Origin of the sequence: Stenotrophomonas sp. ATs4 (assembly GCF_051861585.1) — a bacterium.
GTDB classification, from domain to species: domain Bacteria; phylum Pseudomonadota; class Gammaproteobacteria; order Xanthomonadales; family Xanthomonadaceae; genus Stenotrophomonas; species Stenotrophomonas maltophilia_AS.
Map to the genome: position 1 here is coordinate 57,054 of NZ_JBLYPK010000004.1, position 226,252 is coordinate 283,305.

Below are 226,252 nucleotides of genomic sequence, written 5' to 3' on the forward strand. Positions count from 1 at the left end.
ACGCCAGCGCCGGCAGGAACAGGTACAGGCTTTCCACGCCAAGGCCGGCCACCGGATCGACCGAGACCAGCTTGCGCAACAGGCCATACAGACCGAACGAACAGGCCAGGCCCAGCGCGATCCACGGCGGCGTGCCGGCATCGATGGTCAGCCAGGCCACACCCACCGCCGCCATCGCCACCGCCACCCACTGCAGGCGGCGCAGCCGCTCCTTCAGCACCAGCACGCCCAGCAGCACGTTCACCAGCGGGTTGATGAAGTAGCCCAGGCTGGTTTCGATGACGTGGCCGGCATTGATCGCCCAGATGTACAGGCCCCAGTTGAAGGCGATGGTCAGGCTCGACACCAGCAGGATCGACAGCGCGCGGGGCTGTGCGGCGATCTTCTGCCACCAGCCCAGGCGCGAACTGAGCAGCAGCCAGCCCAGCACCATCACGGTGCTCCAGATGATGCGGTGGGCGATGATCTGGAACGAGGGCACCTCGTTGAGCAGGTGCCAGTACACCGGCACCAGCCCCCAGATCACGAAGGTGGAGGCGGTGACCAGCAGGCCACGGCGTTGTTCTTTCTCGTCCATGCTCATTTCTTTCGCGTCCTTGCCATTGTCAGTACCACCACACCCAGAAGAATCACCGCCATGGCGAGGAAGTCCCGCCATCCAAAACGTTCACCATTCAATGCGGCGCCCAACAGCACGGCAATCACGGGATTGACGTACGCATAGCTGCCCGCCAGCGCCGGGCGCACGTTCTGCAGCAGCCACACATAGGCGGTGAACGCCACGATCGAACCGAACACGCACAGGTAGGCCATCGCCAGCAGGCCACCGGTGTCGGGCAGCGAGGTCGGCCGCTCGCCGACGGCCAGGCCGATCAGCACCAGCAGCACGCCGCCGCAGATCATCTGCCCGGCGGCAGTCATGAACGGGCCCGGCAGATCCAGCCCGCGTGCCCACACCGAACCGAACGCCCAGCCGATCGGCGCGATCAGCAGCAGCACCAGCCCGGTCGGCGAGGCGGTCAGGCTGCTGCCGGCATTGAGCCAGACAACGCCGACAAAGCCGACCGCGATGCCCAGCCATTCGCCCTTGCTGGCGTGCTGGCCACGCAGCGCCGAGAACAGCGCCATCCACAGCGGCACCGAGGCCACCGCCGTGGCCGCCAGGCCCGAGGACACCTCGCGCTCGGCCAGTACCACCATGCCGTTGCCCAGCACCAGCATGGTCACGCCCATGATGACCAGGTTGCGCCACTGCCGCAGGGTTGGGTTCGGCATCTTCCAGAACAGGCGCAAGGCCAGGAACATCAGGCCGCCGGCAATGATGAAGCGGCTGCCGGAGACCATCGTCAGCGGCAGCGCGCCGCCGTGCAGGGCCTTGGCGATACCCAGGTAGGTCGAACCCCAGACCACGTAGACCAGCAGCAATGCCAGCGCGACAAGGCCACCCCGGGGGGCAGCCGCAGACGGAACAGGGGGAGCCGACATGACGCACCAGAGGAGCCGGGGGAAGGCGGATTCTAGGACGTTTTGAGTATGGTCCGGGACCCCATACGGTGGCACGCTGTCACCCATCCATGCACCCTGCTCTGGTCTGCTACCCCGTGTTGACGGCTGATGCAGTACCAAGAAGGCTTGCCCGGCCGCGCCGCCCCGATGGCCGGGCGCCGTATTCCCTGCGCACGGACGCGCCGCATCGAGGATTCCCACCCAGATGAGCACCACGTCCCAACCTGCTGTACCCGCCACCGACGGCGCCGCACTGCGGCGGTCGATCTCCAATACCCTCAAAGGCTCCGCCGGCAATCTGGTGGAGTGGTACGACGTCTATGTGTACTCGGTGTTCGCCGTGTACTTCGAATCGCAGTTCTTCTCGCCGGATGACAAGAACTCCACCATGTACGTGTGGGCGATCTTCGCCGCGACCTTCCTGATGCGCCCGATCGGTGCCTGGTTCTTCGGCCGCTTTGCCGACCGCCACGGTCGCCGCCAGGCGCTGACCGTGTCGGTCACGCTGATGGCGGCCTGTTCGTTCCTCATCGCCATCACCCCCACCGCCGCCAGCATCGGTATCTGGGCGGCCGTGGTCCTGCTGTTCGCGCGGTTGCTGCAGGGCTTCGCCACCGGAGGTGAATACGGCGCCAGCGCCACCTACATGTCCGAGGCTGCGATCCCGGGCCGCCGCGGCTTCCTGTCCTCCTTCCACTACGTCACCCTGGTCGGTGGCCACGTGCTGGCCCAGCTGACCCTGCTGTTGATGCTGACCTTCTGGGGCAAGCCGGAAATCTCCGAGTGGGGCTGGCGCATCGCCTTCGGTATCGGTGGCATCGCCGCGGTGGTGGTGTTCTGGCTGCGCCGTGGCATGGACGAATCGCTGTCGGAGTCGTCCATCGAGGCAGCACGCGAGGGCAAGGCGCAGAAGTCCGGCTCGATGTACGAACTCTTCGTGCACCAGTGGCGGCCGCTGCTGCTGTGCTTCCTGATCACCGCCGGCGGCACCGTGGCCTTCTACACCTATTCGGTGAACGGCCCGAAGATGATCCAGAGTGCCTTCGCCGCCAATGATCCGATGACCGGCACCCTGATCAACCTGGGCGTGCTGGCCTTCCTGATGGTGCTGCAACCGGTCGGCGGCTGGCTGTCGGACATCATCGGCCGCAAGACGCTGCTGGTGTTCTTCGGCGTGGGCGGCGTGCTGTACAGCTGGTACCTGATCACCCAGCTGCCGCACCAGCATGACGCCACCCTGGCGTTCCTGACGCTGGCGCTGGGCTTTGTCATCCTCACCGGCTACACCTCCATCAACGCCGTGGTGAAGGCCGAGCTGTTCCCGACCCACGTGCGTGCACTGGGCGTAGGCCTGGGCTATGCGCTGGCCAACTCACTGTTCGGCGGCACCGCCCCGCTGCTGTACCAGGGCGCGCTGAAGACCGGTCATGTCGACTGGTTCGCCATCTACGTGACCGCGACGATCGCAGTGTCGCTGGTGGTCTACGTGTTCTTCCTCACCAACAAGGGCCCGAACTGGCTCGACGGCACCCGCAAGTAAGGGGGCTGTCATGATCGCGGCCACCGGTGCAATGCCGGTGGCCGCCGGTTGGGGCGCGTGGCTGAAGACGTGGTAGTGCCGGCCGCTGGCCGGCAACTGCACGTCCCTTCGAAAGGTTGATGATGTTGCCGGCCAGCGGCCGGCACTACCGTTACTTGCGGGCGGCTTCGCTCTTGTCGCGTGCGCCGCGGAACTCGGATTCCTTCTCCCACGTCGGCCAGCGGCGGCTGTTGGCCAGCTCGGCACCCAGGTCGTACACCAGCAGGGTGTCGGCAGCGTGGCCGGCCGGGTCCCAGCTCGGGGTCCAGGCATCGCAGGCCTGGTGGTAGCAGTCAGCGAAGTATTTCTCACGCAGCGCGCGGCCGGCTTCAACACCGCCGTCCAGCTTGTCCAGGCCGGGGCCGATGGTGATTGCCGGCACGCCCAGGCGGGCGAAGGCGAAGTGGTCGGCACGGTAGAAGAAGCCGGCCTCCAGGTTCGGGTCCGGGCTGTAGCTGCGTCCGCGGGCCTTGGCCACACGTTCAAGGTCGCCTTCCAGCGAGACACGGCCCTTGCCCCACGAGGCGATGTCCCGGGTCGCGCCGTCCGGGCTGAACATCTCGATGTTCAGCACTGCAGCGGTCTTGTCCAGCGGCGCAAGCGGGTGTGCAGCGTAGTAGCTGGCACCCAGCAGGCCCTTCTCTTCGGCGGTCAGTGCCACGAAGTACAGCGTGCGCTGCGGCTGCGGGCCGGCGGCAAACACACGGCCCAGCTCCAGCACGGTGGCCACGCCGGTGGCGTTGTCGATCGCACCACGGCGGATGCGGTCGCCCTTGGCATCGGCCTGGCCGATACCGAAGGCATCCCAGTGTGCGGAGAAGATCACCGCCTCGTCTGCATGCTCGCCACCGGGCAGCTTGGCCACCACGTTGCGGGTCACCACCTGCTCGCGCTTGAGCGCGAAATCAACGCTCAGCTTCGCGTTGTCCAGTGCCACCGGACGGAAGTCGGCACGCATCGCCTTGCGCTTCTCGGCATCGAAGTCAAGGCCGGCGTCGGCGAAGATCGCCTCGGCCAGCTCGCGCTGCATCCAGCCACGCAGCGGCGTGTGCTGGGCCATCGCCTCGGCCTGGCCGCGCTCGATGTCGAACAGCGGCGAGGTGCCCGAGCTCTTCACCGTGGCCCAGCCATAGGCGGCCGGAGCGGTCTCGTGCACGATCAGCACGCCTTCGGCACCGCGGCGCGCAGCTTCCTCGAACTTGTAGGTCCAGCGGCCGTAGTAGGTCACGGCCTTGCCGTCGAACGCGCCCGGCGCATCGGCTTCGAAATCGGCGTCATTGATCAGCACCACGGCAATCTTGCCGTGCAGGTCCACGTCCTTGTAGTCGTTCCACTGGCGTTCCGGTGCGTCGATGCCGTAGCCGACGAACACCAGCGGGGCATTCTTGATCTGCACGCGCTTGCGCGGCTGCAGGCTCTGCAAAGTCACGTCCACGCCGTTGGCCAGCGCGCGGCTGCCCTGCTTCAGCGACAGGCTGGCCTTGGCCGGGCCGTCCAGCTGCGCGCGCACCAGCGGCACCGGCTGCACCCAGCTGCCATCCACGCCACCCGGCTGCAGGCCGTAGCTGCGGAACTGCTCGATCAGGTACTGCACGGTGCGCTCTTCGCCTTCGGTGGCCGGTGCGCGACCCTCGAATTCATCCGATGCCAGCACACGCACGTGGCGCGACAACGCCTGCGGATCGATGCCGCCACCCGGCAGGTCATTGGCCGCATGGGCCAGCCCACCCACGAACAGGCAGGACGACAGCAGCAACACGCGCATCGGATTCACGGCAGTACCACGGCTAGCTTGGAAGTCACCAGAGTGTAACGTGGTGGTGACTTCGCGGCGCGGCTTGGGCCGCGTCATCCACGCGCGGCGTGGATCTACCTGCTGATGCGATCCAGCCAGCAGGCAAGGCCCTGCGCGTTGAGTTCGATGTCCATCGCCAGAACAGCGGTCACCGCCGCATCGTCCAACGCGCAGCCATGCAGCTGTGCACGTTCCAGGTACAGCGCCTGCAGCGCGGCCAGCAGGCAGCGGTGGCGGTCCGGACGGCCATCGCACTGGCGGCCGATGGCGGCCATCGCATCGATCTGCTCGAACAGGTCTTCGGCCAGTTTCTCCACCTGTTCCACACGACCGTAGTGGGTCAGGTACATCGCCTGCGGGCCGTAGCCCAGCATGCGCTGGATCGAGGCCGTCATCGCCTCCGGATCGAACTGCACCGGCGACGATGTGGGGAAGATGAAAGCACCCTGCGCGCTGTCCAGCTCGCGGTAGGAGATGCCGAAGGTATCGCCGGTGAACCAGCTGCGGCTGCGCGCATCCCACACGCAGTAGTGGTGCAACGCATGACCAGGCGTATGCAGCAGCAACAGCTCGCGCCCGGCCAGATCGATGCGGTGGCCGTCTTCGGCCACCACCACGCGGGCCTCGGCAATGGCTTCTATGCGGCCGTAGCTGCGCGCGATCTCCTCGGCGCCGTATACCGCCGTGGCACCGGCAATCAGCCGGGTCGGGTCAATCATGTGCGGTGCACCGCGCGGGTGCAGCACCGCCTTGGCGTTTGGCAGGTGCTGCATCAGCAGGCCCGCGCCGCCGGCGTGGTCCAGGTGCACGTGCGTGAGCAGCAGCCAGTCCACCGCCTCCACGCCCAGGCCGGCGTGCGCCAGCGCCTGCAGCATGGCCGGCACCGACAGGCCGGTGCCGCAGTCGACGAAGGCCGCGCGGCCGTTTTCAACGATCAGGTAGGCCGCGTCGAAGTCGGGACGCTGGAAGCCGGTATCGATGGTATGGATGCTGGGGTCGGCGGTCATCGGCACGCACCTGGCAGGATCGGGAACAGATGCCCATGGTAGGCGCGTAGCCGGGACAGGTTCGATGCGGCTTTGGTCGGGTAGTGCCGGCCGCTGGCCGGCAACCCTGGGATCGCCAGGAGAATGCAGGTGCCGGCCAGCGGCCGGCACTACCTTTCCAGCCATCGCGGGCGCAGCAACAGCGCCAGCACCAGCACCGCCAGGAACGCGCCGTAGGCATACAGCACGGCCAGCACCTGCGGCCAGATCGGGCCGGCGCCGGGCTGCACGCGGCCGATGTGATAGCCCCACAGCATCGAGCCGATGCTCAGAGCGAAGGCCAGCGCCAGGGTGGTGGTATCGAACAGGCGCCGTCGCGCGGTACGCGGCTGGCGCGGGAACAGCCAGTACAGGCTGCCCAGCAGCAGGAACCAGGGCAGGAACAGCAGCAGCGACAACCAGGCCATCGCAGACTCCATGTCATCGCGCCGGGGGCGCGCGGACATCATGCCACGGCCTTCGTTCCTGGGTAGTGCCGGCCGCTGGCCGGCATTCCCTATGCAAATGCCGTGGTAGTGCCGGCCGCTGGCCGGCGGTTCTGTGCAGTTGCCGGCCAGCGGCCGGCACTACCCCTTACGCTTCGCGCAGCACGGCCAGGGCAGCCAGCACCGCGTCCACTTCGGCTTCCAGCTTGAACAGCTCGCTCTGCAGCTGGTCGCCCTGCTCGGCCTGCTTGATCACTGCAATCAACTGGCCGGCATCGCGCGGCGAATCGAAGCCTTCGCTCTGGACCAGCAGCGTGCCGTCACCGGCGGTCAACTTGAAGTAGAAACGGCCGTCCTTTTCGCGGTACTGCTTGAACAGCGGCGGTGCCACGCGGGCCACGCCGGCATCCTCGCTGGCAATGTCGCCAGCGGTGGAAAGGTCGCGCAGGCCCACCGCATGGCGCAGCTCTTCCAGCAGCGGTGCCGCCAGCTGCTCGCGAAGCTGCTGGCCACGGCGCTTGAGCAGCGCCTCGATCTTTTCCGGCTCGGCCATCAGCGCGTTGTAGCGCTCGCGCAGCGGCGACAGTTCGCTGTCGATGCGTTCGAACAACTGCTGCTTGGCGTCGCCCCAGCTGATGCCGGCAGCGAAGGCCTTGGCGAATTCAGCGGTCTGTTCCGGGGTGGCGAACGCCTGGTACATCTGGAACAGCGCCGAGCCTTCGGTGTCCTTCGGCTCGCCGGGTGCGCGCGAATCGGTCAGGATCGAGAACACCAGCTTCTTCAGCTCCTCGCGCGGCACGAACAGCGGAATGGTGTTGTGGTAGCTCTTGCTCATCTTGCGGCCGTCGAGGCCCGCCAGCGTCGCCACCTGCTCGTCGATCACCACGTCCGGCAGCGGGAAGTACTCCTTGCCGTACACGTGGTTGAAGCGCTGGGCGAAATCGCGCGCCATCTCGATGTGCTGGATCTGGTCACGGCCCACCGGCACCTGGTTGGCCTTGAAGATGAGGATATCGGCGGCCATCAGCACCGGGTACATGAACAGGCCGGCACTGACGCCTGCGTCCTCGTCCACGCCTTCCTCACGGTTCTTGTCCACCGCCGCCTTGTAGGCGTGCGCGCGGTTGAGGATGCCCTTGCTGGCGATGGCAGTCAGGAACCACATCAGCTCGGTGGTCTCGCGGATGTCGCTCTGGCGGTAGAACCACACGTATTCCGCGTCCAGGCCGCAGGCCAGCCAGCTGGCCGCGATCTCCAGGGTCGCGCGCTGGGTGCGCTGCGGGTCCTGGGACTTGATCAGGCTGTGCAGGTCGGCCAGGAAGAAGAAGCTCTCGATCCCCGGGGCGCGGCTGGCCGCGATCGCCGGACGGATGGCGCCAACGTAGTTGCCCAGGTGGGGCGTGCCGGAGGGGGTGATGCCGGTAAGGACTCGGGTCGTCATGACTGTGTGGGGGAACCTTCGATGAACGGGGCCAGTTTACCTTGCACGCCACCAACCCCGTCAGGGCCCGCGGCGCGTTCATTCACGCAACCCCGCTGGAGACGCCCGATGAAACGCTTGCTGCCCCTGCTGCTGATCCTGCCCCTGGCCGGCTTCCGCCCCGCTCCGATGCCGCCGCCGGTGTACCACGATGGTCCGGTACGGATGGCCCTGGTCGACCGCGACCGCGGTACCGAACTGCGCAGCTACCCCGCCGATGGCCAGCGCTGGGTGGCCGGCGAGCGCGGCCACCGCTACGCCGTGCGCCTGTACAACGACAGCCCGCGCCGGGTGCTGGTGGTGCTGTCGGTGGACGGCGTCAACGCCATCTCCGGCGAGAACGCCGATCCCTCGCAGACCGGCTATGTACTCAACCCCGGCCAGCACGCCGACATCACCGGCTGGCGCAAGAGCCAGGACGAAGTGGCGCAGTTCGTGTTCAGCAGCCCCAGCGGCAGCTATGCCAGCCGCACCGGCCGCCCGGACAACATCGGCGTGGTCGGCGTGGCGGTGTTCGAGGAGGCGCGCCGCTGGTACCCGCAGCCGATCCTGCGCCGTGGCCTGCCGCTGCCGGCACCGGCCGCTGAAGCCGCGGCCGATGCCAGCGCCAGCAGCAGCCGCATCGAGGGCTACGCCAGCAAGTCGCAGGCGCCAGCGCTGGGCACCGGCCACGGCGCACGCGAACAGTCGTCGGTACGCGATACCGACTTCGAGCGCGCCAGCCGCAGCCCCGCCCAAGTCCTGCAGCTGCGCTACGACAGCGCCCGCAACCTGCGCGCGCGCGGCATCCTCGTTGATTCTCCCTCGCGCCTGCCGCGCGAGCCGCAGGCGTTCCCCAACCGCTACGTGCCGGACCCGCCGGCGCGCTGATCGCCCGTACACACAGCACAACGCCCGCAACCTCACGGTGCGGGCGTCGTGTTATGGGGGAAACCGTAGCGCTTACTTGTAGTCCGGGTAGTCCTTGCTCACGCTGTCCTGGAAGTCACGGACTTCCTTCTCAGCGCGATCCTTGGCCCAGCCATAACGTTCCTGCAGGCGACCGGCCAGATATTCGGCATTGCCTTCGGCCACATCGAAGTCGTCGTTGGTCAGATCGCCCCACTTGGCCTGGGCCTTGCCCTTCAGCTGCGACCACTTGCCGGAAATGATGTCTTTGTTCATTGCTGGGAGTCCTTGGTTGCAACGGCATTCTTACCGTGGCTCCAGCTTCGCGCAGTGGCTGTTGAGTACCGGTCAACCCGCAATGAAATGCGTGCTCACCTGCTTGAATGGTTCACTCCGCTTCGACAGTCACGCGGAAAAAAGCGCGCACAAAAAAGGCCGGGGATGTCCCCGGCCTTTTCGCTTTCCGTTCCGTGCAGGGCTCAACGGCCCTTCGCGGTGTCCTCGACCTTCTCGCCCGCCTTCTGCACGTCCTTGCCGGCACCGGCAATGGTGTTGCAACCGGCCAGCAGGGCCACCGAGAACATCGACAACAGCATCAGGGCAACTACGCGCTTCATGGGCTTCTCCTTGGGTTTGCCGCTACACCGCTTCATTCGCGGATGGGATTCTTTCGCTCGGCGGGAGAGGCCAATGCCACCACCGCCGCGTGAGGTGCAATCTGGCGGGAGTGGCGTGGAGCGCGTGTGAACGGATCACCGATCCGTTCAGGCCAGGGCCTCAATCACGCATCAGGGTGGACTTGCCGAACAGGCTTTCGACCAGGTCCACGGCCAGCTCAGCGGTGGCATTCTGCTTGTCCAACAAGGGGTTGAGCTCGACGATGTCCAGCGACCCCATGCGCCCGGTGTCGGCAATCATCTCCATCACCAGCTGCGCCTCGCGGTAGTTCACGCCGCCCGGCACGGTGGTGCCCACGCCCGGCGCGATGCTGGGGTCGAGGAAGTCGACATCGAAGCTGACATGCAGGTGGGTGTTCTCGTCGATGCCGGCCAGCGCCGCTTCCACCGTGCGCTTCATGCCGTTCTCGTCGATGTAGCGCATGTCATAGACATCCACCTTGTGGGTCTTGATCAGGCGCTTCTCTTCCGGGTCCACCGAACGGATGCCGATCTGGTGCATCTGCGCCGGGGTGATCGCCGGCACGGTGCCACCGAGGCGGGTCAACGCATCCGGGCCGAGGCCGCACAGGCAGGCCACCGGCATGCCATGGATGTTGCCCGAAGGCGTGACATCGCTGGTGTTGAAATCGGAATGCGCATCCAGCCACAGCACGCGCAGGGTCTTGCCCTGCTCGCGGCACCAGCGCGCCACCGCAGTGATCGAACCGATGCCCAGGCAGTGGTCGCCGCCGAGCATGATCGGCATGCGGCCGGCCTGCAGTTCGGCGTAGCTGGCTTCCATCAGCGCATGGTTCCACGCCACCACTTCATCCAGATGGCGGTAGCCTTCCACCGGCGCGGTCCACGGGTTGCGCGGACCATCCAGGTTGCCCAGGTCGCGCACGTCCACGCCGCGCGCCTCCAGCGCCTCCGGCAGGCCAGCCACGCGCAGCGCTTCCGGCCCCAGCCGTGCACCGCGATGGCCCGCACCTACATCGGTGGGAACGCCAATCAGGGATACGGAGATGGGATGGGCCATGGGTGCCTCCTGCGTGGAAAAAGAAGCACAGTCTAGCCAGAGCTGTGTGACACCACTCGCGGCGGTGCAGCAGGGCAACCGCATGGCATGATGCCGCGCGGGCCCAACCGCCCTTCATGGAAGATTGCGATGTCGCCCTTCATCAACACCGCCTGGCCACGCTTTTTCACCGTGGCGCTGCCGATCGCGATTTTCGCGCTCTGGTTGAACGGTACGGTCGATGTGTCGCCGAACGGTTGGCTAATCCAGACGGCCTGCCTGATGGCGCCCCTCTCTATCCTGGTGTTCCTTGGGCTGGGTTGGCAGCGTGTACGCAAGGCACACGCTGAATACCCGATCCTGAAGAGTGAGCCGCAGCGGATGCTGACGGCGTTGATTGGCAACGTGAAGGTGGCCGCGCTGTGGTTCGGCCTGACCGTCGTCGGCATGTTCGCCCTGATGCTGGCGTGGGTGTTGCTGCGAACATCGGGCGGCTGACGGAGGTCCCTGCCGGCGACGAACTCAACCGCCGCGGCGGCGAACCGGCGTTACGCTCTGCACCTGGCCGTTGTTGCGCATCATGCACAGGAAGCGGCCATCGGGATAATCGATGATCAACTCCTGATAATCGCTGCCCACCGGTAGCTGGGTCACCAGCGTGCCCTGCGCCCCCTTGCGCATGTTGCAGGAACCCAGCGCGGTATCGCCCGGCGGCGCGCTGTTGGCCGCCTTTGACACATTGCGGAACACCGCACGGCAGCCGCCGTTCACCCACACCGAATGCCGCGACAGGCCCCAGTTCTGGCCTTGTTCGCAGCGGGTGTGGCTGAGCCGGCGCACGATTTCCACGTTGCCACGGGTATCCATGTCGCACGACACCTGCTGCTGGCCGGTGGATTCGCAGGTGACTTCGCGCGGCAGCGCCGCGTCGTTGTCGTCATCGTGGCGACGGTGGTCGCGATGTTCAGACGGTGCGGGCGCTCCGCTGGCACTGACCTGGCAGATGCCATTGGCGCCGCCTCGGCCGGTGTAGCTGATCTGCGGCGTGCCGTCCTCGTTGCTGCTGATCGACAGCGTGATGCCGGAGTTCGCATCGCGTGCTTCGAAATAGCGGTCGTTGAAGCGCTTCAGCGTGGCCTCGCGGCCCTGCACGTAGACCGGCCCGCCTTCGTCGGCGTGCACATCGATGCCGCCCGGGCAGCTGGCATTGAAGAACGGCACCGCAGCCATGGCCGGGGCCACGAAAGCGGTGGATACCAGTGCGACGGTGAGCGACAGGGCGTGGCGACGCATGTGCGGATCCCGAAGGGGCCCAGGTGGGCGTGTGGCGGCAGTATGCGGTGAGGTGCAGCGGGCTGTCCGTGAGGAATATCAAGATCCGGGTCGCACGCGTGGGGATTCATGTCTGGTAGGGTGTTCTAGAAGCCCTGCCGGGGAAGTTAAGCCAGCTTTGCTTCCTGGGCCATGAAGGGCCGTGCGACAGCAATGACGCACCAGGATTCGTCGTTGGTTGCAGCCCCGCGCGATATGTCGCTTCTGGCATTGCGATGCTCGAAACAGGCCAATCGCGATAATTCATTTTTCCTTTCAGATCACCCGATGCCATCGAAACAAACGACTGGCAGGCGGTGATTTCACGTGCGCATGATGAATCGCCACCTGCAAGGGTGGCCGGGACTTCCAAGCCCGTTTAATCGAAGCTGTATACGCTTGCCAGCCGGCGCCGTCTTCCCAAGAGCGGCGCCGGCTGGCAATCCGTTCGCCGATCGACGGCGGGCGGTGCGTGGGGGCCCTGTGCCCACCGGCTCATCGATTTCCGGTCTTGGAAGCCACGCATCGCCCGCCACCCTCTTCGGGTGGCACCTCTGTTCCCGACGAGGACGCCCGCATGCCCAAGACCCATCACCCGTACCTGACCGCAACCCTGGGCGAGGCTGCCCTGCGCCTGCCGCCCGAACTGGCGCAGCCGTTGGAAGCCGCTTTCGCTGCCGCCAACGAGGCGCCCGCGCCGATCAACCTGCCCGGCTGCCTGCAGCGCATCCAGGCCGGTGACGCCGCCGATGGACAGCCGTGGCAGGGGCCGGCAGGCACACCTGGCGACGCCGTGGCCGCCGCACGCAGGGATCGCGCCGCGGTGGGCCTGGTGTCGCTGCTGGAGCTGTACCACGCCGCAGAGCGCGTGCGCGTGGATGGGGAAGAGAAGGACGATATCGGCGACGGCACGCGCGAAGGGCTGATGCTGGCCTGCCGGGGGCTGGCGGAGTATGTGGCGCTGCAGGTGGGTGGGGCTCAATAGTGCAGAACATTGAGATCCCCAATGCACAGGTTCACAACGTCACTGCCCCGGCTAGCGAATCAGGCAGACCCGCAGCTGGAATGAGCACACCCTATCCAGACCTGAAGCCTGTTCTCGTTGAGCTGCGGCTGGACGAAGTGGATTCGCGCGGCGGCGCTGTTGCCGAGATGATCGCCTCCACCGCGCGCCCCATGGCGCTTTCAATAAGCCCTGGACTCATGTGGTACGGCTTCGTCTTGAATGACCGCGGCATCACCCGGATCACGCCGGGAACGCGGGCACACTGCACGATCTCATTCATCAACCACGACGGTGCGAAAGAGGTATTCCCCTGTGGCACGGTGGCCGCCTTCGGAGACGGATCATCGACAAAAGGGTTGATCCGCATCATCCGGTTTGATTGAACCTGTTCGCGCCGAATGCCTTGATCTGGCAACGGCAGACGCGTGATGCACCAATGCGCCGCGTGGCACACAAGCTGCATCGAGCCAGAATGGCCAAACGACTCCTCCTCTGCCGCGTCATTGAGTTGACTCACCGGCTTGGGACGAAAAAGACCGCCGAAAGGCGGTTTTTTCATGCTTTTCCGTGCGCTTTACGTCCAGCGACGTGCCAACGCATCAAGGTCCGCACGTACGCTCACGCAGCGCTGGCACGCAGGCGCACACCCAGGGCACGGGTCACCTTCAGGATGGTCGAGAAATCAGGGCTGCGCTCGCCAGACAGGGCACGATACAGACTCTCCCGCGACAGGCCCGCCGCACGTGCGACCTTGCTCATCCCTTGGGCACGCGCGATATCGCCCAGCGCCTTGGCGATGAATGCCGAATCGCCGCCGCTTTCTTCGATGCATGCATCGAGATAGGCCGCCATTTCCTTCGGTGTATGAAGGTGTTCGGCCACATCAAATGCTTCGAGTTCAACTTTCTTCTTGATAGCCATGATGGGACAGCTCCAGTACTTCGGTATTGAGTCGTTTCGCCTACAACCAGTTCGATGCTCGCAGGGCACGCGCAATCTCCTTGGCCTTCTCTATATCGCGCTGTTGCGAACCCTTGTCGCCTCCGACCAGAAGAATCAACAACTTCCTGCCCCGCTGGGTGTAGTACACGAGGTAACCGGGTCCTGCATCGATGCGTAGTTCAGAAACGCCACCTGCCAGATAGCGGTGATCACCGGGATGGCCTTCTGCGAGCCGACCGATGCGGGCCAGGATGCGGGCACGCACGGTTACGTCCTTGAGAGCGTCAATCCATGTCGCGAACTGACGGGTACGCTGGATCTTCATGGAGGAATGTAGCCTACTGGCTACATACTTTCAACAATCAGGATCGCGCGCAGGGAAGTGCACAGCGACGCATCACACGCCGCTAGGGAGAACAGCGAAGAAGGAAGGAGGGGGGCCGGGATCGGCGCCCGACTGGCCAACGCGCAGCCGCTGCAAGGGGGGATTAGCAGATGCCCAATGGTGCCGCTTATCCGAATCGAACGGATGACCTACTGTTTACAAGACAGTTGCTCTACCAACTGAGCTAAAGCGGCATGGGTGGTGCACCGGCGGCAGCGCCGCGGTCCGGGGATTCTAGCGCAACCGGGTGCATTCCAGCGACCGGCTCTGTGCCGCGCCGCTGCGCTGCTGGGCCTGGGCCGGCTGCGTGCCCGCCGCCAGCTGCCCTTCCAACCACCACTGGCCAGCGTCGCCGCTGGCGACCAGGCGCGGATGGAAGCCGGCGGCCTGCACCGCCGCCATGCGGCGCTCGGCACCTTCGCGGTTGCGGTACTGGCCCAGCGCCACGGCGTTGATGTCCTCGCCCTGGCTGATGATGTAGTAGTCGCTCAGGCCGGCGGCGACGATGCGCTTCACCGTGGCCTGAGCCTCGTCGCGGCTGGCGGCGGCCGGCAGCATCACCCGGAAACGGGCGCTGCCACTGGCAGCGGGCTGTTCGCGCAGGCGCACCTGGCTGAGCACAGCGCCGGCCTTGCCTTGCGCGCTGGTCGCGGCGGCGCGGTCGGCGAACGGACCCAGCGCGACACAGCGCGGCGGCTCGGCAGCCACGGGCGGCGTTGCGGGCTTTTCCGGCGCCGGAGCCGCTGCAGGCGGTGTTACCGGCTTGGCAGCAGCAGCAACCGGCGTAGCCTCAGCTACCTGCGGCTTGGCGACCTCCGGCTGGGCCGGCGTGGCTGGCGCAGGCGTGGCAGCCACAGCCGTCTTCTCAGCCGGTTCGCGCTCCATCAGCGGCGCGGTCGGGGCGGCGGCGGTCGCTTCGGCGGCTGCAGCGGCATCCACGCCACCGGGCACCCAGCGCAGCTCGGCCACGCCGGCCGGTTGCGGCGGCGGTGCGGGCGGTTGCGGCGCATCGCGCAGCAGCCACCAGCAGGCGACGCCAAGATTGAGGATGGCCAGTACGACGATCAGGGCACGGGTCAGCATGCGCGGATACTAGCCTGCGGGCTGGTGCACCGCCCAGCGGGCGAGGCCATCCAGCACCAGCGAGGGGTGGTAATCGGCGCCGGGCAGCAACGGCATCAGCGCCGGTGCGCCGCCACCGTGCACCAGCAGCGACGGCGCCACGCCCAGCAGCGCGTGCGCCTGCTGTGCGCTGCGTTCGATCAACGCCACTGCGGCGCCATCGCAGCCGGAGGCCAGCGCATCGGCGGTGTCGTTGGCGAACTCGCTGTAATTGCCGCCGGTTGCGGGCAGCTGCACCGCACGGGCGTGCAGCGCTTCGCGCATGGTGGTGGGCGATGCGGAGATGCGGCCACCGTGGTGCTGGCCGTCGGCGTCGAGCAGATCAATCGTCAATGCGGTACCCACGCCGACCACCAGCACCGGGCGCTGTGCCTTTGCGGCAGCCAGCAGGGCCAGGAAGCGATCGACACCGAACTTTTCCGGCTTGGCATAGGCGATGCGCACACCGGCGCATTCGGCGCTGGTGCGCACCACATGCACGTGCTCGAAGCGACGCTGCAGCTGGTCCAGCATGGCGCTGGTCAGCGACGGTGCGGCCACGCTGGCTACGAACGCGGTGGTACCGCTGGGCAGGCTGTGCGGCGGCTGCCCGGCCATGCCTTCGGCGCCGTGCGCCCAGGCCTGCACGTCACCGGCATGGTCACCCTGCAACGGCGCGAACTTGAAGCGCGAGTTGCCGAGGTCGAACAACCAATCGCTCATGCCGCCCTCACGCTGACTTCGCCGGCGTGCAGCAGGCGCTCGCGGCCATCGATACGCACGCGCAAGGCGCCGTCATCAGCCAGGCCGAGCGCGGTGCCATGCTGCCACTGCCCTTCCAGTTCCACCCGTACTTCGCGGCCGGCCAGCATGTCGAACGCGGCGTAGCGCGGCAGGAACGGCGCCAGGCCTTCGCGATCGAATTCTTCCAGCGCCGGCAGCAGGCGCGTCAACACGGCAGCAACCACCACGTTGCGATCCACCGGCTTGCCGGCCAGCGTGTCCAGGTCCACCCACGGCTGGGTGATCTGTTCGGCGAACGACGGTGGCATGTGCGTGTTGATGCCGATGCCGATCACCGCGCGCGCCGGGCCGGCGTATTCGCCACCGCCTTCGGCGAGCAGGCCGACCAGCTTGCGTTTGCCATCGACGATCAGGTCATTCGGCCACTTCAGCTGCGCCTGGGTGTAGCCCAGATCGTGCAGCGCTTCGGCCACGGCGATGCCGGCCACCAGACTCAGCCCGGCCAGGCGGCCGAGGCCACCGGAGAACAGGCGCAGCACCGACAGGTAGATATGCGCGGCCAGCGGCGAGGCCCAGGCACGGCCACGACGGCCACGGCCACCGGTCTGGCGTTCGGCCAGCAGGACGCTCACCCCGCGCTGGGGCGCGCTGCAACGCAGCAATTCTGCGTTGGTCGAGTCCACCGTCCAGGCCACCTGCAGGTCGTGCAGCAGGGCCCGGACGTCGGCAGGAAGGCCGGCGCGGATCGCGTCCGGGTCCAGCAGGTCGACCGGGCGAACCAGGCCATAGCCCTCGCCAGCGCGGCCCTCGATGTCCACACCGGCGGCCCTAAGTCCTTGAATACGCTTCCAAATGGCCGCCCGGGTCTGGCCCAGCTCACGGGCCAGGGCGTCGCCGGACAGGCGACCGGCAGCGAGTTTGGCCAGCAATTGGCGATCGTCCACGGCAGCTTCCACGAAGTCAGAAAGGAATTATGCGGGAAAGCCGCCAGCGACGCCCGCCACCGCGGAGCCGCAGGGGCTTCCAACCGGGCGCCGGGTTCGGGCTAGAATCGGGAACTCACCCTCCCTTAACGTGGATGTCGTCAATGCGCCGTTATGCCCATTGCCTGATCCTGCTGACGATGCCCTTCGCGGCGTCTGCCACAGCAGCGCTGGACGACAGCCGTGGGGCATGCGTGTCCTCCAATGGCGATGCCGCCTCGCAGCGCGCACCCACCGCCAGCGCATCGGCCGCCAGCACCAAGGCCGCACCGGTACGCCCGGCGGCCAGCACCACCACCGGCGGCGGTGGCAGCGATGACGACATGCTGCCGCGCATCCGCGCGCCGAAGTGGCACAGCTACCTGCCGGGAATGTTCCGCTGATCAAGTCGTTGCTGCAGTGGCTGCGGCCTGCGCCGCGGCCGATCGACGATGCACTTTGGGAAGACGCCTGCCAACGCGCGGCGTGGCTGCACGGCCTGGATGACGGGCGTCGGGCGCGCCTGCGCCTGCTGGCCACGCGCTTCCTGCATGAGAAGACCATCACCTCGATTGGCGAGCTGCAGCTGCAGGCCGCCGATGGCGTGCTGCTGGCCGCGCTGTGCTGCCTGCCGCTGCTGGAGTTCGGCGAGGTGGGACTGGAAGGCTGGTCGCAGCTGATCGTCTACCCCGACGCGTTCCGCGTGCACCGCAGCCACATGGATGCGGCCGGCGTACTGCATGAGTGGGATGACGAACTGATTGGCGAATCGTGGGACAGCGGTCCGTTGATCCTGTCCTGGGCCGATGTACAGGCCGACCTGGCGGCGCCGCACGAGGGCTACTGCGTGGCGGTGCACGAGATGGTGCACAAGCTGGATGCGCTGGATGGCGCGATGGACGGCACGCCGCCGCTGCCGCGCGAATGGCAGCGCGCGTGGGCGGCCACGTTCCAGCAGGCTTACGATGCCTTCTGCGTGCAGGTGGATGCCGGCGAAGAGACGTTGATCGATCCGTATGCGGCTGAAGCGCCGGAAGAGTTCTTCGCGGTAGCCAGCGAGTATCACTTCTCGGCGCCGGATCTGCTGCAGCAGGCATTGCCGGAAGTGGCTGCGCAGCTGCGGCGGTTCTATGGCGAGCCGCCGAAGATCGAAATACGGTAGTGCCGGCCGCTGGCCGGCAACCTGGCAATGCCATCGAAGATCATGAGGTTGCCGGCCAGCGGCCGGCACTACCGGAACACCATGCGTTATTGCGCCAGGCGATGCCCGGCGAACGGGAGCGCGCGGCCTACGGCCCCGGCGGCAGGCGCACTTCGAAACGGGCGCCGCCCAGTTCTTCGGAGCGACCTACGGTCAGTTCACCGCGGTAATCCTTGATGAGGTCCTGCACGATCGACAGGCCGATGCCGTGGCCCTGTACGCGCTCGTCGCCACGCACGCCACGCTGCAGCACCTTGCCGATGTCGTCCGGGGCGATGCCCGGGCCATCGTCGTCCACCGCCAGCAGCAGGCCGGCGCGACGCGCGTTCGGTGCCGGCAGCGGCTGTGCGGTCAGCAGCACGCGGCGGTTGGCCCACTTGAAGGCATTTTCCAGCAGGTTGCCGAGCAGTTCCTGCAGGTCGCCCGGTTCGCCATGGAAGCGCGCCGCCGGGTCGATGTCGAATTCGCACAGCACGCCCTTGGACGCGTAGACCTTTTCCAGGCCACGCACGATTTCCTCGGCGTTGGATTCGATCGGCAGCGGCGCGGAGAACAGCTTGTGGCCCGACGACGCAGCACGTGCCAGCTGGTAGGAGACCAGGTTGTTCATGCGCTGCAGCTGCACGTCCAGCTCCTCGCGCAGCGCGCCATCGCCGGCGCCGCTGTCCATCTGCGTGCGCAGCACCGCAATGGGTGTCTTCAGGCTGTGCGCCAGATCGGCCAGGGTATTGCGCTGGCGCTCGAGGTTCTCGCGCTCACTTTCAATGAAGGCGTTGATGCTGTCGGTCAGCGGTTCCAGCTCGCGCGGGTGGCGCTCGCTCATGCGCGCAGTTTCGCCGCGCTGCACCTTGGTCAGCTCGGTGATCACGCGGCGCAGGGGCCGCAGACTCCACTGCAGGATTACGGTCTGCAACAGCAGCAGGATCAGGCCGATGCCGCCCAGATAGAACCAGACCCGGCCGCGGAACACGCGCAGCTGCGCGCCCAGCGCGCGCGAGTCTTCCATCACGTAGATGGTGTACGGAAATTCGGTAGCGGGGTCCGCATCGGCGTCCCACACCAGGCCCAAGCCATAGCGGTACACCGAGCCCTGGCTGCCGTCGATCTGGATCATCGGCAGCGGGCCCTCGAACACTTCCTGGCGCGGTGCCAGCAGGCCGCCGCCGACGGTGGGCAGCATCGGGCCTTCGGCAGACATGGAATTGCCCTTGCCGTGCGGCATCACCACCTGCAGGTACAGGCCACTGCCCGGCACATCGAAGCGCGAATCCGGCGGCTGCTCGCGGATGTACAGCGAGCGGTCGCGGGTGAAGTCGATGCCGGCCGCGTAGGCGGTGGCGTAGTTCTTCAGGCGCTCACGCAGGTTTGCCTTCGCCGTATCGGCGAAGGCGGCGTCGAGCGCGTAACCGGCCAGCGCCAGGAACGCGACCAGACCCACGGACGCGGCGAGCATCTGGCGCGCCTGCAGGGAGCGCGGCCGCCAGCGTCGGAAGAACCACAGACGGCCGGACATCGTGTTATCGCCAGGGTGAGCCGGCTCAGCCCTCGTTGCGCGGAATCGCGAAACGGTAGCCGCGGCCGCGCACGGTCTCGATCGGCTTCAGTTCGCCATCCGGGTCCAGCTTCTTGCGCAGGCGGCCGATGAAGACCTCCAGCACGTTCGAGTCGCGGTCGAAGTCCTGCTGGTAGATGTGCTCGGTGAGGTCGGCCTTGGAGACCAGTTCACCGGCGTGCATCATCAGGTACTCCAGCACCTTGTACTCGTAGCTGGTCAGGTCGACATTGCTGCCGGCCACGCTGACGGTCTGGGCAGCGAGGTCCAGGGCAACCGGACCGCATTCCAGCGTCGGCTTGCTCCAGCCAGCAGCGCGGCGCAGCAGCGCGTTGACGCGGGCCAGCAGCTCTTCGACGTGGAACGGCTTGACCAAGTAGTCGTCGGCGCCCTGCTTCAGGCCTTCGACCTTGTCCTGCCAGCTCGAACGCGCGGTCAGGATCAGCACCGGGAACTTCTTGCCTTCGTCACGCAGGGCCTTGATCAGCTCCATGCCCGACATCTTGGGCAGGCCGAGGTCGATGATGCCGACATCGAACGGAACTTCGCGCCCCATGTAGAGGCCTTCCTCGCCGTCCTGCGCAGCATCGACGGCAAAGCCTTCGCGCTTGAGCCGGGCTGCCAGGGTCTCACGCAGCGGGGCTTCGTCTTCGACCAGAAGGATACGCATGAACTCTCCCTAGTGTCCTGGGTGTGGCCCGGAGGCCTGTGGGGTACGGGTTGATAGCGACAACTATCCCTGTTCAGGGGTTATCGCCGCGTAGTGATGACATATCCGACCGCGGCGTGCGCGGCTGTGAACGCGACGGGGCGGGGTCGTCCATGTAGCGGACCCGGCCCCGATCGTCCATGTACTTCACCCGGTTGATATCACGACCATCGAACGGCACGCGCTCGGCGCCGAGGATGTGACCGCCGGTGGTGCGCTGCACGCGGCGCACGGCATCGGACAGCGAACGCTCGTCGCCGCGGCCACCCCGCTCGCCCCGCTCCATCATCTCCGCCCGCCCCTGGTCGCCGCGCGGCGGCTGTTGGGCCAGCGCCGAAGACAGCGGCACAGCCGACAGGACCACGCAGGTGGCCAGGGCAATGCGGCGATGGAAGGGAGCGGAAGACATCAGTGCGATCCTAGCCGAGCACGGCGATTCGTTCAAAAGTCGTAAATCCGGCGCCGGGTTCGAAACCCAGCGTTTTACAAATCTTTTGCAAATTCTTGGTTTACAGCGGTGAATCCGGTCTGAACTTTTCCGGCTCCAACTCCAAGTTGTTCAGCTAAGTGAACATTCGGGCCGAATCGCCGCGCCTTGTCAAGTCAGGAATGTGACTTCGGTCACACTACGGCGCGATCAGATGCGCGTTCGGTGACCGCGAGCGCCTGTTCGATCAAGCGCCAATCGGCGCCCGGGCGGTGTGCGCCCTCGCTCAGCACCTGCCGGAACGCGCGGCCACCGGGCTGGCCGTGGAACAGGCCGAGCAGGTGGCGGGTGATGTGCTTCAGCGCCAGGCCTTCGACCAGCCGCGCCTCGATATAGGGGCGCATCGCGCGCAGCAGGGCGCCACGGGCCTGCAGCGGGGCGCCGGTATGCAGCGCCTCCAGCTGATGCAGCAGATAGGGGTCGTGGTACGCCGCGCGGCCCAGCATCACGCCATCGACGTGCGCGGCCTGCGCCTGCACCGCCTCGATGCTGGCCAGGCCACCGTTGATCACCACCGGCAGTGCCGGGCGCTCCTGCTTCAGGCGGTAGGCCCAGTCGTACTTCAGCGGCGGAACCTCGCGGTTCTCCTTCGGCGACAAGCCTTTCAGCCACGCGTTGCGCGCATGCACCACCACCATCGCCGCACCGGCAGCAACCTGGCGGTCAACGAAGCCGGCAAACACGTCGTAGTCGTTGTCCTCGTCCACGCCCAGGCGACACTTCACCGTCACCGGGATATCAACCGCGTCGACCATGGCCGCCACGCACTCGGCCACCAGCAGCGGCTCGCGCATCAGGCAGGCGCCAAAACGCCCGGCCTGCACGCGGTCGGACGGGCAACCGCAGTTGAGGTTGACCTCGTCATAGCCCCACTCGGCAGCGATACGTGCGGCCTGCGCCAGCAGCGCCGGATCACTGCCACCCAGCTGCAGCGCCAGCGGCTGTTCGCTGCGGTCGAAGCCAAGCAGCCGCTCGCGGTCGCCGTGGATGACGGCGTTGGCGTGCACCATTTCCGTGTACAGGCGCGCGCCTGGCGCCAGCACGCGATGGAACACGCGGCAGTGGCGGTCGGTCCAGTCCATCATCGGGGCAACGGACAGGCGAATTTCCTCAGTTTTCAATATTTTCATACACTTACCATTGTCGATTGGTACACAGAAGCGCCCGATTCTTCCTAGTTTTTCCCGCTGATTCCCATTCATCTGTACCATCCGCGTACCAACAGGAACGTGGTACACCGGGAGCTGGTACACCGATGGCAACGCTACAACCGCGCAACGGCCGCTGGCGCGCCATTGTGCGTCGAAAGGGTCATCCGACGCAGAGCAAGACCTTCCCCACCAAGACTGCCGCGAAGACCTGGGGCGACCGCATCGAGCGCGAGCTCGCAGATTACGAGGCCAGAGGCGGCACTCCCGGAGAGAACCTGACCATCGAGCAGCTGATCAGCTGGCGGATCGAGGATCTGGCCTCGGTGAAAGCTGCGGGCGCGACCCAGACCGGTAACCTGACCCGACTCCGTGAAGGGCTGGGCACCATCGTGGCCAGGCACCTGACGGCCAACGATGTGATCGAGCACGCCCGCCGGCGCGTTCAAGGCGATCACATGAACGCCAAGGGGCACATTATCCCCTGTTGTTCGGCCGCAACCATGAACGTCGAGCTGGGATTCCTGTCCGAGCTGCTGAAGCTGGCTGGTCCAATGAAGGGCGTGAAGCTGGCAAGCGACCCGGTGGCCGAAGCCCGCCCCGTTCTGCGACTGTTGAAGTTGGTCGGGAAGTCCAAGCAGCGTGACCGCCGCCCGACGACCGGGGAGCTACAGCGGCTGCACGCCCACTTCGCAGCCGCAGAATGGCGGGCCACTATTCCCATGAGCGATATCGTCACCTTCGCCATCCTCACGGCGAAGCGTGAAAGCGAAATCACGCGGCTGCAGTGGTCGGACCTCGACGCCACTAACCGCACCGCTATGCTGAGGGATGCGAAGCACCCCCGAGCCAAGGTCGGTAACCACCGCATATTCCCCTTACTTGGCGAGTCCTGGGACCTGGTGCAGCGCCAGCCGCGGATCGCTGGGGAGGACCGGATCTTCCCCTTCAACTCGAAATCTGTCGGGACAGCGTTTACTCGCGCCTGCAGCAAGCTCGGAGTATTGGATCTGTGCTTCCACGATCTGCGGCACGAAGCCAAATCGCGGCTGTTCGAACAGGGCTACGATATTCCCGAAGTCGCTGCGGTTACTCTCCATAGGTCATGGAACGAGCTAAAGCGATACACACAACTGCGTCCTGAGTCGCTGCACCGCGTCCCAACTAGGCCGGATCACACGGAAGTCGAGAGCGAGGAACAATGAAACTGTACAAGTTCAAGGGTGGCGGGGACGCGCTCTACACGCTCGATATTGCAATGAACGAGCGGCTCTACTGCGCGAAGTATCGTGACCTCAATGACCCTTTTGAAGGGCAGTTTCAAACGCTAATCAATCGCAACTTCTTACTTGGAGGCCTAACGATGGGAAAGGCCACTTTCAATGTGACCATCCCGATGCCGGTGTACGCAGCAATTGAGGAGATGGACGTACTGGCGGAGAAGCCGAGCCGCGTCTGCAGCCTGACCACTGCATGGCAGGACGTGCGAATGTGGGCACTCTATGGCGACAGCTCTCGCGGTGTCGCGTTTGAATTTGAGGTTGATGAGGCACACGCAGGCCTCCACCGTGTCGAGTACCTCGAAGCGCTACCCGAGATCGCCACCGGGTTGCTCTCAGATCCCACGGTGGAAGAGATACTCGGCAGAAAAACCAAGCATTGGGAGTACGAGCAGGAATGGCGCTTTATTAGCGCCGACGAATACGTGAAGGCAAACGGTATGCTCACGCGCGTTCTTATCGGTAGCCGCGCATCGGAAGCCCTGACGGCAGCGCTGGTAAGCCTTACCCCTCCCCATGCCGACGTGCACATGGTCGAGTTGGATCATGCCGGTGTCAGGATGCGGCTAGGTAGGCAGCTCCGGCCGGCAATGAAATGAACGCAGAGCCGACTGGCTAGTCTTCCGTATACGCTCCGCCCACATTGATGAGCGATAGTCTGGCCGCATGTGTGGTCGCTTCGTCCAACGTCCCGTACTCGACTTCGGCCTGCCGTCGCTGGTCGACCTCGCGCCGGCGCTGACCGAGATCCCACCCAGCTACAACGTGGCGCCCACACAACAGGCGTCGGTCATCCTCGATCGGGGAACAGGCCGGCAGGTGTCCCTGCTCGCGTGGGGCCTGTTGCCGTTTTGGGCCAAGGCCAAAAACCTGCAGGCTTCCACCATCAATCCCCGCATTGAGACGGTGGCCACCAAGAACAGCTTCAGGGCCGCGTTCAAGAAGCGCAGATGCTTGGTCCCGATGGCCGGCTACTACGAGTGGTCGACCAGCGACGTGGACGGGAAGAAAGACCCATGGTTCATCCACGCCGACGGTCCCCTATGGGCTACAGGACTGCGGGAGGACGCAAGCCCTTTGCTGGCCGACGACAACCTGGGCACCTTCACCATCATCACCGGCGGCTGTAGCCGTGTGTCGGCCGATATCCACGACCGGATGCCTGTCTGGATCGACCCTGGCCAGCTCGATGCGTGGCTCACCGCTGAGCCGCAGGACGCGATGGCCATGCTCTTGGCGTCCGATGTGCCCGGGATGGAGGCGTATCGCGTCAGCCGAGCCGTGAACACCCCGCGCAACAACACCGAGCAGCTGCTGCAGCCGGTCGGCTGAGCGACTGCCGGCAAGCGCTTACCCCTCCCAGCCGAACGGTGGCTTGAGGTGCAGCCCGGCCAACCGGTTCGCACGTACCGCCTCCCGGTATGCACTGATCTTGGCCACATCCTCGCGCAACCGCGCCTCGTGCCTGGTCACCCATATCTCGGCGCCGGCGCGGCCCTGCTCGTAGCTGGTACACCAGGGGAACGGCCCGCCGGGGCCATGCCGGTGTCGGTCAAGACTGGCGATCCAGATCCCGTCGCCCACCCGTTGCGCCATCGAAACCACCCACACGCCGCTGCAAGCGATGACTGTGGGGGCATCGTTGGGGAGGCTGGCAGAGCGCGTCGTCCAGTAGAAGTCGGGGGGCAGCGGCATGACGGGCAGGATACGGCCGGGCGTCGCAAACGCTGCGACAAGGGAGCGGGCTGCAGGCGTGAGCGTGTGCGGCGGCGGGGATGCTGATGGCCCCCTTACACGCGATTGAATGCAAATTTTGAGGTGACCACGGGAAAGAGGCAATAAAGGTAACCACCCCGGAAGACCACTCAAATTCAACAATAGAATCAATGCTTTATATGAAATATATAAAGGTAACAATAGGGCAACCTGTGAGTAACCCCATTACCTTTTCCAGAGGCAACATCAGCGATCAAAAATCTCCTTTTAAATTAATGACATTACTTTGTCGGCGCCAGGAAATTACCTCAGACCACCCCAAAAGGTAACCTTCCTTTTCTCTCTCCTATCAAGCACTCACCTGTCGTTTGGCGCCGCGCGTTACCTGGTTACCTCCTTCCCGTGGTCACCTGAAAAATCGGCGACGGCCGAAGGTAGCCAGAGGAGGCACCGGGCGCCCCGCAAACACCCCCTGTCGCGCAGGGAACCGCAGGGCCAGCCAGTGCCTAGGAATCCCGGAGAACGCCATACAGGGCCGAGGCTGGGCCGTTCCGCAGGGAATGCAGAAAAAGCACCCTATGAAGTGCGCAGGCGTGGCGGGGAGACGAGTGCCGAACCACCAGCAGATAGACATTGGGAACCACCGCAGTCCAGCATCGACCACCGCCCTGCCGCGAACGTTCTTTCGCTGATGTTAAGATCGCGCGAACAAGCCGGCCTACTGGAAGGAAGATGAGCAAGGAAGTAGTGGGCGCGCTCGAGCGCTTCTTCGCGAATGCAGCACACCCCGTGCTTTTTGCAGGGGCAGGTGTGTCGGTTCAAGCTGGCCTGCCAATTTGGTCGAGTCTTTTACGGAAGATGGTTGAACCCGTCAGGCTGACGGACCCCGCCTTCCACAACTTGGTATCAGACGCAATTGCGCAAAACCAACTGACCTCTGCCGCTGGATACATTCAGGCATACCACCGTATGACTGCCAACGACCGAGCCGCTTCCATCCGAGCGTCTCTGAAAGGCGGCCTTGCTAAAGAACTGGTACCTCTGATTCGGCTTCCATTTCGGTCGTGCTTGACGACAAATTTTGACAGAGTGCTACACGACGCGTACGCGATCGCTCATCAGGCCGCCGCTGTTGAATACAGGTATGGGGATTCTGGCCTGCCCAACGCTGTCTGGTCTGAGGACTTCCACATAACGCGCATACACGGCGGAATGGAGGTTTATGAATCCATCGTCCTTAGTGAAAACGACTTCAGGCGTCTTCTTGATGACCCCCATTACTGGGATTTATTAAGCGTCAACTTCACCCAGCGAAATGTACTTTTCATAGGATTTTCGTTCTACGACCCAGCAATTCGCCATATCATGACCGAGCTAGAGCGGCGCTTCGGTGCGTCCAGCCCAGGCAGGCACATGGCCCTCGTCCCCGACGACATAAACTCTGAGTTCCTCGCCAAGGCGAGCGCTTTGAACATTGAGGTAATTGCGTACTCACCGAGCGGGTACCACGCCGATCTTTGGAGTTCGATAGCAGAGTTCCAACCAGCAACAAAGTCGATCAAGGCTTCGAACGCGCCATTAGAGCTAACAAAAAAGTATTTGGCCGCATGCTTCACTCGACTCAAAGCCAAGAGTTCTAACAGCGCACTGAAGGACGCCTTGGGGGAAGGAATTGTCTCTTATCTTCTGCAGGACAGCTATCCGAAACCGTTAGCGATAGGCAAAATAAGAGAGCGACTTACAGATGCACTAGGAATTAAGCAAGGTGCGGCGGAGATAGTTGATCTTGCCCTCAATTCCTTGGTCGCCGACGATCTCTGCAAAAGAGTTCCCATCGAGGGCGGGCGAGGCAAGGGATATGTCTGGTCTACTCCGGCAAAGAGCAACGACACACTCGCCACTGCAATTGGTCGACTCTCCGAGTCAGTGGTAGACCGAGCGATGGTGACAGAAGCCTGGACAATCCCTGCCTCAATCCAAGAGAAGCTGCCGGAGCTCTTTGAGCACATCGTCCGCTCCAGAGGATGGGACCTAGGTGCGGCGTTCGCCGAAAAAATTCCACCAGAGCCTATCTCGATATCCACACTGATCGAAGAATTCGACATCTGCCCGAATGCACTCGATCGAGAGCGTCTTGAGAGAGTTCTTACCATCATGTTCCAACGACCCGCCGCTGACGAGTCTAAGCTATTGATGGAACTTGGAATGGTGAGTTTTGGCCTTGAAATGGCCTTTAACCTACCAAACACTACTCTCCTTCAAAGCGCAACACTTCCACGCACCATTTACTTCGACGCGAGCGTAATCCTTCCTGCGTGCGTCTATGGCCACCCACTGCACGTCACATACAACGACACCATCCGCAGATTGAAATCCGCCGCCCATGAAGGCGCCTATTCGATCTCACTAAAGATCTGCAAGGGTTATCTAAACGAGATAATTAGCCATAAACGTCAAGCATCCGATTTCTATGACCGTCTCGGCGAGGATGCACGTGGCGCCGCAATGAACGCGGCAATGTTTCACGGCCCCGCCAATTCGAACGTGTACATAGCTGGATTCGCTCACCACCTTGAATCGCACCCAGACTGCACTCTGGACCAATATTTCGACGAATTTGCAAACTATAAAACCGAGAGCGACCTGTTCCGGTGGCTTTCAGCCAAAGGCTTCGAAATTTGCGACCCTCCGAGGAGGGACACCCTGTGGAATGACATTAGCCTCTATCTTCAGAAAGCCTATTCAAGCGACCTTGCTCGCGGAAAGACCGCAATCCTAATTGAGCATGACGTCCATCAAATTCGAATTCTAGAGGACGATGTTGAGCGCGGTCACCGTTCAGTCTTTGTCTCTGCGGACAAGCAACTGATCAGGCACGTTAGAAGTCGATCACCTGCCCTGGCCGATCATATGATGAGTAGCGCATCAATAGTCCAATTCATCATTTTGATGCTCGGAGGGATCCCCGCTAGTGCCGGAATCACTGAACTTCTGTGGAGTTCGCGCCTGTCGGACCGAACTACACAAATTCGTTCGCACCTGACCGCATCGGCACTTCGACAGTACAACAGCATGCTCACAAGGAGCATGCCAGAGGTTATGGATGAGGCTGCTGACGCGATAACGCAGGAGATGAACAGAAGAGCACTCGACCTCGATGCACCAGATCCAGCCAAGAAAGCTGAAGCGTTCCGCGTTTTCGGAAATCTGTCGGAAGAGTATTACTTCAAAAAGATGCGCCAGGAGATTGAAAAGCTCGACCGGAGTCTGGACGAACGCTAGCTAGGTGCGGGCCAAGCTTATGTCGGCCCATAGCACTGCCTTGGCCAGCAAGCGAACACCTGCCCCACCCGCGGGCTACGGCCTACGGGCGGTCAGGACGTGGTCTACCAGCTCGAAAGGGTTGAAGCGGATCACATCATCGCCCAGCCATTCGTTGAGCGCGGTCAGCCGCGTCTGCAGTGGTGATAGCTCCATCGCAGTCCACACGGTCGCCGCCTCGCGGATGGAGCCGAACCCGCCGCTGTTCTGCGGCACGAGGCCATGGCCGACAGTCCCGCGAAGCGGCACCTGCAGCGCGTGGAGACCGAAGAAGCGGCCAAGCGCACGGCAGGCGGCAATCTGATGGAGGGCACGCCGATCTATCAGCAGACCCTGCTGCAGCTGGGCACCTACCGCGCTCGACTGAAACAGATCCAGTTGAGCAAGGCCAAGGGCCAACTTAAGGCCGCGCTGCTGCCGACCTACGATGCGTACATCGAGGGTGTCCTCGCCGCCGATGCGGGTGGCCAAGATGACGTGGTGTCCACGCTGATGCTGTGGAACATCGACGCAGGCTTGTACGAAGCGGCGCTGGACATTGCCGCCTACGTGCTGGCGCATGGCCTGACGATGCCCGACCGATTCGAGCGCACCGCCGGCTGCGTCGTTGCTGAGGAAATCGGCATCGCCGCGCTCAACGCGTTGAAGACGGGTGCGGCGTTCGACCTGGGCGTGCTGAATCGGGCTGTCGTAGTGACCAAAGGCCACGACATGCCCGATCAGGTCCGCGCCCGGCTGCTGCTGGCCCGCGCTCGCTGCCTGCTGCCCCCCGGCAGCGAAGAGACACCGCCGAACGCAGAGGACGTTGGTCAGGCGGTCGAGGATCTGCGCGAAGCCATCCGACTGCATGACAGCTGCGGCGGCAAGGAAGACCTCAAGCGCGCCGAGCGCCTGATGAAGAAGTTAGAGGCCAGCCAGTCCAAAGGCTGACTTCACACCGAGCGTACCCCGCAACCCCGCCGGTTCGGGGCCGATCACCAAGACATCTCTCCCTTGGTGTGACGCCCCGACCACCGGCGACCTACGAGGCCACCATGAGCAGCTTTGTTGCCAACGAATCGCCCGCCGCCAAGCAATCCAACTTCACTGCCGGCACGTTCTGGCCGGAAAGGCCATGAGCTTCGAGTCGGCCATGGCCGATGTGAAAAAGGTGGTGGACTTCGACACGCCGGACGGCTTCGTGAAGATGGGTAGGGACGTCGAGGAGCTATCGCGGCGCCTCCCGATGCTGCCTGTCGAGATTTCCAAGATCGTCGCGGCCGCCGGCCAGGCCGGCATTGCCAGCAACGAGCTGGTGCGGTTCGGCGAAGACGCAGCGAAGATGGCCGTGGCCTTCGACACCACCGCAGAAGATGCCGGCCAGACGATGGCCACGTGGCGGACTGCATTCCGCATGGGTCAGGACGACGTGGTCGTGCTGGCCGACAAGATCAACTACCTGGGCAATACCGGCCCGGCCAGCGTCCAAAAGATCAGCGAGGTGGTGAACCGCATCGGTGCGCTGGGCGAGGTGGCCGGCCTCGGAAGCGGCCCGCTGGCCGCGCTGGGCGCCACCGTCGCCGGCATGGGCATCGAATCGGAAGTGTCGGCCACCGGCATCAAGAACATGCTGCTTACGCTGTCCTCGGGCGATGCGGCCACGAAGCGACAGGTGGAATCGTTCAAGAAGCTGGGCCTCAGCACCAGTGACCTGGCGCAGGCCATGCAGAAGGATGCCGACGGCGCCATCCTCGACGTTCTGGAGAAGCTCAAGAAGCTGCCCAAGGCCGAGCAGGCAGCGACGATGACGCAGCTGTTTGGCCGTGAGTCGATCGGTGCGATCGCACCACTGCTGACTAACCTCGATCTGTTGAAAGAGAACTTCGGCAAGGTCGCCGACGAACAGAAGTACGGCGGTTCGATGAACGCCGAGTATGCCGCGCGCGTGGGTACGGCAGAGAACGGCCTGCTGCTCAGAAACAGCGCCACGGTACTTTCCCAGCGGCTGGGCAAGACCCTGCTGCCGACGGTCAAGGAACTGGCCGCGCGTGTGGCCAAGGTCGCCGACCGCATGGCCGATTGGACATCGAAGAACCCGCAGCTGGTGGCCACCATCGCCAAGCTGGCCATCGGCGGTACCGCCCTGGCTACCGCGCTAGGCGGCTTGCTGGTTGCTGGCGGCGTGGGTGCCATGGCGCTGGCGCAGATCCACAAAGGTGTGATGCTGCTCAGCGGTGGCGGGGGCATCGGCCGACTGGTTGGCCAGGTGCTGTCGCTGGGCGGCCGGGCCTTCCCCATGCTGCTCAATGTCGGCCGCATGCTGCTACCGATGCTCGGCGGTATCAGCCTGCCGGTGCTGGCCATTGGCGCCGCTGTGGCGGTGGTCGCCGCGCTGGTGTGGAAATACTGGGAGCCGATCAAGGCGTTCATAATCGGCGTGTGGCAGGGCGTGGTGGACGTGGTCAACCCGATCATGGCCGAGCTGATGACCGCGCTGGAACCGCTGGGGCCGGTGTGGGCGCAGGTGTCAGATGCCATGGGCAGAGCCTGGGCGTGGGTGCAGAAGCTGTTCACCCCCTTCAAGGCCACCAGCGAGCAGCTGCAGGGCGCCACCACTGCCGGCCGCGGCTTCGGTCAGGCACCACAGCCAGCGGCCAGCCGCTGCCTGGCGTGCAGATCACGCGGGCATCGGGTGACCAGCACCGCTACAGCGTCGCCGACCGTGAGAAGTTCACCGGCGTTCGTGCCTACTGGGGTGATCGCAAGGCAGCGCGCCGCACGGGCGTGCTGGTGGGCACGTCCGACAACGAGAAGAAGCTGCAGGCGACGTATGCCACCGCAGACGAAGCAAGGCAGCACGCCGAGGCCGAGTTCAAGCGACTGGACCGAGGCACCGCGCAGCTGAGCTATCGGCTCGCCGTTGGACGCGCCGATATCTACCCGGAGCAGACGGTAAACGTCAGCGGCTTCAAGGCAGAAATTGATGGCACTGACTGGCTGGTGGCCAAGGCCACCCATACCATCAATGGCGGTGGTGGCTTTTCCACGGCACTGGAATTGGAACGCTCCTTACCTAAACCAGATTGAATCGCATGGCAGCGCCACTCTTCGAATCTGAGCCACCAATCCACACTCTCACGTTCACTACGGTTGAATCGAACTCACGTACTACTGATCTCACATGATCCCCAAAGTGCGTTGAAGCTGGGGCCGATGATGTGCTCCCGCCCCGCGTCAGAAAATAGATATCGACACCCCCCGATAGGTCATAGGGGGCAAGCTGGGAAAGCAACGGGCCAATTGAACCTCGTTCATCCATTACGAATGATGTTAGCGTCAACACGAGAGCTGCTGCGGGTTGGCCCTCGTCGTCGAACGAAATGCCCACACCTCCTTCTGCTCCAGCATCGAGTGGAACCTTACTTACATGACGCAAGATTTCTGCTACGTCAGCGCTCGTGTTCGACAGCATCTTCGCTGTCGTTTTGCCGGTCCGGTAACCGACTTTTTCTAATGATCGCTTCAGCGTTTCAAACTCCTTTCGAACTGATACTCTGTATTCTTTCCTCAGTTCCTCCTCTGCCTTCTGGGCATCTTCGATTGTGGACTGTTGCACCTTCGCCTGCAGATGTTGTCTTGCGGAGTCTGCAAACTGGGCGAATGTGTGCATTTCGAAATTTTTGACATTTGCCACTCGTGACATCTCCATCACTAGCTCCGGCTGCGGCCGCTTACCAGAGATGGACTTTGTTTCCAGCCACCAGTCTTCTTTCACGTCAGAAGTGACAAAGATGACGGCTCGCACATTCTCGTCCATGCAGCGTTTCAAGAGCTGAGACCAGACCATGTAGTCGCCGTACTGTCGATCGTAGATTAGGCCATCCATTAACCGCTTCTCGCCGGCCTTTTTTTCATCCCTGAAGCCTGGACCAATTCCATTGGCAAACCTCTTGGCAGCTTCCTCTTCGTCTGCATTCAGTGCTTCTTGATTTGCAGGTCGCTCACCAACTCGGCCAGTCAACAATTCCTCGATAAAGTCACGAATGGTGTCCTTCTGATTGGGCGCAATGTAATGCGTCCCCTCAACTTTCGCAGCTTCAAACAGCCTATTTACGTTCTTCTCAATCTCAGCGAGTTGCTTGCTAACCTCCGCCCAGCATTCGCGCCGCTCATTCGCCTCGGCCTTCACAACCGCCTTGAATTGCTGGAATGCGCTTCGAAAGTCCTTCTCCAACTTGGTGGCATTCTGGTGCTCTTCCCTTAGAACGTCCAGACGATTCGCGTGATACTCAACGAGCACATGATAGGGAACCCATAGACGTTCCTTTACTGATCGCAGTAGGTCGATCATCTCCCCCCTCGACTTCGACGGCATTCTGTACAACCCCAGCAGGACGTTGGTGTCCAAGGAGATCAATGCTGTCTTCCATAGTCTGGAGACATTCTCCGGCTTGGGATCGAAGTAGCCTATGAACTGTTCTCTCATCTCAATTCTCCAATTCCCTCAATTACCGAAAGTTCGGTTCTTCCTTGCGTAGAGCTTAGCTTTCTCTCCCGCAACAATTCATCGCCCCTGCACTCTTGGGGCACCGAGAGCCATGCAGATCCCAAAGAGCACTAATGACACTGCGGCATCCATCGCTAGCGCAGGTTCCGCATGCCCAAGAACTACGTACAGGTGCCAAGCGATGAGGAGTCGCGATGCTAAGCGTCCAGAGCTGAAGGGCGACTTCGAAATTCTTTGGCATGCGCGTTCAGTCGAGCTGCCGCTGGCGAGAGTCAGCGTGACGTCTCCTGTGAATACCTGACCGATCACAGCCCCTTCAAACACGGTCTGCAGCCAGTCGTGTCATCCGCACCTGCCGCCGGCAGCAATGTGGTGCAGCTGGGGCTGCGGTTGGCAGGTGGTGACGTATGACGCCACACGGGTTCGGCACATTCTGGCTGCTCTATGGCCAATTCGGGGCAACGATGACCATCGAGCAACTACGGATGACCTACTTCCCAACCGCGAAGATCAAAACGATGGCCAACAAGCACACAGCCGGCTTGCTGCCGCCACGGGTAGGCGACGTGTACGACACGCGAGACGTCGCCAGCTGGTGGGATGACCAGCGAAAAGCACATGCTGCATAAACAGCCAGAGAGGGCCACCCTAGATGGCCCTCTCTAGTACTGTCAAACTGGACGCTGGCGCTTAATCACAGTTCCTCGTTCGGATAGCGAGGTTCCGGGGGCGGCGGCGTTTCGAACGTGATCTTGCCATCGGAATACTCCCCGCCAATAACGCGCGGATCGTCATCATTTACATCCATGTCATCGCAGCCGTAGTAGATGGAATAACTAACGGTGTAATTGACCGTGATGTCTCCTGCGACAACGTCAATATCCTCGATCTCGTCTCCCGCATGGGCGGCGCGCGAATCGATGTAGTCGGTTTCAAGATCCAGTGCGTGCGACCATTTTTCCTTGTTCGCAAGCAACCATTCCTCGATCTCCCTGTCTCGCTCGGCATCGTCCGTGCATACCAGATCTGGTACTTCAACAACCGTAATCCTGTTCACTACTTTCCTCTCTTCCTTGGGGTGAACTCACGTCCACGAATTTTCCTGAGCACCAATGTTGTACCAACCACCGCGAAGGCCTTGTCCTGATTGGCTGTCGCTCCGATCCATCATCGGGGCAACGGACAGGCGCAGGGAATCGGCGTAACGGGCGGTGGCGGACGTCATCGGGACATTGATCGTGGAGACTGGCATTGCCAGTGAGATCAATAGTTTACACCGGGTGGCTGAATGGCGGCGGGTGGCGCCCGGAGACCCCTGCGGCACACCGGCCCGGGGCCCGTCCGCAATGACGAGCAACCGGTCACAGTTGTCGCGATTTGTTGACGACGACGAAATATTGGCGCCGCTATAGTCCAAGGCTCGCAATGGATTGGACGAGTGGAGCAGATGATGCAGCACAAGCGTATGAGCAGGACCCTCGCCGCCGCGCTGGCGGTTGCCGCCCTGGCCATCGGCACGGCAACCGCAGCACCGGCTGCCAGCGGTCTGAGCGCGGCGTTCACCGCCTGCAAGGACAACGCGCAGGGCGCGATCGAGCAGGCCGCCTGCCTGACCTCGGAGAGCGCCCGCCAGGACCAGCGCCTGAACCAGGCGTACAAGCAGTTGCAGGCCAGACTGAACGGCGCGAAGAAGACCAAGCTGGTCAATGCCCAGCGCGCTTGGCTGCAGTCGCGCAGCCGCGACGGCGAACTGGATACCGCGCTCTATGACGATTCGCAGCCGGGCAACCTGCAGGGCGAAATGAACGACGTGATGCGCCTGAGCGCGCGTGCCGACCAGCTGCAGAAGTATCTCCAGCTGCTGGACTGACCCACAGGAGGGCCCCCCTCCCCGCTGCACAAGGACGTAAGACATGCCTACCAACATCGATACCCACAATCTCGATGCCACCTCCGGCGCGGTGTATTTCGCGGTCGGCCGCGGCACCGAGGGCGGCCCGGCCTCCTACCATCTGGCCATCGCCGGCATCACCCAGGGCGTAAGCGAACCACACTGGGGCACGGTCAGCCGGGTCGCGCAGAACAGTGGTTACAGCCTGGGCGCGATCCAGGTCGACTTCGGCCAGCGTGGCCAGTGGGCACTGGGCGCCATCGATGGCCATGCCCTGAAACCGGGCGAGACGACCTACGTCGACGCGGTGATCGATCAGGCCAGCGCCTACGCCAAGGCGCACAACCTGCCCTTTACCCAGGACCATGCCGACCTGCGCCGCGACCTGCTCAGCCACGGCAATGGCCTCAGCGGGCGCAGCTCGATCCAGTTCATCGACACCAACACGCGTGACAGCATCAACGCCTGGGCCGGTTCGGACGAGGGCAAGCAGTGGATCCACGCCAACATCGACTACCCGCAGGTGCGCAACGCCACCCAGATAGGCATGACGATGGTGGACACCCACGGCAGCAACATCGCCGAGGAAAACCGCTTCGAAGCGATCAGCCTGATCGCCAAGACCGCCAACCAGCTGCCCAGCCAGCTGCCGAAGCTGGAGAAGGTGCTGGCTGACGGCGGTGACTACGAGGCACTGCGCGCGAAGGCCGGGCAGATCCGCGAGACCTACCAGTACTTCGATGCGCCCAAGGCCGGTGACATCGCCGTGCGCTACGAAGACGCCTACGCCAGCAACAAGGAGGCGATGGACCGTGCCCACGCCAAGGTCAGCAGCCGCGACTACTCGCCGGCCGGCGAGCGCAACGATGCCGACATCCAGGTGGCGCTGGGCCAGATCGGCGCGCCACGCCAGCAGACCGGTTCGCAGACATTGAAGGAAGGTTCCAGCGGCCGTGACGTGCTGAAGCTGGAAAGCAATCTGGTAACGCTGGGCTATGCCAGCGCTGACGGCCAGCAGACGCTGAACCCGGACCGGCGCTTCGATGCCACCACCCGCAAGGCGGTGGAAGACTTCCAGCGCGCGCACACTCTGGACCCGGTGGACGGCAAGGCCGGGCCGGCCACGCTGGCCGCGATCGACCGCGACGTGCGTGAACTCCAGGGCAACCTGGCCGCGCTGGGGCTGACCGATGCCAAGGGCCAGGCCATCGGCAGCGATGGCTATCTGGGCGGCGGCAGCCGCCATGCGATCAACGCCTTCCAACAGCAGCACGGCCTGCCTGCCACCGGCATTGCCGATGCGGAAACCCGCCAGGCGCTGGCCAATGAAGTGCAGCAGCGTGCGCAGGTACAGGGCAACACGCCGGAACAGCAGGCGGCAGCCGAGCCAGCACGCGAAACGGTGTACCCGATGTCCGACCCGCGCAGCCCGCAGAACTGGCTGTACACCGAGACCCTGGTGCAGGTGAAGTTTGCCGAGGAAGCGCGTGGACTGTCCTCCGGTGAGCACAGCGAGAAGCTGGCCGCGGCGCTCACCGTGGAAGCCACCCGTGCCGGCCTGTATCGGATCGATCGCGTTGAGCTGAACCAGGATGGCTCGATGGCGCGTGCGGTGCAGGCCAACGCGCTGCACGACGAAAGTGCGCTGAACCGCAATACCGCGCCCGTCTCCACCGCTGACGCCATGCGCCAGAGCGTGCAGGAAAACAGCGAGCGGGCGTTGGAGGTAAGCGATCAACAGCGCGAGCAGCAGAAGATCGACCAGCAGACCCAGCAGCACGGTACACGGGCCATGATGGCGTAAGGAATGCAGGCCCACGGGCCTGCTGTCGTCATTCGCGCCCGCCCCGTCGTCGGCCTGAGGCAGACCAGTGGCGTCGAGCACGGTGCGTCGATGATCGTCGCGGATGCCGATTGAACCATGTATCCTTATGGATACGATGGATGAATCACGCGATGGCTGCGCGGACTCAACGACAGCAGGGCCCGCGGCGTGATCGTGGAGCGCCTGCAGCGCGTCGCTCGTGGTCTCCAGGGAGATGTTCGATCAGTGGGTCATGGCGTGAGCGAACTGCGAATCAACCATGGGCCGGGGTATCGCGTGTATTTCACACGTCGCGGGAGATCCATCGTCGTGCTCCTGCACGGTGGCGACAAGTCGAGCCAGCGTCGCGATATCGAAAAAGCGGTCAGGCTCGCGGAGCTGCTATAGCCACCATTTGATTTCATGCCGTTCCCAGGACTCTCCCCATGAGCAAGCTGAAGACGATTCCCTTCGATCCCGCAGACTATCTGGATGATGACGTCGCAATCGCCACCTATCTAAGCGAGGCGTTGGCAGCAGGTGATGCGGGCCACTTCCAAGAGGCACTCGGAACAGTGGCGCGCGCCCGCGGCATGGGCGGCGTTGCCGAGGTCTCCGGTCTTGGGCGCGAGAGCCTGTACAAGGCGCTGCGCCCCGGAGCACACCCACGCTTCGATACCGTGCAACGTGTGCTGTCGGCGCTTGGGGTGCATCTGATCGTGCAGGCCGGCAAGGCCTGACCGCGACCGCTTCATTCGCCGGGCATGGCCCGGCGCTACCCGGGCCACGGGGCCGCTTCAGTGCGCGCTGCGCGTGCCACCCACCTGTTCGATGAGGGTCTGGCTGGCGGCGTTCAGCCCCACCACCGTCACCTCGGCCCCATGCGCGGCCAGTTTTTCCTGCGCGCGCTCCAGCGCGGCCACGGCGGTCAGGTCCCACAAGTGGGCATCGCGCAGATCAATCTGCACCTTCGGCGCCACGTGCTGGTAATCGAACACCGCGCCCAGCTGGCCGGCCGAGGCAAAGAACACCTGCCCACGCACGCGGTAGATCTGCGTGTCACCGGCGTCTTCGCGCTGCACGTCCAGCATGCGGCCGACCTTGCGTGCGAAGAACAGCGCTGACAGCAGCACGCCGCTGAGCACACCCTTTGCCAGATCGTGGGTGGCCACGGTGACCACCACGGTCAACAGCATCACCGCAGAAGAGCTTCGCGGGTGCGTGCGCAGGTCGCGCAGCGAGCGCCAGCTGAAGGTGCCGATGCTGACCATGATCATCACCGCCACCAGCGCGGCCATCGGAATCTGCCGCACCAGATCGCTGCCGTACACCACCAGTACCAGCAGGAACACGCCGGCCACCAGGCAGGACAGGCGGCCGCGGCCACCGGTGGTCACGTTGATCACCGACTGACCGATCATCGCGCAACCGGCCATGCCACCGAGGAAGCCGGTAACCGTGTTCGCCACGCCCTGGCCGACGCATTCGCGATTGCGTTCGCTGGGCGTCTCGGTGATGTCCTCGACAATCTGCAGGGTCATCATCGATTCGAGCAGGCCGACCACGGCCAGCGTGGCCGACACCGGCAGCAGGATGCGCAGCGTCTCCCAGGTGAGCGGCACGTCGGGCAGGAGGAAATGCGGCAGGCTGTCGGGCAGCTGGCCCATGTCGCCGACGCTGCGCACGTCCACACCGAAACCGACCACCACCGCGGTGAGTACAACGATGGCCACCAGCGGCGACGGTACGGCACGGGTAAGGCGCGGCAGCAGGTAGATGATCGCCAGCGCGGCAGCGCACAGCACGTAGACGGTGGGACCTCGTCCGACCAGCTCGGGCAGCTGCGCCAGGAAGATCAGGATCGCCAGTGCGTTGACGAAACCGGTGATGACCGAGCGCGAGACGAAACGCATCAGCGAGCCGAGCTTGAACACGCCCGCGAGCACCTGCAGCAGGCCCGCCAGGATGCTGGCGGCGAACAGGTACTGCAGGCCGTGGTCCTTGACCAGATCGACCATCAGCAGCGCCATCGCGCCGGTGGCGGCGGAGATCATGCCGGGGCGGCCGCCAGCGATGGCAGTGATGACGGCAATGGAGAACGCGGCATACAGGCCGACCTTGGGGTCGACGCCGGCGATGAGCGAGAAGGCGATGGCCTCGGGAATCAGGGCCAGGGCGACGACGATGCCGGACAGCAGGTCGCCACGGATGTTGCCGAGCCATTGCTGGCGCAGGGGGTAGGACATTTGCATGGGAAAACTCCGCGCGCACGCGGGCGTGGCCGCATGGCGCTGCAGTGAAAGACACGGGATTCCTGAGCCGGGCGGGCCGGCTGCCGATGTGCGGCAAGGGTCAGGGTGGCGTGATCACTACAGGCGGGCGTCGGTACGTGGGAGGGATGCAGTCTACGGCACAGGGCTGCCCAGGGACAGCATCGGCAGGCCGCAACGGCAGCGGAGCATGGCGCCGCTCTACAATCGGGTCATGGCCACCGACCACCCGCATTTCTTCGACCCCGCCACCGAACAGGGCGTGCTGCGCCTGTCGATCGCCGGCGCACTGCTGCTGGCCGCTGCGGCGGTGGTGTTTGGCCTGCTCGCCAATTCCTCGCTGATCATCTTCGATGGCATCTACGGCCTGATCGACGTGGTGATGACCTGGCTGTCGCTGCTGGTGGCGCGGTTGATCGCGCTGTCCACGCAGACCGATGCGCTGCAATCGCGGCTCAACCAGCGCTTCACCATGGGCTTCTGGCACCTGGAGCCGATCGTGCTGGGCGTGAGCGGCACGCTGATGATCGGCGCGGCACTGTATGCGTTGGTCAATGCGGTGGATGCGCTGATGTCCGGTGGCCGCCACATCGCGCTGGGCCCGGCGATCATCTTCGCCGGCCTGTCACTGGTGGCCGAGAGCGCGCTGGGCTGGTTCGTGCTGCGCGCCAACCGCCGTATCGGCTCGGAATTCATCGCGCTGGATGCCAAGAACTGGGTGATCGCGGCCAGCATGTCGGCCTGCTACATGGTCGCCTTCCTTGGCGGCGTGCTGGTACAGGGCACCTCGTGGGCGTGGGTCGGGCCGTACATCGACCCGGCCATCCTCGCCTTCGTCTGCGTGCTGGTGATGATCGCCCCGCTCGGCACCGTACGCCGGGCGCTGGCCGGCATCCTGCTGGTCACCCCGCCGGAACTGCAGGCGCATGTGGATGACGTGGCGCGCGCGATCGTGGCCAAGCACGGCTTCGTCGAGCACCGCAGCTACGTGGCGCAGGTGGGGCGTGGCGAGCAGATCGAACTGTTCTTCGTGGTACCTGAAAACGACCCGCCGCGGCCCCTGGTGGAATGGGACCAGCTGCGCGACGAGATCGGCGATGCACTGGGCGAGGCTTCGCCGGACCGCTGGCTGACCATCATGTTCACCACCGACCGCGAGTGGACCATCTAGGCCAACAGGACGATCGATCAAGTTTTTCGTACGCATTGCAACCCAACGTACGCGGAAACCGGGCAAAGTAGGCTCCAAGGCAATACCCATCCACCAACCAGGAGCATCCCATGTCCATCGAAAAGGTTCTGTACACCGCCCAGGCCACCTCCACCGGCGGCCGTGAAGGCCGTTCCGTCTCCTCCGACAACGTGCTGGACATCCAGCTGTCGACCCCGCGCGAGCTAGGCGGCGCCGGCGGCCCGGGCACCAACCCGGAACAGCTGTTCGCGGCTGGCTACTCGGCCTGCTTCCTGGGCGCGCTGAAGTTCGTGGCCGGCCAGGCCAAGGTCGCGCTGCCGGCCGACACCACCGTGACCGGCAAGGTGGGCATCGGCCAGATCCCGACCGGCTTCGGCATTGAAGCCGAGCTCACCATCAACGTGCCGGGCGTGCCGCGTGAGCAGGTGGAAGAGCTGGTGCAGAAGGCGCACATCGTGTGCCCGTACTCGAATGCCACCCGCGGCAACATCGACGTGACGCTGATCGTTGCCTGATGGGGTGCTGCCGGCCAGCGGCCGGCACTACCCGCGCGCGGTGAAAAAAATGGGCGGATGCCGGTCGAAACCGAACATCCGCCCATCCCACCTTCGTTGTCCCGCACGGGGGCATGAGGTTGCCGGCCAGCGGCCGGCCCTACCAGGTCACTTCTCGCTCGTGATGAGCTGCACGACGCTGGAGAAATCCAGCTTGCCGCGGCCGGCCTGGTGATTCATCGAGTACAGGTTGCGGGCCACTTCGCCCAGCGGGATGGAGGCGCCGACACTCATCGCCGCTTCCACTGCCAGGCCCATGTCCTTCAGCATCAGATCGCTGCCGAACCCGCCGCTGTAGCCGCGCGAGGCCGGGGCGTTTTCCAGCACGCCCGGCCACGGGTTGCACACTTCGGTGGCCCAGCTGCGGCCGGTGCTGACCGCCATCATCTGCGACAGCACCTTCGGGTCCAAGCCGTGCGCCACGCCAAGTGCGATGGCTTCACCGGTCACCGCCATGATCACGCCCAGCGCCATGTTGTTGCACAGCTTGGCGACCTGGCCGGCACCGCTGGCGCCCACATGGAAGATGTTCTTGCCCATCGCCTGCAGCACCGGACGGGCGCGCTCCAGCGCGTCTTCTTCGCCACCGACGATGAAGGTGAGCGTGCCACCCTGCGCACCGGCGGTACCGCCGGACACCGGCGCGTCGATCATCTGCAGGCCACGTGCGGCAGCGGCTTCCGAGACCTTGCGGGCACTGGCTGGTGCGATCGTGCTGCAGTCGATCACCAGTGCACCGGCCGGGATCGCGGCAAGGATGCCGTCGTCGCCCAGGTACACGCCTTCGACATGGCGGCTGGCCGGCAGCATCGAGATCACCACTTCGGCATCGGCAAGGGTTTCGCGCGCCGACGCGGCCGCACTGGCGCCGGCATCAACGGCGGCCTGCACCGCGGCCGGGACCAGATCGAACACGCGCACGGTATGGCCGTTCTTGACCAGATTGGCGGCCATCGGGCCACCCATGTTGCCCAACCCGATGAATGCAATGCGGCTCATGCAAGGCTCCTTTCAACAAGGGGAGTGCCCAGGTCGGCCAGCGGATGCGCGGCATCGGCCCAGGGGGAAGCGAAGAAAGTGTCGGCCCACGCGCCGGTGGCCTCGGCCAGGGTGGCCGGGTTCCACTGCGGATTGCGGTCCTTGTCGATCAGCAACGCGCGGATGCCTTCGGCGAAATCACCGTGGGCGGCGCAATGCAGGGCGACGATGTACTCCAGGCGGTAGATCGCGGCCAGGTCCTGGCCGGCACTACGGCGCTGCAGTTCGTACGACAAGCGTGCCGAACCGGGTGCACCGGCGGCGAGGGTCTTCTGTGCCGCCTGCAACCACACATCGTCGGTCTGCAGACCGGCAATGCGCGCAATGATGGCCTGCAGGTCATCGCCTTCGCACAACGCATCGACCTGCGCCGCATTGGCCAGCAGCGGACCGGTCGCAGCATCACTGGCATGCGACTGCAGCAGATGGGACAGGCGCTCGTGGTTGCGTGTGGCATCACTGGACCAGGCCACCTGCAGCAGCGCATCGAACACCGCGCTGCGGCGTTCTTCGGCCACATGCACATCGGCCAGGCCGGCGTAGATGGCGTCGCCCGGGTTGAGCAGCGCGCCGGTCAGGGCCAGGAACAGGCCGCCCTTGCCCGGCACGCGCGGCAGCAGCCAGCTGCCACCGACATCGGGGAACAGGCCAACAGTGATTTCCGGGAAGGCCAGCTTGGAGCGCTCGCTGACCACGCGGTGGCTGGCGCCGGACATCAGGCCGATGCCACCGCCCATCACGATGCCGTGGCCCCAGCACAGGATCGGCTTGGCGTAGGTGTGGATGAGGTAGTCGACGCGGTATTCGACGTCGAAGAACTCGGCGGCGTAGTCGTTCTCGCGGATGTCGCTGCGGCCAGCCTCGCGGAAGGCGACCATGCTCTGGTACAGGCTGTGCAGGTCGCCGCCGGCGCAGAACGCCTTTTCGCCAGCACCCTGCAGCACCACCATGGCGATGCCGTCGTCGTCGGCCCAGGCGTTCAACTGCTTCAGCAGCAGGTGCGCCATCGGCAGCGAGAAGCCGTTGAGCGTGCGCGGCGCATTGAGCGTGGCAATGCCGATGCGCGTGCCGTTGCCGGCTGCGCGCTCTTCGAACAGCACCGGTGCGTCATCGGCAGCGGTGTCGGTGCTCATGCGTTCTTCCACTGCGCGGCGCGCTTTTCCAGGAAGGCGCTCACGCCCTCGACCTGGTCGGCGGTGTCGAACAGATCAACGAAGGCTTCGCGCTCGGCTACCAGCGCCGAGGCGTGGGTGCCGCTGCGGGTGGACTGCACCAAGGCCTTGCAGGCAGCGATGCTGGTCGGGCTCTGCTTGCCGGCCTTCTTCGCCCACTCCAACGCCAGCGCCTTGGCTTCGCCCTTGCCGACCTTTTCTTCGGCAAGACCAATCCGCACTGCGGTTTCAGCATTGATGCGCTCACCCAGCAGGATCATGCGCTTGGCCCAGCCCTCGCCGACCAGACGCGGCAGGTTCTGGGTGCCACCGGCGCACGGCAGCAGGCCGACGGTGGCCTCCGGCAGTGCCACCTGGGCGTGGTCTTCGATGATGCGCAGGTCGCAGGCCAGCGCGCATTCCAGGCCACCGCCCATGGCGTAGCCGTTGATGGCGGCGATGGACACGCCACGGAAAGCGGACAGCGCCTCGAAGGCTTCGCCGAAGCGCCGCGCGGCTTCCCGTGCGGCGCCCTTGTCGCCGGAGGCGAACTGGTTGAGGTCGGCACCGGCGGAGAAGAACTTCTCGCCATCGCCGGTGATGACCAGCGCGTAGATCTCGCGGTCTGCGTTGAGCGCGCCCACCAGGTCGCGCAGCGCGGACAGGCTGTGCACGGTCCAGGTGTGCGCCGGCGGGTTGTTCAGGGTGACCACGGCGGTGTGGCCATCAACCTCGACCTTCAGACCCACGTGCTCCAGGGTACGCCAATCGTTCATCGCAGTTCCTCTTCGGTGTTGAGCAGGTGGCGGGCAACGATCACCCGCATGATCTCGTTGGTGCCTTCCAGAATCTGGTGCACGCGGCTGTCGCGCAGCAGGCGCTCGATCGGGTACTCGCGGATGTAGCCGTAGCCACCGTGGATCTGCAGCGCTTCATTGCAGATGTTGAAACCAGCGTCGGTGGCGAAGCGCTTGGCCATCGCACACCAGACGTTGGCATCACTGGCACCGGCATCGAGCTTGCGCGCGGCGGTGTGCACCATCTGCCGTGCGGCCACCAGTTCGATGGCCATGTCGGCCAGCTTGAACTGCAGCGCCTGGAAATCGGCCAGCGCCTTGCCGAACTGGCGGCGCTCGCCCATGTAGCGGCGTGCGGCGTCCAGCGCACCCTGCGCGGCACCCAGCGAGCAGGCGGCGATGTTGATGCGGCCGCCATCGAGCCCCTTCATCGCCAGCTTGAAGCCGCCGCCTTCCTCTCCCAGAAGGTGGCTGACCGGCACGCGGACGTTTTCGAAGGTGATGCCACGGGTGGGCTGGCTGTTCCAGCCCATCTTCTCTTCCTTGCGACCATAGCTGATGCCCGGCAGGTCGGCCGGCACTGCGATGGCGCTGACACCGCTCGCACCGGCACCGCCGGTACGCGCCATCACCACCAGCAGCTCGGTGGCACCGGCGCCAGAGATGAAAGCTTTCGAGCCGTTCAGCACGTAGAAGTCGCCATCGCGCACGGCGGTGGTCTTCAGCGAGGCCGCATCGGAACCGGCGCCCGGCTCGGTCAGGCAGTACGAGGCCAGCTTGCTGCCCGAGGACAGATCGGTGCCCCACGCATCGCGCAATTCGGCCTGGCCCCATTTGGAGACCATCCACGAGGCCATGTTGTGGATGCTGACGTACGCCGCGGTCGACGGGTCGACGTTGGCGAGCTCCTCGATGACGACGGCGGCGTCCAGGCGGCTCAGGCCGCTGCCGCCCACTTCCGGGTCCATGTACAGACCGCAGAAGCCCAGTTCACCGGCCTTGGCGATCGCCTCGCGCGGAAAGATGCCCTCCGCATCCCATCGCGCGGCGTGCGGCGCCAGTTCGGCCTGTGCAAAGTCGCGCGCGGCTTCGCGATACGCCTGCTGCGCTTCTTCCTGCTCCGTCGTCATCGAGTGGCTCATGGCTGCTCCTGCCCTTACTTCAGGCTGATGGTGGTGTTGACGCCATGGCTCAGCGTTTCGTCATCGAACCAGCGCGCGGTGACCGTCTTGGTCTGGGTGTAGAACAGCACCACCTGCTTGCCGTACGGACCCAGGTCGCCCAGCTTGGACGCGCGCGAACCGGTGAACGAGAACAGCGGCACCGGCACCGGGATCGGCACGTTGATGCCGACCTGGCCGACGTCGATGTCTTCCTGGAACTTGCGCGCGGCCGCGCCGGACTGGGTGAACAGGGCGGTGCCGTTGCCGTTCGGGTTGCTGTTGACCATCGTGATGGCTTCTTCCAGCGTTTCCGCTTCGAGAATGACCAGCACCGGCCCGAAGATTTCTTCCTGGTAGATACGCATGTCGGTGGTGACACCGGCAAAGATGGTCGGGCCGACGAAGTTGCCCTTCTCGAAGCCATCCACCTGCGGCTTGCGGCCGTCCAGCACCAGCTTGGCACCCTGCTCCACGCCCGAGGCGATCAGGCCTTCCACGCGCTCGCGGGCGCTGCAGGAAATGACCGGGCCGACATCGGTGCCGGACACGGTGCCACCGCTGACCTTCAGGGTCTTGGCCTTGGCCACCAGGTCCTGCACCCAGCCGCGCGCTTCGCCCACCAGCACCAGCGTGGAGGCTGCCATGCAGCGCTGACCGGCCGCACCGAAGGCAGCGCCGACCATCGCATTGAGGGTCTGTTCCTTGTTCGCGTCCGGCAGCACCACCGCGTGGTTCTTGGCGCCCATCATGCACTGCACGCGCTTGCCGGCCAGCGAGGCGCGGTTGTAGACGTGGGTGCCGACGCGGGTGGAACCGACGAACGAAACGGCCTTGATGTCCGGGTGATCGCAGATCGCGTTGACCACTTCTTCGCCACCGTGGACGACGTTCAGCACGCCCTTGGGAATGCCGGCTTCCAGGGCAAGCTCGACCAGGCGCATGGTGACCATCGGGTCCTGCTCGGACGGCTTGAGGATGAAGGTGTTGCCGGTGGCAATAGCCATCGGGAACATCCACAGCGGGATCATCGCCGGGAAGTTGAACGGGGTGATACCGGCGCACACGCCCAGCGGCTGCATGATCGAGTAGGTATCGACGCCGGTGGCCACGTTGTTGGCCAGCTCGCCCAGCTGCAGGTTGCCGATGGCGGCGGCGTGCTCGACCACTTCCAGGCCGCGGAACACATCACCTTCGGCGTCCGGCAGGGTCTTGCCCTGTTCGGCGGTGAGGATGTGGGCCAGCTCGCTCATGTTCTCGCGGATCAGCTGCTGGTACTTCAGGAAGATGCGCGCACGGACACCGATCGGGGTCTTGCGCCAGGTCTTGAAGGCTTCCTTGGCGGCGGCGACGGCGGCGTCCACTTCGCCGGTGGTGGCGAACGGCACCTTGGCCAGCACGTCCTGGGTGGCCGGATTGATCACGTCCTGCCAGTGGGAGGTGGCCGATTCAACGAACTGGCCATCGATCAGCATGCGGATACGGGGCGCTGCAACAGTCATGACGACAATCCCACGGGGTGCGAAAGATGCTTGGCATTATTCACAGCACCCGCCTCGATTTCCGGGCTGAATCCGCTTAATCTGGCCAACACGCCAGACGATTCATGTTAATTCTGTGAATTATTCAGCCACCCAGCGACAACTTGGCCTGCGCCTGCTGCGGCTGCGCGAACAGCGTGGCTACAGCCAGGCCGACCTGGCACGGGCGCTGGGGCTGTCGGCCAGTTACCTGAACCAGATCGAGCGCAACAAGCGCCCGCTCACACCGGCCGTGCAGAAGAAGCTGGGCGAGGTATTGGGCGACGTTTCGGCGCTGTTCGACGACGATGAGCCCGCCGCACTGCAGGAGTCACTGGGCGAGACCCTGCGCGACCTCGGCCTGGCCGACGTCAGCGCCACCGAACTGCGCGCCCTGGCCGGCAACCTGCCGCAGGTCAGCCGCGCGCTGCTGGACCTGCACCGCCGCCACCTGGCGCTGCGCGAGCATGCCGCCGCGCTGGAATTCCAGCTGGGCGAACCCGGCGCCGGCAGCACCCTGCCCGCTGGCGACCAGGTGCGCGAGTTCTTCAACCGCATGCACAACCACATTCCCGAGCTGGATGAGCTGGCCGAGCAGCTGTTCGCCGAATGGGGACTGTCGCCCGGGCACGTAGCACCGCGGCTGCGCCAGCTGCTGGCCGACCGCCACGGCGTGCTGGTGGAAGTGGCGGCGCTGCAGGCCGGGCGCGAGAAGCGCCAGTTCGACGCCGGTGCCCGGCGGCTGTGGCTGCCCGATTACCTGGAGCCAGGCCAGCAGGCGTTCCAGATGGCGGCCGAACTGGCCCTGCACGGCTACCTGCCGCAGATCGATGCGGTGGTGGCGCGTGCCGGCTTCACCGATGAGGCACGCATCGCGCAGGCGCGCATCGGCCTGTCGAACTACTTCGCCGGTGCGCTGGTGATGCCGTACATGCGCTTCCTGCGTGCGGCCGAGGCCAGCAGCTACGACATCGAACTGCTGGCGCACCAGTTCGGCGTGGGCTTTGAAGCGGTCTGCCACCGGCTGAGCACGCTGGCGCGACGCAGTGCGCCCGGGTTGCCGTTCTTCTTCATCCGCGTGGACCGTGCGGGCAATGTGTCCAAACGCCATTCGGCCACGGATTTCCATTTCTCGCAGGTGGGTGGTTCGTGTCCGCTGTGGATCGTGTACGAGGCATTCAACCAGCCCGGCCGCATCCTCACCCAGACCGCGCGCATGCCCGATGGACGTCGCCATTTCTGGCTGGCGCGGCAGGTCAGCAGCGGGCCGGTCGGCCATGGCCAGCCGCGCAAGACCTTCGCGGTGGCGCTGGGCTGCGATCTGCAGCACGCCGAACGGCTGGTGTATTCGCTGGGGCTGGATGTGCAGAGCCCGGGCAATTCGGTGTCGATTGGCCCGGGGTGCCGGGTGTGCCCGCGCGAGGACTGCATGCAGCGCGCGTTTACCCAGTTGCCGGGGCGATAGGGGGCAGGTGCCGACCTTGGTCGACACGGTAGATCCACGCCATGCGTGGATGCTCTTCGATGAATGTTCGAAATGTTCGATTCCGATGGGCTCCATCCACGCATGGCGTGGATCTACTAAACCTTTCGTGCGTAGGCTGCATCCCATTGCAATGCCCGCCCTGGAGACACCCCATGTCCTTGCTGCGCTCTTGCCTGGCCCTGCTGCTTGCTGCCACCGCCACACCGGCGTGGGCGACCTTTTCCATTGCGGCCTGCAATGAGGCCGGCGACTGCGGGGTGGCGGTGGCCACGCACAATCTGGCGGTCGGGGGCGTGGGTGTGCCGTGGGCACAGGCGAAGGTGGGCGCGGTCGCCAGCCAGTTCGAGACCAACCCGACCTATGGCTCCAAAGGCCTTGAGCTGTTGGCCAAAGGCCGCACGCCTGCGCAGGTGCTGAAGCAGCTGTTGGATGAAGATGGCAACTTCGATGGCACCACGCTTGCCGAACGACAGGTGGGACTGGTAAGCGCGCGCGGCGGCAATGCGCAGTACACCGGCGCCACCGCGCAGCAGGCCAGCTGGGCCGGCGCGCACGGCGACGGCATGCTGAGTGTGCAGGGCAATGGTCTGGCCGGACCCGAGGTGCTGGCATCGATGCAGCGCATCTTCGCCACCTCACGTGGACCGCTGGCCGCGCGCCTGCTGGCGGCGCTGGAAGCCGGCCAGGCAGCGGGTGGTCAACGCAGCGGGCAGTGGTCGGCGGCGCTGCTGGTGCGCACGCCCGGGGGCGACTGGCAGGACACCGACCTGCGCGTGGACGCCGACCCACATGCAGTGGTGAAGCTGCGCGAGCTGTACGACATGCGCCTGTCCAACGAGGCGATCATCCGCGCGGAGGACCGTTGGGAGACAGGTGACGTGGCGGGGGCGCGCGCGGCGCTGGCAACGTCGTTGTCGCTGGCCCACGGCTGGGACCGCACCTGGGCGCGCGCCGCGCGCTTGGCGATGCGGCAGGGCGATACGGCGCTGGCCCGCGAATACCTGGCCGGCCTGCGTGCGCTCAATCCGGGCTGGGTGAAGCAGGAGCTGGCGTTGCCTTTGTATGCGCCATTGCAGGGTGATGCGGTGGTGGAGCCGTGGCGATAGCTGCCAGCAGCATCCACGCATGGCGTGGATCTACAGTAGATCCACGCCATGCGTGGATGCCCATGCCGCCCCGGATATCGGGTCAGTAGATCGGCGTGACCTTCATCTGCGGCAGCGGGCGTGGTGCGCCGTCAGTAAGATCCGGGCCAAGGTCTTCCCAGCTGCGCCCCTGCTCGACCATCAAGCCCCATAGCTGCTGCGAGGCCAGCCGCTTGTCTTCCGAGCCCAGCTTGTAGGACGGCGGCGTTGGCTCACCGCGGGCAACCATCGAGTACGCCGCGCGGTAGGCCAGCACCTGCTGCGCCGGGTCGTCGGTTCGCGCCACTTCCAGCGTGTAGCGCTGGTAGGCCGAAGCCAGATTGCGCCAGCGGATCCAGTAGTGGTTCTCGAACGAGAACGAACAGAAGCGCGCACCGGCCAGGCTGCCCTTGTCGGCGATGCGGGTCAGCACCTCCTGCGGCATGTCCAGGTTCATGCCGCCTTCGTCACCCTGCAGGCTGACGTGCACGATGCGGTCGCGGTAGCCCGGTGCGCGCGCCTGCAGCAGATCGCGCCAGTTCTGCATGGTCGCCACCACTGCGAACAGGAAACGCCCCAGTTCCGCGGCCGCCAGCGGCGTAGCGATCGACTGGTAGGTGCGCTGCCAGCCATGACGGTTTTCGGTGGGCAGAAACACCGCGTGTTCCAGCGACTGGCGGCCAGCGCTGCCGTGGCTCACCTCTTCAGCGTGCTGCGGATAGACCAGGTTGATGGCGAAGGTCGGCCAGCGCGGCAAGGCGGCGTCGAACAGGTGGATCGGGAAGTTGCTGCTGATGCCACCATCGGAGAACCAGCAGATGCGGAAAGCGGTGATGACCGGGCCGCAGGTCTGTCCGGCACTGGTCAGCCCTTCCATGCTGTCGGCCACGTTGTGCTCCTGGTCGGCCGCAGGCGCGGTGGGTTCGCAGCGACGCTCTCGCCGCGAGGGCTCGTGCAGCGGCACTGCGCTGATCAGCAGCGGGAAGCTCAGGCTCATGCGCGTGGCCACCAGCACCGGCAGCTTCGGGCCCTGCGGCAGGTGGTAGTACTGGCGCCCTTCCACCTCCAGGGGCGGGCCGGCCTGCGTCACCAGCCACTGCACCACGCTGGCGGGGAACAACTGCTCGAACTCCTCGCGCAGGAACCAGAACTGCGCGCCGCCGAGCGGCAGGGTGCGCGGCTCGTTGTGCGACACACAGGTGGTGATCATCTGCAGGCTGATCGCATGCGGGCTGTCCGGCTCGCCGGCATAGCGCGGCGCATCGTGCAGATCAGCGAAGGTGAGCGGTGCGTCCAGCGGCTTGCCGGACAACTGCTGCAGGCACTCATGCAACCACTCGGTCAACGCCGGCGTGCGTGTGTCGCGGCCGAGGCCGCTGCACAAGCCCAGCAGGTTGCGCCGCGCCACCCGCGCCACCCGCAGCGCGGCACCGGCCACGCCGGCACCGTAGGCGCACAGCAACGACGGCAGCAGCGTGGCGGCCACGCCGCTCCAGCCACCGCCCCACCAGCCCAGGCCCAGCAGCAGCGCCAGCGACACCAGCACTTCCAGCGGCGCGATCTCGAACACGGCAACGGCCAGGCACAGCAGCTTGTGCGGCAGGCGGGCATTGCCGGTCAGCACCACCAGCAGCCGATAGGCCGCGCGCGCGCCCCGTGCGGGCTGGAACAGGCTGTAGATGAAGCCGCGCCGCGACAGCTGCGCCGACACCGCAGACAACCCGCCATAGCCCGCGTCGCCGGGCAGGTGCTCGCCGGCCTGCTGGCGGCGATCACCGCATGCCGCCGCGGCCGCCACCGCCGCAGCAATGGCGCCGGCCGAGGTGCCACCGATGCTCTTGAAGCGATACTCGCGGGCCAGCGCCAGTACCGCATTGGGGTACACGATGCCGCTGGTGATGCCGCCTTTCATGACCAGATCGCAGTACTTCGCCGCCACGAGCCACCTCCCATCTGCCGGTGCCCAGTATGACAAGAGGCGCTCTCACAGCCTGAGAAACGAGCCACAACCCTGCGCTTTCATTGGCCCTTGACCATTGCCGCCAACGCGTCCACCGTTGGCACGCCGAAGGTACCCCTGCCGCCGTTCAGATGACGGGAGGGGTTTAAACGGGAATCCGGTGAACGCGCCTCGCGCGCCCATTCCGGAGCTGCCCCGCAGCGGTGAATGGAAACGAATCCTGCCAACAGCACTGGGCTCACGCCTGGGAAGCGGCAGGTAGTAGGTGGGCTGCGGCCCGTGTCCATCAGCCCGAATACCGGCCCCGGCCGGGGGACACGACCGTCCCCTGACTCGAACTGGAATCTCCGCGGGGAGGTTGCCGGGGCCGTCGTTGTCCTGCGCGTGCAGGCGGCGTGGCCGCGTGCGTCCTTTCCACGGTATCTGGCCAGCCCTGTTTCCCCCACGCGCTGATGCATGGGCCACCGCCGTTGCCGACGGTCCATGCGGTACCTGACGATGACCGAGCTCCAACGCCCCACCCTGTCCCTGCCCGCCGATGGCAAGCGCCTGCTGCTGCATTCGTGCTGCGCGCCCTGTTCCGGCGAAGTGATGGAGGCGATCACCGCCTCCGGGATCGACTACGCGATCTTCTTCTACAACCCCAACATCCACCCGGTGAAGGAATACGAGCTGCGCAAGCAGGAAAACATCCGCTTCGCCGAGCAGCACGGCATCCCCTTCATCGACTGCGACTACGACACCGACAACTGGTTCAGCCGTGCGCGCGGCATGGAAAACGAGCCCGAGCGTGGCGTCCGCTGCACGATGTGCTTCGACATGCGTTTCGAGCGCACTGCGCTGTATGCGCACGAACACGGCTACGACACCATCAGTTCATCGCTGGGCATCTCGCGCTGGAAGAACATGGCGCAGATCAACGACTGCGGTGTACGCGCTGCGTCGCACTACGACGGGCTGCAGTACTGGGACTACAACTGGCGCAAGGGCGGCGGTGCCAGCCGCATGGTCGAGATCAGCAAGCGCGAGCAGTTCTACCAGCAGGAATACTGCGGCTGCGTGTACTCGCTGCGCGATGCCAACCGCCACCGCCGCGAGAACGGCCGCGAGCGGATCAAGATCGGCTTGCTGTATTACGGACAGGACGCTGAGACGCCGCAGGGCGATTGACGCGCAAGCAAGGGGCGGCCACGCTGGTCGCCCCTTTCGTTGTACCGGATCTGCCATGACTGCCCTGCCCGCCGATGTCGCCCTGCTGGTGATCGACCTGCAGCCGGACTTCATGCCCGGTGGTGCGCTGGCCTGCGACCAGGGCGATGCGCTGGTGGCACCGATTGCCGATCTGCTGACGCAGCGCCGCTACCGCACCGTGGTGGCGACCCAGGACTGGCACCCGGCCGACCACGCCTCGTTTGCCAGCCAGCACCCCGGCCAGCGCCCGTTCGAGACCATCCTGCTGCACGCGCAGCCGCAGACCCTGTGGCCCGACCACTGCGTGCAGGGCAGCGCCGGTGCCGCCCTGCACCCGGGCGTGGACTGGACCGTGGCCGACCTGATCCTGCGCAAGGGCACGCGCCAACAGGTGGATTCGTACAGCGCCTTCCGCGAGAACCATGGCCCCGATGGCGAGCGCCCAGCTACCGGCTTGGCCGGCTGGCTGCACGAGCGCCGCATCCGCGAGGTGCACGTGTGCGGCCTGGCCCGCGACTACTGCGTGCTGTGGAGCGCGCAGGACGCGGTGAAGTCCGGCTTCCGGGTGAAGTTCCTGTGGGAACTGACCAAGCCGGTAACCGAAGCCAATGACACGATGGTGCGCGAGGCGTTGGGCAAGGCGGGAATTGTGATCGCCTGACCCGAAACGGTAGTGCCGGCCGCTGGCCGGCAACCTCCGAATTCCTGCAATTGCCGGCCTGCGGCCGGCACTACCGGAACACCACCGTGCGGTGACCGTTGAGCAGGATGCGGTGCTCCACATGGCGGCGCACGGCGCGTGCCAGCACCAGCGACTCGGTATCGCTGCCCAGCCGCACCAGTTCGCGCGGTGCCATCGCGTGGTCCACGCGGGCCACGTCCTGTTCGATGATCGGGCCTTCGTCCAGGTCCTCGGTGACGTAGTGCGCGGTGGCGCCGATGATCTTGACCCCGCGCGCGTGTGCCTGGTGGTACGGCTGCGCACCCTTGAAGCTGGGCAGGAAGCTGTGGTGGATGTTGATCGCGCGGCCAGCAAGGGCCCGGCACAGCGTGGGTGACAGGATCTGCATGTAGCGCGCCAGCACCACCAGGTCGATGCGTTCGCGCTCGACCAGGTCGATGATCTGCTGCTCCTGTACCGCGCGCGTATCGGCGGTCACCGGCAGGTGGTGGAACGGCACCTGGTAGGACGCGGCCAGTGGCGCGAAGTCGGCGTGGTTGGATGCCACCGCCGCGATGTCCACCTTCAGCTGGCCGCTGTGGGCGCGGAACAGCAGGTCGTTGAGGCAGTGCCCCTGCTTGCTGACCAGCACCAGCAGGCGTGCGCGGCGGCGGCCATCATGCAGCTGCCAGTCCATGCCGAAACCGGCGGCGAGCGTGGCCATGGCGGCGTGCACTGTTTCCAGCGGCAGGCTGGCGTCACGGTCGAAATGCACGCGCAGGAAGAAGCGGCCACTTTCCTCGTCGCCGAACTGCTGGGCGTCGAGAATGTTGCAGCCATGGTCGAACAGCAGGCCGGACACGCGGTAGACGATGCCGGTACGGTCGGGGCAGGACAGGGTCAGGATGGAATCGGGGCGCATCTTCCGAGTGTAGGGCAGCGACCTGCCTGCCGGATCGATGGTCTCCGATGCAACCGAACTACTTCGTTCAGTACCAAGCGATACTTGGGCTTCTCCATGGCAAGCTGGTCGGTCATGAACCTGTTGCAATTGATCCGCAGCTTCACCCGCACCGCAGAGACCGGCAGCATTGCCGCCGCGGCCCGCATTCTTGGCATCAGCGCCACCGCAGTCGGCCAGAACATCAACCGGCTGGAGGCCCATCTGGGCGTACGGTTGCTGAACCGAAGTACACGGCAACTGGCCCTCAGCGAGGCCGGCGCACTGTACCTGGCGCAGGTGCGCCACATCGAAGCGGACCTCGCGCGCGCGCAGGCAATGGTCACCTCCGGCGACATCGAGCCGGCCGGGCCACTGCGCATCGCCAGCAGCAGTGCGTTCGGCCGCCACGTGCTGGCGCCGTTGCTGCCTTCGCTGCAGCAACGCTACCCGCAGCTGCAGCTGGAGCTGCGCCTGACCGACCGCGCCGTGCAACATGGTCCTGAGGCGGTGGACGCCAGCATCCGCATCGGCGCACAGCTGGAAGACGGCGTAGTCGCGCGGCAGCTGGCACGCGTTCCCTTCGTGTTCTGCGCCTCACCGGCCTACCTGAAGGCACATGGCACCCCGCAGCTGCCTTCGGACCTGAGTGGCCATCGTGGTCTGCTGCATCGCTTTCCCACCGATGGCCGACCGCTGCGCTGGGGGCTGTTGAAGGACGGCCAGCGTGTGGACGCCGCGCTGCCACCGAGCATGGTCTGCGATGACATCGATGCGCTGGCATCGCTGGCGGCGGCCGGTGCCGGCATCACTCGATTGGCTGCATTCGTGGCCGAGCCCTACCTGCGCGATGGCCGCCTGCAGGCGGTGTTCGGCGCCGATACTGCGTGGCGCCCGGAGCCGATGGAAGTCTATTTCTGCGTCAGTGACCGCCGCGACTTCACCGCCAAGATCCGTGCGTTGTTCGAGCACCTGCAGGCCGGCATGGCGCCGGCCTGGCGGGTGTGACAGAAGAAGAGTGGAGCATCTTCGCGGTCAGAAACTCTCCTTCAGGCTCATCAGGCCAGCACTGGCGTCTGCCCATCCTGTCAGGGTGCGCAGGAGCAGCCCGTTCCTGAAGACATGGAATACCGGAGTTTCATGGACATCCATCTCTTTCCAGCCCTCAGGTCCCGCTTGGAGCAACATGGGATGAGAGGGGTTGCTTTTATTCCACTCGCTGACACCAAGATGCGGCCATGCAGGAGATCGACGCACGACAAAGCGCACGCTGGATAAGATCCATGTCCATTCTGGTTCGTTCATGATCACGTGCATCGCGCGTCGGGAGGGAGCGCATGCCGGACTGACATAGACGACCACTTCCAATCCCTTCCTATACTTCCACCGCCGCCATTCCAGCTTCCCATTCGCAAGAGGGTGGAGAGTTCCCTGCTGGTCAGGCGCGTTCCGCTCTATCTCCGGAAGTTCATCTACACGCAACGACGCCACCTCACGCAACTCATTGGCCTCAGCAAAATGTCGAACCTGCACCAGAACCGAGTGCATTTTCCTGTGCGTTGTCTCTGTGGCAATACCTCTCCGCCCCAGTTCTGCATGAATGCATCGGACCTTGCCAAGCCATTTCTCGTCTCCAACGTACATTGAGATGTAGAAACTGGCGCGGAACGCGGCCTCAATATCCAGATCGCTCAGACTGCCGCAATCATCCTCTGATGATCTGGAAGACTCCCATGACGAATAGACATCCACCAGCTTTTCGACGCGGTCTGAAGCGCCAGCGGCCAACATCTCCCGGTCCATTTCACGCAGTTGAGCGTCTACTGGAGTTGCTGCCCACGTACTTGTGGGCAGCAGCAAGCACCAAAGCAGCATGCGACCAATCATGCAATCAGCAGCTCGACATGCAGATACTGCTCATGGAGGTTGAACAGGTCGCACGCCCTGAACAGGCATAGCCCGGGTAATCTTCAAATACCGGGTTCGGATTGGCCGCCTGTACAACCATATGATCCGCGTCCGACTCCTGCCGCAATCCTGGGATGTACACAGTTGCGCGCTGTGCCCCGAAGAGTGACAGGAGTCGATAGGCTTCACTTGCACTCATTTCATTGACGATGGGCTCGTAGCTGAAGCTGGCCAATCCCCGATCTCCAAACACGAGCGACTCAACGAACTGCTTGCGCGCAAGGGGTGAAAGCAACATCAGTGGGGATTCGGGAGAGAGCTCGATCAGGTGAAGATCAAGCCGCCCCAGCGAATTCACAGGTGCGTGCATGAGCGAGATATTCTCCGCGCCGGATACAGTCGCCACGTTGTCACCTGCGACGGCAGGCATTGATATGGACAGAGAGACAGCCGAGAGCAGAATCACCAGCATCATGGGTTTCATTGCGTTTCTCCATTAGCTGCACACCCGCGTGTGCAGCTCAACGTTGCAGCGCCCGCACCCAGCGCATTGAGATGTCATTCACATAAAGTGATATCCATAACCATTCCTGGTTCGTTACGACAGGTTATGCCGCAACTCGCCTTCGTGCAGATGCCCTGCATCCTGAAGCGTCACAATGCGCTGGCAGATTGCGTCAACGCGCCTTGAACACGCCGCGTGCCTCGCGCGGCTCACAGCGCAGGTACTGCGGCGCCGCGTCCACGCTGTCGCGCAGTGCCGCGGCGGCGTGCCACGGCCAGCGCGGGTCGTAGAGGATGCCGCGCGCCAGGGCCACCGCATCAGCGTGGCGATGGCGCAGGATCGATTCGGCCTGCTCCGGTTCGGTGATCATGCCCACCGCGATGACCGGCATGCGCACCTTGGCCTTGATCGCTGCTGCGAACGGCACCTGGTAACCCGGGCCGACGGTGATCTTCTGGCGCTCGTCCAGGCCGCCGCTGGAGACATGCAGGAAGTTGCAGCCGCGCGCGTCCAGCACCTGGGCCAGCGCTTCGCTCTGCACCAGATCCCAGCCGCCATCGACCCAGTCGCTGGCGGAAATACGCACGCCCACCGCGACCTTGTCGGACACGGCCGCACGCACCGCATCGAACACTTCCACCAGCAGGCGCAGGCGGTTCGGCAGCGAGCCACCGTAGCCATCGGTGCGACGGTTGCTCAGCGGCGACAGGAACTGGTGCAGCAGATAGCCGTGCGCGGCATGCAGCTCGATCAGCTCGAAGCCCAGGCGCTCGGCGCGCACCGCGCTGGCGGCGAAAGCGGCGATGACCTCGGCGATGCCGGCCTCGTCCAGCTCCTGCGGTGCCGGATCGGCGGCGTGGAACGGCAGCGGCGAAGGCGCCACGGTGACCCAGCCACGCGTGTCATCGGCCGGCAGCTGGCCACCACCATCCCATGGCCGCTTCACCGACGCCTTGCGGCCGGCATGGCCCAGCTGGACGCCCAGCGGCATCGGCGACCAGCGGCGGACGCTGGCCAGCACCTGCGCCAGCGCGGCTTCGGTGCCGTCGTCCCACAGGCCCAGGTCGGCCCAGCTGATGCGGCCGCGCGGTTCGACTGCAGTGGCTTCCAGGATCAGCAGGCCGGCACCGGACTGCGCCAGGTTGCCCAGGTGCATGGCGTGCCAGTCGCTGGCGCGGCCGTCTTCGGCGGAGTACTGGCACATCGGCGCGATGACGATGCGGTTGGACAGGGTCAGGGGGCCGAACGAGATCGGCGAAAACAGCTGGCTCAAGAGGGTGATGAACGACGTAGGGGGTGTGTATTGCACCGCCGCAGGGCCTGCGAATCAACCGTCTGGATGGATCGCTGTTTCGCGGTGGACGGTGTGGGTAGTGCCGGGCCGCGCGCGGCGCCCGTTTCCGCCGGGCATGGCCCGGCGCTACCGGGTAACGAAGCCCGCCAAGGCCTCGGCACAATCGCGCTCGTCCTTGAACTGCAACAGGTCGTCGGCGCGGGTGCGGCCACGGTTCAGCGCGGCCACCGGCAACCCGGCCTTGGCCGCTGCCTGCACGAAGCGGAAGCCGGAATAGACCATCAGCGAGGAACCCACCACCAGCACGGCATCGGCCTGCTGCAGGTGATCGTGCACCGCCGCCACGCGTTCGCGCGGCACGTTCTCGCCGAAGAACACCACGTCCGGCTTCAACAGGCCACCGCAGTACGCGCAATCGGGCACCACGAACGCAGAGAAATCCGTCTCCAGGTCGGCGTCGCCATCAGGAGCGATGCCGGCCTCCAGCGCGTCCCAGCCAGGGTTGGCGTCCAGCAGGCGCTGCTGGAAATCCTCGCGGTCACTGCGGCGCTCGCAGCCCATGCAGCGCACAAGATCCAGGCGGCCATGCAGGTCGATCACGTTGTGGCTGCCGGCACGCTGGTGCAGGCCGTCCACATTCTGGGTCAGCAGCAGTTGCAGCTTGCCGCGGCTTTCCAGTGCGGCCAGGGCCTGGTGGGTGCCGTTGGGCCGGGCCTGGCCGAAGCGCGGCCAGCCCAGCAGGCTGCGCGCCCAGTAGCGCTGGCGGGTGGCCGCTTCGCCCATGAACGCCTGATAGGTCACCGGCGGTGTGCGTTTCCACTGGCCGTCGGTATCCCGGTAATCGGGAATGCCCGAGGCGGTGCTGCAACCGGCGCCGGTCAGCACGAACAGGCGCTGGGCGCGGTCGATGAAGTCGGTCAGTGGCAGGGTCATGGCTGCCAGATGGGGGCGCGGCGGCGCCCCCGCAAGCGCCGGTTCAGTCGGCCGGGTCAGGCCACCGGCAGCGGCGGCACCGCAATCGGATGACCTTCCTCGTCCAGCGCGATCATCACGAAGTGGCCGCGGGTGCACAGCTTGCGCTCGCCGCTGTGCAGATCTTCGGCGACCAGTTCCACTTCGACCTTCATCGAGCTGCGGCCGACCTCGACGATGCGGCCGATGGTTTCCACCATCTGGCCGATGCGGATCGGCAACTTGAAGTCGACCTGGTCGCTGCGTGCGGTTACCACGGTGCGGCGCGAGTAACGGGCGGCCGCCAGGAAGGCGGCCTTGTCCATCCACGCCAGGGCCTGGCCACCGAACAGGGTGCCGAGGTGGTTGGTGTGGTTCGGGAAGACGATTTCGGCCATGCGCACTTCGGTGGGCGGCACGGTCTCGGGGATCGGGGTCATGGCGGTCGTTCGGTGTGGGGTGATGCGGATTTTAAGCGACCGGTGTGACGGGCATTGGAACCCACGCGCAACGGGCATCCGGCAGCGGCGCCTGCGCAGGCCGCGAGCGCTGCAGGCGCTACACTGCGCCACGCCCACTGCCAGGACCGTCCATGCCCGCCACTTCCGACCTGTTGGCCTTTGCGCTGGTCTCACTGGCCATGGTGCTCACGCCCGGCCCGAACATGATCTACGTCATCTCGCGTTCGATCTGCCAGGGACCGGTGGCCGGGCTGATCTCGCTGGGCGGCGTGGCGCTGGGCTTCGTGTTCTACATGCTGTGCGCGGCGCTAGGCATCACCGCCCTGCTGATGACCGTGCCGTTCGCCTACGACGCGCTGCGCATCGGTGGCGCGCTGTACCTGCTGTACCTGGCCTGGCAGGCGCTCAAGCCCGGTGGCCGTTCGCCGTTCGCGGTGCGTGACCTGCCACAGGACAGCCCGCGCAAGCTGTTCACCATGGGCTTCCTGACCAATCTGCTGAACCCGAAAGTGGCGGTGATGTACCTGTCGCTGCTGCCGCAGTTCCTGCATCCGGACAGCGAAGGCAGCGTGCTGATGCAGTCGATCGTACTGGGCTCCACCCAGATCCTGGTCAGCGTCAGCGTGAACGGCATGATCGCGTTGACCGCCGGCAGCATCGCCGGCTTCCTGGCCGCGCGCCCCACCTGGCAGATGGTGCAGCGCTGGCTGATGGGCACGGTGCTGGCCGGGCTGGCGGTGCGCATGGCGGTGGAAGGGCGGCGCTGATTGTAGAGTCGGGCTTGCTCGACTGCTTTGCGCAAACGGCAGTCGAGCAAGCTCGATTCTACGAAGGTCCAAATGCAGTCGAGCATGGCTCGACTCTACAAAAGCCCGCGTGCGGCAGGACGGCCGGTAGCACCGGGCAGGCTCCGCCGGGCATGGCCCGGCACTACCAACAAAAAACCCCGGCGTTGGCCGGGGTTCCTTGTTTCGACAGACCTGACCGGTTCGATCAGAAGTTCATGTCGAAGGCGACTTCGCCCTGCACGCCCACCTGGTAGGCCGAGGCGCGGCGTTCGAAGAAGTTGGTCAGTTCCTGCACGTCCTGCAGTTCCATGAAGCTCAGCGGGTTGCGCACGTTGTACTTGCGCTCCATGCCCAGGCGATGGAAATGGTTGTCGGCGCAGTGCTGCAGGTATTGGCGCATGTCACGGGTGGAGATGCCCGCCACGCCACCGGACAGTACGTCCTCGGCGAACTGCACTTCGCACTCGATCGCTTCGGCCAGCATGTCGTAGACATCCTGCTTCATCTTGTCGTCGAACAGGTCCGGCTCTTCCTCGCGGATCACGTCCACGCACTCGAAGGCGAAGTCCATGTGCGCGCTTTCGTCGCGGAACACCCAGTTGGTACCCGAGGCCAGGCCGTTGAGCAGGCCACGCGAACGGAAGTAGTAGACGTAGGCGAACGCAGCGAAGAAGAACAGGCCTTCGATGCATGCGGCGAAGCAGATCTGGTTCAGCAGGAACTGACGACGCTCTTCGCGGGTCTCGATGCGCTTCAGGTTCTGGATCGAGTCGATCCACTTGAAGCAGAAATCGGCCTTCTTCTTGATCGAGTCGATGTTCTCCACCGCGGCGAAGGCTTTGACGCGCTCGTCCGGATCCGGCAGGTAGTTGTCCAGCAGGGTCAGGTAGAACTGCACGTGCAGCGCTTCTTCGTACAGCTGGCGCGACAGGTACATGCGCGCTTCGGGCGCGTTCAAGTGCTGGTACAGGTTCAGCACCAGGTTGTTGGACACGATCGAATCGCCGGTGGCGAAGAACGCGACCAGACGATGGATCAGGTGGCGCTCGCCCGGCGACATCTTGCTGTGCAGGTCGCTGATGTCGATCTGGAAATTGATCTCTTCCACCGTCCAGGTGTTCTTGATCGCATTCCGGTACATGTCATAGAACTGCGGGTAGCGCATCGGGCGCAGGGTCAGTTCAAAACCGGGATCGAGCAGCATCTGCTTGGGCTTGTCGGCCATGGGTGTTTCCTTGAATTCCTGGGTGAGCCGCCGGGCATGGCCCGGCGCTACCGTGGGTGTTTTTCCGCAGCCGAGCATGGCTCGGCTCTACAGGTGCGAGGTGCCGGCAGGGCCGGCACTGCGCGTTTTATTGGCAAGCCTCGCAGGCTTCCGGGTTTTCCAGCGAGCAGGCGATGGCCTCTTCCGGGCTGAACACCTTTTCCGGCGCTGCGGTGGCGGTGTGGCTGACCGTGGTCTTGGCGATCTTGGTGGCCGGACGCGAACGCAGGTAGTAGGTGGTCTTGATGCCCTGCTTCCAGGCGTACATGTACATGGAGGACATCGCGCCGATGTTCGGGCTTTCCATGAACAGGTTGAGCGAGGCCGACTGGTCGATGAAGGCGCCACGGTCGGCAGCCATGTCGATCAGCGAACGCATCGGCAGTTCCCACGCGGTGCGGTAGACGTGGCGCAGCGTTTCCGGAATCTGCGTGATGCCCTGGATCGAGCCTTCGGCCAGCTTGATCGCGTCGCGCATTTCCGGGGTCCAGTGGCCCAGCTTCTTCAGCTCGTTCACCAGGTAACGGTTGACCTGCAGGAAGTCACCGGACAGGGTTTCGCGCTTGAACAGGTTGGACACCTGCGGCTCGACGCACTCGTAGCAGCCGGCAATCGAGGCGATCGTCGCGGTCGGGGCAATGGCGATCATCAGCGAGTTGCGCAGGCCATGCTCCTTGATGCGCTCGCGCAGGCTATCCCAGCGCTCGGCATCTTCGGGCACCACGTTCCAGGCATCGAACTGCAGCTCGCCGCTGGCCGCACGGGTGTCGGCGAAGGACGGGTGCTTGCCGCGTTCCTGGGCCAGTTCCACTGAAGTTTCCAGCGCGTGGAAGTAGATGGTCTCGGCGATCTTCTTCGACAGCGCGCGCGCTTCGGCGCCATCGAACGGCAGGCGCTTGCGGAAGAACACGTCCTGCAGGCCCATGCAGCCCAGGCCGACCGGACGCCAGCGCAGATTGCCACGGCGTGCCGATTCGATCGGGTAGAAGTTCAGGTCGATCACGCGGTCGAGCTGGCGCACGGCCAGGCGCACGGTGTCGGCCAGCTTGTCGAAATCGAACTCGCCGTTGCCGTCGAAGTGGTTGCCCAGGTTGATCGAACCCAGGTTGCACACCGCGGTCTCTTCAGCCGAGGTGACTTCCAGGATTTCGGTGCACAGGTTGGACAGGTGGATCACGTTGCCGGCGCGCAGGGTCTGGTTGCTGGCGCGGTTGCACTTGTCCTTGAAGGTCATCCAGCCGTTGCCGGTCTCGGCCAGCGTGCGCATCATCCGCGAGTACAGCTTGCGCGCGGAGATGGTGCGGTTGGCCTTGCCCTGTGCTTCGGCCTGCAGGTAGGCCGCTTCGAAGGCCTCACCGAACAGGTCGGTGAACTCCGGCACCACGCGCGGATCGAACAGCGACCATTCCTGGTCGGCCTCGACGCGCTTCATGAACAGGTCCGGGATCCAGTTGGCCAGGTTCAGGTTGTGCGCACGGCGCGATTCGTCGCCGGTGTTGTCACGCAGCTCGAGGAAGTCCTCGACGTCGGCGTGCCAGGTTTCCAGGTACACGCAGGCCGCGCCCTTGCGCTTGCCACCCTGGTTCACCGCAGCCACGGACGAATCCATGGTCTTCAGCCACGGCACGATGCCGTTGGAGTGGCCGTTGGTCGACTTGATGAGCGAGCCACGCGAACGCACACGGGTGTAGCTGACGCCGATGCCGCCGGAGAACTTCGACAGCTGGGCGATGTCGCCGTACTTGGAGTAGATCGATTCCAGCGAATCCTGCGGCGAATCCAGCAGGAAGCACGAGGACAGCTGCTCGTGGGTGGTGCCGGAGTTGAACAGGGTCGGGCTGGACGGCAGGTAGTCCAGGTTGCCCATGCGCTTGTACAGCGCCAGGGTTTCCGGCACGTCTTCGCTCAGGGCGCTGGCGATGCGCAGGAAGAACTGCTGCGGGGTCTCGATCACCTTGCGGGTGTGCGGATGGCGCAGCAGGTAGCGGTCGTACAGGGTACGCAGGCCGAAGTAATCGAAGTTCAGGTCCAGCGAGATGTCGATGGCATCGTTGAGCTTGCGTGCGTTGGTCTGCACGAAGTTCAGCAGGCGGTCGTTGATCAGGCCCACTTCGTGGCCACGGCTGACCGACTGCGAGAACGCGTAGATTTCCTGGCCCGAGACTTCCTTGGCGATGTAGTTGGCCAGCAGGCGCGCAGCCAGGCGGCCGTATTCGGGCTCTTCACCGATCAGCAGGGCGGCGGTACGGATGGACAGTTCGTCCAGCTCGCGGGTGGTGGCGCCGTTGTACAGGCCGGAAATGGTGCGGGTGGCCACGCGCATCGGATCGACGGCGTGCAGGCCTTCGGACGAACGCTGCACCGCGCGCACGATCTTGTTCAGATCCACCAGCTCGGTCGTGCCATTACGCTTGGTCACACTCATCGCGTTGGCCGTCGGCGGCGACGTCAACAGGAATTCGCTTTCCTTCTCGATGGTGGCGCTGGATTCGGTGGTCACGGCGTGTGTCCTCTTGGCGTGATTGGGGTGCTGGATGCATCGGGGTGACGCTGCCCGGGACCTGACGGTCCAGGATGGCAGGACGGCGTCGCAGGGATTGAGACCCTGCGCCTGCCACTGCCGATGACGATCGCGGATGGGGACTGCTGCGGACCCCAAGACATGGGGTCGCTGCGACCGACGGCCACAAGATAGTGGGGGTAAAGGGGTCCGTCAACGCCAAATGTAGTGAAATTCGGCAATCCCTTGCGGCGCAAGGATCGTGCCATCGACGGCCTGATCAGACGCTTCAGGCCTGCCGGAACGGGCTGCGCAGTCAAGCCCAAAAGGCGTCATCGCAGTGGCACAACGCACCGCAGAAACGGAACAATGACAGCTTCACATGACAGTAATGAAGCTGGCTAGGGACAACCCTGTGGATAGGTGGTGGGTAGCCGGTGGGAATCCGGTGGACGGGTGACTTCCGGCCGGTGACGCCCGCGCGCCGGCGGCGGATGCTGGCCGCTCGCTCCCGGAAAAGGATGCTCCGATGCACCTGCGGTTGCCCGCGCTGGCCCTGCTGCCTGCCCTGTTCATTGCCCCGGCGCTGGCCGCCGAAGGGCCGGACCTGCGTTCGGACCAGTGCGGCATCCATACCGACTATGACGTGCTGGTGGACAGCGGCGGCATCTGGCTGCGGCATGGCCCGCAGGCGCCGCATGAAGTGGTGTTCCACGACGGCGAGCTGAGCCTGGACGGCAGGATGGTCACGGTCAGCGCCGCCGACGCCGCCCGCCTGCGGCAGATGGAGGCCGGCGCGCGCCAGCTGATGCCGGCGGCCACCGCGCTGGCCCACGAAGTCTCCGGGGTCACCTTCGATGCGCTGGACGCCGCCTTCGAAGCCATCACCGGCAAGTCCCGCAATCGCCAGATGCGTGCGATGCGCGGCGAGATGCAGGACTGGATCGACGCCAGCCTGGGCCGCGGCTACTGGGAACAGGAAGCCTTCGGCGACGGCTTCGATGCGCACATCGAGCAGATGGCCGAGACAATGGCCGGGTCGATGACCCGCAGCGTGCTGTGGCAGGTGTTCACCGGCCGCGCCGGGGCCATGGAGCGCCGCGCCGACCGCCTCGATGCCGAAGTCGACCGCCGCATGGAAGCGCGCAGCCAGCAGCTGGAGGCCAAGGCAATGGCGCTGTGCCCGCTGGTGCGGTCACTGGCAGAGGCCCACGATGCGCTGGAAGTACGCTACCAGGGCCAGCCGCTGCGGCTGCTGGAGCGCGACGAGAGCGTACGGGTGGAGCACGGGAACGGCTCGGGCCTGCATGTCTCGGCCGGGCCGGATGAGCGGCCGCGTGACGACGCCGTGGCGCCGACCCGGTAACCGCGCCGTGCTGTTGTAGAGCCGAGCCCATGCTCGGCTCCTTATCGGCACATCATTCAGATGCAGCCGAGCATGGGCTCGGCTCTACAGTAAACCGCCCTCACGCCCGGTGCGGGGTTCCCAGGTATTCCGCGCTTTGCATCTCGATCAGGCGCGAGGCGGTGCGCGCGAACACGGAATTTCTGACTGCTTGGTGCCAGAAGAATCTGGGGCTTCTACACATGAGCAGACTACGCTTCGATCAACCCCAGCGATTCACCCAAGCCTTCAACAAACCCGGCCTGCTCCCCTGAATACTCCATCGCGATGCTTTCAAACTGCACGCACAAAGATGATTTGGACTCCACATCCATCATTTGCAATGTCGAAGCCAATCGTTCGAGCCCCTGCACCGCAGCATCTGGATCCAATACATCGTCCGCCGAAAACTCGAGAAAGATGGCAAGCTCAACGATGGCTCGCGCAACGTGCTTGTTGATTTCCTGGCTCACGAATCACCTTTACTTGTACAGGCACTTCCCAGCGCGCAGTTGAATCATTCTGGACCTGGCACGTCAGGTACAGCCGAGCATGGGCTCGGTTGCCTTTCGGCGCACCCTGCAGAAGCAGCCGAGCGTGGGCTCGGCTCTACAGTAAACCGCCCTCACGCCCGGTGCGGGGTTCCCAGGTATTCCGCGCTCTGCATCTCGATCAGGCGCGAGGCGGTACGCTCGAACGCGCCCTGCAGGCGCTGGCCGGTGTACAGCTCCACCGGCGAGGTGCTGGCGGTGCAGACCAGGTTGACGTGGCGATCGTACAGCTCGTCGATCAGGTTGACGAAGCGGCGCGCGGCATCTTCGTTCAGGCGGTCGAATGCAGGAATGCCGCCCAGCAGCACCGTGTTGAACTCGTGCGCGATCTCGATGTAATCCGAGGGGCCGCGCGGCCCCTCGCACAGCGCGGCGAAATCGAACCAGGCGATGCTCTTGCCGCGGCCACGGACCGGGATCTTGCGGCCCTCGATCTCGATGTTGCCGGTCTTGGCCGGCTGGCCGCCGCTCAGTTCGTTCCAGCGCGTGGCCAGCCAGTGGTCGCTGTCGGCGGCCAGCGGCGCGCGGTACACCGGCGAACGGGTCAGCGCGCGCATGCGGTAGTCCTCGGTGCCTTCGGCGTACAGCTCCACGCAGAAGCGCTGCAGCAGGCCGATGGCCGGCAGGAAGCTCTCGCGCTGCAGGCCGTTGAGGTACAGGTTCTCCACCGCCGTGTTGGAGGTGGTGACCAGCGTCACGCCCTCGGCGAACATCCGCTCCAGCAGGCGCGCCAGCAGCATGGCATCGCCGATGTCGGTGACGAAGAATTCGTCCAGCACCAGCACGCGCAGGTTGCTGCGCCATTCCTGGGCGATCTTCGCCAGCGGGTCGCTCTGGCCCTGATGTTCACGCAGGCGCTCGTGGACGCTGCGCATGAAACGATGGAAGTGGGTGCGGTACTTCTGCTTGATCGGCAGGCCGTCGTAGAACAGGTCGACCAGGAAGGTCTTGCCGCGGCCGACGCCGCCCCAGAAGTACAGGCCCTTGACCGGCTCGGGCTTCTTCCAGAACGAGGACAACCGGTCCAGCCAGCCGTCTTCGGCGCTGTCCAGCAGGCCCAGATGGATGCGGTCCAGTTCAGCCAGGGCTGCATGCTGGGCCGGGTCGTTCTGCCAGTCGCCGCGCTCCACCCCGGCCGCGTAGCGCTGCGTCGGGGTCAGTTCCACGTCGCTCATGCCGCCGCGCCCAACCAGTGCTTGACGCCGTGGGTCAGCGCGCCGCGCAGATCGATCAACTTGCGATGGAAGAAGTGGCTGGTCTCGGGCATGCGCACCAGCTCATGCGGGAACGCAAGCGACTCCAGCCACTGGTAGACGGCCTGCGGGTCGACGATCTCGTCCTGCTCGCCCTGGATCACCAGCCAGCGGGCCGGCGGTGCGATGCCGTCGAAGTCCCAGCGACCGGCCGGCGGCGCGATCGAGATCAGGGCTTCGGGCTGCAGTTCGGCGGCGGCCTTCAGCGAAACGAACGAACCGAAGCTGAAGCCGGCCAGCCACAGGCGGTCATCCGGACGCTGGCTGCGCACCCAGGCGGCGACCGCCTTCAGGTCGTCCTGCTCGCCCACGCCATGGTCGAACTCACCGGCCGAACCACCGACGCTGCGGAAATTGAAGCGCACCGTGGCGATGCCCAGCTCGCGCAGGGTGGTGGCGGTCATGGTGACCACCTTGTTGTGCAGGGTGCCACCTTCGGTGGACAGCGGATGGCAGATGATGGCCACGATCGGCTGCACCGGCACGTCGGCCTTGGGCAGGTCGACGACCACTTCCAGCGGACCAACCGGGCCATCCAGCACCAGGCATGCAGTTTCGCCAGCGGCGACAGGGAACGAGGGCTTGTGCATGGCAACATGATACCGTCCCCCGCCCCTGCCCTGTGCCCGCCCCATGCTCTACCTGTCCCTGGCCGTGATCTGCAGTGTGCTGGTTTCGGTGTTGTTGAAGCTGGCCAACCGCCGCGCGCTGGATGTTGCGCAGATGGTCACCTGGAACTATCTGGTGGCGGCAACGCTCACGGCGGTGGTGCTGCAGCCACCGCTGGATGCGCTGCGCGCGCCGCACGCCCCGTGGCTGTCATTGCTGGCGCTGGCGGTGGTGCTGCCATCGATTTTCCTGGTGCTGGGCCGCGCGGTGGCGGTGGCCGGCATCGTCCGCAGCGACGTAGCGCAGCGGCTGTCGCTGCTGCTGTCATTGGCCGCCGCGTTCCTGTTCTTCGGGCAGACCGCCACGCCGTGGAAGCTGGCCGGTCTCGGCCTGGGCCTGCTGGCGATGGTGGCCATCAGCCTGCGCCCGCGCGGACCGGCGGTGGCGTCCTCACCCGGCGGCTGGGGCTGGCTGCTGGGCGTATGGGCCGGGTTCGCGGTGGTGGACGTGCTGCTCAAGCAGGTGGCGCTGTCCGGCACGCCATCGATGGCGGCGGTGCTGGCCAGCTTCAGCGTGGCCTTCGTGCTGATGCTGACGCTGCAGCTGTGGCGGCACGCCAGCGGCCGCAGCCGGTTGGCCTGGCGCAACCTCGGCGCGGGTGCACTGCTGGGCCTGCTCAACGGCGGCAACATTCTTTTCTATGTGCACGCGCATCAGTCGATGCCGGACAGTCCGGCCACTGTGTTCGCCGGCATGAACATCGGCGTGGTGGTACTGGGCGCGCTGGTGGGCGTGTTCGCCTTCGGTGAGGCGACCACGAAGTGGAACCGCGCCGGCCTGGCGCTGGCGGTACTGGCGATCGGGTTGATCGCCTGGGGGTAAACGGTACCCGGGGTCGGATCCCATTCCTACGGAATGGGCTCTGACCCCTACGTTTCAGACCCCGCGATGCATCGGGGTCGGAGGGTTATTTGTCGAAGCCCAGCAGCAGCGGGTCGTGGTCGGAGCTGCGCCACGGGCCCTGCACGTTGCGGCCCTGGTAGCCGCTGGCGTCCTGTTCGTCGGCGTTGCTGTGCCATTCGGCGGCACCGCGCAGGCGCTTGGCCATGCCCGGGTTCAGCAGCGCGTGGTCGAGGCGACCGGTGTAGCCGTTGTAGACGTAGCTGTAGGGATGCTCGACCTTGGCGACCTTGAACGCGTCCTGCCAGCCGAGGTCATGCAGGGTGCGGATCGGGTCTTCCATGGCGTAGGCGTTGAAATCGCCCAGCAGCACCGCGTCCTTGGTACCGGTACCGGTCGGGTCGGTCTGCAGCCAGGCGTGCAGCTGCTGCGCCGAGGTCACACGGGTGGCGTTCCAGCAGCCCTGGTTGTCGTTGCGGTCGGCATCGGCACCGGCGGCATCGCGGCAGCCCTTCGACTTGAAGTGGTTGGCCACCACCACGAACGGTGCGCCCTGCTTGCCCTGGAAGGCCTGCGCCAACGGCACGCGGCTGTGCTCGACGAACGGGCCGCCGGTCAGTGTAGCCGGCGTGCCGACCGGCTGCAGGCGCGAGCTGCGGTAGATGATGCCGACCCGGATCGGGTTGTCGCCCGGGCCCTTGCCTGCGTCGACGAAGCGCCAGTCACCCTGCGCGCCGCGATCGCGGTTGAGCGCATCGACCAGTTCGGCGATGGCCGACTGCGGACCGTAGCCGTCGTTCTCCAGCTCCATCAGCGCAGCGACGTCGGCGCCCAGCGCATTGACCGTGGTGACCAGCTTGGCCACCTGTGCCTTGTGCTCGTCCAGCGTGCGCGCACCACGCAGGGTCGGGAAGCCACCATCCTGGCCGTCGCCGTTGAAGAAGTTCTCCAGGTTGAAGGCCGCCACGTGCAGGCTGCCCGGCACCGTCGGCACCGCCGGGCGTTTCAGTTCCGGCAGCTTCAGAACGCCCTCGACCAGCAGGCGCGGGCGCCCCTGGGCATCCACGCGCACGATGCCTTCCACGTTGCGCAGCGGCATGCCGGTACGCAGCACCGGGTTGGCCGGCAGGTACGCCACGCTGGCCGGGTCACGGGCGTCGCTGCCGTCGTCCAGCACCAGGCGGCGGCGCAGGTTGTCGGCCATCACCTGCTCGTAGCCCGCGGTACCCGGTGCGGCCACTTCGGTCGGCTGCCAGAGGCGGCCATCGAAGGCCACGGTGAGCTGGCCGAAGCGCTCCAGGCCGTCGGTACCGGCCAGGGTGAGCGGTGCGGCGATGCGTACCCGCTGGCCATCCAGCGCACGCCAATCGGCCGGCGCGGCGGCCAGCACCACGGTAGCGCTGGCGCGCGCGGCGGAGGGCACTGAAGCCGGCGCGGCCTGCGGCTGGGCCTGGGCAAAGACGCCGGCCGGCAGCAGCAGGGACAGGGCAAGGGCGAGGGAACGGCGGCGCATCGACGGGCGACTCCATGGAAGAGGCGCACAGACTAACCCTGAAATGCGAAACCCCGCCTGCGCAGCGGGGGCATATGAGCGATCAGGCCTCGGTGGGCAAAGCCGGGTAGAGCCGGCCGCTGGCCGGCAACCTCATGACCTTCGTGCGACGCGTGGTTGCCGGCCAGCGGCCGGCACTACCGTCTACTTCAGGTTGCCCAGCATCCAGTCCACGGTGGCGTGGATCTGTTCCTCGGTCAGCGCCGGGTTGCCGCCCTTGGGCGGCATGATGCCGCCATCCGGGCCGGTGTAGCCCTCGATGGCGTGCTTGTAGAGGGTGTCCTTGCCCTGCGCGATGCGCTTGTCCCAGTGCGAATGGTCCAGCGTCGGCGCCATGCCCACGCCGGTGGTGTGGCAGGCGGTGCACAGGTTGTCGAAGATGACCTTGCCGTCCTTGGTGCCACCGTAGGCCACCTGCGACGCGGCTTTGGCCAGTGCCGCCGCCTTGGCGGCGGCCTGCGCGGCGGCGCCGGTGCTGCCCGCATAGACCGCACCGGTGGGCGAGATGCGCTGTTCGGTGCGTTTGACCGCGGTAGGCGACACCTCGGGCGGAATCCGGGTGTGGATGTAAGCGGCAAGGAGGATCAGGCCGAGGGTGATGGCCATCAACAGCGCGATCACCATGGAGAAGCGTTTCAGGAACTCCAGATCGTAATTCCGCACTCTTCGTTACCCCTGGCTGATAGTCGTTGGACCACGGCTGAGCGACTGCGTGATGGACCGAGTATAGAACGCGCTTTGCGTGCGACAACAGGCGTCACTGCTGGTGCGGCGCAACATGCCGGGGGGCTGGGGTCAGATCCCTTTTGCGACGCAAAAGGGATCTGACCCCGGCAACAGAAGCCGACCAGCGGCCGGCTCTACCGAATTACCGGGCGCCGATCGCGCGCAGGCAGAAGCTGCAGATCGCATCCACCAGTGCGTCTTCGTCGCGGTGTGCTTCGCGGCTGGGCGCGGTCGGGCCAACCATCGCCTCGGTAAAGGCACCGACCAGGCAGGCGGCGGCCACATGCGCGTCCTGTACCGGCAGCTCACCGGCCGCCACGCCCTCCTCCACAAGCCGCAGGAACACGTCGCCGAAGGCACGGCGGCCGCGCATGCGCTCGGCCTCCACTTCCGGATCGACCGGTTCAACGATGAAGGCATGGGCCAGCCCCGGCCCGGCCAGGGCGCGGCGGACGAAGGCGGTGATCGCCAGGCGCAGGCGCTCGCTGGCCACCTCCGGGCCGCTGGCGATGCGCTCCATGATGGCCACTTCGTGGGCCACCGCGGCGTTGAGCACCTCCACGAACAGCTCGGCCTTGGACGGGAAGTGGCGGTAGATCAGGCCGGTGGACACTCCCGCCTGGGTTGCCACGGCGGTCACCGGGGCGTTGCGCCAGCCTCCGGCGGCAACCCGTTCACGGGTCGCCAGCAGGATCCGCTCACGGACCCCGGCCAGTCGTTCTTCCATCAATGCAGAGCGTTTGTAGGCCATGTTCTGATTCTAGATTCAATTGTTGAATTTGTATTCACTTCTTTCCCGAACCCCGCTACGCTGGGGTCCAATCGCCCGTGCGGATGGCCGTCCCTGAAACAGCCATCCGCTCCCCGCCGGGTGCGTCCATTCCCTGCAGTCCCGTCGTGGAGCCACCGCAATGCACGTGCCATCCCTGAACTTCGACCTTGGCGAAGACATCGACCTGCTGCGCCAGAGCGTGGCCCATTTTGCCGCCGCCGAGGTCGCACCGCTGGCCGCCGAGGCCGATGCCACCAACCAGTTCCCGCTGGCCCTGTGGCCGAAGCTGGGCGAACAGGGCCTGCTTGGCCTCACCGTGGAAGAAGAATACGGCGGCACCGGCATGGGCTACCTGGCCCACGTTGTGGCGATGGAAGAAATCTCGCGTGCCTCCGGCGGCATCGGCCTGTCCTATGGCGCGCACTCCAACCTGTGCGTGAACCAGCTGCGCAAGAACGGCAACGAAGCGCAGAAGCAGCGCTTCCTGCCGGGCCTGTGCAACGGCAGCCTGATCGGCGCGCTGGCGATGAGCGAGCCGGGTGCCGGTTCGGACGTGGTGTCGATGAAGCTGCGCGCCGACAAGCGCGGCGACCGCTACGTGCTCAACGGCAACAAGATGTGGATCACCAACGGCCCCGATGCCGACGTGCTGGTGGTCTATGCCAAGACCGATGCGCAGGCAGGTGCCAAGGGCATCACCGCGTTCCTGGTCGAAAAGGGTATGAAGGGTTTCTCCACCGCGCAGAAGCTGGACAAGCTGGGCATGCGCTCCTCGCCCACCTGCGAGCTGGTGTTCCAGGACTGCGAAGTACCCGAAGAAAACGTGCTGGGCCAGGTCGGTGGCGGCGTGCGCGTGCTGATGTCCGGCCTGGACTACGAGCGCGTGGTGCTGTCCGGTGGTCCGCTGGGCCTGATGGCCGCCGCCATGGACGTGGTGATGCCGTACGTGCACGAGCGCCACCAGTTCGGTGAGGCGATCGGCAGCTTCCAGCTGATCCAGGGCAAGATCGCCGACATGTACGTGGGCCTCGGCGCCTGCCGTGCGTATGTCTATGCCGTGGCGCGCGCCTGCGACCAGGGCCGCACCACCCGCCAGGACGCCGCCGGTGCCATCCTGTACGCCGCCGAGAAGGCCACCTGGCTGACCGGCCAGGCGATCCAGATCCTGGGCGGCAACGGCTACATCAACGAATACCCGACCGGCCGTTTGTGGCGCGACGCCAAGCTGTATGAAATCGGCGCCGGCACCTCGGAGATCCGCCGCATGCTGATCGGCCGCGAACTGTTCCAGCGCACCCTGTAAGGCCACCGCGATGACCGTCCTGAACAGCCAGCTGCAACCGGGCAGCGAAACCTTTGAAAGCAACCGCGCGGCGATGCAGGCCGTGATTGATGACCTGCACGCCACCCTCGCCCGCACCGCGCTGGGCGGTAGCGAGGCGGCACGTGCCAAGCACACCGCGCGCGGCAAGCTGCTGGTGCGCGACCGCATCGATGCGCTGCTCGACCCGGGCAGCGCGTTCCTGGAAATCGCGCCGCTGGCCGCACACGGCATGTACGAAGATGCCGTGCCTGCCGCCGGCGTGGTGGCCGGCATCGGCCGCGTGAGTGGCGTCGAATGCGTGATCGTGGCCAACGACGCCACGGTCAAGGGCGGCACCTACTACCCGATGACGGTGAAGAAGCACCTGCGCGCGCAGGAGATTGCCGAGCAGAACCACCTGCCGTGCATCTACCTGGTCGATTCCGGTGGCGCGTTCCTGCCGCTGCAGGACGAAGTCTTCCCCGACCGAGATCATTTCGGCCGCATCTTCTACAACCAGGCCAACCTGTCCGCGCAGGGCATTCCGCAGATCGCCTGCGTGATGGGCAGCTGCACCGCCGGTGGCGCCTACGTGCCGGCGATGAGCGACGAGACCGTGATCGTGCGCGAACAAGGCACGATCTTCCTCGGCGGCCCGCCGCTGGTGAAGGCCGCCACCGGTGAAGTGGTGACCGCCGAAGAACTGGGCGGTGCCGACGTGCACACGCGCATCTCCGGCGTAGCCGACCACATGGCCGACAACGACCTGCAGGCGCTGGCACGGGTTCGCGCGATCATCGCCCAGCTCAACTGGCGCAAGCCGGAACCGGCGATGGCGGTGCAGGCCTCCGAAGAACCGCTGCTGCCGGCGCACGACCTGTACGGGGTGATCCCGGCCGATACGCGCAAGCCCTACGACGTGCGCGAAGTGATCGCGCGGCTGGTCGATGGTTCGCGCTTTGACGAGTTCAAGCCGCGCTATGGCGCAACGCTGGTCACCGGCTTCGCGCATCTGAACGGCTACCCGATCGGCATCATCGCCAACAACGGCATCCTGTTCTCGGAGTCGGCACTGAAGGGCGCGCACTTCATCGAACTGTGCACCCAGCGCAACATTCCGCTGGTGTTCCTGCAGAACATCACCGGCTTCATGGTCGGCCGCAAGTACGAACAGGGCGGCATCGCCAAGGACGGGGCCAAGCTGGTGATGGCCGTGGCCTGCGCCAAGGTGCCCAAGTTCACCGTTGTGATCGGTGGTTCGTTCGGCGCCGGCAACTACGGCATGTGCGGCCGCGCCTATTCGCCCAATTTCCTCTGGATGTGGCCGAACGCGCGCATCGGCGTGATGGGCGGCGAACAGGCCGCCAGCGTGCTGGCCACGGTCAAGCGCGATGGCATCGAAGCCAAGGGCGGCCAATGGCCGGCGGCGGAAGAAGATGCGTTCAAGGCGCCGATCCGCGACCAGTTCGAGCAGCAGGGCCACCCTTACTACGCCAGCGCGCGCCTGTGGGACGACGGCGTGATCGATCCGGCCGACACCCGCCGCGTGCTGGCCCTGGCCCTTTCCGCCAGCCTCAACGCCGCCCCGCAGCAGACGCGCTTCGGCGTGTTCCGCATGTAACCCGTGCCATGACCGAGTCTGTTGCCATGTTCAGCAAGATCCTGATCGCCAATCGTGGCGAGATCGCCTGCCGCGTCATCGCTACCTGCCGCCGCCTTGGCATCGCTACTGTGGCGGTGTATTCCGATGCCGACCGCAACGCGCGCCACGTGCGCCTGGCCGACGAAGCCATCCATATCGGCGCTGCTGCTGCGCGCGAGAGCTACCTGCGCGGCGATGCCCTGCTCGACGCCGCACGCCTTACCGGCGCGCAGGCGATCCACCCCGGCTACGGCTTCCTGTCCGAGAACGCCGACTTCGCCGATGCCTGCGCAGCGGCTGGCATCACCTTCATCGGCCCGCCGGCCAGCGCCATCCGCGCAATGGGCGACAAGAGCGCGGCCAAGGCGCTGATGGCCAAGGCCGGCGTACCGCTGACGCCGGGCTACCACGGTGACCAGCAGGCGCCGGACTTCCTGCGCACGCAGGCCGACGGCATCGGCTACCCGGTGCTGATCAAGGCCAGCGCCGGCGGCGGTGGCAAGGGCATGCGCAAGGTCGAACGCAGCGAGGACTTCGTCGATGCACTGGCCAGCTGCCAGCGCGAGGCGGCCTCGGCGTTCGGCAATGACCACGTGCTGGTCGAGAAATACGTCGAGCGCCCGCGCCACATCGAGATCCAGGTGTTCGGCGACAGCCACGGTGATGCGGTCTACCTGTTCGAGCGCGACTGCTCGGTGCAGCGCCGCCACCAGAAGGTGCTGGAAGAAGCCCCGGCGCCGGGCATGAGCGCGGAACGCCGCGCGGCGATGGGCAAGGCCGCGGTCGATGCCGCGCGCGCGGTGGGCTACGTCGGAGCCGGCACGGTGGAATTCATTGCCGGCCCGGATGGCGATTTCTACTTCATGGAAATGAACACCCGCCTGCAGGTCGAGCACCCGGTGACCGAGTACATCACCGGCACCGATCTGGTGGAGTGGCAGCTGCGCGTGGCCTCGGGCCAACCGCTGCCGCTGCGCCAGGAGCAGCTGGCGATCCATGGCCATGCGATCGAAGCGCGCCTGTATGCCGAGGATGCCGACCGTGGCTTCCTGCCGTCCACCGGTACCCTGCGTCGTCTGCGCCTGCCCACGCCGTCGGCGAACGTGCGCGTGGATTCCGGCGTGGAGGAAGGCGACAGCATCACCCCGTACTACGACCCGATGATCGCCAAGCTGATCGTCTGGGACGTGGACCGCGACGCCGCACTGCGCCGCATGAGCCAGGCCCTGGCCGATTGCCAGGTGGTGGGCGTAACCACCAATGCCGGCTTCCTGCGCCGGCTGGTGAACACCGAGTCGTTCACGCATGCCAAGCTGGATACCGCACTGATCGAACGCGAACAGGCGGCGTTGAGCGCGGTGGGCGACAGCGATGATGCCTTGTGGCTGCTGGCCGCCGTGGCCGCTGCCGCAAGCACTGCACGTGCGAGCGCCGACGCCCGCGACCCGCATTCGCCGTGGCAGGCACAGGACGGCTGGCGCCTTGGCGCGTCCGCGCCGCGCGTGCTGCCGCTGCAGCAGGGCGAACGCAAGCACGCGCTGAAGGTGTGGGCGCAGGCCGATGGCTGGCGCGTGCAGCGCGATGACACCGCGCCGGTGCAGGTGATCGGCACGGCCGATGCGCAGCGCCTGTCGGTGCAGTTGGACGGCCGCCGCTGGCAGCTGCAGCTGCTGCGCGAGGGCGACCAGCTGTACCTGTTCGGTGCCGACGGCCAGCACCGCTTCACCCTGCACGATCCTGTGGGCGAATCGGACCACGCCGTGGCCGATGCCGGCAGCCTGCTGGCGCCGATGCCGGGCAGGATCGTGGCCACGCTGGTCGCCGCCGGTACCGAGGTCAAGCGCGGTACGCCGCTGGTGGTGCTGGAAGCAATGAAGATGGAGCACACGCTGCAGGCACCGGCGGACGGCACGGTGAAGGGGTACCGCGCCAAGGCCGGTGACCAGGTCGGCGACGGTGCGGTGCTGGTGGACTTCGAGGCGGAATGACGGCCGTAGCGCCCGTCAGCGGTGCCTTCACCCACCAGGCAGGGCAACAGCCCGGCGGGTGTGGACCCAGGTCCGCATCCGCCCGCCGCAGGCCATGAACGCGCAGAGCCAAGGCCGTCAGCGTTGCGGGGTGCCGTTCCCTGGCGGCCGTGGTGCCGGCCACACACGGCCGATCGGATCCAGTTCGGCGGTGGTCATCGCACCTGCGCGCCAACCAAGGCCACACACGGCCAACGCGCCTTCGGTCATCGCCTGCAGGCCAAACGCGCGCTCGGCTTCGAGCTCATTGATGGCCGCCGTTACGAACGCACCGAGTCCCTGCGCAGTGGCGGCGCTGTAGAGCGCCTGCGAGACGTGCCCGGCATCCAGCGTGACCGCGCGGTAGGCCTTGGCATGCCCGCGATACTTCCAGTAACTGCGTTCGAAACGGCAGACCAGGACGAGCAGAACGTGCGCATCGGCGAACCAGTCCTGTCCCGCCAGCAACCTCAGGCAGAACCCGGGTAGATCGCCCGGTTGCGTCGGCAGCGGCGCCAGCTCATGCGCAACGGCGTGGTAGTGGTACAGCCCTGCTGCCAGCCCCTCTACATGGCGCACGACCACGTAGGCTTCCAAGGGGTGCAGGCTTCCGGCGGAGGGTACGTTCTTCTTCAGAAAGCGCACGCCCGGGTCGGTCTCCACCTGCGCCTGTGCCATCAGCACCTGCTGCAGCAGACGGGCCAGCAGCGGCAGCGGCAACGCACGCCCCGTGTCGAAATTGCGGCAGGTGGCACGTGCCTGCAGCTGCGCCTGCATCGGGTCATCCCCGCAGCGCGGCAACGCGCGTGCTCCTTCCCGGCGCGGTGGCGCCTCGGCAGGCGGCGCGCCGAAGCTGCGCACCAGATCCTGTGCGGTCACCAGCTGGCTGCGCTGCATGTCGCCCAGACTGTCCACGCCATCCCAGCGCGAATGCTGGTAGTGCAGCGCCGACAATGGCCACCAGTGACTGTCGCGTACCTGCTGCTCGATCGCCAGGGCCTGCGCGTGGGCCGGATCATCGCTGACCAGCAACCCCAGTTCCAGCAGCGTCAGGACATCAGCGCGCGCCTGCGGATCCGAAGGAAGCGGCTGCCATTGCTCGGCGCTGCACTGGAGCAGCCACATGCAGCTTGCTGCATCGATCACACGCGGTTCCCGCAGGTGCGCGGCACGGACCTGCAGCGAACGCTCGAAATCAACGCCGGTGCCGCCACCCAGTACGCCAGCCAGGTCGAACCTGGGGCGCTCGATCGGCTCCACCATCATCATCAGGCAACGGCGGAAATTCATGTGGATCTGTCATCCCAGGGCCTGCAGGGTCGACGATCATAGCGCGCGGCCTGCAGGCAGCCATCAACTCCCCTGTACGGCAGCCGATACTTGTACTTTCCCACCTTCTGGTAGTGCCCCATGTCTGCATCACCCCTTTCCGCCGACGTCGTCCAGCAGCTGCTGGAGCGCTTGTCCCACGACGATGACTTCCGCGTAGCCTTCAGTGCCGACCCGGGCAAGGCCCTGCTGGCGCTGGGTGCCGACGAAGCGACCGTGCGTGCCTGCCGCGCGCCGCTGGCGACGCTGGGGGGCAAGCAGGAGTTCGCCGAGGCGGCCTCGCGCATGAGCAGCCTGCTGAGCGCACGCGCGGCCTTCAACGTGCCGTTCCTGTTCGAGGACGGCCTGCCCGGCCTGAAGCACGATTGATCGATCAGGGCGCTACCGGCGCGCCTGTGCCAGCGGCGACGGTTGTGCTTTTCTGGAGGGCCAGCCGCTGCGCGTCCATGACGTTCAGCGGCAGCAGCGCGTAGTCGCCGATGCTTTCGGCGAAGGCCAGGCCCGCATGACGCTGCAGCCAATGCGCCTGCCGAACGGCAGCATCGTGGTCGCCGCATGCACGCAGCAGGTCCAGCTGCAACACCCGCCACTGGAACAGGCTTGCATCGGGTTGCTGGGCCAGCAGTGACTGCGCGCGTGCCAACTTGCCCTGGTCGAACGCGATACGCGCCTGCAACAGGTTCCACAGTTCGCGCAGGCGAGGATCACCATCCAGCTCGGGCAGGGCCTGCAGCGCGTCCTGCCGATTGGTCACCACGGACGCCTGTCCGGCACGTACGGCGTGGTAGGCCGTCGCCAGGGCAATGAATGCGTTGCGGCGCGCCGGCGCCGGCTGGCTGCGATCGATGGCCGCCAATGCCCGGTCCAGTACCTGCTGGTACTGCTGTTCCACAGCCGGGGCACCGGCTTGCCTGCGCCACGCCAATGCCTGCAGGGCCAGGATGTCGCACATGCCGCCACGCGTTCTGCACTGCGACGCCAGCTGCTGCATGTCAGCGGCCGCTTCGGTCCTGCGATCCTGCATCGCCAGCACCGCCGCGCGCTCCATGCGCGTGCCAAGCCCGAGCGGCGCCATGGCTTCGAAACTGGCGTTGGCTGCAGCGAAATCGCCGGTCAGTGCTGCCAGCACCGGCTCCATGCCGTCGCCATTCCAGCCCGGATGCAACCGGGCGCCCCGCAGCGCGGCATCGGCGGCGCCCGTCTCTCCGCGTGCCAGCTGGATCCGTGCGACGAACGCCAGCACCAAGGCGCGACGCGAGTGCTGGCGGCCAAGCAATGGCTGGGCAGCTGCCAGGGCACCGTCATAGTCCCCCTGCGCAAACAGCACCAGTGCGTAGTTCATCCAGCCCGCCGGATCATCCGGATACAGCTCGGTCAGCATCCGCCACTTGTCGGCGATGCGTGCCGGCGGCGCCCCTTCAAAATCGGCCGCCCAGGCATCCAGATACAGCTGGTCGCGCGCGGTCAGGTGCGCGCGCTGGCTGACGGCCTTCTGGTACAGCGCCGCGGCCTGCTCCAGATTGCCCTTGGCATGCTGGATGTTCATCTGCCCGACGTAGGCAAAGGCGAAGGCAGGATCCAGCCGGGTCGCCTGCTCGAAGAACATCAGCGCATCGTCGTAGCGCGCAGCGGCCGTCGCATCGACGCCCTTGGCATAGGCATGCAGTGCATCCAGATTGGCGGTGGCCACGGTAGGCAACGGTCGCTGGTCAGCGCCGACGTCGCGCAGCGCTTCACCAAGGTCGGTGCGCAGCGCGGCAACCACGTGATCGGTCGAGGCGAGGATCGAATCCAACCCCCGGCCGTCGGCATAGCGCGTGTAAACGGTCTGCCCGCTGCGCGGATCCACGACTTCGACACTGACCCGCACCTTGCCGTTGAGCTCCAGCACACTGGGGATCAGTACAGCACGCACCCCATCGCGCAACGCAACCTCGATGGCCAGCCTGCGGTCCAGCCGCGCCTGCGGCGGACGCTGCATCAGCTGCAGGGTGTCGCGCACCTTCAGCTCGCTGAGGATGTTGACGAAACGCGACTGCCCCAGGCTGATGTACAGCGCCTGCTCCAGGCTGCTGTCCAGCTGGGGATAAGCCGTGGTGTTGTGCACCGCCGCCACGATCACCCAGTCGCGTTCGGCGAAGGCGATGGCCGGTGCCGGCCGCAGCAGTGTCCACAGCAGCACGCACAGGGCCAGCGCCAGCGCCACTTCCGTCACCAGTGCCGCCGGGCGCTGCCACAGCGGGAGATCGCGCCATGCCTTTTCACCGGAACGTGGCCGACGCAGCGGCGCGCTGCCGCGCAGGCCGACTTCGAAGACTTCCTGGCGTTCACTGATGCCTTTGAAACGCCACCGCCCGTGGTCCTTCCAACGCAGTTCGTCGGCGGCCCAAGGCAGCTCACTGCTGGCCCGGCGCGCCATCTTCTCGGCCGTCGACGAGAGCAGCACCTGACCCGGCCAGGCGAGCTGCATCAGGCGAGCGGCCATCGGCTTGGCCAGACCTTCCACTTCCACCGGCTTGGCGCCATGCGCCATCGCCTCGGCGCTGTTGTTCCACAGCAGCACGTCGCCGACATGCAGCCCGGCCCGCGCCCGCAGTACGATGCCGCGCTCACGGCCCAGCGAATCCACGGCACTCTGGTAGGCCAGCGCGAATCCAACACCGTCGATGGTGCGCTCGAACAGCATGAACAACCCGTCGGAACGATCAATCAACTGCCCGTTCCAGCGCTGCTGCAACCCCAGTACCAGGCGATCGTGCTGCTGGAACAGTTCGGCTGCGGCTATGTCGCCGATGCTTTCGACCAACTGCAGCGAATCGCACAGGTCAGTGAACAGCAGCGCCCGTAACAGAGGGCTCTGCAGTGGCGTAGGTTCCTGCTGAATGTCCATTGCCACCTCCTGTGGTCATTGTCCGTGGTCGGGATCGGGATCTGGACCCCAGCGCAGGCAGTTCCCGCCCGCGCGCTTGGCGCGGTACAGCGCGCGATCGGCGCACGCATACCATTCACTCCAGCCCGCCTCCGGCTGCAGCAGGCAGGCGCCGATACTGACCAGGCTCACGTGTGGCGTAGCGTGATTGCGCTCGATCAGGCCGTGTACGGCAGCCAGGATGAACTCCGCCGCATGCTGCACAAGGTCATGATCACCGCGGCGCAACAGCAGGCAGAACTCATCGCCGCCCAAGCGGCAGGCAAGATCGTGCTCCCCGGCCATCGAACGCAGGATGTTGCCCATGCTCTGCAGCACACGGTCTCCGGCCTGGTGCCCGTGCCGATCGTTGATCTGCTTGAAACGGTCACAGTCGATCAAGAGCAGCGCCTGTGGCTGGTCGTCCTGCTGCGCACGGCATTCCTGCAGATACAGCGTCAATCCACGCCGGTTGTGCAGACCGGTCAGCTCATCGGTGCGCACCAGCTCACGGGTATGGGTCAGCTGGTGGGTGGTGATGTAAAGATTGTCGAGTGCGGTTTCCAGATCATGGTTGCGTCGACGCAACTGGCTGATCAGGGCCTGCTCATTGGTCAGCACGCGCATGATCGTGCGCCGTAGGAAGTGCGAAACCAGCCCGGGATCGATGTCGACCAGTTGCTGGAAATCAGTCGGGCCCAGCTCCAGCACTTCGCAGTCGAACAGCGCGCGCGCTCCGGCACTGCGCAGGTGATCACCGACCAACAGGCCAAGCTCCCCGAAGAACTCACGCTGACCCAACGTCTTGATCACCAGGTCCTCGCCGAAATCCAGTTCGATCTGGCCCTCGAGGATCACATACATCCGCTCGCCGCGGTGCCCACGCTGGAAAATCCACTGTCCGGCACGGAACTTGCATCGGCGGGCGAATTTAGCGAACAATTCGACCTCGGCCTCCGAAAGCAGCGCATGCACGACCTCGGCCATCGCCACTTGGGCGATACCTGTCGTTGCGTCAACGTTCTCGGCCGCACCCCTGCCGGTCATTCCCTGCACCTGCCGCCAGCGTCCCCTGGTGAGCCGCGGAGCATAGCACCGCTTTAAAGTGTGCGCCCTATCTCATTTTTAATGCGCCAACGATCTTGCCTGATGTGAAGATGCGTGCTGCCGTTCTGGTCATGGGTGTCCGCGCAAAAGTCCTGCCGGATCAATCCGATGGCTGTCTTCACGAGGGTTCGGCCAAGTTGCTGGCAGGCAGGGTGCGCCTGATTGACGCTGCCTGCTTACGACGCGATTGCATCGATACAACAACGCCGGCAGGTCCCCCGACCGGCCGGCGTTGTCTGGCCCTTCCCTGGCCACCCTGATCGTTGGTAGTACCGGCCGCTGGCCGGCAACCTGCCGATGTTCCCGGACTCCACGTGGTTGCCGGCCTGCGGCCGGCACTACCGCATCACGCAGCGCGCTCGCTGCGCCCGCCATGGAACTGTTCTTCCTCGGTTGAACCGGTCAGCGCCGTGGTCGACGACTGGCCCTGCTGGATCGCCTGGGTCACTGCATCGAAGTAGCCGGTGCCGACCTCGCGCTGGTGCTTGACCGCAGTGAAGCCGCGCTCGGCCGCTTCGAACTCGGCTTCCTGCAGTTCCACGAAGGCACTCATCTGGCGGCGCGCATAGCCGTGGGCCAGGTTGAACATGCCGTAGTTCAGTGCGTGGAAGCCGGCCAGGGTGATGAACTGGAACTTGTAGCCGTAGCTGCCCAGCTCCTTCTGGAACCTGGCGATGGTGGCGTCGTCCAGATTCTTCTTCCAGTTGAAGCTGGGCGAGCAGTTGTAGGCCAGCAGCTTGCCCGGGAACTTCGCGTGGATCGCCTCGGCGAATTTCCGTGCGAATTCCAGGTCCGGCTTGCCGGTCTCGCACCACACCAGGTCGGCATAGGGCGCATAGGCCAAGCCACGGCTGATCGCCTGGTCCAGGCCGTTGCGGGTCTTGTAGAAGCCTTCGATGGTACGTTCGCCGGTGGCGAACGGCGTGTCGTTGGCGTCGATGTCGCTGGTCAGCAGGTCTGCGGCCTCGGCATCGGTGCGCGCCACCAGCAGCGTCGGCACACCCAGCACATCGGCGGCCAGGCGCGCAGCGTTGAGCTTCTCGATCGCCTCGCGGGTCGGCACCAGCACCTTGCCGCCCATGTGGCCGCACTTCTTCACCGACGCCAGCTGGTCCTCGAAGTGCACGCCGGCGGCACCGGCCTCGATCATCGCCTTCATCAGTTCGAACGCGTTGAGCACGCCGCCAAAACCGGCTTCTGCATCGGCCACGATCGGCTGCAGGAAATCGATGTCGTCCTTGCCTTCGGCGTGGTGCAGCTGGTCGGCGCGCAGCAGCGTGTTGTTGATGCGCTTGACCACCGCCGGCACCGAGTCGGCCGGGTACAGCGACTGGTCCGGATACATCTGGCCGGCCAGATTGGCGTCGGCCGCCACCTGCCAGCCGGACAGGTAGATCGCCTTCAGGCCGGCTTTCACCTGCTGCATTGCCTGGTTGCCGGTCAGCGCACCCAGCGCGTTGACGAACTCGCGCTCATGCAGCGACGCCCACAGCTTCTCTGCGCCCAGCCGGGCCAGCGAATGCTCGATGTGGACGGTGCCGCGCAGGCGCACCACGTCGGCGGCGCTGTAGTTGCGCTGGATGCCTTCCCAACGCGGATTGGTGTCCCAGTCGTGCTGGATCTGTTCGGCAGTGGGCAGCTTGCTCATGTCTTTCTCCAGTTCGGTTCGTGCGTGCAGCGGGGAGGGAAACGGCGTGGAAACGCGGGCGGCAGTCAATCGATGCGCGCGTAGGCCGGCAGGGTCAGGAAATCGGTCAGTTCTTCGCTGCGGCTCAGATCGCCGAGCAGGGCGATGGCCTCGCCGATGCGTGCGCCACCGGGCAACGCGGCGGTATCGCCCAACCGCGCCGGCAGCTGCGCCAGAGAGGCATCGAGCAGGGCCAGGTCGATCGCGGTGCCATCGTCCAGTTGCTGGCCCGGCGTGTGCAGCCACTGCCACAGCTGGCTGCGGCTGATCTCGGCGGTGGCCGCGTCCTCCATCAGGTGATGGATCGGCACGCAGCCATTGCCATCCAGCCACGCCGCCAGATAGCGCACGCAGACTTCCACGTTGCCTTCGAAGCCAGCGCGGGTGATGGTGCCCGGCGGCCGCGCGATCAGTTCGTCGCGGCCTGCACGCACATCCTGGCGCAGCACGCTGTGCTGGTTCGCACCGGGCATGTGTTCGTCGAAGATCGCCATTGCCACCGGAATCAGCGCCGGATGCGCAACCCAGGTGCCGTCGTGGCCAGCACTGACTTCGCGCAGCTTGTCGGCGCGCACGCGGGCCATCGCCTGTTCGTTGGCGGCGGCATCGTTGTTGATCGGAATCTGCGCGGCCATGCCGCCCATCGCATGCGCACCACGGCGGTGGCAGGTCTGGATCAGCAGCTCCGAATACGCCTTCAGGAACGGCTGGGTCATGGTCACCTGGCCGCGTTCGGGCAGCACGCGGTCGGCGTGGCGACGGAAGGTCTTCAGGTACGAGAAGATGTAATCCCAGCGGCCGCAGTTGAGGCCGACGATGCGGTCACGCAGCGCGTGCAGGATCTCGTCCATCTCGAACACGGCCGGCAGCGTTTCGATCAGCACGGTCACCTTGATCTGGCCGTGCGGCAGGCCGAGCATGCCTTCGATGTGCGACAGCGCGGTCTCCCACAGCGCCGCTTCTTCCATGCTCTGCAGCTTGGGCAGGTAGAAATACGGACCGCGGTCCTTGCTCTGCAGGGTGCGGGCGTTGTGGAAGGCGAACACCGCCGCGTCGAACAGGCCGCCAGCGATGAACTGGCCATCGATGCGCACGTGCTTCTCGTCCAGGTGCCAGCCGCGCGGCCGCACGATCAGCACCGCCTGTTCGTCGAACGGGCGCAGGGTGTAGTGCTTGCCGGCCTTCCCGTTGGATGCCGGTGCGGTGTACTCGAGATCGCCACGGACCGCAGCGGCCAGCGACTGCTGACCGGCCAGCAGGTTGCGCCAGGTCGGCGAGGTCGAATCTTCGAAGTCGGCCATGAACACCTTGGCGCCGGAGTTCAGCGCGTTGATGACCATCTTCGGATCGGTCGGGCCGGTGATCTCGACACGGCGGTCCTGCAGCACGGCCGGCAGCGGGGCGACGGTCCAGTCGCCGCTGCGAATCGCGATGGTGTCTTCGCGGAAGTCCGGCAGGCCGCCCTTGTCGAAGAACGCCTGGCGTTCGCGTCGTGCCTGCAGCCGTGCCTGCCGGCCCGGTTCCACTGCGCGGTGCAGCGACACCAGCAGGGCCAGCAGCGGCGCCGGCAGCACGGTGTCCTGGCCGGCCACGCGGGTCGCCAGGGCGATACCGGGGGTGGCCTTGGAGGCGGGAGTGGGAACAGCGGAAGCGACGGCGGACATGGGGCGACTCCAGCGGTGGGGGAACGCCTCCACGGTGCCGCCGGGCCTGAGTATTTGGCAAAACAGTTTTTGCAATGTTCTACATAAGTTGTGCTAATACTCATGAAATGATGAGCACACGTGCCCCGCCAAGTCCTCGTTTTTCCTACAAATCCGACCGGCTGAAGCCGCTACGCGCGTTCTGCCAGACCGTGCGCCTGGGCTCGGTCTCACGGGCGGCTGAGGCGCTTTTCGTCAGCCAGCCGGCCATCAGCCTGCAGTTGCAGGCGCTGGAACGGGAGCTGGGCGTGCCGCTGTTCGAGCGCAGCGGACGCCGCCTGGTGCCCAGCCGCGAGGGCCAGCTGCTGTATGAAATGGCGCAGCCGCTGGTGGAAAACCTGGACGGGCTGGAGGCGCGGTTCCGCGACAAGGTGCGCGGCCTGGATGCGGGCGAGCTGAACATCGCCGCCAACAGCTCGACCATCCTGTACCTGCTGCCAAAGATCGTCGAACGCTTCCGCCTGCACCACCCCGACGTGCGCCTGACCCTGCACAACGCAATCAGCGCCGATGGCACCGACCTGCTGCGCGAAGATGCGGCCGACCTGGCGATTGGCTCGATGACCGATGTGCCGGCCGACCTGACCTACGCCCCGGCCTACCGCTTCGAGCAGGTACTGATCGCCCCGCACGACCACCCGCTGGCCAGCGGCGGCGAACTGGAACTGGCCGACATCGCCCGCTACCCGCTGGTGCTACCGCCGAAGCGGCAGATCACCTACCGCCTGGTCGACCAGGTGTTCCAGCGCCACCGCATTGCCTACACCGTGGCGTTGGAAGTGGGTGGTTGGGAGGTGATCAAGCAATACGTGGCGATGGGCATGGGTATCTCCATCGTGCCGGCGCTGTGCCTGAACGAGGCCGACCACGAGCGGCTGGCGGCGCGCTCGATGAAGCGCTGGTTCCCCGAGCGGAGTTACGGGGTGATCGTGCGCCGCGGCAAGGCGTTGTCGGCGCAGGCGCGGGCGTTCATCGAGCTGATCCAGCCGGAGTTGTTCAGTCCGCGCGACTACGACCAGAGCGGGCATTCGGAGCGGTAAGGGGTGTTCGGCAGGGCTGCGCCCTGCACCTGCCGAATCAACGTCAACGGCAACGGCAACAGCGGGCATTCCGTAGATGGCGGGGCGGTGTGGGTGGGCAGGACACGCCGTAAACCCCGCTCCGCGGTCCGGCCCAGCCGCTGGCGGCTGTGCGTTCGGGCGCTTGCGAAGCAGTGCTTCGCAAGCAAAGCGCCCTCACCCATGGGGGCTCGATGGCGCCATCCATGGCGCCAACGGTCCTGCCCACCCACACCGCCCCGCCTCTGACAGATCCCCGCGATCTGTCGGGGTCGGATCCCGTTGCTGCGCAACGGGCTCTGACCCCATCTCTGATTCATTTCCGGCTGACGATGAATAAACTGGCCCCATGTCCATCGAACTTCGCCACCTGCGTTACTTCCTTGCCGTTGCCGATACGCTGCACTTCGGACAGGCGGCGGAGCGGCTGGGCATGTCGCAGCCGCCACTAAGCCAGCAGATCCGCCAGTTGGAAGACCTGATCGGTGCACGCCTGTTCGTGCGCAGCCACCGCCGTGTGCAGCTGACGCCTGCGGGCGAGCTGCTGCAGGAACGTGCACGCGCCATCGTGCAGCAGGTGGAAGTGGCGGTGGACGAAGTGCAGCGCGCACAGCGCGGTGAGCAGGGTGAGCTGCGTATCGGCCTGACCCGCGCCACGCCGCTGTCACCGCAGATTCCGCGTTCGATCCTGCGCTACCGCCAGCAATACCCGCAGGTGCAACTGCAGCTGAGCGAGATGAACACCCTGCAGCAGATCGATGCGCTGCTCGATGGCAGCCTGGACGTGGGCATCATCCGCAAGCGTGCGTTGCCACCGGAACTGGTGGCGCACAGCCTGTTCGTCGACCCGCTGGCGTTGATCGTGCATGCCGATCACCCTGCCCTGCACAGGCTTTCGAAACAGGGCACGCTGTCGCTGCGCGACTTCGCGCAGGAGCCGTTCGTGGCCTTCCGCCGCAGCGCGGGCGCGGGCATCCATGACCACATGATTGCGCTGTGCGCGGCGGCGGGATTCACTCCACGCATCGTGCAGGAGGCCGGCGAAGCGTCGACCCTGATCAGTCTGGCAGCTGCAGGTCTGGGTGCAGCGATCCTGCCGTCGTCATGCGACCACATCCAGGTAGAGGGAGCGCGCTTCGTGGCGATGGCCGATGCCGGCGCGCATTCGGAAGTGCAGCTGGCGTGGCACCGCGAGGGGGTGACGCCGTTGATCCGTAATTTCGCCGGATTGCTGCGCGGGGCGTTCGCGGGCGGGTAATGCGGCCGACCAGGCAGCTTTGGTAGACGCCAACCTTGGTTGGCCGCCCTGCCAGAGCGCCGACCAAGGTCGGCATCTACCAGAGCAACGCCGTGCCCGTGCGGAACGCGCGTCGGGTCACGCCGTCACCGGCTGCGGGGCGCGCTGCTGCAGGGCCCAGATGATGCCGCCACCGAGCAGGGTCAGCACGCCGGTGAACAGGCACACGCCCAGCCAATCCCACGCGGCATAGGCCAGACCACCCACGGCGCCGAGTACGCTGCTGCCCAGGTAGTAGGAGAACAGGTACAGCGCCGAGGCCTCGGCACGCATCGTGCCGGCGCGGCTGCCGACCCAGCTGCTGGCCACCGAATGACCGCCGAAGAATCCGAACGTGACCAGCGCGATGCCCAGTGCCATCGTGGTCAGCCACGGCATTGCCAGCAGCGCGATGCCGGCGCCGATCAGCGCGAATGAGATCGACAGGATGCGGCCGCGGCCATAGCGCGTGGCCTGCTGGCCCATCCATGCCGAACTGAAGGTGCCCACCAGGTACACGCTGAAGATCAGGCCGACCACGGTCTGGCTGAGGCGGTACGGCGGCGCCAGCAGGTGGTAGCCCAGGTAGTTGTAGAGGGTGACGAACACCCCCATCAGCACGAACGAGGTGGCGAACAGCCACGGCAGGCCGGGGTCGGCGAACAGCGTGCGCCAGCGCGACGGCAACTGGCGCAGGCCTTCGCGGCGGGGATGGAAATGGCGCGACGGCGGCAGCTGCAGCCACAGCAGCACGGTACTGGCGATGGCGATGATCGAGACCACGCCAATGCCCCAGCGCCAGCCCCAGTGGTCGGCGATGATGCCGGCCAGCAGGCGTCCGCTCATGCCACCAATGGCATTGCCGCCGATGTACAGGCCCATCGCCAGGCCCAGCGCGCGGCTGTCCATTTCCTCGACCAGGTAGGTCATCGCCACTGCCGGCACGCCGCTCAGTGCCAGGCCGAGCAGGGTGCGCAGCACCAGCAGCGTGGTCCAGTCATCCACCAGCGCGGTGCTCAACGACAGCATGGCCGAGGCCAGCAGCGCAGCGATCATCAACGGACGGCGACCCACCGCATCGGACAGCAGGCCAGCCAGCAGCATCGCCACGGCCAGGGTGCCGGTGGTCAGCGACAGCGACATCGCGCTGCCGGCGGCAGAGACACCGAAGTGACGGCTGAACTCGGGCAGCAGCGGCTGCACCGTGTACAGCAGGCCAAAGGTGGAGAAGCCGGCCAGGAACAGCGCCAGTGCGGTGCGGCGAAAGGCCGGTGTGCCTTGTTGGATGCGCGTCTCGACGCGGGGGTCGACAGTGTGGAGGCGGCGCTCGACGGCCGCCGTGGTTTCGCCAGTCATGGGATCGATGGGCCGGTGGGGACGGCCGGGCGTGGGAGAGGACGGGCCCCAGACTAGGCCCGTCGATCCAGTCGATCCATAACCCGATAAGTCAGGATTGATACTTTTGAAGTATCAATTCAGCTTACAGGCGCTGCCACTCGAAGCCGTCGCCACGGCGGTAGTACACCGCCACGGCGCGGCCATAGACCTTGCCGGCGTCGACGAAGCCGAAGAAGCGACCGTCGAAGCTGTTGCCGCGGTGATCACCCAGCACCAGCACCTTGCCGTCGGGCACCACCAGGTCGGCGATGTCCGGACCACCGCCCATGTCCAGGTCGAGGCTGGCCTGGCGCTGACCGAAGGCTTCCACGTCCTGCAGGTCGGCGATCTGCAGCGGCTGGCCATTGATGCTCAGATGGCCTTCGCGCAGCTGCACATGATCACCGGCCACTGCAGCCACGCGCTTGATCAGGCGGGTGCCATCGGCCGGCGAATCGAACACCGCCACTTCGCCGCGCTGCGGGGTGCCGGTCGCCATCAGTTCCTTGCCGGTGAACGGCAGGCGCAGGCCGTAGGCACGCATGTCCACCACCACCCGGTCACCGGGCTGCAGCGTCGGCTGCATTGAACCGCTGGGCACCACGTAGTGGTTGGCCAGGGTATCGCGAGCGGCGGCGAGCAGGCCCAGCATCACCAGCAAGGGCAGCGCCTCCTTCTTCAGCCAGGCAAGTGCGCGTTCGGAAAACGGGGGGCGGGCTACAGCATCCATGACAGGCTCCGGGTTGGTGATAGACGTATCAGACCACATCCGGGCCGAAGAGGTTCCCGCGCCGGCATCCTGTGCAGCCGAGGCCACGCTCGGCTGCCATTCCGTAGCGTCGAACGTGCTCGACTCTACAAAGAGCAAGCCGGGCATGGCCCGGCGCTACCCATGCCGGGGTTACGCAGGTTTTACGCGCGCCCCCGGCAACGGGCATCGCACCTTTACGGGCACCACGCGCATCGTGTGCCCACCGCGCCGCAGGGCGCATTCCGCAAGGTGTTGTATGACCCTCCTGGTGATCCGCCACGCGTCTCCGTCGGCGCCGCGCCCGCAGTTGCCGGCGCAGCTGTCCGGCCATCGCGTGCTGTGCAGCGACTGCGCCAGTCTGTCCGAAGTCCGCCAGTGCCTGTGCCAGCCGCAGGCGCGCTCGGCCGACTGGGTACTGCTGGATGTGGGTGCAGCCGACGAGGCGCAATGGCAGGCCGAGGGCGGTGCACTGCAGGCGGCATTGGAACGACTGCCTGCGCAGTACATCGAACTGCAGGCGCCCAGCGAACGTGGCCTGGATGCACGCCTGCGCCTGCAGCATGGTCCCGCTGCGGTGGTGGTGGACCAGCGCAGCCAGCAGGCCGGCTACCCGCTGTCGCTGGCCATCGTCGGCCGCCGTCTGGCGCAGGAGGGCTGAGCCATGTCGATCTTCATCATCCGTGGCCCGGAAGCGGCCGGTGAGCTGATCCGCACCGCGATGCCACTGCCGGCACCGGTACTGAAGTCGCTGGTGCACCGTGCGATCGACGCCGGGACCAGCGTAGCGATCCGTGCCTGCGGTTCGGAACAGGAACTGCTGGATGCGCTGCGCGTGGCCGATCACAGCCGCGGCGAGGTAACGCTGCTCGATCCAGGCGCGTGTGCCAACAGCCTGCGCCTGCAGCGGCTGCTGCCTTACCTGCACAACGCCTACGTGGAAGTGCATGACGACGGCGCGGTGGCCGAGCCGTGCCTGCCGGCCGGGGTCGGCCAGCGCCTGGGCATCGCCGCCGGTTACGGCGCGCAGAGCTATGTGCTGGCGCTGGACATCGCGCTGGACCACCTCGGGCTGGCCGAGCAGGCGAACCGGGTGCATGTGGGCACGTAAAGCGCTTGTGTAGCGTCGAGCCATGCTCAACTGGCTTTTCCGCCTTTGTAGAGCCGAGCCCATGCTCGGCTGCCTTTCCAGGAAACATCAGTCGAGCGTGGGCTCGGCTCTACAGAAAGAAAAACGGCGGGGTTTCCCCCGCCGTTTTCGCTTTCTTATTTCAGCCCGCGGAACTTCAGCAGCGGCTCCACCGACGGGTCCTTGCCGCGGAAATCGCGGTACAGGGTCGACAGCTCCACGCTGTTGCCGCGCGAAAGGATCTTGTCGCGGAACTCCTGGCCGTTGGCCGCGGTCAGGCCACCGTGTTCGGTGAACCACTGGTAAGCGTCGTGGTCGAGAACTTCGGCCCAGAAGTAGGCGTAATAACCGGCCGAGTAACCGCCACCCCAGATGTGGTCGAAGTAGGTGGTGCGGTAACGCGGCGGCACCTGCGGCAGGTCGACCTTGAACTTCTTCAGCGCGCTGGCTTCAAAGGCGCCGACATCCTGCAGCGGCGCATCGGCCTTCTGCGTGTGCCAGGCCAGGTCCAGCAGTGCGGCCGACAGGTACTCGGTGGTCGCATAACCCTGGTTGAAGCTGCGTGCCTTGAGGATCTTGTCGACCAGTTCCTGCGGCATCGCCTCGCCGGTCTTGTAGTGCTTGGCGTAGTTGGCGAACACCTTCGGATCCAGCGCCCAATGCTCGTTGAACTGCGACGGGAACTCGACGAAGTCACGCGAGGTGGCGGTGCCGGCGATCGACGGGTACTTCACGTTCGAGAACATGCCATGCAGTGCGTGGCCGAACTCATGGAACATCGTGGTGACGTCGTCGAAGCTGATCAGCGCAGGCTGGCCGGCGGCCGGCTTGGTGAAGTTGCAGACGTTGTAGACCACCGGCTTGGCACCGGTCAGGCCATCCTGTTCGACGAACACGTCCATCCAGGCGCCGCCGGACTTGGTGTCACGCTTGAAGTAGTCGGTGTAGAACAGGGCCAGCGACGTGCCGTCCTTGTCGAACACTTCGTACACCTTCATGTCCGGGTTGTAGGTCGGAATATCGGTGCGCGGCTTGAAGGTGATGCCGTACAGCTGGGTGGCGGCGTAGAAGACGCCGTTCTGCAGCACGTTGTCCAGTTCGAAGTACGGCTTGACCTGCGACTCGTCCAGATCGTACTTGGCCTTGCGCACCTGTTCGGCGTAGAAGTCCCAATCGGACGCGGCAACCTGGAAGCCGCCCTTCTGCGCATCGATCACCTTCTGGATCTCGCCGGCTTCGGCACGTGCCTTGGCAGTGGCGGCCGGCACGGTGTCGGTCAGCAGCTTCAGCGCGGCCGCCGGCGTCTTGGCCATCTGGTCGCCCAGCTGGTAGTCGGCGAAGGTGTCGAAGCCGAGCAGCTTGGCCTTCTGCGCACGCAGCTGGGCCAGGCGCTGCACGGTCTGCCGGGTGTCGTTGGCATCGCCACGCTCGGCACGGGTTTCCGAAGCCTTCAGTACGGCCGCACGCTGGTCACGGTCGGTCAGCGAGCCGAGCACCGGCTGTTGGGTGGTGTTCTGCAGCGGCAGCAGGAACTTGCCATCCAGCTTGCGGTCCTTGGCGGCGGACGCAGCGTTGTTGATCGCGTTGTCGTCCAGGCCGGCCAGCTTGGCCTTGTCGTCAACAACCACGGCAGCGGCAGCAGTAGCGGCCACCAGGCGGGTGTGGAACTGGGTGGAGAGGGTGGTCTCTTCCACATTGAGCTTGCGCAGACTGGCCTTGTCGGCGTCGGACAGCTGTGCACCGGCGCGCACCAGGCCGTCGTAGTAATGCTCGACCAGGCGCTTCTGCACCGGGTCCAGCTGCAGCGTGTCACGCTGGTCGTACAGCGACTTCACGCGCGCGAACAGCTTCGGGTCGAGGTTGATCTCGTCCTGGTGCGCGGCCAGCTTGGGTGCGATGTCTTCCTGGATCTTCTGGCGCGCTTCGGTGCCATCGGCCTGGACCAGGCCGAAGAAGATGCGCGACACGCGGTTCAGCGTCTCGCCGCTGCGCTCCATCGCCACCAGGGTGTTGTCGAAGGTGGCCGGCTCGGGGTTGTCGGCGATCTTGCGGACATCGACCAGGTGCTGGCGCATGCCTTCTTCGAAGGCCGGCAGGTAGTCGCTGTCCTTGATCTTGTCGAACTGCGGCGCCTGGAACGGCAGCGTGCTGGCGCTCAGCAGCGGGTTGGTGGACGCTTCGGCCGGCTGCTGGGCCGGGGCTTTCTGGGCTTCGGACACGGGGGTGGACTCCTTGCCGGAACAGGCCGCCAGCGCCAGGCTGATGGCGGCGGCCAGGACTACGGTACGCGACATGTAAAACGCTCCTTGGGCGGACGGTATGGGATACCAGCCGTCCACCCTACTCCTGTCGCGCGCGCCCGGCATGTGCCGGACGTGGCGTCTAGGCAGCGGCGCGCGGCCGGCTCAGACCGTGCCGCGGGTCTTGCCGATCCAGGGCCGGTAGAACTCGCGGATGGCGGCCATGTCGGCGGCGTCATCGCCAGTCGGGGTGAACACCGGACCGATGCCGATGATCTTCTCCGGGTAGTGGAAGTACGCCGCCAGAATCGGCACGTCGGCCATGCGCGCGATCTTCAGGAAACCGGCCTTCCAGTCCTTCACCGCCTTGCGCGTGCCCTCGGGGGTGATGGCGAACCACATCTTCTCGTTGTTGCGCAGCAGGTCCACCGCCTGGCCCACCGTGCCCTGCGGCGAACTGCGATCGAGCGGGATCACGCCCAGCTTGTGCAGCAGCGGGCCCAGCGGCCACCAGAACAGCGACGCCTTGCCCAGCACCTTCACCTTCATGCCCAGCGCGATCTTGGCCGCCATGCCCCACAGGCCGTCCCAGTTGGACGAATGCGGGGCGATGATGAAGACCAGCCTGGGAATGTCAGGCAGGGTACCTGTCACCTTCCAGCCACCCATGCGCAGGGTGCAGCGCGCCAGCCAGCGCAGGAAGGCGTTGGGTTTGACCTGCGGCATCTGCGGCGGCACGGCCGGCAGCAACGAAGTCGGGTTGTTCAAGCAATCACTCCCAGTCACGTGATGAGCGCCCGCGCTTGACCTGCGCGCGCCCGCGTTTGGCGTCCAGACGACGCAGTTTCGACCCGAGGGTCGGCTTGGTGGCCTTGCGTGGCTTGGGCACGTGCAGCCCCGCCTGGATGAAGGCCGCCAGCCGATCGCGCGCATCCTCGCGATTGCGATCCTGGGTCCGGAAACGTTGCGCATCGATGACCAGCACGCCTTCGCCGGTCATGCGCCGGTCGCGCCGCGCCAGCAGGCGTTCGCGCAACGGCTCGGGCAACGAGGGCGAGCCGGCCACATCGAAACGCAGTTCCACCGCGGTGGAGACCTTGTTGACGTTCTGGCCGCCGGCACCACTGGCACGCACGAACCGCTCGACGATCTCGCCGTCGGGGATTTCAAGCTGCGCGCTGATGGTGACCGGTCCACTGCCCATCCGCGCATTGTAGCGGCAGCCACGCGACGGAGTGCGTCATTGCGCACCGTATGCCGCCGATCAGGTACCGAACACGCCGCCTTCGCCTTGGCTGCCGGTATGCTGGCCGTCCCATGTACTGCAGGAAGCCCCGCATGACCCGCACCGCACCCGCCCTGCCGTCCCTGCTGCGCCGCCTGGCGCTGCTGCTGGCACTGGCCGTGGCCAGTACCCCGGCGCTGGCCGCCCCGCCGACCGATGGCGACATCAACCGCCTGCTGTCGGCCTCGCGCGCACAGAGCATGATCGACACCATGCTGCCGCAGATCGAGGCAATGCAGCAGCAGCAGTTCCAGCAGGTGGCCGCGCAGCGCAAGCTCAACGCCCAGCAGCAGGAACAGCTGCAGCGGATCCAGGCGCGGACCAGCCAGACCCTGCGCCAGGCCCTGTCATGGCAGCAGCTGCGGCCGATGTACGTGGACCTGTACAAGAAGACCTTCAGCAAGGAAGACGTGCTGGCGATGGCCGAGTTCTACGAGAGCGCGGCCGGCCAGAGCCTGCTGGACAAGACCCCGGCGCTGATGCAGAACGTGATGGTGGCGATCCAGGCCCGCATGCAGCCGCTGTTCGCGGACCTGCAGAAGGACCTGGAGGCGATCGTCAACGAGCCGGAAAAGAAGTGAGGCGGTAGCGCCGGGCCATGCCCGGCGAGCGCAAAAGGCGGCCGTTTCATCGCAGAAGCCGCCGGGCATGGCCCGGCGCTACCGCTACGGCACCTGCCAGCCGAACAGGTCCAGCGCCTTCTGGAACCCGCCGTCCAGCGGTGCGCGCACATCCACCCTGCCACCGTCCGGGTGCGGGAAGCGCAGGCGCTCGGCGTGCAGCAGCATGCGGTGCACGCCCTGCATGCGGAAGATGCGGTTGTGGCGGCCATCACCGTGGCTGGTGTCGCCGATCATGTGGTGCGACAGGTGCTTGAGATGCCGGCGGATCTGCCGGAAGCGCCCGGTCTGCGGCTGACAGCGCAGCAGCGCGTAACGCGAGCTCGTGAACTCACCGACCGGCACCGACAGTTCGCCGGTGGCCAGACGCTGGAAGTCGGTCACGGCGGGCTTCTTCACCGGCTTGCCCGGGCCGCCGTCCAGATCATGGTCGACCTGCCAGGCGAGTTCGGCCGGCCAGCCACGGCAGACGGTCAGGTAGTCCTTCAGCACTTCGCCGCCCATCAGCGCCTTGCCCAGCACGCTGGCGGTCTCGCGGTCGAAGGCCAGCAGCAGGCAGCCGCTGGTGGCCCGGTCCAGCCGATGCACGAGGAAAATCGGGCGACCCAGCTGCTCGCGCAGGCGGTCGGCCAGGAAGTCGTCTTCGCCACGGGCCAGCTTGCTGTCGTGGACCATCAGCCCGGCAGGCTTGTTGACCACGGCCAGGCGCTCATCCAGGTGCAGCAGCTGCAGGGGCGCGGTATCGGTCTCGACCGCGGCGAGGGTATCGGGTTCGGTGCTCACCGCGGGATTATAAGGGCGGTCTGTATGGGGTCAGATCCCTTTTCCGCGGGAAAAGGGATCTGACCCCGTGTTTGTGGCGCGCGGGCGTCAGGCGCTGCGCACGGCCAACAGCTCGCCGTTGCCCACCGGCACCAGGCTGGTGCTGAAGTCCGGATCAGCCTCCAGCAGTACACGCAGCGGCTCCATCTCCTCCGCATGCGAGGTGGCGTTGTCCACCACCAGCAGGCCACCGGGGCACAGCACGCGGCGCAGCTGCGGCCACCAACCGGCGTATTGCCCACGGTCCGAGTCAAGGAACAGCAGGTCGATGCTGGCATCGGCGGCCTGTGCCAGCCATTGCCCGGCGTCGCCGTGAACCAGTGTGATGCGTTCGGCCAGGCCACTGCGCGCGAAGGTGTCACGCGCCATCGCTACCTTGTCCTCGGCGTATTCCAGCGTGGTCACGTGGCCGTCGACGGCGGCTGCCGCTTCGGCCAGCCACAGCGTCGAGTAGCCATTGGAGGTGCCGATTTCCAGTACCCGCTGCGCAGTGCCGAAACGCACCAGCACCGACAGGAACTCGCCGGTGCCGGGCGTGATGTTGAGCATGCGTCGGCCGCGCGCGCTTTCGCGGGCGTCGTTGTCGGCGCCGAAGCGCGCCAGTTCGTCCTTCAGCGCCTGCAGCACGGGGCCTACTTCCACCACGCGCGCAGCAGCGCCACCGCGCCGACGGCACCGGACAGCCAGCTCCACGCCGGCACGTCGCCCCAGTACCAGCCCGGCGGCTGCAGCACGTACATCAGCGCAGCGATGGCCAACAGGCCGACACCGGTGATCGCACCGACCGCATGCCTCTGCAGGCGCTGCACGCTGGCATCGAGTGCCACCAGGTCGCGCGAACGCATCGCCAGTTCGTGGCGGCCTTCCACCTGCTGGGTCAGCCAGGCGTGCACCAGGCGCGGCATGTCCGGCGCATGGGTCATGATCTCCGGCAGCCGCTTGCCGATCTCGCGTACCACCCGGCGCGGGCTGTAGCGCTCGCGCAGGATCTTCGCCAGCACCGGCTTGGCCACCGCCCAGATATCGATCTGCGGATCGAGCTGGCGGCCGACGCCTTCGATGTTGAGCAGGGTCTTCTGCAGCAGGATCAGCTGCGGCTGCAGGGTCAGCTGGTAGCGCTGCGCCACGCGGAACAGCTTCATCAGCACTTCGGCCAGCGAGATCTGCGACAGCGGCCGGGTGAAGTACGGTTCGCACACCGAACGCACGGCGGCCTCGAGATCATCGATGCGCACGTTGTCGGGCATCCAGCGCGCCTGCACGTGCAGTTCGGCGATGCGGCGGTAGTCACGATTGAAGATGGCCATGAAGTTCTCGGCCAGGTAGTACTGATCTTCCTGCGAGAGCTGGCCCATGATGCCGAAGTCCAGCGCGATGAAGCGCGGATTGGCGCGGCGCGCCGGATCGATATCGACCCAGATGTTGCCGGCGTGCGCGTCGGCATGGAAGAAGTTGTCGCGGAACACCTGGGTGTAGAACACCCGTACACCCTTGGCGGCCAGCGCCTTGCGGTCGATCCCGGCCTTGTCCAGTGCGGCGATGTCGTCGGAGGGGATGCCCCACACGCGCTCCAGGGTCAGCGCGCGCTCGGCGGTATGGCTCCAGATCACTTCCGGCACGTACAGGTCGTCGCTGTTTTCCCAGAAGCGGCGCAGCACGCTGGCATTGGCGCCTTCGCGCTGCAGGTCCAGCTCGGCGGCCAGGGTGTTTTCGACCTCGGCCACCACTTCGCGCGGACGGATCTTGTCGGCGCGCGGATGGGTACGCTCGACCAAGGCGGCCAGCGAATTGAGCAACGCGATATCCGCGTCGATCTGCTTTTCGATGCCCGGGCGCAGCACCTTCACCACCACCTGGCGACCATCGGCCAGCGTGGCCGCATGCACCTGCGCGATCGAGGCCGAGGCCAGCGGTTCGGTGTCGAAGCTGGCGAAGGCTTCGCTGACCGGCAGGCCCAGCGCTTCTTCGACAATGCGGCGCGCGGTATGGCCGTCGAACGGCTTGACCCGGTCCTGCAGCAGGGTCAGTTCATTGGCCACGTCCGGCGGCACCAGGTCGCGGCGGGTGGACAGGATCTGGCCGAACTTGACGAAGATCGGGCCGAGATCCTGCAGCGCCAGACGCAGGCGCGCGCCGCGCGACTGTGCGGCGATGTCGGCCGAGGCGCGCGGCACGAACGGCTTGGCCAGGCGCAGCCAGCGCTCGGCGGGCGTGCCCTGCAGCAGATCGTCAAGGCGGTAACGCAGGATCACCCGGCCGATGCGGCTTGCCCGCAGCACGGCCTTCATGCGGCACCCCGCAGGCGCTGCACGCGTGCACCCAGTCGCTCGACGTCGTCGCGCAGCACGTCCACATCATCGTGGAAGGCATCCAGTTCAGCGCGCGGCACTACATCGCGCGATTCTTCGGTGATGAATTCGGCGGCACTGTGGGCCAGGTCGATCGCGCCCTGGCGCGCGTGCTTCAGGGCACTGCGCAGGGTGTTGGCGACCTGCACGCCCAGTATCTCGCCGAACACGCTGACGAACGGTTGCTGCCAGTCGGGATCGAAGCCCTTGGCGAGCTGCTGCAGGCGACGTGCCAGTTCGGCGTCACCCGCTACGCGCACGCGGCCTTTGCCGTTGCTGTCGGCGCGCCGTGCGTTGGCCAGCAGGGGCAGCTGCGCGAGCACGCCGGCCAGGCTGCTGCGCACGGCCAGGTCGGCTTCCTGTGCATCCACCGGGCCGACCCGCAGCGTGTCGCCGTCGACGCTGATGCGCATTGCCAGCGAGGGTGCTTCCAGGGTCAGGTCGATATGCCTGCCGTCGAGGCTGGCCAGTGCATGGCGGGTATCCGGATCCAGCGCCAGCGCGCGGTTGAGGGCGGTCTGCAGGGCGCGGCCGGCGACCGGCTTGAGGGACTTGAGCAGGGAGAGAGCCATGTGCGCATTCTACCTGCGTGGGTGGGGGGCTTGGGCCGGGCTGCCGCCCGGCGCCCGCGGAGGCACCGGCCGCTGGCCGGCAACATCAACATCAAAAGCTGGCTATCCGTGGGATGGCGGGGTGGGTCCGGTTGCGGGGGACGCTGCAAGTACGTCCATGTAAGCTCGGTCGCCGCTTGCTCGTGTGCGCAGTCCTGCGCACACGGCAAGACCGGGGTTGGGCGTCCTGCCCAACCCGCCCGAGGCATGCCTCGGGCCCATGCGGCTCACGCCCCCGCAACCGGACCCACCCCGCCTTCGACAGATTTCCTCGGCTGTTGGTAGGTGTCGACCTTGGTCGACACGGTAGATCCACGCCATGCGTGGATGGATTTCTGGTTCATCTGTGCCTCACGCGGAGGGCCGATGAAGGTTCATGCTATGAGGCCACGCAATGCACAGGACATCGCACTCCCCATGGCACGGACCCGGGTCGGCATCATCTTCGGGGGCAAGTCCTCCGAGCACGAAGTTTCGCTGCAGTCGGCGAAGAACATCCTCGACGCGCTTGATCGCGAGCGCTTCGAGCCGGTGCTGGTCGGCATCGACAAGCAGGGCCAGTGGCATCTGAGCGAGCCTGCGAACTTCCTGCTGAATGCCGATGATCCGTCGCGCATCGCGCTGCATCGGTCTGGCACGTCGCTGGCGGTGCGCCCGGGTGCCGAGCAGGCGCAGCTGCAGCCGTCCGATGCGGCCAGCGCGCTGGGTCAGATCGATGTGGTGCTGCCGATCGTGCACGGGCCGCTGGGCGAGGACGGTGCGTTGCAGGGGCTGCTGCGCATGGCCAACCTGCCCTTCGTCGGTTCGCCGGTACTGGGCTCGGCGGTGGCGATGGACAAGGACGTGACCAAGCGCCTGCTGCGCGACGCCGGGCTGCAGGTGGCGCCGTGGCTGTGCATCCGTCGCCATCAGGCCGCAGAGGTGGATGCCGATGCGGTGATCGCTCAGCTTGGCCTGCCGTTGTTCGTGAAGCCGGCCAACCAGGGGTCGTCGGTGGGTGTGAGCAAGGTCAAGGATGCAGCGGGTTTCGCCGAGGCACTGGCATTGGCGCTGCGCTACGACCACAAGGTGCTGGTGGAATCGGCGGTGGTCGGCCGCGAGATCGAGTGCGCGGTGCTGGGCAACGCACATCCGCAGGCCAGCCTGTGTGGCGAGGTAGTGGTACACGACGAGTTCTACGCCTACGACACCAAGTACATCAACGAGGATGGCGCCGAGGTGGTGGTGCCGGCGGATATCGATACTGCAACCCAGGCGCGCATCCAGCAGATCGCGCTGCAGGCCTATCAGGCGCTGGAGTGTGCGGGCATGGCGCGCGTGGATGTGTTCCTCACCGCAGATGGCCAGATCGTCATCAACGAGGTCAACACGCTGCCGGGTTTCACCCGCATCAGCATGTATCCCAAGCTGTGGGGCGCCAGCGGCGTGGACTACACCACGCTGATCACGCGCCTGATCGAACTGGCGCTGGAGCGCCATGAAGCCGATCGCGGATTGCACAGCGCCATGTAGAGTCGAGCCATGCTCGACTCATGAGAAGCAGTCGAGCATGGCTCGACTCTACAGAAGGGGCGTGCCGACCAACGGTCGGCACCCACCGGGAAGAACAGTGCCGGCCAGCGGCCGGCACTACCCTGCGGTCTTCTAGCCGCGCTTGCGGAACATCGAGATCACTGCCAGTACCAGGAACACGACGAACAGGATCCAGGCAATGTTGCTGGCGGCACCGGCGATGCCGGAGAAGCCGAGCACGGCGGCGATGATGGCGATGACGAAGAAAATAACGGCGTAATGCAGCATGGTGCTCCTCGCAGATGTCCGGGCCGTTGGATGGCGTGGGTCCATCCTCCCGATTCGGCGGTGTGCAACCAGTGATGGCAGGCTCTGCGGGTGATGAAGTCTTCAGCGCTGTGAGCCTGACGTCATGACGCGGCCTTCAGCCTGCGCAGCCCCTCTTCGATGCTGACCTGCGGCACGTAGCCGAAGTCACGACGCGCCGGTTCCATGCTGTACCAGTGCGGCGTGCACAGCTGCTCGGCCAGGAAGCGGGTCAGCGGCGGTTCGCCACGCAGGCGAAGCAGCGGCCACAACCGCTCGCAGACAGCGCCGATGCGGTAGGCGGTCTTGAAGCTGATCGCCTTGTCCACGGTCGGTGCACCCACAGCGGCCAGCAGCTTGTTGACCAGCTCGCGCATCGGCAGCGGTTCGCCGTTGGAAATGAAGTAGGCCTTGCCCGCACACGCAGCACCGGGCGCCAGTGCTTCGAACGCGAGGAAATGCGCGAGCGCGGCGTTGTCGATGTAGGTGGTATCGACCTTGTTGTTGCCATCGCCCACCAGGCGCAAGCGGCCCTGCCGCGCACGCTCGGCCAGCCTTGGCACCAGCTGTTGGTCACCGGGGCCCCAGATCAGGCGCGGCCGCAGCGCCACCGTCGCCAACGCTGCATCGTTAGCCGCCAGCACGCGCTGTTCGGCAATCGCCTTGGTCGCTGCGTACGGCGCCTGGAAATCTTCGCCATAGGGGACTTCATCGGCCCCCAGGCCTTCCACCGGATGCGTGGCACGGTGGGTCACGCTGGGTGTGGAGGTATAGACCAGCCGGCTGATGCCATGCGCACGGCAGGCAGCGATGACGTTGTCGGTGCCGACCACGTTGGCCTGGTGGTAGCTGTCATAGCTGCCCCATGCACCGGCCTTGGCACCGTTGTGGAACACCGCATCGACGCCGGCCACCGCATGCAGCACCGCCTGCGCATCGGCCAGATCGCCGCGGATCTGGCCCACGCCCATCGCCTGCAGTTCCGGGTAGTGGCTGCGGTTGAACGCCAGCACCTGGTGGCCACGTTCGACCAGCCCGCGGCACAGCGCCTGGCCAAGGAAACCACCACCACCGGTGACCAGGATCTTCATGCGCGCTTCTCCAGTTCGGCGCTGGCCCAGACGGCGAGCTTCTCGCGGCCGATCTTGGCGTTGTGACGGATATCGACGGGGAACGCAGGGTGCATCAGCACATGCTGCAGGTTCGCCTCGGGCAAGCGCAGGGCGGCCTGGGCACGCAGTGCCTCGCGCAACGCCGGACTGTCGCTCTGGCCGCGTTGCAGCTCCACGCACAGCACCGGCACCTGCGCACCGGCCGGACCAACGCCTACCAGTGCCGTACGCGCCACACCGGGCACGGTATTGAACACCGGCTCGACCTGCTCGGTGTACAGCGGCCCCTGTGCGGTTTCCACACGATGGGTCTTGCGCCCACAGAACCACAGTCGGCCCTGCGCGTCGAAGTAGCCGACGTCGCCCATGCGATGGACGATGCGGGTGCTGCCATCGGCGAGCGTCTCGCTGATCTTCGCCGCGGCGGTGGCCTGCGGACGGTTGAAATAGCTGTCAGTGGTGGTCGGGCCGGCCACGGTGATCTCGCCCACTTCGCCCACGCCCAGCACGCGCGCCTGCGACCAGTCCGGCAGCGGCGCGTCGTCGATGGCGATGATGCGCACTTCGTTCGGCTCGACCACGCCGCCCACGCAGGTACCGGCGCCGGCTTCGGTAGCGGCACGGGTGCGCTCCAGTTCCCGGCCTTCGACCACCGCCACCGGCAAGCATTCGGTGGCGCCATACGGGGTCCAGAACTGCGCATCGGCGGGCAGCAGGCTGCGGATGGTGGCAACCACGTCCGGCGGTACCGGCGCACCGGCCGAAGTCACCCGCGTCACTGTCGGCAACGGCCGGCCGTGCCGGGCCAGCACCCGCATCAGGGCCGGCGAGCCGAACAGCTGGGTCACGCCGAAACGCTGGATGGCATCGTGCAGGCGCGCAGGATCGGCCTGCGCCGGCCGCGTCGGGTCCATGTCCGGAATGACCGAGGTCAGGCCCAGCGCAGGATCGAAAAGGGCGAACGGCGGGAAGGTGGGCAGGTCGACGCCACCGGCCTCCATGCCGAAGGCACTGCCCAGCAACTGGATCTGGCCGACGAAGTGGCGGTGGCGATAGACCACGCCCTTGGGCACGCCGGTGGAGCCGCTGGTGAACAGAATCGCAGCCATGTCCTCGCCGTCGGTGTCGGCCAGCATCGGCCCGCTGCTGGCACCGGCTCGTTCCAGTGCGGCCAGGGTGGTACCGCCCCAGCCCAGACGCCGGCCAACGGTGACCAGGCGGGTTGCCGAAGGTGCCCAGCGCAGTACCAGCCGCGCCACGTGAGCCAATGGAATGCCGATGAAGGCCTGCGGCTGTGCCTCGTCCAGGCACTGTTTCAGCGCGCGCTTGTCGATGCCCGGGTCGACCAGCACCGGCACCGCGCCCAGCTTGAACAGCGCGAACATCAGCAGGAAGAACTCCGGCGACGGCCGCACCATCACCACCGTACGCACGCCGCGGCCGATCCCGTAGCCAGCCAGGCCGGCGGCCATGGCGTCGCTGCGGGCATCCAGCTGGCGGTAATCCAGGGTGACGTCGTAGGCGGCCATGCCGTTGCCGGCGCCCCGGCGGCCGGGGCAGCGGATGGCGATCTGGTCGGGTCGTTCACGCGCCAGTTCAGGCAAACGGGCCGCGATATTACAGGATCGGTTCATCCGTTCATTGTCGCCGCTTACGGAATTTCTTGCGCGGCGGCCCACTTCGTGGAAAATCCGCACCTTCGTTCCTGATTCCGACTGCCGCCCGAGGCGGCTTTCCCATGCAACATCCCTGCATGACCTGCGGCGCCTGCTGCACCCAATACCGCGTGGCCTTCCACTGGATGGAATCGGACGAGGTCACTCCCGGCGGCGTCCCCCACCAGTTGACCGAGGTGCTCGACCCGCACCGCCTGTGCATGCGCGGCACCCACTCCAAGCCGGTGCGCTGCGTGGCGCTGGATGCGCAGATCGGCGTGTATTCACGCTGCACCATCCACCCCAACCGGCCCAGCGTGTGCCGCGAAGTGGATGCGTCGTGGGAGTACGGCAAGGCCAGCCCGCAGTGCGACAAGGCGCGCATTGCCTATGGCCTGGACCCGTTGACGCTGGCCGACTGGCGCTGGCGCGACGAAGCGGGCAACGACGACGACCACCCGGACGACAACGGCAATAGTCCGTCCTCACCACCGCAGGCACCGATCGCAGCGTAGTGGTCGTGCCGGCCGCTGGCCGGCAACCTCATGAACCCGGCGCGCATCGCGCGCTTGCCGGCCAGCGGCCGGCACTACCGGGATCCGGCACATCCCTCAGATCGGGTTGGCGTCCAGGAACGCGCGGATTTCCGGCACCAGCACGTCGTGCTTGTCTTCCAGCACGTAATGCCCGGCATCTTCGAAGGCATGCACCTGGGCCTGCGGCAGCGCGGCCTGGAAGCCCTTCAGGAAGTGATGATCGAACACGAAGTCGCGCAGGCCCCAGCCGAGGAAGGCCGGGCGGTCGGCGAACAAAGGCAGTGCCTTGCCGGCACGCTCCAGCAGCGACCAGGCCTTGTCGGCCGGCGACAGCGGGATGTCCTGCATGAAACGGATGGTGCTGATGCGGTTGGCGTAGCTGTTGTACGGCGACACGTAGGCGCGGCGCACGTCGGCCGGCATCTTCCGCTCCACGCCCAGCCACGAGGCACCGGACGAGAACGCGTTGAAGGTACGGATGATCCACTCACCGATTTTCCAGTGACGACCCAGCGCGATCTGCCACGGCATCTTCTTCGCCGCCGGCATCGGGAACGCAGCGGTATTGAGCACCACCAGGCGCTTCACCTGATCGTGATGTGACAGCGCCCAGCCGAAACCAATCATGCCGCCCCAGTCGTGCACGGCCAGGGTCACCGGGCCGGTGATGCCCAGGTGCTTGAGCAACGCATCGAGATCGTCCACGCGCGACTGCAGGGTGTATTCGTAGCGGCGGTCATCGGGCTTGTCCGACAGGCCCATGCCGATGTGGTCCGGCACGATGCAGCGGTACGTGTCCGACAGGCCGGCCACCAGCGTGCGCCAGTAATAGCTCCACGACGGGTTGCCGTGCACCATCACCACCACCTCGCCATCGCGCGGGCCTTCGTCGAGATAGTTCATCGACAGGCCGGGGCGCACGTCGAAGCGCTGCGGGTGGGCGGGGTAACCGGGAAGATCGCGCATGCGGAGCACCTAAGGAGAATCGCGGCGCGGCGTGGAGCCGAGCCATGCTCGGCTGCTCTCCGGTCCGCTACGGAAGAGCCGCGCTGCGCGCGTGAGCCGAGCATGGCTCGGCTCTACAGAAGGTCAGGCAGCGGGCTGCTTACCAGACCACTTCAGCCATCGAACAGTTCAGGCCGGAACCAATGCCCAGAAGCGCGATGCGGTCGCCCTTCTTCAGCTTGCCCAGCTGCTTGAGCTTGCTCAGCACGATCGGCACCGAGGCCGGACCGATGTTGCCGTGCTCGCCGAAGATGGTCATGACCTTCTTCGGGTCGATGCCGAAGTTCTTGATGAACGCGGCGGTGTGCGGCTGGCTGACCTGGTGGATGACGAACTGGTCCAGTTCCTCCACGGCCCAGCCCAGGGCGATCTTGGCGGCGCTGAAGGTCTTCTGCGCCAGCTTGATGCCTTCGATCAGCAGCAGCCGGGTGTCGGTGACCATGCGGTCCAGGTTGCCCAGGCACAGCTGGTTCCACTCGGTGGCCGAGCGGGTCACGCCCCCCTTGTAGCGCGGGGCGTCCGGCACCAGTTCCGAGCGCGCCATGACCATGGCCGCAGCACCCGAACCGGTGGTCAGCGCCGCCAGCTCGTTGCGGAAATCGTCGGCGGTGACGTCAGGGGCGGTCATCCGCTCCAGGGTCTTCTCGTACACCAGGTTGGCGGTCTCGCCGTCCACCACCAGCGCGTAGTCGATGTCACCGCGCTCAAGCATGCGCGCCGCGATGTCCATGCCGTTGATGAAGGCCAGGCAGGCATTGGCGACGTCGAAGGTCATGCATTCGTCGCTGACGCCGAGGTTGCCGGACACGATGGAGGCCGTAGACGGCTCCAGGTAGTCACGGCTGACCGAGGTGTTGACCAGCAGGCCGACCTGGGTCGCATTGATGCCTGCGTCTTCCAGCGCCTTGCGGCCGGCCATGGTGGCGGCATCGGACGCAAGTACGCCGTTGTCCCACAGGCGGCGGGCATGGATGCCGGCGATATCGCCGAGCACGTCGGTGCGGATACCAAGGCGATCCAACGTCGGCTGCAGCCGCTCGTTGATTTCCTTGGTCGTCAGCGTATGCGGCGCATCAACGTGTGCCAGGCCGGCGATCGAGACATTCTTGAAGAGCATCGAGGTTAGCGCCAAGGCTCAGGCAAAAGGGGGCGCTATTCTATAACTCCCGGGGCCTTCACCGCATCTTTACGAATTCAGGCTTGGCCGTATGGTGAAGCATTCAGCGCGGCGGGCACTGGAATGCGGCGAAGCGCTGGCTGCCATCGGCAGGCGCGGCAGCGGCCTGCACGGCATTGGCACCGGCGCTCGGGGCCTCGTTGCGGGCCAGGGTTTCAAGCTCTTCCTGCACGCGCAGCGGGTTGCGGTTGTAGAAGCCGACCTTGCTCTTCACGGTGACCACCACCTCGCCCTTGGCGATGCAGCCGGCCGGAACCGGACCTGCCGGCAGCACGCGGGTCGCCTTGCCCGCCGGTTCGATCGGCACCCAGGTACAGGCGGTGACGGTGAGCAGCAGAGAGGAAAGCAGCAGAACGCGCATGGGCAGATCCTGGAAAGGTATGGGGGGATTCTGCCTGAACAGTCTGAATCGGGGGTAGCCGGATGGGGGTCGGATCCCCCGCAGGGGGCTCTGACCCCTTCAGGGTTGCCGGCCAGCGGCCGGCACTACCGGGGGAAGCCGGCCCGCCACATGGCGGGCCGGGTATTGCCTTACTTCTTGACCGGGTTGCCTTCGGCGTCGATCACCGTCACTTCGCCCAGGTTCAACGCGCGCACTGCCGCTTCGGTCTGCTTGAGGTCACCCACCACCACCCAGGTCAGGGCCTGCGGCTTGATCTCGGCGGCGGCCTGCTGCACCTGCGCCGGGGTCATTGCCTCGATCTCGGCCTTGCGGCGCAGCACGTAGTCGTCCGGGCGCTTGAACTGCACGATGGAGCCGATGCTTGCGGCCACCGCGCTGGCGGTCTCGTAGGCACCGGGCAGGCTCAGGGTCTGGATGTTGCGGATGCGGTTGACCTCGCCTGCGGTGGCCGGCTTGCTGCCGTCGGCAAACGCAGCGATCTCCTTGCGCATTTCCGCCAGCGCCGGGCCGGTCTTGTCGATCTGCACCGGCGCGCTGGCCATCCACGGACGCTGGCCCACTGCGTTGCTCGCACTGCTGCGCGCACCGTACGACCAGTGCTTGTCCTCGCGCAGGTTCATGTTCAGGCGCGAGGTGAAGTCGCCACCGATCACGCCGTTGGCAATATCGAAGCGGGTCGAGCTGGCGGCGCTGGACGGCGCCACCACCTGGCCGGCGAACAGGTTGGCCTGCACCGCACCCGGCTGGTCGATCAGGAACACGCGCGGGCCCTTCGGCAACGCAACGTCGGTGGCCGCCTTCACCTGCGGGGCCTCGCCACTGGGCTTCCAGTCGGCCAGCTGCTTGTCCAGCAGCGGCACGATCTCGGCCAGCGTGGTGTCACCGACCACGATCAGGGTGCCGTTCTGCGGGCGCAGCCAATCCTGGTGGAAGTCGACCAGATCCTCGCGGGTCAGGCCATTGATGGCCGCCTCGTCACCGCTGCCGGTGAACGGAATGGCGTACGGGTGGCCCTTGCCGTACAGCAACGGCGGCAGCACGCGCATCGCCACCGCACCCGGGTTGACCTTCTCCTGCTGGATGCCAGCGATCCAGGTCGCCTTGACCCGGTCGATCTCGCCCTGCTCGAAGCGCGGTTCGCGCAGCAGATCGCGGTACAGCGCCAGCGACGGCGCCAGGTTTTCCTTCAGCGCCGACAGGTCCACGCTCATCGAATCCAGGCCGGCCGAGGCATCCAGGCTGGCGCCCAGCGCGTCGGCAGCATCGGCGAAGGCCAGCGAGCCGAGCTTGCCGGCGCCTTCGGTCATCAGGCTCATGGTGAAGTTGGCGGTACCCGGCTTGCGGCCCTGGTCGGCGCTGAAGCCGCCCGGGAACTGGTAGCTGAACTGCACCACCGGAATCTCATGGCGTTCGGCCAGGATCACCTGGGTACCGTTCTTCAGCGTGGCGCGCTGCAGCGCCGGGAACTTCAGCTGCGGGAACTCGCGGGTCTGCGGCACGCCGGCCTTGCGGTCAACCTGTTCGGGCAGGGTGCTGTACTTCGGGTCCACCGCCGGCACGTTGAACGGCTTCGGTGCCTGGCTGGGATCTTCCTTCAGTGCCACGCGCTCACCCGGTGCGATCACCAGGGTATGGCTGCCCTTGTCCAGCCACTGCGCGCCCAGCCGCTTGAGGTCGGCGGCACTGGCCTTGTCGATGTTGGCCAGAGAGGTGCGGAAGCAGCCCGGGTCGCCGGTGAACACCGCACACTCGGCCAACGCGTCGGCCTTGCCGCCGAAGCCACCGATACGCTCGATGCCGCGGATGAAGCCAGCGCGCGCGCCGGTCTTGGCGCGCTCCAGTTCGGCAGCCGTCGGGCCCTGCTTGATCAGGCGATCCAGTTCCTCGTCGATGATCTTCTCGACCTTCGCCGGGTCCTGGCCCTGCTTCACGGTCGCCACGACCACGAAATTGGAGCCCAGCTGCGACGCCGACAGGCCCGAGCCGATGCTGTCCACCAGCTTGTCCTGGTGCTGCAGGCGCTGGCTCAGGCGCGAGGACTTGGCACCGCCCAGCACTTCGGCAAACAGCTGCAGCTGGTCGATGTCGGCGGTGCCGACCTGCGGCACGTTCCAGGCGCGGTAGATGCGTGCCTGCGGCACCTTGTCGGTCATCGTCTCGCGGGTATCGGCGCTGCGCTTGGCCACGTTCACCGCCGGCTGCGCCATGCTCGGGCCGGCCGGGATGCTGCCGAAGTACTTGGCGGCCTTTTCCTTGGCGGTGGCCAGGTCGATGTCACCGGCCAGCACCAGCACCGCGTTGTTCGGGCCGTACCAGGTGCGGAACCAGGTCTTCACGTCGTCCAGCGATGCGGCATTGAGATCGTTCATCGATCCGATCACACCGTGGTGATACGGGTGGCCGACCGGGTACAGCGCCTTGTTGAGCTGGTCCCAGGCCTGGCCATAGGGCTGGTTCTCGCCCTGGCGCTTCTCGTTCTGCACCACGCCACGCTGCTCGTCCAGCGCGGCCTGGTCGATCGCACCCACCAGGTGGCCCATACGGTCGGATTCCATCCACAGCGCCATGTCCAGCGCGGTGGTCGGCACGTTCTCGAAGTAATTGGTGCGGTCGGTGTTGGTGGTGCCGTTCTGGCCGGTGGCACCGACCTGCTTGAAGGGCTCGAAGTACTCGCCGTCGTGGTTTTCGCTGCTCTGGAACATCAGGTGTTCAAACAGGTGCGCGAAGCCGGTACGGCCGGCCGGTTCGTCCTTGCTGCCCACGTGGTACCAGACATTGACCGCGACGATCGGCGCCTTGCGATCGGTGTGCACGATCACGCGCAGGCCGTTGGGCAGGGTGAACTGCTCGAACGGGATATCGACCTTGGCCGGTGCCGCCTGCTTGGCGGCCAGTGCAGAGGTGGGCGCGAGCGTGCCCAGTGCGGTGCTGAGGGCGACAGCCAGCAGTGCAGCGCGCGGGCGAAGGGCGAGAGACATATCCGGGTCCTTGGTCACATAGGTGAACCCCGATCCTAGCCTGCGCACGCAACGGCAGGAATCGGCCAGCAGTCACTGGGGGTGTTTGCCCCTGTGCCCCATCCGCAGCGGCCCATGGCCCGGCCCTGAGCGGTCACATGTGTTGGCTGAAGGCGTCCGGACAGTGTCCGCAGCACATCGAATGGACAGGTGTCCGCCCACCGGACACATTCGATACGAAACAAATTCCTTTTAAATCAACAACTAAAAGTTGGCACGGGGATTGCTTGGTACTTCCTGCGCCAAGAGGGGCTTCAGATGAAAACTGACTGAAGACTGAACAAATGTAGGAAATCAAAAATTTTCCTTGCATGCCCCGAATCGGTGTACTACCTTACTACCACACCACTGCCCACCAACACTAAACAGGCCCCGTCATGAACGCCAAGACCATTGCCATCGCCATCGCCCTGATTGCCGGCACCGCGGTTGTTTCGTCGGTGCAGGCCTCCGAATCCATCAAGACCCTGTCCACCGTGCAGGTTCGTCCGGCCGCCGACCAGCTGGTCCAGCAGGCCTGGGAACAGGCCAGCGGCATCCCGACCCTGGCCACGGTGGAAGTGCGCCCGAGCGCCGACCAGCTGGCCGAGCACAACGGCTTCGCCACTGCCACGGTTGCTGCCGCGATGCCGATCACCACGCTGGCCGCGGTGGAAGTGCGTCCGAGCCTGGAACAGCGTGTCGCCCTGGTCGCCGAGCAGGAAGCACAGCGCTACGCCGCCACCCTGGCTGCCGCCGCCACCAGCGTTGCCAACTCGGTCATCGTCAACCTGCCGACCCTGCAGGTCCGCCCGAGCGCCGCCGACCTGCAGGCTCTGGCCACCGAAACCGCCCAGGTCCTGCTGCGCCCGTAACCGGTGCCGCCCTGCCCGCGTGCAGGGCGTGCGCCGTAAAGGCGGCGGTCGTCGCAGGTACACTGCGCCGATGAATGCCGCGCCCCAGTTCCACGTGATCCTGTTCCAACCGGAAATCCCGCCCAACACGGGCAATGTGATCCGGCTCTGCGCCAACACCGGCGCGCAGCTGCACCTGGTCGAGCCGCTCGGCTTCGCACTGGAAGACAAGCAGCTCAAGCGCGCCGGCCTGGACTACCACGAGTACTCACGCCTGCAGGTGCACCCCGACCTGGACACCGCGCTGGCGCGGATCGCACCGAAGCGGTTGTTCGCCCTGAGTACGCGTGCCAGCGTCCGCTATGACAGCGTGGCGTTTGAAGACGGTGATGCCTTCCTGTTCGGCCCCGAAAGCCGCGGCCTGCCGCAGGACGTGCTCGATGCCCTGCCCGATGGACGCCGCCTGCGCCTGCCGATGCGGCCGGACAACCGCAGCCTCAATCTTTCCAACACCGTTGCGGTGGTGATGTACGAAGCGTGGCGGCAGCATGGGTTTGCCGGCGGCGCGTAAACCGCCTCGTGATGGGTGCGAACCACATCCGGTGGTTGTGGATCGCTGCTGGTGGTTGTGACCTGCTTCTGGTGGGTGCGGACCTTGGTCCGCACTGATGCCCGATCGCGCACCGAAGGAATGTGCCAACCAAGGGTGGCACCCACCCGGTAGATCCACGCCATGCGTGGATGCTTTTCGCGCGCGCCCGCGGTGCCAACCAAGGTTGGCACCCACCGGAACCAGGTTTCAGAACGCGTTGATACCGGTCAGTTCGCGGCCGATCACCAGCTGGTGCACGGTCTCGGTACCTTCATAGGTGATCACCGATTCCAGATTCAGTGCATGGCGGATCGCCACGTGCTCGGTGGTGATACCGGCCCCACCCAGCAGATCGCGACACTCCCGGGCGATGTCGATGGCCATGCGGCAGTTGTTCCACTTGGCCAGGCTGACCTGCTGCGGCTGCACCTGCCCGGCCTCCTTCAGTCGGCCGAGCTGCAACGCCAGCAACTGCGCCATGGTGATGCGCCGGGCCATCTCGGCCAGCTTGATCTGCGCGCTCTGGGTGGCGGCCAGCGGGCGGCCGAACAGCACGCGCTCCTTGGCGTAGCCCAGCGCTTCGTCCAGGCAGGCAATGGCCGAACCGATCGGTCCCCAGCTGATGCCGAAGCGGGCCTGGGTCAGGCAACCCAGCGGCCCCTTCAGGCCCTTCACGTTGGGCAGGCGGTGGCTGTCGGGCACGCGCACGTCGTCGAAGAACAGCGCACCGGTCAGCGAGGCGCGCAGGCTCATCTTGTGCTTGATCTCCTGGGTGGTGAAGCCGGCCATGCCCTTTTCCAGCACGAAACCCTGGATGCCGTCTTCGGTCTGCGCCCAGACGATGGCCAGGTCGGCCACCGGGCCGCTGGTGATCCACATCTTGCTGCCGTTGATGCGCCAGTCGTCGCCATCGCGCACCGCGCGGGTCTTCATGCTGGCCGGATCGGAGCCGCCGTGCGCTTCGGTCAGGCCGAAGCAGCCGATCAGCTCGCCGCGCGCCATCGCCGGCAGCCATTGCCGGCGCTGTTCTTCGCTGCCGTAGGCGTAGATCGGGTACATGCACAGCGAGCTCTGCACCGACACGAAGCTGCGCAGGCCCGAATCGCCACGCTCCAGTTCCTGGCAGATCAGGCCGTAGCTGACCGCACCAAGATCACCACCGCCGTACTCGCCCGGCAGCGTTGCACCGAGCAGGCCCAGCGAGGCGATCTCCGGCACCAGTTCCGAAGGGAAGCGCGCCTGGTCGAAGGCATCGCCGATGATCGGCAGCACACGCTCGTCGGTGAAGCGGGCCACGCTCTCCTGGATCGCACGCTCTTCCTCGCTGAGCAGGGAACGGACATCGAACAGGTCATACGGATCCAAAGCCATGGCACTCACACGCAGTCGGGACCCGGCCATTGTCGGTCATCCGGGCGGGTTTGGTGTGCCGGTAGAGGCCGACCTTGGTCGGCGCTGACGCTTCTGCGGACGCCAACCAAGGTTGGCGGCTACCGACGCTGCGTACGCTGCATTGCAGCAATTCCGGCGTGAACATCGGCGATCTAGCTCGATCACGCGCAGCCCGGTACCCTGACGACATTCAAACAACCGTTTCGCTCGTGGCCGCACGCGCGATTCCCAGGCAACCGCCGGTGGCCCCGATGCCGGCACTACCCACGAGTCATGCAATCGATGAGCGCTGAAGCCAACGCCCTGCCCCCGCGTGAAGTAATGGAATTCGACGTGGTGATCGTCGGCGCCGGTCCCGCCGGCCTGGCCACCGCGATCCGCCTGCGCCAGCGCGCGATCGAAGCCGGCCGCGAGCTGTCGGTGTGCGTGCTGGAAAAGGGCTCCGAGCCGGGCGCGCACGTACTGTCCGGTGCGGTGATGGACCCGCGCGCACTGACCGAACTGTTCCCGGACTGGGCCGAGCGCGGCGCACCGCTGAAGCAGAAGGTCACCCGCGACGAATTCCTGTTCCTCAGTGAAACCGGCGCACGCAGCACGCCCAACGCCCTGTTGCCGGAGTGCTTCCACAACGAAGGCAACTACATCATCAGCCTGGGCGAGGTCACCCGCTGGCTTGCGCAGCAGGCCGAGGCGCTGGAAGTGGCGATCTTCCCCGGTTTTGCCGCCGCCGAAGTGCTGTACGGCGACGATGGCGCGGTCATCGGCGTGGCCACCGGCGACATGGGCATCGAAAAGGACGGCAGCATCGGCCCGGCCTTCGAACGCGGCATGGCGCTGCAGGCCAAGTACACGATCTTCGCCGAAGGCGCGCGCGGGCATCTCGGTCGCCAGCTGATCAGGCGTTTCAAGCTGGATGAAGGCAAGGACCCGCAGGCCTATGGCATCGGCATCAAGGAACTGTGGCAGATCGACCCGGCCAAGCACGAGCCGGGCCTGGTGGTGCATGCCGCCGGCTGGCCGCTGGACAGCGACACCTACGGTGGCGCGTTCCTCTACCACGCCGACGGCGGCAAGGTCGCCATCGGCTACGTGGTCGGCCTGGACTACAAGAACCCGTGGCTGAGCCCGTTTGAAGAGTTCCAGCGCTTCAAGACCCATCCGTCCATCCGCAAGCATCTGGAAGGCGGCACCCGCATCGGCTACGGCGCGCGCGCGATCACCGCCGGTGGACTGATGTCGTTGCCGAAGACCGTGTTCCCCGGTGGCGCGCTGGTCGGCTGCGAGGCCGGCTACCTCAACGTCAGCCGCATCAAGGGCAGCCATGCCGCGATCAAGACCGGCATGTTGTGCGCCGATGCCGCTTTCGACGCGCTGGTGGCCGACCGCCAGCACGATGAGCTCAGCGCCTACCCGGCCGCCTTTGAAACCAGCTGGCTGCACGACGAACTGAAGCTGTCCAAGAACTTCAAGCAGTGGTTCAAGAAGGGCCAGACCGTGGCCACGCTGATGACCGGCATCGAACAGTGGCTGCTGCCGAAACTGGGCGTGCGCAACCCGCCGTGGACCCTGCGCCACAGCATTCCGGACCATGCCTGCCTGGAGCCGGCATCGAAGCACACGCGCATTGCCTACCCGAAGCCGGATGGTGTGCTGACCTTCGATCGCCTCAGCTCGGTGTTCCTGAGCAGCACCAACCACGACGAGAACCAGCCCAGCCATCTGACGCTGAAGGATGCCAGCATCCCGGTGAAGGTGAACCTGGCCGAGTACGCCGGGCCCGAAGCGCGCTACTGCCCGGCCGGCGTGTACGAATTCGTCGGTGAAGCCGACAACGCGCGGCTGCAGATCAACGCGCAGAACTGCGTGCACTGCAAGACCTGCGACATCAAGGACCCCACCCAGAACATCGTCTGGGTGACCCCGCAGGGCGGCGGCGGCCCGAATTACTCGGGTATGTGACTGCTCCGGGCTGCGACCGCGTGTCGCAGCCCACCGGCCCCGCTGCGTCGCTATCCTGCCCGCCCATGCGTGCTTCCCGCCTGATCATCGTCGTCGCCGCGGCCCTGGCTGCCACGGCCTGCCAGCGCCCGCCTGCGGCACCGGCCACGCCGGAACAGGCGCGCCAGCAGGCCATGCAGCGCGCGTTCGAACTGTGTGCCGGTTGCCACACCGTGCAGCCCGGTGGCATCCACCGCTTCGGGCCGAACCTGCACGGCGTGATCGGCCGGCGCGCCGGCAGCCTGCCCGACTATGGCTATTCCGACGGCATGCGCCGGGCCGACATCACCTGGACCGCGCAAACCCTGGATGCGTTCCTGCAGTCGCCCACCCACGTGGTGCCCGGCACGCGCATGTACAACGCCTTCCCCAGCGCCGAACGCCGTGCGCTGGTGATCGCCTACCTGCAGCGGCAGTCGGCTCAGTGAGCCAGTCGCTGCAGCTGCTGCTGCAGCCGCGCCACGAACTCCGCCACGCTCGCGAACACCGGCGCCGGATCGGTTTCCGTTGCATCCTGCAGGCGCTCCACCAGTGCATTGGCCTGCCCGGCCAGCACCGTCGCCCCCACTGCACCCAGGCCACCGGCCTGCCGATGCAGGTGCAGCGCGGCCGCCTGGCGATCTCCGGCCTGCAGCGCGCGCTGCACGGCGGCAAGATCTGCTTCGCTGGCCTGCAGCAGGCTGTCGCGCAGCTGGATCGCCACCGCGCGTGAGCCGAAGCGCTGTTGCAACGTGGGCAGATCAGGCAGTGCGTCGCCTGCATCGGCCGCCGCCTCCGGCAACGGCGCCTCGAACGACTGGCCCTGCGCCTGCGGCAACCAGCGCAGCAGCGCCGCGCGCAACGTCGCCAGTGACAGCGGCTTGGCCAGCACCTCGTCCATGCCCGCCTCGCGGCAACGACGCGCATCGTCGTCCAGCACGCTGGCGGTCAACGCCAGCACGGTCAGGCGCGGCTGACCGGTGCGGCCCTCGCGCTCGCGCAGCAGCCGGGTGAAACCGAAGCCATCAAGCACCGGCATCCGGCAATCGGTGATCACCAGGTCGAAGCTCTCCGACGACAGCCGATCCAGCCCCTGCTGGCCATCACCGACGATCACGTGCGGCACCCCCAGCTGCTGCAGGCGCCAGGCCATCATCGCCTGGTTGGTCGGGTGGTCTTCGATCACCAGCACCCGCGCCTGGCGCAGCGCCGGCGGCAGCAGCGACGCCTGTTCCTGCTCGGCCACCAGCGCTTGGACATCACCACTGCCGGCTTCCACCAGCGACAACCGCACTTCGGCACGGGTGCCTTCGCCCAGTGTGCTGTGCAGGGTCAGTTCACCGTCCATCATCTGCACCAGGCGCTGGCTGATGCTCAGGCCAAGGCCGGTGCCACCGTGGTCACGCTGGATGTAGGCGCCAGCCTGGGTGAACGGCGCGAACAGATGCTGCAACTGCTCCGGTGCGATGCCCATGCCGGTGTCGGTCACGCTCAGGCACAGCGGCTGGTTGCCCTCTTCGGTGGTGGGTCCCAGCACCTCCAGCTGCAGGCGGACTTCGCCGCGCGCGGTGAACTTGATGGCGTTGCTGAGCAGGTTGAACACGATCTGGCGCAGACGCACGCCATCCACTTCGTGTGCCGGCGCCAGCTGCGGGTCGATCTCCACCAGCAACGCCAGCCCGCGCGCGCTGGCCTGCGCCGACAGCAACCGGCACACGCTTTCCAGCAGCGGGCGCAGCGGTTGCGGCACCGGCTCCAGGCGCAGCGCACCGGCCTCCAGCCGCGAGTAATCAAGAATGTCATCCAGGATCTGCCGCAGCATCTGCGCCGAATCCTCGATCACGCCGAGGATGCGCTGCTGCTCGGCATCCAGTGGCGAATGCGCCAGCACTTCCAGCATGCCCAGCACGCCACTCATCGGTGTACGGATCTCATGGCTCATCGTGGCCAGGAAGCGTGATTTCGCTTCCGCCGCCTGCTCGGCCTCGGCTTTGGCCGCGGTCAGGGCCTCGGCCTGCGCACGTGCCTCGCTGACGTCCACCCAGTAGCCACTCCAGGTCACCGCCCCTGCCTCTGCCGCGTACGGATGGGCCTGGCTGCGTACCCAGCGCGCGCCCCCGGCATCGGCACGCAGACGGAACTCGAGGATCAGGGGCGCGAACTGGCGCGCGGCCTGCTCGACCGCATGCAGGATGCGTTCGCGGTCTTCCTCCTCGATGCGTTCCAGCAGCAGTTTCGCGTCCTGCTCGGCCTGCTGCCGGGTGATTCCGAACAACGCCTGCAGGTCACCGGCGATGAACGGGAAACCGAGGGTGCCATCGGCATCGCGCCGTGCCTGGTAGACCACGGCGGGAAGGTTGTCGGTGACCTCGGCCAGGCGCTGTTCCAGATGACGCCGTCCGGCAACCTCGCGGCGCAGGCGCCAGTAGCCGATGCCGTGCACCAGCAGGGCGGTCAGCAGCACCAGCAGCAGTGGCAGGCCCCAGCGCAGCGCAAGCTTCCAGTCGATGCCACCGCGGTACTCCACCGCCAGCCAGTCGCCACGCAACGCCTCGCGCTTGCGCGGCGTCATCTGCAGCAGCAGGCGGTCGAAGGTGGTAGCCAGGGCCGCATGGCGACGTTCAACAGCCAGCACCAGCTGGTCGTTGAAACCGGCCGGGGCCGCTACCTGCAACCGCCCCGGGAAGCTGCTGCGCAGCAGGTGATCGACCAGCGCCAGATTGCCCACGTAGGCATCGGCTTCGCCCGCAGCAAGGCGCTGCAGCGCCTGCTCGGTACTGCGCGCGGCGATGATCCGGGCACTGGGGGCCTGCTGCAGCACGTAGCCACGCACGCGTTCGGGATCGGACAGCAGCACGCGCTTGTCCTGCAGGTCCGACAGGCCCAGCAGCGCAGGGCTGTCGACGCGGCTGACGATCACGTTGGGCACGCTGATGAAGGGCTGGCTGAACACCCACTCCGGACCCAGGTAGCGTGAATCGGCCGGGATGCCCATCACTGCCTGCAGTTCGCCGCGACGCACCTTCTCGCGTACGTCGAACCAGTCGTGGCTGTTCTGCGCCTGCAGGTTGGCACCGGCCTGCATCAGCCGCCGCAGGTACTCGCCGGCCAGGCCACTGGGATTGCCATCCTCGTCGGCGAACGACAGCGGCGCCGCGTTCGGTGCAAACCCGATCTTCAGCGGCTGCTCCAGTACGCGCTTTTCAGCCTGGCTCAGCGCCAGCTGCGCCGATGCCGACCATTGCGGCGGCGGCAGCCAGCGTTGTGCCAGCGCGTCCCGTTGCGACTGGCTGGTTGCCGCCAGCGCGAGGTCCAGCGCTTCGGCCAACGGCTGCTTGTTGTTGGGAACGCCGAAGTGCAGGCGTTCGGGCGGCAGGTCACTGGGCCGCAGCAGCGCCACACCCTGCAGGCGTTGGCCGCCGATCAGCTCGGTGGCGACATAGGCATTGCCGATGTAGACATCAGCTTTGTCGTCTCTGACCATCTCCAGCGCCGCAAGCGAGCTGTTTGCGACAAGCTGCCGGGCCTGCGGAAAGCGCGCACGCACCTGCGGACCGGTCAGGAAATCCTGCTCGATCACCACCCGCAGTCCCTCGAGGTCGGGATTGTCGGAGGCGCGCAGATCGCCCGGGCGCCCGACCAGGGCCAGCGGCGCCTCGCCATAGGCGGCCGTGTAGACCATGCAACGGGTGCGGTCGGCACTGAGACCGACATTCATCACCACGTCGATCTCGCCACGGCACGCCGCATCCAGCACGGAAGTCCAATCGGGATAACGACGGGCTTCGACCTTCACACCCAACTGACGGGCAAGAAGCGACAGGTAATCCGGTCCCAGTCCGATCTGCCGGCCATCATGGAGGGACTCGAACGGCGGCCAGCCGCTGTCATACTGACCCACGACGATGCGTGGATGCGCGGTCAGGTACTCGCGCTGCAGGGGAGTGAGCGGCAGCAGTCCTGGCACGGCCTGTGCCGGTGTGGCAGGCAGCACCAGCACGGCCAGCAGCAGGACCAGCCCGCGAACAGCCCAGCTACGCATCGGCGTCGATCTCCTAGAATCCTGCCAGGAACCGCGATGGTCGCGGTCCGGCGTGCCCGGTGGCCATACTAGAGCATGAGCTTGCGCATCATCATCGCAGACGACCACCCGGTGGTCCGTATCGGTACCCGCGCCGTCATCGAGTCGAGTGGGGTGGGCCGCGTGGTCGGCGAGGCAGACAGCGCGCAGGCGCTGATGGCCCTGCTTGGCAGCCAGCCCTGCGACCTGCTGGTCACCGACTACTCCATGCCGGGCAGCCCACAGGCCGACGGCTTCGCCATGATCGGCATGATCCGCCGCCGCCATCCCGACCTGCCGGTACTCATGCTCAGCGTCTCCAACAACCTGGCGATCCTGCGCATGGTGCTCGACAGCGGCGTGCTCGGCCTGGTCGACAAAAGCTCATCCATGGACGAACTGCCGCAGGCCATCCAATCGGTCTATCGCGGCCAGCCCTACATCAGCCGCAGCCTGCGCGAACGGGTCGAGGCCGCCGGCAGCTGGCGCATGCGCGAGGGCGATGGCAAGCCGCTGTCGCCGCGCGAGGTGGAGGTGCTGCGGCTGCTGGGAACCGGCATGACGGTGAAGGAGATCTCGCTGCAGCTGCACAAGAGCGTCAGCACCATCAGCCGGCAGAAGGGTGACGCCATGCTCAAACTGGGCCTGAAGGGCGACGCCGAGCTGTTCGACTACCTGCGCGATGGCAAGATCTGAGATGCCCTTCACATAAGAGGGCGCAATGCGCCGCCCTCTTTGATGCGTCGCGATTCTGTGCAAAGATTGACGGGCATGGGTTCTCAATGCGAGGTCGAAGGAATCGACCGGCTCATGTCCTCGCTCCTGTCCCTGGTGGATGGGGTGCGGTTTCCTGCCGGCCGTCTGGCCCGGCAACGCTGACCATGGAGAGGCGCATGCATCACCCCCCAAAGCTACGTTGGACCCTGCCGTTGCCGCCCCTGCGCGCATTCGCGGCGTGCCTGCTCGTCTCTCTTTCCGCTGCCGCCTGCAGCGCCGCCGACCCGGCCCCCTCGTCCTCCCAGCCCGGCGCCCCTGCGCAGGCTGCCACTGCGCCCCGACAGGATGTTGCCCCGATGCAGAACACTTCCCCCGACACCGCCGTCACCCCGCCCGATGCGCCGACCGTGATGTATTTCACCTACCAGCTGGACGGCGATGGCGCGACCTCCTATGAGGTCCAGAACGGCAGCGTGGCGACTTTCTGGTTCGGCCACACCTTCACCCTCGATGGCACCACGTATTACACGGGTTTCTCCTGGGATACCCGCGAGCACTACGGCAAGCCCGGCGAGCAGCAGCCAGCCGGCCCGGATGACCGCGCCAACCTCGCCGAGGCCACCTTCGTGCTGGCCGGTAACGACGCCAGGAAGCCATGGAAGTTCCGTGGCCAGGAATGGACCATCGGCGCACTCGGAGCCTACGACAAGGCCGAAGACATCGACACCCGGCGCAAGCCGCTCGAGCATCGCACCGCCGACGGCCGCCTGCTGCTGGCGGTGCCGACCCGCAGCTTCGACCGCGGTATCAGCAGCAGCGGCTATGCGCTGCTGCTGTTCAACCCCAAGCGCAGCGAAGACGACGTGGACAGCAAGGTCTGGCGCTATGTCGGTTCGGTGCGCACCGGCGAGGACAACAGCGCCGCCTGCGACGACGGCAACGTGATGCCGTGCACCGACAGTGAGGGCGAGCTGGCCTTCGCTGCCGACGGCAACGGCCTGCCGCCGCTGACCGTGGGCTTCAAGGGCACCACCATCGAAGGCCCGGGCAAGACCCGTGCCCTGGGTGCCGGCGACGCCGTGCACTACCGCTTCGACAGCGCGACCCAGCAGTACGTCGCGCGCTGACTCCCACCCGCACATGCGGGTTACCAGTTGACCGACATGTTCTTGACTCACGGATGAGTCCGGTTGGCGATTCGCGGCATGCGCCGCTCCATCAACCCCGAGGAAAACGTCATGGCACAGCATGACTACAGCAGAAAGGAAGTCCTGGACATCGTCGAGCAGGTCGCCAGGCAGAAAGGCATTCCGGTCGATGACTTCATGCGCTTCGCGCACATCGAGACCGGCGGTACCTTCAACGAGCGCGCGCACAACACCTCGTCCGGCGCCAAGGGCCTGTTCCAGTTCGTGCCTGGCTCCGCGCGCCAGTACCACCTGACCGGCCACGAGTTCGATCCGACCCGCAACACCGAAGCGGCCGCACAGATGTACCAGGACAACCTGGACTCGATGACGCGTCGCAACGAGCGTACCGGCAATCCCTACCTGTCCGGCGGTGCGTCGCCGACCGGCCTGGACCTGTACCTTGCCCACCAGCAGGGCAGCGCCGGCTATGGCTCGGTGCAGACAGCCATCGCCACCGGCACCTTCGGCGTGGTGCGCAACAGCCATGGCGAAGAAATCGACATGCGCCGCAACGTGCTCAACCAGATCGGTTCCGATGCCAAGGCGCTGACCGGCCACACCCTGGCCGAGATGCGCGGCATGAACGACGGCGACCTGGCACGCACCTTCTCCAGCTACTACGTCCACAAGTACGCGGCGATCAGCATTCCGGAAAAGAACATCGAGCCGCAGGCGGTGACGCAGGGCCAATCGTCGGTGCAGCCGGCACAGACCGCAGCCGTGGCGGCTGCTGCCGCCACGCTGGCCGCGACGGCTTCGGCTGCGACGCCGCCGAAGCCGGGCATCGAACTGCAGGCCGCCTACGATGCCGGTGTGAAGTACGACAACGTCAAATACGCGATCAACATCCCGGGTCACGCGCTGTACGTGCCAGGCAAGACCGGCAAGAACGTGGAGCAGGGTTACATCGACTGTTCCGGCTGGGTCGGCACGCTGCAGAACCGGACCATGGACGAGATCAACCAGAAGGCCGGGCATGCGGTCTTCAGCAAGGGCGATCGCATCGACCTGGGCAACCTGGGTTCCGGCGGCATCGTGCGCAAGGCGTTCGACCAGTCCGGCGTGCTGCTTGACCGCGACGCGGTCCTCAAGCCCGATGCGCTGAAGGAAGGCATGATCATCGGCCTGGATACGGCCAAGACCCGCCATGAGCACTGGAACGGCATCGACCACATCGTGATGGTGGTGCGCGACCCCAACACCGACAAGCTGCTGATCAGCCAGTCCACCGGCAGCAAGGGCGTACACACCATGCCGGTGGAGGATTACCTCAAGCAGGTGAAGGACCACCCGAACTGGAAGCTGTACGCCTCCGACCCGCTGTCCAAGGCGCGTGACCTGCTGGAAAACCGCACCCAGTCGCACGAGCAGACCCAGGGCAAGCCTGCGGCCGAACACAAGGCCGCTGCCACACCGCACGCCGAACTGTACAAGCAAGGTGCGCACAGCGACGGCGTGCGCAAGGTGCAGGAGCAGCTGGGCCACCTTGGCTACGTGGGTGCCGACGGCAAGCCGCTGGTCGAGGATGGTCGCTTCGGCCGCGACACCGAGGCGGCGGTACGCCAGCTGCAGAAGGACAACGGTCTGGTCGCCGATGGCATCGTAGGTGCGAAGACGCTGGATGCGATCAAGGACGCCCGTGAGCGCCCGCTGCTGAACGACGAGCGGCACCCGCGCAATCCGCTGTTCATCCAGGCCAGCAAGGGCCTGGAAATGATGCCGGCCGGCACCTTCAAGGACCGTCACGCGCTGGAAAGCGCCGCAGCGGCATTGACCCAGGAGGCGCACGCCGCCGGCCTGCAGCGCATCGATTCGGTGGTGCCCAGCCCGAACGGTGAGCGCCTGTTCGCCGTGCAGGGCACCATCGGCGACCCCGCCGCCAGCCGCGTCGCGGTGGACACCCGTGCCGCCAGCGAACAGAGCGTGGCGCTCAGCAGCGGTGCCGTGCAGGGTGCCCCGAACGTGCTGCACCAGCAGCAGGACGCCCAGCAGGAGCAGGCCCGGCAGGCGCAGAAGGCGATGGGGGTCTGACCCCCGCAGCGCCTTTGCAGGCAAGGAAAGGGCCACGCCCCGCGTGGCCTTTTCCCTATCTGCCAGCTGAGCGGCCGAGGCCGCTTTCAGCCTTGCTTCATGCCACCTGCCGCTAGATGAATGCGCAAGCCGCACGATGGACCAGGCAATGTTCCGGCAATGTTGGAACGCCAGCGTGGACATCACGGCAGCCGGGGCGCTCCGCGCCCTCCCTGCCCAGCGTGGCATGCACCTCACAGGAGAACGAACATGCTCAGTACTTCCGCACTCAGCTTCCGTGGTCTGGCGATGGCCCTGGCCCTGATGGCCGGTGTCGCCGCGGTCAGCGATGCCAGCGCGATGTCGAGGAAGGACAAGCGCACCCTGGTCGGCGCCGTGGTCGGTGGCGTGGCCGGCAACCTGCTCTCCAACGGTGATCCCGCTGCGACTGTCGGCGGCGCTGTGGCCGGCGGCGCGATCGGCAACCTGACCACCTCCGACCGCCGCGACCGTCGTTACTACGACAATCGCCGTTACGAGAACCGTTACGACAACCGCTACGACCGCCGTTACGACCGTGGCTACTACCGCAGCGGCTACTACGACCGTGGCGATGACCGCCGCTGGCAGCGCGAGCGCTACTACGACAACCGCTACTACAACGACCGCGGTCGCCATCGCGGCTGGTAAGCAGCGCGGCATCCCCCATGCCGATGCACGGACGGGCGGGTCGATGACCCGCCCGTTTGCGTTGGCCGCGTTCATGGCGTTGAATGCGCAGCCTTGGATGTGACTTTTCCCTCATTGGCTGCGGCATGACGTCTTCCTCCCATCGCGTGCAGGGCCTCAACAACGACGAGGTTGCTGCCGACTGGCCACCGATCAGCGCGCAGGACATCGTCTGGCTGCACGCACGCTACCCACAGCTGGCTGCCGACAGCCAACCGCGCTGGCACAGCCCACGCCCGCTGTCGGCCGCCGCCATCGTGGAGGGCACGCACGGCGCGGTGTTCATCAAGCGCCACCACCACAGCGTGCGCAGCGCAGCCTGCCTGGAAGAAGAGCACCGCTTCATCGCTCATCTCGCCACTGCTGGCGTACCGGTGGTGCAGGTGCTGTCGGCGGCCGATGGCCACACCGCCGTCGAGCATGGCCAATGGACCTTTGAACTGCATGCTGTTGGCGCGGGCGAAGACCTCTATCGCGACGCTGTGTCGTGGTCGCTGTTGACCGATATCGCGCGGGCCTGCGAAGCCGGACGTGCACTCGCGCAGTTGCATCGTGCTGCGGCCCGCTACCACGCACCCCAGCGCAGCACCCATGTGCTGGTCGCGCGCGACGATCTGATCCGTGCCGACGATCCCATCGCGGCGATCAAGGCAGAACTGCACGAGCGTCCCGGCCTGGCCCGTTATCTCGCGCGCATTCCGTGGGAAGCGCAGCTGCAGCGCGACGTGCTGCCATGGCATGCCGGCCTGGCCGAACGCCTGCGCCACGAGCCACGGCTGTGGGCGCATAACGACTGGCATGTCTCCAACCTGCTGTGGCGCGACGGGCAGGTCAGCACCGTGCTGGATTTCGGCCTGGCCTCGCCTACCAGCGCACTGTTCGATCTCGCCACCGCGATCGAGCGCAATGCGATCGCGTGGCTGGAACTTGAGCGCGGCATGGACGCGGTGCGCATCGATATCGCGCTGGCCCTGCTCGATGGCTACCGCCAGGTGCTGCCGCTGTCGGCGGCACGTGTGCACCTGCTGGCAGACCTGCTGCCGATGGTCCATTTCGACTTCGCACTGTCCGAAGTGGAGTACTTCGAAGGCGTCACCGGCTCGACCACGAACGCGGATGTGGCGTGGCAGCCCTTCATGCTGGGGCACCCTGCGTGGTTCCACAGCACGCCCGGAAAGGCACTGCTGCAGGCCCTGCGCGCCGCTGCGTGACCCGGGTACGCCGGGCCATGCCTGGCGGCACCTGCCGCGTGGCTGGGGTCAGAGCCCTTTCCGCCGGAAAGGGATCCGACCCCGGGGGACGCTCGCAAATCCGTACCATTTGTAGTGAAATGGTCACCTGAAGCGGGGGTGCCTGGATTGCCAGGCTGAGAGAGTCCCTTGGAACCTGATCCGGTTTGCACCGGCGTAGGGAGCTTTGAGCCGCAGCCACACCCCCGTCATGGGCCGGTGCACCTGCGCGCCGTCGCTTCGTCTCCCTTGTTGTCCGAAGACGAATCGAATGAACCGCTGCCTGCGCCCCACCCTGCTCTCCCTCGCCCTCTGCGCCGCGCTGCCGCTGCACGCCAGCGAGGCCGAGGCGTCCCCTGATGCGGCTGCCACTGGCGCCGAACGCTCGCCGACCGAACTGGCGGCGGTGCGCGTGCAGGCCGGCAAACCGAAGACCGATACCTCACGCGTGAACGCCTTCGGTGGCGGCAGCTGGAAGGACACACCGGCGTCGGTGAACGTGCTCGAGCGCGATTACCTCGACCGCCGCCAGGTACGTTCGCTGTCCGAGCTGGCCAGCAACGATGCCTCGCTGGGTGATGCCTACGCGCCGGTGGGTTACTACCAGAACATCGCCATCCGTGGCTTCGCGCTGGACGCGGCCACCGGCTACCGCTTCAACGGCCTGTCCATCGCCGGCGAACAGCGCCTGGCGCTGGAGAACGTGCAGTCGGTGGAGATCCTCAAGGGTGAAGCCGGCCTGGCTGCAGGCGTGATGGCGCCCGGCGGCATCATCAACTACATCGGCAAGCGCCCGGCCGAAGTGCGCACCGCCACACTCGGTACCGATTCGGAAGGCTCGCGCTACGTCGCCGTCGATGTCGGCCACTGGATCACCCCGCGTTTCGGCCTGCGCCTGAATGCTGCATGGGACTCCAGCAATTCCTATGTCGAGCACGCCGATGGCCGTCGCAACTTCTACTCGCTGGCCGCCGACTGGCTGATCGGCGAGCGCGGCAAGCTGGAAGTGGATGCCAACTACCAGACCAGTTCACAGCGTTCGGTGTCCGGCTACCAGCTGCTGGGCGCGCGCGACCTGCCGCGCGGCGTCGATCGCGAGCACCTGCTCGGCTACCAGCCGTGGCAGCGTCCGGTGGATATTGCCAGCACCAACATCACCGCGCTGCATACCTACGACTTCAACGAGGCCTGGCAGTCGCGCGTTTCGGTCGGCCACAGCCGCTCGGTCATCGATGACAACGTCGCCTTCGCCTATGGCTGCTACTACGCCGTGCAGTGCGCCGATGGCAGCGTGCCGGGCAACTACTTCGCGCCCAATGGCGACTACGACGTCTACGACTACCGCAGCCCGGATGACACCCGCCGCAACCAGCAGGCCCGTGCCGAACTGCGTGGCCGCTTCGAGACCGGCAGCGTCGGCCATGAGCTGACCCTCGGTGCCGACTACTTCCGCCGCACCGTGGACAAGCGCCCGAGCGTCAACGAATACGTCGGCACCACCAACATCCACGACGCGCAGGTGCCGGTGTTCGCGCCGTCGCCGAAGATGCCGGGCCCGTCCGCACGGCGCCTGGACAGTCGCCAGACCGCGTTCTTCGCGCTGGACCGGATCAGCTTCGGCGATGACTGGCAGTGGCTGGCCGGCGGCCGCTTCGTGCGCCTGGACGAGCGCGCCTATGACAAGCGTGGCACCCCGCAGCGGCACAGCCGCCTGTCGCGCTTCCTGCCGCAGACCGCGGTGGTGTGGAAGGCCACCGACCAGCTCAACGCCTACGCCAGCTATGTGCGCGGCATCTCGCTGGGCCAGGAAGCGCCGTTCTGGACCAGCAACGCCGACACCTTCCTGCCGTCGGTACAGTCGCGGCAGGTGGAAGTGGGCGTGAAGTACGTGCCGGTCGAAGCGCTGACGCTGGGCGCAGCGGTGTTCCGCATTTCGCAGCCGTACCAGTACGCCAAACCGGACAACAGCGACGTCGGCTACACCTTCATCGAAGAGGGCACCCAGACCCACACCGGCCTGGAGCTGACCGCCAACGGCCAGCTGACCGATGCACTGCAGATCGTGGCCAGCGCCAGCGTGCTGCAGGCGCGCGCGCGCGACACCGGCACCCCGGCCTATGAAGGCCATCAGCTGGTGAACGTGCCGAAGGTGCGCGCCAGCGTGCACGTGGCCTACGCGCTGCCGTTCGTGCAGGGCCTGGATGTGACCGGTGGCTGGCGCTATGCCGGGGCCAATGTCGCCCGCGCCGACGGTGGGGTGCGCGCACCGGACTACTCGGTGTTCGACGCTGGCCTGCGTTTCCAGCATCGCCTGCACGAGCGCGCGGTGACCTGGAACCTGTCGGTGGACAACGTGTTCAACCGCTTCTACTGGCGCGATACCGGCAGCAGCGGCGGTGACTACTACCTGTTCCCCGGCGCACCGCGACAGGCCCGCCTGTCGGTGACGTTCGCGCTGTGAGCGGCGTGATGCTGGAGTGGACCGCCGCGCTGTGCAGCATCCTCGGCGTCTGGCTGATGGCCCGGCGCCGGCTGGCGGCGTGGCCGGTGGGCCTGCTGTCGGTGGCGCTGTACGGGCTGGTGTTCGCCGAGGCCAAGCTGTACTCGGACACTCTGCTGCAGGTCGCCTTCGGTGGCTTCCTGGTCTACGGCTGGCTCAACTGGCGGCAGCACGCCGCCGATGAGGGCAGCATCCGCATCGTGCCGCTGGCGCGCGGCAAGCTGTTGCGCGACCTGGCCATCGGCCTGTGCGGTGGCGTGGCGCTGGGTGCGGCCATGCACACCTTCACCGATGCCGCGTTGCCCTGGCTGGACGCGATGCTGACCGCGCTGAGCCTGGTCGGCCAGTGGTGGCAGGCACGTCGCCATGTGGCCTGCTGGTGGGTGTGGATTGCGGTGGACGTGGTCTACGTGGGCGCCTACCTGTTCAAGTCGCTGCACGTGACTGCCGCGCTGTACGTGTTCTTCCTCGGCCTGGCCGTGTTCGGCCTGCGCGCATGGAGCGCGGCCGCGCGTGAACCGCAGGGCGCACCCGTGCGTTGATGCGGATGGCCGGGCTGGGCGCAGGCAATCCGCAGTAGAGCCACGCCATGCGTGGCTGGGGGGCTACCGGTAGGCTCATCCACGCATGGCGTGGATCTACCGCAATGGGCGTGTGCGGCCTGCGCGGCCGTAAGATCAGTAGAGCCACGCCATGCGTGGCTGGGGGGCTACCGGTAGGCTCATCCACGCATGGCGTGGATCTACCGGGGCTCCAGCAGCAGGCCCAGCCGCAGCGGCTGGCGCATGTCCGCCGGCGGCGGCGCCTGCAACGGCGCGGTCTGCAGGGTCGCGCGCAGGTCCGCATCGACCCGGGCATCACCCAGGCTGTCGAATTCCAGTTTCGAAATGCGCCCGTCCGCCGCGATCCACACGCTCACCGGCAGCGGTGTCGGCGTGTCCGGGTGAGCCTGCAGCCATTCCAGCACGCGTTGCGCCTGCGGGTCCTGTTCCTGCTGCAGGCGCTGCTGCAACTGCCCCCCCACGGCGGCGGCATAGGCCATCCAGTGTGCAGGGGCTTCCTGCGCGGAAACGCTGGCACTGCCGAGTGCCAACGCGCCGAACAAGGCTGCCAGCCGCTTCCACCCGCGGCGTGCGCCGTTCCTGTTTCCGGTCATGGTCATCGCCCGCCTCCTGCACTCCCATCCAGCACGACATGGTCGGCGCGGTAGATGACAGGCAGATGGCGGCACAGTAGAGCCACGCCATGCGTGGCTGCTACGGGCAAAGTGCGCGCCATCCACGCATGGCGTGGATCTACTGAACAGAGTGGCCAGTAGCATGCGCAAGGACGAGAGGCGCGATCAATCGCCCAGATCGGCCAGCACCTTGCGAGAGGGCGCAAAGAAGGTCACGCCGGTGGTGGCGGTGGAGAAGTCCAGGATGCGGTCATGCAGCGGCGCAGGATTGCCGACGAACATGCGCTCGAGCATCTTCTCGATCACCCACAGCCGACGCGTGTAGCCGATGAAATAGGTGCCGTACTCGCCGCGACCGGGATTGGCGAAGGGCATGTTGTCACGCAGGATCTCGTGCTCGCCGTCGGCGTCTTCGATGGTGCACAGCGTCTTGTGCGACTTCTGCGCATCGGCCGGCGCATCGTCCAGCTCGATGTTGTCGTGCTTGGTGCGGCCGATGATTGTTTCCTGCGCCTCGGTCTTCTGCGCGCGCCAGGCATCGAGGTTATGCAGGTACTTCTGCACCACCACGTAGCTGCCGCCGGCATGGTCCGGGTCTTCCTCACCCACAATCGTGGCTTCCGGCAATGACAGCCCTTCCGGGTTGGCGGTGCCATCGACGAAGTCGAGCAGATCGCGTCCATCGAAGTAGCGGAAACCGGCCACGTCATCGACCGCTTCCACGGCATCGCCGAAGGCCATCAGCAGGTTGCGCTCGAACGCCACGATCAGATCCTGGGTACGTGCGCGGATGTGGTACAGCAGGTCACCCGGCGTGGATACGGCAGTATGGGTGGCGCCCTTGATCTCGCGGAACGGCTTCAGCTCGCGCGGTGGCGTGGTGCCCACCAGCGGCTGCCACACACGGTGGCCGATGGCCACGTTGCAGGTGAAGGTGCGCTCGATCTCGCGGATGGCGGTGTTCTTGATCAGGTCATCGCTGCTGCCCAGCACCTCGCGCACCTTCGCGATGGAATCGGCATCGTCCTTCACCTTCAGCACCAGGAACGCAGCCGAGTGAGTCAGTGGCGCGGTAATCTGCTGCGGCTCGTTGTCGAGCGTGTGGTTGAGGGCGGTGATCGATGCGGGCTGGGAGTTCACGACGGTTCCTGCTGGCTTGAGGCGGGCGCATCGCATGCGGCGATGTGCGGGCGATCATAGCGGAACCCCCTGACCGGCGACGGAGCGGTTCTCGTTCCGTCCACCGGCGAAGATGCAAAGACCTCAATCCACATCGCTCCAGACTGCGAGCTCGTAACCATCCAGATCGCGGAAGTGGAAACGGCGCCCGCCGGGGAACGCGAACACCGCCTGCATCACCTCCCCCCCAGCGGCAGTCACACGCTGCTGTGCATCGGCCAGATCCGCGCAGTAGAGGATCACCAGCGGCCCGCCCTGTGCATGCACCGGCGCGTCGGCCACGAAGCCGCCTTTGAGGCGGCCGTCGTCGAACTCGGTGTAGGCCGGGCCATAGTCGGTGAAGCGCCAACCGAACACCTCGCCATAGAAGCGCTTGCTGCGGGCGATGTCGTCGACGTTGAATTCGATGTTGTCGATGCGGCGTTCGGCATCGTGGGTAGCGGCATGGCTCATAGCGTGGCTCCGTGTTGAGAGCCCCAGCTTCGGTCAGCGCCGCGCGGCGGTCTTGAACGAAACGGCCATCATTGGCCCCATTCGAGGCGCAGGTCGCGGGCGGTCATGCCGGCAAGTTCACGCGCCTCGCGGCTGAGATGAGCCTGGTCGGCATAGCCGGCCTCGGCAGCCAGCATCGCCAACGAGTGCTGCGGCAGCGCGCGGCTGTGGCGCAGGAAGCGTTGCAGGCGCAGGACCCGCTCCAGCGTCTTGGCCCCGTAGCCGAACTGCAGCTGGCTGAAACGCCGCAGGCTGCGCGGGCTCAGGTTCAGGCGCGCCGCCAGCGTATCCAGCGTGGCGTGACCCGCGGCGAGCGCTTGGAACAGGACATGCGCACGCTGCGCCGGGGTGTCGAGTGCGGCCACCCCCATATGCTGTTGCAGGCAATGCGCCATCCGCTGCAGACGCTGCGCAGGTGCGGTGTCGCCGATGGAGGCCGCAGCCTTCTTCGCCCAGGCGCCCTTCAGATCGGCCAGCGGCACGGCCTGGCCGATGATCTCGGCCAATGGCAGGCCCAGCGCAGCCAATGCCTGGCCAGGACGGAAGCGTGCCCCCAGCACCTGTGCACCGGGTGCCAGCGCCGGATGTGCGGCCACGCGGTCTGGGCCGACCACGAACAGCGCACCGTCGCGCCAGAGGATGTCCACGCAGCCATCCGGCAATACGGTGATGTGCCCATCGGCGTCGGCAGGAAGCTGGCTCTGCCACAGCTGGCCGAAGTGACCACGCAGCGGCGCAGGCGCCAGATGCTCCTGGTAGGCCGTGCCAGTACCTGCGAGGGAGGAAGGGTCGCCCATGCCGCATTGTGGCGCCACGCGTCCCAAAAAAGTGAAGCCCGGCGCGAGGCCGGGCTTCGGTTGGCGTGTGGGAGAGAGAGAGTCACACGCCAGCACAACACGCACTAACGACAGGCGTTTGTTACCAGGTGAAGCGCGGGCCCACGAACCACTCGCGGTCGCCGGCCTTGGCCAGCTTCACTTCGCCGCTCAGGCCCCAGTTCTGGTTGAACTTGGCGGTGGCGCCGACGCGGCCGTAGAACTCGCCGTCCGGGTCGTAGCCGTTCTTCTTGCTGAAATCTTCGTAGCCGGCCATCACGTAGCCTTCCACGTACGGGTTGAATGCAGTGCGCACGCCCACTTCGGTGGAGTAGCCGTTGAGTTCCGGACCGCGCTTCATGTCGAACTTCTGGTACGCAACACGGGCCACCAGGTCGGTGTTCGGTGCGATGCCGTAGTTGTAGCCGACACCCAGGCGCCACTGGTCGACGTCATTCTTGAACTTGTCGGTCTCCTGCGCGCTGTAGTCGCCGAAGACGTGGAAATTCGGATGCACCGCAACGGAACCCTTCACCTTCCAGCCGTCAGCGTCGCCGCCCTTGGCATCGGTGTTCACGTAGCCGCCTTCAACGTAGTTGTACGACAGGCCATCGGTTGCCGATGCCGCGAACGGCAGAGCAGCCAGAAGACCCAGGGCAAGCAGCGAATTCTTGTTCATCGGGACACACCTTTAATTATTTTGGTTTCGTCGACCGCCTCCCGGGAGGGGGAGAGAGAAGAGGCGGTCGACAGGTGTGAATTATCCGTTAGCGGGTCTAATCGACCCTGAATATTGAACTGACTGGTGTATAAATATGGTTCCCGTTCAGGGAACTCCGGATGCCACCGCTAGCGATAGGCAAACAGTTCAAGAAGATTGCACGAACTACTGGGCCATCACAGCGCGGTCGCCGCGAGGGAGGCCGATGGTGTTGGCCACGCTCCACGGCAGAGGAGCCCGCAGTACTTCAAACCGGATCTGCAAGTGCATGTCGATGCTGCTCGTCGAATCGCAGACGCCAACGGCGACTGCCGATATTTCGCGCCGGGTTGAGTAGACGCGCTGGGGATCAACAATCCGGCCAGAGACGGCGACTCGATGGTCAGCTGGATCGGCGACAATTGAGCTCCGGGATGGAGCTCCCTGATGGAGCTGGGGAAGAACGCGGATGTTGCTGAGCAGGGATGAGGAGGTCATGGAGCTGGGCCTCACGCCGAAAGAGCGCAAAGGGCTGGATGTGGCCGTCGCTGACCTGCGGCGCGTGCTGGGCCCGGTGGATGCATATCTGGCCAAGTACTCGTCCAGAAACGGGATGAACGGCCGCCGCACCGTGATTTTTGGCACCAAGGTATCCGGCAGAGACGGGCGACCGCTGCTGTCGATGGGGCGCGTGGACGGGCGCCACGTGTTGCGCTTCACCATCGGCAGCAAGGAAGACCGCAAGGTGCTTCAGGCAGTGACCGAGTTCTCGTCCTGGAGGGAGGTGCTCGACCATCTGGTGTTTCCACTGGAAGCGCTTGCTGAGGGAAGCACAACGTTCCAAGCGAAGATGGCCTCCGTGGGCAAGAACCTGAAGAAGCACCACCGCGGCGTCTACGATCGCCGTGCGTACGGGAAATCACGCATGCCCGCCGACTATCGCGCAGAGGAGACACCGGGCCCGCCTGCCAGCGTTCTGCTCGGTGAGATGGACAAGATTCGTAATCCAACCACGCGGCTGACGATGATGGAGGCTCGCCTGGGGCAGGGGACGTTCCGTCGTGAAATGCTGAAGTTGTGGGGTCACCGCTGTGCGGTGACGGACTGCACTGTACCGGCCCTGATCCGAGCGTCGCATGCGCAGCCATGGGCGCATGAAGTCACTGAGGACCAGTGGCTCCCGGGAGGCCAAGATCCAAGACTGGATCCGCACAACGGCCTGCCGCTGGTCGGCACGCTTGACCTGCTGTTCGACGCCGGACTGATGACCTTCGACGACGACGGTGATGCCATCTTTGCGGACAAGCAGGTCAGGAAGCAGTTGGCGGACGCCGGTCTGATTCCAGGGAACATGTGTCTGCGCAAAGCACCGGGAGATCGCCTGAAGCACTATCTCGCCATCCACCGCGGCAGGGTGTTCAAGGGCAAGCTGCCCCGCAGCCGGACGCGCTGAGATCCTTGGCGGATGTCAGTGCCTCACACGATGACCGGCCACAGTGCACGGCTGGCCATCGGAATCATGGTGCCTGATTCATAAACCGCGGCCTCGCGCTGCCTTTCGATCAACAACCGGTACCGTCCAAGATGGCCAATAGCGCCAGACGGGTCCAGAACCATCGCCATGCTGCTGGATGTGCGCCCCGCACCGCCGCGAGGGTACTTGAAGCGAGTGGACGGAAACCTGCGTGCAGCGGCGGAAAAGCAGTCGCTATGACATCGACTTCATACTCATGAATTGGCAGTCTTGAATAAACACAAGGCGATCGGCCGGGCTGCATCAGCTCGCCTTATCCCGCTTGTTAAGGTTTATTGATGGGGAGATTTCACAACCCATCCACGTACTCAAATTCCAGCTGAAAGCGCTTGGTAGCGCCGGGAACAAACGCCGCTATATTCCAGCTTCCCCAGACGAAGGAGGGAGTGATGAAACTGACCTCGCAACACATGAAGATGGCCCGTGCACTCAGCGTGGCGCTCATCGCCACCGTGAGCCTTGGCGCTTGCGCCTCTTACAAGAACGAGTTTGCAACGATCAACTCACGTCTCGACCAGCTCGACGTAAAGGTGCAGGGCGCCGCCCAGAGTGCCGAGTCCGCCAACCAGTCGGCGCAGCAGGCCAACCAGCGTCTGGACCAGATCGAAGGTCGCGTGCAGCAGCTTGAGCGGGCTCCCGTCGGTCGCAAGCCGCGTGGTTAATCGCTCCCTCACCGTTTGAAGAACACCTGAAAGTGGACGCCAGGGGTCTTACCCGCCCCTGGCGTCCTTCAACTTCCCGCTCTTGATTGCAAGGAGCTGTCCCATTCGTACCTACTCCTCCCCTGCACGTCGTGCCCTCCCTGTTGTACTGGCGATGGCGCTGGCAGTTGCGTGCAGCGGCGTAGCCAACGCCAAGGACAAGGACGCGCCTGCACAAGCGGTGGCTGCCGTTGATGAGCTGCCCGCTGACCAGAGCGTGTCTGAGACAGTGATTGAACTTGCTGGCTGGGTGGTCGCCAGCAAGGACAACCAGGGTTATCCATTCGCGATCATGGACAAGGCGGCTGCGCAGGTACTGGTCTTCGGTGGAGACGGCAAGCTGCGCGGCGCGGCGCCGGCGCTGTTTGGTTCTGCCATCGGCGATCACTCGGCCCCCGGCGTTGCCAAGCTCGCGCTGAGTGCGATTCCAGGCCATGACCGCACCACTCCGGCGGGCCGTTTCATTGGTGGCTACGGTCCCTCCGACGATGCCGGTCGCGTGCTGTGGGTGGACTACGATTCCGCCGTCTCGATGCATCCGCTTCCGCCAGGCACCCCGAAAGAGAAGCGCGCCGAACGGCTGGCATCACCTTCGCCGGACGACAACCGCGTGACCCACGGCTGCATCAACGTCACGCCTGCGTTCTACGAGCAGATCGTGCAGTCCACGTTCGAGAAAGGCGGTGTGTTCTACATCCTGCCGGACAAGGATTCGATCGCGAAGACGTTCCCGGAGTTCGCGCAGAGCCGCGGGGATGCGACGGGCGACGACGAGAAGAGTGCGCGGCGCGCGAGCAAGTAATCTGCTCGCGTGTTGCCCCTGTATTCCCGCTCAGCATCTGCATCGGGCTGACCCCCTAGCATGTCGCACTACTATGTCCACAATGGTTACTGCGGCTGGTCCTACGGCACGCCAAGCGATCCTCAGCTGATCTCGCCTCAGGATGCTGCCAGGTTGATGAAGACCGCTGGACTCAGTTCCATGCAGGTTTCATCCGTGCTGCCACCCGCCCAATACGCCGATGCCGGAAGCCGGCTCTTTGACGTGACCGGTGGCAACCGCTTTCTGTTCTTTGGTGACTGCACCGAGTGTTCGGATGTCGACTCGGCGAAGGTCTCTTCGCCTCTCATCATCGACTGGACGGCGGCCTGACACTGTCGTTGTCTGACTGCGTGCTCGCCCCTGCTCTGTCGTCATCGGCTTGATGGGGTACCCGTACGCCACGTCAGCAACTTCGACCCATGTCGCATATTCCCCATGCCGCTACGGACGTTGCGGCACCTGCGTCTGCGACGGCTTAACAACGTGCAAGAATGCCGAAAGCGACTTCGATCAAACGCTGTTTGCAACTCTTCTGATTGGCACCGCGCAGCAGCACGCGTACAGATGACGTGCCATCGAAAAGGGATGGCCGGGCTTCGAAAACCCGTGCGCTTGTTTGACAACGCTTGCCCGCCGGCGCCACCCCTCGTGGCGCCGGCGGGCAATCCGTCTGCCGGTCATGGCGGGCGGAGCGTGGAGGCCTCGTGCCTGCCGGTTTCAACAAGCGCCCGGTTTTCGAGCCACGTCTCCGCCCGCCACCTTTGTGTGGCGGCTACCGTCTGTCCTGCACGGAGCATTGCCATGACCTCACCGGACTTTCCCCGCCTGCATCCGCATCACTCGCCCGCCAATGCCGGTGAGTCGCCAGAGCACGCGCCTGCAGCCGATCCCAACGCCTTCATCGCCACCCTCGACCGCATCGGCAAAGGCGCGGCTGCCGACGGCCAGCCCTGGCCCGAACGTCACCAGATGCCGGGCCGCTGCATGGCATTGGCCGACGCGGATTGCACGTTGGCCGGGCTGCGCGTGGCGCTGGAAATACTGCTGGCTGCCGAGCGCGTGCGCCAGAACGGTCCCGACGAGGAGTACGTGGGCGACCGCGTGATGGAGGGCCTGATGATGGCCAGCCTGTCGCTGACCGCGCAGGTCAGCGCACGCATGCGGCCGGAAGGGTGACACGGGGCACATCGTCTGCTGTTCCACCGGGCATGGCCCGGCGCTACCGCCGGCATCACATCACTCGCAGAGCGCGCTGTCTTCCTTCAACGCGGCATCCTGCAGTGGCTGGCGCTGTTCGATCTGCTCACGTTGTTCCGCTGTCGGCTCGCCCAGCCACCACACACGGCAGCGCGCGGTAAGACGGCCGACCATCTTCGACTGGTCCGGCGAATAAAGCATCGCCAACGCGGTGCCGGGGCAGTCGTGGGCCTGGCAGGCGGTGTAGAACCACCACGGCTCGCCCTGCAGCACCACCAGCTCGCCGGGCCCGCTGGGCCCGCTCAACAGGCGTTCGCGCAGCGACGGAATCTCTTTGTCGGCGGATTCGGCCGCCGCTGTGTTCTTCATCAGGGCGTTGAACGCGGCCAGCACCTTCGGGTCCTTGCGGCCACAGTCGTCCACGGTGTTGCCGCCCACCAGGGTGAAGAAATGGGTCGCCAGCGGATTGTCCGCGCAGGTGAGTTCGCCGCCGACGCTCGGGTCTTCCGGTTCGCCTTCGTTGTCCCACACCGAGGGGTCCACGCCGTCTTCGATGGACGGTTCCTTCTCGACCACCGTCGCCGTGGCGGCCGGTGCTTCGGTGGTCGGTGCCGGTGCCGCCGGTGCTGCGGCCGGTGCCGGTGCCTGCCCGCAGGCGGCCAGCAGTGCGACCGTCAGTGCCATCCCTGTGATTTGAATCTTCATTCCCTGTCCTGTTCCATCCATTCGAGATTCCCGGCAGGTGCGGTCAGCGCACCTTTCGGGTCTCTGATTGTACGGGTACAGGGTTGCACTGCAGCGCGGTGGCGGCACAACGGCCGCCACCGCGGGCACCGTCACGGCGGCAGGGTCTTCTGCACGCTGATCTGGATGCCTTGGTTGTCGCGGCTGCTGCTGTCGAGCTGGCTCTGGTACTCGGCGCGCAGCGTCCAGCCCTTCAGCGTCTGCAGGCCGATGCCGGCGCCCAGCAGCGTGTGGTTGCGCGACTGGCGGTTGAGCGTAGCGCGATACACCGGCCCGGACATCAGGTCCACGTAGCGCATGAAGGCCTGGCTGGAACCCTGCATGTCATGCCCGAACTCAGCGCGCAGCTGCGGCGTCCACATGCCGTAGTCGCGCTTCACCAGCCACTGCGCCAGCACACCGGCAGTGGCGGTGCTGGTGTTGACGGTCTGCCGCTGGTAGTCGAGTGCGTACACCTCGTCGCCGTGCTCGCGATAGCCATCCAGCGTGGCCCGCGCCAGATCCAGGCGGCCGTACGGGGTCAGCAGCAATGCGTCGCTGCGATGCTGGTAACCGGTGGAGAACGAGGCGAACCACTGCTTACCGTCGCGGCTGCCGTAGGCGGTATTGCTGTTGTCGGTGATGAAGCGGCGCGCATCGAACGTCAGCCACTGGTAGCCCAGCAGGCCATCCACGTAGAACCCGCCTTCGGGATGGAAGCTGCCGTAGCCGGCGATGCTGTAGCCATCCACCGTACTGCGGCTGCCGTTGCGTCCGATATCCGACGCGTCGTGGCCGTAGCCCAGGCCGGCACCCAGAGTCAGCGACGGGCCAAGCTGGCGGTCGGCACCCACGCTGACACCGGAGGTGGTGAAGTCGATGCCATTGCTGCTGGCACCCGGCTTGAGCGTGCCGAAGTTCACTGCGCCGCCGGTCCAGAAGGCGAATCCATCGGACGCGCCAGCGGCAGGCGCAACATCGCCCTGCAGCGCAGGTTCCTCGATCATCGACAGCCCTTCACCGCTGGCACCGATGCCCTTGCGCAGCAGATCATCCTGCTGCGTACGGCGCTGGCTGCTGGCCGAACTGAAGGTGATGCCGTTGCTGAAGCCAGCACCGCCGCCACCGGCGCGCAGACTTTCCAGGCGGCGCTGGAAGTTGGTGATCTGGCCCACGGCCATGCGCCGCGCACCTTCCACCTGCGCTTCCAGCACACCCAGCACTTCGGCATCGCGCGAGGGATCGCTGCGTGGCTTGACCACCACATCGACTGTGCCGGGCGCGGAGGTCGCATACGCGTTGCTCAGCGTGTAGGTGATGCGCACCGCGCCACCGAACGTCGCCGCCGAGGTGAAGGCCAGCGTGTAGCCGGCGCCGCTGGCGCTGATCGTAGCCGCACCGGCATCCGCCGGCGACACCGAGACCACGGCTGCGGCGGTGAACGGCCCACCGCGCGCGGTGGAGGTCAGGTCCACGTTGACCACACGCCCGGCGATGACAATGGCGGTCAGCGCCGGCGCCACCGGCCGTGGGTTGACAGTCACCCTGACCGGCGCAGGTGCCGATGCACCAAACGGATTGCTGAGCGTGTATTCGAAGTCCACCACACCGGACGCATCGGCATCGGCGCTGTAGACGATGCTGGCGCCCTGCACCACCGCCGTGCCGGACGACGGCGCGCGGCTGATGGTGACCGCAGTGAACGGCCCGTTGATCGCTCCGGCCTCGGCCTGCACAGTCACCGACTGTCCGGCCAGCACGGTGGCACTCTGCGCGGCAGCCACCGGTACCGCCAGCGGCGTGACTGTGATGCTGACAATCGCCACCGTGGAGGTGCCGCCAGGGCCCGTGGCGGTATAGGTGAAGCTGTCGTTGCCGAAGAAGTTGCTGGCCGGGGTGTACGTCACGTTGAGCCCGTTGACGGTGGCGGTGCCGTGCGCGGGCACCTGCGCGATCGCGATGCTGGTGATCGGGCCGGTGTCGTTGGCGGTGACGTCGATGCTGGCCGGTGCATTGGCCGGCGTGCTCGCCGCATCGTTCACCACCACCGGTACCGGCTGGTTGATGCCCAGGGTGAACGGCTGGCTGCCGGTGAAACCGAATGTGTCGGTGGCGGTCACTGTGAAGCTGTAGCTACCGGCGGCGGTGGGCGTGCCACTGAGTACGCCGGCGCTGCTGAGCACGATGCCCGGCGGCAACGCGCCGGCGCTGAGGCTGTAGGTGAAGCTACCGCTGCCACCGCCGGCACTGAGTGTCTGGCTGTAGGCCGCCGCCACCTGTCCGCCCGGCAACGTGGTCTGCACGAACACGATGGCAGGTGCGTTCACGGTCACGGTGTAGGCCTGGCTGCCGTTGAAGCCAAAGCCATCGGTGGCGCGCACGGTGAAGCTGTAGCTGCCGGTGGTGGTCGGCGTACCACTGATCACGCCGGCACTGCTCAGCGCGACGCCCGGTGGCAACATGCCCGCGGTCAGGCTGTAGCTGTAGCCACCATTGCCACCGCTGGCGCTGAGCGCCTGGCTGTAGGCGATGCTGCCGGTAGCCGCTGGCAACGTGGCCGGTGTGATCGTGATCGTCGGCGCAGCCACGGTGAAGGTGTAGGCCTGGCTGCCGGTGAAGCCGACGCTGTCGGTGGCGGTGACAGTGAAGTTGAAGGTGCCGGTGGTGGTGGGTGTGCCACTGATGGCCCCGGCACTGCTCAACGCGATGCCCGGAGGCAGTGCGCCCGCCGACAGGCTGTAGGTGTAGCTGCCCACACCACCGGTCGCGGTGAGCGTCTGGCTGTAGGCCACACCGCCCGAGCCGCCCGCCAGCGTGGCCGGTGCAAGCGTGATGGCCGGTGCATTGACCACCAGGGAATAGACGCGGCTGCCGGTGAAGCCATTGCCGTCGGTGGCCTGCACGGTGATGTTGAAGGTGCCGGCCACGGTCGGCGTGCCCGACAGCGCGCCTGTACTGCTGAAGCTCATGCCGACCGGCAGCGCGCCACTGGTCAGGCTGAAGGTGTAGGTGCCATTACCGCCGCTGGCTGTCACCGTCTGCGAGTAGGCCACGCCGCCGGTCGCCGCTGGCAAGCTGGTTGGATCGACCACGACGGTCGGTGCCGACACCGCCAATGTGTAGTTGTTGGCGACGGAGAACGGCGCGCCGGTGCCGGTGGTGCTGTCGGTCGCGATCACACTGAGGCTGAAGGTGCCTGCCTGCGTGGGGGTGCCGCTGAGCACGCCCGCGGAGGAGAACGACAGACCAGCCGGCAGAGTGCCGGTGAGCTGGTAGCTGTAGCCCGGGTTGCCACCACTGGCGACGAAGGTGGCGCTGTAGGCCGTACCTGCGCTGGCGCCGGCCAATGTGCCCGGCGCCAGCGACAGCACCGGCGCGCTGACTACGCCGGTGTAGCTCTGGCTGCCGGTGAAGCCACCGCCATCGGTGGCGGTCAGGGTGAAGCTGTACGGACCGGCCTGGGTCGGCGTGCCGCTCAGTTCACCCGTTGCAGTGTTGAGGCTGAGGCCGACCGGCACCTGCCCCGCAGTGATGGCAAAGGTGAAGGTGGTCGGCTGGCCGGAGCTGGCGGTAATGGTCTGGCTGTAGGCAACGCCTGCCACCGGCGACGGCAGGCTCGCCGGTGTCACCGTGATGGTGGGCGCGGCGATTGACATCACGTAGTTCTGAGTCCTTCTGAAGGGCGCGCCAGTACCGGTGGTGCTGTCGGTGACGCGCACCGAGAAGGTGAAGAGACCGGAAACCGTCGGCGCGCCGGACAGCGTGCCCGTGGAAGACAGGGTCACTCCATTGGGCAACGCACCCGCACTGATCTCGAAGACGTACGGCGCGGTGCCACTGCCCGCGCTGAAGGTGACGTTCAACGGTGCGCCGGCCGTGCCGGACAGGGTGCCCGCCGGCGGTGTCAGCGTCAGCGACGGCCCACTCACGCTGAAGGTGTAGGCACGGTTGCCGGTGTAGGGGCCGCCGCTGGTACTGCTGTCGGTGACCGTGATCGTTGGAGAGAAGGTGCCTGCAGCAGTGGGCGTGCCGCTGATCACGCCGGCAGTGGACAACGTGAGGCCCGGCGGCAACGCACCTGCAGTGACCGCATACGTATAGCCGGCGGTACCGCCAACGGCCGTCAGGTTCTGGTTGTAGGCGGTGCCGGCAGTGGCCGCTGGCAGCGTAGCCGGGTTGATCGTGATCGTCGGTGCATTCACCGCCAGCTGCAGCGCGCCGCTGGTAGCGCTGACCGGTCCGCTGCCGGCGCTGCTGTCGGTCACGGTCACCGTGAAGTTGAAGGTGCCGCCTGCGGTCGGCGTGCCGGACAGCGTGCCGTTGCTGGCCAGGCTGACGCCCGCCGGCAGACTGCCCGATGCAATGGCGTAGCTGTACGGCGCGATGCCACCGCTGACGCTGGCAAGCGACTGGCTGTAGGCCACGCCGACCGTCGCAGCCGGCGGATTGGCCGGTGCATAGGTGAGGGTTGCTGCAGCGATGGTCAGCGTCAGCGAGCCGCTGGTGGTACTGAACGGCCCGGTGCCGGTGCTGCTGTCGGTGGCCCGCACGGCAAAATTGAAGGTGCCATTGGCGCTGGCCGTGCCGGACAGCGTGCCGTTGCTGGCCAGCGTGATGCCCGGCGGCAGACTGCCGCTGGTGATCGCGTAGGAGTACGGCGCAGTGCCGCCGCTGGCGCCGGCCAGCGACTGGCTGTAGGCCAGCCCGACCGTGCCTGCGGCAGGGCTGGACGGCACGTAGCTGATGGTGGCCGGCGATACGGTGATGGTAACGGTGGCTGGCGCCGAGGTGCCGCCTGCATTGGTGGCGGTGTAGGTGAAGCTGTCCGGGCCGGAATAGCTGGCGGTGGGCGTGTAGGTGATGGTGGTGCCGCTGGCGGTGGCCGTGCCGTGCGCTGCTTGGGTGCCGACCGCTACCGAGGTGGCCGCGCCGCCGGTGAGGATCAGGCCAATGGGGTTGTTGCTGCTGCCATGGGCGACCGTGGCGCTGACCGGATTGGCGACCGGCGGCATCACGTTCTGCACATTGATCGACAGGTTGGCTGCGGAGAAGAACGCTGTCGGCGCGCTGCTGTCGGTGATGCGCACGGTGAAGTTCTTCAGGCCCAGCACCGTTGGCGTGCCGCTGATGGTGCCGTTGCTGGCCAATACCAGCCCGGCCGGCAGGGTGGTGCCACCATCCAGAGTGTAACTGTAGGGAGCTATGCCGCCGGCACCGGTCAAGGAGAAGGAGTACGGCGTGTTGATCGCTGCGGCGCTGGGCGCGTTGGTCACGCTGATGGTCGGTGCGGCCACCGTGATCGAGTAACCCGCCGTACCGGTGAGCGGCGTGCCTGCGGTGCTGTCGGTAGCGGTGACCGAGAACGCGAAGGTGCCCTGCGTGGTGGGCGTACCGGTGATGCTGCCTGCGTTGAGTGCCAGGCCCGGCGGCAAGCCACCGCTGCTGACCGCAAAGGTGTACGGCTGGATACCGCCGCCGCCGATCAGCGCTGTGGTGGGGTAGGCCGCGCCGACGGTGCCGCCCGGCATCGTTGCCGGCAAGATCGTGATCGGTGACGCCGCAGGCTGGATATGCACCGTCACCGTGACGAAGTTGCTGCCCGAGCCGTCGTCGAAGATGAAAGTGTCTGTGGTCGCACCGCCGCCGTTGTTGCTGTAGGTGATGATCGACGCGGCGTTGTCGGTGACGGTCGCCGTGCCATGGCTGGCAGCCCCAGTGACGTTGCCGATACCGAAGCCCGGGGCGCCTTCACAGCTGCTGGCATTGATGATGACGGTGCCGCCGGAGGCCATCGGTGTGCCGGGGCTGGCATTGGGGGGCGTGAAGCTTGTGCATGCCGCCTGCGCCAGACCTGGCGCCGCCAGCGATGCGAGCAGCAGCAGGAACGCTGCCAAGCGGCTGAAAACCACACAGCCGAGTCCCTGGCGCACCGCAACGCGATGCATCAACTCCGCATGCAACATGACCTGCCCCCTGATGCCCGTCTTCCCAACGGGCGGTGCGCCTTGCCGACGCTGATTGGAAAACTGCCCCGGCGCGCAGGTACACGCGCCGTGGATCCGGTTTTCACCGCCAGATAATGTTTTGCCCCTGCCTGACGATTCTGCCCCGGGTCTCCCCCCCGATGGGCAGCGCCATACTTTCACACAAAATGCGAAGTACTTGTCAAGACCCGGGTAAATGCGCAAGAGTTGCGCGACCGGCAGGGGGCCATGTGCCGGCACTAAACCCCAGGGGGAAACGTATGTCGCTACCTTTTGTCGGGCAGATAATGCCCGCGGCGTTCGGTTTTGCGCCGAAGAACTTCGCGTCCTGCAACGGCCAGCTGCTATCCATCGCGCAGAACCAGGCACTGTTCTCATTGCTGGGCACTTTCTATGGCGGCAATGGCACGACCAACTTCCAGCTACCCGATCTGCGTAGCCGCACGCCGATCGGTATTGCCAATGCCAGCGCGATCGGGGAGATCGGTGGTGCCGAGAACGTCGCGCTGCAGAGTTCGCAGATTCCACCGCACATCCATACGTTCAATGGCACCACCACGGCCGCCAGCACGCGTATTCCGGCCGGAAATGTCCTGCTGGGCAGCACCGGCACCCAGAATGTCTATGCGGCGGCCAGCGGCACGCAGGTTCCACTCAATGCCTTGGACAACGCAGGCCAGACGCAGCCGCATGCCAATATCCAGCCCTATCTGACGCTTAATTTCTGCATCGCATTGTCCGGAATTTATCCCTCGCGCAGCTGACCGGAGCATCGACATGTCAACGCCCTATATCGGTGAAGTGCGGCTGTTTCCCTACAACTTTGCGCCGGTCGGCTGGCTCGAGTGCGATGGACGCCTGCTTTCCATTGCCGAATACGACGTGCTGTACAACCTGCTTGGAACCACCTACGGCGGAAACGGCCAGGATACCTTCGGGTTGCCAAACCTCTGCGGTCGCGTGCCCGTCCATCAGGGCCAAGGCACCGGTTTGTCCACCTATGTTCTGGGGCAGTCAGGTGGGTCTGAAACGGTGACGCTGACCAACCCGCAATTGCCCGCCCACACCCACTCGTTCAACGCAGTGACCTCCGCTGCGGGCTCGCCAACACCTGCAAGCAATCTGCAGCTCGGATCGGTAAGCGGCGAAACGCTTTACACCAGCAGCATCTCCGGCATTGCCGGCGGCAACCTGGCGCCGGCCGCAGTCGGTCCAAGCGGTGGCAGCCAGCCGCATGACAACACCATGCCCTCGCTGGTGGCGCGCTACTGCATCGCATGGGCCGGCGTCTATCCGTCGCAGAGCTGACCACCAACGATCGGCTACAAGGACCTATCTCATGAGCGATCCCTATCTTGGCGAGATCCAGATCTTCGGCTTCAACTTCGCCCCCAATCACTGGGCCATGTGCCTGGGACAGCTGCTTCCGATCCAGCAGAACACCGCGCTGTTCTCGTTGTTGGGCACGACGTTCGGCGGTGACGGCCGGACCACGTTCCAGCTTCCCAATTACAGCAACAACGCCAGCTGTGGCCAGGGCACCGGCCCCGGGCTGACCCAGCGTGACATGGGTGAAACGTTCGGCTCCCAGCAGGTCACCCTCACGATCAACGAGATCCCCTCGCACACCCATTCCGCGCGCATCTACAACCAGCCCAACAAGGCTTTGCGCACAGGTATTCCTGCTCCGAACGATGCCCTGGTGACGCCCGGCGCAGTGTCGATCCTCACGCCCGCCACCACGCCCAACAGTGTCTATCCTCCCACCACCATCGGCAGCGCCGGGGGCGGATTGCCGCACGAGAACAGGCAGCCCTATCTGGCGATGAACTTCTGCATCTGCCTGGCAGGCGTATTCCCTCAACGACCGTGAGCACACTGGCTGCATTGGCGTTTCCTCCGCTGCGGGCCACATGGCTGCCCGCGGCGGAGGAAACTCTGCCCCCGCATCTGCAATGGCGCGAAGCGGAAGATGGCGACCTGCCGTTCCTGCGTCAGCTCTACGCCGACACGCGGGCAGCCGAACTGGCTGCAGTGGCGTGGCCGCAGCTGATGCGGCAGCAGTTCCTCGACAGCCAGTTCGCGCTGCAGCACCTGCACTTCACCACGCATTACCAGCCGGCGCAGTATCTGTTGGTCGAACATGCGGGCGCGCCGATCGGCCGTCTGTACCTGCACAATGACGGCCACGAAGCCACCGTCATCGACATTGCACTGACACGTGCGATGCGCGGCAACGGCATCGGCTCGCACCTGCTACGCCTGATCCAGACGATTGCCCGGCGCGATGGCCTGGCAGCGGTGGTGCTGCACGTGGACAAGCGCAATGAGGCCGCGCAGCGGCTCTACCAGAGACTGCACTTCACCACCGAAGCCGATATTGGCAGCCACCTGCAGATGCGCTGGCCGACGGCCTGATTCAGTTGAACAGCGCCTGGTAAATGAAACCGGTTCGATCACGTGCGATTGGCACCAGGAAAATACCGAACTCACCGAGGCCGTCATGGCGCATGGTGTAGGTGCGCTGTGGAAACAGCACGGCCGATTCATTTCGGAACAACAGCGAGAACGGCGCGCGCATCTGGCCGGTCAAGCGCTGATCGGGCAGCGGTGCGGCCTCGACGAGCACGAAAGGTACGCCGGTATTCTCGATGTCGGCGCTGAAGGTTTCGTTGAGATGACCTGCGAACTGGTCCAGCTGGAAAAAGTGCATGCGTCCCCTCCCCCGGTTGTCAGCGAGCATGCCGAAGCAGTCGCGTGCTTTCAATGGGGCCTGTGCCAACGCCTGCCGGACCCGGATGGGGGATACTCAGTTTCAATCACCCGGCGTGCCAGGACTGAGCCCATGCGTATCTGTCTGATGCTTTTCGCCCTGTCCGGCCCACTGTTGGCAACCGCGAGCCCACCCTCCGCGCCTGCTGCCGCCCGGCTGCCGGATGCGCCGCTACCCCCTTCATTGGATCGCGTACTGCGCGACTACGAACAGGCATGGCGCACGGGTGATGCCAAGGCGTTAGCTGCGCTCTTCGCCGAGGATGGCTTTGTGCTGCAGAGCAACCAGCCACCGGTGCGCGGGCGCGCCGCGATCGAGACTGCGTATGCCGGCCAGGCCAGCAGTCCGTTGCGGCTGCGTGCCTTGGCGTATTCGATGGAGGGCAACACGGGCTACATCATTGGTGCCTACGGCTACGGCAACAACGTGGGCGATACCGGCAAGTTCACGCTGACGTTGAAGCGCGTGGGTGATGGGCCGTGGTTGATCTTCTCCGACATGGACAACACCAGCGCGCCGCCACGGGCGCGGTGATGGAAGCCGCGGGTTCCGTCGTAGATCCACGCCATGCGTGGATGGGCCGCGCACAAAAAAACCCCGGCACGTAGCCGGGGCTTTTCGATTCACTTGAACAGCGTGTCCGGATACTCCGGTTTCTGTTCCCGGGCCAGCAGCGCGCGCAGGCCTTCTTCCGGTGTCTGCTCGCCGTGCAGCACGGCACGCACGCGGTCGGAGATCGGCAGGTCGATGCCATGGCGGCGCGCCTGTCGCATCACTTCGTCGGCGGTCTGCACCGATTCGACCACCTGGCCGATTTCGCGCACGGCATCCTGCAGCGTCTGGCCGCGGCCCAGGGCCAGGCCCAGGCGGCGGTTGCGCGACAGGTCGCCGGTGCAGGTCAGCACCAGATCGCCCAGGCCCGCCAGGCCCATCAGCGTTTCCGGCTTGGCGCCGATCGCAGCGGCCAGGCGCAGCATCTCGTTGAGGCCACGGGTGATCAGGCCGGCACGGGCGTTGAGGCCCAGCTGCATGCCATCGGCCACACCGGTGGCCACGGCCAGCACGTTCTTCATTGCGCCGCCCAGCTCGGCACCGACCATGTCGTCGCCGGTGTAGGCGCGGAACGCCGGGCCATGCATCGCCTCGGCCACCGTCTGCGCGAACTCGGGCACGTCGCCGTGCACGGTGATCGCCGTCGGCAGGCCCAGGGTCACTTCCTTGGCGAACGACGGGCCGGTAACGACGGCCAGCGGCACGTCCTCACCCAGTACTTCGCGCGCTACCTCATGCAGGAAGCGGCCAGAACCGGGCTCGAAGCCCTTGGTGGCCCAGGCCACGCCGGCATCGGCCGGACGTAGCGGTGCCAGCGCACGTACGGTTTCGCCGAACGCATGCGACGGCGTCACCACCAGGATCCAGGCCGCGCCTTCCACGGCCGACGCCAGGTCGGTGGTGGCACGCAGCGATTCCGGCAGCGGAATGCCCGGCAGGTAACGCGGATTCTCGTGGCGCTGGTCAATGGCTTCAACCACGGCGGCATCGCGCCCCCACAGCACGGTCTGGCGACCGTGCCGTGCGAGCAGCGTGGCCAGCGCGGTTCCCCAGGAACCCGCGCCAAGCACGGCAATCTTGTCAGCGGTAGTGCTCATCCGTGACGTCGCAGCCGGGATCAGGCGTTGCCGACCGGCTCGGAGTCAGCCAGCGACGGTGCGTCGCCCTGCTCCTGGCGCTGGCGCAGGGTTTCTGCGTACAGGCCTTCGAAGTTGATCGGCTGCAGGAAGAACGGCGGGAAGCCGCCGGCCTGGATCAGGTCGCTGACCAGCTGGCGCACGTACGGGAACAGGATGTTCGGGCACTGGGTGCCGAGCAGCACGTCGATCGACTGCGGGTCCAGGCCGACCAGGCCGAACACGCCGGCCTGCTTCACTTCGGCCACGTAGGCGGTGCGCTCACCGGCCTGGCAGGTCAGGGTCACGGCCAGCACGACTTCGAAGGCGTTCTCACCCAGGCGCTGCACCTGCTGGTTCAGGTTCAGCTGCAGCTCCGGCTGCACCTGGTCGTTGAAGATGGTCGGAGCGTTCGGCGACTCGAAGGAGACGTCCTTGACGTAGATCTTCTCGACGGTGAAAGCGGGGCCGGTGGCGGCATCGGCCGGCGCAACGGCGCCGTTGGTGGTCTCTTCGGACATTTCCAGTAACTCCAGGTGAATGCAATGAAAACGGTGGTCGAACTACTGCGATGGGGGCGGAATCAGGCCCATACAAGGCCGGATCCGCCACCTGCGACAATCAGTTGCGACCCTTGACCAGCGGCAGCTCGGCCTGCTGCCAGGCGGGGATGCCGCCGTCGAGCACGTAGACCTTCTCGAAGCCAGCCTTCTTCAGCGCCTTGGCGGCGGTTTCCGAGGCATTGCCACTGCGGCACACCAGCACCACCGGCGACTGCTTGGCGTTGGCCACCAGCTTGTTGTCCGGGCCGAAGGCACTGGCCTGGGCGTTGCGGCTGCCAGCAATATGGCCCTTCTCGAAGTCACCGCTGGCCGACAGGTCGACCACCACCGTGCCACCCGCGTTGATCAGCTGGGTCAGTTCGGCGGGCTTGATGCCCTTGAAGCCCCGGAACAGGCGGCGGATCTCGGTGACGATGATGGCCACGGTCAGGCCGACCAGGGCCGCGGACAGCATCGGGTTTCGGCCTGCAAAGGCCAGCAACTCTTCGTAATTCACTCAGGTCACGGGTCGATTAAGCGGGCGCCGATTGTCGCACAAGCCGGACGCGGCCCGTCACTGCCCCTTCCACAGGTCCGGCAGGCCGGCGGTCTGCCACCAGCGCTTGGCCTCGGCATCCCAGCGCCAGCGCTCGACCACGACCACGGTGCGCTCGGCCTGGGTGTTCTGGTTGATCACCCCGATTTCGACCCGGCGCTCGACCAGGCCCCCGTCCAGCGCGGCGCTGCTGCGCTCGCGGTAGGACGACACGCGCAGCTGCGCGTAGCGGTTGAGCTCGAACTCGGTGGGCGGTTTTTCCTTGCGCAGCTTGGGGTCCAGATAGCCGATCGCATCGTCCATGCTGCCCCAGCGGATGGTCGCCCCGTAGGCGATCTGGGTCTCTTCCAGCAGCTTGCGCTGCTTGCGGCTCAGGTCGTCGGCCGAGGCCGCGGCGCTGACCAGCAGCAGGGAACACATCAGGAACTGGATGAGGCGGCGCATCGGTGGTTTCCCCAGAACGTCAGCCTGCCATCCTACCCTTTGGCGAAGGCAACGAAGCGACCGCTGAATTCGGCGGCGGGCTTGCCATCGGCACCGGGCTGGGTGGCGATGATGCTGATGCGGGCCTTGCGGCGCTGGCGGAAGGTGTTCAGGAAAGCGTCCCAGCCGGTAGCTTCGGCTGCTTCGGCATGGGCATGCAGGTCTTCGTAGACCGGTGCCAGGTAACGCAGGTTGCTGTCGGCCACGTAGACCTCGGCATCGTGGCCAGCCAGGCGCAGGCGCAGGCTGACCAGCGCCCAGCCGGACAAGGTCAGCACCGAGGCGAGGCTGCCACCGAAGGCGTTGCCCTTGTCGTTGACGTTGGCGGTCAGCGGCGCAGTGATGCGCAGCACGCCATCGGCATAACCGTCGAGTTGGATCTGCATGGCGCGGACCGCCGGCATGCAGTCCAGCACGTCCTGCAGGGCGGTCAGCGAGGAAGTCAGAGCATCAACGGACATCGGAGCAGAGACCACGACAACGAAGGGCCCGCATAATGCAGGCAATGGCCGACCATACGATACCCACTGGCGCCGCCGCTTCCGGGCCGGGCTGGACCTTCATTTCGCTGCGACCGCAGGGCCAGAATTCCGCGCTGCGCCGCGCCGTTGCTGGGCTGGGCGGGCATGCGGTGGCCCTGCCGCCCTGGCGTTTGCAGCGCCTGCACGGCACGCCAGTGGTGCGCCAGCTGCAACGCGCGCTGAACTGCGATCGGGTGGTGTTCACCAGTCCGGCGGCTGTGGCTGCGGCCGCCTGCCTGCTGCCGCTGGCCGCGGCACAGTGCAGCCCATGGCTGACCGTGGGCGAAGGCACCGCGCGGGCATTGCAGGCACAGGGTGCCGGCGAGGTGCATGCACCCCAGCGGATGGACAGCGAAGGCCTGCTGGCGCTGCCGGTGCTGGCCGACGTGCGCGGGCTGCGCGTCGGTCTGGTGACCGCCCCAGGCGGGCGCGGCCTGATCGCTGCGCAGTTGCAGGCGGCCGGCGCCAGCATTGAACGTGCCGACGTCTATCGGCGCCGCCTGCTGCGCCTGCGACCACGCGTGCTGGCTCGATTGGCGCATTCAGCGTCTCCGTGGGTGCTGGCGGTAAGCAGTGGCGAAGCGTTGCAGCATTTCTGGCAACAGCTTCCACCGGCGTTGCAGCAACGCCTGCAGGCCCACGCCAATGTCGTGGTTGCCAGCGAACGGCTGGGCGAGCAGGCGCAGGCATTGGGACTGCAGCGCGTAGTGCGCGCCGGCGGGCCCACCACGGCACAGCTGGTGAGCGCTGCACACGCCACGCTCACCGTCCCGGCAGCGAACTGAACAGGGACGTGGGTCACGCTTGCCGCTGTGGTCGGCAACAGTGATGCTGTGCACAACGCGGCCTGCCGGAACCTGACCGGCGACGTTGCCGACAAGGAAGCCCCATGAACGAGACTCCGCCCGTTTCCCCGCCCCGTCGACCCGCGCGCTGGCTGCTGCCGCTGGCCGGGGTGGTCGTGCTTGGCGTGGGCGGCTATGCCGGCTGGTACGTCTGGCAGCAGCAACAGCACGAACAGGACGCGCAGGCACAGACCACCGCAGTGCAGCTGCAGGGCCTGCAGGCCACGCTGGATGGACTGCGCCGCGACCAGCGCGCGACCAGCCAGCGCCTGCAGGATGCGGCGACCACCAACCGCGTGCTGCGCGACGAGATGCTGGGCCTTTCCCAGCGCAGCGCATTGCTGGAAGAGAACCTGGCCAAGCTGGCCGACAGTGCCAACCAGGGGCGGCAGGCGGTGCAGCGCGATGAGGCCGAGCTGCTGCTGACCCAGGCCGCGCAGCGCCTGAACTACGCCGACGATGTGGAAGGCGCACGCCGCCTGTATGCGCAGGCTGCGACCGCACTGACCAATCTGCCCGACAGTGATGGACTGAACCTGCGCCAGGCACTGGTACAGGAGCGAGAGGCACTGGACGCGCTCGGCGCTGGCCCGCGCGTGCAGTCGCTGCAACGCCTGGATGCATTGGCCAAGGCATTGCAGGGCCTGCCCTCGCAAGTCACGGGCAACGCTGCCGCTACCGCCAGACCATGGTGGCAGGCGACGCTGGCGCCGTTCGTGGACATCACTCCCAGCCGCCAGAACGGCCCGTTGACTGCCGCCGAACGTCGCAATGCCGACGATGCACTGCAGCTGGAACTGACCCTGGCGCGCGCGGCCATCGAACGTGGCGACCGCACCGGCCGCGATACGGCGTTGGCACGCGTGGAGCATTGGGCGCAGCGGCGCTGGCCGGATTCACCGGCCCTGCGCGCGCAACGTGCTGAACTGAAGGCCTTGCGCGAGCTTCCGCTGCAGGCCAGCAACACCGTTATTGGCAGCACCCTGCAGCAACTGCGCACCCAGACCGACCGGAGGTAATACCGCATGAAACCCCTGCAATCCCTGGTCGTGCTGTTGCTGGCCGTGGCCATCGGCGTGGTCGCCGCGCAATGGCTCGGCGCCGATGACCTCAACCGCTTCGGCGAAGTGACGCTGCGCTATGCCGGCTACGACTACCACAGCAACCTGCCCAAGGTGGCCCTGCTGACCGTGGTTGCCGTGCTGGTGCTGTGGCTGTTGTGGAGCCTGATTGCTGCACCGTTCCGTGCCTGGGGCCGTTACCGCCGCAAGCAGGGCCGGGTGCGGCTGATCGATGGCCTGCAGGCTTACGAGCATGGCCAGTGGCAGCGTGCGGAAAAGCTGTTGGACGGTGCCGCCAAGGATCCGGAAGTGAGCGCGGTGGCGCTGGCCAATGCCGTGCGCAGTGCGCAGGCGCGCGCCGACGGCACCGCCAGTGAAGCGCTGCTGCAGCGCCTGGGCGAAAGCGATGCCACCCTGCAGGCGCTGCTGCGCGCCGAACAGCTGCTGGCGCGCGACCTGCCTGTGGATGCCATCAACGCGCTGGACGTGGCGGCGATCCAGCCGCTGCCGCCGCGCGGCCTGTGGCTGCGCACCGAAGCACTGGCCCGTGCCGGCCGTGCCCACGAGGCGTATGGCCAGTTGGGCGCACTGCGTCAGAGCAAGGTGCTGCCGGCCGAATCGAACAGCGAACTGGAAGCGCGCCTGGCCGCACAGGCACTGTTGGAAGCGGCCGACGTCAACGCACTGGCCGCACAGTGGGAAGCCACGCCGAAGGCCCTGCGACCGACCCCCGACGTGGTGGGCGCCTACGCCAGCCGCGCAGTGGCGTTGAACTGGGACGAGCCGGCCCTGCTGGCCCTTGAGCATGCACTGGACCAGCGCTGGGACGACGAGCTGGTGACGTTGTATGGCCGCCTGCCGGCCGAACGCCTGGCCACCCGTCAGGCCAACCTGGCGCGCTGGCGCAATGTGCATGACGACTCCGCCGCGCTGCGCCTGGCGCAGGGTCGCATGGCCCTGGCCCAGCAGCAGTGGGAGGCCGCCGATGCGTTCCTGCATGAAGCCATCGCTGCCGGCGCGGGTGCACCCGCGTGGGAAGCACTGGGTGAACTGTTCGCGCAGCGTGGCGATCACGCGCTGGCCGCGCAGTGCCTGGCCAATGCGCTGCGCCTGCAGCGTGGCGAAGACAGCGTGGAGCTGGTGCGGGGCAACGAAGCGCCGCTGCGTGCAACGGTGGAAGAGCAGCCGCTCACGGTGCAGCCGCCGGTGTATGACGCCAATGAAGAGCGCGACGAATTCGGCAACCCGCGGTTGCCGTAAGTAGATCCACGCCATGCGTGGATGCTTTCCGCACCATGCCGACCAACGGTCGGCACCCACCGGAGAAAAAAACGCCGCCCGATGGGCGGCGTTTTTCGTTGTTCGATGGATGCGATCAGCGTTCGACGATCGCCACCACGCCCATGCCGCCGGCGGTACAGATCGACACCAGCGCGCGACCACCGCCGCGTTCGGCCAGCTGCTTGGCGGCCGTGGCAATCACGCGTGCACCGGTAGCCGCGAACGGGTGGCCGGTGGCCAGCGACGAGCCCAGCAGGTTGATCTTGTCCGGGTCAATGCGGCCCATCGGCGCGTCCAGGCCCAGGCGGTTGCGGCAGTAATCCTCGCTCTCCCACGCACGCAGGGTGCACAGCACCTGCGCGGCGAAGGCTTCGTGGATCTCGTAGATGTCGAAGTCCTGCAGGGTCAGGCCGTTGCGCTTGAGCATCTCCGGCACGGCCACGGTCGGCGCCATCAGCAGGCCTTCGCCATGCACGAAGTCCACTGCCGAGACGTGCGCATCACGCAGATAGGCCTGCGGTTCGTGGCCGTGGGCGCGTGCCCACTCCTCGCTGGCCAGCAGCACCGCGGCGGCGCCGTCGGTCAGCGGGGTGGAGTTGGCGGCGGTCAGGGTGCCGCGGCCGGAGACCCTGTCGAACGCCGGCTTCAGCGTGGCCAGTTTCTCCAGCGAGGTATCCGGACGCAGGATGTTGTCGCGCTCGACGCCGCGGAACGGTGCGATCAGATCGTTGAAGAAACCGCGCTCATAGGCAGCTGCCAGCTTCTTGTGCGAAGACACCGCCCACTCGTCCTGCGAGTCGCGCGAGATGTTCCATTCCTTGGCCATGTCCTCGCAGTGGTCGCCCATGCTCTTGCCGGTGCGCGGCTCGGCCACGCCCGGGAACTCGGGCTTGAGCTCGGAGAACTTGAAGCCGGCGGTGAGCGCACGGATCTTGTCGCCGGTGCTCTTGGCGCGGTTGGCAGCCAGCAGCCGCGCACGCAGCTTCTTGCCGTAGACGATCGGCACGTCGGAGGTGGTGTCCGAACCACCGCCGATACCCGATTCGATCTGGCCCAGCGCGATCTTGTTGGCAACGGTGATGATGCTGTCCAGCGAGGTGCCGCAGGCGCGCTGCAGGGTGATGCCCGGGGTCAGCGGCGACAGGCCGGACGACAACGTGGCTTCGCGGCCCAGGTTCCAGTCGCTGGAGTGCTTGATCACCGCACCCATCGCCACTTCACCGAGTTGCTGGCCGTGCAGGCCGAAACGTTCGACCAGCGCGCCCAGCGTACGGACCGACATGCCGAGGTTGCCGACATCCGAATACGCGGTGTTCTGGCGGCAGAACGGAATGCGGACGCCACCGAGGATGGCGACGGGACGAGCGTTGGGCATGGAGATACCTGGCATGGATGAGGGTGTCTGCAACATGGCCTGCACGACGGAGCAGGCATAATGGAGCCAAGTGTAGCTGCCGCCCTGTGATGGGCCAACCGTGGAACCATGAGCAAACCCGACCCCGCGATGAATGCCCTTGGCGTGCTGGCCCTGGAACTGGCCGGCGGCGAAATCCCCCGCCAGGCGGTGCTCAGCGCCGAACAGGCCGGTGAACTGGCCGAACGCGTCGGCCGTGACCTGGCCAAGCAAGTGCCGCAGGTAGCCGAGCTGGACCTGGTGTTCGCCGCCGCCCATTTCGATCCGGCCGAGGTGCTGCGCCCGGGCTGGCCGATCCACCGCCGCCTGGAAGAACTGCAGATGCGTGCGCCGGGCCGTAACCAGGGGCCGCGCCTGCTGGCCTTCGGTACCGACGCAAGTGGTGACGTGCCGCTGCCGTTCCAGGCCGATGCCAGCCTGGTAGGCGGTGGCCTGCGCGTGGTGCCGTTCCTGCTGACCGGCAGCGATGTGGCCACCACCAACGCGGTGGCCGAAGCGCTGGAAGACACGCTGCTGGCCAACGGCATGGCCCATGCCGACACCGCGCTGATGGCACAGAACACGTTCGGGGCCCGCATCGAGCACGCGCGCTATTTCACCGTGAACGACCTGGCCGCGATGATGTCGATGCAGTACGACAACCAGGGCCTGGCCGCGCTGTGGCCGCTGATCGAGACCGCGATCATGGCGCCGGGCGAAGACGAATGGCTCAATGCCGCGCCCGAGCCGCTGCTGCGCTACACCCATGGCGAGGCACGCATGGCGCTGTTCGACCCGGCCGGCTGGTGCGCGCACTACGGTCACGGCAACAACGACTGCGACCGCCTGAAGGGCATCTACGAGCAGTTCCTGATGCGCCAGCGGCAGATGGCCGCGGTGCTGGAAGCGCACGGCGTGCCGGTGCTGTTCGTGCACTGCGAAGCCGGGCAGGACGCGCGCGCGTTGCTGGCGCGCTGATCGGTGTGATCTGTTGGTAGTGCCGGCCGCTGGCCGGCAACCTTCGGATGTGCGATTGCCGGCCAGCGGCCGGCACTACCGATCAAGAAAAACGCCGGCTTTCGCCGGCGTCTTCTGATGGCTTACTGCGCCTTCTGGATCACCGCGCACGCCAGGCGCGCACCGGCATTACCGGTCGGCTGGGTCTTGTAGTCGTCCGCATCAGCATGGACGATCAGACCGCGGCCGATGATGTCGAAATCATCGCCCTTGCCGATGTTGACGTTGCTCGACACCGGGCCGTCGATGGTGGCCACGCCCTTGTCGTCGGCCTTGATGTTGGGCATGTCGCCACCGTGGTGCGGATCGGCCGACACATTGCCGTGGTCCTGCTTGCCCGGGTTGAAGTGACCGCCGGCGCTCATGCCGTCCGGCGCGCTGCAGTCGCCCTTCTCGTGGATGTGGAAGCCGTGCTCGCTGCCCGGCTTCAGGCCGCTGATCTGGCCGGTCACGTGGACCTTGCCGTCGACCAGCTTGAAGGTGACGCTGCCCTTGGTCTCGCTGCCCTGGGTCGGCGCCAGCTCAGCGCTGGCCGAGGCATCGGTGGCTGCTGCCGGGGCCGCTGCGGGCTCGGCCGGGGCGGTCGTGCCTTCGGCCGGTGTTGCTGCCGGGGTTTCAGCGGCCGGCGTGGCCGGCTGCTGGTTGCAGGCCGCCAGGCCCAGTGCAGCAATGGCTGCGAACAGCGACGTGTGGATCAAACGCATGGAATCTCTCCCTGGATGATGCCTGCAGTGATCAGCGGACAACCCGGATCACGCCACAGGCGATGCGGACGCCGGCATTGCCGGCGGGCTGGCTGCGATAGTCGTCAGCGTTGGCATGCACGACCAGTGCACGTCCGGCGATATCGGTGGCGGCGCCTCCGCCAAGGGTAACCCCCTTGAGGTGGATATCGACGTTGGCGCGGCCCTGGGCGTCGGCACGCAGATTGTCCATGTCGCCCAGGTGGTGCTTGCCGGTGCCGGCGCGGCCATGCGCAGCGCCACCGGGGTTGAAGTGATTGCCGGCGCTGCTGGCATCCACCGCGCTGCAGTCGCCGCGCTCGTGGATGTGGAAGCCGGCCTGTTGCATCGGCTGCAGGCCACCGACCAGGCCGGTGATGTGGATGCCACCGGGCTCGACCACCAGCGCGATGCGGCCACTGACGATACTGGCCGAGGCCGGCGACAGATTGGCCTCGGCCTGCTTGGCGGTGCTGACCACGGTCGGCGGCGGCGGTGTGGGCTGCGGCTTCTTCGGCGCGCTGCCACAGGCAGACAACAGCACGGCGGCGGACAACGGCAGGATGGCAAAGGACAAGCGCATCGAAGACTCCTTGCAGGTAACACTAAGGACGGCATCGTCCATGAAGGATCAACAGTTCGGCAAGTGGGCGCGAGGATCGCGTGCAGGGACCGTTCAATGGCCCCCGCGGCGGCGGCCAGCACCCAGCTTGCGGGTAAGGGTATTGCGGCCCAGGCCCAGGCGGGCGGCGGCTTCGGCACGGCGGCCATGGGTGATCTGCAGCGCGGCCTCCAGCAAGGCATGGTCGACCCGCTCGCGCACCTGCGCGTGCAGTCCTTCCACGCCCTCGCCCAGCTGCCGGCGTGCCCATTCGGCCAGCAGCGCCTCCCACTGCCCCGGATCAGCACCGCTGGCGCTGGCACGGCGGCCACGCGCGCGGTTGAGCGCAGTGTCGACGTCGGCCACGCCGATGGTGTCGGCGGCGGCCAGCGCGGCCATCCGCCAGCACACGTTTTCCAGTTCGCGCACGTTGCCCGGCCAATCGTGCTCGCGCAGCGCCTGCAGGGCGGCAGCGGTCAAACGCTTCGGCGGCGTATCCAGCTTGCGCGCAGCGGCGGCCAGGAAGGTGCTGGCCAGCTGTGCGATGTCCTCGCGGCGCTCGCGCAGCGGCGGCAGCTGCAGGCGTACCACGTCCAGGCGGTGCAGCAGATCGGCACGGAACTTCCCCTGCGCAACCAAACCTTCCAGATCCTGGTGGGTGGCGGCAACCACGCGCACGTCGACGCGGATCAGTTCACGGCCACCGACGCGGAAGAACTCGCCCTGCGCCAGCACGCGCAGCAGCCGGGTCTGCAGCGGCAGCGGCATGTCACCGATCTCATCCAGGAACAACGTGCCGCCATTGGCCTGCTCGAAGCGGCCGATATGGCGGCGCTGCGCGCCAGTGAAGGCGCCTGCCTCGTGGCCGAACAACTCGCTTTCCAGCAACTCGGACGGGATTGCGGCGGTATTGAGCGCGACGAACGGCCCCTGCGCGCGCGGCGATTCGCGATGCAGCGCATTGGCCACCAGTTCCTTGCCGGTGCCGGTCTCGCCGGTGATCAGTACCGCCAGCGGCGCCTGCGCCAGGCGGCCGATGGCACGGAACAGCGCGCGCATCGGCGGGGTATCGCCCACCAGCTGCGGCGGCTGGTCGCTGGAGGTTTCGGTGGTCGGCGTCGGTGCTGCCATGGCCGGTGCCACCGCCGGCAGCACGCGCTGTGCCAGTGCCACGGCATCGTCCAGGTCGAACGGCTTGGACAGGAATTCATGCGCGCCGCCGCGGAACGCACCGGCCGTGCTGGCCACGTCGGTATAGGCCGACATCACCACCACCGGCAGTTGCGGCAGCGCGGCCTTGAGCTTGTCCAGCAGTACCAGGCCGTCGTCGCCGGGCATGCGTACGTCGGTGAACAGCAGCGCCGGCGGCGAGCCCTCGCTCAACGCCTGCAGGGCGCGTGCGGCGCTGTCGAAATCGACCACTTGATAGCCGGCCTCGCGCAGCGCGGTGCACAGCACGAAGCGCACGGCACGATCGTCGTCGACCACCCAGATGCGCTGCGGGCCGGTGGAAGACTCAGACATCACGCAGGGCCTCTTCGGCAGTGGGAGCGCCGTTGCCGATCGGCAGCAGCAGGGTGAATACGGTATGGCCCGGGCGGGAGCGGTAGGTCAGTGTGCCGCGATGTTCGCGCGCCACCTGCTGGGCCAGCGCCAGGCCCAGCCCGGTGCCTTCGGCACGGCCACTGACCAGCGGCAGGAACAGGTGTTCGGCCAGCTCCTCGGGCACGCCACGGCCGTCGTCGGCGATTTCCAGGCGCAACGCCAGCGTGTGCAGCTGCTCGGCAATGCGCACACCGTGTTCGACGCGGGTGCGCAGGGTGATATTGCCGGCACCGGCCTGTATCGCATTGCGCACCAGGTTCCACACCGCCTGGGTGAGGCGGTCGGCGTCACCATGGAATTCGGGGATGCTGGGGTCGTAATCGCGCTGCAGGCGCACCGCCCAGCCGGCTTCGCTCTCGGCCAGGCGCAGCACGCGTTCCAGCGCGGCATGGATGTTCAGTTCGGCATGCGGCGCGGCCGGAGCCGGTGACAGCAGCTGGTCGAGCAGGCCATTGAGGCGCTCGATCTCCGAGCCGATCAGCTCGATCAGCTCGCGTTCGCTGGCATCGCGCTGGGCCGCGCGGCGCGCCAGCAGCTGGGCCGCACCCTTCAATCCGGCCAGCGGGTTGCGCAGCTCGTGGGCCAGCCCCTTCAACGCCGCACTGAGCGCGCTGGGCAGGGCCTGGGTCGGGTCCAGCCCGGGGAATTCATCGACCGGATGCGCCTCAAGCAGCCAGCCGCCATCGTCGCGGCGGCTCATCCAGCCCTCGGCGAAGCGCGGCGCCTCGCCGGGCACCGCCAGCGCCAGCCGGTTCAGGCGCAGGCTGTCGCGCTCATCGCGGGCAAGGAAGTGGGCCAGCGCCTCGCCCTGCACTTCCAAGGCGGCCAACGGCCGACCCAGCAGGCGCCGGACGCTGACGCCCAGCCAGCGCGCGAAGGCCGGATTGCAGCCGGCGATGCAGCCATCGGCGCCGGCCCACGCCAGCGGCGTGCCGAGGGCATCGAGGGACGGCGGGGGTGCGGGGTCGGACATTGCACCAATGTAGTGCAAAACGATGATCAACCAACGAATCACGCCGGATGCGTCGCCGGTCGTCGTGCCTAGGAATTACCTGCGACAGCTGGCTGGCGAATACTAACGCCTTACGATACTATCGCAAGACGTTACCTACATGCCGATTCAATCGTTTGCCTGCAAACGCACGCAGGCGCTGTTTGATGGTCAACGCGTGCCGAGGTGGCGCCACATCGAAGGCGCTGCTCTACGCAAGTTGGCGATGCTCAATGTTGCGGCCGCTCTGCGGGATCTGCGCATACCACCGGCCAACCGCTTGGAGCCATTGCGCGGGAACCGGTGCGGCCAGTACAGCATCCGCATCAATGATCAGTTCCGGATGTGCTTTGTGTGGACCAGAGAAGGGCCCGCCGAAGCTGAAATTATCGATTACCACTGAAGGAGCCGTGCTCATGCGAACCGTTCCCTACCCCGCTCCCGGCGAGATCCTGATGCACGAATTCCTGGAGCCCCTGGGCATCACCCAGTACCGCTTGGCCAAGGCGATCGGTGTGTCGCAGCGCCGGATCGGCGAGATCGTCACTGGTCATCGCGCTGTGACGGCCGACACCGGGCTGCGCCTGTCCCGCTACTTCGGTGTGTCCGACAAGTTCTGGATCGGCCTGCAGGCCGATTTCGATGCCGCGATGACCAAGGAGAAGCTGGCTGACGTGCTGGCCCGCATCGAACCGTACAACGCGGTGGCGTGAGTCCGGGCAGGTCGAGCAAGCTCGAGCACTACCGGCTTTGCGTTTACAGCTTCACGTTGAGGCCGACGAAGACGCTACGGCCCGGGGCGGGCGAGAACATCGGCCGGGCGCTGTCCCAGAAGAAGCTGTCGTACCACGCGTAGGCGTACTCGCGGCCGGTCACATTCTTCAGCTGCAGGTCCACGCTCCAGCGCGGAGTGATCTGGTAGGCGGCACTGAGATCGAGCACGGCAAAGCCGCCGAACTTGCCGGCCACATTGCGCTCTTCCAGGTAGTAGTCGCCCTGTACGCGTGCCTGCAGGCCCAACCGCAGCGCCTCGCTGGCCTGATAGTCCACGCCCAGGTTGCTGATGTGGCGCGGGGTGGCGGCCACTTCGCGGCCACGCAGGGAAACGCTGGCATCGCGGTCGTCGCGGGTGATCTTCGCTTCCTGGTAGGCGTGTGACAGCCACACGGTCCAGTCAGTGCCCAGCTGCGCGCTGATCTGCGCGTCCACGCCCCGCCGCCGGGTCTTGCCCAGGGTGACCGTGGTGCCGGTGGCTGGCATGTTGGACACCTCGTTTTCCGCATCCTGCTGCCACACCGCCAGCCGCGCCTGGGCGCCTTGGAACGGCTGGAACTTGATGCCCAGCTCCATGCCGGTATTGGTGGACGGCTGCATGGGCACCTGCCCCGGCGTGAGATAGGCAGGTGCGGTGGAGCCGGTGAGCACCTGGAAGGTGCGGCCCCAGTTGGCGTACACATGGGTGGTCGCGCCCAGCGAACGGATCACGCTCAGCTTGGGCTGGCCGATGCTGCCGTAGTCCTGCAGGCGACCGGTGCTGCCGTTCATCAGCCGGGTGTGCCCACTGAAGCGGTCCACACGGTAGGCCGGCACGATCTTCCATGCGTCGCTCGGCTGGTAGATGGCCTGCACATAGGCGCCCCAGTTGTCGAAGCTGTGGCGGTCGTTGTTCTGCACGCGCGCCGGTGGGCGGCTGTAGTCGGTCGGCTCGGCGTAGGCGTAGCGTTCGCGGATGTAGCCGTTGTCCTGCTGCTCGTAGTTCAGCCCGCCCTCCACGATAAGCATGGGGCTGGCCTGCCAGGTGAGCGTGCTGAGCAGGCCGGCCTGGCGCTCGTCCCAGAGGCGACGCTGGCGCGGCAGGTTGCCGCTGGGCAGGTCGCTGAAGGTCACGCGGCGGTCGTCTTCGTAGCGGTTGTAGTACAGCCGCGTGCCAAACAACAGGCTGTCGGCCAGCTTCAGGTCCAGGTGCGCAGCGAACTGGCGCATGTCGCGGTCATCGCCATCATTGCCGTTGCGGCGGTCGGAGGCGCGGCGATCCGTGCGCAGTTCTTCAGCGGTCATGAAGCCGGGTTCGTCAGCTTCGTGGTGGTAGGCACGCGCGGTGAGGCCCACGCGCAGGCCCTCGTCAATCGATCCGAAGAACCACTTGCCACCCAGCGAGTACTTCTTCGAGGTGTCATGGTGGCGGTAGCCATCGCTGGCCTGGGTGCCGACGAAGTAGTTCTGTGCGAAGCCATCGGATTCGCGCCCCACCGCCAGCTGCGCATCGCGGGTGTTGTAACTGCCGTAAGCCAGGCGCGCATCGGTGTAGTTGCCGCCCTGGCGCGTGCCGAAGTTCACGTTGCCGCCGATGTTGTGCAGGCCATAGCGCGGATCGTTGGTGCCACGCACCACTTCGATGTAGCTGATTTCCAGCGGAAACAGCATGTCGATGAAGCGCTGGTTGCCACTGTTGACGTTGCTGGGGATGCCATCGATGAGGGTCTTGATGGCATTGAGGTAGCCCTCGCCGTTGAAGGCGCGGAAGCTGACCTTGCCCGATTCTGCGCCCTGCCGGGTCTCGGTCAGCTGGATGCCGGGCATCTGCCCCAGCAGTTCCCAGCTGTGCGACACGTTGCGGTCTGCGATCTGGTCGGCGCCCAGCACGTCCACCGAGGTCAGCACCTGGTGGGCGGTGAGCTGGCCTTCGCCGTGCTGGTGCACGTGGACCTTGCCCAGGGTGAGTGCGGCATCGGCCGACTGTGCAAACGCGTCAGGGGCGAACGGGGCAGCCGCGAGTGCGGCCACCAGCGTGGAGGTCTTCATGGGGGAGGCAGGCCACTATCTGAAATGCAACTTTATAACATTTCAATTCTGCCGGCCATGAGGGGCCCACTGCCCCCTCGTGTCAGACCGGATAACCGGTGGCTTCCCTGGCCTTCTTCCAGGCGCTTTCGAATTCGCGCGCGGAGATTTCGTCGTCTTCGTCGAAATCCATGAACGACACCGGCTGGTCGGCCAGCACGAACCGGTCATCGCTCTGGCCGGTGGCGTCGGCCCAGACAATCTTGGCGCCGTAGATTTCCACCTGGCGCACGATCTTCTCGCCACGGGCTTCCATCAGCACGTTGCCCTTGCCCAGGCTCGATTCGGCCCAGTGCTTGTAGTACTTCCTGGTGCTGCTGTTTGCGTTGTTCTTTGCGTATTTCATTGCGGTGGTCCTGGCCGCAGCTGCGGCCGGAGAGTTCGGAATGGCGCCATTATCAGGCATCTGGGGGTCAGATCCCGTTCCGTAGGAAAGCGATCTGACCCCGGCCGATCTACTGCGGCAGCGCCATGCCCTTCGGCCACAGCATCCAGATATTGCCCTTCTGCTTCATGTCACCGGCCAGCTTGCCGGCGGCATCGCCGCTGCCCCAGTACAGGTCGGCGCGCACTTCACCGGCAATGGCGCCGCCGGTGTCCTGCGCGGCCACCGGGCGTACTACCGGGCTGCCGTCCGGGCGGGTGGTGGACAGCCACAGCAGGCTGCCCAGCGGCACCACGGTGCGGTCCACCGCCACGCTGTAACCGGCAGTCAGCGGCACGTTCAGTGAACCACGCGGGCCTTCCGGGCTGTCCGGGTTGCGCACGAAGAACACGTAGCTGGGATTGCTGCGCAGCAGTTCCGGTACGCGTGCCGGATTGGCCCGGGCCCACGCGCGGATCGCGTCCATGGTGACGTCTTCCTTCTTCAGCTGGCCCTGGTCCACCAGCCAGCGTCCGATCGCGCGGTAGGGGTGACCGTTCTGTTCTGCATAGGCCAGCCGCACCTGCTTGCCATCGCCCAGGCGCACGCGGCCCGACCCCTGGATCTGCAGCAGCTGCAGGTCCATCGGATCGGTCAACCAGGCCAGCACCGGCGCCTTGGCGCCCTTGGCCGCGATGGTACCGGCGTCGTCATAGGGCTTGAGCACCTTGCCCTCGACGCGCCCGCGCAAACGCTTGCCCTTCAGTTCCGGGTAGAGACTCTCCAGCTGCACCACCACCAGATCATCGGGCGTGCCATAGACCGGCACCGTCGCCTTGTCGGTACGGGTCAGGCTGCCGGGATAGATCGGCTCGTAGTAGCCGGTGATCAGCCCATCGGCCTGGTGGCCACCGGCACGCAGGGCGTAGGCATCCAAGTCGCGCTGCAGGAACTGGCGGATCGCGGCCGGGTCCTTGTCGCTCACTGCCGCAGCCGTGGTGCAGGGCTTGGCCCAGATCGCGTCAGTCTTCAACCGGGTGCAGCTGCTGCGCCAGGCGACGAAACCGGCCTGCAGGTCGGTATCGGAGACCGCCGGCAGCGCGCTCCATTCAACCTTGGCGTAGGTGGCGGCAGGCTTGGTCGCTGCTGCAGGAGCGTCAGGGCGTGTGCCCGGGGTGGAGCAGCCAGCAAGCACGGCCAGCGCAAGAACGCTCAAGCTCGCGCGACTCAGGGGGGCGATGATGTCTTTCATGGCCCCAATGTAGAGGAAATGGCGCGGCGCCGGACCCCTCGGGTGCCTGGCACCACGCGCTTCCTTCAGCGTCCTCCGCTGCCCAGCAGGTCACTGTTGCGGGTGGCGAACACCGGCGGCGGCACGTCCAGCACGGCATCGTTCACGGTGCGACCGGCGAGGAAATCGACGATGTTGCGCGCAATGGCAGGATTGCCCGTCCACAGCTCATGGTGATGGCTGGCATTGCGTACCAGCAGCGAGCGGCCGTTGCTGAAACCTGGGCGCAGCGCGTCGGCATTGGCCGGCGGCGTGCGCCCATCCAGCGAGCCACTGATGAACAACACCGGCACGTCGCTGCGCAGCGGGCCGCGGAAGGCGTCGCCCAGATCGGCCAGGCCCAGGCCGTTGCCGATGGCGGGGAACGGGAAGTTCAGGGCATCACCGAACAGGCTTTCACGTGATTGCGCCGCTACCCGGGCCAAGCGCTGCGGACTCTGCCCGGAGGCCACATCCATCGCCAGGCCCATGGCCGGGAACTGCGCGAACTGTGCGCGCACGATCAGCACCAGGTCGGCCAGCGGGTCATAGTTGCCGCGCTCGGCCTCGCGCAGGACCAGCGGCAGCCATTGCTGGGTATGCCGCTGGCCAAGCGCATTGGCAATCAGGATCTGCGCATCGAATTCACCGATGGTCACCTGGCGACCGTCATGCATGCGGCTGCGACCCTGTCGTGGCTGCTCACGCAATGCCTGCAGCACACGCTTGGCCGATCCGGCCAGATCGTCGAAGCCATCCTTGCGTGCCAGCGGCGCCAGTTCCTGCAGCAGAGCATCGCTGCTGAGCGGCAGCTTCAGGGTGTCATCGGGGCCTTCGGTGCCCATCAGCACCACGCGCTGCAGGCCTTCGCCGTGCAGGCGCAGCGTGGCCAGGGCCAGATGGGTGCCGTAGCTCATGCCCCACAGGCTGATCTTCGGCACATCCAACGCGCGCCGCAGGTCGTCCAGGTCGCCAGCGCTCTCGGCCGTGGTGTAAGCGCCGAGGTCGACACCGGCCTGACGCCAGAACGCCACGCATTTGGCAGCCGTTGCCTGCACTGCGGCCAGGGCCGTATCGCGCTGTAGTGGCTGGGCGTCGTCGAAACGTGTTTCATGCGGGCATTCCGGTGGCGGCTCGGACAGGCCGGCACCGCGCTGGTCGAGCAGCAGCACGTCGGCCTCGCGCCGAACCTGGTCGAACACCGGCCAGCGCGGGCCGCGTGCGGTGTCGATGCCCGAGCCGCCCGGGCCACCGGCCAGGTACACCACAGGTGCAGCACGGCCATCGCCGGCGGTTGCACGCAGGCGCACCACCTTCAGGTGCAGGCGCGGTCCCTCCGGCTCGCTGTGCCGGCGCGGCACGTCCAGCACCGCGATCTCGGCCGGAATGGCGCCATGCGCTTTGGTCTGCAGCGTGTAGGGTTCGAAGGCGAGTGCCACCGGGCGAGCCTGTGCGGGAATGGCCGTGGCGACTGCCAGGCAGAGCGCGGCCAGCGTGGCGGCCACGGCAGAGCGACGAGACAGAACACGGTGGGAAAGCATGCGGGCGCTGCGGGTCATGGTCGGCTCCAGGGAAAGGATGTACGCGGCCAGCATCTGCTGCATCGCGGGGTGGTAGAGGCCCCCGCCTGCCGAACGTCTCCGGCAGGCGGTCCAATGGCTCCACGCAACCGATAGGATGGCCACCATGCAGATCACACGAACCCTGGCTGTCCTTGCTGTCCTGCTTGCGGCCGTGGCGGCATGGCTGATCGTGTCGACGCCGCCCCCGGGAATGGTGGTTGTGCGGGGCGCGCAGATGGCCACTGCGCGAGTAGACGCATCGGACGCTCTGCCGACGCGCCCACCGGCGAACCTCGACTGGCAGCCGCTGGACCAGCAGCAACTGGCGGAGTGGCGTGGCCCCTATTGGCTGCGCTGGCAGGTGCCGGCGGCAACCGGCCCCGACAATGATGGACGCACACTGCGGCTGTCACTGCGCGCGGCCAGCCAGCTGTACTGGAATGGCACGCCCTGGATCAGCAATGGCGTCGTGGGTCGCACCGCTGAAGAAGAGCAACCGGGACGCGTCGATCTCGTCCACGTGCTCCCTCCCGTTTCAGGCAATGCCAACGATGAGCTGGTCGTGCTTGCATCGAGCCAGCGACAGCATTTCACCCTGCATGCTGCCGATGCGATGGTGCTGATCGCACCTGCCGCCGTGATGTATGGCCAGATCATCCTGCCATGGCTGATCGCTGCCTTCGCCACAGGAGCATTGGCGGCGGCGTGCCTGTATTTCCTGTCGGTGCTGCGCGGCCAGACACGCACGCCGGGTGCGCGCCTGCTGCTTGCACTGGGCGTGGTGGGGCTGGCATTGCCGGCCGTGGAAGCGTGGCGCTCCCTGTTGGGGTATGACTACCCGTGGCACGGTCCGCGTCTGGTCGCATTGCTGGTGCTGCACGTGGCAGCGGCCGCGCTGCTGCCGGCCTATCTGGCGCGGCGCTTCGGCGTGGCGGTGCCGCGCGCCGGTGGCCTGCTCTATCTGGCGATGATCGCGGCGCTGGCCATCAGCCTGCCCGGCTTTGACACGCGCTCGGCAGCGGTGCTGTTGTTGAGCCTGCTGGCCTCGGCATGGCTGCTGCTGCGCGCGCGTGGCGAAGCGGAAGATCGATGGCCAATCCTCGCGTTGCTGCTGGCCGGCCTGCTGGCGTTGCTGGTCGCGCGTGGCGCGTTCCTTGATGGGCCCTACTTTCTGCTGCTGGCGGTGTTGATGGTGTTCCTGCTGCTGCGTCACGCGGCGCAGCTGCAAGCGCTGGACCGGCACAACGCGTTGCTGCGCGAAGAACGCGCACGCCTGTCATTGCAGTTGTTGCAACGGGGAATCCAGCCGCATTGGTTGATGAACACGCTGACCTGCCTGCAGGAACTGATCGAGCAGGCACCGCAGCGCGCGAGCCGCCTGGTGGAGTCGCTGGCCGACCAGTTCGATCGCCTGCGCGACAGCAGCAGCCGCCAGAGTGTTCCGTTGCAGGAGGAGCTGGCCTTGTGCCGCAGCCATCTGGACACCGTGGGGCTGGCACTGGACCAGCGCATGGTGCTCGAGGTGGAGGGTGAGGATACGGTGCTGTCGCTGCCGCCGGGCATCCTGCATGCACAAGTGGAGAACGCATTGACCCATGCCGGCGCGATGGCCTGCGCATTGCAGCCGTTCCATCTGCGCGTGCAGCGCGACGATGTCCGATGGGTGCTGGAGCTGCGCAGTGCGCGTGGTACGGCCGCGCATCGTGGCCGTGGCACCGGTACGCGCTATATCGAGGCCAGCCTGGCCGCCGCCTTTCCTGGCGGCTGGGCCTTCGCGCAGGGCGCCGAAGGCGACCGCTGGTGCGGCCGGATCGAGCTGACATGCGCATCCTGATCGTTGAGGACGAACCGCTGGTGCGCCAGCGCCTGCTGCGCCTGTGCAGCGAACTGGCCGGAACGCGTGCGCGCTTCGATGCCGTGGCCGACCTCGAGTCAGCCGGAGATCGTCTGCAACGCAGTGTGTACGACGGGCTGCTGCTGGACCTCAACCTGGGCGGTGACGATGGTTTCGAGCTGTTGCGGCGTGCAGTGGCCGGGCGCTACCAGTGCGTGGTGGTGTCGGCCCACCGTGATCGTGCGCTGCTGGCCTTCGAGCACGGTGTGCTCGACTTCGTTCCCAAACCGTTCTCGCGCGAACGTCTTGGTCAGGCATTGGAACGGTTGCTCGATAGCGGTGGCGTGCGTTCGGGGCGCGCGCGCTATCTGGGTATCTGGCGTGCGCAGGGTACCGCAACCGTTGAGTTGGCCGACGTGATGTGGATCGGGGCCGACGGTGACTACAGCCAGGTGCGCATGCGCGATGGCCGCAGTGAACTGCATGACAAATCGCTGGCCGCGCTGGCCAACGTGCTGCCTGCGGATTTCGTCCGCTGCCACCGATCGCATCTGGTCAATCTGCAGCACGTGCTTACGCTGCATGCCGGCTCCGGCAGCCGCTACTGGCTGGTGTTGAGCGATGGCAGCGAGCTGCCTGTTGGCCGAGCGCATGTGGCCGCGCTGCGTGCTGCGTTGGGATTGGGGTAATAGGCATGGCCTGGCACTAGTGGGGACGCGCGCTGGGCATAGGTCAGGGGGTCTGCAGCAGCAGCGAGTGCAGGATGCGGGCGTCTTCGGCATCCAGTGTCTTCGGCAGGTCGTCGCGGCCACGGAAGCGGCGGTGGAAGGCGGCAACGGTGGCTTCGCGATTGTCCAGCGGATAGCCGAAGCGGGCCAGCGCATTCCACGCATCGAAGCCTTCCGGTGCGGCACCGTCGGCTGCGCGCGGCCATACCCCGAACCCGGCTTCAGCCAGCTGCTGCCACGGGAAGAACCGGCTCGGGTCCTGCTTGCGGGTGGGTGCCAGGTCGGCGTGACCGATCACCTGACGCGGCGGGATGTTCAACCGATCAGTGAGGTCGCGCAGCAGCACGATCAGCGATTCGATCTGCGCTGCGCGGAAAGGACTGCGGCCATCGTTGTCGAGCTCGATGCCGATCGAGGCCGAGTTGAGATCGGTGATGGTGCCCCACCGTCCTGAGCCGGCATGCCAGGCGCGGCGTTCATCGGCCACCAGCTGGTAGCGATGGCCATCGGCGCCAATCAGGTAGTGTGCGCTGACCCGCCCGCCGCTATTGGCGGTACGCAGCGTATGCAGGCTCTGCTGCACCGACTTCTGCTCGGTGTGGTGGATGACGATGATGACCGGCGTGCGCGCGTTCTGGTTCGGCGATGGCACCCAGGTGGCGAGCGGGTTGCGGGTTTCCTGCGGCGTGGACGCGCAGGCGGCCAGCAACAGGCAGGCCGAGAGCATCAGGGCGGTGCGGATCGGGTGCATGGCCCGATTGTGCGCGATCAGGCCGGATGATGCATGCGGCGGTGCCGACCAACGGTCGGCACCCACCGAAGAGCAATACGGTAGATCCACGCCATGCGTGGATGGGCCAGCGGAAGCACAGTAGAGCCACGCCATGCGTGGCTGGGCCGCCGACCAAGCAAGCTTGGCAACCACCAGGACAGCAGAAGTGCCGACCAACGGTCGGCACCCACCACGTCAGTGCGTCGCTACATCAGGCCTCGTAGGCAGATTCACCGTGCGAGGTCACATCCAGGCCCGTGCGTTCGGCCTCTTCGGTCACCCGCAGGCCCACCACACTGCGCACCACCAGCAGGATCAGCGTGGTCACCACCGCCGACCACACCACGGTCAGGCCGACGCTGACCACCTGCACCCAGACCTGGTGCGCGATATCCAGATCGGCCTTGGTGCCGCCCAGCGACTGCGCACTGAACACGCCGGTAAGGATCGCGCCGACGATGCCGCCCACGCCATGCACACCGAACACGTCGGCGGTGTCGTCCACCTTCAGCAGGCGCTTGAGGCCGGTCACGCCCCACACGCAGACCACACCGGCAACGAAGCCGATCACGATCGCGCCGAGCGGTCCCACGGTGCCACAGGCCGGGGTGATGCCGACCAGACCGGCCACAGCGCCGGATGCTGCGCCCAGTGCCGAGGGCTTGCCCTTGCTGATCGCTTCCACCAGGGTCCAGCCCAGCACGGCGGCGGCGGTGGCCAGCACGGTGTTGAGGAAGGCCAGCGAGGCGACGGTGTCGGCCGCTGCTGCCGAACCGGCGTTGAAGCCGAACCAGCCCACCCACAGCAGCATCGCGCCGATATAGGTGAACGGTACGTTGTGCGGCTTCAGCGCGGTCTGGCCATAACCCAGGCGCTTGCCGACAAACCACGCAGCAACCAGGCCGGCCACACCCGCGTTGATGTGCACGACGGTGCCACCGGCGAAGTCGATCGCGCCCATCTCGCCCAGGTAACCACCACCCCAGACGATGTGCGCCATCGGGATGTAGCTGAGGGTGAACCACAGTGCCGAGAACAGCAGTACCGCGCGGAACTTGATGCGTTCGGCGAAGGCGCCGACGATCAGCGCGGTGGTGATGCCGGCGAAGGTCGACTGGAAGGCGACGAACAGGTAGTCCGGCAAGCCCTTGATCGGCGTGTTGCCCACCGAGTCAGGTGTGAAGCCCTTGAGGAAGGCGAATTCGGTGAATGAGCCGAAGAATGGATTGCCGGCACTGAACACCGCGCTGTAGCCGTAGGCGACCCACAGCAGCAGCACCAGCGAGAACACCACCAGGATCTGGCTGAGCACCGACAACACGTTCTTCGAACGCACCAGGCCGCCATAGAACAATGCCAGGCCGGGCACCACCATCAGCAGCACCAGCAGGGTGGAGGTGAGCATCCAGGCCACGTCGCCATGGTCGTAAGCAGGAGCCGCCGCTTCAGCAACGGCGGCTGCGGCGGCAACCGGCTCCTGCAGCGGTTCGACCGCCACGGTTTCGCTCGGCAGCGGCGACACCTGCACCTGGGCATGGGCACTGCCCGGCCAGGCACCCGCGGCCAGTGCACTGAGCAGCATCAGCAGGCACACGATATGGAACCGGGCTTGCCACCCGGTGAGAAGGCGCATCTTCATGGGGGAGTCTCCGGAAGGGGGCTTACAGCGCGTCGGCGCCGATTTCGCCGGTGCGGATGCGGATGACCTGCTCGACGGCAGTGACGAAGATCTTGCCGTCGCCGATCTTGCCGGTGCCTGCAGACGACTGGATCGCTTCGATCACCGCGTCGGCACGCTCGTCGGTGACCACGGTTTCGATCTTGATCTTGGGCAGGAAGTCGACCACGTACTCGGCACCGCGATACAGCTCGGTGTGGCCCTTCTGGCGACCGAAGCCTTTTACTTCGGTCACGGTGATGCCCGACACGCCGGCATCGGACAAGGCCTCGCGGACCTCGTCGAGCTTGAACGGTCGGATGATGGCGGAGATCAGTTTCATGCGCATGTCCCGAGGGTGGATGGGGCCAGCGCGCCAGCGCGCGATGGCATCAGGCAACCACGGGCCATCAGGGTGATGGCCGTGGCTGTTGCACCGGACACGTAAGGGGCCGGGACGGCCGTGCCTCTCTCCTTGCACGACCGACGCGGGAGGGAGGGCGGCCCTGGTCGCGTATCCGGTCTTTCTCTTGCCCCTGGATCAGCGGGCCACTGGCCCGCGTTTCCAATGCAGCGGGCCAGCGGCCCGCTCTACCCCGGCGAGCCGGGGCCCGCCCGGCAGCTCCCCAGCCGCCCGATCAGCTTGCGTAGTACAGCTGGTATTCCAGCGGGTGGGTGGCCGCGCGGAACTTGGTCACTTCCTGCATCTTCAGCGCGATGTAGCCGTCGATGAAGTCATCGCTCATCACGCCGCCGGCCTTCAGGAACTCGCGGTCCTTGTCCAGCGCTTCCAGGGCCTGGTCCAGCGAGGAGCAGACCTGCGGGATCAGCTTCTCTTCTTCCGGCGGCAGGTCGTACAGGTCCTTGTCGCTCGGTGCGCCCGGGTCGATCTGGTTCTTGATGCCGTCCAGGCCGGCCATCATCAGCGCGGTGAAGGTCAGGTAGCCCGACTGGATCGGATCGGGGAAACGCATTTCGATGCGGCGTGCCTTCGGGTTGGACACCCACGGAATGCGGCACGAGGCCGAACGGTTGCGGGCCGAGTAGGCCAGCATCACCGGCGCTTCGTAGCCCGGCACCAGGCGCTTGTAGCTGTTGGTGCCCGAGTTGGCGAAGGCGTTGATGGCCTTGGCGTGCTTGAAGATGCCGCCGATGTACCACAGCGCCATCTGGCTCAGGCCGCCGTAGCCGTCACCGGAGAACAGGTTGGTGCCACCCTTGGACAGCGACTGGTGCACGTGCATGCCGCTGCCGTTGTCGCCGACGATCGGCTTGGGCATGAAGGTGACGGTCTTGCCGTTGCGGTGCGCCACGTTCTTGATGACGTACTTCATGCGCAGCAGTTCGTCGGCCTTCTGCACCAGGGTGCTGAACTTGGTGCCGATTTCGCACTGGCCGGCGGTGGCCACTTCGTGGTGCTGCACTTCCACTTCGATGCCGACCTGTTCCAGGGTCTTGCACATCTCGGCGCGCAGGTCGTGCAGGGTGTCGGTCGGCGGCACGGGGAAGTAGCCGCCCTTCACCCCCGGACGGTAGCCGCTGTTGGCGCCGTCGTACTTGGCGCCGCTGTTCCATGCCGCTTCTTCCGAATCGACCTGGAAGAAGGTGTGGCCCATTTCATTGGCGAAGCGGACCGAATCGAAGATGAAGAACTCCGGCTCCGGGCCGAAGAAGGCGGTTTCGGCGATGCCCGAGGACTTCAGGTACGACTCGGCGCGCTTGGCGATGCCGCGCGGGCAACGGCCGTAGGGCTGCATGGTGGCCGGGTCGAGGATGTCGCAGCTGATGACGATGGTCGGATCGGCATAGAACGGATCGACGTAGGCGCTGGCGGTATCAGGCAGCAGCACCATGTCCGATTCGGCGATGCCCTTCCAGCCGGCGATCGAGCTGCCATCGAACATCTTGCCTTCTTCAAACAGCGAGGGCTCGACGATGCTGACCGGGAAGGTCACGTGCTGTTCGACACCACGCATGTCGACGAAACGCAGATCGACGAACTCGATCTGGTTGTCCTTGATCAGCTTTTCTACGTTTTCCACGGACATCGGTACGACCTCGGATGGGGATGAATGCCTGCTGAGGTACAGCAATGACCGTGCCAACTTTTCGCACGCCGCAAGTTGTTGATTTCAAAAAGGGCGCGCCGATCCGGTGCGAAACGGTGCGCACCAAATGAGTGCACGCAGGACCGGACGCACCCGTTTGGTGCAGCAGGGATCGTCTATCCTTTCGACCTTCTTCCACCGCCAACGCCCGCACAGTCCATGTCCGACCTGCTCTCCGCCCTGCTGCTGGGCATCCTCGAAGGCTTGACCGAATTCCTGCCGATCTCCAGCACCGGCCACCTGCTGATTGCCCAGCATTGGCTGGGCGCGCGATCGGACTTCTTCAACATCATCATCCAGGCCGGTGCGATCGTGGCCGTGGTGCTGGTGTTCCGACAGCGCCTGCTGCAGCTGGCCACCGGTTTCAACCAGCGCGAGAACCGCGACTACGTGTTCAAACTGGGCGCCGCGTTCCTGGTCACTGCGGTGGTCGGGCTGGTGGTGCGCAAGGCCGGCTGGTCACTGCCGGAAACGGTCAGCCCGGTGGCGTGGGCGCTGATCATCGGCGGCATCTGGATGCTGCTGGTGGAGGCCTTCACTGCGCGCCTGCCGGACCGTGACCAGGTGACCTGGACGGTGGCCATCGGCGTTGGCCTGGCGCAGGTGGTGGCCGGCGTGTTCCCCGGCACTTCGCGTTCGGCCTCGGCCATCTTCCTGGCCATGCTGCTGGGCCTGAGCCGCCGCGCGGCTGCGGCCGAGTTCGTGTTCCTGGTCGGCATTCCCACCATGTTCGCCGCCAGTGCCTACACGTTCCTGGAACTGGCCAAGGAAGGAAACCTGGCCAGCGAGAACTGGACCGAGGTCGGCGTGGCCTTCCTTGCCGCAGCCGTCACCGGCTTCGTCGTAGTGAAGTGGTTGATGGGCTACATCAAGTCGCACAAGTTCACCGCCTTCGCCCTCTACCGCATCGCGCTGGGCGCGGCGTTGCTGCTGTGGTTGCCGTCCGGCAGCTGAACAGCGCCGGGGCACGGTAACCCCACTGCCGGCCCCACCCCGTTTCCCCCACGGTTCCCCAAGGAGAATCACCATGAACCACAAGCTCACCCTGCTCCTCCCGCTGGCCCTGATGGCCGCCTGCAGCCAGACCCCGGCCCCGGCCGGCACCGGCGGTGACGACGTGGCCCCGGCCGCGGCCAAGGCAGCAGACCAGCAGACGCTGGCGCACCTGGACGCGCAGCGCCTGCAGAGCCAGCACTGGCTGCTGCAGCAGGCCACCGCCGCCGACGGCAAGCGCATCGATGCGCTGTTCGCCCGCGAAGACAAGCCGGTCACCCTGGACTTCGCTGATGGCCGCCTGTCGGTCAGCAACGCCTGCAACCACATGGGTGGCGGCTACACCCTGGCCGACGGCAAGCTGACGGTCAGTGCGATGGCCTCGACCATGATGGCCTGCACCGACAAGGCGCTGATGGCGCTGGACGAGGCCGTGTCGAGCCGCCTGCAGGGCGAGCTGAAGGCCGAGCAGGATGCTGATGGCAAGCTGACCCTGACCAACGCCAAGGGCGACAAGCTGGTCTTCAACCCGGAACCGACCGCTGAAACCCGCTACGGCGGCGCCGGCGAGACGGTGTTCCTGGAAGTGGGCGCGAAGACCGCGAAGTGCTCGCACCCGCTGATCCCGGACTACCAGTGCCTGCAGGTGCGTGAGGTCAAGTTCGACGACAAGGGCCTCAAGCAGGGCAAGCCGGGCGAGTTCGAGAACTTCTACGGCAACATCGAGGGCTACACCCACGAAGACGGCGTGCGCAACGTGGTGCGCGTGAAGCGCTACGAGGTGAAGAACCCGCCGGCCGATGCGCCGTCGCAGGCGTACGTGCTGGACATGGTGGTCGAGTCGGCCATCGAGAAAAAGTAATGCAGAAGGGCGACCGCGAGGTCGCCCTTCTTCGTTGCGGGTAGAGCCGGCCGCTGGCCGGCTGCTGCACACAGCTGCGGCGACACGGGGAAGGTGCCGGCCAGCGGCCGGCACTACCCACATGCATCAGGGAGATCGGCATGAAACGGACGTACATGCTCGCACTGGCTTTGCTGGCCATCGGCATTGGCATTGGCATTGGCAGCAGCACGGCATACGCCGCCAGCACACCCACCACCGCACAGCTTGAGGCCCACCTGTGGCAACTGGCGCGCGCCACCGACGCGCAGGGCAAACGCATCGACGCGTTGTTCGTCAGGGGCCGGGCGCCGTACACCCTGCGCTTCCAGGGCCGCTTCATGAGCGAGTTGAATCTGTGCAACGGGTCGAGCAGCGCCTATCACCTGCAGGACAACCAACTGGTTCTGGAAGGCGGCATCATGACCACCGCCGCCTGCATCCGCGACGAGGTGGCCGAGCAGGAACGTGTGGCCGGCACGCTGGTGAATGCACGGGCAGAGATGACGCTTGCGCTGGACGAACGTGGCCGCCTGCTGCTGCGCAACGGTCACGGCGATGCGCTGATGTTCAGCCCGGTACCGCTGCCGGTGAAATGAGGCGGGCGGCACTTGGCCGCCCTTCTTCGTTGGCGGGTAGAGCCGGCCGCTGGCCGGCTTCCACATACAGCGGATGCCGGCCAGCGGCCGGCTCTACCCGAAGCCCGGTATCAGGCCAACGCCGGATTCAGCGTGTAGGTGCCATGCAGCGCCGCTTCGGCCAGCACGTGGCCGTGCATGGCGCGGTAGGCGTCGGCAGCGGTGAAGCGCGGCGGCAGGTCCAGCGAAGCCACGTCCAGCGCGAACACGCGGAAGAAGTAGCGGTGCACGCGTTCGTCGTTGAACGGCGGATACGGGCCGTCATACCCCAGGTAGTCGCCGGCCATGTCCGGATTGCCGGCAAACCAGCCGGTGAAATCGTTGAGGCCCTGACGGCTGCCGGCCGGGCCGGCCGGTGCCGGCTTGCCCTTTACCACGAAACCGTCGCTGCAGCTGCCTGCGGCGATCTCCTGCACCGAGGCCGGGATATCGGCCATCACCCAGTGCACGAAATCGCAGCGCGGCTGGTCGCGGGGCACGCTCATGTCGCTGCGGCCGACCGTTTCCGGAACGGTCGGCACATCCGGGTCCACGCACACCAGCAGGAACGAACACGTGCCTTCCGGCGCGCCGTTCCAGGCCAGGTGCGGGTTGCGATCCGGCGCGAAGCCGGCCGCATCGCCGGCGGCGAATTCGCGGTCGATCGGCGCGCCGTTGGTCAGGCTTTGGCTGCTCAGTTGCATCGGCGTCTCCTCACTCTTCCGGGTAACCCAGGCGCACCGCGATCGGGGTGAGCTTGGCGAAAGCGGCGCTCATCACGTCGCGGTAGGTGCGCCAGTGCCCCGGCGGGAAGCGCGGCGCGCCCAGCTGGGCGGCCGGCGGCATCGGTCGCTCGAACAGGCGGCCCAGCAGATCGGCCATCGCCTGCGGATCGTTGCCGATCTGGTCGATGCGCAGCAGCACCTGCGGATACAGGTCGTCCTCGTGCAGGGTGGCGACCTGGGCCAGTGCGCGCGCCAGCCATTCGCTGGCTTCGGCCAGCGAGGTCATCGCCAGTGGTGCGGCGGCACCGTAGGCCACCCAGTCCAGCAGCATGTCGCGCGGATCGCGCACCACCACCAGCAGGCGACCCTGCGGCAACTGCGGGCGCAGCGCCCACAGCAGGGCGTTGTCCCACCACAGCAGCCAGTCGATGACGGCGTCACCCTGGATTCCACGCGACGGCAACTGCTCGCGCCAGCGCTGCACCAGCCGCTCCGGGGTCAGCACGCCGGACGCGAGGTCCTGCAGCGTGTGGTAGTTCTGGAACGCATCATCAGGTGCGTTGGAGGTATAGCGGTCGCTGCGCAGCACCGGGCTGGCGGCCGCCAGGCCGGTCGCCACGCGTTCCACGCCCGAACCCGGTGCGCCCCACAGGAAGATCGGCGCGGAGGTGGCATCACCGTCGATCTCGCCCTTGTCCGGCCAGCTCGGCGGCGCCTTGGCCTGCGGCGGCAGCGGCAGGCGCTGCGGTGCCTGCTCGGCCTGCAGTGCCAGCCAGGTGTTCAGCGCTTCCTCCGGCTGCCCGGCCCGATCCTGGATTTCACCCAGCCAGGTGCGCAGGTCGGCGCGATGACCTTCCGGTGCCATGTCGATCAGTGCCTGCACGCGGGCGACGGCTGCGGCCGGATCGCGCTGCAGCAGGCCTTCGACCAGACGGGTTTCGCCGCTCACGCGGCCCGGCTCGAGGCTGACGATGCGCTCGGCGATCGCTTCGGCCTGCTCGTGCTCGCCCACCATGTCGTGCAGGCGCAGGCGTGCTTCCAGCGCCGGCAGGTGACCCGGCATCGTCTCCATCCAGCGCTCGACGGTAGTAGCGGCAGTAGGGCTTCCCACCTCTTCCACGGCCAGCCGTGCCAGCCACAGGTCATGCAGCTGAGGATGCTGCTCCAGCGCGGCGTCGAGGCGTGCGCGCGCCTCGTCTTCACGGCCCAGGCGCTGCCACGACATCAGCAGCAGCTGCAGTACCTGACGGTCGTCGGGCAGCGATTCCAGCAACGGCAGCAGATGCTCCAGCGCCTGCAGCGGCTGGCCACCGCGCAGGGCCAGTTCACCGGCCAGGCGGCGCATCGACGGCGTATCCAGGCCTTCCTGCTGCAGGGCGATCTGCATCGCTTCGGCAGCGGCCTCCAGGTTGTCCTGGCGCAGCGCCAGCTGCACCACCAGGCCATGCAGCGAGGTGATCGCCGGGTTCAGTTCCAGCACGCGGCGGAAGGCCTGCTCGGCGAAGGCCAGCATGTCCTTGCCCAGGTAGGCAAAGCCCAGCGCGTAGAGCACGCGGGTGTCGTTGGGCTGGGCCTGGTTGGCCGCCGACAGCAGCGTCAGTGCGCGATCCGGGTCGTCACGGCGCAGCGCGATCATGCCGTCGATGGTCAGCAGTTCCGGATGGTCCGGCTCGACGCGCGAGGCCAGGGTGGACAGGCGCTGGGCTTCGTCGAAGTCGTTGCGGCCGATCGCCAGGTGCGCCTGCATCACATAGGCGGAGAAGGAGTTCGGATCGAGGCCGGTCGTACGCGCCAACGCTTCGTCAGCCCCTTCGAACTGGCGCAGGGCCAGCAGCAGGCCAGCATGCTGCAGGTGCAGCTGGGCATCGTCCGGCGCCAGCTGCAGCGCCTGCTGCAGGGCCTCCATCGCGGCCGCGGCGTTGCCCTGCTGCTGCAGCGCAAGCGCCAGCCAGCGGTGGGCCTCGGCCTGGCCGGGTTCATCACGGGTCCACGCCTGGGCCAGCTGCACGGCCTGGTCGGCCTGGTTCTGGCGCAACGCTTGGATGATCTGGTCTTGCATGGCAGTCCGGTTCAAGTGCAAACCCGCATTGTAGCGGCCTGCGCACCGGTGCCGGTTCAGGCCTGCAGCACCCGCTGCAGGCGCTGCGCCACCCAGCGCTCGGAGAAGCCATCGCCGCGCCAGTTTTCCAGGAAGCCGCAGTGCCCCCCCCAGCAGGCGGTTTCCAACCGTGCCTGCTGCGGCAGTTGCCAATCGCTGAAAGTGGCATAGGGGATCACCGGATCATCCTTGGCCATCAGGATGTCGGCCGGCACCTGCAGCGTGGACAGTCCGTCGCCGGCGATGGAATACCCGTCGAAATAGGCCTGCAGCGAACCGAAGGTGGTGTGCCGCTCGACCAGCCAGGCGGTCAGCGCGCGGATGTCCAGATTCAGCACGCGGTCGTCGACGTCGGTCAGTTCGGGGAACAGATCGCGCTTGCGCCGCAGCGAGCCGGCCCACTTGCGGCGGAAATACCAGTCGTACATCGCCGGACCGTTCTCGATGTTCTCCATCGTCAGCCCCGGATCCAGCACCGGGCAGACGGCGGCCACTTGCTGCAGCGGCACGCCGGCCGCCGGCGCACGCAGGGCCAGCCGCAATACGAAATTGCCGCCCAGCGAGTAGCCGGCCGCCACCAGCGGCAGGTCCGGCCAGCGCCGGGCGACATCGCCAGCGGCATGCACCACTTCATCGATGAGGTTGGAGTGGAAGATGCCCCGATTGAGATGGTGGGTATTGCCGTGATCGCGGAAATTCAGCCGCACCACGTCGAAGCCCTGTTCGATCATGCGCGCGGCGGCCATGCGCATGTAGCTGGATTCGGCACTGCCTTCCCAGCCATGCAGCAGCAGCGCGACGCCCTTCGGCTCGCGGCCTTCGACATGACTGTGCCAGCCCTGCAGGCGTACGCCATCACCGCCATCGAGGATCAGCTCTTCGCTGACGGCACCGGTGGCGGCCAGCAGCAGCAGGCCGCGCTGCAGGCGCATGCGGCTGGAGCTGAGCATCGACTGCAGGTGCGGATTGCGCAGCCAACGCGGCGGCTGGTAGTCAGCCGCATGCAGCGTCGGCGTACCGGCGTCCAGGACAGGTGGCGGTATCAGGGCCACCGCACCCTCACTGCGTGCTCATGGCCGCCACGATGCGCGCGCGCGAGGTTTCCGCGATGCGTCGACGGCCTTCCAGATCCTGGGCACCGATCGGCTCCAGGAAATGCACTTCGGTATGCCGCGCCGGCTCACCGAGCAGGCGCAGGAAATTGGCGGCGAAACTCTCGCCCGGGCCGAACGCGACGATGGTCTGTGCGTCGCCCTTCGTCCCGTACACCAGCGCCACCGGCTGCACCGGCACGCCGGTTTCAACCGCGGCCTGGAAGATGCGGGCATGGAACGGCCCCACTTCGTGACCGCCGCGCGTGCGTCCTTCCGGGAACACGCCGACCGCCTTGCCGGCACGCAGGCGATCGGCCATCACCTGCATCACCCCACCGAGCGATTCGGTGTTGCCACGCTGATGGAAGATGGTCTGGCCGCGCGCGGCGAGCCAACCAACCAACGGCCAGCTGGCGATCTCGCGCTTGGCGACAAAGCCCATCATGCGCTGGCTGTGCAGGATGGAGATGTCGACCCAGCTGACATGGTTGGCGACGAACAGCACGGCGCCCGGCAGCGGCCTGCCGATCTGCGACAGGCGGAAGCCGAAGATCCACATCAGCCCGCCCTGCCACCAGTTCACCACCTTGGCCCCGAATGTATCCTCGCCCACGCGCAGCTCGCCCCACGGCGGGAGCATGCCGATCAGGATCAACGGCAGGAACACGGTGATGTGGACCAACAGCAGCGGTACGCGGTACAGGTAACGGCACACACGCGCCACGCCGCCACGGGGGGCCGGAGTGGGGGAAGTCATCCGCGCACGATACCGGAGCGCCGCAGCAGCTGCCAGCCGATTTAGGCCATAACCGCCATTGACCGGGGCAATCGGCGGGGAACGCTGGGTTCCGCTGCCGTCAACGCCCCCTCCGGGGGCTCAACCGTGGCCGGCCGCCACCACCGCCAGGGTCAGCCGCGAGATGCACACCAGGCGGCCCTGCTCGTCTTCGATGCGGATCTCCCACAGCTGGGTACTGCGGCCTACGTGCAGCGCGCGGGCGGTGCCGGTGACCGTACCCGAACGCACGGCACGCACATGGTTGGCGTTGATTTCCAGGCCCACGCAGATCTGTTTTGCAGGATCAACGCACAGGTTGCCGGCACTGCTGCCCAGGGTCTCGGCCAGCACCACCGAGGCGCCGCCGTGCAGGATGCCGTATGGCTGGCGGGTGCGTTCGTCCACCGGCATGGTGGCCTGCAACCAGTCCTCGCCGGCCGCACTGAAGACGATGCCCAGCGATTCAATCGCCGTGTTGCGGCTGAGCGCGTTGAGCTGCTCGATGGAAACGGCTTCGCGGAACACCTGGGTCATGCGGGCACCTTCAAAGAATGGGAACGAGGCCGGCGCCGAACGCGGTCAGCATGCGCACCAGCAGCCACTTCGGCCCGACGTTGACTTCGGGGAAGTCACCGACGGCGCTGTAGCAGCGATGGAAATCCGGGTCCTGCCTCGGCAGCGGCTGCGGGCAGTCCGGGCCGGGCTTGAACTCGTAGTCGGTGGCGTAGCGCCACGGCCAGAAGTCGAGGATCGGCAGCGCTTCGGAGGCCTTGCCGACGCTGTAATTCAGCCCCGACAGCACCGGCGGCTTGGCGCGCGGCGCGACCGTCCACGAGTTCTGCGGGTGGATGTCACGCAGGATGCTCTGCGCCAGCTCCTCGGCAAAGGCCGGGTCGTCGATGATCACCGCACCTTCGGTGTTGTAGTTCTCGCTGCGCGGATCGAAATTGTGGGTGCCGACCACGCCGATGCGGCGATCGACCACCAGCGACTTGGCGTGCAACCCCATGCGCGCGCCCTTGCGGGTGACCGGCAGTGGCTTGTTGACCGCCTTGCTGCCCAGGAACGACGGCCGTGTCTCGGTACGCAGCAAGCGGGTTTCAACCTCGCTGCCAGCAGCCCGGCGGCGCTCGCGGGCATTCTGGTATGCACTGCCGGTGCGCGGGTGGTTCACCGGCCCCTGCTTGCCCATCCCGCTTGAAGCGCCATCGTTGCCACCGCGCGCGTTGCTGCCCGCCGCGCTGCCGCCGATCAGGGGATTGCGGCCACCGTCGTCCTCGCCGTCGGGCGCGGTAATCGGGTCGGGCAGCAGATTGCGGTAATCGACCGGCGCATCCAGCGGGAACGGCTTGTACTCGAAGATGTTGAAGCCCAGTTCGCGCATGTTGCGCCGCTTGTACTTGTACGACAGCGCATACACGATCGGGTTGTCAGTGGCCGCCAGGCTGTTGCTGGACACCAGCACGCGCGGCGGCTGCGGACGCTTGCGCAGCTCGCGGAACAGCTTCTGCGCCGGCTTGGACAGCACCAGGTACGGCGTCTGCAGGATCACTTCCTTCTGCGCGCTGGCGATCAGCGCATCCAGCTGCGGTTCGGTCACGTGCTGGCCGGCCAGGGGGGCATCGGCCTTCTCACGGCGATGCTTGCGCGGCAGGTCGGCGACATAGCGCACCGAGGCGACCGGCAGCGCGGTATCGACAAAGGAACGGGTGACGAAGTCGATGTCGTTGGCTTCGGCACTGACCCGTTGCACTCGCTCCGGACGGCGGAAGGCGGCCGGGGGCAACGTGGGCACGCCCTGGCGCAGCAGGGTACGGCCCACGTCGTTCAGGCGCTCGGCCGGCACGCTGCGCTGCGCACGCCAGAACGCATCGAAGTTGGCGGCCATCGCCCGCGCTTCCGGCCCGGCGATCAGAACGTCACGGTCGCGGAAGTTGTACTCGCGGTCCCAGTCGTAATAGTCGTCCTGGTAGTTGCGGCCACCAACCACGCCGATCGCATCGTCGATCACCAGCAGCTTGTTGTGCATGCGTTGGTTGAAGCGACGGAAGCAGCACAGCACGCTGCCGGCGTAGTCGAAGTAGTTCAGGCGTGCCTTGCCGAAGGTCGGGTTGTAGACCCTCAGCTGGAAATTCTGGTGAGCACCGGACAGCGCACCGAGGATCTCAAGGTCGGAAATGGCCGACAACTGGTCGATCAGCACCCGCACCTTGACCCCACGCCGGGATGCGGCCAGCAGCTCGTCGATGACCAGCCGGGCGCTGTCGTCCTTGTCGAAGATGTAGGTCTGCAGGTCGATGCTGCGGGTGGCGCTGCGCAGCAGGTTGAGTCGCGCGACCAGCGCACCCTCGCCCTCATCCAGCAGTGTGGCGTAGTGCTGCGGCCGTTCCGGGGTGGATTCGGAGAACGCCCGGCCAGCCAGGGCCCGCAGCGGCGAATCCAGCGCACAACGGTCGGCGCGCTGGCAATCGACCTCGGTCGAGCGCGCCTGCACGGCAATCGCTTCGGCACGGTCGCGCTCGGCATGGGACAGCGATGCACAACCGCTGCCCAGCAACACGGTTGCCAGCGCCAGTACACGCAGCAGTAGGTTCACGGTTTCGGCGCCTCGCTCAGGCGCGCACGCAATACGAAGGTCACTCGGTCACTCAAGGCAAGCTGCCAGCTTTCCATGCCATACCGGCCTCGTTGCACGGTACCGCGGCTGACGACGTCGCAATCATAGCCGGGTCGGGCGCAGTCCGCCTTCTCTACCTTGAGCGACTCGGGGTGGCTGATCCCGCGCAGGGTCAACCTGCCGTTGATGTCACCCCCCTCCTCCACGGTCTCCGGCCAGTACGGCACGGAGTCGAATTCCACCACCGGATGGCGGCCCGCATCGAAGAACTCGTCGCCGCGCATCCAGCCGGTGTAGCGCGGCTTGCCGGGAATCTCGACCGAGCGCGTGAACATCTTCAGGTGCACCTGGTGGCGGCCGTCGGAGAGAATCTCGATGCGTCCCTCGAAGTGTGGAAACACCCCCTCGATGCGCTGCCCGAAGCGGGTGCGCACCTCGAATCCAATCCTCGACCGCTGGGTATCCAGGTGCAGCACGCGGTGCGCCTCGGCAACCACCGGTGGCAATGCCGTAGGCGGCGGTGCCGCGGCCCAGGCCGGGCCGGATGCCAGCAGCACGGGCAGCAGCAGGAAGCGGCTGCGCCGCGCCAGGCTCATCGGATCACGGCCACCAGAACGCATTCAGGCTGGCCACGCCCGGCTCGATCGAGGCCTCGCGGGGGAAACCGAGCACGGCCACGCCGCCCGGCGGCATGCCGCGGTAATCACTGCTGGTGCCGTCGGTCATCAGCGCCACCAGCTGCTCCAGGCCCGGGTTGTGGCCGACGACCAGCACGCGGTCGAGGTCACGACGTTCATCCACCAGCGCCGCCAGGGTGCCGGGGGTGGCCTCGTAGATGCGGTCTTCCAGGCGCTTTTCGACATAGCCGATGGCCGCCATCACCGCTTCCAGGGTCTCGCGGGTGCGCCGCGACGGCGAACACAGCACGCAGTCCGGCAGCAGGTTGTTCTCCTTCAGCCACTTGCCGGCGGCTTCGGCTTCGGCGAGCCCCACCGGCGACAACGGCCGGTCGAGATCAGCCTGGCCGGAAACGGCCGGTTCGGCATGGGCGTGGCGGAGCAGGATCAGTTCGCGCATTGCGGGATTCCAGTAAAGGGGTGGATACCTACGACGTTTACAGCTTCAGCCAGGACAACAAGGGCTCCCAGTCGGCCTGGTGCTCGCGCACCTGGGCGGAGCGGTAATCGAAAAGACTGCGACCCAGGCCGGTCATGACCACATAGCTCTGGCTGTCGCGTAGTTGGGCGATCACCGGGTAGGGCCAGTCGCCGAGCATCTGCAGGGCCTGCTGCGAGGTCTGGGTCCACGGCTTGGTGCGGTTGAGGACCAGCCCCACCGGCAGCTTGCGGCTGTGTACCCGCGGGTTCTGGGCCAGGCTGTTGAGGAACCCGACGATGGCTTCGATGTCCAGCGCCGAGGGCAGCACCGGCACCACCACCGCGTCGGCAGCGTCAAGGAAATGGGGGATATCGTCGGCCAACGCACCGGCCGGCGCGTCGATGATGACGGTTTCGGTACCGTCGGGCAGTTTCTGCGCCCACTGCTTCTTCCGATACACATCGATAGGGAGCACCGCGCTTTCCAGCCCGGCACGCCGTTGCGCCCAGCGGGTGCTGGAGCCCTGCGGGTCGGCATCGGCGATCACCGTGGCCTTGCCCTGCAATGCCGCGTACGCGGCCAGGTGGGTGGCGACGGTGGTCTTGCCCACCCCGCCTTTGGAACCGGCCACCAGGATCGTCTTCATGCCAGCCTCGCTTCCGGGTACGTGCCCCGAGCGTACACCGGCGGTGGTGACGGGAGGTAGCACCGCGCTGAACCTGCGGCCATCGCCTTTGCTATCGTGGCGCCCCCGAAGGATCGAACCGGCATGAGCGAACTGCAGGACCTGAGCGCACTGATCCGCGCCAATACCCCCCTGATCGTCATCGAGACCCAGGACGAGGGTCGCATCGTGGAACTGTTCCGGCAGACGCTGATGCACGTATGGCGGGCCCTGCACCGCTGGTCGATCACCGAGGGCCTGCGTCGCATCGACCTGGACAGCGAGGACCCGCCCGTCGGGCCGCCCGATGCCAGCGCGGCGCTGCAGATGATCCGCCAGGCCGACCAGCGCGGGGTCTACCTGCTGCTCGATTTCCACCCCTACCTCGGCTATGCCAGCCACCAGCGCGCCCTGCGCGACCTGATCCAGCGCCGTCACAGCGAGCCGCACGTACTGGTGCTGATCGGCGCCAAGGTGGAGTTGCCGGCCGAGCTGGAAGCACTGGCGGTGCGCTTCAACCCGCGCCTGCCCGATGCCAACGCCCTGCTGAAGATGCTGCGTGAGGAGGCTGATGCCTATGCACGCGAGCACGGCGGCCGCCGGGTTGAAGTCGATAGCGAGGCAGTGAAGAAGATCCTGAAGAACCTGCAGGGCCTGAGCCTGGTCGACGCCCGGCGCATCGCCCGCCAGCTGATCTACGCCGATGGCGCGCTGCGCGACGACGATCTGCCACAACTCGCCCGGCTGAAGTTCGAGCTGCTCAACCGCAGCGGCCACCTGTTCTTCGAGCACGACAGCGCGCGCTTCGGCGATGTGGCCGGGGCCAACCGGCTCAAGCGCTGGATCAACCAGCGGCGGGTGGCGTTCATCGCCGGCTCGGCACCGGCCGGGCTGGACCCGCCACGCGGCATGCTGCTGCTGGGCGTGCAGGGCTGCGGCAAGTCGATGCTGGCCAAGGCCACCGCCGCCGGCTTCGGCGTGCCGCTGCTGCGCCTGGACGTGGGTGCGCTGTACAACAAGTACCACGGCGAAACCGAGGCGAACCTGCGCCAGGCCCTGGCGTCGGCCGAGCAGTTGGCGCCGTGCGTGCTGTGGATGGACGAGATCGAGAAGGGCCTGGCCACCGGCAGTGAGGACGGCGGCGTGTCGCGCCGCGTACTCGGCTACCTGCTGACCTGGATGGCCGAGCGCAAGGCACCGGTGTTCATCGTCGCCACCGCCAACCAGGTGCACGAGCTGCCGGCCGAGCTGCTGCGCAAGGGTCGCTTCGACGAGATATTCTTCGTCGACCTGCCCGCGCCGGAAGTCCGCGTGGAACTGTTGCGCCTGCACCTGGGGCGGCGCCAGCTCAATGCCGATGACTTCGCATTGCCGGCGCTGGCAGCTGCCGCGAATGGATTCTCCGGCGCCGAGATCGAGCAGGCGATCGTGGCCGGTCTGTACGCGGCCCACGCCGAGGGCCGACCGCTGGATACCGAGCTGCTGATGAATGAGATCCGCGCGACGCGGCCGCTGTCGGTGCTGATGGCCGAGCAGGTGGAAGCACTACGGGCATGGGCGTCGGGGCGGACGGTTTCCGCGGACGACTGAGTTTCCAGCGAACGGCGCAGCCCCTCGTGGCGGCTGGTTGACTGTGAACATCAAAAGCCGCGCTTGGCCGGGCGCTTTTTGTAGAGCCGAGCCCACGCTCGGCTGCATTTCGCTCAGATATCGAAAAATCGATTCCGATACAGATTCATCCACGCATGGCGTGGATCTACCGTGTCGACCAAGGTCGACACCTACCAACAGCCGCGGGAATCTGTCAGGGGTGGGGCGGTGTGGGTTGGCAGGACCGTTGGCGCCATGGATGGCGCCATCGAGCCCCCATGGGTGAGGGCGCTTTGCTTGCGAAGCACTGCTTCGCAAGCGCCCGAACGCCCAGCCGCCAGCGGCTGGGCCGGTCTGGGGGTTTACGGCGGCCCCGCAAATCCACAGTGCCCCGCCATCCCTCAGGAAGCCCGCTGTTGCTTCGGCTGTTGCTGTTGCTTCGGCTCCAGCCGTTGCCTCTGCGGGTGCCGGGTGCAACCCGGCCGTCCCCCTCCCTCAAGGCCAGGCCGGCGGCGCGGCGGCCCAGGCCTGCTGGACTTCCACCAGCGTGGCACGCTCATCCTCGCGCCATTGCGGCAGCAGCTGTGCATAGTGCGCACTGGTGCTCCACTGCGACGGCTCGGTACGCACCGCCGCGGCATACCACTGCACGGCCTCCTGCTTCTGCCCCAGCCGCCACAGCGCCAGCGCATAGGTCGGTGGCACCCAGCTGGGCTTTGTACGGGCGTTGCCGGCCGATGACAGCCACTGTTCCAGTGCCGCCTCCACCTTGCCCTGGCGCAACAGATCCCAACCGTAATTCCAGCGCACGCTGCGGCCACTGCTGCTCTGTGCCGACGCCTCCTTCAAGGCTTCGCCATACAGCTGCTCGGCCAGCTCGCCGCGGCCCTGGGCACCCGCCACCGACGCCAGCTGCACCGTGGCCTCAACCGCACGCCGGCCGCGTTCACGCAGCTTGACCAGCTGGGCAACCAACTCATCGCCGTCGCCCTGTATCGCCACCATCGGCGTGGCGGCCAGGTCGCTGTCGAAATAGAACTCCTGTGGTGCCGGCAACGCCGGCGCGGCCCACGCAGTAGCCGCTCCCGAGGCCAGCAGCACGCTGGCCAGGATCTTTCCTGGAACTGACATCCCTTCTCCCCAGGCCGCAACTGCAGCCTCCCTCTCTCTCCCCGATCCTAACCCCGGCACCGCCACCGGCGCGAGTGCCGGGGCCTGCGCGGCCCCACTGCTACAATTCGCGCCTTTCCCGCCGCGTGCCCGCACGCGGCCGGTGCCAGCCGATCCTGACCAGGCCAGCCATGACCAGTACCGCGCAACTCACTTCGCCCTCTTCCGTCGACCTGCTCGACCGTGATTACACGCTCGACCACAAGTACACCCGCAACGAGGGGCGGATCTACCTGAGTGGCGTGCAGGCGCTGGTACGGCTGCCATTGATGCAGCGCCTGCGCGATGCCGCTGAAGGCATCGACAGCGCCGGTTTCGTCAGTGGCTACCGCGGCAGCCCGCTGGGTGGTTTCGACCTGGAACTGTGGCGCGCACGCAAACATCTGGACGCAGCCAAGGTGAAGTTCACGCCGGGCCTGAACGAGGATCTCGGCGCGACCATGGTCTGGGGCACGCAGCAGACCAACCTGTTCCCCGGCGCCAACGTGCAGGGCGTGTTCGGCATGTGGTACGGCAAGGGCCCGGGCGTGGACCGCTGCGGCGACGTGTTCAAGCACGCCAATGCGGCCGGTACTTCGCGTTACGGCGGCGTACTGGCGCTGGCCGCCGATGACCATGCCTGCCGCAGCTCGACCCTGCCGCATGGCAGCGAGGACGAGTTCGTCAGCGCGATGATGCCGGTGCTGAACCCGGCCGGCGTGCAGGACATTCTCGACATGGGCCTGCTGGGCTGGGCGATGAGCCGCTATACCGGGCGCTGGGTCGGCTTCAAGACCATCGCCGAAACGGTGGAATCCTCGGCCTCGGTCGAGGTCGATCCGATGGCGCGCCGCATCGTGCTGCCGGAAGACTTCGACATGCCCAGCGGCGGCCTCAACATCCGCTGGCCGGACCCGCCGCTGGACCAGGAGATGCGCCTGCACCGCTATGCGGTGAAGGCCGCGCAGGCGTTCGCCCGCGCCAACGGCATCGACAAGGTGGTGATGGATGCGCCGCGCGCGCGGCTGGGCATCGTCACCACCGGCAAGAGCTACCTGGACGTGCTGCAGGCGCTGGAATACCTGGGCCTGGACGAAGCGGCGTGCGCCGACATCGGCATCCGCGTGTACAAGGTCGGCATGACCTGGCCGCTGGAGCCTGAAGGCATCGCCCGCTTCGCGCAGGGCCTGGAAGACATCATCGTGGTGGAGGAGAAGCGTGCCTTCATCGAGCGCCAGATGAAGGAGCAGTTCTTCAACTGGCCGGCCAGCTGGGGCCAGCGCCCGTCCATCGTCGGCAAGTACGACGAGAGCGGCGAGTGGATCCTGCCGTCCACCGGCGAACTGACCCCGGCCACCATCGCCGGCGTGATCGGCCGCCGCATCCAGAAGTTCTTCAACAACGAATCGATCGAGCAGCGCCTGCAGTGGATGCAGGAAAAGGAAGCCGAGCTTGCGTTGCCGCGCGCCAGCTTCCCGCGCGTGCCGCACTACTGCTCGGGCTGCCCGCACAACACCTCCACCCAGGTGCCGGAAGGTTCACGTGCACTGGCCGGCATCGGTTGCCATTACATGGTGACCTGGATGGACCGCAGCACCGACACCTTCACCCACATGGGCGGCGAAGGCGTGACCTGGGCCGGGCAGGCGCCGTTCACCGACACCCCGCACGTGTTCCAGAACCTGGGCGATGGCACCTATTTCCACAGCGGCTCGCTGGCGATCCGCCAGGCGGTCGCGGCCGGCGTCAACATCACCTACAAGATCCTCTACAACGACGCGGTGGCGATGACCGGCGGCCAGCCGGTGGACGGCCCGTTGAGCGTGCCTGACATTGCAAAGCAGATGCGCGCCGAGGGTATCCACACCATCGTGGTGCTGTCGGACAACATCGGCAAGTGGACCGGCCAGCGCGAGCACTTCCCCAGCGACGTCGAGTTCCACGACCGCAGCGAGCTGGACGAAGTGCAGAAGCGCCTGCGCGAAGTGAAGGGTGTTTCGATCCTGATCTACGAACAGACCTGCGCCACCGAAAAGCGCCGTCGTCGCAAGCGCGGCAAGCTGGAAGACCCGCAGAAGCGCGTGCTGATCAATTCGCTGGTCTGCGAAGGCTGCGGCGACTGCGGCAAGAAGAGCTTCTGCGTGTCGGTGCTGCCGAAGGAAACCGAGTTCGGGCGCAAGCGCGAGATCGACCAGTCCAACTGCAACAAAGACTATTCCTGCGTGAATGGTTTCTGCCCGAGCTTTGTCACCGTACACGGTGGCCAGCCGCGCAAGGGCAGCAAGCGCGATGCCCCCACCCTGCTGGACAACCTGCCGGCGCCGACCATCCGCGGCACGCTGGAGCAGCCCTGGAACATCCTGATCACCGGCGTGGGCGGCACCGGCGTGGTGACCATCGGCGCATTGCTGGGCATGGCCGGACACCTGGAAGGCAAGGGCGCGAGCGTGCTGGACCAGACCGGCCTGGCACAGAAGGGCGGCGCGGTGACCACCCATATCCGCATTGCGCGTCGCCCCGAAGACATCCACGCCGTGCGCATTGCCGCCGGCGAAGCCGACCTGGTGGTGGGCTGCGACATGGTGGTGGTGAACGATTACTGGGCATTGTCGAAGGTGCGTGCAGGCCGTTCGCAGGTGGTGCTGAACACCTACGAAGCGATGCCGGGTACCTTCACCACCCGTCCTGACATGCAGTTCCCCGCCGCCGACATCGTGGCCGGTGTGCGCGTGGCACTGGGCGGCGAGGAACCGCTGCTGCTCGATGCCACCCAGCTGGCCACCGCGCTGCTGGGCGATGCCATCGCCGCCAACCTGTTCATCCTCGGCTACGCGTGGCAGCAGGGCCTGGTGCCGCTGTCGTTCGAGTCGCTGATGCGTGCGATTGAACTGAACGGCGCCGCCGTGGCGATGAACCAGCAGGCCTTCGCCTGGGGCCGCTTGGCCGTGGTCGACCCGCAGGCCGTGCAGCAGGCCGCCGGCCTGGTGCGCAACCGTCACACCGATACCGAATCCACCCCGGGCCCGCTGCACCCGCTGCCGCCGGGTGAGTGGGAAGGCAACGAGTGGGGCGCCACCGCCGCACCCCGCAACACCGGCGACGAACGCGAGCTGCGTGGCCTGCCCTCGCACGGTGGCGACGTGGCGTTCCTGCCGCTGGACGACGCACGCCTGTCGCGCTCGCTGGATGAAATGATCGAGCGCCGCACCGCGTTCCTGGTCGAGTACCAGGACGCTGCCTACGCCAACCGCTACCGCAGCCTGATTGATCGTGTGCGGGCCGCCGAAGCCGACCGCATCGGCGGCTCCACCGCGTTGACCGAGACCGTGGCCCGCTACCTGTTCAAGCTGATGGCCTACAAGGACGAGTACGAAGTGGCCCGCCTGTACACCAGCGGCGACTTCCAGCGCCGCCTGCAGCAGCAGTTCGAGGGCGACTACCAGCTGCGCTTCCATCTGGCGCCGCCGCTGTTCGCGAAGAAGGACGAGCAGGGCCGGTTGCTGAAGAAGGAATACGGCCCGTGGATGTTCAAGGCCTTCGGCCTGCTGGCCAAGCTGAAGTTCCTGCGTGGCGGCCGACTCGACGTGTTCGGCCGCACCGAGGAACGCCGCATGGAGCGCAAGCTGATCGGTGACTACGAGGCCACCGTGCAGGTGCTGCTGGACGGCCTGGATGACGACCGCCTGGCGCTGGCGGTGGAGATTGCCAGCGTGCCCGAGCACATCCGCGGCTTCGGCCACGTGAAGGAAGCGCACTACGAACAGGCCAAGGCGCGCGAAGCCACGCTGCTGGCGCAGTGGCGCAATCCGAAGGCGCTGCATATCGTGCAGGTGGCTTGAAGGGAGTGCCGGCCGTTGGCCGGCATCCATCCTGGCAATCGGTTGCCGGCCAGCGGCCGGCACTACCGGCGGTTCAGCCCAGCCGCCACAGCAGCAGGCGGTTGTTGGCGGGCATCGCCACATCCCCCAGGCGGGTGAATCCGTTGTCGGCGGCCAGCGCCTGCACCGCCTCGATATCGCGGATACCGCTGCGCGGGTCACGCGCCTTCAGCCAGGCATCGAACTGCGCGTTACTGTCGCTGGTGTAGCGACCGCCGTAGTTGAACGGGCCGTACACCGCCAGCAGCGCGCCGTGACGGAGCAGCGGCGGCAGCGCAGCGAACAATGACTGCACGTGGTCCCAGCTCATGATGTGCAGCGTATTGGCACTGAACACCGCATCGAACGTGCTGCCCTCGGGCAACGACAGGCCCGGCGCCGGCGGCAATTTCACCTGCAATGCCAACGGCGGCAGCAGGTTCAGCAGCGCCGCTTCTGCGCGCCACGCCTCGATGCCGGGCAGATGGTCCGGGTGATCGCTGGGCTGCCAGCGCAGCCAGGGCCAGCGCTCGGCGAAGAAGGCCGCGTGCTGGCCGGTACCACTGCCAATCTCCAGCAGCCGGTGACGGTCGCCCATCCACGGGTCGAGTGCGGCAGCGATCGGTTCGCGGTTGCGCTCGCAGGCTTCTGAATACGGCTTGCTCGACATCAGGACGGTGTCCAGGCGGGGTCGGCCCCATTGTGCACGAGGGGGGTGTTGCTCGGCAGGGCTGCGCCCTGCACCCGCAGAGGCAACGGCAAAGGCCGAAGCAACGTCAAAAGCGGACTTCCTGTGGGATGGCGGGATGGGTCCGGTGGCAGGGGGCGCCGTAAACCCATCCATGGGGGCTTGGTCGCGGCATCCATGCCGCTCACACCCCTGCCACCGGACCCACCCCGCCTTCGACAGTTTTCTGCGGTCTGTTGGAACGGCATTGGGGTCAGATCCGTTTTCCGCAGGAAAACGGATCTGACCCGGATACATTTCGATATCTGACAGACGTGTCGACCAAGGTCGACACCTACCAACAGCCGCGGAAATCCGTCGAAGGTGGGGCGGTGTCGGAGTGCGGGGTGTCAGCCGCATGGATGCGGCTGCCAAGCCTACACGGACGTACTTGCGGCGTCCCCGCACTCCGACACCGCCCCGCCATCCCACGGAATGCAGCTCTGGCTCTGGCTTTGGCCGTTGCATTGAGCAGGTGCAGGGCGCAGCCCTGCCGAAACCCTCCCCAACCATGACTGCAGTCACTTGCCCGGACGCGCCGCGCTGGCGAAAGTCGAGGAGTTGACGTGATCGGTCCGGCCTGTTGCCAACCGCACGCAAGCGAGAGAGAGAAACGCTGTGCAACGACGTGAGTTCCTGGCTTTTTCCGGTCTGGGCCTGGCGGGCCTGCTGCTGCCGCATTCCCGCGCCATCGCCGCCGAGCAATTGCTTGCCCCGGTCGACACCACCCAGCGCAGACGCCTGGCCGAGGTCGCGCTCGCCGCCGCCCGCTCGGCCAAGGCCAGCTACTGCGATGTCCGCATCGGCCGCTACCTCAACCAGTCGGTCATCACTCGCGAGCACCAGGTCGGCAACGTGACCAACCGCGAATCGTCCGGCGTGGGCGTGCGGGTGATCGTCAATGGGGCCTGGGGCTTCGCTGCAACGCACCAGCAGACCGAGGCCGCGGTGCGCGCGGCGGTCGAGCAGGCTACGGCAATCGCCCGCGCCAATGCCGGTATCCAGACCCGTCCGGTACAGCTGGCGCCGACGCCGTCAGTCGGTGAGGTCCGCTGGCAGACCCCGGTCCGCAGGAACGCGATGGCGGTGCCGATCCAGGACAAGGTCGAGCTGCTGCTGGCGCTCAACGCCGCCGCGCTGAATGCGGGGGCCGACTACATCAATTCCACCCTGTTCCTGGTCAACGAACAGAAGTACTTCGCCTCCAGCGACGGCTCGTTCATCGACCAGGACATCCACCGCATCTGGCTGCCGTTCACTGCCACCGCCATCGACAAGGCCAGCGGCAAGTTCCGCACGCGCGCCGGCCTGTCCTCGCCGATGGGCATGGGCTACGAGTTCCTCGATGGCGACGCGCGCGGCAAGGTGCAGCTGCCCGGTGGCATCACTGCCTACCGCGACTCCTACGACCCGGTCGAGGACGCCATCGCCGCCGCCCGCCACGCGCGCGAGAAACTGAAGGCGCCGTCGGTGAAGCCCGGCAAGTACGACCTGGTGCTGGACCCGTCCAACCTGTTCCTGACCATCCACGAGAACGTCGGCCACCCGCTGGAGCTGGACCGGGTGCTTGGCTACGAAGCCAACTACGCCGGCACCAGCTTCGCCACGCTGGACAAGCGCGATGCCGGCTTCCGCTGGGGCAGCGACATCGTCACCTTCTTCGCCGACAAGACCCAGCCGGGCAGCCTCGGTGCGGTCGGCTACGACGACGAAGGCGTCAAGACCCAGCGCTGGGACCTGGTGCGCGACGGCATCCTGGTCGACTACCAGGCCACCCGCGACGAAGCCCATATCCTCGGCCGCGATGCCTCGCACGGCTGCAGCTACGCCGATTCCTGGTCCAGCGTGCAGTTCCAGCGCATGGCCAATGTCTCGCTGGCGCCTGGCAGGAAGCCGCTCAGCGTCGAGGACATGATCAAGGACGTGGAGAACGGCATCTACATCCACGGCCGGGGGTCGTATTCGATCGACCAGCAGCGCTACAACGCGCAGTTCGGCGGCCAGCTGTACTACCAGATCAAGGACGGAAAGATCGCCGGCATGGTCGAGGACGCGGCCTACCAGATCCGCACGCCGGAATTCTGGAACGCCTGCACCGCCATCTGCGATGAACGTGACTTCCGCCTGGGCGGTTCGTTCTTCGACGGCAAGGGCCAGCCCGGCCAGGTCTCGGCGGTCTCGCACGGTTCGTCCACCACCCGCTTCAACGGCATCAACATCATCAACACCGCGCGCAGTCTCGGCGCTTGAGCCACCCATCCTTCGACATGGAGAGCAGCCTTGCAAAGACGTGACTTCCTGGCCCTGACCGGGCTTACCGCAGGCGGGCTGATCGTGCCCTCCTTCTTCGGCAAGGCGATTGCCGCCGAACAGCTGCAGAGCACGCTGGACCTGGGGCTGAAGAAGCGCTTGGCCGATGCAGCGCTGGCCGCCGCCCGGCAGGCCGGCGCCACCTACTGCGACGTGCGCATCGGCCGCTATCTGCGGCAGTTCGTGATCACCCGCGAGGACAAGGTACAGAACGTGGTGAACACCGAGTCCACCGGTGTGGGCATCCGTGTGATCGTCAACGGCGCATGGGGTTTTGCCGCCACCAACGCGCTGGGCACGGCCGATGTGGCACGCGCCGCGCAGCAGGCCGCGGCGATCGCCAAGGCCAACGCCGGCGTGCAGACCGCACCGGTGCAGCTGGCCAAGGCGCCGGGCGTAGGTGAGGTGAGCTGGCGCACGCCGATCCGCAAGAATGCGATGGAGGTGCCGATCAAGGACAAGGTCGGCCTGCTGCTGGACGTCAACGCTGCCGCGATGGGCGCCGGTGCCAGCTTCGTCAATTCGATGCTGTTCCTGGTCAACGAGCAGAAGTACTTTGCCTCCACCGATGGTTCCTACATCGACCAGGATGTACACCGCATCTGGGCGCCGATGACCGTCACCGCCATCGACAAGACCAGCGGCAAGTTCCGCACCCGTTCGGGCCTGTCCTCACCGATGGGCCTGGGCTACGAATACCTCGACGGCGCCGCCGCCGGCAAGGTGGTCAGCCCCAACGGCGTGGTCAACTACAGCTCCTCCTACGACATGAAGGAAGACGCCATCGCCGCGGCCAAGCAGGCGCAGGAGAAGCTGAAGGCACCGTCGGTGAAGCCGGGCAAGTACGATCTGGTGCTCGACCCGTCGCACACCTGGCTGACCATCCACGAATCGATCGGCCACCCGCTGGAGCTGGACCGCGTACTCGGCTACGAAGCCAACTACGCCGGTACCAGCTTCGCCACCCTGGACAAGCGCGAGCAGCATTTCCAGTACGGCAGCGAGCTGGTCAACATCTTTGCCGACAAGACCCAGCAGGGCAGCCTCGGCGCGGTGGCGTATGACGACGAAGGCGTGAAGTGCAAGCGCTGGGACCTGATCAGCAACGGCAAGCTGGTGGACTACCAGACCATCCGCGACCAGGCCCACATCCTCGGCAAGACCGAGTCGGACGGCTGCTGCTATGCCGACTCGTGGTCCAGCGTGCAGTTCCAGCGCATGGCCAACGTGTCGATGGCACCGGGCAAGAAGCCGCTGAGCGTGCCCGACCTGATCAAGGACGTGGAGAACGGCATCTACATCATCGGTGATGGTTCGTTCTCGATCGACCAGCAGCGCTACAACGCGCAGTTCGGCGGCCAGCTGTTCTACGAGATCAAGAACGGTCAGATCACCCGCATGCTGGAGGACGTGGCCTACCAGATCCGCACGCCGGAGTTCTGGAACGCCTGCACCGCCGTGGCCGACGAGAGTGACTACCGCCTGGGCGGTTCGTTCTTCGACGGCAAGGGCCAGCCCGGCCAGGTCTCGGCGGTCTCGCACGGCTCGTCCACCGCGCGCTTCAACGGCATCAACGTCATCAACACCGCACGCAGCCTCGGCTGATCGGTCAGGAGCCCTTACACCATGAGTATCTTCACCGAAGCCCAGGCCAAGGCCATCCTCGACAAGGTCATCGCCCTGTCCAAGGCCGACGAGTGCACCGCCGTGCTGGCCGGCGCGATCAACGGCAACATCCGTTTCGCGTTGAACAATGTCTCCACCAGCGGCATCGTCGACAACACCGAGCTGGCGGTCACCGTCGCCTTCGGCAAGCGCGTCGGCACGGCCTCGATCAACGAGTTCGACGACGCCGCGCTGGAACGCGTGGTGCGCCGTGCCGAAGACCTGGCACGTCTGGCCCCGGAAAACCCGGAGTTCATGCCGGCCATCGGCAAGCAGAGCTACCGCGCCAGCCCGACCTTCAGCGAATCCACCGCAGCGATCGACCCGGCCTTCCGCGCCAAGGTCGCCGCTGATTCGATCGCACCGTGCCGTGGTCACGGCCTGATCGCCGCCGGCTTCCTCGAGGATGGCCAGGGCTTCCAGGCCACCGCCAACAGCAATGGCAACTTCGCCTACCAGCGCACCACCAACTTCGACTACACCTGCACCGTGCGTACCGAAGATGGTCGCGGTTCGGGCTGGGTCGGCCGCAACCTGAAGGATGCCGCCGACTTCAAGGCCGACCAGGACATCCGCATCGCCATGCGCAAGGCCACCGAATCGGCCGAAGCCAAGGCGCTGGAGCCGGGCAAGTACACGGTGATCCTGGAACCGGCCGCGGCCGCGGGCCTGATCAGCTTCATGATGAACTTCTTCAGCGCACGCTCGGCCGATGAAGGCCGCAGCTTCCTGTCCAAGAAGGGCGGCGGCAACAAGCTGGGTGAGCAGGTCTACGACCCGCGCGTGACCATGTACGCCGACCCGTGGCATGCCGAGGCACCGGTGCTGCCGTGGGACGGCGAAGGCATGCCGCGCGATCGCGTCGCCATCATCGAGAACGGCAAGATCGCCAACCTGGACTACTCGCGCTTCTGGGCGCAGAAGCAGGGCAAGACCGCCAAGGCAACGCCGGGCAACCTGCTGATGAGCGGCGGTGACAAGAGCACTGCCGAGCTGGTGCGCGGCACCCAGAAGGGCATCCTGGTCACCCGCACCTGGTACATCCGCATGGTCGACCCGCAGACCGTGCTGCTGACCGGCCTCACCCGCGACGGCACCTTCTACATCGAGAACGGCCAGATCAAGCACCCGGTGAAGAACTTCCGCTTCAACGAATCGCCGGTGATCATGCTCAACAACATCGAAGAGCTGGGCAAGCCGGTGCGCGTGGCCGGTGATGAATCCAGCTACGTGATGATGATCCCGCCGATGAAGCTGCGCGATTTCACCTTCACCTCGCTGTCCGACGCGGTCTGATGGATCGCCGGGCCTGCCTGCGCTGGTTGGCCGCTGCCGCTTCGGCGGCGGCGCTGCCAGCGTTCGCGCAGGCGGGCCCGCGCAGTTCGCGCTACGACTTCTGGTTCACCCGCCTGCAGTACGACTCCGGCGATTGGGACGTGGACGCGCGCATGCCGTCCAACCTGATCACCTCGCTGATCGACTACACCTCGCTGCGCGTGGACCCGCAGGAACACGTTGTGGCGCTGGCCGACCCGCGCATGCTGGAAGCGCCGTTCTGCTACCTGGCCGGGCACACACTGGTGGAGTTCAATGCCGCCGAGCGGCAGAACTTCGTGCGCTACGTGCGCAATGGCGGCTTCGTCTTCGTCGACGACTGCAACCACGACATCGATGGCCTGTTCGCCACTTCGTTCGAAGCGCAGATGGGTCGCCTGTTTGGTCCGAAAGCGCTGCAGAAGCTGCCCAACAGCCACGCGCTGTACCGCAGCTTCTTCCGCTTCCCGGACGGCCCGCCCGCCACCAGCTTCGAACTCAACGGCTGGGGCGACGACCTGGTGCATGACTACCTGAAAGGCATCGAGGTCGATGGCCGCCTGGGCCTGCTCTACAGCAACAAGGACTACGGCTGCGAGTGGGACTACGACTGGCGCAACAAGCGTTTCCTGGCCGAAGACAACACCCGCTTCGGCGTCAACATCGTGATGTACGCGTTGAACAATTGATAGGACCTGCACGCCCATGACCTCCCCCGACCTCGATTCCCTGCTGCCGCGCCTGCACGATCTGCGCGCTGCGCTCGCCCGCGCGGTGGTGGGCCAGAACACCGTGGTCGAGCAGCTGTTGATCGGCCTGCTGGCCGGTGGCCACTGCCTGCTGGAAGGTGCGCCCGGGCTCGGCAAGACCCTGCTGGTGCGCTCGCTTGGCCAGGCACTGGAGCTGCAGTTCCGGCGCGTGCAGTTCACTCCGGACCTGATGCCCAGCGACATCCTCGGCACCGAACTACTGGAAGAAGACCACGGTACCGGCCATCGCCACTTCCGCTTCCAGCAGGGCCCGATCTTCACCAACCTGCTGCTGGCCGACGAACTCAACCGCACACCGCCCAAGACCCAGGCCGCGCTGCTGGAAGCCATGCAGGAGCGCACGGTCAGCTACGCGGGCACCACCTATACGCTGCCCGCGCCGTTCTTCGTGCTGGCCACGCAGAACCCGATCGAGCAGGCCGGTACCTACCCGCTGCCGGAAGCACAGCTGGACCGCTTCCTGCTGCATGTGCTGGTGGATTACCCCAGCGAGGACGAGGAACGGCAGATCCTGGAACAGACCACCGGCGGTGCCACCGACGCGGTGCCGAAGGTGATGGACGCCGCGGCCGTGATCGCACTGCAGGCCGCAGTGCGCCAGGTGCACGTCAGCCCCGATGTGCTGGCCTGGATCACCCGCCTGGTGCGTGCCAGCCGGCCGGGCGAAGGCGCGCCGGCGGCGATCAACCAGTGGGTGAAGTGGGGCGCTGGCCCGCGCGCCGGGCAGTCACTGGTGCTCGCGGCGAAAGCGCGTGCACTGCTGCAGGGCCGGTTCGCCGCCACCCGCGAGGATGTGCAGGCACTGGCTGCGCCGGTGATGCGCCATCGCCTGCTGCTGTCATTCGCCGCCGAGGCCGAGCAGAAGCGTGCCGACGACGTGGTCGCCGCCCTGCTGCAGGCCGTGCCGTTCCCGGGTTGATCCACGCGTGAACGCCGGTACCCCGCTGACGTTGCCACCGGAACTGCGTGCGCGCCTGCGCATGCTGCGGTTGCGGCCGCGCCTGGCCAGCGGCGCCAGTGGCATCGGCCAGCACGCCAGCCGCAGCCGCGGTGCCGGTCTCGAATTCGCCCAGTACCGTGCGTACGAGCCGGGGGACGAACTGCGCCAGATCGACTGGAAGCTGTACGCCCGCTCGGATCGCTTCTTCGTACGCGAATCCGAGCGCGAAAGCCCGATCACGGTCTGGCTGCTGCTCGACGCCACCGCTTCGGCCAACCAGGCGGATCGCGCGGCACCGCAGCGCACGCGTCTGGACCATATGCGCGGTGTGGCCGCCTGCGTGGTTGAACTTGCCCTGCAGCAGGGCGACCGTTTTGGCCTGCTGGCCATCAATGGCGATGGCCTGCAGCTGGTGCCCCCGGCAAACGGCGCACGCCAGCGTGATCGCGTGCATCTGCAACTGCATGCCTTGCAGGCGCGCGGCGCTTGGCCTGCTGCCGATCGCCTGCGTCCCCTGTGGGAAAGGGTGCGCCCAGGCGACCTGCTGCTGGCGGTTGGCGACGGCTTCGACGACGCCGGCATCGTGTTGCTGGAACAACTGGCCAGCGCGCGCCGCGAAGTGGCACTGCTGCAGATCCTGACTGCCGACGAGCGCGACTTCCCGTTCGATGCCGGCCACCGCTTCCGCGATCCGGAGACTGGCGAAGAACTGTTGGGCGATGGCGCGGCGATCCGCAACGACTACCTGCAGCGCTTTACCGATGCACGTACTGCATTGCAGTCGCGCCTGCAGTCCAGTGGCATCGCCAGTGCCACCGGGTGGCTCGACCAACCGTTGGACCAGGCACTGCAGGCGCTGTTCGGCCGTGGGGGCGGTGCATGACCCTGCTGTTCCCGCTCGGCCTGGCCGCGCTCGCCGCATGGCTGCTGCCGTTGCTGATCCACCTTGCCCGGCGCCATCCGTATACGCCTCTGGATTTCGCCGCGCTGCGCTGGCTGCGCGCACAGATCCGGCCGCGCCAGCGCATCCGCTTCGATGACTGGCCGTTGCTGCTGGTGCGTCTGCTGTTGCTGGCCGCCCTGGCATTACTGCTGGCACGACCTGCACTGACCGGCCCCGCTGCGCCCCCCACTGCGTGGACGGTGGTGGCCCCTGGGTTGGATGCCGCTGCGCTGCGCGGTACCGGTGCGGACCGCAACTGGCACTGGCTGGCACCCGGCTTCCCTGCCATTGATCAAGCACCGCCTGCGTCCAGCGCGTCGCTGCCCAGCCTGCTGCGCGAACTGGACGCACAGCTGCCCGCGGGCACCGCGTTGACCGTGCACGTTCCCGATCCCCTGCCCGGCCTGGATGGCGCCCGCCTGCAGCTGTCGCGCGAGGTGCAATGGCACGCGCAGCCGATGCCGGTCACACCGCCGCAGACTGCAGCGGCACTGCCGCAGCTACGCATGCACGGCGAGGCATCCGCCACTGCCCAGCACTGGTTGAACGCACTGCAGCGCGCGTGGGGCGTGCAGGCACCGCTCGCTCCGCTGTCGGCAGATGCCCTGCCCGGACGCGGCGAGATCGGCGTGTGGGGCCGCAGCGACGCACTGCCGGCGAACTGGCAGGCGTGGCTGCGCGACGGCGGTCGTGTCGTGACCGCCGGCAAGCCCGCTGCCAGCGCCAGCATCCTGCTGCGCGACGCCGAGGGCGCACCGTTGCTGTGGCAGCAACGCATCGTCCACGGTTATCTGCTGTCGCTGCCGGGCGACTGGAATACCGCCAGCAACGCCGCGCTGCGAGATCCGCGCCTGCCACGTGCCCTGCTGCTGGCGCTGCAGCCCCCCACGGCCCCGCACCTGGGCGATGCACGTGACCACGCACCGCGCCGGGCCGCATTGCCTGCTGCAACACCACCGCTGCGTGAGCCGACGCCTTGGCTGTTGCTGGCCATCGTGCTGCTGTTTGCGCTGGAACGCTGGATGGCCAGCAGTACCCGGCGCAGGGTGGGTGCATGAACACCCTGCAGCACGCCTGGCAACGCGCACGCCGCCGCCGTGCGCTCATCACCCTGCTGCTGGGCCTGCCATGGGCGCTGGCCGCGACGGTGCTGGCCCTGCGCCTGGCCGGTTTCGACATCGCCTGTATGGTCGGCACGGTCAGCCTGCTCGTCTGCGCAGCACTCGCCACTGCGCGTGCCCGCCGGCTGGACCGGCAGTGGCTGCAGCGCCAGCTCGATGGCAGCGGTGCCAGCGAGGACAGTGCCGATCTGCTGTTCGCTGACGCCACCACGCTCAATCCGCTGCAGCAGCGCCAGCGCACGCACGTGCTGGCCACGCTGGAACGCGCGATGCCGGAGCTGCGTCCGCGCTGGCCACGTGGGGCATTGGCGCTGTGCTGGATCGCAGGCCTGGCCGTTGTTGTGCTGGCACTCGGCTGGCCACGTTCGAACCCCGGTTCCGCGCCTGCCCGCACATCGGCGCCCGGCAGCACTGCTGCCGCAGGCCCGCTGCGACTGCAGTCCACCCGCCTGCGCATCGACGCGCCGGCCTATACCGGCCAGGCCACGCTTACCCAGAATGCACTGGATGCCAAGGTCGCCGCCGACAGCCGGCTGTCGTGGTCGCTGCGCTTCGACCGCGCACCGGACAAGGCATGGCTGCAGTTCCACGATGGTCGCCGGTTGCCGCTGAGCGAGCACGAAGGACAGTGGCAGGCGCAGGACGTTGCACGCATGCCGGTGCTGTACCGCGTGGTGAGCGAACCGGCGCTGGCAGAGACCCGCCTGCATCGGCTGGATGTGGTGGCCGACCGTGCACCCAGCGTGCGCGTGCTGGAGCCCGCCGCCAGCCTGGTGCTGGGCACGCCGGGGCAACGGCAGTGGGCACTGCGCTTCGAGGCCAGCGATGATTACGGTGTCGCGGCGCAGGCAACACTGTCGATCACCACCACCCAGGGCAGCGGTGAGAACATCACCTTCGTGAAGCGCAGCGTCATGCTTGCCGGTAGCGGCGAAGCCACCGCGCGACGTTTTACCCATACCCTGGATCTGGCTGCGCTGGGCGCGCAGCCCGGCAACGATGTGATCGCCCAGCTGGAAGTGCGCGACAACCATGCACCCACGCCGCAGACCGGGCGCAGCAGCAGCGTGATCCTGCGCCTGCCCAGCGCCGAAGTCGCGCTCGGTGCCGAACTGGAAGGCCGCATCAAGAAGACCCTGCCTGCGTACTTCCGCAGCCAGCGGCAGATCATCATCGATGCCGAAGCGCTGATCCGGCAGCGACGCAGCCTGGCCGCCGAGGACTTCGTGAAGCGCAGCGATGCGATCGGCGTCGACCAGCGCATCCTGCGTCTGCGTTACGGCCAGTTCCTGGGCGAGGAAAGCGAAGGTGCGCCGAAGCCACCGCCGACCAGCGACCTGCCCACCAGCGATACGCCGGCCGCAGACGACCACGACCATGACGACGACCATGACGACGATCACGACCATGGCGCCGATGCAGACGCGCACGACGCGCATGGCCACGATCACGGCGGCAAGCCGGCCAATGCCGATACGCCACCTGTGTTCGGCAGCGTCACCGACGTGCTCTCCGAATACGGACACACCCATGACCACGCTGAGGCGGCCACCCTGCTCGATCCGCAGACCCGCGCTACGTTGAAGGCCGCGCTGGACCAGATGTGGTCGGCCGAAGGCGAGCTGCGCCAGGGCCGTCCGGAACAGGCATTGCCCTTCGCCTACAAGGCATTGGGCTTCATCAAGCAGGTACAGCAGGCCGAACGCATCTATCTGGCCCGGGTCGGGCCGGAGCTGCCGCCGATCGATGAAGGCCGTCGCCTCGGCGGTGATCGCGCCGGACTGGCCAGTCGTGAACTGCCGTTGGCCGCGCGCACTCCGCCGGATCCGGCCATCGTTGAAGCCTGGCAACGCCTCGGTGATGACAACGGCGCACCGGATCTCGATGCGCTCGCGGCCTGGCAGCAGCGCAACGCGGCCTACCTGCCCGATGCACTGGATCTGGCCGCGGCCATCGAGCAGCTGCGCATCGAACCCGACTGCAGCGCCTGCCGCCAGCGGCTGCGCGCGCAGCTGTGGCGGGCGCTGCAGCGTCCACTGCCGCAGGCGATGCGGCGCAGTGCGGCCGATGCGATGGGCCAGCGCTACCTCGATGCGCTGGAGGCGCAGCCATGAACGCCTCCAGCCTGAACCTGTGGATTGCGCTGGCACTCGCTGTGGTCGTGGTCATCGCCAGCGTGCGCCACCTGCGTGGAAGCACCGCGCACCCGGGCCGCCGGTGGAGCGTGATCGCGCTGCAGATCATCGCCGCCACGCTGCTGTATTTCTGTCTGGTGCCGCCCACCCGTCAGCAACCCGCAGTCGGGCTGGTCGTGCTGGGAATCGATGCCGGCAAGGCCGGCGCACTTCCGGCCAGCGAAGGCCCGCTGTTGCTGTTGCCGGAAGCCACCGATGTACCCGGCGCACAGCGCGTTCCCGATCTGGCCACCGCGCTGCGCCAGCATCCGGCCTCCACGCTCACCCTGGTCGGTGCCGGCCTGGCCGCACGTGACCGCGACGCGGTGCTGCCGCCGGATGTGCGTTGGCAGGCTGCACCGGAACCGCGCGGCTGGATCGCGCTGCAACCACCGGCCGATGTCGCCCCCGGTGCACGCTTCGAAGTACAGGCCCAGGCACGTGGCGCGGTAAAGGCAAAGGCCGAACTGCTCGACCCGGCCGACAGCGTGGTCGATCGCACGGACGTTGCCGACGACGGCCGCGTGCAGTTGAGTGGCATCGCCCGCGCCGAAGGCCGCGGCGTGTTCCAGCTGCGCCTGCTCGATGCCGACGGCCATGTGGTGGACAGCGCACCGGTGCCGCAGCAGACCCTGCCGGCCGCACCGTTGCGCCTGCTGGTGCGTGCCAGTGCGCCGGGGCCCGAACTGAAGTACCTGCGTCGTTGGGCGGCCGATGCCGGCATCCGCGTGCAGGTGCAGGCAGATACGGGGGCCGGACTCAGCATCGGCGATGGCGCGGTGTCGATTGATGCAGCATCGCTCACGCGCAGCGATCTGTTGCTGCTGGACGAGCGCAGCCTCGCGGCATTGAGTGCAGGCCAGCTCGCCGCCGTGCGCCAGGCACTGCGCGAGGGGCTTGGCGTGCTGGTGCGCAGTGCGGGCGCACCTTCAGCCAGCGCGCGCCAGAGGCTGCGCGATCTTGGCCTGCCCGTGCAGGGGGATGGCAGCAGCCGTGCCATCGAACTTCCTGGCGACGGCGAAAGCGCGATCCTCGCCGCACGACGTGGCCCGCTCGCCGCCGGTACGCTGCCGACCGGCTATGGCGATGAGGCAGACCGCAGCTCACACAACGCCGCCCTGCCCGCGTTGGAAGCACTGGCGCTGCAGGTGCCGGGCAGCAGCGCGCTGCTGCACGATCGTGCTGGCAACGACATCGGCGGCTGGCGCGCAGTCGGCAAGGGCCGCATCGGTCTGCTGCCGCTGACCGATAGCTGGCGCTGGGTGCTGGCCGGCCGCGATGACCGCCACGGTGAACTCTGGAGCAGCGTGGTTGGCGCGCTGGCGCGCGCACAGGGCAGCGCTGATGCGCTGTGGTCGCCGCAACCGATCAGCTGGGCGGGCGAACGGCAGACACTGTGCGGCGTGCAGGCGCCGCTGCAGGTCTTCAACAAGCGTGGCGACGATGTACCCCTGATCGTCGATGGAGCGACGTCGGCGCTGCGCTGCGCCGGCTGGTGGCCGCGTGAGGCAGGCTGGCAGCGCCTGCAACATGGCGACAGCGTTGTCTGGCGCTATGTGTTCGACCCGAAGGATGCGCCGACGCTGCATCGGCAGGCGATGATCGAGGCGACCACGCAGGCGTTGGCCTCAAGCACTTCGGCAAACACGCTGATGATGCAGCCAGTACCAGGCTCGCGCTGGCCGTGGTGGCTGGCCTTCGTGTTGTGCGCATCACTGCTGTGGTGGCTGGAGCGACGACGCTGACCCCGGGGTCGGATCCCTTTCGTCCGCGAAAGGGTTCTGACCCCACCGATTGGATCGCAGACAGCATCCACGCATGGCGTGGATCTACCGTAGATGCCAACCTTGGTTGGCGCTTTTCGACGGGGTCGGATCCCTTTCGCCCGCGAAAGGGCTCTGACCTCACCGATTGGATCGCAGACAGCATCCACGCGTGGCGTGGATCTACCGTAGATGCCAACCTTGGTTGGCGCTTTTCAACGCGTGCCCGCGTGCCGGTATACGCCATTGAAGCGCACGTTCATGCCGCCACATTCGCTGTTGTCGGCCACGATCAGTACCTCACCCAGCAAATGCGCGCGCATCCTGCAGGTGTCCTCGACGGACTCCACATCGGTGCCGTGTGGCGCCGCACGCGCTTCCACCTGGCCCATGTTGGGCCCATAGGGACGGACCTCCGGCGACGGATTGGCGGACGGCCAGTAGGCGTCACCCTCCACATGCAGCTGTCCGTCCTGCACGCGAATCTTCAACCCGTTGTCGCCGTCTTTCCAGTTGCCCGTCCAGTCCTGCAGCGTTGGCACAGCCACCGGCAGTGGCTGCAGCTTGCTGCGGTCCACCCAACCGGCACTGCCACCCTCCTTGTTCGAAAAGAACGCGCAGCGGTAACGACCCAGATCGCGACCGGTCACCACCGTATCGCCGTTGACCACGTAACTGCGCTGACGGCAGGCCGGTTCGCCCTTGGCAGGGCAGCCGTCCATGTCGCCAAGCAGATACAGGCGCGGCGTGCCGATTACCTTGGCCAGCGCGAAGCCTTGTTGTTGAGAGGGGAACGCGCCATTGCGGCAGGAACCGCCGTCAGCCAGCTCACTGGCGAACGCAGCAAGCGGACTCAGCGTGGCAAGCAAGAACAGGGAACGCAGCAACATCCGGGCGGCCTCGATGGAAAGGCGGCAGGATACGCCTACTTCACCGGCGGGGCGTCGCAGCCTTCCTGCTCCTGGCAGAAGCGCAGCGCACGCTGCTGCTGTTCGGCACTGAGCTCCGGCGGTGGCCGCGCCACGGCGGCCTGGATCTGTGCCGGTCCGCCGGTGAGTCTGTTGATCCCCTTGGCCGCCGCCATCACGCCCTTCACCACGCCCATCATGATGTAGCCGCCGCCCATGCTGACCTGCTCCGGCGATGGCGGTTCGCTCCAGTCACGGCTGAAGCGGTTGTCGCCGAACTTCACCGGGTTCTTGAAACGGTACAGATCCAGCGGCTCGTCGTCGGGCCTGAGTGCACGCACTTCGCCCAGGGTGGTGACATTGTCCTGCGGCAGGGTGGTGGAGATCGGCGCGGTTGGCGCCGCCGGCGCATCAGCAGGAGGAGCGGGCACAGCATCGGGCACCGCTACCGGCGCGGCCTGCTGCGCCTGTGCGATGCCGGCCAGCAGCATGCCGGCCAGAAGTGCTCCCTGCGTTCCACTTCGTGCCACAGCCATCCACCCTGTTGGTTGCGTCCAGTGCCCAAGGATACGGATGCCGGCTTCAGATTTCGTTGGATGAAGGTACAGGCGTTCAGCGTGTGTCCGCCCTCGCAGTTCGGACACCCGCGCGCACGATCTGCAACAAATGTCATTGCCCTGCGATGAGGACGCCCGCAGCCTGCAGAACCGCCACTGCCAACCTGCTGATGTCAGTCACTCTCACACTGGTTGTTCTCGCCCTGCTGGCAGCGATGCTGCTGGCCGGCTACGCCGAATGGGCATCGCGCATGCGTGATGCGCTGCACGATCTGCGACGGCGCCCGCAGCTCCGGCGGCTGACCGTCGAGGAGGACGCCGCACTGGCAAGTGTGCGCGTGATCACCGGACGCACGCACGAAGCGCAGGTGCGCACCTTGTCGGGGGCAATCACCGCCGGATCGGGCTTCGGCGATCGCCTCCTGCATTCGGCCTGGCTCGACGACGTCGCGGTCCTGTTGCCCTTCGATGCATGGCGGCACCTTGCCGACGACAACCAGGCCGAGGTCGTACTCGCGGGCGACTGTGCGCTTGTCGTGCGCTTGAACGGGTTCCACATCGTCGGCGCGCACGCACGGGTGAATGCCGAGGCCGCTGCGCATGACACAGCATGTGGCAAGGGCACCCGGCGCAGGCGCCGCCGCATCGACAGGTGCAACGTGCTCGGCACCCGCCTGGAAAGCGATGCCGAGGTCGCCCTGCGGCGCGGACCCAGTCCGTACGTCACGGGTCTGTTGATTGCCGTGGTGGCGATCCTGATCGCCGTTGACTCCCGCAACGAAGGAGCCGGCTTGTTTCTGCTGATCCTCGCCATGCTGGCCACATGGACGGCCTGGCCCGGTCGTCGCGGGCCGAAGCAGCCGCAACGGGTGCTGCTGCTCGATGGCATTCTCGGCACGATCATTCTCGACCCACGCTATCCGCCAACCTGGATGCTCGGCAGCGACCACCGGATTGAACTGCCTCCCGAATGGCTGACCAGCGGACGCTTCCATGATGGACGGCGTGCCAGGCTGGAGATCCGTGCGACGGACGGATCGGTGTTGGGTGCCGGTCCAGGCTGGTCGCTGGTGCAGGATCGACTGCGCTTTCCCCAGAGCCAGCTGCTGCGGCATCTGGTCTGGCTGGTGCTGATTCTGGGCCTGCTTGCAATCGCCGCCGTGTTTGACGCTGTTCCCCGGCACAGCAACCTTGGCATCCCTTTCGTGCCGGCGACTGCGCCGTGGTGGTTCGTCACCGCTGCCATGCTGCTGGGGCAGCTGCTGAGAGTAGTCATGCGCACACGCCAGGTCCTGCGCCGCGACACGGCCCGCGACGCCGAGCTGGCGGCTCGCCCGCCTCCGCGTTCGCGCTGAATGATTCACGCCGGTTCGCGGCCATGTCTCACATCCTGAGACTCATCTGTGATGCCATGTGACCCCTCGCAATCCGTCCCGGCTCCATCTTCCATGGCCTACGAACTCGCCAAGCGCACCGCCGATGCCGAGCAGAAGCTCGCCACCCGCGATGGCCTGCCCGCCCGCGACGGCGCCCTGCTCAGCGCGCGCCTGCAGCGCCGCTACCAGGACCGCATCACCGGCAGCTTTGCCATTCCCGGCCGCGAGGGACGCTATGCGCCCATTCCCGACTCGGTGCCACCGGCGCTGGCCGCGGCACTGAAGGCGCGTGGCATCGATCAGCTCTACAGCCACCAGGCCGAGGCCTGGGAGGCCAGCCAGCGCGGCGAACACGTGGCCATCGTCACCCCCACCGCCAGCGGCAAGTCGCTGTGCTACACCCTGCCGGTGGTCAGCGCGGCCATGCAGGACAAGGCAAAGGCGCTGTACCTGTTCCCGACCAAGGCGCTGGCCCAGGACCAGGTGGCCGAGCTGCTGGAACTCAACCGTGCCGGCGATCTGGGCGTAAAGGCCTTCACCTTCGATGGCGACACCCCCGGCGATGCGCGGCAGGCCATCCGCCTGCACGGCGACATCGTGGTATCCAACCCGGACATGCTGCATCAGGCCATCCTGCCGCATCACACCAAGTGGGCGCAGTTCTTCGAGAACCTGCGCTACATCGTCATCGACGAAGTGCACACCTACCGCGGTGTGTTTGGCAGCCACGTCACCAACGTGCTGCGCCGGCTCAAGCGCATCTGCGCGTTCTACGGCGTGCAACCGCAGTTCATCCTGTGCTCGGCCACCATCGGCAATCCGCAGGCGCATGCCGAGGCGCTGATCGAGGCACCGGTCACCGCCATCACCGAATCCGGTGCGCCCAGCGGGCCGAAACAGGTGCTGCTGTGGAACCCGCCGGTGATCAACCCGGACCTGGGTCTGCGCGCCTCGGCGCGTTCGCAGAGCAACCGTATCGCCCGCATCGCGATCAAATCCGGGCTGAAGACACTGGTGTTCGCGCAGACGCGGCTGATGGTGGAAGTGCTGACCAAGTACCTGAAGGACATCTTCGACCACGACCCGCGCAAGCCACCGCGCATCCGCGCGTACCGAGGCGGTTACCTGCCCACCGAGCGCCGCGAGACCGAGCGTGCGATGCGCGCCGGCAACATCGACGGCATCGTCAGCACCTCGGCGCTGGAACTGGGCGTGGATATCGGCAGCCTGGACGTGGTGATCCTCAACGGCTACCCCGGCAGCGTGGCCGCCACCTGGCAGCGCTTCGGCCGCGCCGGTCGCCGCCAGCAGCCCGCGCTGGGCGTGATGGTGGCCAGTTCGCAGCCGCTGGATCAGTACGTGGTGCGGCATCCGGATTTCTTCGCCGAGGCCTCGCCCGAACATGCACGCATCGCGCCGGACCAGCCGCTGATCCTGTTCGACCACATCCGCTGCGCGGCCTTCGAACTGCCGTTCCGGGTGGGTGATGGCTTCGGCCCGATCGATCCGGAAGTCTTCCTGGAGGCGCTGGCCGAGACCGAGGTCATCCATCGCGAAGGCGAGCGCTGGGAGTGGATCGCCGACAGCTATCCGGCCAACGCGGTCAGCCTGCGCGCGGTGGCCGATGGCAACTTCGTGGTGGTCGACCGCAGCGATGGCCGCCAGCAGATCATCGCCGAGGTCGACTATTCCGCGGCCGCGCTCACCTTGTATGAAGGTGCGATCCACATGGTGCAGTCCACCCCATACCAGGTGGAAACGCTGGACTGGGAAGGCCGCAAGGCCTACGTCACCCGCACCCACGTGGACTACTACACCGACAGCATCGACTTCACCAAGCTCAAGGTGCTGGACCGTTTCGACGGCGGCGTGGCCGGCCGGGGTGATTCGCACCATGGCGAAGTACACGTGGTGCGCCGCGTGGCCGGCTACAAGAAGATCCGCTACTACACCCACGAGAACATCGGCTACGGCCCGGTGAACCTGCCCGACCAGGAACTGCATACCACTGCGGTGTGGTGGCAGCTGCCGCAGGCGCTGCTGCTGCGCGCGTTCGCCAGCAAGCAGGATGCGCTGGATGGGTTCCTTGGCGCAGCCTATGCACTGCACATCGTCGCCACCGTGGCGGTGATGGCCGATGCGCGCGACCTGCAGAAGTCGGTGGGCAACGGCGATGGCTCCTGGTTCGCGATTGCCGACCAGAGTGGCCGTGGCCAGCTGCGTGGCAGCGAGGGTGACCCCGGCGTAGTGGAGCTGCTGCAGGAGTTCGTGCCCACCGTCTATCTGTACGACAACTTCCCCGGCGGTGTCGGCCTCAGCGAGCCGCTGTGGCAGCGCCAGGCCGAGCTGGTGCAGCGCGCGCGCGAACTGGTGCAGCGCTGCGACTGCAAGGCCGGCTGCCCGGCCTGCGTGGGCCCGGTGCTGGCCGCGCAGGAAGAAGATGAGACTTCGCCGCGTGCGCTGGCGCTGCGCGTGCTCGACCTGTTCGATGCCGACGCCTGCCAGCAGGTGCCCGACGTGGTGGTGACCACGCGCGATTCGATGGAGCTGCTGGCACCGTGAGCCTGAGCCTGGACAAGCTGCGCCTGCTACGGAAGCAGGCCGGGGACCCGAAGGCCGCTACCCCGCTCACGCCAGAGCTGCCGCCCGCACCGGTTGCACCGGTGGCCGCCAACGATGCGCGGCAGCCACCGGCCGAGCGTTCGGTGTTTGCCTGGGTGGAACAGGAGATCCGCCACAAGCCGACCGGCGTAGTGGCGCCTGTTGTTGCACCGGCACCGCTGCGCCGGCCAGAAGTGGGCAGCCTGCATCGCCTGCTCGGCCTGCGCACACGCGGCGGTCCTGCGCCAACACGCGCCAGCGTGGAGGATCGCCAGCTGCCCGGCGAGGAGATTGCGCCGGGCCTGTTCCTGATCGAGTCGCTGCAACCGCAGCCGATTCCCACGGCCCCGCTGTCGCTGGCCTTCGCCAAGCGCGAAGACCAGCACGTGGCCGCACGCGATCTGCTGTTCTTCGATACCGAGACCACCGGCCTGGCCGGCGGCACCGGCACCCGTGCCTTCATGATCGGCGCGGCCGACTGGCACGTGTGCCCTCAGCGCGGCAAAGGCCTGCGCATCCGCCAGTTGCTGATGTCGACGATGGCCGCCGAGGACGCGATGCTGGCCACCTTCGCCAGCTGGCTGCAGCCCTCCACCGTGTTCTGCAGCTATAACGGCCGCAGCTATGACGCGCCGCTGTTGAAGGCGCGCTATCGGTTGGCGCGTCAGCGTTGCCCGATCACCGCACTGGATCATGTCGACCTGCTGTACCCGACCCGTCGCCGCTATCGCGGCACGTGGGAGAACTGCAAGCTGTCCACCATCGAACGCCAGCTGTTGCGCGTGGTTCGTGAGGATGACCTGCCCGGTTCGGAAGCGCCGGGCGCATGGCTGCGCTTCCTGCGTGGCGGCGACGCGGTGAACCTGCGCCGGGTGGCCGACCACAACCACCAGGACGTGGTGACCCTGGCCCTGCTGTTGCAGCGGTTGGTGCACGAGGAACAGCGCGAGCGCGAGACGCTGGCATTGGTCGGGCAGTAGGCGTTGACACGGCCTGACGGTGGCAGCGGTGACACTGCCGCCACCATCCACGCCTGGAGCCCGACGATGCGCCTCAATCCCATGGTCCTGCTTGCCATCCTGCCCTTGGCCGCCTGCAGCCACGCCGGCAGCAGCACCGCCCACGATCCCGCTCCAGCGCCAGTGGCCGATGCCGCGCACGAATGCAAGCCGGAGGCGCTGGAGGCCTTCACCGGCAAGACCGCCGACGAAGCCACGATCAAGAAGCTGGTGGCTGACAGCGGCGCGCGTGGTGCACGGGTGGTCAAGCCGGGCATGGCAGTGACCATGGACTTCCGCCAGGACCGCGTGACCGTACAGGTGGACGCGCAGAACCGCATCGAGCGCGCCAGCTGCGGTTGATGTTCCCTACCTATCCCGTTGGCACCGGGTATCCACCCGCGCCAGCGGGATAAGCTTCCGGCCACACTGCAAGGAGTGCTGTATGCCGAGGTTCCGCAACAGGAAACCGCATCGACGGTGGTTGGGCTGTCTATTCGCCACTCTGCTGTGCCTGGCAACCAGCCACCCGCTGGCGGCGCATGAGGGGCGGCACCCTTGGTCCGCCAGCTGGTTCGCCGCCCAGCAAGACTACGGCGTCACCTTTCCGGACAACATCGTTCCTCCGCCTCCACCCGTCACCCTGGCCGACCAGACCGTACGCATGACCGTACGTCTTTCGCGCGGTGGCGAAACATTGCGCGTTCGCTTCTCCAATCGGTTCGGCAAGGCCCCGGTGACATTGGAAGACATCCATGTTGCGCCGAGCATGGGCGGCGATGGTGTCGTCTTCCACAAGCAGCGCCCATTGCGTTTCAGCGGTTCAGCACGCTTGATGCTCGCTCCGGGCGAAGAACGTTGGAGTGATCGAATCAACCTGCATGCGGCTGACCAGACAGAACTGTCCGTCAGCCTATACGTGATGGCACCGACGCCGGTGGTCACCACGCATTCGGTCGGCCTGCAGACCAACTACCGCGCGCCCGGCAACCAGGTCGGCGCCGCTCTGCTGCGCTCCGCCGAACCCATGCGGGCCTACTATTGGCTGGATGCCATTGACGTTGCTGGAGTCCTGCCGCCGATGGCACCCGCAGGAAGCCGCAAGGATGTGGTCATGGTCGCCTTCGGCGACTCGATCACCGACGGCGCCGGCTCTACAGTGGATCGCAATTTCCGCTGGCCTAACCTGCTCGATGACCGTGTCCGCAGCGCAGGCCTGCGCAGGGTCAGCGTGGTCAATGCCGGCATTGCCGGCAATCGCTGGCTGCATGATGGTGTCGGGCCAGCAGGCGTGTCGCGCTTCGGGCACGATGTGCTGGCGGTGTCCGGCGCCAGCCATGCCGTGCTGCTTCTGGGCATCAACGATATCGGCATCGGCCAGCTGCATCCGCCGCAGGCGGTGTCTGCAGCGCAGTTGATCGACGCCCTGCGCATCTCGGTGCAACGAGCCCGGCAACGTGGGATCAAGGTGCTGCTTGGAACGTTGCTGCCCTATGGCGGATCAGGCTACTTCGACGCCGCCGGAGAAACCAAGCGGCAAGCCGTGAACGATTGGATCAGGGCAGCACAGGGCGTCGATGGTGTCATCGACTTCGATCGTATCATGCGCGATCCACAGCGCCCCTCCCACCTGCATCCAAGCTTTGACAGCGGGGATCATCTGCACCCCAACGATGCCGGCTACGAAGCGATGGCTGACGCGTTCCCTATACGCTGGCTGCAACGATGACCCTTTGGGTAGTGCCGGCCAGCGGCCGGCACTACCGCACGATCAGAGTCGCTCGGCCTTGCCGCTGGCCAGTGCGCGTGCAATCACCTGCTGCGCCTGCTGCGATGCCTGGGCCTGCACGCGTGCCTGACGCTCACCCAGCGCGGCCTGCTGGCTGCCCAGTGCCGCCTGGCGGCTGGCCAGTTCAGACTGTTGGCTGGCCAGACGCTGCATGTCACGGGTGCGGCCGGACTGCGCGGCCTCGCTGCGGGCTTCCTGCATCGCACGACGTGCCTCGGCGGCGGCCTCGCGCGCAGCCTCCCGCGCAACGGCCATATCGCGGGTTGCACCGCGCGCGGCATTCGCCGCTTCCGCAGCCGCCTCACGGTTGATGTCGTGGGCAGCCATCGCGCTGCGCGCTACCTCGGCGGCGGCCAGTGCGATGCGGCGTGACTCCTCGCCCTGCAGACGCCCCATCTCACCCATCTGCTTGCCAAGTTCACCCTGCTGGCGACCCAACACGCTCTGCTGGCGGCCCAGTTCGCTCTGCTGGCGCCCCAGGTCTGCGGCACCGCTGTAGGCGCGCTGCAGGGTCTGGATCAGCATCGGGTCGCGTACCACATAGCGCTTGTCGCCCTGTCGGAACCACAGCGCCGGACCCTTGCCGAGCTGCCTGCGGGCCACCGTCACGTCGTCCATGCCACCGTTGGCGAAGGTCGCGTCACCATCCACCAGCACGTAGGCCTCCCGGGGCGACTTGCCCAGATCGAGGCGACCGTAGGTGGTGATGGACGTGGTGGTGGACGTCGTGCCGTCATGGTCCTCATCCATGCCAGCGGCATCGTCGACGTAGGCCACATCGGCATCGTCAGGACCGGCCGGTTCTTCCACATCGGCCGGTTCGGCGGGCGCAGCGGGCGCCACCGGCACGGCCGGCACACGCGCGGACGCCTGAGGTGCGGGCGGAGCCTTCGGCGCCGGTGGGACTACGGCCTTCGGGGCGGCCGGAGGTGCGGGCGGGGCCAGCGGCACCGGTGCTGCGACCAATCGCATCGGTGCCACGCCCACCACCACCACGACGGCGGTCAAGGCCATCGCCAGGATGCGCGGGCAGGAGCGGCGCGACTGCAACGACAGCAGGCGGCGCTTGAGGCTGGTGGTGTTCGGTGCGGCACTGGCCACGCCCAGGTGCGGCTGCGGTGCCACACCCAGCTGCAGCAGCAGGCGGCCGTAAGCCTGGCGGCTGGCGCCGTGCTGGCCGACCACAGCCGCATCCACCGCTTCCTCGCGAGCCTGTGCGTATTCGCGCACCGACAGGCGCAGCAGCGGGTGGAAGAAGAACAGATGCTGGGCCAGTGCGGGCAGCAGGCCCCACTGCAGGTCACGCCGCTGCAGATGCTGCAGTTCGTGGGTCAGGGCCAGGTCCAGCGCATCACCCTGCAGGGCATTGTCACCGGCCGGCAGCAGCAGCACCGGGCGGAACGGCCCGACCAGCTGCGGTGCATCCACCTGCGCGCTCATCCACAACCGTGGCGAAGGACGCACGCCGTGTGCATCGGAGGCCAGCTGCAGGGCCTCTACCAGCGCCTCGTCTTCGCAGGGATAGGCCGCAGCGAGCAGTGCGCGGCAGCGACGCCACTCACCGAAGGTGCGCAGGGCCATCAACAGCACGCCAGACATCCACAGCGCGCCCAGCGCCACCGCCCACCACGCCACCGCCGGCACTTCCGGCGTCGGCATCGCGGCCAGCAGCTGCGCCGAGGCTTCCGGCGCCAGCGGGTAGACCAGATCGGCGGCGACGTCCGTGGCGGTCATCGCCACCGCCTGCGGTGCCGGCAGCCAGGCCAACTGCAACGGCTGGCTCCAGAACAGACCGAGCACGGCCTGCAGCGACACCAGCCACCACAGGCGGCAGCGGGTGGCCGCCGACAGCGACGGCAGCGCGCGGCACACGCCGTACACCAGGGCCACCAGCAGCACGGTCTGCAGGCTGGTCCAGCCCAGCCGTTCCAACATCGGGATCAGCATCGTGGTGTCCATGGCTCAGCCCTCGTGGCGACGCGATTGGAGCTGGGCAACCAGCGCTTCCAGCTCGGCCAGCTCGTTGTCGCTGACCTGCTGGCGCTGCGACAGGTAGGCCACGAACGGCGACACCGAGCCCTGCAGGGTGTTGTCGACGAACTGGGCCACGGCACCCTGCAGCACGCTCTCCGGGCCACGGGTGGCCTGGTAGCGGTAGACGCCGTCCTGCTGCTGGCGCTGAAGATACCCCTTCGCCCGCAGCCGCTCCATCATCGTCAGCACGGTGGATCGGGCCAGGCCACGGGCCTCGCCATAGCCGCTGGCGACCTCGCCGACCGTGGCCGGCGCATGTTCATCGATGTACTGCAGCAGGGCCAGCTCCTGGTCCCCGATCGTCTTGCCACGCATGACACCACTCCCTTGACTACACGTGTCGTCACTTTCTGCGTGACGACAGTTGTAGTCAACCCCCCGAAAGTCATGGGCCGACGAACGGTAGCCGCCGTGACGCGATTAAACCTTCTCCGCACTGCCTGCATCCGATCCTCGACGCCCCACCGGAATTCCGCATGTTCCGCCCAACGCTTCGAGTCGTGCTCATGCTCATCAGCGCCCTCCCCTTCGCCGCCCAGTCCTTGCCCGCAGTATCCGCCGGCCAGTACCAGGCCAACGACCAGACCCGCCAGCTGATCCGCCAGATCATGCTGGAACAGCGCATCCCTGGATTGCAGATCGCCGTGGTCAAGGACGGGAAGATCGTACTGTCCGAGGCCTACGGACTGGCCAATGTCGAGAACGGCGTGATTGCTTCGCGCGAAACCCGCTTCCCGCTCAACTCGGCCACCAAGGCCTTTACCGGCGTGGCCATCGCACAGCTCGCTCAACAGGGGCGGCTGGATCTGGATGCGCCGGCTTCGCGCTATCTCGACGATCTTCCGGCCACCTGGAAGGAGGTGCGCGTGCACCAGCTGCTCGCACATTCCTCGGGCCTGCCCGACATTCTTGATGCGAACGGACTGCTGGGTGGCGGATCAGAAGCGCAGGCTTGGACGGCCGTCAGCGCACTGCCACTGGAAGCAACACCCGGACAGCGCTTCACCTACAACCAGACCAACTACGTACTGCTCGCGCGGATCATCGCCAGACAATCGGGCATGCCCTACGAGCGATTCCTGGCCACCGGCCAGTTCAGTGCCGCAGGCATGGCCCGCACCACATTCGGCGACAGCTACGACCTGATTCCCGATGCGGCCACGATGTACAGCCTGGCACCGCGCACCACTGACGCTCCCGACAGACCGCAGCGCCTGTCGCACTGGTTCTACGACATGCCGCCCAGCCTGTGGGCCGGCGGCGGCATCCTCACCACCGCCGACGACACCGCTCGCTGGCTGGTCGCGCTCAGCGGCGACCAGCTGTTGCAGCAGGCAGCACGCCAACGCATGTGGGCGCCCGAGCGTCTGGCTGACGGCCGTGCCGGCCCGTGGGCGGGTGGCTGGCCGGTACTGCGCGCATCGCCCGACCTTCAGGTGGCCGGTATCGGCGGTGCGCGCTCGGCCTTCGTGGTCTATCCCGAGCGCGGCGTGGCGGTGGTGGTGCTGACCAATCTGGTCGGTGCCAATCCACAGCAGTTCATTCCACGCATTGCCGACTTCTACGCACGCGATGCCTCAGCGCCCGGTCACGAACGGGTCGCTCTTGCACGGCAGCAACGGACTGTCGTCGCAGGGCCATAGCGTGGCGGGCACGATCCTGGCCACCTCGAAGTGATCCTGGTTCCAGCGCAGGAACCCTGCATGGAGAGCGTTGCCATGATCGAACGTGCGCGCGTCCGCGGGCAGCGGCTGCTCGGGGTCGGCCTCGGCCACCCAGCGCAGCACCGGCACCTTGTCCAGCGGCCCGATGAAGGCGAACAGGTCGCCCGCGCCCTTGTCCTGGTATGACGTCATCGTCGCCGCATCAGGCAGCCCTGCCTGCGCCAGCAGCGATGCGGTGACGTCCTGCAGCGGTGCAGTCCCCTGTGCGATGTAGGCGCGCATGCCCACGGTGCTTGCCGGGCAGCCCTGCAGCTGCACCAGATAACCGTTGATACCGCCACTGCCGGAGAACGAGCGTATCCAGTAGCGGAAGCGGGGCCCGCCTCGGTCGGTGACCATGAAATCCTGCTGGCCCCCCTGCGCGGGAATGGAAAGCACCTGCGCGTTGCCGGCGCCGTCCACGTTGCACTTCAACTGCGCCAGCACCTGCCTGGCAGGTTCGGGCAGCGCACCGTAGCGACCGCCGGGATGGGCGCTGCCGGAGGCTTCCGGCAATGCGGGCAATCCGCGATCGGCGGGCAAGGTCTGCGCAGGCAAGGCCTCCGGTTTCGCCGCCGGCTTGGCGGTGGGCGCTGCCGGCGCGGTGCGCTCCCCGGCGGGCGCGCAGGCGCTGCAGGCCAGCAGCAGCATCAGCGCAGCGCTCGGCATCAGGTTCGGTCGGATCATCGTTCAACGTCCTCCCATCGCAGGGGCTTCCTGCTGCTGCACCGGCACGGGGGCGGCTGCTCCCTGCTCGCGCGATTGCTGCTGCAGTTGGCGCAGGCTGGTTTCCACCGCTGTCTCGCGCACCTCGGCCGCATTGACCCCTGCACGCAGCGTCGCAGGATCGCCCGGACTGCCCTGCACCAGGAACAGCGTTTCACCTGCCGCACGACCCGCGCTGGGGTTGTTGGCCACGATCTGGTCGACCTGGGTGATGCCTGCGGCCTTCGCTTCGCGCAGCATGACCAGGCTGTAGTCATCGGCATGCTCGGCGTAGCGTCCGCCCAAGGCCTGCAGGCGCGTGCTGATCTGCTGCTGCAGGGCATGGTCGCGATGCTGCGGCTGGCGTGGATCGTCATGGGTCGCGAGCGGCACATCCTGCCCCAGCTCACGCGCCTGTCCCGGTGCAACCGAGGTCAGTACGTACTGCCAACGGTTCTGCCCGGGCGTGCCGCGCACCGTCGCCACGAAGTCGTCGTACTCGCCGCCGCCGATGGTCTGGCAACCCGCCGAATCCGTGTTGGATCGGCTGCCACGATGGATCTTGAAGGTGTCGTTGAGGTCCTGCACGCCCTGGGTATCGCGCGCATCGAACCAGCCGTCGCCATTGCTGTCGCGCTCCACCCGTCCAGCACCCGCCGTGATCGCGTCCTGTGAGGGGCGCAGCGCAAACTCATCGGGATGGCCGTTGCGCGGATGGGTGGTCGCGCGCATCTCGGTGGTGCCTTCGCCCAGGCGTCCGAGGTCCTTGACCCGGTCGCCGTTGACGTCCTCACCTTCGGTCTTGGTGCGCGGCGCCACGTTGCCGAAGCCCGGGCTGCGCGGCGTGGTCTTGGCATGGCCGTCGTACTGGGCGGTCGGTTCGGTCGTCGCCTGGTTGAACTCGCGCACGTGACCGTGGCCCTGCGCGTCCTTCCACAGCACCACGATGCGGTCGTCATAGACGCCACGCCCACGTGCCTCGGTGGTCCGATTCTCGTCGCGCAGCCCCAGCACCACGCGGTCCTGGCCAGCCATCGCATCGTTGGCTGCGGTGTTGCCACGTTGGGCGACGATGCTCCCGTACACGTCGTACTGCTGAGCCTGGGTCAGGCCCGCGGTCTCCGCCGCCTCGGGCATGCGCGGTGGACGCGTCGCCTCGCTCAGGCGATCGAGCATCGGGTTCACCGTGGCCGCATCCGCCGCGGCAACACCCCCGCTCCGTCGCAGCGCCTCGAGTTCGGTGGCGGCTCGCGCCGAGACGTAACGATCCAGGGATTCCTGCACCACGACGCTCTGGCCGTCGTGCAGGGCGTCCAAGCGGGCGGCGGCACCGCGCGCGTCGTTCTGCCGTAACAGGGCGACGACTTCATTGGCCGCCGCGTTGATGTCCATCTCGGGCATGGTCGGTCCTTGAACGTAATCGGTAGGGCGTCAGCCTACCCCAGCCGCCTGGCAGGGCTTTTGACACGGCGCACACCCCGGTACTCCGCCCCATTCAGGCCACGCATGCCACGCCCGGCCTCACCCCCGTGGCCCGCCCATCACCGGCAGGATGACCCCGCTGATGTAGCTGGCACAGGCCGGCGAGGCAAGGAACACATAGGCCGGCGACAGTTCTTCAGGCTGTGCGGGCCGGCCCATGTCACTGTCCTTGCCGAATTCAGCAACGTCCTCTGCCTGCTTGTCGGCCGGGTTCAGCGGCGTCCACACCGGACCCGGTGCCACGCAGTTGACCCGGATGCCGCGTGGCAACAGCTGGCTGGCCAGCGCCTTGGTGAATGCATGGATGGCGCCCTTGGTGGCCGAATAGTCGATCAGCGCTTTGCTGCCGAACAGGCCCGTTTCCGAACCGGTGTTGATGATGCTGGCGCCCTCGCCCAGATGCGGCAACACCGCGCGTGCCATCTGGATGTAGCCGCCGATGTTGGTCTGCAGCGTCTCCTGCAGATGCGCGTCTTCCAGGTCTTCCAGCCGCTCGCAATGCAGCTGGAACGCGGCGTTGTTGACCAGGATGTCGATGCCGCCGAAGGCCTTGGCTACCTGCTTGACCGCCTTGTTGCAGAAGCGCGGATCACGCACATCACCGGCGATCACCACGCAGCGGCCGCCTTCGCGCTCCACGTGCTGGCGGGTGATATCCGCATCCTCGGCTTCGTCCAGGTGCAGCACCGCCACATCGGCGCCTTCGCGCGCAAACAGCACCGCTACCGCGCGACCGATGCCGGAATCACCACCGGTGACGATCGCGCGCATGCCCTGCAGCTTGCCGCTGCCGCTGTAGTCCGGTGCAAGGAAGCGCGGCGCCAGTTCCAGTGCGTGCTCATGGCCCGGCTTGGCCAGTTGCTGCGCCGGCATCGTCTCGGGCTGACGCCGCGGACCGGCCTGGGTGGCGGTCTTCTTCGTTGCTTTTTTTTCCGCGCGCACGTCCTTGGCCTTCTCCTGATCCTGCAGGCGCCGCTGCCGCGCTGCCACACGGGCCGCGCGCGGATCGGAAGCGGCAGCCTTGCGGGTGGCGGTCTTCACAACGCGCGGGCGCTCGGATGCGGTGGTCTCGGCGGCGGCTGGCGCAGCCCGGGTGCTTTTGCGCACCTTCGGCGATGCCTTACGGCGGGCGGGGGTCTTCCTGGTGGTGGCCATGCAGGTCTCCTCGGGGGGAATGGGGTTGCCGGCCAGTGGCCGGCACTACCGGGCGCATGCGCCGCAGTACCGGGGGCGGCTTCCGCCGCACCTGCAGTCTCTCCACCCGGGTTGTCGGGGGCAGTGAGCACACCGTGCCCACCGCGTGCACGGCATTCATTCCGCCACCACGTGCGCCGTCGCACCCTGCAGGCAACCACACGAGGAATGCCTCCATGAAACATGCGATCGCCGCCGCCGCTCTCAGCGTTGCCCTTGCCGCCTGCAGCAGCACGCCGGTGGCCCAGGTGCAGCCGATCGACGGCGTGATTTCCGGCCAGTGCCACAGCGACATGGTGCGCGGCGCGCTCGGCCTGGCCGCTTCGGATGCCACCGTCGCCCGCGCACGCGTGGACAGCGACAGCCTGCACGTGCGGGTGTTGCGTCACGATGGTCCGCGGGTGCCGCCGGCCAGCGAAGGCGGTGACCGCCTGACCATCGAAAAGGGACGCACCAACAACATCACCGCGATCTACTGCGGCTGACGACTGCGGTTGAGCCTGCGCGCCCTGCTCAACACGCGCAGGGTCGCCTGTTCCCACTGGCGCGGCCCGCGCAGGCCGGCCAGTTTGGCCAGTTCACCGCGCTCCCAGCCGGCGAACACGCAGGGGTCGATATAGGCCTTGCGGCACACCGCCGGGGTATTGCCCAGCAGCGATGCCACTTCGCACACCACCGTGCGCTGCGCCTGGGCCAGGGCGCGCTGGCTGGCCGGCTCCGGCAGCTCGGTGGCGGCGAACGCCTGTACTGCTGCCACGGTACCGCCCCAGGTGCGGAAGTCCTTGGCGGTGAACGCCTCCCCCATCACCTCGCGCAGGTAGTCGTTCACCGCGCCCGAATCCACCGGCTGCAGCGCACCGTCGTCGTCGCGGTACTGGAACAGCGCCTGCCCCGGCAACTGCTGCAGGCGCCGTACCAGCAATCCCAGCCTGCGATCACCCACGGTCACCTCCTGCAGCTGTCCCGATTTGCCGCGGAAGCGCATGCGCACCCGGCCACCACGCAGCAGCTCCAGATGGCGGTTGCGCAGTGTGGTCAGTCCGAACGAACGGTTCTGCTGGGCATAGGTTTCATTGCCCACCCGCACCAGCGTGTCCGCCAGCAGCGCGACCACCATGGCCAGCACCTTTTCCCGCGGGAACCCAGGTCGCCTGAGGTCCCGGGACAACCGCCGCCTGAGCGTGGGCAGCGCCTCGCCAAAGGCGATGATGCGGTCGAACTTGCCGGCGTCGCGCTCCTTCGCCCAATCGGCGTGGTAGCGGTACTGCTTGCGTCCACGTGCATCGCGGCCGGTGGCCTGCAGGTGGCCGCTGGCATGGGCGCAGATCCACACGGCGGTATACGCCGGTGGAATCGCCAGTGCGCGGATCCGCTGCAGGGTGGCGGCATCACGCACCGCGTGGCCATCGGCATCGCGGTAGCTGAAGCCCTTGCCGGCGCGGCGCCGGCTGATGCCCGGCTGGGTGTCGTCGACATAGCGCAGGCCGGCGGCGCGCGCGGCCTGGCGTTCGGGGGTGGAGGTGGCTGGCATGTCCACAGTGTCGCCGTCGCGATGCCGCGATCCTGTCGATAACAGAAGACAAACACGTGAGGGTCGGTTCGCCGCTATGCTCGGGCTTTCACAACCCCTTCCGGAGTCATGATGTCGTTTCCGATTCGCGCCCGTTCGCTCTCCGCCCTGCTGCTGCCGGCCGTGCTGGCCCTGACCGCCTGCCAGGCACCGGCGCTGGATGAACAGGATTCGGCCACCGCCCATGCCCAGCAGGCCGCAGAAGCCGCCAAGGCACCGGCCGACGACGCTGGCAAGGCCACCGAGGCACCGCCGGTCGGCACCTGCGATGCCAGCCAGGTGCAGAGCCTGGTCAGCCAGGCCTACACCGACGCCCTCGGCAAGCAGGCGCAGGAAGACGCAGGCGCCAGCCAGGTGCGCGTGCTCAAGCCCAACGATGTGGCCACGATGGAGTTCCTCGGCGACCGCCTGAACATCGAAGTGGACGACAAGGGCGCAGTCAGCGGCGTGCGCTGCGGCTGAGTTCGACCCGGCGCCGGCACAGTGCTGCCGGCGCGTTCTGTTGCACCTGCAACCGTGTATTGCGGCGTTGCAGCAACCTGTGATCTAGTCGAGGCATCCGGTGGCCTCACGATGCGCTCCAGGGATTGGGCGGGCTTGAGTGTCCCCGTTCAATTCATCCCGCATCGAGGTAGAGATGGCCCCCCGCAACCGCCAAGGGCTTTACGACCCGCGCTCCGAGCGCGATGCCTGTGGATTTGGCATGGTCGCCCAGCTCGACGATCAACCATCACGCCTGTTGGTTGATACCGCCATCGCCGCGCTTTCGCGCATGACCCACCGTGGTGGCGTCGCCGCCGACGGCCTGACCGGCGATGGCTGCGGCCTGCTGCTGCGCCGCCCGGATGCGTTCCTGAAACTGCTGGCGAGTGAGGCCGGCATCGCAGTCTCCGCACGCTTCGCCGCCGGCCTGGTGTTCCTGCCGCACGATGCCGAAGCCGCGCAGGCCTGCCGCGCACAGCTGCAGGCGCAGGTGGAAGCGGTGGGCTGCAAGGTCGCTGGCTGGCGCGAGGTGCCCACCGACGACAGCGTCTGCGGCCAGCTGGCGCGCGACACGCTGCCGCGCATCGAGCAGGTGTTCGTCGACGCCGGCGTCGGCCAGGACGATGGCGGCTTCGCGCTGGCCCTGTTCCTGGCCCGCCGCCGCAGCGAGCAGCAGCTGCGCGAGCATGCCGATTACTACGTCACCACCCTCAGCCCCAACGCGATCAGCTACAAGGGCATGGTGCTGCCGGACAAGCTCAGCCGCTTCTTCCTGGACCTGCAGCGCCGCGAACTGGCCTCCAGTGCGATCGTGTTCCATCAGCGCTTCTCCACCAACACGCTGCCGCGCTGGCCGCTGGCGCACCCGTTCCGCATGCTCGCGCACAACGGCGAGATCAACACCATCGAAGGCAACCGTCGCTGGGCGCAGGCGCGCAGCAAGGTGTGGAAAACGCCGCGCTTCGATATCGGTGAATTCGACCCGGTCATCTCCATGCACGGCTCTGACTCGCAGAGCCTGGACAACATGCTGGAGCTGATGGTCGCCGGTGGCATGGAGCTGATCCAGGCGCTGCGCATCCTGGTGCCTCCGGCTACGCAGTCGCTGGAGTTCAAGGACCCGGACCTGGCGGCGTTCTATGAATTCCATGGCCTCAACAGCGAGCCGTGGGACGGCCCGGCCGGCATCGTGGCCTGCGACAGCCGCTATGCGGTGTGTACGCTGGACCGCAACGGCCTGCGTCCGGCGCGCTGGATGCTGACCGCCGACCGCCACTTCCTGGTCGCCTCCGAAGCGGGCGTGTGGGAAGTACCGACCGAGCGCGTGGTGCGCAAGGGCAAGCTGGGCCCGGGCGAGATGATAGCCATCGATCTCAAGCGTGGCGATCTGCTCGACTCCGACGCGGTGGACCGCATCAACCGTGGCCGCGCGCCGTACAAGCAGTGGCTGCAGCAGGGCGTGACCTACCTGCAGACCGAACTGATCGACCCGTCGCTGGTGGAAGAGCCCTTCGACGAAGGCACCCTGCGCAGCTACCACAAGCTGTACCAGCTCAGCAGCGAGGAAGTGGAGCAGGTGCTGCGGCCGCTGGCCGAGACCGAACAGGAAGCCACCGGCTCGATGGGCGACGACACGCCGATGGCGGTGCTGAGCCAGCGCAGCCGTCCGCTGTACGACTACTTCCGCCAGGCCTTCGCGCAGGTCACCAACCCGCCGATCGACCCGCTGCGCGAAGACTGCGCGATGTCCCTGTCCACCCAGCTCGGCAGGGAGACCAACATCTTCCATGCCGGCCCGGAGACGGTGAACCACGTCATCCTCAATTCGCCGGTGCTGAGCCAACGCAAGCTGCGCCAGCTGCTGAAGATGGACCAGTACGTGCAGGCCAACCGCCTGCTCGACCTGTCCTACAGTGAAGACGAGGGCCTGCGCGCCGGCATCGAGCGCATCTGCGCCGAGGCCGAGCAGGCCGCACGCGACGGCATGGTGATGCTGCTGCTGTCCGACCGCTACCCGGTGGCCGGGCGGCCGATGGTGCATGCCCTGCTGGCCACCAGCGCCATCCACCACCACCTCTCGCGCCTGGGCCTGCGCTGCGACGTGAACCTCATCGTCGAGACCGGCACCGCGCGCGATCCGCACCACATGGCCTGCCTGCTCGGCTTCGGCGCCACCGCGGTCTATCCGTACCTGGCCTACCAGACCCTGTTCGACCTGGGCCGCCGCGGCATCCTCAAGCTCAGCAAGGGCGGCGAGCAGTCGCAGATCGGCCGCCGCTATCGCAAGGGCGTGTACAAGGGCCTTTCGAAGATCATCTCGAAGATGGGCATCTGTACCGTGGCCAGCTACCGCGGCGCGCAGCTGTTCGAGATCATCGGCCTGGAACCGGAAGTCGTGGACCTGTGCTTCCCCGATACCGCTTCGCGCATCGGGGGTGCCGGCTTCGCCCGCCTGGATGCCGATGCACGCGAACTGTGCGCGCAGGCGTGGGATGCGCAGCAGGGCGTCGATGTCGGCGGCCTGCTGAAGTACGTGCACGGCGGCGAATACCACATGTACAACCCGGATGTGGTGACCACCCTGCAGCGCGCAGCGCGCAGCGGCGATGCGCGTGCGTGGCAGCAGTACTGCGATGCGGTGCACGCACGACCACCGTCGGCACTACGCGACCTGCTGGAGCTGGTGCCGGCGGCCCTGCCGGTACCGCTGGACGAGGTGGCTCCGGCCAGCGCACTGTTCCCGCGCTTCGATACCGCAGCGATCAGCCTCGGTGCGCTTTCGCCCGAGGCGCATGAGGCACTGGCGATTGCGATGAACCGCCTCGGTGGCCGCAGCAATTCCGGCGAAGGTGGCGAAGACCCGGCGCGCTATGGCACCGACAAGCGCAGCAAGATCAAGCAGGTGGCCTCGGGCCGCTTCGGCGTTACCGCCGAGTATCTGGTCAACGCTGAAGTGCTGCAGATCAAGGTCGCGCAGGGTGCCAAGCCCGGCGAAGGCGGCCAGCTGCCTGGCCACAAGGTCAACGAGCTGATCGCACGCCTGCGCTATGCGCGTCCCGGGATTGGCCTGATCTCGCCGCCGCCGCACCACGATATCTATTCGATCGAAGACCTGGCGCAGCTGATCTACGACCTCAAGCAGGTCAACCCGACCGCGCTGGTGTCGGTGAAGCTGGTCAGCCATGCCGGCGTCGGCACGATTGCTGCGGGCGTGGTCAAGGCCGGTGCGGACCTGATCACCATCTCCGGCCATGACGGCGGCACCGGTGCTTCGCCGGTCAGCTCGATCCGCTATGCCGGCGTACCGTGGGAGCTGGGCATTGCCGAAGCACATCAGGCGCTGCTGGCCAACGACCTGCGCGGGCGCACCCTGCTGCAGACCGATGGCGGCCTGAAGACCGGGCTGGACGTGGTCAAGGCCGCGCTGCTGGGCGCCGACAGTTTCGGCTTCGGCACCGCGCCGATGATCGTGCTGGGCTGCAAGTACCTGCGCATCTGCCACCTCAACAACTGCGCCACCGGCGTGGCCACCCAGGACGAGCGCCTGCGCGAGAACCACTTCACCGGCCAGCCCGAGCGCGTGGAGAACTTCTTCCGCCTGTTGGCCGAGGAAGTGCGTGGCTGGCTGTCCTACCTGGGCGCGCGTTCGCTGGAAGAGATCGTCGGCCGCACCGACCTGCTGCGGCAGATCGAGGCCGCGCCACGCGAAGGCGTGCGCGTGGACCTGTCGCGCCTGCTGGCCGATGCCCGTTACGAAGGCAGCCACTGCGCCGCGCAGCGCCTGTACGGATCGCCGGACAGCCTGGCCACGCAGATGGATGGCCTGCTGGCGGCGGCCATCGAACACAAGCGTGGTGGCGAGCATCGCTTCCTGATCCACAACACCGACCGCAGCATCGGCACCCGCCTGGCCGGCGCGGTGGCACGCGCGCATGGCAACCAGGGCATGGCCGAATCGCCGCTGGAACTGCGCTTCCGCGGCAGTGCCGGGCAGAGCTTCGGCGCCTTCAACGTTGGCGGCCTGCACCTGGAAGTGGAAGGCGAAGCCAACGACTACGTCGGCAAGGGCATGGCCGGCGGCCGCCTGGTGGTGCGCCCACCGCGTGGCGCGCGCTTCGAGGCACGCAGTACCGCCATCATCGGCAACACCTGCCTGTACGGCGCCACCGGTGGCGAGCTGTTCGCTGCCGGCCGTGCCGGCGAGCGCTTCGCCGTGCGCAATTCCGGCGCGCTGGCGGTAGTGGAAGGTGCCGGTGACCACTGCTGCGAATACATGACCGACGGCGTGGTGCTGGTGCTGGGCAAGGTCGGCCTGAACTTCGGCGCCGGCTTCACCGGTGGCCTGGCCTACGTGCTGGACGTGGACCGCGATTTCGTCGACCGCTACAACCACGAGCTGATCGACATCCATCGCGTATCCGCCGAAGGCTTCGAGAACTACCGCCAGCACCTGCACCGCCTGATCGGCCGCCACCGCGAACTGACCGGCAGTATCTGGGCGCAGCAGATCCTCGACGAGTTCCGCGATTACATCGGCAAATTCTGGCTGGTCAAACCCAAGGCCGCCAGCATCGAATCGCTGACCGAAACCCTGCGACGCGCCGCGTAACGGTAGTGCCGGCCGCTGGCCGGCATCCCAGGATCACGTAGTGCCGGCCGCTGGCCGGCATCCCAGGATCACGTAGTGCCGGCCGCTGGCCGGCAACCGCAAAACACCACAGAGCCCGCCATGAGCCGCAAGCACGCCTTCCAGTTCCTCGACCTGCCCCGCACCATGCCGCAGCGCATTCCGGTGGAACTGCGCACGTCCGGCGACTGGGGCGAGCTGTACGGAAAATTCGGCAAGGAGGACGCGCAGTACCAGGCCGGCCGCTGCCTGGACTGTGGCAACCCGTACTGCAGCTGGAAGTGCCCGGTGCACAACGCGATTCCGCAGTGGCTGCAGCTGGTGCAGGAGAACCGCATCCACGAAGCGGCCACGCTGTGCCACAGCACCAACCCGCTGCCGGAAGTGTGCGGCCGGGTGTGCCCGCAGGACCGCCTGTGCGAAGGCAGTTGCACGCTGGAAGAGTTCGGCGCGGTGACCATCGGGGCGGTGGAGAAGTACATCGTCGATACCGCACTGGCGACCGGCTGGCGGCCGGACATGGCGGCCGTGCAGGCCACCGGCCACACCGTCGCCATCATCGGCGCCGGTCCCGCAGGGCTGGCGTGCGCTGACCGGCTCGCGCATGCCGGCATCACCGCCGTGGTCTACGACCGTTATGAGCAGGTGGGTGGGCTGCTGCAGTTCGGCATTCCCAGTTTCAAGCTGGACAAGGATGTGATCCGCCGCCGCCGCGACGTGCTCGAAGGGATGGGCGTGCAGTTCCGCCTGGGCGTGGAGATCGGCCGCGATGTCAGCCTGCAGCAGTTGCTGGATACCCACGATGCGGTGTTCCTCGGCACCGGCGCCTACCGCTACACCGACGGTGGCCTGGACGGCCAGGACCTGAAGGGCGTGCTGCCGGCACTGCCGTTCCTGGTGCAGAACAGCCGCATCGTCGGCGGCGATGATCCGAAGGGCCGGCCGATCGCCGGCTGGGAAGACACCATCGCCCTGCCCGACCTCAACGGCAAGCGCGTGGTGGTGCTCGGTGGTGGTGATACCGGCATGGACTGCGTGCGCAGCGCGGTGCGGCTGGGCGCGGCCAAGGTCACCTGCGCCTACCGCCGCGATGAAGCCAACATGCCCGGCAGCGCGCGCGAAGTGGCCAATGCACGCGAAGAGGGCGTGCGTTTCCTGTTCAACCGCCAGCCGCTGTCGATCGAAGCCGGCGCCGATGACGAGGTGATCGGCGTGACCGTAGTCGAAACCCGGCTGGGCGAACCCGATGCCAACGGCCGCCAGAACGCGGTGCCGATCGAAGGCAGCGAATCGCTGCTGGAGGCCGACGTGGTGATCATCGCCTTCGGCTTCTCGCCGACCGTGCCCACCTGGCTGGCCGAGCACGGCGTGGAGGGCCAGACCAACGGCCGCATCGTGGCCGGCGGCAAGGACCGGCTGCCGTTCCAGACCTCCCATCCACGCCTGTTCGCCGGCGGTGATGCGGTGCGCGGTGCCGACCTCGTAGTGACCGCAGTGGCGGAAGGCCGCGACGCCGCCGCCAGCATCGTCCGGCTACTGGCGCACTGAGACCGGCGCCAGCAGCATCGCCAGCAGTGCGCGCAGTTCGCGCGGCTCCACCGGCTTGGCCAGGAAGTGCTGGATGCCGGCGTCGCGGCAGGCCTCGCGGGTACGTTCCAGCACGCTGGCAGTGAGCGCGATGATCGGTACCTGCGCGCGGTGTTGGCAGGTGTCGGCACGGATCGCCCGTGCCAGCGCGAAGCCATCCATGCCCGGCATGTGGCA

General features: G+C 66.5%; 201 protein-coding genes, 1 tRNA gene, 3 pseudogenes and 2 riboswitches (2 of these 207 only partly in view). Of the genes and pseudogenes, 92 read left to right on the forward strand and 113 right to left on the reverse strand.

What is annotated here, in order from left to right; genetic code table 11:
• Both rarD and yedA read right to left on the reverse strand, forming a co-directional pair.
• Positions 1–583, reverse strand: the 5' portion of a protein-coding gene (gene rarD, locus ABR323_RS08370; RefSeq protein WP_439448951.1) for an EamA family transporter RarD. Its footprint begins 314 nt before the window's first position; only the first 583 of its 897 coding nucleotides appear in the window; it begins with the start codon at positions 581–583; its stop codon lies beyond the left edge, outside the window.
• Positions 580–1,485, reverse strand: a complete 906-nt coding sequence (gene yedA, locus ABR323_RS08375) for a drug/metabolite exporter YedA (protein ID WP_135272004.1) — start codon at positions 1,483–1,485, stop codon at positions 580–582. The genes rarD and yedA overlap by 4 nt, the downstream gene beginning before the upstream one ends.
• Before the next feature lie 226 nt (positions 1,486–1,711).
• Here yedA and ABR323_RS08380 point away from each other — a divergent pair, with 226 nt between their 5' ends.
• Entirely contained in the window at positions 1,712–3,046 is a 1,335-nt protein-coding gene (locus tag ABR323_RS08380; protein WP_135272003.1) for an MFS transporter, read from the forward strand.
• 151 nt (positions 3,047–3,197) lie between these two features.
• Here the strand turns inward: ABR323_RS08380 and ABR323_RS08385 are convergent, their stop codons facing one another.
• From ABR323_RS08385 to ABR323_RS08400, 4 genes are all read right to left on the reverse strand, one after another.
• Positions 3,198–4,850: a M28 family metallopeptidase gene (locus ABR323_RS08385; protein WP_439449171.1), complete on the reverse strand. Its 1,653-nt coding sequence runs from the start codon at positions 4,848–4,850 to the stop codon at positions 3,198–3,200.
• Between the two features lie 104 nt (positions 4,851–4,954).
• Entirely contained in the window at positions 4,955–5,887 is a 933-nt protein-coding gene (locus tag ABR323_RS08390; RefSeq protein ID WP_439448952.1) for an MBL fold metallo-hydrolase, read from the reverse strand.
• A 149-nt stretch (positions 5,888–6,036) separates the two neighbouring features.
• Positions 6,037–6,333 carry a hypothetical protein gene (locus ABR323_RS08395; RefSeq protein WP_295519269.1) on the reverse strand — a complete coding sequence of 99 codons (297 nt, stop codon included), beginning with the start codon at positions 6,331–6,333 and terminating at the stop codon, positions 6,037–6,039.
• A gap of 166 nt (positions 6,334–6,499) precedes the next feature.
• Complete coding sequence (locus tag ABR323_RS08400; RefSeq protein ID WP_439448953.1) at positions 6,500–7,792, reverse strand: tryptophan--tRNA ligase; 1,293 nt, start codon at positions 7,790–7,792, stop codon at positions 6,500–6,502.
• 108 nt (positions 7,793–7,900) lie between these two features.
• Here ABR323_RS08400 and ABR323_RS08405 point away from each other — a divergent pair, with 108 nt between their 5' ends.
• On the forward strand, positions 7,901–8,701 hold the full coding sequence (locus ABR323_RS08405; RefSeq protein WP_439448954.1) for a hypothetical protein: 801 nt from the start codon (positions 7,901–7,903) through the stop codon (positions 8,699–8,701).
• Between the two features lie 72 nt (positions 8,702–8,773).
• On the opposite strand, the gene ABR323_RS08410 is transcribed toward ABR323_RS08405, so the two are convergent.
• The 3 genes from ABR323_RS08410 to rocF form a co-directional block, all read right to left on the reverse strand.
• Positions 8,774–8,995 carry a CsbD family protein gene (locus ABR323_RS08410; protein WP_089241428.1) on the reverse strand — a complete coding sequence of 74 codons (222 nt, stop codon included), beginning with the start codon at positions 8,993–8,995 and terminating at the stop codon, positions 8,774–8,776.
• 203 nt (positions 8,996–9,198) lie between these two features.
• Positions 9,199–9,336, reverse strand: a complete 138-nt coding sequence (locus ABR323_RS08415) for an entericidin A/B family lipoprotein (protein WP_008266021.1) — start codon at positions 9,334–9,336, stop codon at positions 9,199–9,201.
• Positions 9,337–9,496: 160 nt separating this feature from the next.
• Positions 9,497–10,417 (reverse strand): arginase, encoded by a 921-nt coding sequence (gene rocF / locus ABR323_RS08420; RefSeq protein WP_004137058.1) that lies wholly within the window; start codon positions 10,415–10,417, stop codon positions 9,497–9,499.
• A 129-nt stretch (positions 10,418–10,546) separates the two neighbouring features.
• On the opposite strand from rocF, the gene ABR323_RS08425 reads away from it, so the two are divergent.
• Positions 10,547–10,894 (forward strand): hypothetical protein, encoded by a 348-nt coding sequence (locus tag ABR323_RS08425; RefSeq protein ID WP_439448955.1) that lies wholly within the window; start codon positions 10,547–10,549, stop codon positions 10,892–10,894.
• 24 nt (positions 10,895–10,918) lie between these two features.
• On the opposite strand, the gene ABR323_RS08430 is transcribed toward ABR323_RS08425, so the two are convergent.
• Positions 10,919–11,689, reverse strand: coding sequence for a DUF3011 domain-containing protein (locus ABR323_RS08430; protein WP_439448956.1), 771 nt, complete (start codon positions 11,687–11,689; stop codon positions 10,919–10,921).
• A gap of 595 nt (positions 11,690–12,284) precedes the next feature.
• On the opposite strand from ABR323_RS08430, the gene ABR323_RS08435 reads away from it, so the two are divergent.
• The gene (locus tag ABR323_RS08435; RefSeq protein WP_433897225.1) at positions 12,285–12,692 is read left to right on the forward strand and encodes a hypothetical protein; all 408 of its coding nucleotides are present in this window, start codon (positions 12,285–12,287) and stop codon (positions 12,690–12,692) included.
• An 80-nt stretch (positions 12,693–12,772) separates the two neighbouring features.
• Complete coding sequence (locus ABR323_RS08440; RefSeq protein ID WP_439448957.1) at positions 12,773–13,096, forward strand: hypothetical protein; 324 nt, start codon at positions 12,773–12,775, stop codon at positions 13,094–13,096.
• 235 nt (positions 13,097–13,331) lie between these two features.
• Here the strand turns inward: ABR323_RS08440 and ABR323_RS08445 are convergent, their stop codons facing one another.
• The 6 genes from ABR323_RS08445 to birA all read right to left on the reverse strand — a co-directional run bounded on the left by ABR323_RS08445 (position 13,332) and on the right by birA (position 16,829).
• Positions 13,332–13,634: an addiction module antidote protein gene (locus ABR323_RS08445; protein ID WP_439448958.1), complete on the reverse strand. Its 303-nt coding sequence runs from the start codon at positions 13,632–13,634 to the stop codon at positions 13,332–13,334.
• Between the two features lie 40 nt (positions 13,635–13,674).
• Positions 13,675–13,980, reverse strand: a complete 306-nt coding sequence (locus ABR323_RS08450) for a type II toxin-antitoxin system RelE/ParE family toxin (RefSeq protein WP_439448959.1) — start codon at positions 13,978–13,980, stop codon at positions 13,675–13,677.
• A gap of 178 nt (positions 13,981–14,158) precedes the next feature.
• Positions 14,159–14,234: transfer RNA gene (locus tag ABR323_RS08455), tRNA-Thr, on the reverse strand.
• Positions 14,235–14,274: 40 nt separating this feature from the next.
• The gene (locus ABR323_RS08460; protein ID WP_439448960.1) at positions 14,275–15,123 is read right to left on the reverse strand and encodes an SPOR domain-containing protein; all 849 of its coding nucleotides are present in this window, start codon (positions 15,121–15,123) and stop codon (positions 14,275–14,277) included.
• 9 nt (positions 15,124–15,132) lie between these two features.
• Positions 15,133–15,864, reverse strand: a complete 732-nt coding sequence (locus ABR323_RS08465; protein WP_439448961.1) for a type III pantothenate kinase — start codon at positions 15,862–15,864, stop codon at positions 15,133–15,135.
• Positions 15,861–16,829 carry a bifunctional biotin--[acetyl-CoA-carboxylase] ligase/biotin operon repressor BirA gene (gene birA / locus ABR323_RS08470; protein WP_439448962.1) on the reverse strand — a complete coding sequence of 323 codons (969 nt, stop codon included), beginning with the start codon at positions 16,827–16,829 and terminating at the stop codon, positions 15,861–15,863. Before birA ends, ABR323_RS08465 begins: the two co-directional genes overlap by 4 nt.
• A 143-nt stretch (positions 16,830–16,972) precedes the next feature.
• On the opposite strand from birA, the gene ABR323_RS08475 reads away from it, so the two are divergent.
• Both ABR323_RS08475 and ABR323_RS08480 read left to right on the forward strand, forming a co-directional pair.
• Entirely contained in the window at positions 16,973–17,251 is a 279-nt protein-coding gene (locus ABR323_RS08475) for a hypothetical protein (protein WP_010486993.1), read from the forward strand.
• A complete protein-coding gene (locus ABR323_RS08480) occupies positions 17,218–18,009 on the forward strand; it encodes a zinc-dependent peptidase (protein ID WP_439448963.1) in 792 nt (263 codons plus the stop codon). The genes ABR323_RS08475 and ABR323_RS08480 overlap by 34 nt, the downstream gene beginning before the upstream one ends.
• 127 nt (positions 18,010–18,136) lie before the next feature.
• Here ABR323_RS08480 and ABR323_RS08485 read toward each other — a convergent pair whose 3' ends face one another.
• The 4 genes from ABR323_RS08485 to dusA form a co-directional block, all read right to left on the reverse strand.
• On the reverse strand, positions 18,137–19,561 hold the full coding sequence (locus tag ABR323_RS08485; protein WP_135271988.1) for an ATP-binding protein: 1,425 nt from the start codon (positions 19,559–19,561) through the stop codon (positions 18,137–18,139).
• A 25-nt stretch (positions 19,562–19,586) separates the two neighbouring features.
• Complete coding sequence (locus ABR323_RS08490; RefSeq protein WP_004136763.1) at positions 19,587–20,270, reverse strand: response regulator transcription factor; 684 nt, start codon at positions 20,268–20,270, stop codon at positions 19,587–19,589.
• 73 nt (positions 20,271–20,343) lie between these two features.
• Entirely contained in the window at positions 20,344–20,718 is a 375-nt protein-coding gene (locus ABR323_RS08495; RefSeq protein ID WP_032128191.1) for a hypothetical protein, read from the reverse strand.
• 212 nt (positions 20,719–20,930) lie between these two features.
• A complete protein-coding gene (dusA, locus tag ABR323_RS08500; protein ID WP_439448964.1) occupies positions 20,931–21,926 on the reverse strand; it encodes a tRNA dihydrouridine(20/20a) synthase DusA in 996 nt (331 codons plus the stop codon).
• Positions 21,927–22,051: 125 nt separating this feature from the next.
• On the opposite strand from dusA, the gene ABR323_RS08505 reads away from it, so the two are divergent.
• The 3 genes from ABR323_RS08505 to ABR323_RS08515 all read left to right on the forward strand — a co-directional run bounded on the left by ABR323_RS08505 (position 22,052) and on the right by ABR323_RS08515 (position 24,556).
• Positions 22,052–23,149 carry a site-specific integrase gene (locus ABR323_RS08505; protein ID WP_439448965.1) on the forward strand — a complete coding sequence of 366 codons (1,098 nt, stop codon included), beginning with the start codon at positions 22,052–22,054 and terminating at the stop codon, positions 23,147–23,149.
• The gene (locus ABR323_RS08510; protein WP_439448966.1) at positions 23,146–23,823 is read left to right on the forward strand and encodes a DUF2971 domain-containing protein; all 678 of its coding nucleotides are present in this window, start codon (positions 23,146–23,148) and stop codon (positions 23,821–23,823) included. The genes ABR323_RS08505 and ABR323_RS08510 overlap by 4 nt, the downstream gene beginning before the upstream one ends.
• Before the next feature lie 67 nt (positions 23,824–23,890).
• Positions 23,891–24,556, forward strand: a complete 666-nt coding sequence (locus tag ABR323_RS08515) for an SOS response-associated peptidase (protein WP_439448967.1) — start codon at positions 23,891–23,893, stop codon at positions 24,554–24,556.
• An 18-nt stretch (positions 24,557–24,574) separates the two neighbouring features.
• On the opposite strand, the gene ABR323_RS08520 is transcribed toward ABR323_RS08515, so the two are convergent.
• Complete coding sequence (locus ABR323_RS08520) at positions 24,575–24,919, reverse strand: hypothetical protein (protein ID WP_439448968.1); 345 nt, start codon at positions 24,917–24,919, stop codon at positions 24,575–24,577.
• Between the two features lie 753 nt (positions 24,920–25,672).
• Between ABR323_RS08520 and ABR323_RS08525 the strand changes: the two genes are divergently transcribed.
• From ABR323_RS08525 to ABR323_RS08540, 4 genes and pseudogenes are all read left to right on the forward strand, one after another.
• Positions 25,673–28,222 (forward strand): SIR2 family NAD-dependent protein deacylase, encoded by a 2,550-nt coding sequence (locus ABR323_RS08525; RefSeq protein WP_439448969.1) that lies wholly within the window; start codon positions 25,673–25,675, stop codon positions 28,220–28,222.
• Positions 28,223–28,483: 261 nt separating this feature from the next.
• Positions 28,484–29,191, forward strand: a complete 708-nt coding sequence (gpM, locus tag ABR323_RS08530) for a phage terminase small subunit (RefSeq protein ID WP_439448970.1) — start codon at positions 28,484–28,486, stop codon at positions 29,189–29,191.
• 178 nt (positions 29,192–29,369) lie between these two features.
• Positions 29,370–30,878, forward strand: a pseudogene (locus ABR323_RS08535) (phage tail tape measure protein); the annotation flags it as partial.
• Positions 30,875–31,327: pseudogene (locus ABR323_RS08540) on the forward strand (phage late control D family protein); the annotation flags it as partial. The pseudogenes ABR323_RS08535 and ABR323_RS08540, both read left to right, overlap by 4 nt.
• Here the strand turns inward: ABR323_RS08540 and ABR323_RS08545 are convergent.
• Positions 31,314–32,726, reverse strand: a complete 1,413-nt coding sequence (locus ABR323_RS08545) for a PIN-like domain-containing protein (protein WP_439448971.1) — start codon at positions 32,724–32,726, stop codon at positions 31,314–31,316. The pseudogene ABR323_RS08540 and the gene ABR323_RS08545 overlap by 14 nt on opposite strands.
• A gap of 715 nt (positions 32,727–33,441) precedes the next feature.
• Positions 33,442–33,804 (reverse strand): hypothetical protein, encoded by a 363-nt coding sequence (locus ABR323_RS08550; RefSeq protein ID WP_439448972.1) that lies wholly within the window; start codon positions 33,802–33,804, stop codon positions 33,442–33,444.
• A gap of 408 nt (positions 33,805–34,212) precedes the next feature.
• Between ABR323_RS08550 and ABR323_RS08555 the strand changes: the two genes are divergently transcribed.
• From ABR323_RS08555 to ABR323_RS08570, 4 genes are all read left to right on the forward strand, one after another.
• Complete coding sequence (locus tag ABR323_RS08555) at positions 34,213–34,617, forward strand: lysozyme inhibitor LprI family protein (RefSeq protein WP_439448973.1); 405 nt, start codon at positions 34,213–34,215, stop codon at positions 34,615–34,617.
• Positions 34,618–34,660: 43 nt separating this feature from the next.
• Complete coding sequence (locus ABR323_RS08560) at positions 34,661–36,442, forward strand: peptidoglycan-binding protein (protein ID WP_439448974.1); 1,782 nt, start codon at positions 34,661–34,663, stop codon at positions 36,440–36,442.
• Between the two features lie 144 nt (positions 36,443–36,586).
• A complete protein-coding gene (locus ABR323_RS08565; protein WP_439449172.1) occupies positions 36,587–36,850 on the forward strand; it encodes a type II toxin-antitoxin system RelE/ParE family toxin in 264 nt (87 codons plus the stop codon).
• Positions 36,851–36,888: 38 nt separating this feature from the next.
• Complete coding sequence (locus tag ABR323_RS08570; protein ID WP_135271983.1) at positions 36,889–37,182, forward strand: addiction module antidote protein; 294 nt, start codon at positions 36,889–36,891, stop codon at positions 37,180–37,182.
• A 57-nt stretch (positions 37,183–37,239) separates the two neighbouring features.
• Here ABR323_RS08570 and ABR323_RS08575 read toward each other — a convergent pair whose 3' ends face one another.
• The gene (locus ABR323_RS08575) at positions 37,240–38,694 is read right to left on the reverse strand and encodes a SulP family inorganic anion transporter (RefSeq protein WP_439448975.1); all 1,455 of its coding nucleotides are present in this window, start codon (positions 38,692–38,694) and stop codon (positions 37,240–37,242) included.
• Positions 38,695–38,902: 208 nt separating this feature from the next.
• Between ABR323_RS08575 and ABR323_RS08580 the strand changes: the two genes are divergently transcribed.
• Together ABR323_RS08580 and ABR323_RS08585 are read left to right on the forward strand one after the other, a co-directional pair.
• Positions 38,903–39,883, forward strand: a complete 981-nt coding sequence (locus tag ABR323_RS08580) for a cation diffusion facilitator family transporter (RefSeq protein ID WP_439448976.1) — start codon at positions 38,903–38,905, stop codon at positions 39,881–39,883.
• A gap of 110 nt (positions 39,884–39,993) precedes the next feature.
• Complete coding sequence (locus ABR323_RS08585; protein ID WP_004153735.1) at positions 39,994–40,419, forward strand: organic hydroperoxide resistance protein; 426 nt, start codon at positions 39,994–39,996, stop codon at positions 40,417–40,419.
• Positions 40,420–40,566: 147 nt separating this feature from the next.
• Here the strand turns inward: ABR323_RS08585 and mmsB are convergent, their stop codons facing one another.
• From mmsB to ABR323_RS08610, 5 genes are read right to left on the reverse strand one after another with little or no spacing between them, the layout of a single operon-like run.
• Positions 40,567–41,457 carry a 3-hydroxyisobutyrate dehydrogenase gene (gene mmsB / locus ABR323_RS08590; protein WP_135271980.1) on the reverse strand — a complete coding sequence of 297 codons (891 nt, stop codon included), beginning with the start codon at positions 41,455–41,457 and terminating at the stop codon, positions 40,567–40,569.
• Complete coding sequence (locus ABR323_RS08595; protein WP_439448977.1) at positions 41,454–42,629, reverse strand: enoyl-CoA hydratase/isomerase family protein; 1,176 nt, start codon at positions 42,627–42,629, stop codon at positions 41,454–41,456. The genes mmsB and ABR323_RS08595 overlap by 4 nt, the downstream gene beginning before the upstream one ends.
• A complete protein-coding gene (locus tag ABR323_RS08600) occupies positions 42,626–43,423 on the reverse strand; it encodes an enoyl-CoA hydratase (protein ID WP_439448978.1) in 798 nt (265 codons plus the stop codon). The genes ABR323_RS08595 and ABR323_RS08600 overlap by 4 nt, the downstream gene beginning before the upstream one ends.
• A complete protein-coding gene (locus ABR323_RS08605) occupies positions 43,420–44,586 on the reverse strand; it encodes an acyl-CoA dehydrogenase family protein (protein ID WP_439448979.1) in 1,167 nt (388 codons plus the stop codon). Before ABR323_RS08605 ends, ABR323_RS08600 begins: the two co-directional genes overlap by 4 nt.
• Positions 44,587–44,600: 14 nt before the next feature.
• Positions 44,601–46,106, reverse strand: coding sequence for a CoA-acylating methylmalonate-semialdehyde dehydrogenase (locus ABR323_RS08610; RefSeq protein WP_439448980.1), 1,506 nt, complete (start codon positions 46,104–46,106; stop codon positions 44,601–44,603).
• A gap of 115 nt (positions 46,107–46,221) precedes the next feature.
• Here ABR323_RS08610 and ABR323_RS08615 point away from each other — a divergent pair, with 115 nt between their 5' ends.
• On the forward strand, positions 46,222–47,589 hold the full coding sequence (locus tag ABR323_RS08615; protein WP_135271975.1) for a helix-turn-helix domain-containing protein: 1,368 nt from the start codon (positions 46,222–46,224) through the stop codon (positions 47,587–47,589).
• 173 nt (positions 47,590–47,762) lie between these two features.
• Positions 47,763–48,716 carry a DUF1028 domain-containing protein gene (locus tag ABR323_RS08620; RefSeq protein WP_439448981.1) on the forward strand — a complete coding sequence of 318 codons (954 nt, stop codon included), beginning with the start codon at positions 47,763–47,765 and terminating at the stop codon, positions 48,714–48,716.
• Between the two features lie 1,843 nt (positions 48,717–50,559).
• Here ABR323_RS08620 and ABR323_RS08625 read toward each other — a convergent pair.
• A pseudogene (locus ABR323_RS08625) lies at positions 50,560–50,646 on the reverse strand (hypothetical protein); the annotation flags it as partial.
• A gap of 140 nt (positions 50,647–50,786) precedes the next feature.
• A riboswitch (cobalamin riboswitch) is annotated at positions 50,787–51,015 on the forward strand.
• A gap of 162 nt (positions 51,016–51,177) precedes the next feature.
• Between ABR323_RS08625 and ABR323_RS08630 the strand changes: the two are divergent.
• Positions 51,178–51,864, forward strand: coding sequence for an epoxyqueuosine reductase QueH (locus tag ABR323_RS08630; RefSeq protein ID WP_439448982.1), 687 nt, complete (start codon positions 51,178–51,180; stop codon positions 51,862–51,864).
• Positions 51,865–51,919: 55 nt separating this feature from the next.
• A complete protein-coding gene (pncA, locus tag ABR323_RS08635; protein WP_439448983.1) occupies positions 51,920–52,546 on the forward strand; it encodes a bifunctional nicotinamidase/pyrazinamidase in 627 nt (208 codons plus the stop codon).
• A gap of 70 nt (positions 52,547–52,616) precedes the next feature.
• Here pncA and purU read toward each other — a convergent pair whose 3' ends face one another.
• On the reverse strand, positions 52,617–53,468 hold the full coding sequence (gene purU / locus ABR323_RS08640) for a formyltetrahydrofolate deformylase (protein ID WP_439448984.1): 852 nt from the start codon (positions 53,466–53,468) through the stop codon (positions 52,617–52,619).
• Between the two features lie 114 nt (positions 53,469–53,582).
• On the opposite strand from purU, the gene ABR323_RS08645 reads away from it, so the two are divergent.
• Positions 53,583–54,494, forward strand: a complete 912-nt coding sequence (locus tag ABR323_RS08645; protein ID WP_135271968.1) for a LysR family transcriptional regulator — start codon at positions 53,583–53,585, stop codon at positions 54,492–54,494.
• A 27-nt stretch (positions 54,495–54,521) separates the two neighbouring features.
• On the opposite strand, the gene ABR323_RS08650 is transcribed toward ABR323_RS08645, so the two are convergent.
• The 5 genes from ABR323_RS08650 to ABR323_RS08670 form a co-directional block, all read right to left on the reverse strand.
• Complete coding sequence (locus tag ABR323_RS08650) at positions 54,522–55,361, reverse strand: hypothetical protein (RefSeq protein WP_439448985.1); 840 nt, start codon at positions 55,359–55,361, stop codon at positions 54,522–54,524.
• A 16-nt stretch (positions 55,362–55,377) separates the two neighbouring features.
• Positions 55,378–55,878: a hypothetical protein gene (locus ABR323_RS08655; RefSeq protein ID WP_439448986.1), complete on the reverse strand. Its 501-nt coding sequence runs from the start codon at positions 55,876–55,878 to the stop codon at positions 55,378–55,380.
• 193 nt (positions 55,879–56,071) lie between these two features.
• A complete protein-coding gene (locus ABR323_RS08660; protein ID WP_135271967.1) occupies positions 56,072–57,172 on the reverse strand; it encodes an NADH:flavin oxidoreductase/NADH oxidase in 1,101 nt (366 codons plus the stop codon).
• A 147-nt stretch (positions 57,173–57,319) separates the two neighbouring features.
• On the reverse strand, positions 57,320–58,126 hold the full coding sequence (locus ABR323_RS08665; protein WP_135271966.1) for an NAD-dependent protein deacetylase: 807 nt from the start codon (positions 58,124–58,126) through the stop codon (positions 57,320–57,322).
• Positions 58,127–58,182: 56 nt separating this feature from the next.
• Positions 58,183–58,584 carry an acyl-CoA thioesterase gene (locus tag ABR323_RS08670; protein WP_049435481.1) on the reverse strand — a complete coding sequence of 134 codons (402 nt, stop codon included), beginning with the start codon at positions 58,582–58,584 and terminating at the stop codon, positions 58,183–58,185.
• Positions 58,585–58,736: 152 nt separating this feature from the next.
• Between ABR323_RS08670 and ABR323_RS08675 the strand changes: the two genes are divergently transcribed.
• On the forward strand, positions 58,737–59,372 hold the full coding sequence (locus ABR323_RS08675) for a LysE family translocator (RefSeq protein ID WP_439448987.1): 636 nt from the start codon (positions 58,737–58,739) through the stop codon (positions 59,370–59,372).
• Positions 59,373–59,598: 226 nt separating this feature from the next.
• Here ABR323_RS08675 and ABR323_RS08680 read toward each other — a convergent pair whose 3' ends face one another.
• Both ABR323_RS08680 and ABR323_RS08685 read right to left on the reverse strand, forming a co-directional pair.
• Positions 59,599–60,618 (reverse strand): ribonucleotide-diphosphate reductase subunit beta, encoded by a 1,020-nt coding sequence (locus tag ABR323_RS08680; protein WP_012509755.1) that lies wholly within the window; start codon positions 60,616–60,618, stop codon positions 59,599–59,601.
• 127 nt (positions 60,619–60,745) lie between these two features.
• On the reverse strand, positions 60,746–63,157 hold the full coding sequence (locus ABR323_RS08685; RefSeq protein WP_439448988.1) for a ribonucleoside-diphosphate reductase subunit alpha: 2,412 nt from the start codon (positions 63,155–63,157) through the stop codon (positions 60,746–60,748).
• 529 nt (positions 63,158–63,686) lie between these two features.
• On the opposite strand from ABR323_RS08685, the gene ABR323_RS08690 reads away from it, so the two are divergent.
• Positions 63,687–64,523: a DUF2884 family protein gene (locus ABR323_RS08690; RefSeq protein WP_439448989.1), complete on the forward strand. Its 837-nt coding sequence runs from the start codon at positions 63,687–63,689 to the stop codon at positions 64,521–64,523.
• Between the two features lie 230 nt (positions 64,524–64,753).
• On the opposite strand, the gene ABR323_RS08695 is transcribed toward ABR323_RS08690, so the two are convergent.
• The 3 genes from ABR323_RS08695 to ABR323_RS08705 form a co-directional block, all read right to left on the reverse strand.
• Entirely contained in the window at positions 64,754–65,014 is a 261-nt protein-coding gene (locus ABR323_RS08695; protein WP_439448990.1) for a hypothetical protein, read from the reverse strand.
• A gap of 152 nt (positions 65,015–65,166) precedes the next feature.
• Positions 65,167–66,267 carry a cell division protein ZapE gene (gene zapE / locus ABR323_RS08700; protein WP_135271961.1) on the reverse strand — a complete coding sequence of 367 codons (1,101 nt, stop codon included), beginning with the start codon at positions 66,265–66,267 and terminating at the stop codon, positions 65,167–65,169.
• Positions 66,264–66,935: an alpha/beta hydrolase gene (locus tag ABR323_RS08705; RefSeq protein ID WP_439448991.1), complete on the reverse strand. Its 672-nt coding sequence runs from the start codon at positions 66,933–66,935 to the stop codon at positions 66,264–66,266. The genes zapE and ABR323_RS08705 overlap by 4 nt, the downstream gene beginning before the upstream one ends.
• A 43-nt stretch (positions 66,936–66,978) precedes the next feature.
• Here ABR323_RS08705 and ABR323_RS08710 point away from each other — a divergent pair, with 43 nt between their 5' ends.
• The gene (locus ABR323_RS08710; RefSeq protein WP_439448992.1) at positions 66,979–67,836 is read left to right on the forward strand and encodes an EamA family transporter; all 858 of its coding nucleotides are present in this window, start codon (positions 66,979–66,981) and stop codon (positions 67,834–67,836) included.
• An 85-nt stretch (positions 67,837–67,921) separates the two neighbouring features.
• Here the strand turns inward: ABR323_RS08710 and ABR323_RS08715 are convergent, their stop codons facing one another.
• The 3 genes from ABR323_RS08715 to ABR323_RS08725 form a co-directional block, all read right to left on the reverse strand.
• Positions 67,922–69,367: an ExeM/NucH family extracellular endonuclease gene (locus ABR323_RS08715; RefSeq protein WP_439448993.1), complete on the reverse strand. Its 1,446-nt coding sequence runs from the start codon at positions 69,365–69,367 to the stop codon at positions 67,922–67,924.
• Between the two features lie 183 nt (positions 69,368–69,550).
• On the reverse strand, positions 69,551–70,069 hold the full coding sequence (locus ABR323_RS08720) for a c-type cytochrome (RefSeq protein ID WP_135271957.1): 519 nt from the start codon (positions 70,067–70,069) through the stop codon (positions 69,551–69,553).
• A gap of 205 nt (positions 70,070–70,274) precedes the next feature.
• On the reverse strand, positions 70,275–70,883 hold the full coding sequence (locus tag ABR323_RS08725; protein WP_439448994.1) for a TetR/AcrR family transcriptional regulator: 609 nt from the start codon (positions 70,881–70,883) through the stop codon (positions 70,275–70,277).
• A gap of 160 nt (positions 70,884–71,043) precedes the next feature.
• On the opposite strand from ABR323_RS08725, the gene ABR323_RS08730 reads away from it, so the two are divergent.
• From ABR323_RS08730 to ABR323_RS08740, 3 genes are read left to right on the forward strand one after another with little or no spacing between them, the layout of a single operon-like run.
• A complete protein-coding gene (locus ABR323_RS08730) occupies positions 71,044–72,207 on the forward strand; it encodes an isovaleryl-CoA dehydrogenase (RefSeq protein WP_135271954.1) in 1,164 nt (387 codons plus the stop codon).
• A 10-nt stretch (positions 72,208–72,217) separates the two neighbouring features.
• Positions 72,218–73,828 (forward strand): carboxyl transferase domain-containing protein, encoded by a 1,611-nt coding sequence (locus tag ABR323_RS08735; RefSeq protein ID WP_439448995.1) that lies wholly within the window; start codon positions 72,218–72,220, stop codon positions 73,826–73,828.
• 8 nt (positions 73,829–73,836) lie between these two features.
• Positions 73,837–75,837 carry an acetyl-CoA carboxylase biotin carboxylase subunit gene (locus tag ABR323_RS08740; RefSeq protein WP_439448996.1) on the forward strand — a complete coding sequence of 667 codons (2,001 nt, stop codon included), beginning with the start codon at positions 73,837–73,839 and terminating at the stop codon, positions 75,835–75,837.
• A 117-nt stretch (positions 75,838–75,954) separates the two neighbouring features.
• On the opposite strand, the gene ABR323_RS08745 is transcribed toward ABR323_RS08740, so the two are convergent.
• Complete coding sequence (locus ABR323_RS08745; RefSeq protein WP_439448997.1) at positions 75,955–77,145, reverse strand: putative peptide maturation dehydrogenase; 1,191 nt, start codon at positions 77,143–77,145, stop codon at positions 75,955–75,957.
• Positions 77,146–77,265: 120 nt separating this feature from the next.
• Here ABR323_RS08745 and ABR323_RS08750 point away from each other — a divergent pair, with 120 nt between their 5' ends.
• A complete protein-coding gene (locus tag ABR323_RS08750; RefSeq protein ID WP_439448998.1) occupies positions 77,266–77,553 on the forward strand; it encodes an NHLP-related RiPP peptide in 288 nt (95 codons plus the stop codon).
• A 4-nt stretch (positions 77,554–77,557) separates the two neighbouring features.
• On the opposite strand, the gene ABR323_RS08755 is transcribed toward ABR323_RS08750, so the two are convergent.
• From ABR323_RS08755 to aceB, 4 genes are all read right to left on the reverse strand, one after another.
• Positions 77,558–80,074: a putative peptide modification system cyclase gene (locus ABR323_RS08755; protein ID WP_439448999.1), complete on the reverse strand. Its 2,517-nt coding sequence runs from the start codon at positions 80,072–80,074 to the stop codon at positions 77,558–77,560.
• A 15-nt stretch (positions 80,075–80,089) separates the two neighbouring features.
• Positions 80,090–81,139, reverse strand: coding sequence for a diguanylate cyclase domain-containing protein (locus tag ABR323_RS08760; protein WP_439449000.1), 1,050 nt, complete (start codon positions 81,137–81,139; stop codon positions 80,090–80,092).
• 406 nt (positions 81,140–81,545) lie between these two features.
• Positions 81,546–82,847 (reverse strand): isocitrate lyase, encoded by a 1,302-nt coding sequence (gene aceA, locus ABR323_RS08765; RefSeq protein WP_439449001.1) that lies wholly within the window; start codon positions 82,845–82,847, stop codon positions 81,546–81,548.
• A gap of 65 nt (positions 82,848–82,912) precedes the next feature.
• Positions 82,913–84,550 (reverse strand): malate synthase A, encoded by a 1,638-nt coding sequence (gene aceB, locus ABR323_RS08770; protein ID WP_439449002.1) that lies wholly within the window; start codon positions 84,548–84,550, stop codon positions 82,913–82,915.
• A gap of 110 nt (positions 84,551–84,660) precedes the next feature.
• Here aceB and ABR323_RS08775 point away from each other — a divergent pair, with 110 nt between their 5' ends.
• Positions 84,661–85,629 (forward strand): LysR family transcriptional regulator, encoded by a 969-nt coding sequence (locus ABR323_RS08775; RefSeq protein WP_439449003.1) that lies wholly within the window; start codon positions 84,661–84,663, stop codon positions 85,627–85,629.
• 367 nt (positions 85,630–85,996) lie between these two features.
• Positions 85,997–86,905 (forward strand): LysR substrate-binding domain-containing protein, encoded by a 909-nt coding sequence (locus tag ABR323_RS08780; RefSeq protein ID WP_439449004.1) that lies wholly within the window; start codon positions 85,997–85,999, stop codon positions 86,903–86,905.
• 117 nt (positions 86,906–87,022) lie between these two features.
• On the opposite strand, the gene ABR323_RS08785 is transcribed toward ABR323_RS08780, so the two are convergent.
• Together ABR323_RS08785 and lepB are read right to left on the reverse strand one after the other, a co-directional pair.
• On the reverse strand, positions 87,023–88,279 hold the full coding sequence (locus ABR323_RS08785) for an MFS transporter (RefSeq protein ID WP_439449005.1): 1,257 nt from the start codon (positions 88,277–88,279) through the stop codon (positions 87,023–87,025).
• 124 nt (positions 88,280–88,403) lie between these two features.
• Positions 88,404–89,030, reverse strand: coding sequence for a signal peptidase I (gene lepB / locus ABR323_RS08790; protein WP_135271943.1), 627 nt, complete (start codon positions 89,028–89,030; stop codon positions 88,404–88,406).
• Between the two features lie 277 nt (positions 89,031–89,307).
• Here lepB and ABR323_RS08795 point away from each other — a divergent pair, with 277 nt between their 5' ends.
• Positions 89,308–89,709, forward strand: coding sequence for a hypothetical protein (locus tag ABR323_RS08795; protein WP_439449006.1), 402 nt, complete (start codon positions 89,308–89,310; stop codon positions 89,707–89,709).
• A gap of 3 nt (positions 89,710–89,712) precedes the next feature.
• Positions 89,713–90,159, forward strand: a complete 447-nt coding sequence (locus tag ABR323_RS08800; RefSeq protein ID WP_135271941.1) for a 3-dehydroquinate dehydratase — start codon at positions 89,713–89,715, stop codon at positions 90,157–90,159.
• 155 nt (positions 90,160–90,314) lie between these two features.
• On the opposite strand, the gene dcp is transcribed toward ABR323_RS08800, so the two are convergent.
• From dcp to arfB, 3 genes are all read right to left on the reverse strand, one after another.
• Positions 90,315–92,471 (reverse strand): peptidyl-dipeptidase Dcp, encoded by a 2,157-nt coding sequence (gene dcp / locus ABR323_RS08805; protein ID WP_439449007.1) that lies wholly within the window; start codon positions 92,469–92,471, stop codon positions 90,315–90,317.
• Positions 92,472–92,582: 111 nt separating this feature from the next.
• Complete coding sequence (locus ABR323_RS08810) at positions 92,583–93,185, reverse strand: lysophospholipid acyltransferase family protein (RefSeq protein WP_439449008.1); 603 nt, start codon at positions 93,183–93,185, stop codon at positions 92,583–92,585.
• Between the two features lie 4 nt (positions 93,186–93,189).
• On the reverse strand, positions 93,190–93,621 hold the full coding sequence (gene arfB / locus ABR323_RS08815) for an alternative ribosome rescue aminoacyl-tRNA hydrolase ArfB (protein WP_004135621.1): 432 nt from the start codon (positions 93,619–93,621) through the stop codon (positions 93,190–93,192).
• A gap of 134 nt (positions 93,622–93,755) precedes the next feature.
• Between arfB and ABR323_RS08820 the strand changes: the two genes are divergently transcribed.
• Complete coding sequence (locus tag ABR323_RS08820; protein WP_135271938.1) at positions 93,756–94,283, forward strand: DUF2059 domain-containing protein; 528 nt, start codon at positions 93,756–93,758, stop codon at positions 94,281–94,283.
• 84 nt (positions 94,284–94,367) lie between these two features.
• Here ABR323_RS08820 and ABR323_RS08825 read toward each other — a convergent pair whose 3' ends face one another.
• The 4 genes from ABR323_RS08825 to ABR323_RS08840 all read right to left on the reverse strand — a co-directional run bounded on the left by ABR323_RS08825 (position 94,368) and on the right by ABR323_RS08840 (position 98,064).
• The gene (locus tag ABR323_RS08825; protein ID WP_439449009.1) at positions 94,368–95,105 is read right to left on the reverse strand and encodes a pseudouridine synthase; all 738 of its coding nucleotides are present in this window, start codon (positions 95,103–95,105) and stop codon (positions 94,368–94,370) included.
• Between the two features lie 87 nt (positions 95,106–95,192).
• Positions 95,193–95,771 (reverse strand): O-methyltransferase, encoded by a 579-nt coding sequence (locus ABR323_RS08830; RefSeq protein ID WP_439449173.1) that lies wholly within the window; start codon positions 95,769–95,771, stop codon positions 95,193–95,195.
• Positions 95,772–95,776: 5 nt separating this feature from the next.
• A complete protein-coding gene (ubiB, locus tag ABR323_RS08835; RefSeq protein ID WP_439449010.1) occupies positions 95,777–97,432 on the reverse strand; it encodes a ubiquinone biosynthesis regulatory protein kinase UbiB in 1,656 nt (551 codons plus the stop codon).
• Complete coding sequence (locus ABR323_RS08840; protein ID WP_439449011.1) at positions 97,429–98,064, reverse strand: ubiquinone biosynthesis accessory factor UbiJ; 636 nt, start codon at positions 98,062–98,064, stop codon at positions 97,429–97,431. The genes ubiB and ABR323_RS08840 overlap by 4 nt, the downstream gene beginning before the upstream one ends.
• A gap of 456 nt (positions 98,065–98,520) precedes the next feature.
• On the opposite strand from ABR323_RS08840, the gene ddlA reads away from it, so the two are divergent.
• Complete coding sequence (gene ddlA, locus ABR323_RS08845) at positions 98,521–99,615, forward strand: D-alanine--D-alanine ligase (protein WP_439449012.1); 1,095 nt, start codon at positions 98,521–98,523, stop codon at positions 99,613–99,615.
• A gap of 132 nt (positions 99,616–99,747) precedes the next feature.
• Here the strand turns inward: ddlA and ABR323_RS08850 are convergent, their stop codons facing one another.
• The 3 genes from ABR323_RS08850 to oleC all read right to left on the reverse strand — a co-directional run bounded on the left by ABR323_RS08850 (position 99,748) and on the right by oleC (position 102,667).
• Complete coding sequence (locus ABR323_RS08850) at positions 99,748–99,903, reverse strand: DUF1328 domain-containing protein (RefSeq protein WP_004153593.1); 156 nt, start codon at positions 99,901–99,903, stop codon at positions 99,748–99,750.
• Positions 99,904–100,025: 122 nt separating this feature from the next.
• The gene (oleD, locus tag ABR323_RS08855) at positions 100,026–101,012 is read right to left on the reverse strand and encodes a 2-alkyl-3-oxoalkanoate reductase (protein ID WP_439449013.1); all 987 of its coding nucleotides are present in this window, start codon (positions 101,010–101,012) and stop codon (positions 100,026–100,028) included.
• Positions 101,009–102,667, reverse strand: coding sequence for an olefin beta-lactone synthetase (gene oleC / locus ABR323_RS08860; RefSeq protein ID WP_439449014.1), 1,659 nt, complete (start codon positions 102,665–102,667; stop codon positions 101,009–101,011). The genes oleD and oleC overlap by 4 nt, the downstream gene beginning before the upstream one ends.
• Before the next feature lie 104 nt (positions 102,668–102,771).
• On the opposite strand from oleC, the gene ABR323_RS08865 reads away from it, so the two are divergent.
• Entirely contained in the window at positions 102,772–103,203 is a 432-nt protein-coding gene (locus tag ABR323_RS08865) for a YkgJ family cysteine cluster protein (RefSeq protein WP_046985344.1), read from the forward strand.
• A 96-nt stretch (positions 103,204–103,299) separates the two neighbouring features.
• On the opposite strand, the gene ABR323_RS08870 is transcribed toward ABR323_RS08865, so the two are convergent.
• The 4 genes from ABR323_RS08870 to ABR323_RS08885 all read right to left on the reverse strand — a co-directional run bounded on the left by ABR323_RS08870 (position 103,300) and on the right by ABR323_RS08885 (position 108,787).
• Positions 103,300–104,190, reverse strand: a complete 891-nt coding sequence (locus ABR323_RS08870; RefSeq protein WP_439449015.1) for an alpha/beta fold hydrolase — start codon at positions 104,188–104,190, stop codon at positions 103,300–103,302.
• Positions 104,191–104,329: 139 nt separating this feature from the next.
• Positions 104,330–105,346, reverse strand: a complete 1,017-nt coding sequence (locus ABR323_RS08875) for a 3-oxoacyl-ACP synthase III (protein ID WP_439449016.1) — start codon at positions 105,344–105,346, stop codon at positions 104,330–104,332.
• Between the two features lie 103 nt (positions 105,347–105,449).
• Positions 105,450–105,767: a DUF4156 domain-containing protein gene (locus ABR323_RS08880; RefSeq protein WP_005407628.1), complete on the reverse strand. Its 318-nt coding sequence runs from the start codon at positions 105,765–105,767 to the stop codon at positions 105,450–105,452.
• A gap of 170 nt (positions 105,768–105,937) precedes the next feature.
• Positions 105,938–108,787, reverse strand: a complete 2,850-nt coding sequence (locus tag ABR323_RS08885; protein WP_439449017.1) for a M16 family metallopeptidase — start codon at positions 108,785–108,787, stop codon at positions 105,938–105,940.
• 416 nt (positions 108,788–109,203) lie between these two features.
• On the opposite strand from ABR323_RS08885, the gene ABR323_RS08890 reads away from it, so the two are divergent.
• Positions 109,204–109,680 (forward strand): hypothetical protein, encoded by a 477-nt coding sequence (locus ABR323_RS08890; protein WP_135271925.1) that lies wholly within the window; start codon positions 109,204–109,206, stop codon positions 109,678–109,680.
• 70 nt (positions 109,681–109,750) lie between these two features.
• A complete protein-coding gene (locus ABR323_RS08895) occupies positions 109,751–110,230 on the forward strand; it encodes a tRNA (cytidine(34)-2'-O)-methyltransferase (protein ID WP_005407625.1) in 480 nt (159 codons plus the stop codon).
• Between the two features lie 228 nt (positions 110,231–110,458).
• Here the strand turns inward: ABR323_RS08895 and ABR323_RS08900 are convergent, their stop codons facing one another.
• The gene (locus ABR323_RS08900) at positions 110,459–111,622 is read right to left on the reverse strand and encodes an acyl-CoA dehydrogenase family protein (protein ID WP_439449018.1); all 1,164 of its coding nucleotides are present in this window, start codon (positions 111,620–111,622) and stop codon (positions 110,459–110,461) included.
• 303 nt (positions 111,623–111,925) lie between these two features.
• Here ABR323_RS08900 and ABR323_RS08905 point away from each other — a divergent pair, with 303 nt between their 5' ends.
• The gene (locus ABR323_RS08905) at positions 111,926–113,602 is read left to right on the forward strand and encodes an electron transfer flavoprotein-ubiquinone oxidoreductase (RefSeq protein WP_439449019.1); all 1,677 of its coding nucleotides are present in this window, start codon (positions 111,926–111,928) and stop codon (positions 113,600–113,602) included.
• Positions 113,603–113,667: 65 nt separating this feature from the next.
• Positions 113,668–114,069, forward strand: a complete 402-nt coding sequence (locus ABR323_RS08910) for a c-type cytochrome (RefSeq protein WP_439449020.1) — start codon at positions 113,668–113,670, stop codon at positions 114,067–114,069.
• Here the strand turns inward: ABR323_RS08910 and ABR323_RS08915 are convergent.
• Entirely contained in the window at positions 114,063–117,662 is a 3,600-nt protein-coding gene (locus tag ABR323_RS08915) for an ATP-binding protein (RefSeq protein WP_439449021.1), read from the reverse strand. The genes ABR323_RS08910 and ABR323_RS08915 overlap by 7 nt on opposite strands.
• A 75-nt stretch (positions 117,663–117,737) precedes the next feature.
• Here ABR323_RS08915 and ABR323_RS08920 point away from each other — a divergent pair, with 75 nt between their 5' ends.
• From ABR323_RS08920 to pnuC, 7 genes are all read left to right on the forward strand, one after another.
• Positions 117,738–118,376, forward strand: coding sequence for a response regulator transcription factor (locus ABR323_RS08920; protein WP_126928894.1), 639 nt, complete (start codon positions 117,738–117,740; stop codon positions 118,374–118,376).
• A gap of 377 nt (positions 118,377–118,753) precedes the next feature.
• On the forward strand, positions 118,754–119,524 hold the full coding sequence (locus ABR323_RS08925) for a hypothetical protein (RefSeq protein WP_439449022.1): 771 nt from the start codon (positions 118,754–118,756) through the stop codon (positions 119,522–119,524).
• Positions 119,525–119,635: 111 nt separating this feature from the next.
• Positions 119,636–121,618, forward strand: coding sequence for an XVIPCD domain-containing protein (locus ABR323_RS08930; RefSeq protein ID WP_439449174.1), 1,983 nt, complete (start codon positions 119,636–119,638; stop codon positions 121,616–121,618).
• Between the two features lie 249 nt (positions 121,619–121,867).
• Positions 121,868–122,287, forward strand: coding sequence for a glycine zipper 2TM domain-containing protein (locus ABR323_RS08935; RefSeq protein WP_439449023.1), 420 nt, complete (start codon positions 121,868–121,870; stop codon positions 122,285–122,287).
• A 125-nt stretch (positions 122,288–122,412) separates the two neighbouring features.
• A complete protein-coding gene (locus ABR323_RS08940) occupies positions 122,413–123,537 on the forward strand; it encodes a phosphotransferase enzyme family protein (RefSeq protein ID WP_439449024.1) in 1,125 nt (374 codons plus the stop codon).
• A 124-nt stretch (positions 123,538–123,661) separates the two neighbouring features.
• Positions 123,662–123,756, forward strand: a riboswitch (TPP riboswitch).
• Positions 123,757–123,826: 70 nt separating this feature from the next.
• On the forward strand, positions 123,827–126,016 hold the full coding sequence (locus tag ABR323_RS08945) for a TonB-dependent receptor (RefSeq protein WP_439449025.1): 2,190 nt from the start codon (positions 123,827–123,829) through the stop codon (positions 126,014–126,016).
• A gap of 8 nt (positions 126,017–126,024) precedes the next feature.
• Positions 126,025–126,597: a nicotinamide riboside transporter PnuC gene (pnuC, locus tag ABR323_RS08950; protein ID WP_135271916.1), complete on the forward strand. Its 573-nt coding sequence runs from the start codon at positions 126,025–126,027 to the stop codon at positions 126,595–126,597.
• 200 nt (positions 126,598–126,797) lie between these two features.
• Here the strand turns inward: pnuC and ABR323_RS08955 are convergent, their stop codons facing one another.
• The 5 genes from ABR323_RS08955 to ABR323_RS08975 form a co-directional block, all read right to left on the reverse strand.
• Complete coding sequence (locus ABR323_RS08955) at positions 126,798–127,217, reverse strand: hypothetical protein (protein WP_439449026.1); 420 nt, start codon at positions 127,215–127,217, stop codon at positions 126,798–126,800.
• Positions 127,218–127,397: 180 nt separating this feature from the next.
• On the reverse strand, positions 127,398–128,372 hold the full coding sequence (locus tag ABR323_RS08960) for a Dyp-type peroxidase (protein WP_439449027.1): 975 nt from the start codon (positions 128,370–128,372) through the stop codon (positions 127,398–127,400).
• A 123-nt stretch (positions 128,373–128,495) separates the two neighbouring features.
• Positions 128,496–128,864: a VOC family protein gene (locus tag ABR323_RS08965; RefSeq protein ID WP_439449028.1), complete on the reverse strand. Its 369-nt coding sequence runs from the start codon at positions 128,862–128,864 to the stop codon at positions 128,496–128,498.
• Positions 128,865–128,932: 68 nt separating this feature from the next.
• Positions 128,933–129,700 carry a helix-turn-helix domain-containing protein gene (locus tag ABR323_RS08970; RefSeq protein WP_439449029.1) on the reverse strand — a complete coding sequence of 256 codons (768 nt, stop codon included), beginning with the start codon at positions 129,698–129,700 and terminating at the stop codon, positions 128,933–128,935.
• Positions 129,701–129,821: 121 nt separating this feature from the next.
• Entirely contained in the window at positions 129,822–130,397 is a 576-nt protein-coding gene (locus ABR323_RS08975) for an OmpO family porin (protein ID WP_135271911.1), read from the reverse strand.
• A 517-nt stretch (positions 130,398–130,914) separates the two neighbouring features.
• On the opposite strand from ABR323_RS08975, the gene ABR323_RS08980 reads away from it, so the two are divergent.
• The 5 genes from ABR323_RS08980 (at position 130,915) to ABR323_RS09000 (ending at position 134,652) form a co-directional block, all read left to right on the forward strand.
• On the forward strand, positions 130,915–131,871 hold the full coding sequence (locus ABR323_RS08980) for an HNH endonuclease (protein ID WP_439449030.1): 957 nt from the start codon (positions 130,915–130,917) through the stop codon (positions 131,869–131,871).
• A 470-nt stretch (positions 131,872–132,341) separates the two neighbouring features.
• A complete protein-coding gene (locus tag ABR323_RS08985; protein WP_422347759.1) occupies positions 132,342–132,614 on the forward strand; it encodes a hypothetical protein in 273 nt (90 codons plus the stop codon).
• A 154-nt stretch (positions 132,615–132,768) separates the two neighbouring features.
• Entirely contained in the window at positions 132,769–133,455 is a 687-nt protein-coding gene (locus ABR323_RS08990; RefSeq protein ID WP_439449031.1) for a hypothetical protein, read from the forward strand.
• A gap of 60 nt (positions 133,456–133,515) precedes the next feature.
• Complete coding sequence (locus ABR323_RS08995) at positions 133,516–133,806, forward strand: hypothetical protein (protein WP_439449032.1); 291 nt, start codon at positions 133,516–133,518, stop codon at positions 133,804–133,806.
• Between the two features lie 471 nt (positions 133,807–134,277).
• Positions 134,278–134,652 carry a hypothetical protein gene (locus ABR323_RS09000; RefSeq protein ID WP_439449033.1) on the forward strand — a complete coding sequence of 125 codons (375 nt, stop codon included), beginning with the start codon at positions 134,278–134,280 and terminating at the stop codon, positions 134,650–134,652.
• Between the two features lie 60 nt (positions 134,653–134,712).
• Here the strand turns inward: ABR323_RS09000 and ABR323_RS09005 are convergent, their stop codons facing one another.
• Positions 134,713–135,378: an Ivy family c-type lysozyme inhibitor gene (locus ABR323_RS09005; RefSeq protein ID WP_439449034.1), complete on the reverse strand. Its 666-nt coding sequence runs from the start codon at positions 135,376–135,378 to the stop codon at positions 134,713–134,715.
• 131 nt (positions 135,379–135,509) lie between these two features.
• On the reverse strand, positions 135,510–141,341 hold the full coding sequence (locus tag ABR323_RS09010) for a putative Ig domain-containing protein (RefSeq protein ID WP_439449035.1): 5,832 nt from the start codon (positions 141,339–141,341) through the stop codon (positions 135,510–135,512).
• Positions 141,342–141,640: 299 nt separating this feature from the next.
• Between ABR323_RS09010 and ABR323_RS09015 the strand changes: the two genes are divergently transcribed.
• From ABR323_RS09015 to ABR323_RS09030, 4 genes are read left to right on the forward strand one after another with little or no spacing between them, the layout of a single operon-like run.
• Positions 141,641–142,144 carry a phage tail protein gene (locus tag ABR323_RS09015; protein WP_439449175.1) on the forward strand — a complete coding sequence of 168 codons (504 nt, stop codon included), beginning with the start codon at positions 141,641–141,643 and terminating at the stop codon, positions 142,142–142,144.
• Positions 142,145–142,157: 13 nt separating this feature from the next.
• Positions 142,158–142,688 (forward strand): phage tail protein, encoded by a 531-nt coding sequence (locus ABR323_RS09020; protein WP_439449036.1) that lies wholly within the window; start codon positions 142,158–142,160, stop codon positions 142,686–142,688.
• Positions 142,689–142,719: 31 nt separating this feature from the next.
• Positions 142,720–143,253 (forward strand): phage tail protein, encoded by a 534-nt coding sequence (locus ABR323_RS09025; protein WP_439449037.1) that lies wholly within the window; start codon positions 142,720–142,722, stop codon positions 143,251–143,253.
• A complete protein-coding gene (locus tag ABR323_RS09030; protein ID WP_439449038.1) occupies positions 143,250–143,798 on the forward strand; it encodes a GNAT family N-acetyltransferase in 549 nt (182 codons plus the stop codon). The genes ABR323_RS09025 and ABR323_RS09030 overlap by 4 nt, the downstream gene beginning before the upstream one ends.
• 1 nt (position 143,799) lies before the next feature.
• Here ABR323_RS09030 and ABR323_RS09035 read toward each other — a convergent pair whose 3' ends face one another.
• Positions 143,800–144,093 carry a DUF6916 family protein gene (locus tag ABR323_RS09035; RefSeq protein ID WP_180866399.1) on the reverse strand — a complete coding sequence of 98 codons (294 nt, stop codon included), beginning with the start codon at positions 144,091–144,093 and terminating at the stop codon, positions 143,800–143,802.
• Positions 144,094–144,240: 147 nt separating this feature from the next.
• Between ABR323_RS09035 and ABR323_RS09040 the strand changes: the two genes are divergently transcribed.
• On the forward strand, positions 144,241–144,687 hold the full coding sequence (locus ABR323_RS09040) for a YybH family protein (RefSeq protein WP_439449176.1): 447 nt from the start codon (positions 144,241–144,243) through the stop codon (positions 144,685–144,687).
• Between the two features lie 89 nt (positions 144,688–144,776).
• Here ABR323_RS09040 and ABR323_RS09045 read toward each other — a convergent pair whose 3' ends face one another.
• From ABR323_RS09045 to ABR323_RS09065, 5 genes are all read right to left on the reverse strand, one after another.
• Positions 144,777–145,802: an NAD(P)H-dependent glycerol-3-phosphate dehydrogenase gene (locus ABR323_RS09045; protein ID WP_439449039.1), complete on the reverse strand. Its 1,026-nt coding sequence runs from the start codon at positions 145,800–145,802 to the stop codon at positions 144,777–144,779.
• 20 nt (positions 145,803–145,822) lie between these two features.
• On the reverse strand, positions 145,823–146,341 hold the full coding sequence (secB, locus tag ABR323_RS09050; protein WP_439449040.1) for a protein-export chaperone SecB: 519 nt from the start codon (positions 146,339–146,341) through the stop codon (positions 145,823–145,825).
• Between the two features lie 100 nt (positions 146,342–146,441).
• Positions 146,442–146,879: a rhodanese-like domain-containing protein gene (locus ABR323_RS09055; protein WP_004134671.1), complete on the reverse strand. Its 438-nt coding sequence runs from the start codon at positions 146,877–146,879 to the stop codon at positions 146,442–146,444.
• 57 nt (positions 146,880–146,936) lie between these two features.
• On the reverse strand, positions 146,937–147,362 hold the full coding sequence (locus ABR323_RS09060; RefSeq protein WP_126928618.1) for a hypothetical protein: 426 nt from the start codon (positions 147,360–147,362) through the stop codon (positions 146,937–146,939).
• A gap of 32 nt (positions 147,363–147,394) precedes the next feature.
• The gene (locus tag ABR323_RS09065; protein WP_135271896.1) at positions 147,395–147,862 is read right to left on the reverse strand and encodes a YiiD C-terminal domain-containing protein; all 468 of its coding nucleotides are present in this window, start codon (positions 147,860–147,862) and stop codon (positions 147,395–147,397) included.
• A gap of 35 nt (positions 147,863–147,897) precedes the next feature.
• Here ABR323_RS09065 and ABR323_RS09070 point away from each other — a divergent pair, with 35 nt between their 5' ends.
• The 3 genes from ABR323_RS09070 to ABR323_RS09080 all read left to right on the forward strand — a co-directional run bounded on the left by ABR323_RS09070 (position 147,898) and on the right by ABR323_RS09080 (position 151,088).
• On the forward strand, positions 147,898–148,707 hold the full coding sequence (locus ABR323_RS09070) for a uroporphyrinogen-III synthase (RefSeq protein ID WP_439449041.1): 810 nt from the start codon (positions 147,898–147,900) through the stop codon (positions 148,705–148,707).
• A gap of 104 nt (positions 148,708–148,811) precedes the next feature.
• Positions 148,812–149,786 (forward strand): uroporphyrinogen-III C-methyltransferase, encoded by a 975-nt coding sequence (locus ABR323_RS09075; protein ID WP_439449042.1) that lies wholly within the window; start codon positions 148,812–148,814, stop codon positions 149,784–149,786.
• Positions 149,787–149,792: 6 nt separating this feature from the next.
• Complete coding sequence (locus ABR323_RS09080; RefSeq protein WP_439449043.1) at positions 149,793–151,088, forward strand: heme biosynthesis protein HemY; 1,296 nt, start codon at positions 149,793–149,795, stop codon at positions 151,086–151,088.
• Positions 151,089–151,203: 115 nt separating this feature from the next.
• On the opposite strand, the gene ABR323_RS09085 is transcribed toward ABR323_RS09080, so the two are convergent.
• Positions 151,204–152,499: an acetyl-CoA C-acetyltransferase gene (locus tag ABR323_RS09085; protein ID WP_135271892.1), complete on the reverse strand. Its 1,296-nt coding sequence runs from the start codon at positions 152,497–152,499 to the stop codon at positions 151,204–151,206.
• A 93-nt stretch (positions 152,500–152,592) separates the two neighbouring features.
• Here ABR323_RS09085 and ABR323_RS09090 point away from each other — a divergent pair, with 93 nt between their 5' ends.
• Entirely contained in the window at positions 152,593–153,480 is an 888-nt protein-coding gene (locus ABR323_RS09090) for a hypothetical protein (RefSeq protein ID WP_439449044.1), read from the forward strand.
• Positions 153,481–153,602: 122 nt separating this feature from the next.
• Here ABR323_RS09090 and ABR323_RS09095 read toward each other — a convergent pair whose 3' ends face one another.
• The 4 genes from ABR323_RS09095 to ABR323_RS09110 all read right to left on the reverse strand — a co-directional run bounded on the left by ABR323_RS09095 (position 153,603) and on the right by ABR323_RS09110 (position 157,420).
• Positions 153,603–154,223, reverse strand: coding sequence for a superoxide dismutase family protein (locus tag ABR323_RS09095; RefSeq protein WP_439449045.1), 621 nt, complete (start codon positions 154,221–154,223; stop codon positions 153,603–153,605).
• 31 nt (positions 154,224–154,254) lie between these two features.
• Complete coding sequence (locus tag ABR323_RS09100) at positions 154,255–154,824, reverse strand: superoxide dismutase family protein (RefSeq protein WP_135271888.1); 570 nt, start codon at positions 154,822–154,824, stop codon at positions 154,255–154,257.
• A gap of 93 nt (positions 154,825–154,917) precedes the next feature.
• Positions 154,918–156,366 (reverse strand): nitrogen regulation protein NR(I), encoded by a 1,449-nt coding sequence (gene ntrC / locus ABR323_RS09105; RefSeq protein WP_439449046.1) that lies wholly within the window; start codon positions 156,364–156,366, stop codon positions 154,918–154,920.
• On the reverse strand, positions 156,359–157,420 hold the full coding sequence (locus tag ABR323_RS09110) for a two-component system sensor histidine kinase NtrB (RefSeq protein ID WP_135271886.1): 1,062 nt from the start codon (positions 157,418–157,420) through the stop codon (positions 156,359–156,361). Before ABR323_RS09110 ends, ntrC begins: the two co-directional genes overlap by 8 nt.
• A 139-nt stretch (positions 157,421–157,559) precedes the next feature.
• Here ABR323_RS09110 and ABR323_RS09115 point away from each other — a divergent pair, with 139 nt between their 5' ends.
• Both ABR323_RS09115 and ABR323_RS09120 read left to right on the forward strand, forming a co-directional pair.
• A complete protein-coding gene (locus ABR323_RS09115; protein ID WP_439449047.1) occupies positions 157,560–157,841 on the forward strand; it encodes a type II toxin-antitoxin system RelE/ParE family toxin in 282 nt (93 codons plus the stop codon).
• Between the two features lie 13 nt (positions 157,842–157,854).
• On the forward strand, positions 157,855–158,151 hold the full coding sequence (locus ABR323_RS09120) for a HigA family addiction module antitoxin (RefSeq protein ID WP_135271884.1): 297 nt from the start codon (positions 157,855–157,857) through the stop codon (positions 158,149–158,151).
• Positions 158,152–158,194: 43 nt separating this feature from the next.
• On the opposite strand, the gene ABR323_RS09125 is transcribed toward ABR323_RS09120, so the two are convergent.
• The 4 genes from ABR323_RS09125 to ABR323_RS09140 form a co-directional block, all read right to left on the reverse strand.
• Complete coding sequence (locus ABR323_RS09125; RefSeq protein WP_439449048.1) at positions 158,195–160,240, reverse strand: TonB-dependent receptor; 2,046 nt, start codon at positions 160,238–160,240, stop codon at positions 158,195–158,197.
• A gap of 82 nt (positions 160,241–160,322) precedes the next feature.
• The gene (locus ABR323_RS09130) at positions 160,323–160,625 is read right to left on the reverse strand and encodes a hypothetical protein (protein ID WP_135271882.1); all 303 of its coding nucleotides are present in this window, start codon (positions 160,623–160,625) and stop codon (positions 160,323–160,325) included.
• Positions 160,626–160,734: 109 nt separating this feature from the next.
• On the reverse strand, positions 160,735–161,895 hold the full coding sequence (gene mltA, locus ABR323_RS09135) for a murein transglycosylase A (RefSeq protein WP_439449049.1): 1,161 nt from the start codon (positions 161,893–161,895) through the stop codon (positions 160,735–160,737).
• A gap of 65 nt (positions 161,896–161,960) precedes the next feature.
• Positions 161,961–163,472 carry an alpha/beta fold hydrolase gene (locus ABR323_RS09140; protein WP_439449050.1) on the reverse strand — a complete coding sequence of 504 codons (1,512 nt, stop codon included), beginning with the start codon at positions 163,470–163,472 and terminating at the stop codon, positions 161,961–161,963.
• A gap of 127 nt (positions 163,473–163,599) precedes the next feature.
• On the opposite strand from ABR323_RS09140, the gene ABR323_RS09145 reads away from it, so the two are divergent.
• Positions 163,600–165,309: a histidine kinase gene (locus ABR323_RS09145; RefSeq protein WP_439449051.1), complete on the forward strand. Its 1,710-nt coding sequence runs from the start codon at positions 163,600–163,602 to the stop codon at positions 165,307–165,309.
• The gene (locus ABR323_RS09150; protein WP_439449052.1) at positions 165,297–165,998 is read left to right on the forward strand and encodes a LytR/AlgR family response regulator transcription factor; all 702 of its coding nucleotides are present in this window, start codon (positions 165,297–165,299) and stop codon (positions 165,996–165,998) included. The genes ABR323_RS09145 and ABR323_RS09150 overlap by 13 nt, the downstream gene beginning before the upstream one ends.
• A gap of 43 nt (positions 165,999–166,041) precedes the next feature.
• Here ABR323_RS09150 and ABR323_RS09155 read toward each other — a convergent pair whose 3' ends face one another.
• From ABR323_RS09155 to glnA, 4 genes are all read right to left on the reverse strand, one after another.
• Positions 166,042–166,788, reverse strand: a complete 747-nt coding sequence (locus ABR323_RS09155; protein WP_439449053.1) for an N-acetylmuramoyl-L-alanine amidase — start codon at positions 166,786–166,788, stop codon at positions 166,042–166,044.
• Positions 166,789–167,020: 232 nt separating this feature from the next.
• Positions 167,021–168,448, reverse strand: a complete 1,428-nt coding sequence (locus ABR323_RS09160) for an ammonium transporter (RefSeq protein WP_135271876.1) — start codon at positions 168,446–168,448, stop codon at positions 167,021–167,023.
• Between the two features lie 22 nt (positions 168,449–168,470).
• Positions 168,471–168,809 (reverse strand): P-II family nitrogen regulator, encoded by a 339-nt coding sequence (locus tag ABR323_RS09165; protein WP_004134334.1) that lies wholly within the window; start codon positions 168,807–168,809, stop codon positions 168,471–168,473.
• 295 nt (positions 168,810–169,104) lie between these two features.
• Positions 169,105–170,514, reverse strand: coding sequence for a type I glutamate--ammonia ligase (gene glnA, locus ABR323_RS09170; protein WP_004134320.1), 1,410 nt, complete (start codon positions 170,512–170,514; stop codon positions 169,105–169,107).
• Positions 170,515–170,733: 219 nt separating this feature from the next.
• On the opposite strand from glnA, the gene ABR323_RS09175 reads away from it, so the two are divergent.
• The 3 genes from ABR323_RS09175 to ABR323_RS09185 all read left to right on the forward strand — a co-directional run bounded on the left by ABR323_RS09175 (position 170,734) and on the right by ABR323_RS09185 (position 173,046).
• Positions 170,734–171,528 (forward strand): undecaprenyl-diphosphate phosphatase, encoded by a 795-nt coding sequence (locus tag ABR323_RS09175; RefSeq protein ID WP_135271875.1) that lies wholly within the window; start codon positions 170,734–170,736, stop codon positions 171,526–171,528.
• A 73-nt stretch (positions 171,529–171,601) separates the two neighbouring features.
• Positions 171,602–172,429, forward strand: a complete 828-nt coding sequence (locus ABR323_RS09180) for an META domain-containing protein (protein ID WP_439449054.1) — start codon at positions 171,602–171,604, stop codon at positions 172,427–172,429.
• A gap of 140 nt (positions 172,430–172,569) precedes the next feature.
• Positions 172,570–173,046, forward strand: coding sequence for an META domain-containing protein (locus tag ABR323_RS09185; protein ID WP_439449055.1), 477 nt, complete (start codon positions 172,570–172,572; stop codon positions 173,044–173,046).
• 110 nt (positions 173,047–173,156) lie between these two features.
• Here ABR323_RS09185 and ABR323_RS09190 read toward each other — a convergent pair whose 3' ends face one another.
• From ABR323_RS09190 to ABR323_RS09230, 9 genes are all read right to left on the reverse strand, one after another.
• Positions 173,157–173,768, reverse strand: coding sequence for a YbhB/YbcL family Raf kinase inhibitor-like protein (locus ABR323_RS09190; RefSeq protein WP_439449056.1), 612 nt, complete (start codon positions 173,766–173,768; stop codon positions 173,157–173,159).
• 10 nt (positions 173,769–173,778) lie between these two features.
• Complete coding sequence (locus ABR323_RS09195) at positions 173,779–175,848, reverse strand: tetratricopeptide repeat protein (RefSeq protein WP_439449057.1); 2,070 nt, start codon at positions 175,846–175,848, stop codon at positions 173,779–173,781.
• 56 nt (positions 175,849–175,904) lie between these two features.
• Positions 175,905–176,939, reverse strand: a complete 1,035-nt coding sequence (locus ABR323_RS09200; RefSeq protein WP_439449058.1) for a YheT family hydrolase — start codon at positions 176,937–176,939, stop codon at positions 175,905–175,907.
• 7 nt (positions 176,940–176,946) lie between these two features.
• A complete protein-coding gene (locus tag ABR323_RS09205) occupies positions 176,947–177,738 on the reverse strand; it encodes a lysophospholipid acyltransferase family protein (protein ID WP_439449059.1) in 792 nt (263 codons plus the stop codon).
• Between the two features lie 120 nt (positions 177,739–177,858).
• Positions 177,859–178,293, reverse strand: coding sequence for a hotdog fold thioesterase (locus ABR323_RS09210; protein ID WP_135271869.1), 435 nt, complete (start codon positions 178,291–178,293; stop codon positions 177,859–177,861).
• 10 nt (positions 178,294–178,303) lie between these two features.
• On the reverse strand, positions 178,304–180,355 hold the full coding sequence (locus ABR323_RS09215) for a phospholipase D family protein (RefSeq protein ID WP_439449060.1): 2,052 nt from the start codon (positions 180,353–180,355) through the stop codon (positions 178,304–178,306).
• Entirely contained in the window at positions 180,352–180,972 is a 621-nt protein-coding gene (locus ABR323_RS09220) for a YceI family protein (protein ID WP_135271867.1), read from the reverse strand. Before ABR323_RS09220 ends, ABR323_RS09215 begins: the two co-directional genes overlap by 4 nt.
• A gap of 4 nt (positions 180,973–180,976) precedes the next feature.
• On the reverse strand, positions 180,977–181,453 hold the full coding sequence (locus ABR323_RS09225; RefSeq protein ID WP_439449061.1) for a SixA phosphatase family protein: 477 nt from the start codon (positions 181,451–181,453) through the stop codon (positions 180,977–180,979).
• A gap of 37 nt (positions 181,454–181,490) precedes the next feature.
• Positions 181,491–182,120, reverse strand: a complete 630-nt coding sequence (locus tag ABR323_RS09230; protein ID WP_439449062.1) for a ParA family protein — start codon at positions 182,118–182,120, stop codon at positions 181,491–181,493.
• A 123-nt stretch (positions 182,121–182,243) separates the two neighbouring features.
• Between ABR323_RS09230 and ABR323_RS09235 the strand changes: the two genes are divergently transcribed.
• Positions 182,244–183,728, forward strand: a complete 1,485-nt coding sequence (locus ABR323_RS09235; RefSeq protein WP_135271864.1) for an AAA family ATPase — start codon at positions 182,244–182,246, stop codon at positions 183,726–183,728.
• A gap of 495 nt (positions 183,729–184,223) precedes the next feature.
• On the opposite strand, the gene ABR323_RS09240 is transcribed toward ABR323_RS09235, so the two are convergent.
• Complete coding sequence (locus ABR323_RS09240; protein ID WP_135271863.1) at positions 184,224–184,859, reverse strand: tetratricopeptide repeat protein; 636 nt, start codon at positions 184,857–184,859, stop codon at positions 184,224–184,226.
• A 170-nt stretch (positions 184,860–185,029) separates the two neighbouring features.
• Between ABR323_RS09240 and ABR323_RS09245 the strand changes: the two genes are divergently transcribed.
• Positions 185,030–188,716 (forward strand): indolepyruvate ferredoxin oxidoreductase family protein, encoded by a 3,687-nt coding sequence (locus tag ABR323_RS09245; protein ID WP_439449063.1) that lies wholly within the window; start codon positions 185,030–185,032, stop codon positions 188,714–188,716.
• Between the two features lie 73 nt (positions 188,717–188,789).
• Here ABR323_RS09245 and ABR323_RS09250 read toward each other — a convergent pair whose 3' ends face one another.
• Positions 188,790–189,404 (reverse strand): DUF938 domain-containing protein, encoded by a 615-nt coding sequence (locus ABR323_RS09250; RefSeq protein WP_439449064.1) that lies wholly within the window; start codon positions 189,402–189,404, stop codon positions 188,790–188,792.
• Positions 189,405–190,079: 675 nt separating this feature from the next.
• On the opposite strand from ABR323_RS09250, the gene ABR323_RS09255 reads away from it, so the two are divergent.
• Genes ABR323_RS09255 through ABR323_RS09295 form a run of 9 tightly spaced genes read left to right on the forward strand, consistent with a single transcriptional unit; the run spans position 190,080 to position 202,443 of the window.
• On the forward strand, positions 190,080–191,711 hold the full coding sequence (locus ABR323_RS09255; RefSeq protein WP_439449065.1) for a TldD/PmbA family protein: 1,632 nt from the start codon (positions 190,080–190,082) through the stop codon (positions 191,709–191,711).
• 30 nt (positions 191,712–191,741) lie between these two features.
• Positions 191,742–193,376: a TldD/PmbA family protein gene (locus tag ABR323_RS09260; protein ID WP_439449066.1), complete on the forward strand. Its 1,635-nt coding sequence runs from the start codon at positions 191,742–191,744 to the stop codon at positions 193,374–193,376.
• Between the two features lie 21 nt (positions 193,377–193,397).
• A complete protein-coding gene (locus tag ABR323_RS09265) occupies positions 193,398–194,732 on the forward strand; it encodes a TldD/PmbA family protein (RefSeq protein ID WP_439449067.1) in 1,335 nt (444 codons plus the stop codon).
• Positions 194,732–195,439, forward strand: coding sequence for a DUF4159 domain-containing protein (locus tag ABR323_RS09270; RefSeq protein ID WP_012509667.1), 708 nt, complete (start codon positions 194,732–194,734; stop codon positions 195,437–195,439). The genes ABR323_RS09265 and ABR323_RS09270 overlap by 1 nt, the downstream gene beginning before the upstream one ends.
• Positions 195,440–195,455: 16 nt before the next feature.
• On the forward strand, positions 195,456–196,439 hold the full coding sequence (locus ABR323_RS09275) for an AAA family ATPase (RefSeq protein WP_439449068.1): 984 nt from the start codon (positions 195,456–195,458) through the stop codon (positions 196,437–196,439).
• 7 nt (positions 196,440–196,446) lie between these two features.
• Positions 196,447–197,343, forward strand: coding sequence for a DUF58 domain-containing protein (locus tag ABR323_RS09280; protein WP_439449069.1), 897 nt, complete (start codon positions 196,447–196,449; stop codon positions 197,341–197,343).
• Positions 197,340–198,461 (forward strand): BatA domain-containing protein, encoded by a 1,122-nt coding sequence (locus ABR323_RS09285; protein WP_439449070.1) that lies wholly within the window; start codon positions 197,340–197,342, stop codon positions 198,459–198,461. Before ABR323_RS09280 ends, ABR323_RS09285 begins: the two co-directional genes overlap by 4 nt.
• Positions 198,458–200,638 carry a hypothetical protein gene (locus ABR323_RS09290; RefSeq protein ID WP_439449071.1) on the forward strand — a complete coding sequence of 727 codons (2,181 nt, stop codon included), beginning with the start codon at positions 198,458–198,460 and terminating at the stop codon, positions 200,636–200,638. The genes ABR323_RS09285 and ABR323_RS09290 overlap by 4 nt, the downstream gene beginning before the upstream one ends.
• On the forward strand, positions 200,635–202,443 hold the full coding sequence (locus ABR323_RS09295) for a hypothetical protein (protein WP_439449072.1): 1,809 nt from the start codon (positions 200,635–200,637) through the stop codon (positions 202,441–202,443). Before ABR323_RS09290 ends, ABR323_RS09295 begins: the two co-directional genes overlap by 4 nt.
• A 233-nt stretch (positions 202,444–202,676) precedes the next feature.
• Here the strand turns inward: ABR323_RS09295 and ABR323_RS09300 are convergent, their stop codons facing one another.
• Entirely contained in the window at positions 202,677–203,351 is a 675-nt protein-coding gene (locus ABR323_RS09300) for a hypothetical protein (RefSeq protein ID WP_439449073.1), read from the reverse strand.
• Between the two features lie 35 nt (positions 203,352–203,386).
• The gene (locus ABR323_RS09305; protein WP_439449074.1) at positions 203,387–203,905 is read right to left on the reverse strand and encodes a hypothetical protein; all 519 of its coding nucleotides are present in this window, start codon (positions 203,903–203,905) and stop codon (positions 203,387–203,389) included.
• Between the two features lie 191 nt (positions 203,906–204,096).
• Here ABR323_RS09305 and ABR323_RS09310 point away from each other — a divergent pair, with 191 nt between their 5' ends.
• The 5 genes from ABR323_RS09310 (at position 204,097) to ABR323_RS09330 (ending at position 210,630) form a co-directional block, all read left to right on the forward strand.
• Entirely contained in the window at positions 204,097–205,281 is a 1,185-nt protein-coding gene (locus ABR323_RS09310; RefSeq protein WP_439449075.1) for a hypothetical protein, read from the forward strand.
• A 93-nt stretch (positions 205,282–205,374) separates the two neighbouring features.
• Positions 205,375–207,864, forward strand: coding sequence for a DEAD/DEAH box helicase (locus ABR323_RS09315; protein WP_439449076.1), 2,490 nt, complete (start codon positions 205,375–205,377; stop codon positions 207,862–207,864).
• Complete coding sequence (locus ABR323_RS09320) at positions 207,861–208,883, forward strand: ribonuclease H-like domain-containing protein (protein ID WP_439449077.1); 1,023 nt, start codon at positions 207,861–207,863, stop codon at positions 208,881–208,883. Before ABR323_RS09315 ends, ABR323_RS09320 begins: the two co-directional genes overlap by 4 nt.
• A 66-nt stretch (positions 208,884–208,949) precedes the next feature.
• Positions 208,950–209,264, forward strand: a complete 315-nt coding sequence (locus tag ABR323_RS09325) for an I78 family peptidase inhibitor (protein WP_439449078.1) — start codon at positions 208,950–208,952, stop codon at positions 209,262–209,264.
• Between the two features lie 82 nt (positions 209,265–209,346).
• Positions 209,347–210,630, forward strand: a complete 1,284-nt coding sequence (locus ABR323_RS09330) for an SGNH/GDSL hydrolase family protein (RefSeq protein ID WP_439449079.1) — start codon at positions 209,347–209,349, stop codon at positions 210,628–210,630.
• Between the two features lie 42 nt (positions 210,631–210,672).
• Here the strand turns inward: ABR323_RS09330 and ABR323_RS09335 are convergent, their stop codons facing one another.
• The gene (locus tag ABR323_RS09335; protein ID WP_439449080.1) at positions 210,673–212,649 is read right to left on the reverse strand and encodes a M56 family metallopeptidase; all 1,977 of its coding nucleotides are present in this window, start codon (positions 212,647–212,649) and stop codon (positions 210,673–210,675) included.
• Between the two features lie 3 nt (positions 212,650–212,652).
• Positions 212,653–213,039 carry a BlaI/MecI/CopY family transcriptional regulator gene (locus ABR323_RS09340; RefSeq protein WP_014035478.1) on the reverse strand — a complete coding sequence of 129 codons (387 nt, stop codon included), beginning with the start codon at positions 213,037–213,039 and terminating at the stop codon, positions 212,653–212,655.
• Between the two features lie 191 nt (positions 213,040–213,230).
• Between ABR323_RS09340 and ABR323_RS09345 the strand changes: the two genes are divergently transcribed.
• A complete protein-coding gene (locus tag ABR323_RS09345) occupies positions 213,231–214,367 on the forward strand; it encodes a serine hydrolase domain-containing protein (RefSeq protein WP_439449081.1) in 1,137 nt (378 codons plus the stop codon).
• Here ABR323_RS09345 and ABR323_RS09350 read toward each other — a convergent pair.
• From ABR323_RS09350 to ABR323_RS09360, 3 genes are all read right to left on the reverse strand, one after another.
• On the reverse strand, positions 214,302–215,114 hold the full coding sequence (locus tag ABR323_RS09350) for a hypothetical protein (RefSeq protein WP_439449082.1): 813 nt from the start codon (positions 215,112–215,114) through the stop codon (positions 214,302–214,304). The genes ABR323_RS09345 and ABR323_RS09350 overlap by 66 nt on opposite strands.
• Before the next feature lie 3 nt (positions 215,115–215,117).
• A complete protein-coding gene (locus ABR323_RS09355) occupies positions 215,118–216,533 on the reverse strand; it encodes an XVIPCD domain-containing protein (protein ID WP_439449083.1) in 1,416 nt (471 codons plus the stop codon).
• 120 nt (positions 216,534–216,653) lie between these two features.
• The gene (locus tag ABR323_RS09360) at positions 216,654–217,769 is read right to left on the reverse strand and encodes an SDR family oxidoreductase (RefSeq protein WP_439449084.1); all 1,116 of its coding nucleotides are present in this window, start codon (positions 217,767–217,769) and stop codon (positions 216,654–216,656) included.
• Positions 217,770–217,984: 215 nt separating this feature from the next.
• On the opposite strand from ABR323_RS09360, the gene ABR323_RS09365 reads away from it, so the two are divergent.
• Positions 217,985–218,293, forward strand: a complete 309-nt coding sequence (locus ABR323_RS09365; protein WP_057499991.1) for a hypothetical protein — start codon at positions 217,985–217,987, stop codon at positions 218,291–218,293.
• Here the strand turns inward: ABR323_RS09365 and ABR323_RS09370 are convergent.
• Positions 218,281–219,339, reverse strand: a complete 1,059-nt coding sequence (locus ABR323_RS09370; protein WP_439449085.1) for a DNA topoisomerase IB — start codon at positions 219,337–219,339, stop codon at positions 218,281–218,283. The two genes, ABR323_RS09365 and ABR323_RS09370, sit on opposite strands and share 13 nt — an antisense overlap.
• Positions 219,340–219,450: 111 nt before the next feature.
• Between ABR323_RS09370 and ABR323_RS09375 the strand changes: the two genes are divergently transcribed.
• From ABR323_RS09375 to ABR323_RS09385, 3 genes are all read left to right on the forward strand, one after another.
• Positions 219,451–219,840 carry an I78 family peptidase inhibitor gene (locus ABR323_RS09375; protein ID WP_135271841.1) on the forward strand — a complete coding sequence of 130 codons (390 nt, stop codon included), beginning with the start codon at positions 219,451–219,453 and terminating at the stop codon, positions 219,838–219,840.
• Between the two features lie 175 nt (positions 219,841–220,015).
• Positions 220,016–224,470, forward strand: a complete 4,455-nt coding sequence (gene gltB, locus ABR323_RS09380; RefSeq protein ID WP_439449086.1) for a glutamate synthase large subunit — start codon at positions 220,016–220,018, stop codon at positions 224,468–224,470.
• 120 nt (positions 224,471–224,590) lie between these two features.
• Complete coding sequence (locus tag ABR323_RS09385; RefSeq protein WP_439449087.1) at positions 224,591–226,036, forward strand: FAD-dependent oxidoreductase; 1,446 nt, start codon at positions 224,591–224,593, stop codon at positions 226,034–226,036.
• Here the strand turns inward: ABR323_RS09385 and ABR323_RS09390 are convergent.
• Positions 226,022–226,252: the final stretch of an ATP-binding protein gene (locus ABR323_RS09390; protein WP_439449088.1), read on the reverse strand. Its footprint extends 2,178 nt past the window's final position; 231 of the gene's 2,409 nt are visible here — the last part of the coding sequence; the start codon falls outside the window, past its right edge — the gene reads right to left on this strand; the stop codon is at positions 226,022–226,024. The two genes, ABR323_RS09385 and ABR323_RS09390, sit on opposite strands and share 15 nt — an antisense overlap.

What these genes read in the sequence shown, in the direction of transcription:
- ABR323_RS09375 (WP_135271841.1), top strand. Translation starts at nt 219,451, where the DNA reads ATGTCGTTTCCGATTCGCGCCCGTTCGCTCTCCGCCCTGCTGCTGCCG.
- ABR323_RS09155 (WP_439449053.1), bottom strand. Translation starts at nt 166,788, where the DNA reads ATGCACCCGATCCGCACCGCCCTGATGCTCTCGGCCTGCCTGTTGCTG.
- ABR323_RS08980 (WP_439449030.1), top strand. Translation starts at nt 130,915, where the DNA reads ATGGAGCTGGGCCTCACGCCGAAAGAGCGCAAAGGGCTGGATGTGGCC.
- ABR323_RS08595 (WP_439448977.1), bottom strand. Translation starts at nt 42,629, where the DNA reads ATGAGCACCGACACCGCTGCCGATGACGCACCGGTGCTGTTCGAAGAG.
- ABR323_RS09100 (WP_135271888.1), bottom strand. Translation starts at nt 154,824, where the DNA reads ATGCGCTTGTCCTTTGCCATCCTGCCGTTGTCCGCCGCCGTGCTGTTG.
- ABR323_RS08970 (WP_439449029.1), bottom strand. Translation starts at nt 129,700, where the DNA reads ATGGGCGACCCTTCCTCCCTCGCAGGTACTGGCACGGCCTACCAGGAG.
- pncA (WP_439448983.1), top strand. Translation starts at nt 51,920, where the DNA reads ATGACTGCCCTGCCCGCCGATGTCGCCCTGCTGGTGATCGACCTGCAG.
- aceA (WP_439449001.1), bottom strand. Translation starts at nt 82,847, where the DNA reads ATGAGCAAGCTGCCCACTGCCGAACAGATCCAGCACGACTGGGACACC.
- ABR323_RS09270 (WP_012509667.1), top strand. Translation starts at nt 194,732, where the DNA reads ATGGATCGCCGGGCCTGCCTGCGCTGGTTGGCCGCTGCCGCTTCGGCG.
- ABR323_RS08840 (WP_439449011.1), bottom strand. Translation starts at nt 98,064, where the DNA reads ATGGCTCTCTCCCTGCTCAAGTCCCTCAAGCCGGTCGCCGGCCGCGCC.
- ABR323_RS09230 (WP_439449062.1), bottom strand. Translation starts at nt 182,120, where the DNA reads ATGAAGACGATCCTGGTGGCCGGTTCCAAAGGCGGGGTGGGCAAGACC.
- ABR323_RS08760 (WP_439449000.1), bottom strand. Translation starts at nt 81,139, where the DNA reads ATGACCGGCAGGGGTGCGGCCGAGAACGTTGACGCAACGACAGGTATC.
- gltB (WP_439449086.1), top strand. Translation starts at nt 220,016, where the DNA reads ATGGCCCCCCGCAACCGCCAAGGGCTTTACGACCCGCGCTCCGAGCGC.
- ABR323_RS09240 (WP_135271863.1), bottom strand. Translation starts at nt 184,859, where the DNA reads ATGTCAGTTCCAGGAAAGATCCTGGCCAGCGTGCTGCTGGCCTCGGGA.
- ABR323_RS08620 (WP_439448981.1), top strand. Translation starts at nt 47,763, where the DNA reads ATGTCCTTGCTGCGCTCTTGCCTGGCCCTGCTGCTTGCTGCCACCGCC.
- ABR323_RS08865 (WP_046985344.1), top strand. Translation starts at nt 102,772, where the DNA reads ATGCAACATCCCTGCATGACCTGCGGCGCCTGCTGCACCCAATACCGC.
- pnuC (WP_135271916.1), top strand. Translation starts at nt 126,025, where the DNA reads ATGCTGGAGTGGACCGCCGCGCTGTGCAGCATCCTCGGCGTCTGGCTG.
- ABR323_RS09345 (WP_439449081.1), top strand. Translation starts at nt 213,231, where the DNA reads ATGCTCATCAGCGCCCTCCCCTTCGCCGCCCAGTCCTTGCCCGCAGTA.
- ABR323_RS09180 (WP_439449054.1), top strand. Translation starts at nt 171,602, where the DNA reads ATGAACCACAAGCTCACCCTGCTCCTCCCGCTGGCCCTGATGGCCGCC.
- ABR323_RS09245 (WP_439449063.1), top strand. Translation starts at nt 185,030, where the DNA reads ATGACCAGTACCGCGCAACTCACTTCGCCCTCTTCCGTCGACCTGCTC.
- ABR323_RS08670 (WP_049435481.1), bottom strand. Translation starts at nt 58,584, where the DNA reads ATGACCCCGATCCCCGAGACCGTGCCGCCCACCGAAGTGCGCATGGCC.
- ABR323_RS09015 (WP_439449175.1), top strand. Translation starts at nt 141,641, where the DNA reads ATGTCGCTACCTTTTGTCGGGCAGATAATGCCCGCGGCGTTCGGTTTT.
- ABR323_RS08665 (WP_135271966.1), bottom strand. Translation starts at nt 58,126, where the DNA reads ATGACCCTGCCACTGACCGACTTCATCGACCGCGCCCAGCGCCTGTTC.
- ABR323_RS09035 (WP_180866399.1), bottom strand. Translation starts at nt 144,093, where the DNA reads ATGCACTTTTTCCAGCTGGACCAGTTCGCAGGTCATCTCAACGAAACC.
- ABR323_RS08885 (WP_439449017.1), bottom strand. Translation starts at nt 108,787, where the DNA reads ATGTCTCTCGCCCTTCGCCCGCGCGCTGCACTGCTGGCTGTCGCCCTC.
- ABR323_RS09190 (WP_439449056.1), bottom strand. Translation starts at nt 173,768, where the DNA reads ATGCAACTGAGCAGCCAAAGCCTGACCAACGGCGCGCCGATCGACCGC.
- ABR323_RS09340 (WP_014035478.1), bottom strand. Translation starts at nt 213,039, where the DNA reads ATGCGTGGCAAGACGATCGGGGACCAGGAGCTGGCCCTGCTGCAGTAC.
- ABR323_RS08650 (WP_439448985.1), bottom strand. Translation starts at nt 55,361, where the DNA reads ATGCTGCTTTGGTGCTTGCTGCTGCCCACAAGTACGTGGGCAGCAACT.
- oleD (WP_439449013.1), bottom strand. Translation starts at nt 101,012, where the DNA reads ATGAAGATCCTGGTCACCGGTGGTGGTGGTTTCCTTGGCCAGGCGCTG.
- ABR323_RS09070 (WP_439449041.1), top strand. Translation starts at nt 147,898, where the DNA reads ATGCAGGCAATGGCCGACCATACGATACCCACTGGCGCCGCCGCTTCC.
- ABR323_RS08485 (WP_135271988.1), bottom strand. Translation starts at nt 19,561, where the DNA reads ATGTCCGGCCGTCTGTGGTTCTTCCGACGCTGGCGGCCGCGCTCCCTG.
- ABR323_RS09335 (WP_439449080.1), bottom strand. Translation starts at nt 212,649, where the DNA reads ATGGACACCACGATGCTGATCCCGATGTTGGAACGGCTGGGCTGGACC.
- ABR323_RS08905 (WP_439449019.1), top strand. Translation starts at nt 111,926, where the DNA reads ATGAGCGCTGAAGCCAACGCCCTGCCCCCGCGTGAAGTAATGGAATTC.
- ABR323_RS08775 (WP_439449003.1), top strand. Translation starts at nt 84,661, where the DNA reads ATGAGCACACGTGCCCCGCCAAGTCCTCGTTTTTCCTACAAATCCGAC.
- ABR323_RS08915 (WP_439449021.1), bottom strand. Translation starts at nt 117,662, where the DNA reads ATGCGTAGCTGGGCTGTTCGCGGGCTGGTCCTGCTGCTGGCCGTGCTG.
- ABR323_RS08580 (WP_439448976.1), top strand. Translation starts at nt 38,903, where the DNA reads ATGGCGCCGCTCTACAATCGGGTCATGGCCACCGACCACCCGCATTTC.
- ABR323_RS09350 (WP_439449082.1), bottom strand. Translation starts at nt 215,114, where the DNA reads ATGATCCGACCGAACCTGATGCCGAGCGCTGCGCTGATGCTGCTGCTG.
- ABR323_RS08525 (WP_439448969.1), top strand. Translation starts at nt 25,673, where the DNA reads ATGAGCAAGGAAGTAGTGGGCGCGCTCGAGCGCTTCTTCGCGAATGCA.
- ABR323_RS08940 (WP_439449024.1), top strand. Translation starts at nt 122,413, where the DNA reads ATGACGTCTTCCTCCCATCGCGTGCAGGGCCTCAACAACGACGAGGTT.
- ABR323_RS09370 (WP_439449085.1), bottom strand. Translation starts at nt 219,339, where the DNA reads ATGCCAGCCACCTCCACCCCCGAACGCCAGGCCGCGCGCGCCGCCGGC.
- ABR323_RS08435 (WP_433897225.1), top strand. Translation starts at nt 12,285, where the DNA reads ATGCCCAAGACCCATCACCCGTACCTGACCGCAACCCTGGGCGAGGCT.
- ABR323_RS09085 (WP_135271892.1), bottom strand. Translation starts at nt 152,499, where the DNA reads ATGCCAGGTATCTCCATGCCCAACGCTCGTCCCGTCGCCATCCTCGGT.
- ABR323_RS09140 (WP_439449050.1), bottom strand. Translation starts at nt 163,472, where the DNA reads ATGACCCGCAGCGCCCGCATGCTTTCCCACCGTGTTCTGTCTCGTCGC.
- ABR323_RS08475 (WP_010486993.1), top strand. Translation starts at nt 16,973, where the DNA reads ATGCGCCGTTATGCCCATTGCCTGATCCTGCTGACGATGCCCTTCGCG.
- dcp (WP_439449007.1), bottom strand. Translation starts at nt 92,471, where the DNA reads ATGTCGCGTACCGTAGTCCTGGCCGCCGCCATCAGCCTGGCGCTGGCG.
- ABR323_RS09355 (WP_439449083.1), bottom strand. Translation starts at nt 216,533, where the DNA reads ATGCCCGAGATGGACATCAACGCGGCGGCCAATGAAGTCGTCGCCCTG.
- ubiB (WP_439449010.1), bottom strand. Translation starts at nt 97,432, where the DNA reads ATGAAGGCCGTGCTGCGGGCAAGCCGCATCGGCCGGGTGATCCTGCGT.
- glnA (WP_004134320.1), bottom strand. Translation starts at nt 170,514, where the DNA reads ATGTCCGTGGAAAACGTAGAAAAGCTGATCAAGGACAACCAGATCGAG.
- ABR323_RS08505 (WP_439448965.1), top strand. Translation starts at nt 22,052, where the DNA reads ATGGCAACGCTACAACCGCGCAACGGCCGCTGGCGCGCCATTGTGCGT.
- secB (WP_439449040.1), bottom strand. Translation starts at nt 146,341, where the DNA reads ATGTCCGAAGAGACCACCAACGGCGCCGTTGCGCCGGCCGATGCCGCC.
- ABR323_RS08930 (WP_439449174.1), top strand. Translation starts at nt 119,636, where the DNA reads ATGGCACAGCATGACTACAGCAGAAAGGAAGTCCTGGACATCGTCGAG.
- ABR323_RS09000 (WP_439449033.1), top strand. Translation starts at nt 134,278, where the DNA reads ATGACCTCACCGGACTTTCCCCGCCTGCATCCGCATCACTCGCCCGCC.
- oleC (WP_439449014.1), bottom strand. Translation starts at nt 102,667, where the DNA reads ATGAACCGATCCTGTAATATCGCGGCCCGTTTGCCTGAACTGGCGCGT.
- ABR323_RS09175 (WP_135271875.1), top strand. Translation starts at nt 170,734, where the DNA reads ATGTCCGACCTGCTCTCCGCCCTGCTGCTGGGCATCCTCGAAGGCTTG.
- ABR323_RS08995 (WP_439449032.1), top strand. Translation starts at nt 133,516, where the DNA reads ATGTCGCACTACTATGTCCACAATGGTTACTGCGGCTGGTCCTACGGC.
- ABR323_RS08850 (WP_004153593.1), bottom strand. Translation starts at nt 99,903, where the DNA reads ATGCTGCATTACGCCGTTATTTTCTTCGTCATCGCCATCATCGCCGCC.
- ABR323_RS08445 (WP_439448958.1), bottom strand. Translation starts at nt 13,634, where the DNA reads ATGGCTATCAAGAAGAAAGTTGAACTCGAAGCATTTGATGTGGCCGAA.
- ABR323_RS08400 (WP_439448953.1), bottom strand. Translation starts at nt 7,792, where the DNA reads ATGACGACCCGAGTCCTTACCGGCATCACCCCCTCCGGCACGCCCCAC.
- ABR323_RS08405 (WP_439448954.1), top strand. Translation starts at nt 7,901, where the DNA reads ATGAAACGCTTGCTGCCCCTGCTGCTGATCCTGCCCCTGGCCGGCTTC.
- ABR323_RS09020 (WP_439449036.1), top strand. Translation starts at nt 142,158, where the DNA reads ATGTCAACGCCCTATATCGGTGAAGTGCGGCTGTTTCCCTACAACTTT.
- ABR323_RS08820 (WP_135271938.1), top strand. Translation starts at nt 93,756, where the DNA reads ATGACCCGCACCGCACCCGCCCTGCCGTCCCTGCTGCGCCGCCTGGCG.
- ABR323_RS08690 (WP_439448989.1), top strand. Translation starts at nt 63,687, where the DNA reads ATGCACCTGCGGTTGCCCGCGCTGGCCCTGCTGCCTGCCCTGTTCATT.
- ABR323_RS09130 (WP_135271882.1), bottom strand. Translation starts at nt 160,625, where the DNA reads ATGAAATACGCAAAGAACAACGCAAACAGCAGCACCAGGAAGTACTAC.
- ABR323_RS08990 (WP_439449031.1), top strand. Translation starts at nt 132,769, where the DNA reads ATGGCGCTGGCAGTTGCGTGCAGCGGCGTAGCCAACGCCAAGGACAAG.
- aceB (WP_439449002.1), bottom strand. Translation starts at nt 84,550, where the DNA reads ATGTCCGCCGTCGCTTCCGCTGTTCCCACTCCCGCCTCCAAGGCCACC.
- ABR323_RS08600 (WP_439448978.1), bottom strand. Translation starts at nt 43,423, where the DNA reads ATGAACGATTGGCGTACCCTGGAGCACGTGGGTCTGAAGGTCGAGGTT.
- ABR323_RS08410 (WP_089241428.1), bottom strand. Translation starts at nt 8,995, where the DNA reads ATGAACAAAGACATCATTTCCGGCAAGTGGTCGCAGCTGAAGGGCAAG.
- ABR323_RS08610 (WP_439448980.1), bottom strand. Translation starts at nt 46,106, where the DNA reads ATGACTGTTGCAGCGCCCCGTATCCGCATGCTGATCGATGGCCAGTTC.
- ABR323_RS08520 (WP_439448968.1), bottom strand. Translation starts at nt 24,919, where the DNA reads ATGCCGCTGCCCCCCGACTTCTACTGGACGACGCGCTCTGCCAGCCTC.
- ABR323_RS09165 (WP_004134334.1), bottom strand. Translation starts at nt 168,809, where the DNA reads ATGAAACTGATCTCCGCCATCATCCGACCGTTCAAGCTCGACGAGGTC.
- ABR323_RS09205 (WP_439449059.1), bottom strand. Translation starts at nt 177,738, where the DNA reads ATGACTTCCCCCACTCCGGCCCCCCGTGGCGGCGTGGCGCGTGTGTGC.
- ABR323_RS09025 (WP_439449037.1), top strand. Translation starts at nt 142,720, where the DNA reads ATGAGCGATCCCTATCTTGGCGAGATCCAGATCTTCGGCTTCAACTTC.
- ABR323_RS09110 (WP_135271886.1), bottom strand. Translation starts at nt 157,420, where the DNA reads ATGTCCGACCCCGCACCCCCGCCGTCCCTCGATGCCCTCGGCACGCCG.
- ABR323_RS08745 (WP_439448997.1), bottom strand. Translation starts at nt 77,145, where the DNA reads ATGAATTTCCGCCGTTGCCTGATGATGATGGTGGAGCCGATCGAGCGC.
- ABR323_RS08780 (WP_439449004.1), top strand. Translation starts at nt 85,997, where the DNA reads ATGTCCATCGAACTTCGCCACCTGCGTTACTTCCTTGCCGTTGCCGAT.
- ABR323_RS08450 (WP_439448959.1), bottom strand. Translation starts at nt 13,980, where the DNA reads ATGAAGATCCAGCGTACCCGTCAGTTCGCGACATGGATTGACGCTCTC.
- ABR323_RS08655 (WP_439448986.1), bottom strand. Translation starts at nt 55,878, where the DNA reads ATGAAACCCATGATGCTGGTGATTCTGCTCTCGGCTGTCTCTCTGTCC.
- ABR323_RS09285 (WP_439449070.1), top strand. Translation starts at nt 197,340, where the DNA reads ATGACCCTGCTGTTCCCGCTCGGCCTGGCCGCGCTCGCCGCATGGCTG.
- ABR323_RS08945 (WP_439449025.1), top strand. Translation starts at nt 123,827, where the DNA reads ATGAACCGCTGCCTGCGCCCCACCCTGCTCTCCCTCGCCCTCTGCGCC.
- ABR323_RS08390 (WP_439448952.1), bottom strand. Translation starts at nt 5,887, where the DNA reads ATGACCGCCGACCCCAGCATCCATACCATCGATACCGGCTTCCAGCGT.
- ABR323_RS08415 (WP_008266021.1), bottom strand. Translation starts at nt 9,336, where the DNA reads ATGAAGCGCGTAGTTGCCCTGATGCTGTTGTCGATGTTCTCGGTGGCC.
- ABR323_RS08515 (WP_439448967.1), top strand. Translation starts at nt 23,891, where the DNA reads ATGTGTGGTCGCTTCGTCCAACGTCCCGTACTCGACTTCGGCCTGCCG.
- ABR323_RS08585 (WP_004153735.1), top strand. Translation starts at nt 39,994, where the DNA reads ATGTCCATCGAAAAGGTTCTGTACACCGCCCAGGCCACCTCCACCGGC.
- ABR323_RS09115 (WP_439449047.1), top strand. Translation starts at nt 157,560, where the DNA reads ATGCCGATTCAATCGTTTGCCTGCAAACGCACGCAGGCGCTGTTTGAT.
- ntrC (WP_439449046.1), bottom strand. Translation starts at nt 156,366, where the DNA reads ATGTCTGAGTCTTCCACCGGCCCGCAGCGCATCTGGGTGGTCGACGAC.
- ABR323_RS08935 (WP_439449023.1), top strand. Translation starts at nt 121,868, where the DNA reads ATGCTCAGTACTTCCGCACTCAGCTTCCGTGGTCTGGCGATGGCCCTG.
- ABR323_RS08975 (WP_135271911.1), bottom strand. Translation starts at nt 130,397, where the DNA reads ATGAACAAGAATTCGCTGCTTGCCCTGGGTCTTCTGGCTGCTCTGCCG.
- ABR323_RS09220 (WP_135271867.1), bottom strand. Translation starts at nt 180,972, where the DNA reads ATGAGCCTGGCGCGGCGCAGCCGCTTCCTGCTGCTGCCCGTGCTGCTG.
- ABR323_RS09385 (WP_439449087.1), top strand. Translation starts at nt 224,591, where the DNA reads ATGAGCCGCAAGCACGCCTTCCAGTTCCTCGACCTGCCCCGCACCATG.
- ABR323_RS09010 (WP_439449035.1), bottom strand. Translation starts at nt 141,341, where the DNA reads ATGCATCGCGTTGCGGTGCGCCAGGGACTCGGCTGTGTGGTTTTCAGC.
- ABR323_RS08985 (WP_422347759.1), top strand. Translation starts at nt 132,342, where the DNA reads ATGAAACTGACCTCGCAACACATGAAGATGGCCCGTGCACTCAGCGTG.
- ABR323_RS08425 (WP_439448955.1), top strand. Translation starts at nt 10,547, where the DNA reads ATGTCGCCCTTCATCAACACCGCCTGGCCACGCTTTTTCACCGTGGCG.
- rocF (WP_004137058.1), bottom strand. Translation starts at nt 10,417, where the DNA reads ATGGCCCATCCCATCTCCGTATCCCTGATTGGCGTTCCCACCGATGTA.
- ABR323_RS09360 (WP_439449084.1), bottom strand. Translation starts at nt 217,769, where the DNA reads ATGGCCACCACCAGGAAGACCCCCGCCCGCCGTAAGGCATCGCCGAAG.
- ABR323_RS08630 (WP_439448982.1), top strand. Translation starts at nt 51,178, where the DNA reads ATGCGGTACCTGACGATGACCGAGCTCCAACGCCCCACCCTGTCCCTG.
- ABR323_RS08735 (WP_439448995.1), top strand. Translation starts at nt 72,218, where the DNA reads ATGACCGTCCTGAACAGCCAGCTGCAACCGGGCAGCGAAACCTTTGAA.
- ABR323_RS08710 (WP_439448992.1), top strand. Translation starts at nt 66,979, where the DNA reads ATGCTCTACCTGTCCCTGGCCGTGATCTGCAGTGTGCTGGTTTCGGTG.
- ABR323_RS08880 (WP_005407628.1), bottom strand. Translation starts at nt 105,767, where the DNA reads ATGCGCGTTCTGCTGCTTTCCTCTCTGCTGCTCACCGTCACCGCCTGT.
- ABR323_RS08430 (WP_439448956.1), bottom strand. Translation starts at nt 11,689, where the DNA reads ATGCGTCGCCACGCCCTGTCGCTCACCGTCGCACTGGTATCCACCGCT.
- lepB (WP_135271943.1), bottom strand. Translation starts at nt 89,030, where the DNA reads ATGGATGCTGTAGCCCGCCCCCCGTTTTCCGAACGCGCACTTGCCTGG.
- ABR323_RS08925 (WP_439449022.1), top strand. Translation starts at nt 118,754, where the DNA reads ATGCAGAACACTTCCCCCGACACCGCCGTCACCCCGCCCGATGCGCCG.
- ABR323_RS08750 (WP_439448998.1), top strand. Translation starts at nt 77,266, where the DNA reads ATGTCTGCATCACCCCTTTCCGCCGACGTCGTCCAGCAGCTGCTGGAG.
- ABR323_RS08900 (WP_439449018.1), bottom strand. Translation starts at nt 111,622, where the DNA reads ATGGCTTTGGATCCGTATGACCTGTTCGATGTCCGTTCCCTGCTCAGC.
- ABR323_RS09080 (WP_439449043.1), top strand. Translation starts at nt 149,793, where the DNA reads ATGAAACCCCTGCAATCCCTGGTCGTGCTGTTGCTGGCCGTGGCCATC.
- ABR323_RS09160 (WP_135271876.1), bottom strand. Translation starts at nt 168,448, where the DNA reads ATGAAGATGCGCCTTCTCACCGGGTGGCAAGCCCGGTTCCATATCGTG.
- yedA (WP_135272004.1), bottom strand. Translation starts at nt 1,485, where the DNA reads ATGTCGGCTCCCCCTGTTCCGTCTGCGGCTGCCCCCCGGGGTGGCCTT.
- ABR323_RS08460 (WP_439448960.1), bottom strand. Translation starts at nt 15,123, where the DNA reads ATGCTGACCCGTGCCCTGATCGTCGTACTGGCCATCCTCAATCTTGGC.
- mmsB (WP_135271980.1), bottom strand. Translation starts at nt 41,457, where the DNA reads ATGAGCCGCATTGCATTCATCGGGTTGGGCAACATGGGTGGCCCGATG.
- ABR323_RS08385 (WP_439449171.1), bottom strand. Translation starts at nt 4,850, where the DNA reads ATGCGCGTGTTGCTGCTGTCGTCCTGCCTGTTCGTGGGTGGGCTGGCC.
- ABR323_RS08910 (WP_439449020.1), top strand. Translation starts at nt 113,668, where the DNA reads ATGCGTGCTTCCCGCCTGATCATCGTCGTCGCCGCGGCCCTGGCTGCC.
- ABR323_RS08795 (WP_439449006.1), top strand. Translation starts at nt 89,308, where the DNA reads ATGACCCTCCTGGTGATCCGCCACGCGTCTCCGTCGGCGCCGCGCCCG.
- ABR323_RS08965 (WP_439449028.1), bottom strand. Translation starts at nt 128,864, where the DNA reads ATGAGCCATGCCGCTACCCACGATGCCGAACGCCGCATCGACAACATC.
- ABR323_RS09305 (WP_439449074.1), bottom strand. Translation starts at nt 203,905, where the DNA reads ATGGCTGTGGCACGAAGTGGAACGCAGGGAGCACTTCTGGCCGGCATG.
- ABR323_RS08895 (WP_005407625.1), top strand. Translation starts at nt 109,751, where the DNA reads ATGAATGCCGCGCCCCAGTTCCACGTGATCCTGTTCCAACCGGAAATC.
- ABR323_RS08575 (WP_439448975.1), bottom strand. Translation starts at nt 38,694, where the DNA reads ATGCAAATGTCCTACCCCCTGCGCCAGCAATGGCTCGGCAACATCCGT.
- ABR323_RS08555 (WP_439448973.1), top strand. Translation starts at nt 34,213, where the DNA reads ATGAGCAGGACCCTCGCCGCCGCGCTGGCGGTTGCCGCCCTGGCCATC.
- ABR323_RS08705 (WP_439448991.1), bottom strand. Translation starts at nt 66,935, where the DNA reads ATGCACAAGCCCTCGTTCCCTGTCGCCGCTGGCGAAACTGCATGCCTG.
- ABR323_RS08955 (WP_439449026.1), bottom strand. Translation starts at nt 127,217, where the DNA reads ATGACCATGACCGGAAACAGGAACGGCGCACGCCGCGGGTGGAAGCGG.
- ABR323_RS09225 (WP_439449061.1), bottom strand. Translation starts at nt 181,453, where the DNA reads ATGCGCGAACTGATCCTGCTCCGCCACGCCCATGCCGAACCGGCCGTT.
- ABR323_RS09090 (WP_439449044.1), top strand. Translation starts at nt 152,593, where the DNA reads ATGAGCAAACCCGACCCCGCGATGAATGCCCTTGGCGTGCTGGCCCTG.
- ABR323_RS08715 (WP_439448993.1), bottom strand. Translation starts at nt 69,367, where the DNA reads ATGCGCCGCCGTTCCCTCGCCCTTGCCCTGTCCCTGCTGCTGCCGGCC.
- ABR323_RS08725 (WP_439448994.1), bottom strand. Translation starts at nt 70,883, where the DNA reads ATGGCCTACAAACGCTCTGCATTGATGGAAGAACGACTGGCCGGGGTC.
- ABR323_RS08645 (WP_135271968.1), top strand. Translation starts at nt 53,583, where the DNA reads ATGAACCTGTTGCAATTGATCCGCAGCTTCACCCGCACCGCAGAGACC.
- ABR323_RS09295 (WP_439449072.1), top strand. Translation starts at nt 200,635, where the DNA reads ATGAACGCCTCCAGCCTGAACCTGTGGATTGCGCTGGCACTCGCTGTG.
- ABR323_RS09195 (WP_439449057.1), bottom strand. Translation starts at nt 175,848, where the DNA reads ATGCAAGACCAGATCATCCAAGCGTTGCGCCAGAACCAGGCCGACCAG.
- ABR323_RS08675 (WP_439448987.1), top strand. Translation starts at nt 58,737, where the DNA reads ATGCCCGCCACTTCCGACCTGTTGGCCTTTGCGCTGGTCTCACTGGCC.
- ABR323_RS08730 (WP_135271954.1), top strand. Translation starts at nt 71,044, where the DNA reads ATGCACGTGCCATCCCTGAACTTCGACCTTGGCGAAGACATCGACCTG.
- ABR323_RS09075 (WP_439449042.1), top strand. Translation starts at nt 148,812, where the DNA reads ATGAACGAGACTCCGCCCGTTTCCCCGCCCCGTCGACCCGCGCGCTGG.
- ABR323_RS08800 (WP_135271941.1), top strand. Translation starts at nt 89,713, where the DNA reads ATGTCGATCTTCATCATCCGTGGCCCGGAAGCGGCCGGTGAGCTGATC.
- ABR323_RS09275 (WP_439449068.1), top strand. Translation starts at nt 195,456, where the DNA reads ATGACCTCCCCCGACCTCGATTCCCTGCTGCCGCGCCTGCACGATCTG.
- ABR323_RS08495 (WP_032128191.1), bottom strand. Translation starts at nt 20,718, where the DNA reads ATGTCTTCCGCTCCCTTCCATCGCCGCATTGCCCTGGCCACCTGCGTG.
- ABR323_RS08465 (WP_439448961.1), bottom strand. Translation starts at nt 15,864, where the DNA reads ATGAGCGATTGGTTGTTCGACCTCGGCAACTCGCGCTTCAAGTTCGCG.
- ABR323_RS08920 (WP_126928894.1), top strand. Translation starts at nt 117,738, where the DNA reads ATGAGCTTGCGCATCATCATCGCAGACGACCACCCGGTGGTCCGTATC.
- ABR323_RS08510 (WP_439448966.1), top strand. Translation starts at nt 23,146, where the DNA reads ATGAAACTGTACAAGTTCAAGGGTGGCGGGGACGCGCTCTACACGCTC.
- ABR323_RS09210 (WP_135271869.1), bottom strand. Translation starts at nt 178,293, where the DNA reads ATGACCCAGGTGTTCCGCGAAGCCGTTTCCATCGAGCAGCTCAACGCG.
- ABR323_RS09330 (WP_439449079.1), top strand. Translation starts at nt 209,347, where the DNA reads ATGCCGAGGTTCCGCAACAGGAAACCGCATCGACGGTGGTTGGGCTGT.
- dusA (WP_439448964.1), bottom strand. Translation starts at nt 21,926, where the DNA reads ATGAAAATATTGAAAACTGAGGAAATTCGCCTGTCCGTTGCCCCGATG.
- mltA (WP_439449049.1), bottom strand. Translation starts at nt 161,895, where the DNA reads ATGAAAGACATCATCGCCCCCCTGAGTCGCGCGAGCTTGAGCGTTCTT.
- ABR323_RS09235 (WP_135271864.1), top strand. Translation starts at nt 182,244, where the DNA reads ATGAGCGAACTGCAGGACCTGAGCGCACTGATCCGCGCCAATACCCCC.
- ABR323_RS08605 (WP_439448979.1), bottom strand. Translation starts at nt 44,586, where the DNA reads ATGAGCCACTCGATGACGACGGAGCAGGAAGAAGCGCAGCAGGCGTAT.
- ABR323_RS08740 (WP_439448996.1), top strand. Translation starts at nt 73,837, where the DNA reads ATGACCGAGTCTGTTGCCATGTTCAGCAAGATCCTGATCGCCAATCGT.
- ABR323_RS09045 (WP_439449039.1), bottom strand. Translation starts at nt 145,802, where the DNA reads ATGAGCACTACCGCTGACAAGATTGCCGTGCTTGGCGCGGGTTCCTGG.
- ABR323_RS09300 (WP_439449073.1), bottom strand. Translation starts at nt 203,351, where the DNA reads ATGTTGCTGCGTTCCCTGTTCTTGCTTGCCACGCTGAGTCCGCTTGCT.
- ABR323_RS09005 (WP_439449034.1), bottom strand. Translation starts at nt 135,378, where the DNA reads ATGAAGATTCAAATCACAGGGATGGCACTGACGGTCGCACTGCTGGCC.
- purU (WP_439448984.1), bottom strand. Translation starts at nt 53,468, where the DNA reads ATGCGCCCCGATTCCATCCTGACCCTGTCCTGCCCCGACCGTACCGGC.
- ABR323_RS08785 (WP_439449005.1), bottom strand. Translation starts at nt 88,279, where the DNA reads ATGACTGGCGAAACCACGGCGGCCGTCGAGCGCCGCCTCCACACTGTC.
- ddlA (WP_439449012.1), top strand. Translation starts at nt 98,521, where the DNA reads ATGGCACGGACCCGGGTCGGCATCATCTTCGGGGGCAAGTCCTCCGAG.
- ABR323_RS08395 (WP_295519269.1), bottom strand. Translation starts at nt 6,333, where the DNA reads ATGGCCTGGTTGTCGCTGCTGCTGTTCCTGCCCTGGTTCCTGCTGCTG.
- ABR323_RS09060 (WP_126928618.1), bottom strand. Translation starts at nt 147,362, where the DNA reads ATGCGCCGCCTCATCCAGTTCCTGATGTGTTCCCTGCTGCTGGTCAGC.
- ABR323_RS09040 (WP_439449176.1), top strand. Translation starts at nt 144,241, where the DNA reads ATGCTTTTCGCCCTGTCCGGCCCACTGTTGGCAACCGCGAGCCCACCC.
- ABR323_RS08680 (WP_012509755.1), bottom strand. Translation starts at nt 60,618, where the DNA reads ATGGCCGACAAGCCCAAGCAGATGCTGCTCGATCCCGGTTTTGAACTG.
- ABR323_RS08560 (WP_439448974.1), top strand. Translation starts at nt 34,661, where the DNA reads ATGCCTACCAACATCGATACCCACAATCTCGATGCCACCTCCGGCGCG.
- ABR323_RS08890 (WP_135271925.1), top strand. Translation starts at nt 109,204, where the DNA reads ATGAACGCCAAGACCATTGCCATCGCCATCGCCCTGATTGCCGGCACC.
- ABR323_RS08870 (WP_439449015.1), bottom strand. Translation starts at nt 104,190, where the DNA reads ATGCGCGATCTTCCCGGTTACCCCGCCCACCCGCAGCGCTTCGACGTG.
- ABR323_RS09310 (WP_439449075.1), top strand. Translation starts at nt 204,097, where the DNA reads ATGTCAGTCACTCTCACACTGGTTGTTCTCGCCCTGCTGGCAGCGATG.
- ABR323_RS09125 (WP_439449048.1), bottom strand. Translation starts at nt 160,240, where the DNA reads ATGAAGACCTCCACGCTGGTGGCCGCACTCGCGGCTGCCCCGTTCGCC.
- ABR323_RS09365 (WP_057499991.1), top strand. Translation starts at nt 217,985, where the DNA reads ATGAAACATGCGATCGCCGCCGCCGCTCTCAGCGTTGCCCTTGCCGCC.
- ABR323_RS08545 (WP_439448971.1), bottom strand. Translation starts at nt 32,726, where the DNA reads ATGAGAGAACAGTTCATAGGCTACTTCGATCCCAAGCCGGAGAATGTC.
- ABR323_RS09290 (WP_439449071.1), top strand. Translation starts at nt 198,458, where the DNA reads ATGAACACCCTGCAGCACGCCTGGCAACGCGCACGCCGCCGCCGTGCG.
- ABR323_RS08755 (WP_439448999.1), bottom strand. Translation starts at nt 80,074, where the DNA reads ATGGACATTCAGCAGGAACCTACGCCACTGCAGAGCCCTCTGTTACGG.
- ABR323_RS08380 (WP_135272003.1), top strand. Translation starts at nt 1,712, where the DNA reads ATGAGCACCACGTCCCAACCTGCTGTACCCGCCACCGACGGCGCCGCA.
- ABR323_RS09185 (WP_439449055.1), top strand. Translation starts at nt 172,570, where the DNA reads ATGAAACGGACGTACATGCTCGCACTGGCTTTGCTGGCCATCGGCATT.
- ABR323_RS08490 (WP_004136763.1), bottom strand. Translation starts at nt 20,270, where the DNA reads ATGCGTATCCTTCTGGTCGAAGACGAAGCCCCGCTGCGTGAGACCCTG.
- ABR323_RS09325 (WP_439449078.1), top strand. Translation starts at nt 208,950, where the DNA reads ATGCGCCTCAATCCCATGGTCCTGCTTGCCATCCTGCCCTTGGCCGCC.
- ABR323_RS09265 (WP_439449067.1), top strand. Translation starts at nt 193,398, where the DNA reads ATGAGTATCTTCACCGAAGCCCAGGCCAAGGCCATCCTCGACAAGGTC.
- ABR323_RS08570 (WP_135271983.1), top strand. Translation starts at nt 36,889, where the DNA reads ATGAGCAAGCTGAAGACGATTCCCTTCGATCCCGCAGACTATCTGGAT.
- ABR323_RS09250 (WP_439449064.1), bottom strand. Translation starts at nt 189,404, where the DNA reads ATGTCGAGCAAGCCGTATTCAGAAGCCTGCGAGCGCAACCGCGAACCG.
- ABR323_RS09065 (WP_135271896.1), bottom strand. Translation starts at nt 147,862, where the DNA reads ATGTCCGTTGATGCTCTGACTTCCTCGCTGACCGCCCTGCAGGACGTG.
- ABR323_RS08875 (WP_439449016.1), bottom strand. Translation starts at nt 105,346, where the DNA reads ATGCTCTTCAAGAATGTCTCGATCGCCGGCCTGGCACACGTTGATGCG.
- ABR323_RS09315 (WP_439449076.1), top strand. Translation starts at nt 205,375, where the DNA reads ATGGCCTACGAACTCGCCAAGCGCACCGCCGATGCCGAGCAGAAGCTC.
- arfB (WP_004135621.1), bottom strand. Translation starts at nt 93,621, where the DNA reads ATGGGCAGTGGACCGGTCACCATCAGCGCGCAGCTTGAAATCCCCGAC.
- ABR323_RS09145 (WP_439449051.1), top strand. Translation starts at nt 163,600, where the DNA reads ATGCAGATCACACGAACCCTGGCTGTCCTTGCTGTCCTGCTTGCGGCC.
- ABR323_RS09150 (WP_439449052.1), top strand. Translation starts at nt 165,297, where the DNA reads ATGCGCATCCTGATCGTTGAGGACGAACCGCTGGTGCGCCAGCGCCTG.
- gpM (WP_439448970.1), top strand. Translation starts at nt 28,484, where the DNA reads ATGGCCGACAGTCCCGCGAAGCGGCACCTGCAGCGCGTGGAGACCGAA.
- ABR323_RS08440 (WP_439448957.1), top strand. Translation starts at nt 12,773, where the DNA reads ATGAGCACACCCTATCCAGACCTGAAGCCTGTTCTCGTTGAGCTGCGG.
- ABR323_RS09120 (WP_135271884.1), top strand. Translation starts at nt 157,855, where the DNA reads ATGCGAACCGTTCCCTACCCCGCTCCCGGCGAGATCCTGATGCACGAA.
- zapE (WP_135271961.1), bottom strand. Translation starts at nt 66,267, where the DNA reads ATGAGCGACGTGGAACTGACCCCGACGCAGCGCTACGCGGCCGGGGTG.
- ABR323_RS09095 (WP_439449045.1), bottom strand. Translation starts at nt 154,223, where the DNA reads ATGCGTTTGATCCACACGTCGCTGTTCGCAGCCATTGCTGCACTGGGC.